Source organism: Serratia sp. YWN4 (assembly GCF_055790845.1).
In genome coordinates this window covers 3,680,789-3,911,474 of the sequence record NZ_CM147696.1, presented here as the reverse complement: position 1 = coordinate 3,911,474, position 230,686 = coordinate 3,680,789, and the positions used below count along the sequence as shown (strand labels likewise).

The window sequence follows — 230,686 nt, the reverse complement described above, 5'->3', positions numbered from 1 at the left end:
ATGTATTTAAAGAGATTTTGATAGATTTTATTCGTATTGATGCATCTCATACATTGATCCCGACAGAAGAGACGATTGAAAAAATGAATATCTGGCTGGATGAGCACGAGGATGGTAGGGCTTACCAATGGGTCAGTGCAGAAATAAATCCTCTCGCAGTTTTCGATATCTATTTTTCAAGAACTCCTGAGAAATGTATTAATCCTCGCAGACCAGCACATCCACTCAATCCATTTTTATCAGAGATAAATGATGTTGCTCAAGAGTCTGATTTAACTTGTATTGAGCTCATTAAGTGGCGTTTTTATGACATTTTGAAGAAAAATGGAGTTAACCTCGATGGAAACTCTAGGGCTGATTTAGAATGGCATTGGGGGGCAGATACTAATTATATTAGTACAGGAAAAACATTCATTTCTGTTATTCGAAAAAGTGAAGAGAGCCCTGAACATGAACTTATTGACGCACTTACCGTAGCCTTAACCAAGCATAATGCATCACCAATGCATCTCTTAATGGCAAAAATGCGCCATGAGTTAGATGAAAATGGAATCGAGCAAGCCTCTAGGATTATTAGTAATAGATATGCTCAAGCAGGTTGGCTTTACAGTCTTCTTCAGAATGCTGACGACGATTCCGCTCATGATAAGGCAATCAACTTGCATTGGGAGCAGTTGGCTACAGCTTCTCGTTTAGTACTCCGTGATTTCTCCAAAAAAATAATAGCAGTTGCTGAGAAAGACTGTCCAAAAGATGGAAAAGCATTTGTTCAGAAATTCTTCAGCGAGTGTATGAGCAATAAAGACTTAGCATTAGGTCATCTTAATGCTTTTTCTTGTTCTATGTCAGTGAGCAGTGATCATCTTATTACTGGTACTGTTTTAGATATTGAAGGTGAGATATGGGTGTGTATTACTCCTGCGTGTGATTTAGTTCCAGGACAAAAGATTGCTCAATGGCAGTCACGTATTGGTAAATCACATATGGTCTTTAAAGCTGTAAGATTCGATATTGTGAAGCTGGACACTGCTAATAGTAATGCAAATCGTAATGAGTATATATATCTCAATATAGATGGTACACCAAAGTCATATTGGCTAAAGGGGGATAATCCGTCGTGGGATACATTTTATGCAGGAGACTTAGGACGTTATGGGAATAATTATAAGGTATCACTAACAGGTGTACGTGAAGATGTCACCGCTGATGGTAAACCATTAGTAATGCGGTCATTAAACGCTTACGCTGTAGCAGAGCTACGTTATGAATATGCTCTGAACCTTTTGCATAAATTTGGTGCTTCGCAGACCCGCGTAGGGCTTGATTTCCAGGACCAAAGTAGTATATGGATTTAAGTAATGAAAGTGCATTGATACAATGAGAGAATTATCCAGCATTTTGTTGGTTAATCAATATTACATTCTGTTTAGGCTCTTAAATTAATTTAGAGCCTAAGCATCTATATAGGGTTAGTATTCACAGTACATGGCGTATAACTCAAATATAATGCTCAATTAATGATGTTGCTTATTTTATCATTTAGTCTATTGGAATAATACTACAACAGTGTAAGAGAGTTGTGCATAAGTATCCGATAGTCTCATCTTGAGTAAGTATCCTCAGGCAACTTAAATAAATATCCGTGACTGATGTCTTACGCTGGCTATGCCACAGGTTTCTCTTTATCGTGCTATTATTTATTTGCATAAGTGAATAAATGGGATGGCGGCGCTGATAGTGTATAAATTGGGACTTAATCCTTTTACTGGCGAACTCTATACTTTCACTAACCGCCAGCGTAATAAAATATCTGATGTGGGAGGGTAATAACTTTGTTCGCTATTACAAAATACTGACCGAGGAAAATCAAGTGGTTCACCTCGACTTACCTGTTACTTCCCTTACTGGAAGCCAATTACATCATGCTCGCAAATTTCCCCCGTGTTTTTTCAATATGGCAAGTTTTTTTATAGTAATTGTACTTTGCAGGGAATTCCACTTGGCGCTGATTTTACATCATCCAACATAGGAATAATGATCGCCCGACATTCCCCCGGTAAACTCGATTGAACGTAGAAGGTATTGTCTACTGGTGATATTTCCTGCACATTCTCTTTAGAGTGAAGCAACTGGCACAAAGTGGCAATAATAATGACGATAATGGTCAGTGTAGCGATGATTTTCGTTTTCATGGAATGGTTCCTTTTGGGTTAAAACATGAATTACACACCCAAAAGGAAACCCTGGTGTTGGTGCTAAAAATTACAAGCCAAATACGTTAATGTAGAACTGCCCGTTATTATCGTCTGTTTTCTGGATGTTATACGTTATCGGCAAATCCTTGGAGTTTGGAAGGTTTAATGTGTCATCCAGTATGGTCATTTGTAGAGTAGCCGCACAGTGATAAACGTCTAATGACGGGTCATGTTTAACAGTTCTGATATTGATCACCTTCAACATAAGACTGTCTGCATGCTTAGGCACCATGCCTGCCATCTGTGAGTTCCTGAGTTGTTCGAACTGTTTCTTTATCTCCTTTTGGGCAATGTCAACGACCAGGGTTTTAGCATCGTCACTGTTACATTTTGGCGTGCTGGAGTCACACGCTGATAACAGTGTAGCGATAATACCGATAGCGATAATTTTACTGTTCATTGTGATATCCTTATAAGGCATCGATATATCTCTCAAAGACAATCCCAACAAAAGCCAAGACATCCACGAGTACCGAGAGACTCACAATAACCAGCGCTGTAATCCCCCAGAATTTATTAGTGCTATTAAGCGTATTCTTGATAGCAATCAACGCAGTAATCCCTACATAAAGCGATGCGGCATTTAGGAAGAGGATGTGAAAGCGACGCTCAGTAAAGAATAACAGAATATTGATAACCAGCATGATAAGAAACCAATAACCCCAGAAGGTTTTCTTGAGGCCCAAGTCGCCCTTTAATAATTGCTGTTTACCTTCTTCCTGCAAGTTTTGATTCTTGTTATGAGCTGATTTTATTTTATTAAAAAATGACACGGCATATCCTTATTCAATAAATGAGTGGTTGAGTTTAATGCTTTCAAGAATTCTTCTTGCCCGGTTATACCCAATTCTGAAATGATGCTGCACGGCCTTGATATCGTTATTTAATTCGCCACTGGCAATCAGGTTTAGTACCGGGAAGTAAAGTGGGTCTACGAGCGTTTCTTTCTTTAATTCAAATGACATGGTTCCTCTTAAAAATTAATAGGGGGCTGTGTAGTGATGAATTACACACTGGCATTAAAAAATGCGCTTATTGATAGACGCCGGAAAGTGAATTCCCGGCATTCATGCCACAATAACTATTGCATTCCTCGTTGGCATTGACCTTCACACGATTCTGCCCCCATGTAAGGGTAATCAGGCAGTGGTTTTCATTTCGCCATTCAAGGGTCGTGTGTTGCGGCGTATCGGCAATGGCGGTCGCAATTCCTTCCACCTCACAAACATGCAAACCCACGTTGGTATTTATCAAGAATTTTGCCTGCTGGCCATTACCCGGTACAGCCGATAACCGGATTTCACCATTGGCTTTCTGGTAGATAAACGTATTCCCATCCCTTTCAGCCGCGACGGCTGCATGGCAAAACAACGCCACCAGTAATGTGATAGCACACTTTCTCATTGCCTATTCCTTGTCAGTTGATACGGATATTTTTAACGAATTTCCCCAGTGAGGGCCAATCACGGAAAACCTCTATCTGGACGCTGAGGGATACCACATAAGCAAAGTACCCCAACAGATAGTAATGCACCAAAGGAACGAGTTCCCTTTCACTGCGTTCATTCAACCTCCCTGTTTTGACAAACTCCGGTCGATACAGGGATTGGAAAAGTATTCAAAACTTTCCACAACCGAGGTAACGGTGGTCGCCATCACTGCTATTCCTTGCTTCGGGTATGAATTGACGGTGCCTTGTTAAGGTAGCGGCTCGGCCATAACTGCTCGGGCGTCATGCCCAACACCGCCGCTATCAGGCGTTCTGCTTTGGGGTAGTGCTGGCTAAAGGCATTATTGAGGGTACGTGGGGCTAATCCCTGGTCACGGGATAACTGCGCCAGACTCACCCCCCGTTTGTGCAAGGCCGCCACAATGTCAGCACGATGCCAATCCTCGGTACTTCCCTTGGTACGTTTTTTTTGCGATGCTACGTGGTTATTCACAGTGCTCACTCCTTTGTATCAGTACAGTGATATTAAATGCGAACAAAGTGAACAAATCAAGTTCTCTTTTTGGGTTGCTTTGCCCTTTCATTTTAACGCATTGATATCTGGAATAAAGTTTATGAACGACAGTTTGACGCAAAAAAATCCCCTGGATGATAAGCAATGGTTCTCAGCACAAGAGTTTGTCGGTAAGCCGGGGATGCCGGGCACCGCAAAAGGCTGCCGTTTACGCTTGGAAAAGCTGGCGGCATTGCACCCTGATATCAAGAGAAAGAGAACAGGGCACAAGGGCTTTGAGTACCATATCCGCGCGGCGGGAATGTCATTGCAGAGTGAGCGTGTAGAGCAGCAACAGAAAACTCAGCCTGTTTCTCCCTATGGGTCGGATGAGCAACTTAATCTTTGGGTGCAACTGTTCAAGACCATGAAGCCGCATTCACGTGACAGGCTGTTAAAGCAGGCGCTGGAGCAGGTAGCGGATGATTTGGCATTAACCACTCAGGTTTCACCTGACATAGTGGCATTGGCTCGCCGATTAATGGTGCTGTCGGAAGAACAACGTCAGCAGCTTCTGGATTCCCTGTCAGAGTAATCCCTCGGTCTGAAAAGCACGTTCAGGCCAGCGTCCAAGAATTCTGTAGTGTTAGCCGATTCAGCGTGTGTTGATAACATACTTGGAAAGGACTTGGCGGGTAATAAAGCTCACTGTTGGAGAACTGATACCGGTAGATTTATTGACTTCATACTGAACACCCCTCCGAAATAACGTGGCCTATGCAATAAGGCATAGGTCATGCTTTCATCTTTTCCTCCCCATTATGGCTATCAAAGAGCCATGAACATCTATGTTATCGCGCTAATAACCCATTATTGATAATAAGAATCATTTGCATTTTATGTGCATTTTGATATAATGGTTACACTGGCATAACGTATATTTGCAGTCACTCCATTATGCCAATGAGTTAATCATCATGCTGCTCATCCCTATTTCTCTTGTCACAAGAGAAGGACGCATAACTTGCGCCTGCATTTAGGGAAACGGATGAGCAGTAATAATAAAATATCATGAGGGTGAATTATTGGGACTACGTAGAAAGCATCGTGCATTTCAGCAAGGTGACCTGGATTGTCTGTGTGGTGCATACAGTATTGTGAATGCCATGACCTATCTTTTTGATGGGCGAATAAAACGCAAGCCACTATTACGGACACTGTTAACGCAATATTCCACACAGTGGCCCCTGAATGAATGGTTGACGCAGGGAATTGATGAAATAAGAATGGCGCACATTATCGAAACGGTATTAATGACGGGCTATTACAGAAAGACATTTCCTGTCAATGTCACCCAGCCATTTCATCAACGAAGAATAAAGGTGGCCAGAATGGTACAGGAGATGCACACCTTTCTGGGGGATAATAAAGATTTTATACCCGATTAACTTGAAGACGCTTGCTTTAGCACCTGAAAATTGTCATTCAGCCGGGACGATAATGAACCCGCCATCTCAGGGAGCGTTGTCGTAAAAAAGTTAAATATAGCCGTTCGGAAATCAGGCTTACTGGCAAAGTAACGGTTGTTCCTTGCACATTCGTGCATCAGCTTCCATAACCGTTCTATGGGATTCAAGTTGGGGCTGTAAGGTGGCAGGGAATGCAATTTTATATTGCAGACAAATGCCCAATCTTTGACCAGGTTTGTTTTGTTATACCCCGCGCCATCCAGAATAATATGAATTGGCTGCTTATAGTCGGGATAACATGTTCTTATCTCATTGAAAAATTGACAGATAGTGTATTCATTAATCGTTTCGTAATCATGAATGACTGGATGGGCAGCATCATTCAGATCCAGCGCGCCCAGAATGTTCATCCGAGTACGGCTTCCTGTTGTTTCAACAGTCTTTTTTTCCCCTTTTTTTATCCAGCCGAAGCTCAGTTTTGTCGCCTGAGTCGGATGCACTGCATCCAGAAAAAGGATCGGTTCACCTCTCGTGGCAACTTTTAATTCTTCATAATATTCAATGAACTGTTGCTGTTTCTCTTCACTGAATTTATGGGGTACGCCTGAGGGTTTCTTATAGCTGAAGCCATGCCGGTGCAGCCATTTGTTCATTCCTGGGACGCTGTATATGACACCCCATTTTTGTGCCACGTAGGCCACAATCTGGACAGTATGATGGAATAAATGTTGAGTTAAGTGGCTGATAAGCTGTTCGGTTTTTTCTGTGCTGAGCATGCCATCAGAGCCACCATTTTCGGGTTTCAACTTCCCTTTATTCAGATATTCGCTGATATGGTGGTCAACAGTGGTCTGATGCAGGCGCAGAGCCTGAGCAATCATGACCGAACTCCAACCTTCGGAGGCGAGAAGTACGGCTTTAATACGATCGCAAACGTGTTTGTCCCGGCTGGAATCATGCCGGCGTTCGAGTTCGATTTTTTGCTCAGCGGTGATAAATATCTTCATGGGATGAAAGCATGATCCTCTTCATCAACAAAATCAAGCATCTTCAATGATCACGGGTATAGTCGCGTTATTTTATTCAGTAATCAATATCACTGGTCAGTTATCAAATCGATGGATGAACATTATATGTATTATCTGGACAGTTCAGGTGTGCAGCGAGAAAAGATAGCATCCTATGCCCTTTATCCTGATGAGAACCGCTACCAGTTTTATCGTGATGCCCTCTACTTTATTGAACGTGAATTTTAAGTGAGCCAATCATGAATACCTTATTATTACACGCCAAAACCCATCATCAGCCAATAAAACTCGGCTCACCCGATGAAATACTTCAACAGGCTGAGCGCATTATTGAGCAACGCTTTAGCCAGCGACAGATATTCTCATCCTCCCACGATACCCGCCAATATGTCATCTTCAAGTTGGCGCTGTTGGAGCATGAAGTTTTCAGCATATTGCTGCTGGATAATCAACACCGACTGTTAGGTTACGAGCAACTCTTCCGGGGCTCGCTGCGAGAAGTCAGTGTCTATCCCCGCGAAGTGGTGAAACTGAGTCTCCGCTACAACGCTGCCGCCCTCATCTTGGTACATAACCACCCCAGCGGGGACACCGAACCCAGCACGGCAGACTGCCATATCACGCAACGCCTCAAAGCCGCCTTAGACCTTATCGATGTCCGCGTACTTGACCACATGATTGTGGCAGGTAACCAGACCACCTCTTTGGCCGAACGCGGGTTGCTCTGAGTAATTAGTTACTTGGTTTAATACACATTATTCATACCCACAGCGATTTCTTTAACTGAGAAAGGAGTACTTATGCACATACATCATCGTATCGACCAAGCAGGTTTTATTCTTCCGGTCAGTCGGTCATTCACTCAACTGCTGTTCAATGTATTATCCACCGCCCCAGACATGCCATCATCAACGCGGGCTGTGACGCTCAACTTCCGTGACCCGCACTACAGCAGCGAACGCGGGGGCTACCACCCGGTAGAAATACGATTGATACGAAATAACGAAGGTTGGCGCTTCGACTATGTGACAGATTTTGGCTTTGTCGGCACTGTTTACCCGGAGTTGGAGAAGATACTGGATTTTAGCTGGACGCAGCGTTACGTGTTCGAGAGCCGACTGGGTGACCTGACCAATGCGGAGGGAAGAGAGTTGTACGCACTGTGGCAGCAAAACTTTGTCAGCTACTGGCATGAGGAAGTCTACACCACCACCGTGTCGTGGGAAATCTGACCCTACTACGGTAGCGAGAGGGTATAACCCATGGCGGAGCAGAGGAGGCTGCCGGGGTTATCCCATCACACCACTAACACTGTCCAACATTGAGAATGCCATGCCCAACGCGCCAACGCTTATTCCACTTCCCCGATCAGCAGTGAAAACCTGTGCTTATGATGCTTACACTCACAGTCTATCGGCTGCCGGGCGCAAAGGGATCATCAGTCTGCTGAAGCGCAGTGCTGCGATATTAGGTAAGTATGATGAAGCCAGCACTTATCCTTGGGAAACGCTTTGTTATGCCGATGTGATGCGCGTGCGTGCCACGTTGTTAGATGAAGGCTATGCGGTTTCTTCGGTCAACATGGCCTTGTCGGCATTGCGCTCGATAGCGCAAACGGCTTTCAACTTGCACCAAATGGAGGCGGAGACGTTGGCTCGCATCAAAGCGGTCAAGCGTGTACAAGGAGATTCGGTGCGGAAAGGGCGTGCATTAAGTCGAACAGAGATCCGTTCACTCCTTAAAGTGGCTAAAAGTCACTGCTCGCCAGTTCGTCGATGCCGGGACGCCGCTATTTTGCTGACGCTGTGCGGGACGGGATTACGTGCGGGTGAACTGGTGGCCCTGAAAATGGATGACTATATAAAGGAAGAGGGAAAAGTGATTGTCCGGCAAGGGAAGGGGCGCAAATACCGAGAAATTCATGTGGCTCCTGCTGTGGCCAAAGCGCTGTCAGCATGGCTAGCTGCTAAAGGCGAGGGAAATGCGCTGTTCACCAAAGTGAATCGCTCCGGTCAATCGGCAGCCGGTGCATTAACCACCGCAGGACTGACGGCGATCCTGGAACAGCTAAGAATTGGTGCCAATGTAGTCGAGTTTACGCCTCACGATTTACGCAGGACATTCATCACTCAGTTGCTGGAGCAGGGCATCGATATCAACACGGTACGTCAACTGGCGGGCCATAGTGATATCACCACGACAGCCCGTTATGATCACCGGGGAGACAAGGCCAAGGTCATGGCTTCTAGGACGTGAGACTGTAATTTAATTTGTGTAATTGCCTGTTTTTGATATGTTCTTCCTGACAATGGAGACAGGCAAATTATGGACGAAAAGAAACTTAAGGCACTCGCTGCTGAGCTGGCCAAAGGCATTAAAACCGAAGCCGATCTCAATGCGTTTTCTCGTATGTTGACCAAGCTCACCGTCGAAACCGCCTTGAATGCCGAGCTGACTGACCACCTCGGCCATGAAAAAAACACCCCTAAAAAAGGCTCGAATGCCCGTAACGGTTACTCGTCTAAAACGCTGCTCACTGATGATGGTGAGTTCGAGCTGAATACACCCCGTGACCGTGAAGGCTCCTTTGAGCCCCAACTGATAAAGAAAAACCAGACGCGTATCACGCAGATGGACAGCCAGATTTTATCCTTATATGCCAAAGGGATGACGACGAGGGAAATCGTCTCCACGTTCAAGGAGATGTACGATGCCGACGTGTCACCCACGCTGATATCCAAAGTCACCGATGCCGTTAAAGAGCAGGTTACCGAGTGGCAAAACCGGCCACTGGACTCACTGTATCCCATTGTTTACCTTGACTGTATCGTGGTGAAGGTGCGTCAAAATGGCAGCGTCATCAACAAGGCCGTGTTCCTTGCCCTGGGCATCAACACCGAGGGTCAGAAAGAACTTCTGGGTATGTGGCTGGCAGAAAATGAAGGGGCGAAGTTTTGGCTCAACGTATTGACTGAGCTGAAAAATCGGGGTCTTCAGGATATCCTGATTGCCTGCGTCGATGGCCTGAAAGGCTTCCCCGATGCGATAAACAGCGTCTATCCGCAAACCCACATCCAACTGTGCATTATCCACATGGTACGCAACAGCCTGAAGTACGTGTCGTGGAAAGACTACAAAGCGGTCACCAGCGGGTTGAAAACAGTGTACCAGGCCCCGACAGAGGAGGCGGCCCTGATGGCGCTGGACAAGTTCGCAGGCGTCTGGGATGAGAAATACCCGCAAATCAGCAAAAGCTGGCGTACTCACTGGGAAAATCTCAACACGTTCTTCGGCTATCCAGCGGATATCCGCAAGGCGATCTACACGACCAACGCAATCGAGTCGCTGAACAGCGTGATCCGGCAGGCGATTAAAAAGCGTAAAGTGTTCCCGACAGATGACTCGGTGAGAAAAGTGATTTATCTGGCGATCCAGGCGGCGTCGAAAAAATGGAGTATGCCGATCAAGAACTGGCGGTTGGCGATGAGTCGTTTTATTATCGAATTCGGTGACCGCTTAGACGGTCACCTTTAATAGGTGGGCAGTTACACAGAATTATGGACAGGCTCATTCTTTTTTCAGCATTAATGTTATTCGCGAATGAAATTCAAGGATTGGAAAATGCATGCCGCAGCTTCCGAGATGATAGATTGATCCAGCAGAGTATGTGCGCTCCACCAATGTTTCCTGCCATTATTCATATCTACATATTAAGCAAGAGTATGGCCTTACATCCGGTAAATCATGGTTCCGTCCATAGCGCAGAAATCATTTATCTATATTGAGATCAGTATATTCGTCTAAAGAGCTGGTAGATATACCTATATCATCAGTAGAGTATATAAACCACTGTATATGCCTATATTATTATATATGGCTCTTGCCATACTAAAGGCCATACGCGTGTACGTTCATAATTTCACATCTCATGGTTTAACGTGAGAAAAAATTAATAATAGCCATGATCTTATGGAGGTACTACTAGTTAACCATAACCATAACCATAACCATAACCATAACCATAACCATAACCATAACCATAACCATAACCATAACCATAACCATAACCATAACCATAACCATAACCATATGGGGGGGGTATAGGGGGGTGTTATAATGGCTATATTATCATGCTCGTTTATATAGTCTTGGTTGTCTAGAGGTTGTTCTACAAGGTTGTTATTTTTTACTGTTCAATCTTGCGATTAAAAAAATTTGTGTAATTCATGTTGTAAAACATACACGTGTATATATTGCGTTATGTATTTTTACTTTCAGGAGACGTTGGCATTACGTGAGTAATGTCACGTCGATTATACACTTTTTTAATTCAAGGTGAATTTATGAAGGGTTATTTAATTTCCCGTGGTATACTTGTGACATCAGAAACGTATGATGCTTTTATTGCCGACGTTTATAAAATAAAATTTACGGGTAAAGATAAGCGGCAAGCTCCCCGCTTCTATGCGGATATCCAAGGGTTCTTGCAGCATCTTATCTGTAACGTCTTATTGTACTCGGTTCAAACCCCAGAGGATGATCCGTATACAGTTTACGCTCCTTTCTCCAGTAAGTTAGGTAAAAAGAAATTACCGTTTGTATTTAAGCAGTCAAAGCACCTTGTATGTAAAAGAGCGTTAGAGCTTCTGGAAAAGGAAGGGATTATTAAGATAAAGCGGCATCATGTCGGCATGAAGAAGTGTCGTGAGTTTGCGTTGAGTAAAGAGTATATTAAGCGCTGGTTCGGTGATTTTAATCACCGCGAGTATATGGCGAACGAAGACCGTTATATTTATCTGTCCACGGCTTTAAAAGTTAGTGATAAAAAGACACTTAGTTTCGATGATATGATAGGCCGGGCTTTGAATCAAATGAAGAAGCCTAAGCATAAAACCCGTCATGCTTCACGTGAAACCGTCAAGTATATGAAAGAAGTCTATTCAAACATGGGCGGGTTACGTATTAACCTTGATAAGTGGCGTGACTTTGAACCGAAAGATGAAATAGAGGCTGCCCATAAAGCACATTTTATTAGTCACCTTGTATCCCGTGGTTGCCGGATGATCAGTAGTGTACCTCTGATTGTTGAGTATTATCCAGAATATAAGCTTTCCTCTAAAGGAACCCGCTCATTTGAGCAACACCGTGGTTTTCAGGGCATGAAATCAAGCCTCAAATGGGAAATATTTGAAGGATATAATTATGACATAGAGAGTAGCCAGTTCAATATTCTCAAAGGGGAGCTTGAGAAATACGGTATCAAGTGTAGTCGTCTAAATGAGCTGTCCAAGGAAAAGATAATGGAGCGGTTTGATATATCCAGCCAATCCGCAAAAACATTACTCTATTCCTGCTTGTTCTCTCTCTGTCAGGTCAGATTATCACCCAAGAGTAGTTCCTTCGCTATACTGTGCGATGAGTATGGATATGATGTGGCGGCAAAGAAATTAAGATTATGGGGCGAGTATATCTCACCGATTAAACGTAAGCTAGAGAAGCTCATCGCTATTTATATTAGTCAAGGCGTGAATTGTCCAGGTCGTGGACTGGCTATCCGCAATGCGGTAAGGCAGACCTATTTATTGAGAGTGAAGAAGAATGAACCGGTAAAGGCTAGTGAGTGGGGTAAGATATTGGCTCATATGCTTCAGGGCATAGAAAGCCATGCTATCTATGATACCATTCTTGCTAATCCTGGGGTATGTGGATCGATTGAGCATGATGGACTGGTCAGTAGTGAGCCTATTGAATGGCATCACCCTTACCTGAAGTTGGCGCTCAAGCATAAGAGTGAGTGATCTGGCTGCGATGATTCTTTAGCTTGATGTGGGGAGGGCGTAGTTCTGAATGCCTTCCCTGCTGGAGCAGATTTGTACATGGATACTATCTGATGTTCAAGTCTACCCACTGAAACATGAAGTGGAAGCTAGGCTGTGTCCCTCAATTAAAAATGGTATACTGATCACCTAATTTTCAAACAGTTATCGCTATGGCTCGCTACGATCTTCCTGATGCTGCATGGGCACTCATCCTGCCATTATTACCTCCAGAACGCTCTCAGCGCCCTGGGCATCCCTATAGTGAACACCGTAAAGTCATCAATGGCATGTTTTGGGTGCTGTGCTCTGGGGCTCCCTGGCGTGATTTACCCGAACGCTATGGGTCATGGAAAACCGTCTACAACCGTTTCAACCGGTGGGCAAAAAAAGGCATCATTAACTCTATATTCAATAAGTTACTGTCCATTCTTGATGAGCATAAGCTGCTCGACTGGTCGGCTATCTCTCTGGATGGTAGCAATATTCGTGCAATGCGTTGTGCTGCCGGTGCCCAAAAAAACATCCCGATATCGCCAGTGATCATGGCCTGGGTCGCTCACGAGGCGGTTATGGCACCAAAATCCATCTGGCAACAGACGGAAACGGGCTCCCTTTAAATATCGTGCTGAGTGCGGGTCAAGCTCATGAAAGTCAGTTTGCGCTACGGTTATTAGATGGCATCGGCGTTCTAAGAAAAAATGGTTTTATGAAGCGTCGAGGCAAGGCCGTTCTCGCTGATAAAGCCTATTCAAACAAGGCATTACGTAGTGACTTAAAGCGGAGTGGTATCAAGGTCGTTATTCCGCATAAGTCGAATGAGAAGGCCAGTACAGATGGACGAACCCGATTTGATAAAGAGATTTATCGTAGGCGCAATGTTGTAGAAAGAAGCTTTGGTTTGCTGAAAGAAAACCGCCGCATAGCGACACGTTATGAAAAGACGGCGAGGAACTACCTGTCGATGGTTCAACTGGGCTGTATTCGGCTGTTTTTACGACGAATATGTAATTGAGGGACACAGCCTAGGCTGTGTCCCTTAACTTAACCTTTCCACATGTTTAGGGAAGCGGTGAAAATCTCTATTAAAGTGCAAAAATTGGTTCAATTTCGAGTATTTTTTACACAGTTATCAGAGTTTCAAGTGACTCTTTCGCCGCTATAACGATACTAAATTGTACAAAGAACAAATTACGGGATACACCCTAGTACGCAGACTGTCTCGATGGTGGAACGCGATTGCTGTCGGCCACACTGTTACTTTTTGACTCAACCGACCTGCCTATTATACAGAATGTCTCAACTTCACGCACATTCTTTTAAAAAATACGCACGCCTTGTAAAATACATAATATTATAATAAATACACCAAAACCTGAGGTTGCTGTAGTATCTTTTATTTTTAAATTTAATGCCCCTGACAATAAGGCAGCGCCCATTCCACCTAAAAGAGAAATTACAACACTCAATATATTAAATTTAACCTTGGATTCATCATCGATATCTAAAAATATTAAAAGCAGTACCATACCAACAATACTTAGAATCGCGAATATCATGGAGCAAATACGCTCATGTGTTTTAGTCATTTTAAACTTTCTTTTTATATCAAAACCTTTCACAGGTAATCTGTTGGCTATACAATTTTTTTTCAGTTTGGCAATATCATCTTTATTCTTGAGTTGCACTAACAGTTGCTGCATGCCTGAGAAAGCATGTTGGCTAGGGCCATAATTCTCGCCATAGTACGCACGCATTATCAAATAGTGGTTCGGTATTGTTGTTTCAAAGGCATCATGAAAAAGTCCTGATAAATCAATTAATTGAGATTCTTTTTCGTTGCCATCACTTTCTTCTGCTGCATTCAAATCTGCATGACATCTGTCCATGAAATTAAATAAATTCGTTCCAGCTTCATTTAGTTTTTCAATTTTCTCCTTATCAGGACTGGAAGATTTTATTTCTATCATAATTGAATCATATTCATTATAGAGTGAATCAATTGTTTCGTTTTGATTCTGAACTAAATCTTCCAGTTTCATGAGTGATTATTCCTTGCTATTGCTTTTTTGATCTTGAATCATTTTTAAAATAGTCAATTGCAACACGTTTGTTCTTACTTGGTCTCGACTTTCAAATGCTGCACTTAATATTTTCCCGTCGTAATATCTTTCAATTATACCTTTAGCTTCGCTGTCTGTAGGCTTTCGATTTAATTGATGTAGGTCAGTTGCTATCTTTAATGCTTGCTCTTCAGTTAGCTCTTCCGTAATCATTAAGTTGTGGTCAGTTGTCAGTGCTAACTTTAAATCCTCAACGATTTTAGACATACAATTTCCTTAATTAAATAATATCTAGTTTGTTGCTCAAGTACAAATCCCTTGAGCGACACTACATGGTATCAATTCTGACTACTGGTGGCCTCTATGATGCACAAAAGCCTCCCGCTTTTAATGTTTTTCTTTTATATCACAAGATTGAAATTGTTGTCGCTTACTCAGGTAGTAATTTTTCGATTATACATACGTCCGCTTCGAACACTGAGCTGACTGTCTGCGTAGTAACTTAGGGGGTCAAGATAACACTGGCCAGAACTGGGCGCTGTAGTTATTCAACCCTCGAGTATAGGGTGCTGGTATCGCCTGAAATGTTTGTGGGATCTTGGCTCCATCATGGCCTGCCTTAAAATATTTTTTGACCGCATAGAGCCCTAAACCCTTCAGATAATCCCATTCCCGATATGGTTTTTCTTGGCGTTCCTGCTCTTGTTTTGCAGCGCTCGGTTTCCGATTTGGTAGTGGTACCGTGTAGTCGGGTCGCAAGTCAACGTTGTGAGAAAAGGTTATGCTACCGTATGCCCATTCATCCTCGATCGATTTGCGCCATTGGTAACTGATTTGAACAGTAATACGGTCACTAAAACTGTGGGGCTGCATGATTCGGTCATCTACGTAGAAAAACTGTTCTTCCTTCTCTTCCGTTTCCGCCCGGTATTTCATCTGCTGAATTGCATGAACTAAATCACTCCCTGCGCGGCGGGAGCTGTATTCCGTCTCAGCCCGCTTTTTTGCCGCTTTCGCCTTGTGGTGATCCGCGAGAGCCTTTTCATATCCTCGGAATTTTGAGGCAACGTACGGCCCGCAAGCCTCAAGTCGAAGCCCCCTCAAAGCACCAACTTGCTCATCATAAAAACACTGTTCGACGAGCTTATCCAATACGTCGATATCAATAGCTTTCAAAGCATCTCGCTCGCCGCGAGGGATGTTAATCTCACTCATACCTTTTCTTACCCTTGGTTAGTGCTCGCTCAGCGCTACCTATTAGAGATCGCAAGCTGGTTGAGTTTGCCGCCTTATGCTTTACACCAGTTGGATCGGTGCTGATCAACAAGTATCGGTCACAGGCAACCATCTCTTCGGTAGTTTTACTCCGGTAAAATTTGAGAGCAAAAAACTCAACATAGAGGCCAATGATTGTCTCTGTTTTTAACAATGAATCAACCGATAGTCGTGTTATCCGAAAAGCTGCGTGTTTATGCAGGTAAAAAATGCTGCATCCTTTTATGGCAGGGGCTCACACACAAACTACCCTAAAAAAAGTAGTCTGTGTTAACTCGCAATATTTTCGTGCCAGAAAACAACGTCTCACCCCGTTGTCCCTTGGGCGGCAGGGGGCGGTTAATCACAGCCTTTTTCATCATGTTCACTGCTTAACATAGTTTTACTACGCTTCTTTCTTGGTACTTAAGACTTCAGTGAGTTTCGGTGCATTGTCTACCAGAGTTTATTGTCTTTATAAAATCGGCATCCTACAATCAAACGCTTGAATGCAAGGCTACACTCTGGTGCATGATGGAATAACAGGTGGCAGGTCTATGGACAGCACAGTGGCAAGGTTTGGTTCTTCTCTATCCCTCTATACCCTGAATATCAATGACAGCCCGGTCAAACCGGATATCCTGCGCTTTCGTGGGCGTGAAGCCCTAAGTGCGCCATTTAGCTGGAATATTGAATTCACCACCCCACAGGTGAATGTCTCCCCTGACCAAGTATTGATGAAGTACGCCAGCCTAATGATGCATGGCGGCAAGGTGGTACACGGTATTATCACCGGGTTCGAGTGGCTTTCCACTTCTGCTGACCAGTCACACTACCGTGTTGTACTTGAATCCCGCCTTGCCTTGCTATCCCGCACCCGCCGTTGCGCGATTTACCAGAACCAATCGGTGCCGGAAGTGGTGGAGCAGGTATTACGTGCTCATGCTCTTGAAGGCCAAGACTTTGAGTTTGGGCTGGAATGTGCCTATCCACCGCGTGAACTCATCACCCAATGGCGTGAAACTGATTTGCAGTTTATCCAACGCATCCTCGCGGAAGTCGGTATCTGGTTTCGCTCTGAGATGCAGGCAGCGACCGAGCAGGAAAAACTGCTGTTTGCCGACAGTCCGTTGAATTACCAGTTTGATGTCCGCTTGCCTTATCGTGAACCCGCTGGCTTGTACGATGGCGCGGAAGAATCGGTGTGGAGCGTGCGCACTTGGCACCGTGTGGTCACGGGTGGAGTCAGTGCCAGAGATTATAACTACCGCACCGCCAGCACCCCGCTGGATACCCATGTCAACGTGCGCAGTGACGCGGTGACCACCGGAGAGCATTACCGCTACGCCGCACCGTATCGGGACGCGGGTGATAACACGGCTCTGGAGCCAGAAACCGAAAGCGGGGCGTTTTATGCCCGTATTCACCATGAGCGGGAACTCAATCAATCCGCACGTATTCATCTGTTCAGTAATGCGTCCCACCTCACGCCCGGTCAGGTATTGGAGCCGCAGGGAGAGGTGATCCGCGCATTGCAAGAAGGGATGGTTATCACCCTCGCCACCTTCCGAGCCTCGCGTGATTCCCGGCTGCATATGTCGCTGTGGGGTATGCCCTACACTGAACGCTACGGTTTTCGACCAGCGGAAGTACCGCGCCCACAAATCCACGGCACCTTGCCAGCCCGCATCGAGAGCCGCGAGAAACGCGATACCTACGCCTGGCTGGATGAGCAGGGCCGCTATCGGGTAAAACTGGATTTTGACCGTGATGACAGCGAACAGGGTTATGCCTACCTGTGGTTACGGCAGGCGAAGCCCTATGCTGGCGAGGTTTACGGCTGGCACACCCCGTTGATTGATGGCGTGGAAGTGGCTATTGCCTATCATAACGGCGATATCGATTTGCCGTACATCGCCCATACACTGCACGATTCGGCGCACCCGGATCACGTCACTCGCGACAATCACACCCGCAACGTCCTGCGCACCCCTGCCAACAGCAAGCTGCGGCTGGAGGATAAGCGCAATGAGGAGCATATCAAGCTCGCCACGGAATTTGGCAAGAGCCAGTTAAACACCGGCCATCTGGTGGATGCACAGGATAAACCGCGTGGGAAAGGCTTTGAGCTACGTACTGATGAATACGGGGTGATCCGTGTCGCGGAAGGGATGTTTATCAGTGCAGACGGGCAAGCCAAGGCGCAGGGTGACGTGCTAGATATGGCCACCGCGCTGAAGGAAATCGACATCTGCTTACGCCAGATACAGCAGCTCAACGCCGCCGCCGAACAGGCTGAGGCGCTGAAAGCGGATATCGACAGCCAGATAGCCATGTTTGAGCAGCGTTTGAAACCGTTAAATGACACCCTGCATTTCTCTGCCCCAGAGGGGATAGCCGTGACCAGCGGTGAACACATGCAACTGGCAGCCAGCAAAAACGTGGTCATCAACGCCGGAGGCGATATCAGCGTTGGCGTAATGGGTAATATGACCGCCCTTGCCGGTGACAAGCTGGGGCTGTTTGCCAGAAGTGGGCAACTGAGCCTGAAAACCGGTGAAGGGTCGATAGAGATGCAGGCGCAGAACGGTAATCTGCGACTGTTTGCGGAGAAGAAACTCACCCTGAGCTCCGCCGACGATATCTCGTTTGCTGGGAAGAAGCGCATCACGCTGATTGGCGGCGGTAGCTATGTGAAAATCGAGATGGGGAAAATTGAATACGGCACTACCGCTCAGTATGTGCGCAAAGTGAAACGCACGGCGAAGGCAGGCGCGGCGAGTTTGCCACTGCAAATGCCGCGTATGGGCACTGTGTCGATGTACTCCGCGATTTACCAGTTGCAGGATAAACAGGGTAACATTCTGGTTAATACCCCTTACCGCCTTATCACTCCCTCTGGGCAGACCATAACCGGTTATAGCGATAGTGAAGGTCGCTCCGTCCCAGTCTATACCCGCCAGCAGGAAGAGGTAGAACTGCATATTCTGCAACGGACACAGCAACCAGAAGAAACGCTGTGGTTTGCGGGTGAAACCGACACTCAACTATTGGCTACCGAACTCAGGGAGACTGCATCATAATGGAACTGCCCGATTTACCTGATACAGCCACTGGTCTGGACGCACCTGCTGATAGTGCCGGTAAAAACAGTCAGGCATGGGACTGTACTACGACCGGCGTGGAAATGGTGGAAAAGCAGTCACGCCTGCCGACCACCGAAAATCGCCAGTATCTGCATATCAAAGTGGAATATGCCATGCGCTTTCCACGCTTGTCGGCAGAGATCCGCCGGAAAGGCCGCACGTATCAAATGAGCCTGAAGCAACTGATGATGAGTGGCTTGATACGTGTCGATGAAATAGCGCACAGCTACCGCTGGTATTATAAGGCTGAGGTGTCGTTCGATATGCGCACCACACCACCACGCCCGTTTCTGAGCATCACGGAAAAAGGGGCAGACAGAAGGCATACGCTCAATCCTTTCCCAGAAACCGGTAAAGGGATCTACCGCCGCCCAGATGTGATTATTGTGAAAGACAAGCAGGATCGCTGGCCTGGTCTGGCAGGGCCAGACAATGAGGGCCATATGCACAGCGATAATCTGGCCCGTTTAGTGGAAGTGAAGTTTCCGGGGGATGACTTTAAGGGGGGACAATATAGAGATTACATGCAAATTGTGGGAAACAACCGCAGCAAAATGACTATTTTGGAAATCTACGATTGCCGTCCAGAAGAACAGCAATGGGTCGATCAGGTGGTGAATGTCACGATGAAAGCCTGGAAAACCAGTGGCGCGAAGTACTGGCCGCTGTTCCTCTATCCACCGATTTTTATGCCCCACCCCCCGACCACTCCGGTTGCACCGAAGATTGAACCTTGGACTTACGCCAGAAAAGCGGCCGCCGATCTTAGCGAAGGCGTGTTACAGGGTGCTGCCGACGGCTGGAATGCGTTATCAACAGAGATGCAACAGACGCTTCGCTCCGTGGCGGGCTGGCTAAACGACAGTGGGGAATGGGTGTACCGGCAGGGTAGCCAGACATGGGTATGGGCCAGCAAAACCGGCAAACACATTCAATCCTGGAGCAATGCACAAATCCAGGCGGCTTGGCTGGCGATACAACACGCCACCGATATGACGTTGGAGATGCTGAAACAAGTAGACTGGGTTCAAGTGTTGACCAATGTGGCGAAAACTGTAGGCGTCATTCTGGTAGCAGTAGGGATTGGTGCTCTGGTGGTGACGTTGGGGATCCCGGAAGCGATTATAGGAGCATTTTTATTGATTGTACGTCTAGCGATCAGTGCATGGGAAACCCTCGCGGCAATTCTCGGTGCAGGAGCTGGTACGGCGGCACTGGCAACCCATTAAACAGGAGTAGGTATGGAATTGCAGGATTTTGAGTTGAACTACATTGAAAAATGGTTACCAGAAGCCTCGCTAAAGTATAAGGATGGCCAACCTGCCATCAATCTCGGACTTATTATCACCGTATTTTTTAAAAATGGTCATACACAAGAAGTCCGCCAAAAAATGGTGGAGTGTGTGGATCGTTTTTATGCGAAATTTAAGTCTCAATTGAAAAAACACGTCACTAACAGTTGGGTAGGGATCACTGAAAATAATTATAAAAAGTATCGACAAGAAATTATTGATTCCAGTCCCGAAGAAATTATTGACTGGTATTTAACCAGTGCAACAGAAAAATTTATTGCACCAGATTATGAAATATCTTTATTGGGGCAACGTATTTTTCATAATGAGAATGATAGATCTGCAATTAAGCTAACTTTCCCATTTTCTTTGCTGAAAGAGCCTGATGGTAAGCAATATTACCAGAATTGGTTACTGTGGTTATGTGATACTTTTTCGGTAGAAAGTGGTTATGCAGGTATATCTTTCTCACTACCACAAGAATTTTACCGGCTGTTCCCTCATGAATACTCATTGGCACAACGCTTTTCTGGTGTCATGGTGGATTCATTAGGTTTTCTTGATGGTGTTAACTCCACCGAAGGCATTAAAGGGGCTTGCTGGTACACTATTTTAGGTACGCCGTGGCTGGAAAAGTTAGGGGGAGAAGAGAAATTAAAGCGTCGTTTAGTCAGTACGCCTGAAATCAGCCTATTGCCTTACAATAACGGCGTTATCTTGAAAGCTGGGGAACTTCCTCCTGCATTGGGTGAAATGAAAACCGAAGGGTTGCCGCCTTTGCTGGTGAAGGTGAATCAACTTATTCGCCCTGTTCGTCAAGATGGTCATAATGGCCTGCATTTCTATTCCGAATATGAAGGGCTTCAGTTTGATGAAGAATCTTCAATGAGGTGGTACGCTCGTTTTGACGAAGCCAGTGACCTGCTGGATAAAGAGGAAATAGGTAAATCATACGAACCAGTACGTATCAAATGCTGGACAGATGAAATCGCCCCTCATGCAGGCCAATGGGCGGCGATTGTTAATGGCACCACCCAGTATATTCAGACTCGCGTAGGACAAAAAATGCCGGACTTTGAAGATATCTACGGTAAAAAACACCGTGCCTGCTGGTCATTACTGAAACGGGATGATAAAGGCAGTGTGTATATCATCCCAGAGTAATGCTGTTTTTTTACACACGATTGAGTAAGACTCTGTGTTATTAATGCTGATAGCGGCGCTATATGATTGAGTTTAGCCGCTATCAGCAGAGGAAAAAGTGACTCAGGTACGCCAGTGCATGAGCTAGGCTGTGTCCCTCAATTAAAAATGGTATACTGATCACCTAATTTTCAAACAGTTATCGCTATGGCTCGCTACGATCTTCCTGATGCTGCATGGGCACTCATCCTGCCATTATTACCTCCAGAACGCTCTCAGCGCCCTGGGCATCCCTATAGTGAACACCGTAAAGTCATCAATGGCATGTTTTGGGTGCTGTGCTCTGGGGCTCCCTGGCGTGATTTACCCGAACGCTATGGGTCATGGAAAACCGTCTACAACCGTTTCAACCGGTGGGCAAAAAAAGGCATCATTAACTCTATATTCAATAAGTTACTGTCCATTCTTGATGAGCATAAGCTGCTCGACTGGTCGGCTATCTCTCTGGATGGTAGCAATATTCGTGCAATGCGTTGTGCTGCCGGTGCCCAAAAAAACATCCCGATATCGCCAGTGATCATGGCCTGGGTCGCTCACGAGGCGGTTATGGCACCAAAATCCATCTGGCAACAGACGGAAACGGGCTCCCTTTAAATATCGTGCTGAGTGCGGGTCAAGCTCATGAAAGTCAGTTTGCGCTACGGTTATTAGATGGCATCGGCGTTCTAAGAAAAAATGGTTTTATGAAGCGTCGAGGCAAGGCCGTTCTCGCTGATAAAGCCTATTCAAACAAGGCATTACGTAGTGACTTAAAGCGGAGTGGTATCAAGGTCGTTATTCCGCATAAGTCGAATGAGAAGGCCAGTACAGATGGACGAACCCGATTTGATAAAGAGATTTATCGTAGGCGCAATGTTGTAGAAAGAAGCTTTGGTTTGCTGAAAGAAAACCGCCGCATAGCGACACGTTATGAAAAGACGGCGAGGAACTACCTGTCGATGGTTCAACTGGGCTGTATTCGGCTGTTTTTACGACGAATATGTAATTGAGGGACACAGCCTAGACACTTACGCTTTCAATGTGTCGAGATAATCCGCCCATTTTTGCAAAAGGTCGTATGTACCTTCGATACCTTTACGTGAATGGCCTAAAACAGCTTCTGCAACTTCACTGAGGCATCCAAGACGAGCCAAGCCAGTACGCACGGTTCGTCGCAGGTCGTGTGGTGTCGAGTGAGATGTTGCAAGAGAAAAAATGCTCTCATATCAAGTGATAGCGTTAATACATTATTCCTCTTGGTTATGATTTTTCCTCATAATATTCATCTGAAACCACTTAAACCAAACAGGCCAAGCGTTATTAACGTTTTCCTGAAAAGCCTTCGGTTGGTATGTAGCAAGGATTTTGGACGTTACCGTTTTAACACTGTGCCCCAACAGTAGATCAACAACCATTGGATCAATACCTGCCTCACCACTCATCAATGACGCGGCACTACGGCGTATATCATGGGTCGTAAAGTCATTACCAACAGTCGGGCGTAAACGTTCTGCCGAATGTGCCATTGTTGTTTCACCAATATAGCCCCAGACAAGGCTATCGTTGGTTTTCCTAGTCCAAGACCATTCCTTTAACAACTCAATGAGTACCTCTGGGAGAGGGTAGATGCGTTCTTGTCGGGTTTTTGTCCTTGTGGCAGGTAGAGTCCAGATTTGAGCGTCCAGATCCAGCTCGGACCATGTCATCTTCGTAACTTCACTCTTCCTGGCCCCCGTGACCATCAGAAAACGCATTGCCGCATGTGATGGAGTATCTCCAAGACTGTGCCAAAGAGTGTGGTACTGCTTTGTACTCAGGCAATTTTCTCGTATTTTACCGATCACGGCAGCAACAGTTTTGCGATCATGCACTTCAGATAATTTTTGAGGAACATATACTGGCTGACCAGATTGTCCCTCTATACCATGTGCCTGAAACGCATATAAAACCATAGCCCGAACGATTTGGCATACTCGATGCGCTGCATTGGTTGCACCTAAGGAGATGAGTAACATATACACATGCTGGTAGGTCAGTTTTTCTGGCTGTAGGTCATAGAGTGATTTGCAGTGCTTGTTCCAGATGGATTTTCTGTTCGCTTTTGATGCTTCAGGGCATTTTATTTGTAGCCATTCAGTGAAAAGTGCGTCCATGTTTGCCGGTGTACCTGCATCAGTTTTACCCGGAGCAATGCCTCTTTTCACTTTTGCAACTTGCTGGCAGTGCCATTGCTTGGCATCCTCCAGAGAATGCGCAGGGAAAGTGCCTAAAGTGATATCAAACCCAGCAGCGATGTACCTCCAGCTTTTGGTGATTACACCTGAGGGATTGCGACGAGATACAAGATACAAACCTGTAAGACCGTTGTTGAATACGTTCTCTTTTTTCATGCTCTTATCATCTGGTACTGAGAATCGTTGGACATCGGTTTTGGTTTTTAGCATTGGCATAATCCAGTTTTTCTGTGTACCCAAAATGTACCAAAGGAACGCTGAGATTGTAAGAGTTTTCATGAAACTAATTGAGACGATGATTTGTTGAAAGTTGTTTTAAATCATGAGTTTTAAGCCTTGGTGATATTTGGTGAGACTATGCCAAATGACTTGATCTGGATAATACCAGCGTAGGGAAGTCTCGGTATCTCAACCGGTACCCGCCTTCTTGAACGCCGGTTGGGAGCAATATGTTGACTCGACCTGATGTGTTACCCGGCATCCGTGCCGCGGCCTGTTTTCACCAATTTAAACGCCATCTCCCGTTGATTCATTGTCTGACTAACGAAGTGGTACAGGAATTGACCGCCAATGTTCTACTGGCCCTGGGGGCTTCTCCGGCGATGGTGGTCGAGCCTGCCGAGGCCGCACAGTTCAGCCGTGTGGCGGATGCGTTGCTGATCAATATCGGTACGCTGCACAGCGCGCGGGCCGAGTCGATGCTGGCCGCTATCGAGGCTGCCAATCACGCAGGCAAGCCTTGGGCGTTGGATCCGGTTGCGGTGGGCGGTTTGACTTATCGCACTGATTTTGCTCAGCGTTTACTGATGCTACAGCCTGCGGCGATCCGCGGTAACGCGTCGGAGATTATGGCGCTGAGCGGTCTACGGGCTAGCGGCCGTGGCGTCGACAGCAATGACGACTCACTGGCCGCGTTACCGGCAGCGCGTGAACTGGCCCAGAGTAGCGGTGCGATTGTGGCGGTGAGCGGGGTGGTGGATTACATCACCGACGGTGAGCGTGACTGGGCCGTGACCGGTGGCGATATCCTGATGACGCGGGTGGTGGGCACCGGCTGCGCGCTGTCTGCGGTAGTGGCTGCCTTTTGCAGCCTGCCGGGCGATCGGTTGGATAACGTAGCCACCGCTTGCCGGGTGATGTCGCTATGCGGTGAACGTGCGGTGGCACGCTGTAGCGGCCCCGGCAGCTTTACCCCGGCGTTTCTCGATGCGCTTTACCAACTGACCCCAGAGGATCTGCAATGAAACGTATTAATGCTTTGACCATTGCGGGTACCGATCCGAGCGGTGGTGCGGGGATTCAGGCCGACCTGAAAACGTTCTCGGCGCTGGGGGCTTATGGCACCAGCGTGATCACCGCCTTGGTGGCGCAAAACACCCGAGGGGTGCAGTCGGTATATCACATCGATCCGGCCTTTGTGGCTGCCCAGCTTGATTCTGTGCTCAGCGACGTGCGTATCGACAGCGCCAAGATCGGCATGCTGGCGAATGCGGAGATCGTCACGGCGGTGGCGGAACGCCTGCGTCACTATCAGCTGCCGCACGTAGTGCTTGATACGGTGATGCTGGCTAAAAGCGGCGATCCGCTGCTGGCACCAGAAGCTGTCGAATCTATCCGCCGTGAATTATTGCCGTTGGTTTCCATCATTACGCCCAACTTGCCGGAAGCGGCGGCGTTGCTGGCTTGCGTACCGGCTGAAAACGAACGGCAAATGCGCGAGCAGGGGCAGGCATTGCTGGCGATGGGTTGCCAGGCGGTGCTGATGAAAGGGGGGCACTTGAACGAAGGTGAGAGTCCGGATTGGTTGTTTACCGCCAGTCTGGAGCAGCGTTTCACTGCGCCGCGCGTGGCGACCCGGCATACCCATGGCACCGGTTGCACACTTTCGGCCGCGCTGGCGGCATTGCGTCCGCGCCATGAAAATTGGGTTGAAACGGTGGCGGCAGCCAAAGCCTATCTGCAACAGGCCTTGCAGCAGGCCGATAGCCTTGAAGTGGGGCAAGGCATCGGGCCAGTACACCATTTCCATGCCTGGTGGTGAAACAGGCCGGGCGCAGGAAACGCCCGGCACCAAGTTCAACCAACCCCAGCCTGATGCAGATCGTGCAGGTTGATCGCCCCGACCAGCACGCCATCGATATTAACGACCGGGGCCGCGCTGATGTGTTGTTCGTGCAGGGCTTCCAGTGCTTCACCGGCTCGCCATTGTTCCGGCAAACGATAACCGGGGCGGGTGATTGCCGGGCTTAAGGCATCGTTGAGGCTATTGCCTTTCACCAGCCAGCGGCGCAGGTCGCCGTCGGTAAACACGCCCACCACTTTCTGCTGGGCATCACACACCGCGACCAGGCCAAGGCCGGTGCGGCTCAGTTCCAGCATCGCCTCCATCACGTTGACGCTTTCTTTGACTACCGGTAGGCGATCGCCGGTGCGCATCAGATGGTGGACGCGGTTTAACAGGCGCGCACCCAAACTGCCGCCGGGGTGAGAACGGGCAAAATCTTCCGCGTTGAAACCGCGCTGGCGCATCAGCGCCATGGCCAACGCATCGCCCATCATCAGGGTGTTAACTGCGCTGGAAGTGGGAGCCAATCCCATCGGGCAGGCCTCACGCTCTACGCTGATATCCAAGGTGCAGGCCGCGCCCAGCGCCAGCGGGGATTCTTTGCCGCCGGTGATGGCGATCACCGGGATCTGGCTTTCGGCCAGCAACGGCAGGATCAGATCCAGCTCTTTGGCGCGGCCGGAATAAGAGATAAAGATCACCACATCGTCGGCACCGATCATGCCGAGATCGCCATGCAGCGCTTCGGCAGGGTGGACGAAGAACGACGGCGTGCCGGTGCTGGCCAGCGATGCGGCAATCTTTTTGCCGATATGGCCGGATTTACCGATGCCGGAAATCACCGCTTTACCTTGGCAGTTCAATAGTAGTTCGCAGGCACGGACAAAATTATCGTCCAGCCGGGTCAGCAGGCGTTGTGCTTCCGCCAGTTCAATCTCTAGCGTTTCGCGGGCAAAGTTGAGCAGGGCAGTGGCGTTACTCATCGGAGTCTCCTACCAGAATGATATTGATGCCTTTCGCCTGCAACGCGGCGAGGTAACTCGGGTTGATGCCTTTATCGGTGATCAGCGTATCCACTACGCCCAGTTCGCACACTACGTTCGGGCTTTTACGGCCGAATTTGGAGGAATCGACCAGCAGCACAATGCGGCTGGCGGCTTCGCACATGGCTTTGCTGACGTTGTGTACCTCATTGAAGGTGGTGACTCCCGCGTTGAGATCGACCCCGTCGGCACCGATAAACAGTTTATCAAAGCTGAACTGGTGGAAGGCCGATTCGGCCAGGCTGCCGTGAAACGAAGCCGATTTTTTGCGGTAGGTGCCACCGGGCATCAGGATGGTTTGGTCGTTGTCCAGCTCCACCAGCGCATTGACGATATGCAGGCTGTTGGTCATCACGGTGATGTTATTGAACTGCGCCAGATGCGGCACCATCTGCAATACGGTGCTGCCCGCGTCGAAGATCAGCGAATCGCCGTCGTCGATCAGTTTGATGGCGGCGTAGGCGATCTGGCGTTTCTTTTCGGTATTGATGTGGGTTTTGCGATCGATGGGCTGATCGCCATCGTCACGGCTGAGCACCACACCGCCGTAGGTGCGGATCACCTCACCCTCTTCTTCCAGCAGGGTGAGATCTTTACGGATGGTGGTGCCGGTGGTGGAAAAATGTGTTGCCAGTGCATCCACTGCCGTTTTGCCATGTTGCTGCAAGTATTCAAGAATAGCGGCTTGCCGCTGCTTTGGTTTCATAGCGATTCCTGTTCACAAGAGTTGACCATTCCTCTCGGTGAATAATTCACTATGAAAGGTAATGTCTTTTAGTGTGAAAATATCATGATTTCGGTGTAATCGCTAACAATAGTGCAGTTTTGCATGATTGATCCTCGGGGAAGATCACATCCGGGCATAAATCTTGCTGACGCATGCCATGCAACTCAGTGAGTTGTTTAGGCTGTGCGAAAATAGTCAGGCCGCGCATCAGCATACTGCCACACACCCGTTGCTGTTGATCAAACGCCAGCGCCAATATCACGCGGGGTTTGAAGCGCCCGCCGGAGCGGCCAACGCCCACGGCACCCAACTGGCACAAGCGATCAAAGGCGCGGTTGAAACGTTGGATCTGCCACCAGCCGAGGGCGATTTGCATCAGCCAGGCGATAATGGCGAAGGTAATAAGTGCGCTGGTCATAAGATTGTGCTCCTGTGTAAAAATGAAGGGGAAATCAGGTGATCTTCCCCTCACCCTAGCCCTCTCCCACAGGGAGAGGGGACTGGATGTGCCACTGTTTTACTCCGGCGTTAACCGTGGCATTTATCGACTTGTTTTCCCTTGGGCTAAGGGGCGGTATGCGCCACCGCTTTACTCCAGCCTTAACCGTGGCATTTATCGGCTCCCTCTCCCTTGGGGAGAGGGTTGGGGTGAGGGGGTACAATCTCGCCCTTAGCCGATATATATCAGAACATCACTTGCCCGCCGGTAATGTTGATCGACTGACCGGTGCAGTACGACGCCTTATCGCTGGCGTAAAACAGCAGGGTATTCAGCACGTCTTGATAATCACAGCCGCGTTTGAGCGGCACCTTGTCGGTGTAATACTTCTCAACGTCTTCGGGTTTGATCCCCAGTTTCTGCGCGTATTGCGGCAACAACGACTGGAACATTGGCGATTTCAGCAGGTTACCGAGCATTAATGAATGCACGGTAATGCCATATTCCGCCAGATCGAGCGCCAGCGATTGGGTCAGCCCAACGCCGCCGAACTTGGCCGCGCTGTAGCCAGAGTTGTGCTTGCTGCCGACCTTGCCGGATTTGGAGTTGATCTGAATGATGCGCCCGGCAACGCCGTCGCGGATCATCAGGCGCGAAAACTCGCGGGCACAGAGAAAATACCCCACCAGATTCACCTGCAATGAGCGGTCAAAATCCCCCAGTTGGAAATCGGTGATCGGCGCCGCTTTGGCAATCCCGGCGCTGTACACCAGCAGATTCGCCTGGCCGAAAGCCCGATCAACCGCACCCGCCAGGGCGATAACGCTGGCTTCATCGGTGGCATCGGCCTGGAACCCAACGGCGCGATCGGCACCGTATTGCTGATTGATTTGCTGTGCCACCAGATGGGCGTTGTCAGCGCTCAGATCCGCCACCGCCACGCGGTAACCGGCTTCTGCCAGCCCATGGCACAGGAAGGCTCCTAACGTTTGGCCACCGCCAATCACTACAGCGACTTCAGACATGTTGTGCTCCTTAAACAATAAATTTCAGCGTGCTGCCTAGTGGGATATCCGCAGGCGTCGGGCCGGTAACGTGGATCGAACCGGGGAATTCCGCCTGTGCCTCGCCGTCGAAACGTACGGTAACGTGGCCCAGTTCGCGCAGGTTCTGCGTGGCAACTTCACCAACGGCGGTGATCGGGTAGCGGCTTTCGCCCAGTTCCATCACCCCGCCGACCTGTAAATCACCGGCGGTGCTGCCGTGCTGGTGGATGAAACAGTACTCTTCGATATCAGCCGGAGCGCCTTCACGGAAGGTGATCAGCATGTCATCCAGCAGCGCATCACGGGCACAGCCGCCGATATGGGTAATGGTGGTCTGGAAAATGGTGTTCATCGTTTCCCCTGTTCAACTTATTGATAAATAAAGGCCGATGCGGCCCAGGCGATCAGTACCGTAGGTGCACCGGTAAGAAAACGCCCGACCAGTACCGAAGGCACACCGACGCGCACCGTATCCTGCTTGGCCTCTGCCAAGGACAGGCCGACCGGGATAAAGTCACAGGCTGCCTGTGCGTTAATGGCAAACAGCGCCGGTAAGGCCAACTGCGGTGGGATATGGCCAAGGCCAATCTGCACGCCGACCAACACGCCGATCACCTGAGCAATCACCGCGCCTGGGCCGAGGAACGGCGAAAGCAGCGGGAAGGAGCAGATCAGCGCCAGCGTCACCAGGCCGATCGGGCTGTTGGCCAGCGGCGTCAGGCCATGAGCGATAAAATCCCCGAGCCCGGAGGCCAGAATGATGCCGATCAATGCCGAGACAAAGGCCATAAACGGCAGGATGGTTTTCAGGATGGTGTCGATGGTGTCACGCCCGGCCTGGAAGAACACTGCTACCACCGATCCCATGCCCATCCCGACTTTGGCCAGCAAGCCATCGCTTTGCTCGGTGATCTTCTTGCTGGTGTCGTAGTCGCGTACTTTTGGTGCTACGGGCTGTTTCGGCGTAGCCGCAGCGCCATCAGCCACCTCAACCCGGCTGATATTGTTTTCCCGCACGCCGGAAACGTAGATATCTTCCAGAATAAACTGCGCCAGCGGGCCGGATTGACCGGTGGCATGAATGTTGATGGTCGGGATGCGGCGTTTCGGGTAAATACCGCAGCGCAAGGTGCCGCCGCAGTCGATAATCATCACGCCGATTTCTTCTGCCGGTGGTTCACCCTCTTTAAAGCCGTCAACCGCTGGCCAGCCGGTCAGTTCACTGATTTTGTCGACGATCGCCGGGCGGGTACCGGCGGTGATATAGACAACCTTCTTGCCCGGTTCGATAGCCAGTTGCAGTGGGCCACCCCAGCCGCTGGCACCTTTCTCAATACGGATATAAGCGCTCATGCTGTACTCCACAAATTAAAGTTGAACCTGACGATCCAGTTTGATGCCCATCTTGCGTTCGAACAGGCTGGTGGTGAGATCGGTGATCCAACCACGGAAGAAGTTGGTGAACAGCCCAACCAGGAAATAGCTCACGGCCAGCGGGGCCAGCGGCAGGCCCAGCGTGGTCAGCCCGCTGGCGATACCGAGGTAAACGAACAGTTCGCCGGGGTTGATATGCGGGAACAGGCCGTTCATCGAGTGGCAACTGTAAGAGGCGGCGGCGTAGTAGCTCGGTTTGTATTTCTCTGGCATAAAGCGCCCAAGGCTTAGGGTCATGGGGTTACAAAAGACAAAGGTGCCGATCAGCGGCAGCAGCAGATAGCGTGAAACCGGGTTACCTGCACAACGCTGCGCCAATCGTTCGATGCGTTCCTGGCCAACAAATTTGATCAGCGCGTTCATGATGACTAACAGGCAGATCAATAAAGGTAAGATGCCGGTCACCATGCTGACAAACACCTCACCGCCTTTCTGAAACAGGCCGATAAACCATTCGGCTCCGTGGGTTATTAGATCAATCATTATTTTCTCCTGTGATGGATGAAATGGCTTGGAGCGAACCTCGGCTCTGCGCCATGGGCCTACAGTAATCATTTAATGAACTCATTTGTTTTAAATGGATCACAATTTGAAAGATAAATATTTTATTTTGAAAGTTTAAAGTGAAAGAAAAGGAAGTTTAAACCCAGCGGGGTGGGGGTTTTATAGCAATAGAAATAGCCCGACATTGCCGGGCTTGGGGGATGGAGATTAAAAACAGAGGGTTAACGAGGATTTAGGGTTCGAAAATGAGCGGGTGGGCAGGTTAACCTAACAGTTCGCAATTGGGTGGCAAGCGGCACTCAATCGCGTTTGGCAGTAATTCAATACGGAAATGCTTACCTTTTAGCGGCTCACCATCGAGATTGAAGATGATTTCGTGTGGTGCGCTAATTTCCAGCCAGGGCAATGAGGCATCGACCACGCTGTTGTTTTCTTCACCGCTGAACAGGCTGCTGATCAAGGCTGGCAGCAATTCTTCAGCGGTCAGCAGGCGTAGTTGCAGCAGGCCGTCGTTGATCAGTGCGCCGGGGCACAGTTTCTGCCCGCCACCGGCCTGTTTGCCGTTGCCGATACCAATCACCAGCGCTTCACCGGACCAGTGGAAATCTGGCCCATGGATCTCACAGCTGTCGGCTTGCAGCGTATCCATGCGCAATAGGCCATGGATGAAATAGGAAACGCCACCCAATGCCGCTTTCAGTTTTTCTGGGGTTTCGGTGGTGATACGCGTACCAAAACCGCCGGTGGCCATATTGATGAAATAGCGATCCTCGTTGACTTTCGCCAGATCGATCGGCACTGCTCGGCCCTTGATCGCCAGTGGCAACGCCTGCTCGGGTGCCAGAGGGATGTTACACGCGGTGGCGAAGTCATTGGCGGTGCCCAGCGGCACAATGCCCAAGATCGGCCGTGTGGTGGGCGGGAGTTGGGCCAGCGCGGTGACCACCTCGTTAATGGTGCCGTCGCCCCCACCGGCGATTACCGTTTCGGCCCCCAGTTGACAGGCTTCTGCGACGAAACGGGCGACGTCACCCTGTTCCCAGGTTACGCGAACATGCAAAGTCAGGCCTTCATCCCGCAGCGTTTTCACCGAGAAACGTATTTCCTCGTTGCTGGCGCTTTTGCCGTTAATGATAAGCAGCGCTGACGCGTGTTGGCTCATGTTTATCCCCTGGGTGAAAATGAATGTATCTAGACGATAAACCACAACAGGGGGATGGGCCACCGGAATATTCGGGTAATAGTATATCGCGGTTGACTATAACGGCATTTTCTTCTGAAACTGGGATATTTCTATCTCGGTATAAATGTTCACATTAAAAAAATGCTTAATCGTTATATTAAAATTTATATATAAGGAGGAGCTCGCTATTCTAGTTAAATTAAAATTAAGAAATGTCTTATAAAAATGACTATTTCTTATGTTTTAACATCGTAGCGTGGCTTGGTGAGCCGTTACCCATAATTTCAGTTTTTGGCTGGTGCGCACCCAGCGGTGGCTCTGGTTGTAACGAGTTAATGCAATGAAAATCAGGGGGAATAAGCAAAGAAAAAGCCAACCCAAGGGAGATTGGGTTGGCTAAGGAGGTGGTTCCTAGTATTGCTATGCAAATATTTTCGTTATTAGTTTTAAGCAGCGTGATAATAACCAAGCTGCACGGTAATTGATGTGATCTGATTCTAATATTTGCTAAAAAATCGCCACCGGCTGAGGTGGCGATAAACGGCTTATTGCGGTTCGCTATTTTCTTCTGGCAGATTGCGAATCAACAAGGCGTAATTCAGGTCAACATCTTCTGGGATCGGCAAATAAACGATATGGCCATTACCTGGCGCAACGTCAATGGCTTCACCTTTCTTATTCTGCATGCTTTCCAAGGTAAACAAGACGTTACCGCCGGGCGTCATCATTTCCACGCTGTCGCCGCACAGGAATTTATTTTTCACATCCACTTCAGCCCAACCGTTGCGACGCACGCCGGTGAATTCACCGACAAATTGCTGACGTTCGGAGATCGACGAGCCGTAATCATAATTCTGGTGGGCATCGTGGGTGTGACGACGCAGGAAACCTTCGGTATAACCACGGTGTGCCAGCCCTTCCAGCGTGGTGAGCAGGCTGGGATCAAACGGCTTACCGGCAACGGCATCGTCAATGGCGCGGCGATACACCTGCGCAGTTCGCGCGCAGTAGTAGAAGGATTTGGTGCGGCCTTCGATTTTCAGCGAATGCACGCCAAGCTGCGTCAGGCGCTCCACGTGCTGGATGGCACGCAGGTCTTTCGAGTTCATGATGTAGGTGCCGTGTTCATCTTCGAAGGCACTCATGTACTCGCCGGGTTTTTGTGCTTCGGAAAGCATAAACACTTTATCCGTTGGCGCGCCGACGCCAAGCGTTGGTTCAACGTTCTGCACCGGGATCGGCTCATGCATATGCACGATGCTGCCGGTATCGTCTTCTTTGCCTTCTTCCGCTTTGTACTGCCAGCGGCAGGCATTGGTGCAGGTGCCCTGGTTCGGATCGCGCTTGTTGATATAGCCAGAAAGCAGGCAACGGCCGGAATAGGCCATGCACAGCGCACCGTGGACGAAAATCTCCAGCTCCATTTCCGGCACTTGGCTGCGGATTTCTGCGATCTCATCCAACGACAGCTCACGCGACAGAATCACGCGCGTCAGCCCCATCTGCTGCCAGAATTTTACCGTGGCCCAGTTGACTGCATTAGCCTGCACCGAAAGATGAATATCTATCTGTGGGAAGGCTTCGCGCACCATCATGATCAGGCCAGGGTCGGACATGATCAACGCATCCGGGCCCATGTCGATCACCGGTTTCAGATCGCGCAGGAAGGTTTTCAACTTGGCATTGTGCGGTGCGATGTTAACCACCACGTAGAATTTTTTACCCAGCTCATGGGCTTCGTTAATCCCCAGCGCCAGATTCTCGTGGTTGAATTCGTTGTTACGCACCCGCAGGCTGTAACGAGGCTGGCCGGCGTATACCGCATCGGCACCATAAGCAAAGGCGAAACGCATGTTTTTCAGCGTTCCCGCCGGGGAAAGGAGTTCTGGTGTAAACATCGTGATTCTCGGTCTGATTTCAGGTCAGCACCGCGCCACTTAATGGCGCAGCAAAAGTGGGGGATTGTAACGGCAGCCCGGCAAGAAATCAGCAATTAACCGGAATTATTTAGGGGAGAACACTGTTTTTCAGGGAGGCTTTTATCACCCCAAGCGCTGAGTTGGCCCAGCGCTTGGGGTGTTTTCGCTATTTTGCAGGTGACGACCGTGCCTAACATGAACATGGCTCAGGCGTTTAAATCACGTACATGAGGGGTTGGGCCATGCCTGATCACTGACTGAACGCCGTTTTTCGCCGCGCTTTCTGAACTGTACATCTGGCTGGTGCCGATCACCTGCTGGTTTTTGGCTTTCAGCACAAAGTAGGGCTTTTCATTACTGCCGATCTTCAGTTCAAACTGGGCCTCATCGGGCGCATTGGCTTGCACCGACGCAATGCCGTTTTCCGCGGAAGCCTTGCTGGCGTACATCTCGCTGGAAAGAATAATCTCTTCGTTATTGGCTTTCAGAGTGAAGTGGTACTGCCCATTACTCGATTTTTTTAGCTCATAGTGGCCTGTTGCCATAGTCCTTCTCCGTTGGGTTCCAATGACAGAGGTAATTGTAGCCAATAGCTTGAAAAGTGAGGTTTGAGCAGCAAAATAATCGTGGGATATGTGATCTCTTACGCTCGCCCTGAAGGGATTTAAGCCAACCCGTTCACCAACCGGCATGGTTCGGCTTCCCAGCGATAGCCGACCCCGTAAACCGAACGGATAAAGGCTTTATCGCCGTCAATCAGTTCCAGCTTGCGGCGCAGGTTTTTGATGTGGCTGTCGATGGTGCGATCGGTCACCACGCGGTAATCGTCATACAGGTTGTTCAACAGCTGCTCGCGCGAGAAGACGTTGCCCGGCTGGCAGGCCAGGGTTTTCAACAGGCGGAATTCTGCCGGTGTCAGATCCAGAGGATGGCCGCTATAGCTGGCCTGGAAGCGCGGTTCATCAATATGCAGCAGCGCTTCTTCGTCACCCTGTTCCATGGGCCGGTAGCAGCGGCGCAGAATGGCTTTGACTCTGGCAACCACTTCACGCGGGCTGTAAGGTTTGCAGATATAGTCATCAGCTCCAATCTCCAACCCCAGTAGGCGGTCGATCTCCTCAATTTTGGCGGTTACCATCATGATCGGCACGTCGGTAAAGCGGCGCAGATCGCGGCAGATGGTTAACCCATCGCAACCCGGCAGCATCAGATCCAGCAGGATCAGCGCCGGTTGCTGTTCATGCACCGCCGGAACCACCTCGCGGCCATTGCTTAGCCAGCGTGTGGCGTAGCCCGCTGCCTGCAAATAATCCACCAGCAATTGGCCCAGCTTGGGCTCATCTTCCACAATCATAATCTGCAATGGCGGGTTCGGATTTTCCATTATGGAGCCTTGTTGTTCACCTGAGTGGGGAAATCTACTGTAATGCGCACGCCGCCGAAAGGCGAATGCTGAGCGTGGATCGTCCCATTATGCGCTTCTACAATGTTCTGACTGATGGCCAGCCCTAACCCGGCTCCGCCGCTGGCACGGTTGCGTGAGCCTTCGGTACGATAAAAGCGTTCGAAGATGCGTGCCAACTGCTCGTCACTGACGCCGGGTGTGCTGTCCTGCCAGTAAATCCGCACTATACCCGGCAGCGATTCGATACCGACTTCCAGCCTGCCGCCGGGATCGGTGTAGCGCAGGCTGTTCTCCAGCAGATTGTTGAACAACTGGTTGAGGCGATCCGGATCGCCGAACAGCTTTGCCTGTTCTGGCAACTGGGTGACGATCTCCAGCCCTTTGGCATGAAAACGCTCACGGAAGGCGGCGACGGCGATTTGCACCAGATGGACACAATCTACCGATGATTTACGGTAGGCCAGGGCACCGAGATCGGACAGCGAAAGCTGATGCAGATCGTCCACCAGCTTGGTGAGGGTAGACACTTCTGCCAGCAGAGAATTGATCGAAGCCGGTGTCTGTTGGCGAACGCCATCCTGCAAGGCTTCCAGCTCACCGCGCAGCACCGCCAGCGGGGTGCGCAGTTCATGCGAGATATCGGCCATAAACGCTCGCCGCATCTGTTCGTTCTTTTCCAGCGAAATGGCGAGGTGATTGAAATCCTGCGCCAACCGGCCCAGCTCGTCCTGGCTGCTTGGCGTAACGCGGGCGCTGAAATCCCCTGCGGCCAAACGATGCGTACCCGCCACCAGCCGTTTGACCGGTGCCAGCAGGCCGCGCGACAGCAGCCAGGTGACCGCCGCTGCCAGCAGCGTTGATAGCGCGACGATCAGCCAACTGGTGCGTTTTTGTTGCCGATCAAAGTTGATATCGGCATTGCGCGTCAGCTTCTCCGGCGGGGCCGCCATCACCCAACCGACAATCTGGTTGTTGTAACGGATCGGGTGGCGGGTGCTCTCTTTTGGTATCGGGCCTGGGCGGCCTACCAGCCGCTGATACTGGCTATCGACGATCCAGAACTGCGAACGCCAGCCTTTGGGCGGCAGATTATGGCTGCTGTCGCTGTTTTGCTCAAACGAACGCACGATCTGATACACCACCTGATCGTTATTGCGCAGGAACGCCCAGTTGCCGTGGCGGCGGTATTGATCTTCCAGCGCGTCGCCGAGCATAGTGATGCGCTGCTCGTTACTCTGCTTGATATAGTCGATAAACCCCCGTTCAAAGCTGATGCGTACTCCCCAGTGCATGGTGATCAGCACCAGCATGCAGGTGGCGAAGATCGCCATGAACAGTTTGCCGGTGATGCCTATTCTCATCATTGCAACCTCGTTGAGCCTTTTGTCAGCGTGCGGCTGGGGGCGATGTTGGCCGGTACGCGGGCGAAAACCAGCGCAGGCAGGGCGATGATCAGCGCCATACAAAGGTAACTGTAGATAAAGGCGCTATGGATGGCAGCGCTGTCGGCCACCACCTGATGATGGGCGAAGCTGCCGATCAGGATCCCGGCCACGCTGACCCCTAAACTCATGGAAAGCTGCATCACCATCGACAGCAGGCTGTTGCCGCTGCTGGCCAGGCGATCGGGCAGGTCTTTCAGTGTCAGGGTATTCATGGAGGAGAAACGCAGCGAGTTAACCATGCCCTGGAAGAACAGCACCACCGGCAGCAGATACACCCAGCCGAGCATCGCTACCAGCGGCAGGGTTAAACTGACCACTGCCAACAACAGCGTGCTGGCGACCAGCACATGGCGATAACCAAAACGGTTGACGACCTGTACCACAATGCGCTTCATGCCCATGCTGCCAATGATCATCGGGATCATCATCAACCCGGCATGGAAGGGAGAGAACCCCATGCCGATCTGTAGGAACAGCGGCGTCATAAACGGCAACATGCCGCTGCCGATGCGCCCCAGCAGGCTACCCGTCAGGCCGATCCTGTAGGTTTCGGTTTTAAACAGCCGCAGCGAGAACAGCGCCCGGCTGTTGCCCTTGGCATGCCACCAGTAACCGGCCAGCGCCGCACAGCCCAGAACCACCAGCCCGACTAAAATAGCAGGAGAAAGCCCCATGCCTTTGTGGCCGTCGAGCGCCAGCGTCAGCGTTGCCATGCCGATCGCCAGCATGATAAAGCCGCTGATATCAAAGCGGCGGGTCTGCATACGGTAATTGGGCATAAACAGCAGGGTGGCGATAGCGCCAACAATCCCCACCGGAATATTGATCAGGAAGATCCAGTGCCAGTTGGCATATTGCACCAGAAAACCGCCCAGCGCAGGCCCCATCAACGGGCCGATCTGGCCGGGCAGAGTGACAAAGGTCATCGCCGCCATATATTGTTCACGCGGGACGATCTTCATCACCGTCAGCCTGCCGACCGGCACCATCATCGCACCGCCAATGCCCTGTACCACACGAAATGCCACCAGTTCACGCAGGGTTTCTGCCTGAGCGCACAACACCGAACCGAGTGTGAACAAAACAATGGCGCTGAGGAACACCCGCTGGGTGCCGATCTTATCGGCCAGCCAGCCGCTGGCGGGCAGCATCACCGCCACCGTCAGCACATAAGAGACAATCACCGACTGCATGCGCAGCGGGTTTTCCCCCAGGCTGGCGGCGATCGACGGCAGCGCAGTATTGACGATGGTGGTATCCAGCGCCTGCATAAAGAAGCCAAAGGCCACAATCCATAGCTGCCATTGTACTGGGGCGGTCTGTCTGATAATCATTCACCTACCTTTCATATTAAAAGCTATCGTGATAGCTAATCATCACCTAGGTGCTAAAGGGGTAGCCCCCCTCTCCCTGTGGGAGAGGGCGGGGTGAGGGGCTTGCAGTTCGCTAATCTTCCCCTCACCTTAACTGACAAACATTATCGTGATAGCCATTTATTGCGGCAGCGGTGCCAATTTTTTACCGCGGCGGAACTTCATCTGTAGCCGATCGAAATACAGATAAATCACCGGGGTGGTATACAGCGTCAGCAACTGGCTCATCACCAATCCCCCGGCGATAGTGATGCCGAGCGGTTGGCGCAGCTCCGCCCCGTCACCGCTGGTCAGCACCAGCGGCAGCGCGCCGAACAGCGCTGCCAGCGTGGTCATCATGATCGGCCGGAAACGCAGTAGGCTGGCCTGGAAAATCGCCTCGTGGGCGCTAAGGCCGCTATTACGCTGCGCGTCGAGGGCAAAATCGACCATCATGATGGCGTTCTTCTTCACAATGCCGATCAGCAGCATGATCCCGATTAAGGCGATCAGGCTAAACGGCGCGCCGAACAGTTGCAGCGCCAGCAAGGCACCCACCCCGGCAGAAGGCAGAGTGGAGAGAATGGTCAGCGGATGGATATAGCTCTCATACAACATCCCCAGCACGATATACACCGTGGCGATGGCGGCGGCGATCAGCAGCAACTGCGATTGCAGCGTTTCTTGGAACACCTGCGCAGTACCGGCAAACGCGCCTCGCACCGTGGAAGGCACGCCGATCTGCGTCATAGCGCGCTCAATGGCGGCGGTGGCATCGGACAGGCTGCCCCCTTCCGGCAGGTTAAACGAAATGGTTGAGGCCGCTGAAAGCCCCTGATGGTTGACCGCAAGCGGAGCATTAGCCGGTTGCCAGCGGGCAAAATAGGACAGCGGGATCGTTTGGCCATCTTTATTAATCACGAACATCTTCTCTAGCGAACTCACGTCCTGGGTATAAGGCGGAGCCACCTCCATCACCACTTTGTACTGGTTCAGCGGTTGATAGATGGTGGAGATCTGGCGCTGACCGAAAGCGTTATTCAGCAGATTGTTGGCATCGGTAATCGAAATGCCCAGCCGCGCCATGGTTTCGCGATCGTAAGACAGATCCATTTCCGAGCCTCGGTCCTGCTGATCGGAGTTAACGTCGGCCAGTTCCGGCAGCGCGGAGAGCGCCAGGCGGACCTTCGGTTCCCATTCACGCAGTTCGCGGAGATCGTCCGCCAGCAGCGTGTACTGATAACTGGCGTTGGATTGCCGCCCACCGGCGCGGATATCCTGCACCGCCATCAGGAACAGGCTGGCTCCGGGCTCTTTCGCCAGCTTGGCGCGTAGCCGGGCGATCACCTTTTGCGCATCGTCGCTGCGTTCTGACAGCGGCTTGAGCGAGATAAACATCGAACCGCTGTTGGTGCGTGAACCGCCGGTAAAGCCGGTGACGTTATCCACGTCTTTGTCTTCCCGTACGATCTTCATAAAATCCTCCAGCTTGCCGCGCATCGCCTGGAACGAAATGCTCTGATCCGCCTGGATAAAGCCCATCAGGCGGCCCGTGTCCTGCTCGGGGAAGAAGGTTTTCGGAATGCTGATATACAGCCAGATGTTGAGGGCGATGGTCGCCAAAAACAGCGCCAGTACCCAGCGCGAATGGCCGAGCACCCAGTTAAGCGAACGGCCGTAACCCCGTTGCAGCGCCAGCAACACTTTGCCAAAACCGCGTACGCGCCGCTGTTTGCGATCGGGCTGATAGCGCAGCAGATAGGCGCACATCATTGGCGTTAACGTTAGCGAGATCAGCAACGAAAGCCCGATGGAGACTGACAGCGTGACGGCAAATTCGTGGAATAACCGGCCCGGCAGACCGCCCATAAACAGCAACGGAATAAACACTGCCACCAGCGACACACTCATGGAAAGCACGGTGAACCCCACTTCGCGCACCCCTTGCAGCGCGGCGTTGATCGGTTTCATCCCGGCTTCGACGTGGCGAGAGATATTCTCCAGCACCACAATGGCATCATCCACCACAAAGCCGGTGGCGATGGTCAGCGCCATCAGCGACAGGTTGTTTAAACTGAAACCGCACAGGTACATGGCGGCAAAGGAACCGATCAGCGAAACCGGCACCGCTACCGCCGGGATCAGCGTCGCGCGGCCAGAGCGCAGGAAGATAAATACCACCAGGATCACCAGACCGATGGCAATCATCAATGATCGTTCCACTTCTGCCAGCGAAGCGCGAATGGTGGGGGAGCGATCCTGAGCGATATCCAATTGGATGGCGGCTGGAATATTTTCCCGCAGGGCGGGCAGTTCGGCGCGGATGCGATCGACGGTTTCGATGATATTGGCGCCCGGTGAGCGGCTGACGGTCAGGATAATCGCCGGTTTGGCGTTGGTCATCCCGGCGTTACGCACATCCTGCACCGAATCAACGACGTTGGCCACATCGCTCAGGCGTACCGCTGCGCCATTGTGGTAGTGAATCACCAGCGGCTGATAGGCGGCAGCGGTTTTCAGTTCGTCATTGGCCTGGATCTGCCAGCGCTGCTGCTGGTTTTCTACCGCGCCCTGTGGCCGACGGACGTTGGCATTGGCGATGGTCTGGCGTACCGCATCCAGCGAAACGCCCTGGTTGAACAGTGCGCCGGGGTTGAGTTCCACGCGCACCGCAGGCAAGGAGCTACCGCCGACCGACACATCGCCCACCCCTTCAGTCTGAGCAATTTTCTGCGCCAGTTGGGTAGAGGCGAAATCATACAGTTGCCCCTGATTGTAGGTATCCGAGGTTAGCGTCAGGATCATGATCGGCGCGTCGGACGGGTTGATTTTGCGATAGGTCGGGCGGCTTGGCATGCCGGTCGGCAACAGGCCTTGCGCCGCATTGATCGCCGCCTGCACGTCACGCGCGGCGCCATTGATATCGCGATCGAGATCGAACATCAAAATGATCCGCGTACTGCCCAGCGAACTGGTCGAAGTCATTTCACTGACCCCGGCAATACGGCCCAGCGCCCGTTCCAGCGGAGTGGCCACTGAAGACGCCATGGTTTCCGGATCGGCCCCTGGCAGTGAAGCGCTGATGGAGATCACCGGGAAATCAATCTGCGGCAGCGGTGACACCGGCAGCAGCCGGAAACCCATCACCCCGGCGAGGGCGATCGCCAGCGTCAGCAGGGTGGTGGCAACCGGTCGATTGATGAACAGGGCAAAGAATTTCACGGCAGCTCCTGCGCATCCGGCTGGCGATGAGTATTGCGCGCCAGCTTGTCAAACAGCAGATAAATCACCGGCGTGGTGAACAGCGTCAGGATCTGGCTCATCACCAGCCCGCCCACCATACAGACACCCAGCGGGCGGCGCAGCTCGGCGCCCACGCCGGTGCTGAGCATCAGCGGCAGTGCGCCGAGCAACGCGGCCAGCGTGGTCATCAGGATCGGGCGGAAACGCAGCAGGCAGGCCTGATAAATGGCATCGTACGGCGTCATTCCCTGTTCGCGTTCGGCGGCCAGCGCAAAGTCGATCATCATGATGGCATTCTTTTTCACGATACCAATCAACAGGATGATGCCGATGATGGCAATCACGTCCAGTTCATGGCCGGACATCATCAATGCCAGCAGCGCACCCACCCCGGCGGTGGGCAGCGTAGAAAGAATGGTCACCGGATGAATAAAGCTCTCATACAGCACGCCGAGCACGATATACATCGCCACCACCGCCGCCAAAATCAGCCACAGGGTGCTGCCGAGCGCCGCCTGAAACGCCAGCGTCGCCCCCTGGAACTGGGTGGTGATGTCGTTTGGCATGTTGAGGGTTTTTTCTGCCTGGGTAATGGCATCCACCGCTTCACCGAGCGAGAAGCCCGCGGCCACGTTGAACGACACGGTGGCGGAGGGGAACTGGGCCAGATGGTTGATCGTCAGCGGGCCAAAACGTTCCTCAATCTTGGCGATGGTGCTCAGCGGCACGGTGGTGCCGTTGCTGCTGGTCAGGCGGATATCGTTTAACGCCGCCAGCCCTGGTGTGCTGCTGACATCATGCTCCAGCACCACCCGGTACTGGTTGGCCTGGGTGTAAATGGTGGAGATCAGCCGCTGGCCAAAGGCGTTGTAGAGGGCGTTGTCGATAGCGCTCATGGTGATCCCCAGGCGCGAGGCGGAATCATGATCGACATTCACAAACGCCACTAATCCCCGATCCTGCCAGTTGCTGGTGACGTCGGTGAGCTGGGGTGCCTGCTGTAACGCCTGCATCAGCTGCGGCACCCACTGGCTGAGCTGGTCAAGCGACATTGCCTGTAGCGTGAACTGGTATTGCGTGCGGCTCACCTGAGTATCGATGGTCAGATCCTGCACCGGTTGCAGATACAGTTTCACGCCGGGGAACTGCGCCGTTTGCTGTTGCAGGCGGCTAATGATCGCCGGAATGCGATCGCTGCGTTCACTCAGCGGTTTCAGGTTGATCTGCAAGCGCCCGCTGTTGAGCGTGGCATTGCTGCCATCGACGCCAACGAACGAGGTCAGGCTTTCCACCGCCGGGTCTTTCAGGATCTCGGCGGCAACCTGCTGCTGGCGTTCGGCCATATTGCTGAACGACACGCTTTGCGGCGCTTCCAGCGTACCCTGAATAATGCCGTTGTCCTGCACCGGGAAGAAGCCTTTCGGGATCAGTAGATACAGCAGCACGGTGAGGATCAGCGTGCTGAACGCCACGCCCAGCGTCAGCCAAGGGTGATTCAGCACCACTTTCAGCCACACGCCGTATTGGGCGATCACCCGCTCAAAAAAGCGTTCGGAAGCGCGGGAGAAGCGGTTCTGCTTGCGCAGCGACTCATGGCTGAGCATGCGGGCGCACATCATCGGCGTGAGCGTTAAAGACACCAGCGCGGAAATCAGGATCGCCACCGCCAGCGTCACCGCAAACTCGCGGAACAGGCGGCCGACGATATCCCCCATAAACAGCAGCGGGATCAGCACCGCCACCAGCGAAAAGGTCAGCGAGATAATGGTGAAACCGATCTCGCCAGCGCCTTTCAGTGCCGCATCAAGCGGCTTTTCGCCTTTCTCGATATAGCGCGAGATGTTCTCGATCACCACGATCGCATCGTCCACCACAAAGCCGGTGGCGATGGTCAGCGCCATCAGCGTCAGGTTGTTGATCGAAAACCCAAGAAAATACATAGCGGCAAAGGTGCCCACCAGGGAAAGCGGCACCGCCACGCTGGGGATAATAGTGGCAGGCACATTACGCAGGAACACGTAGATCACCATCACCACCAGCACGATCGCCAACAACAGTTCGAACTGCACGTCGCTGACCGAGGCACGAATAGTGCTGGTGCGGTCGGTCAACACTTTCACCTCCACCGACTTAGGCAGGCTTTTGATCAACTCAGGCAGCATGTTGCGGATGCTGTCGGCAGTGGTGATCACGTTGACCCCCGGCTGGCGCTGAATGTTCAGCACAATGGCCTGCTCTTGGTTAGCCCAGGCCGCCAGGCGGTTGTTTTCTGCCCCCTGTTCGATGGTGGCGATATCTTGCAGGCGAATGGCCGCGCCGTTCTGATAGGCCACAATCAGCTGACGATAATCCTCTGCGGATTTCATCTGATCGTTGGCGGAGAGCGTGACTGAGCGGGTTGGGCCGTCCAGGCTGCCCTTGGCGGAGTTGACGTTGGCATTGCTGATGGCGGTGCGGATGGTTTCGCTGTCCAGCTTGTAGGCGGCAACCGCGGCGGCATTGAGCTTAACCCGCACCGCCGGGCGCTGGCCGCCGGAAAGGGTCACCAGGCCGACGCCGGAAACCTGTGAAATCTTCTGCGCCACGCGGGTTTCCACCATGTCTTCCACCTGCGTCATTGGCATGGCGTTAGAGGTGACCGCCAGCGTCAGGATCGGCGGATCGGCAGGGTTAACCTTGCTGTAAATCGGTGGGTAGGGCAGATCGTTGGGCAGCAGGTTGGTGGCGGCGTTGATCGCGGCCTGCACTTCCTGCTCTGCGACGTCGAGCGGCAGCTCAAGCTGGAACTGGAGGGTGATCACCGAGGCTCCGCCGGAACTCTGCGAAGCCATCTGTTTCAGGCCGGACATCTGGCCAAACTGCCGCTCCAGCGGAGCGGTGATCGCCGAGGTAACCACGTCCGGGCTAGCACCGGGGTAGAGGGTTACTACCTGAATGGTGGGGTAATCCACTTCTGGTAAAGCAGAAACCGGCAGCGCGCGGTAACCGATAATCCCGGCCAGCAGGATCGCCAGCATAAACAGAGTGGTGGCCACCGGGCGCAGAATAAACAGCCGGGATGGCCCGCCGCCGGCCTTTGGGGGCATGGCCTGCATCAGGATTTCTCCTGCGCTTTACGCGGGTGTTTGGGTTTGGCCGTTGCCGATGCCTCTTGCGGAGCAAGTGGTGCCAGCACTTCCACCTGCATGCCTTCGGTCAGGCGATCGATACCGTCGGTCACTACGCGATCGCCAACCTTCACGCCGCTGGTGATCACCACCTGTTGGCTATCCTGCACGCCAGCGGTAACCCGGTGTTTACTGACTTTATTATCTTCACTCAAGATCCAGACGAAGTGGCCTTCATTGCCCATTTGCAGCGCGGCGGTTGGGATCACGATCGCATTGTGCAGGGTGGCGACCTTCAGCCGCGCGTTAACGAACTGATTGGGGAACAGCGTGTCGTCCTGATTATCAAAGCGGGCTTTCAGCTTGATGGTGCCGGTAGCCGTATCAATCTGGTTATCCAGGCTCAGCAGTGTGCCGTGGGCCAACTGCTGCTGGTTGGTGCGATCCCAGGCTTCGACGCTGACTGGCCCGGCCTTTTGTGCTTGCACCAGATCGGCGATATTGCTTTCCGGCAGCGTGAAGATCACGTTAATCGGATGAGTTTGGGTGATCACCACGATCCCGGTGGTGCTGCCGCTGGAGATGTAATTGCCCACGTCCACCAGCTTGAGGCCAACGCGGCCATCAATCGGGGCGGTGATCCTGCTGTAGGTAATTTGCAGTTTAGCGCTGTCGACCGCGCCCTGATCGGCTTTGACCGCCCCTTCGCTCTGACGCACCAGTGACAGTTGCGTGTCCAATTCCTGGCGCGAGATCAGGTTGGTTTTGACCAGTTGCTGATAGCGCGCCAGATCCTGCCTGGCATTGGCCAGCGTGGCCTGATCTTTCGCCAGTTGCCCCAGCGCCTGTGTCAGTTGCACTTCATACGGGCGTGGATCGATTTCTACCAGCAAATCACCGGCTTTCACCTGTTGGCCTTCGCTAAAGTGGATCGCCATCAGTTGGCCGTCGACCCGGCTGGTCACGGTCACGGTATTAGCTGCGGTTGCGGTACCCAGCCCGCTCAAGAAACGCGGCACGCTTTGCTGGGTGGCGGTAGCGGCCTGAACCGGAGGCATGGGTGCATTGCGTCTGCCGCCCGCTCTACCACCCGCACCTGCCGGGCGAGCCCCCGGTGTTGCATCAGTGGTTTGTGGCGCGTTGAAATGACGCCAGGCCAGAATGGCAACAATAACCACGATAACCACTGCCAGCAGGCGTAGTATCAATGAACGGCGTTTCGGTTTTGCATTCATGGTGATAAAGACTCTCTCCAGAGACAAACAGGCGGGCAATCATTGCCAAAAGTGACACTCCCAACAGGATACTAGTTTAGCGAGTCGTGCCAGCACAAAAATGAAGGAAATATGGAGGAAACGTCAGGTTTTTCGGAAGAAAGCATATAACTAACCGCAGTGATTCTTAACGCGATAATTTTTTACAGGAGTTGAAGATGGGCAAAAGAGAACTGGGCCGTTCCGGCATTCAGGTGCCAGCGCTGACTTTTGGCGGCAACGTGTTTGGCTGGACCGCTGACGAAGCCACTTCGTTCAGCCTGCTGGATGCGCTGATGGACCACCAACTGAATTTCATTGATACCGCGGATATGTATTCCACCTGGGTACCGGGTAATCACGGCGGTGAATCGGAAACGGTGATCGGCAACTGGCTGAAGAAAAGCGGTAAACGCGAGCAGGTGATTATCGCCACCAAGGTCGGCAAGCCGATGGGTGAGGGCAAGCAGGGGCTATCACCACGCTATATCCAACAGGCGGTAGAGGATTCTTTGCGCCGTTTGCAGACCGACTATATCGATCTGTATCAGTCCCATGATGACGATCGCGATACGCCATTGGCAGAAACCCTGGCGGCGTTCGATGCGCTGATCAAAGCCGGTAAAGTGCGGGCGATTGGTGCCTCTAACTATCAGGCGGATCGGTTGGAAGAGGCGCTGAACGTCAGCGAGCAGAACGGCTTGGCACGTTATGAAACGTTGCAGCCGGAATACAATCTGTATGCCCGCGCAGGCTATGAAACCGCCCTGGAAGGGGTGGCACAACGACACGGCCTGGGGGTGATTAACTTCTTCTCGTTGGCCAGTGGTTTTCTCACCGGTAAATACCGCAGCGAACAGGATATGGGTAAGAGCCCGCGCGGCGACACCATCGTTGCCCGCTATCTGAACCCGCGTGGTTTGCGCATTCTGGCGGCGTTGGATCGGGTAGCGGCTAAGCATCAGACTACGCCAACGCAGGTGTCATTGGCTTGGCTGATCGCTCGGCCAAGCATTACTGCACCGATTGTGAGTGCCACTTCGTTAACGCAGTTGGATGAGTTGGTGGGGGCGATTCGGCTGAGGCTGGATGTTGAGGATATTAAGGTGCTCAACGAGGCGAGTGCTGAGTGATTTACTATTGTGTAGATAAGAGTATTAATTTCGGCCGCTAAACGTTTTGCGTGCATTCGGCAACGCGGTGAACGCGCCCGAGCAGGGGGCTCAAGAGCCAGCCCCCTGCACCCCGGCCCTTGCCATATCAGGTGGTCGCTGCGCGACTTCCCTCACTCCGCCACGGCGCATAACGGCCGGCTACGACAGGCGTCCCTGCCTGTCTCGCCTGAAACCGCCGTCCATGGCGGTTTCGCCTATGCACCGAGTCTGCGTTCGGCACCTTCAATGGCTTCAACACCTGTGCTTACCTTATCAGCAAGGGGGGTTGGCACTCTGTTATCAATGCCATTTGTAAAGGTTGCCCGGTGATAACAGATTCGGGTGTTGACGTTGAGCGCATCATGGCCTGCTGAGTAAGACACCGTTGCCAGGGGCAACCGGCCATGGATGGCCGGTTGAGGCGATATGAACAGGGACGTGAATTGAGCCGACCCGCCCGGCAACGGTGACGCAGCGAAGGCACCCGCGCAGCGGGCAGGCCATGTTAAGCGTTGGCGTGGGTGCAGGGCCCCGCCTTGGGCCCTGCAATTGCCGTGCGATATTGTTTCATGGAATCACGCCATTTTTACGGCAATTCCCATTACACCTGGCTGATATAGACGAAAGCGTTCTGTTTAGCAGAAGACGATGATCGTTGTGTTCCAATCCCCGTTTGCACCTGTGCGCCAATCAACGAAACAGCGTTTGTGCCCAGCGCGCCAGCCCGGCGGTGACTGAGCCGAAATCGTTACCGCCGACGATCGGGATCCCCGGCAATTGCTGTTGCAAAGCGCTACGCAACAGTGGCGAACGCGCGCTGCCGCCGGTCAGATAAATCACCTGCGGCGTACTCTGGCTGGTAGCCAGTGCGGCGCTGACCTGCTCCTGAATACGCAGCAGCGGTTGTGCAATCGCCTCGGCCAGTTGATCCTGGCTGATGGTTTCTGCCAGTTCCGTCTGCACAAAAGCCAGCGAGGTAAGGAAGCTTGGCTGGTTAGACAGGGCGATTTTACTCTCTTCAGCCGCTCGTACCAGCCGGTAGCTCAGCCGCTGCTGGTAGACCTTCAGCAGACGTTGTACTTTTTCCGGCTCGGCCGCATCGCGGATCAAATCGCGCAGCAGGCGGCCGTTGGCGGCGCTGTAAAAGTCGTTTTGTGCCGGAACGTCGTTGGTAGCGACCGCATTCCAATAGGGTAACGCAGGCAGCGCGATGCCTTTCTCGGTTTCGCCGCCCATGCCGAACAGCGGCATCAGCTGTTTGAAAGCCAGCATGATATCCAGATCGTTACCACCCACGCGGCAGCCGCTGTGCCCCAGCAGGCTTTGCTGGCGATCGGCCCGATCGCGCCATTGTGGGCCCATCAGCAGCAGTGAACAGTCGGTGGTGCCGCCGCCGATATCCACCACCAGCACGATTTTCTCCTCGCTCAGCGTGGCCTCAAAATCCAGCCCGGCTGCCACTGGTTCAAACTGGAATTCGATGTCTTTGAAACCGGCGCGAACGGCGGCGCGTTGTAATATCCCCTGCGCCTGCCGGTTGGCTTCTTCGCCGCCGATGCCCTGGAAGTTGATCGGGCGGCCAATCACTGCCTGATCGATGCTGCTTTGCAGCACCCCTTCCGCCTGGCGTTTGATATGGAACATCATGGCGCACACCAGATCTTCAAACAGCGCAATCTGCTGGGGTTTGAGGCCGTTGGCTCCGAGGAAGGATTTTGGCGAGCGCACGAAGTAAACGTCTTCCGGGTCTTCAATATAGTGCGCCAATGCTTGTAGGCCGAACAGCACGCTGTGGCTGTTAACCGGAATATCTTCTTCACGGTTGAAGGCAATGGCGCGGCGCAGCAATTGCTGATTCTCTTCGCTACCGGTAGGCACCTGCCAGTGGCGGTGCAGGCACTCACTTACCGCTTCACGCGTCGGCGCACACAGCATCGAAGGCAGATAGGGTTCGTGGTTTTCCAACGTCAGTAATTCGGGGCCATTATCCCGCATCACGGCGACGGAACAGTTAGCTGTTCCATAATCGAAGCCAATAAACATTTATCTCAATTTCCCCATGCCAATGAAGGGGGGCGACTTTACCTGAGACGGCCGGGCCGGGCAACCGGTGTAAGCCAATGCTGAAAAATTTAGCGCTGCTTGCGTTGGCATGCTTAACTGAGGCGTTTCAGGTTAATGTCCGATTCCCGCACGTCAGCCACTGGCCCGAGCCCCATAATGAACAAAAAACAGACCCTGAGCGTGACCATGATGGAGCAACAACAAGCGTTGTATAGCGCGCTGAGTGCGCGCGATCGTAAATTCGACGGGCGCTTTTTTGTCGGCGTTTCTTCTACCGGCATTTATTGCCGACCCGTGTGCAGCGCGCGCACGCCAAAAATCGAAAATTGTACCTTCTACCCGAGTGCTGCCGCCGCCGAACTGGCCGGGTTTCGCCCCTGCCTGAAGTGTCGGCCGGAACTGGCCCCCGGGCTGGCGTTGATCGATTTGGGTAACCGTTATGCGCAGGTGGCCGTCCAGTTGATTGAGCAGGGTTATCTGTCGGAACACAGCTGTGAACAACTGGCCGCGCGTCTGGGGATTTCCGATCGCCATCTGCGGCGTATTTTTGCCGAACAGTTCGGCGCATCCCCCATCGACTATGCCCAGTCGCACCGTTTGTTGCAGGCCAAGCGCTTGCTGGCGGATACCGATCTGCCGTTGAGCGAGGTGGCGTTTGCTGCCGGATTTGGCAGCCTGCGGCGTTTTAACGAACTGTTTAAAGCGCGCTATCGCCTGATCCCTTCCGCGCTACGCAGTAGTGCTGGCCGCCATGAGCGCGCAGCCACCAGCGGGCTGGTTTTTCATCTGGGGTATCGGCCGCCTTACGATTGGCCACGTATGCTGGCTTTCCTGCAAGCGCGTGCGGTGAAGGGGGTGGAGCTGGTTGAAGGAACACAATATTGGCGTTCAATTGCCGTCCAGCAGGGTGGCATTGATTATTGCGGTTGGGTGAGCGTGCAGCCGGACGAAGCCCGTAATCGGGTACGGGTGGAGGTGGCTCCAGCGCTCAGCCGGGTAACCACCGAGGTGCTGCGGCGTGTGCGCCAACTGTTCGACTTGGATGCGGCACCCGATCGCATCGCCGATGCGTTGGGGGATTTGGTGGCCGATGCGCCGGGCCTGCGGTTGCCGGGATGTGTTAACAGCTTCGAGCAGGCCACGCGGGCGGTGTTGGGGCAACTGGTCAGCGTGAAGATGGCTGCGGTTTTTGCCGGGCGCATGGCGCAGCGTTGGGGGATGGCGCTGGAACAGCCTAACGGCAGCATCACGCATGTGTTCCCCGCTGCGGCAAGGATTGCGCAGTTGCAACCGGAGGAGCTAAGGCCGTTGGGGATCCAGCTTAAACGCGCTGCGGCGCTGATCGAAATGGCTAAAGCGGTGACGGAAGGGCGGTTGCAGTTGGATAACGTGCTGGATATTGAACAGGGCATTAAAGCGTTGACCGCTCTGCCGGGGATCGGTAGCTGGACTGCCAACTATATCGCCATGCGTGCCTGGTCATGGCCGGACGTTTTTCTGGCGGGTGATTACCTGATCAAACAGCGTTTTCCCGGCATGACTCCGCGCCAGATCGAGCTGTACGCCGAACGCTGGCGGCCATGGCGCTCCTATGCCACGCTGCATTTGTGGCATAACGGGGATTGGGCCCCCTCAATGGACGCCATCATCAAGTAACTCAGCCAGCGGTTGTTCCAGCGCGATCAGATCACCATCGACCAGATCGATGCCAAGGGCTGTCAGCGTACTCAGCGTGGCCAATTGTTCCACCGGGCCTGCCAGCGTCTTGGCATGTATCCGGTGAGCGGCGCTGTTGAGTATTGACACCATCAGTTCATCCATCTGATTGCTGTGTACGTTGGTGACAAAGCGTTCATCGATGCGAATGTAATCGATCTTTTGGCCGTTCAACCGATCGAAGGCATTCAGGTTGCGCCCAAAGCCGTTGACCAGCAGTTTGCAACCTAGCCGCTGTAATTGACGGATAAATTCACCGCCATTTTCTGTGTGATCCAGAATAATGGCTTCGTCGATCATCAGAAGGAGGGTCTGGTGCGGCAGAAGAGAGGCTGCCAGTTTCTCCCGCAGGTAATGTTGGAATTCAGGGTCCAACAGGTTGTCGGTGGCCAACGGCAGGGCGATGGAGAGCCCCAGGCGCTGAATGGCTGGGGCGTGTTGCTCCAGTATTTGATCCACCATCCAGCGATCGACCTCTGGCAGCAGCCCATACAACTGTGCGGCCGCGAAGAAGTCGTCAAACGTCAGCATGTGCTCATCGGGGGAAGTCACCCGCAACGTGAGCTGATGGAAGCAGTTTGCCTGCGGCGTGTTGGGGGGGGACACGGCTTTGACGTACAGTTGCAATTGCTGTTCATGAATAATGCTCATCACCTGCTGACGCGTCAGCAGTTCATGTTGGCGCTCCATCAGTTGCTTCTGCCGGGCTTCATAAATGTAAACCTGCCCACGGCCGCGGTGTTTGGCGGTGTAACAGGCGATATCCGCCTGTGCCAGCAATTCGGCGCTTTTGCCGCTGGTGGCACTGATCTGGGTAATACCGGCGCTGGCACCCACATGGTAGGTTTTGCCTTCCCAGTAAAATGGGTGTTCACCGATCTGTGAAACCATCTGTTGCATCAGCGTTTTTGCCTGTTCCAGAGAGCAGTTGAACAGGATCAGGCCAAATTCGTCCCCGCCCAGGCGGGCCAGACAGTCACTGTTACGCAACTGACGCTGCATGAGCTGAGCAATTTCCTTCAGCAAAGCATCACCGGCTGCGTGCCCGGCGCTGTCGTTAACCACTTTGAACCGATCGAGATCGAGGAAGACCAATGCATGCTGTTGATCGTTATCGGCCACGCTGGCCGTGGCGTTTTTCAGCCGTTTTTCGAAGCTGGGCCGGTTTTGCAGGTTGGTCAACGCATCGTGTGAGGCGCTATAACTCAGCTTTTTCATCAATTCCCGTGAGGCGCTGACGTCCTGTAGCACCATCACCACGCCCATCACATCCCCTTCGAGGGTTTTCAGCGGTGAAACGGAGGTTTGTACATCGAAGCGGCGGCCATCACGGCTGTGCAGCACCAGCGCATAATCCGGCGGTAGGGTTTTCCCTTCCAGCAGGCAGTATTGCACCGGGTTTTCAACTTCCGGGCCGTCTTTGCCGTTCGTCATGCGCACGACACCGTTGATCGGCATACCCAGCGCCAGTTCCAATGGCCAGCCGGACATCTGCTCGGCGATCGGGTTCATAAAGGTGATGCGCATTTCACTGTCGGTAGAAATCACCCCTTCACCGATGGAATCAAGGGTAATGTGCAAGCGTTCTTTTTCTTCATGCAGTGCCTCGGTCAGCGCGGTGATTTCCGTCATGTCAATATTGGTGCCGATCATGCGCAGCGGCTTGCCCTGTTCATCAAGAACGGTATTACCCTGGCCCCGGATATGCCGGATCCCTTGGCGGGTCTGGATGCGAAACTCCATCACGTAGGGTTGGTGCTGGCGGGTGATGACCGTCATTTGCTGGGCAATGCGTGCGCGATCTTCTGGAAAAATCAATGAACTCCACAGTTCCAGAGTCGGCAGTTGGTCGGGATCGAGGTCGTAAAGTTCAAACATCCGCTTGTCCCAGGTCAGTTTTTCACAACCCACCACCCACTCCCAGATACCGATCCCCCCGGCCTGATTGGCAAGCTGGATGCGCTCCATCAGGTGGCGATTTTCGGCCTCCGTACGTTTTAGCTCGTTGATATCTTCCACTTGAGAAATAAAATACAGCGGCTGGCCGGAGGGATCGCGCACCAGCGATACGGCTATCAGTGTCCAGATGCTTTCACCATCGCTGCGGATGTAGCGTTTTTCCATGATATAGCTGCTGATGTGGCCATTAAGCAGCGCCTGCCACTGTGTCAGATCGGCGTGCAAATCGTCCGGATGGGTGATTTCCTGAAAGGTTAAACGGCACAACGCTTCCGGTGGGTAATGCAGCAGTTTGCACAGCGCCTGATTGACCTGTAACCATTTCCCTTCAGGGGAAACCAGAGCCATGCCAATGGCGGAATATTCCAGCGCATTACGAAAGCGTGCTTCGCTCTCGGCGATGTGATCTTTTTCCACCCGGAATGCGTGCATCACCATCGACATGGAATGGGCCGGGAACAGGATCAGGATCAGCGGCAGGTAGATCTCCACATCACCGAGAAACTGCCCGCGATCCTGAGAATGCAACAACCCAAATGAGATGAGCACGGTAATCATCAGCGTGGTGGCAAAGCAGATGATGAAGGTTTCAAACCTGGGTAGGCTAATGGCGGCCCACAAGAGCGGCAGAATGACGAAAGTAAACGGGTAGGGTAGGTTGAGCAGCGCCAGATAGCTGAAAGACAGGGTGGCCATCAGCATCACCAGCAGTTTGACCCTATTCAGGGTTTTCAGCATGGAACGGCGATACACCAGCCCGATTGGCGTGAGGGCAAGTACCCCAATCGCTTCAGAAATAAACCAGGCGCTGAACGACTGCCAGAATGTCTGCCCTGGCTGCGGAACCCAGGACACGGCCAGCAGGGCGCTGAACATCGGGGTGAAAATAACCGCACAGACGACAAACCTCAGCCAGCTAGCCAGGCCGTTGAGCGGATCGGTCGGTTGCAGCACCCGGTGCAATAACAGGGTACAGACTGCGGCTTCCAGCAGGTTAATCAGCGTCAGTTTGACCGGAAACCAACTGAAACCGAACAGGATAAAGCTGGCCGCACAGATACTGGCACCGCTGAGCAGCAGCGGCAGCGGCCACTGCTGCGGCTGATACCGGTACAGCAAGATGATAATGGCGGCGGTCGGGAACCACAGTGGGGTAAAATGGCTGGATTCGGTCGACAGCGTCAGGCAGAGGTAAGCCAGCAGGAATATGACCATTGCCATCAACAGCGAGTGAGTCAGTAAAGAACCTTTCGGGGGCGTGGGGTGATGCGCTGCGCTGATGTCCATGAGTAACCTTACTGTGCTGTCGGCCACGGGCAAATATAACTACCGTTGGAAAGCGGAATTTTACTAACAAGAGGTTAGTACAGTGTGTGACGAATGCCTATTGAATGAATGATATTAAGTAACGTATTGGCGAGTTTGTTGACAGCCAGCACTTGTGCTGGCTGTCGGCTATTAAAGCAGGAAAATAGTGGCCAGACCAAGGAAAATAAAGAACCCCCCGGTATCGGTCAGCGCGGTAATCAACACGCTGGAACCCACCGCCGGATCGCGCCCCAGCTTGAGCATGGTCATCGGTATCACTACCCCCATCAGCGCTGCGACCAGCAGGTTCAGCATCATGGCCAGCGTCATCACGGCGCCCATTGCCAGATCGTCATACAGCAGGTAGGTGACTAACCCCATGATGCCGCCCCAGACGAAGCCGTTGATCACCGCAACGCCCAACTCTCTGAGCAGCAGCCGTGAGATATTGCCGACTTCAATCTGATGCAGCGCCAGCGCCCGCACGATCATGGTAATCGTCTGGTTACCGGTATTGCCACCGATACCGGCGACGATCGGCATCAGGGCAGCCAGCGCCACCAGTTGCGAAATGGTGTGCTCGAACAGGCCAATGACGCGCGAAGCGATAAAGGCGGTGCACAGGTTGATCGCCAACCAGGCCCAGCGGGTTTTCACCGCTTTGCCGACCGGGGCGAACACGTCTTCATCCGGGCTTAACCCCCCCATCCGACGCAGAGTGTTATCACTTTCCTCGTTGACCGCGTCAACGACTTCTTCGATGGTCAGGCGCGCCATCAGTTTGCCTTTGGCATCCACCACCGGGGCGCTGATCAGGTCATAACGTTCGAAAGCGCTGGCCGCGGCTTCGGCCTTATCTTCCGGCTGGAAGGTGGTGGGATCGCTGTCCATCAGCTGAGAAACCAGCGTTTGCGGATCGTTGAGCAACACCGCCGTCAGCGGTAATTCGCCTAACAGCGTATTTTTGCGATCGGTGACGAACAGTTTGTCGGTAGCGTCTGGGATGGTTTTACGCTGGCGCAGAAAACGGTGGACGGTGCCAAGTGAAACGTCCGGGCGGACCGTAATCAGTTCGAAATCCATCATCCAGCCAACGGTATCCTTGCCGTAGTGCACCATTTCCCGCACTTGTGTGCGTTCATTCGGCTCAAGCGAGGTGAGCAGGCGGCCCATCAGGTTACGTGGCAGGTACTGCGCCAGATAGGCCTGTTCATCGACATCCAGCGTTTTGAGCGCTTTGAGCAGGTCTTTATCGCTCATCTCTTCGATCAGGCTGTCCCAAACCGGCTCTGCCACTTCGACCAGCGTCTGGCCACGTTTGGTGGTATCCACCAATCGCCACAGCGCCAGACGTTGGTCTTGTGGCAATGCCTCCAGCAGGTCAGCCAGATCGGCGGCGTGCATGCCTTTCAACAGTTGGGTAATTTCGGCCGTGTGATTCAACAGCTCGTTTTGGCTGAGTTCTTTTTCATCCCCTGAACGGCCGAGAATGCTGTCAATCAACCCTTTGTTATTTAACAGCAGATTCAGGATACGCTGACGGTATTCAGCGACCTTTTTTACGTTATGCGTTGCGGTGGACATGGTATTCCTTAACGCTGACTGGGTACATGCGGTTCCTTTACGGCTATCTTTACAAGATAGAGCATAGCGTCGGTGGGCGTCATTTTTGTGAAATCAGCCTGGAAGTGAAGAATAAGTAAGAGGTCTGAATGTATGGCAGACGGCTTAATTATTCGTTTCCACGGTGATGAAAAGGGGAGATATTGTCGCAGTGCTGAATGAGAACTCACTGATTATACAAGCTGATTTTAGGGTTCTGCGGCAGTGGCGTCATGCTTTTTTCCTGATGATGGGGAATGGCGACGATGGCAGCATACAACAGACGGCTAACTAAAATGATAAAGCTTATTAGTAAGACGATCTTGGTCATGAGTCCGGTCGGTTTTCTTCTCATATTATCACCCGAATGTGTCAGTACCTGTTGTGGTTAGTTTTTAAATGTATTTAGTTATTGATATTCAATTGGTTAATGCTGTGATTCTATGCGGTGATGACAAAAGATGTCTATTTATTTCCATTTCATTGAATCGCGCATTTAGGCTCTGTTGAGATATTGTTTGATTTTTTGTTGAGTATTAATAGGTTATTATCAGCAGGATAAAATGCTTGACGAACTTTTATTAACCTTTTCTCTTATTAATTGATTATGGTCAAATCTTGAGCTATCGCAGTGAATAGAATACCCGGCCATTCTTGATGTTGAGTCATCGAGACTCAGCCCGGCTTTATGAATGGTTCCGGAGTTGGATCGGATCTAACTCTTCTCTGCGATTTAAATTATGCTTAAGCGGTGAAATGAATCACGCATTAGCGGATACAGTGTCTTGATGGGTATTTTGAAGTTCTGGATTAATTTACGCGATCATTGGTGGGGGCAGCCTATTGTGCTGAGCCTGCTGGTGTTGCCTGTTGCCGGCTGGTTATCGCCGCGCCTTATACTGCCTGAAGGTAAGGTCTATCTGATCTATTTACCTTTGGCGGCCTGCTTTTCTTTGCTGATGGTCTATGACTGGCGCGCCCTGCCAGGCATTGGTCTGGCGATTATTATTCGCTATTCCGATCGTGCTGGGGCTGATCTCACGGTGATCATGGCCCTGTTCTATCTGGCATGCCTGAGCATTTGCTGGTGGGGCTATCGTTGCCTGTCTCAGCGCCGCTGGTGCGCGGGTTTCTCTGAGCTGAAACTCGGCAAGCATCGGCTTATCTGGCTGGTGATGATGCCCTCGGTGCTATTTATCTTCGGCCTGAAGTTAATTATCGGTCTTGATCTGTTGCCTGATGAGCTCGGTATGATGCCGGGAAACGGTATCAATCTGCATACGTTGGTTAATTTTCAGGCGGTACTGATCGGTTGCCTCTCGTCCATGCAGCTGTTCTATTTTGTTTTGCGGATCATTAAAAACCCCCGCTTTGCCAAGGTGCTGTGGGGGCGTATCTGCCGGCAGATCGCGCCGGGGGTTAAAAAGAGTGAGCTGCAACTGTGGTTTGTGGTGTTGAGCATACTGGTCTTTATTCTGGCTTATCACACGGCGGACACCAATGTTCTGCAAGTGCCGGATTACAGTCTGACATTGCTGTTACCCGTGATGTTGTACAGCGCCATGCGTTTTGGCTACCAGTTCAATGGCATTATCTGGGCTGCGACCCTGATGGTGCTGTTCTTTAATTATCCAGGCTACGTGCAGTGGAGCAATCTGTTACATAACCTGACGATGATCTCTTCGATGCTGCTGGCGTTTACGCTCAGTATTCTGCTGACTTCGGCGATACATACCCGCCAGCGGATGGATCATGCCAAAGCGCAGAGCGCTTCGCTGAAGGATCCGGTGATCGGTTTGCCCAACCTGCGGGCGCTGAAGCGCGATTTGGCGAAAACACCGCGTTCTACCCTCTGTTTTTTGCGCATCTCCGAGTTGGACTTGCTCAGCCGTAACTACGGTATGCAACTGCGCATCCGCTTCAAGCAGAAGTTGGCTGGCACGTTGCGCACGGTATTGGAAGAAGGGGAGGATGTCTATCATCTGCCGGGATACGATCTGGTGCTGCGGCTGAACGGTTCTAACGCCGAAGCCAAGGTGGCCATGATCCAGAGTACGCTGGAGAAATTCCGCCTGGTGTGGAATGGCCTGCCGATTCATCCACCGCTGGGTATCAGCTATTGCGGCGTGTACTCGGAAGTGGCGCATTTGCATTTGCTGCTGGGGGAGTTGAGCTTGCTGGCGGAAATGTCGCTGACTAGCGGCCGGGCGGAGAACGTGCAGAACGATCACCATGTCGCGCAGGAGGAGATCAAACGCAAGGTCGCCTTGCTGCATTGGGTACAGCGTTCACTGGATAACGACAGCTTTGTGCTGATGGCACAGCCGATTGTTGGCGTGCGTGGCGATACTTATCACGAGATTTTGCTGCGGATGTTGGATGACGACGACAGCATTGTGCCCCCGAGTGAGTTTATGCCGGTGATCCATGAGTTTGGCCTGGCCTATCAGTTGGACCTGTGGGTGCTGCGCCATACGTTGCAGTTTATGGATCAGAACCGGGAAGCTATGCCCAGCGCGCGTTTTGCCGTGAATCTTTCCCCCTCTTCGCTGTGCCGCCCGAGCCTGTGTCAGGACGTGCGCGATGCGCTGCAACAGTACCAGATTGAGCCTTATCAACTGGTGCTGGAAGTGACGGAGTCTCATCTGGTGCAGGATGTGAAATATGCCAAAAGCTCGTTAAAAGAGCTGCGTCAATTGGGATGCCGCATTGCGTTGGATGATTTCGGTACTGGCTACGCCACCTACGATCGCCTGAAAGAGCTGCATGTGGATACGCTGAAGATCGATGGCAGTTTTGTGCGCGGTATGCTGACCAATAAGGTGGATTACCAGATTATTTCGTCAATCTGTAAAGTTGCGCTGATGCAGCGGTTATCGATTGTGGCGGAATATGTAGAAACAGCGGAACAGCGCGATGTGCTGAAAAGCCTGGGTGTGGATTATATGCAGGGTTATTTCATCGGTAAGCCACAGTTGCTGGAGTCGTTGGTGCTGCCGGGTGAGGAAGAGCAAGATATTCACTAATCTTACAATTAACAGCCTGATTTTCAGGTGGCTAGCAATAGTGCAAGCTTAACCGTTACCGGTAATCATATAAGTTAGCCAAAATGGGTGGCAGATCGTTCGAGGCGGGTACTGACCTCCAAAATCTGCCATCCAAGATGAAATAGGCGTGTCTTGCCAAGGTCTATTGGCGTATCCGACAAAAATCAATGTGCGTCTATAACGTACTGACCTTTGATGCAATCTTACCTGAATTTATTGTGTTTATAAAACCGGCACCCTACAATCAACTGCCTGGAATATAAGGTTATACTCTGGCGCATAATGGAATAACAGGTGGCAGCTCTATGGACAGCACTGCGGCAATGTTCGGTTCTTCTCTATCCCGCTATACCCTAAATATCAACGACAGCCCGGTCAAACCGGATATCCTGTGTTTTCGCGGGCGTGAAGCCCTAAGCGCACCCTTTAGCTGGAATATTGAATTCACCACCCCGCAGGCCGATATTTCGCCTGACCAGGTGCTGATGAAGTACGCCAGCCTGCGGATGCGCAGCGGCAAGGTAGTGCACGGCATCATCACCGGGTTTGAGTAGCTTTCCACCTCTGCCGACCAGTCGCACTATCGTGTTGTACTAGAATCCCGTTTGGCGCTGCTTTCCCGCACTCGCCGTTGTGCGATTTACTAGAACCAGTCGGTGCCGGAGGTGGTGGAGCAGGTATTACGCGCGCACGGCCTTGAAGGCCCGGACTTTGAGTTTCGGCTGGAATGTGCCTATCCGCCGCGTGAACTGATTACCCAATGGCGTGAAACGGATTTGCAGTTTATCCAGCGCATTCTTGCGGAAGTGGGTATCTGGTTCCGCTCCGAGATGCAGGCGGCGACCGAGCAGGAAAAGCTGTTGTTTGCCGACCACCCGCTCCAGTATCAGTTTGATGTACAACTGCCCTACCGTGAACCCGCTGGCCTGTTCGATGGTGCGGAAGAGTCGGTGTGGGGCGTGCGCACCTGGCACCGTGCGGTTACGGGCGGGGTCAATACGCGTGATTACAACTACCGCACCGCCAGCACCCCGCTGGATGCGCAAGTACGTGTACGCAGTGAAGCGGCGACTACCGGCGAGCATTACCGTTATGCGGCCCCGTACCGTGAAGCGGGTGATGACGGCGCTCTGGAGCCAGAAGCAGAAAGCGGGGCGTTCTATGCCCGGCTCTACCATGAACGTGAGCTGAATAACGCCAGCCGCCTGCATCTGTTCAGCAACGCTTCCCACCTCACGCCAGGGCAAGTGTTGGAGCCGCAGGGAAAGGTGATCCGCGCATTGCAAGAGGGGATGGTTATCACCCTTGCCACCTTCCGCGCTTCGCGTGATTCCCGCCTGCATGTGTCGCTGTGGGGCATGCCCTATACCGAACGTTTCGGCTATCGCCCCCCGGAATGCCCGCGCCCGCAAATCCACGGCACCCTGCCTGCCCGCATCGAAAGCCGCGAGCAGCGCGATACCTACGCCTGGCTGGATGAACAGGGCCGTTATCGGGTGAAGCTGGATTTTGATCGTGACGACCGCGAACAGGGCTATGCCTACCTGTGGTTGCGGCAGGCGAAGCCTTATGCCGGTGAGGTTTACGGCTGGCATACCCCATTGATCGCTGGCGTGGAAGTGGCCATCGCTTACCACAATGGCGATATCGATTTGCCGTACATCGCCCATGCGCTGCACGATTCTGCACACCCAGACCACGTCACCCGCGACAACCACACCCGCAACGTCTTGCGTACTCCTGCCAACGGCAAACTGCGGATGGAGGATAAGCGCAATGAAGAGCATATCAAGCTCGCCACGGAATTTGGCAAGAGCCAGCTAAACACCGGTCATCTGGTGGATGCGCAGGATAAACCGCGCGGGAAAGGCTTTGAACTGCGCACCGATGAATACGGCGTAATACGTGTCGCGGAAGGGATGTTTATCAGCGCCGACGGGCAGGCCAAGGCGCAGGGTGAGGTGCTGGACATGGCGACTGCGCTGAAGGAAATTGACATCTGCTTACGCCAGATACAGCAACTCAACGCTGCCGCCGAACAGGCCGAAGCGCTGAAAGCGGATATCGACAGCCAGATAGCCATGTTTGAGCAGCGGCTGAAGCCGCTGAATGACACCCTGCATTTCTCGGCACCGCAGGGGATAGCGGTGACCAGCGGTGAGCACTTACAGCTTGCCGCCAGTAAAAACGTGGCTATCAATGCTGGGGGGGATATCAGCGTTGGCGTGATGGGCAATATGACCGCCCTTGCCGGTGACCAGTTGGGGCTGTTTGCCAGAAGTGGGCAATTGAGCCTGAAAGCCGGTGAAGGGCCGATAGAGATGCAGGCGCAGAACGGCAATCTGCGGCTGTTTGCGGAGAAGAAACTTACCCTAAGCTCAGCGGATGATATCTCGTTTGCCGGTAAGAAGCGCATCACGCTGATTGGCGGCGGCAGCTATGTGAAAATCGAGATGGGTAAGATTGAATACGGCACCACGGCGCAGTATGTGCGTAAGGTGAAACGCACGGCGAAGATGGGGGCGGCGGATATGCCGATCAACGTGCCGCTGCTTCCCGGTCAGTATCCTCCGCTTCAGAAGAAGGTCTGCATTGAGTGTTTACTTAACGCTATAAAAGCGAACGATGCCGTGGTGCAGGGAGCATAACAGATGGATATAACGGCATTACTTCAGGCCATACCTCAAACAGACGATTGCCATCTCTATTTATTGATTGAAGGTGGAGCACAAGCATCTGAAGGGTTTCAGGCGTTTTATACTGCGCATTCATCGGCCATGTCATCACTATTTCTCCACCCCCAACTCACCGATGCCAGAACTTACGGGCCTTGGTTGTTTGCGCTGGAGAATAAAGATCAGATCGGCGAATATCTGAAAAACACCCCCGGCATCGTCGGCGTTATTGTTTCCCCTCGTTTACTGGGTTCCCTGGCGATACAGCTTTCAAACGCCTGTACGATTATTTGCCCCGATAAGAGTACGGCGCTAATCCGTTTTTATAGTCGTCATGTGCTGAATACACTGGTGCAATGTCATGAACAGGAATGGCATTACTTCCTGTTTAAAGACATTGCTCAGTGGTGGACGCCCATAGAGGGAAACTGGCAGCCGGTCACCTTGATGCCATCGACCGTAGAAAATGCTAGAGAGCGTACCGTTAGGCTTAATGAGGAAATCTGGCAACAGATTGCGGACAAACCGGAGGTCAGTACGGTATTGGCACAGTGGCAGAAGATGCCTACGAGCCAGCATTTTCCGTCCTGTGCTCAGCGCGATATGGTGATTAAGGCGCTGAATAAAGCTCAAGCAGCCGGTTTAGACGCGGGGCCAGACCGCAAACTTTATGCACTTTATTACCTTAATGGTGGCAAGAGGGTACTTGAGTCAGAAGAGATGCAGGAGCCACTGCAAAAAGTCAGCCAAGGAAAAACCACATTGGCAAAGGTCCTGACTGATTACTCAGCCTAATAACGGCAGGATATAGAGAAATACATGGGATTGTTTACCCAACTGGAAAAGATTGATGGCGTAGTAACCCGTGGTTATGCCCGTTGGGGCAAACGGATTTGGGGTGGGGTGCTATTGTCCGTTGTTGTGTGGTGTGGCTGGCTTATCTGGGCATCGATCTGGGGGCCACCAACCGGCCCTGTCACGCTGATTATTCACAGTGAGATTGACCGCCCAATTTTGGGGTTTAGCGTCAATGGTGTGGCAGGGGCTAATGCGTTTGCTCATGGAGGAGGCGGTGCAACCTGTTGCGGCAGTATTAGCGGTGATAAAGCGGAAGTTATTTGGACTCTCGATATTACCCATGAGCAGTATCTTAAAGGTATGCGCCTTGAAACTCGCAAGGTTGTTATGCCACTGCCAGAAAGGAAGTGGGGAGAAAATGACTTGCACGTACATTTTCTGCATGGAGATAAAGTCCTGCTGGGGTGGAGTGATAATGCATGGTCACCTTATGAAAAACATCCTGACACCCAAGGTAAAGCAGGTGAGCTGGGGCATAAATAATGGATGTTGAAAGCCACAGGAAAGCGAGAAAAACATGGGATTGTTTACCCAGCTGGAAAAGATTGATGGTGCGGTGACCCGTGGTTATGCCCGTTGGGGCAAACGGATTTGGGGCGGGTTGCTATTGTCTGTCGTCGTCTGGTGTGGCTGGCTTATCTGGGCGTCGATCTGGGGGCCACCAACCGGCCCTGTCACGCTGATTATTCACAGTGAGATTGACCGCCCAATTTTGGGGTTTAGCGTCAATGGTGTGGCAGGTGCTAACTCTTTTGCACATGACAAAACGAATCCATATGCTTCTGGACCGGGGAAGTCAACCTGTTGCGGCAGTATTAGCGGTAATACTGCACAAGTTATTTGGACTCTCGATATTACTCATGAGCAGTATCTTAAAGGTATGCGCCTTGAAACTCGCAAGGTTGTTATGCCAATGCCTGAAAGGAAATGGGGCGAAAACTACCTGCATACCTATTTTCTACTAGGGGATAAAGTTCGCTTATGGTGGGGAACTGGGGTTATTAGCCCCAAAGCTGAAGATATGCTGGATATAACCAGGCCTGTTAATTCAAAAGAGCAATAGCCGTGGATATTGAAAGCCTTACTTTCGCCACAAGCTGTGCACAACAGGCAGAATACGGGGCTGGGAATGGCACGTTGGTTTGTATTGCTAGCTTGTTGGCAGTAGATAAATAGCCGCAGAGAAGCGAAAAAGATATGGGATTGTTTACCCAACTGGAAAAGATTGATGGCGCAGTGACCTGTGGTTATGCCCGCTGGGGCAAACGGATTCGGGGCGGGTTGCTATTGTCTGTCGTTGTCTGGTGTGGCTGGCTTATCTGGGCGTCGATCTGGGGGCCACCAACCGGCCCTGTTACGCTGATTATTCACAGTGAGATTGACCGCCCGATTTTGGGGTTTAGCGTCAATGGTGTGGCAGGGGCTAATGCGTTTGCATATAAAGAAAATCCTTACTCGACAAGTGGGGGGAAAGCAACCTGTTGCGGCAGTATTAGCGGAGATACGGCAGAAGTTATTTGGACGTTAAGTACCACACGTGCTCAGTATAATGCTGGGCTTCGTACAGAAACTCGCAAGGCTGTTATGCCACTGCCAGAAAGGAAGTGGGGAGAAAATGACTTGCACGTACATTTTCTGCCTGGAGATAAAGTCCTGCTGGGGTGGAGTGATAATGCATGGTCACCTTATGAAAAACATCCTGACACCGAAGGTAAAATAGGTGAACTGGGGCATAAATAATGGATGCTGAAAGCCACAGGAAAGCGAGAAAAACATGGGATTGTTTACCCAGCTGGAAAAGATTGATGGTGCGATGACCCGTGGTTATGCCCGTTGGGGCAAACGGATTTGGGGCGGGTTGCTATTGTCTGTTGTTGTGTGGTGTGGCTGGCTTATCTGGGCGTCGATCTGGGGGCCACCAACCGGCCCTGTCACGCTGATTATTCACAGTGAGATTGATCGCCCAATTTTGGGGTTTAGCGTCAATGGCGTGGCGGGTTCTAATGCGTTTGCTCATGGAGGAGGCGGTGCAACCTGTTGCGGCAGTATTAGCGGTGATACGGCGGAGGTTATTTGGACGTTAAGTACTACTCGTGCTCAGTATGATGCTGGACTGCGTACAGAAACTCGCAAGGTTGTTATGCCACTGTCAGAAAGGAAGTGGGGAGAAAATGACTTGCACGTACATTTTCTGCCTGGAGATAAAGTCCTGCTGGGGTGGAGTGATAATGCATGGTCACCTTATGAAAAACATCCTGACACCCAAGGTAAAACAGGTGAGCTGGGGCATAAATAATGGATGCTGAAAGCCACAGGAAAGCGAGAAAAACATGGGATTGTTTACCCAGCTGGAAAAGATTGATGGTGCGGTGACCCGTGGTTATGCCCGTTGGGGCAAACGGATTTGGGGTGGGGTGCTATTGTCCGTTGTTGTGTGGTGTGGCTGGCTTATCTGGGCATCGATCTGGGGGCCACCAACCGGCCCTGTCACGTTGATTATTCACAGTGAGATTGACCGCCCAATTTTGGGGTTTAGCGTAAATGGTGTGGCAGGGGCTAATGCGTTTGCTCATGGAGGAGGTGGGGCAACCTGTTGCGGCAGTATCAGCGGTGATATGGCGGAGGTTATTTGGACTCTCGATATTACCCATGAGCAGTATCTTAAAGGTATGCGCCTTGAAACTCGCAAGGTTGTTATGCCATTGCCAGAAAGGAAATGGGAAGAAAACTATCTGCATGTTTATTTTCTACCGGGGGATAAAGTTTGTTTATGGTGGGGGGCTGGTTTTATTCATCCAAAGGCAGAGAATATTCCTGATTTGACCTATTCCCCTAACTTAAAGGAGCAATAACCGTGGATATTGAAAGCCTTGTTTCCGCTGCGAACCGTGCGCAACAGGTAGAGGATGCGGGGCTGGGAAATTGTTCCCGGACTTGGTTCGTTGGTTTGTTTGATGGTGCTCGCCGCAATAATCCAAGAAAGTCCGATTGACGTTTATAAATGAAGTGTTAATGGGGTGCTGGTTTGTATTGTTAACTTGTTGGCAGTAGATAAATAACTACAGGAAAGCGAGAAAGATATGGGATTGTTTACCCAACTGGAAAAGATTGATGGCGCAGTGACCCGTGGTTATGCCCGTTGGGGCAAACGGATTTGGGGCGGGTTGCTATTGTCTGCCGTTGTATGGTGTGGCTGGCTTATCTGGGCGTCGATCTGGGGGCCACCAACCGGCCCTGTCACGCTGATTATCCATAGTGAGATTGACCGCCCGATTTTGGGGTTTAGCGTAAATGGCGTTGCAGGGGCTAATGCGTTTGCATATAAAGAAAATCCTTACTCGACAGGGGGGGGGAAAGCGACCTGCTGCGGCAGTATCAGCGGCGATACTGCGGAAGTTATTTGGACTCTCGATATTACCCATGAGCAGTATCTTAAAGGTATGCGCCTTGAAACTCGCAAAGTTATTATGCCGTTGCCAGAGCGAAAGTGGGGGGGAAATGATTTGCACGTACATTTTCTGCCTGGAGATAAAGTCCTACTGGGGTGGAGTGATAATGCATGGTCACCCTATGAAAAGCATCCTGACACCCAAGGTAAAACTGTCAAGCCGGAGCACAAATAATGGATATTGAAAGCCTTATTTCCGCCACAAATCGTGCACAACAGGCGGAGGATGCGGGGTTGGGGAACTGTTCGCGAACATGGCATGTTGGCTTCTTTTTTGATGGAGTACACCGCAATATTGAGCAGGATGCATCAGAGCAGCGTCTTAGTAATATTGCCCGTTTGTTTAGGGCGTTTCCTGTGCCGCAGCAAAATACGTCTTGTGAAAATTACGATGCATTCTATATTTCCGGACTCGGTACGCCATTTAATGAAGAGATGACTGAGAAAATTCATACCATTATGGATGGCGCACAGAGCACCGCACTGGATGATTTAAAAAACCAACCGGGTGAAATGGCTAAAGACGCAGGCATAGAGTTATTCAAGGGGGCTGATTGGTTTGAGGTATTGAAAGAGCAGGGGAGAAAACTCATCAGTCCCGCTGAGTGGAAAAAGCTCCTGGCCGATAGTGCTAAAAATGCGGCGAGGCGAGTCAGTATAGAGGCTACTCCTTGGCTGCGTGATAACCCTACTATTGCAGATATATTAGTAACGGGCGTAGATACTCGGATAGCCTCAGCAAAATTGCGATTTGAACGTTTCTTTGAACGAGCGAAATCCAATAGTCAGGTCCCAATCAAACTGATCTCCATTTCCCTATTCGGTTTTGATCTTGGTGCGACCTTGGCACGTAAATTTATCGACACCTTGCTTGAAGATATATGCGAAAAGCAAGGTGACAAATATACCTATCAGGGTATTGCGGTTGAGGTCATCTTTACCGGTTTGTTTGACTGTAGCCGCTACACTCCTGCCAGCAGTAACAATGGATTGGATTATTTTGTTTCCACATTCGGAGGGCCAGTAAGAGGGGTCAGTGACTTATTGGGTGAAAAAGCGATTGACCAGCGTTCGGCACTGCCAGATGCAGTCAAGAATGCGTTGCATCTGGTGGCCGCTCATGAAACGCGGGTCTGGCGTTGTCTCTATCGGTTGGGGGGGAATAAGGAAAAACACCAAGAGGAACTATTGCCTGGTTGTGCTGAGGATGTGGGCGGGGGGCTGAAGCCGGATGAACAGAAGCCGAGTGCAGAACTGTGTCGGGTAGCGCTACACCGAATGTACCGTGTGGCAACCATGGCAGGTGTTCCTTTTCCTGACTTTCAGACATTACGGCAGCGCTCTGAAACGGTCGCAAGCTATTTCCTGATGCAGGATGCTGTCGAGCGTAAGTCGGTTGGACAGTGGGTAAAAATCTATCAGCAGGCTATTCCCCAAAAAACACTCAGCGTTGGCGCGCAAAATGCGCATCTGGATAGCTATATTGACTGGCTGGGCAGGCAATTTTATCAATATCGTAGCCAATGCCAAAAATATGAAGAACAGCGCGGGCAGATTATGTCTTCCGCTGCAGCCTCAGCAGGATTGTTGGGCATTACACCACAGGCGCGACAGAGTGCCGATCGGTTACAGAGTGAACGTGATATTTTGCAAAAAAACTGGGGTTGGCTGGATGATATCCGCAGTGCTGCACTGGATATGCAAAACGACTTGGAAAGACATCCGAATGATAAACGTCTCTATATTGCACCCGAGGTGTATAAGCCCGCGCTAAGAAGGGCGAAGAAATTCCTTGATTACGCACATGCAGCCTATCAGGAGCAACCACAACCTTTGCCTGATGACAGTGCGCCACCAGAAATATATGCCTGGTTTGTTCACGATGTGCAAAAGGTGGATAAAGGGGCCAGAATTTCGCAGGATTTTTTCGTTGTACGTTCAATGGAGTAGCTAGTTTAGTCTTCCGCGTGTGGTAATGTTCAGCGATGCGGTGACCACCGCTGAACATTACCATTATACGGCCCCGCTTCGTGAAGCTAGCAATCACCAGCGCTGGAAACGGCACGCCATTATGAGCGGGAGTTCAAGAAGAGGGTGATACTTTGCCCTCATGCCGAACGCTGTTCGTCCTGCTCGCTTTCTTCTTCGATCATCAACTGCCAACCTACCACATCATTCCAATAAGCTTGTTCACGCTCAAAATCCAATTGCACCAGGTTGTTCTGCGCCAGATAACCGGCTGGGAAGCGCAGCGTCCAATGGTTATCGTCGGTCACCAGGCGCAATGTTTCTGGCGTAGTGGTGGATTGACGCTGATTGTTGAGCAGGGTGCTCAAACGCAGTAGCTGGATCAGCGGCAGATAGTATTTTTTCTTGAACAGATTCAGCCGTGGCAACTCTTCAAGTTTGATCGCTTTGCGGTGGCAGCGCACCAAGGCTGCCAGTAACCACTGTTGTTCCTGGTTGAAGCCGGGCAGGTTGGTATTTTGCAGGATGTAGGCCGAATGGCGATGCATACCGCTGTGGTTGATGCTCAGCCCAACCTCATGCAGCATGGCGGCCCATCTCAGCAGGGCTTCCAACTGCGGCTGCACCAGCTTGGTGTTTTGCGCCATCCATTGGGCGTACAGCAGTTCCGTGGTGTCCAGCACGCGTTTAGCCTGCTCACGATCGATATTGTAGTGATCCGCCAGGCTGGTGGCCGTGCGGCTGCGAATATCCTGATGGCGGAAGCGACCTTCCATCTCATACAGCACGCCTTCACGCAGCGCACCGTCGGAAAGGCGCAGATCGCGGATCGCCAGCGCATCGAACACGCCGCACAGAATAGCCAGCCCCGGCACGAATACCGATTGGCGATCTTCCGCCAGCCCCGGCAGGCTCAGTGCGCTGAAGTTTTTAAACTGTAAAACCTGCTCTGCCAGCATCTCCAGGCGATCCAGCGTGATCAGGCCGTCTTTTTCGCCCATCGCCACCAGCACTTCATGGGCCGCTTTGATAGTACCAGAGGCGCCCAGCGCGTATTGCCAGCCTTGAATACGGTATTGCCAGGCTAAGGTTTCCAGCTTTTGCGCTGCGGCCAGCCGTGCCCGTTTGAAGTTGGTTTTACTGATTTCCCCGTTAGGGAAAAACTGCTGCGCGAAGCTGACACAGCCCATGCGACGGCTTTCTGCCAGCAGCGGTTCGAAATCTTCGCCAATCACCAGTTCGGTGGAACCGCCGCCGATGTCGATCACCAGTTTACGGCCTTTCTCCGGCTGGGTGTGTTCCACGCCCATAAAGATTAAACGCGCTTCTTCCTGACCGGCGATAATCTCGATCGGATAAGGGATCACCTTGGCCGCTCGTTTCAAGAACACTTCCGCATTCACCGCCTGACGCAAAGTATGCGTGCCGACGATGGTGACGTTATCGGCCGGGAACCCTTGCAGCCGTTCGGCAAACAGCGCCAGGCAGGCCAGGCCGCGCTCGATGGCCTCTTCGCTGAGCACATTGTTACTGTCCAATCCATCGGCGAGGTGTACCCGCTGTTTTAAACGGCCCAATACCTGTAAAGCGCCATTCACGACGCGAGCGATCACCATGTGGAAGCTGTTCGATCCAAGGTCGATAGCAGCGATTTCCTGCGGTTTGTTGGCTGTAGTGCTTTTTAGCGGCATAGTTGCTGGCCTACTTTCCTGGTTGTTCCAGAGCTTTTAAATACTCATAAATAGCCACCTGCGCGCGCACCTTGCGGCGGTTGCCGCGTGGCACATACTGGTTGCTAAGTTCTTTATCGATATAACGGGCCTTGACCGTATCGCTGAACAGGATCTCCAGAATATCCAGAACGCGCTGTTTCAGCGTGGGGTCTAACAGCGATACCGCCACTTCGATGCGGTAATCTATATTTCGGGTCATCCAATCGGCGGATGAGAGATACACCCGTTTGTCACCTTTGTTGTCGAAAACGTAGACCCGGTCGTGTTCCAGGTAGCGGTCTACGATGCTGATCACCTGAATATTGTCACTGACTCCCGGCAGGTTGGGGATCAATGAGCACATTCCGCGTACCAGCAGGCGGATTTTCACTCCGGCTGCGGCTGCGGTATATAACCGATCCACCAGCCCCTTATCCACCAAATTATTCACTTTCAACATAATACCGGCGTTTTCTCCGGCCTGGGCGTTGACGATTTCGCGATCGATCAGTTCATACAGCATCCGGCGGGAGTTCTGCGGTGACACCATCAGATTGTCGAAGGTGACCGGCCGGTATGGGTTTTCAATGAAGTTGAAGACCCGACGAACTTCGTTGGTGATGCGTGAATCGGCGGTCAGCAGCGAGTAGTCGGTGTAAATACGGGCGGTTTTCTCGTTAAAGTTACCGGTGCCTATATGAGCATAGCGCACAATATCCTCGCCTTCACGGCGTGAGATCAGGAACAGTTTGGCGTGGATTTTAAGCCCTGGCGCAGAGAAGATGACGTGCACCCCGGCTTCCGTCAGCCGCTTGGCCCAGTGGATGTTGGCCTCTTCGTCAAAGCGCGCCTGCAACTCGACCACCACCGTGACTTTCTTGCCGTTGTGCGCCGCATGGATCATCGATTCAATGATGCGCGAGTCTTTCGCCACTCGGTAAATGTTGATTTTGATCGCCAGCACGCTAGGGTCGAACGACGCCTGGCGCAGCAGTTCCAGCACGTGCTCGAAGGTGTGGTACGGGTAGTACAGCAGCACGTCTTGTTCGCGGATGGCGTCGAAGCCGTTGCGGAATTTATCAAACCAGATATGGCGCAGGCGCGGCAGCGGGCGGTTGACCAGATTGGCTTTGCCGACGTTGGGGAAGCTGATGAAGTCTTTGAAATTGTGGTAGCGGCCACCGGCGATCACTGAATCGTAGTTGGAAATGCCCAGCTTGTTGCGCAGTAATTCCACCATCTCGTTCGGCATGTCGCGCTGGTAAACGAAGCGCACCGGCTCGGCGGTCAGGCGCTGTTTCAGGCTCGACGACATCAGTTCCAGCAGGCTGGATTCCATCTCGGTGACCAGATCGTATTCCGCGTCGCGCGTCATTTTCATCGAATAGGCGTTGAGGGTGTCGTAATCGAAGAAGCCTTTGAAAATTTCGTCCAGGCAATAACGCAGAATATTGTCCAGCAGGATCATTGGTTTGCGGCGGCGCGGCGCTTCCGGCGGCAGATTGACGAAGCGTGGCACCTTGTCGGACGGGATCTCCAGCAGCGCATAATCAATGCGTGTGCCGCGAATAATCTCCACCGCCAGATAGGTGTAATCATCTTTCAGGAACTGCACCAGATTGGTGTCATGATTGATCAGGATCGGCGTGATGTGCGGCCGAAGGTGCTGTTTAAAATATTGCTTCAGCCAGATTTGTTGGTTTTCGGACACCTGGCGTTCGTTGATCAGGAAGATTTGATTGCGCGCCATTTCCAGCAGCAGATCGTTGTACAGACCGTCGAATTCCTGATCGGTTTTTAACACCTTGGCCTGGATTTTTTTCAGCAAATGGCGCGGCATACCGCCCGAACCCTGTTCTTCGCTGATTAAGATGCGCCGTTTCAGCTCGGCAAAGCGGACTTTATAGAACTCATCAAGGTTATTGGAGTAAATGCCCAGAAACCGCATGCGCTCAATCAGGGGATTGCTCTTATCTGCGGCTTCCTGCAATACGCGTTCATTAAAGGATAACCAGCTTAATTCTTTGTCGATGTAGAGCTTTTCCTGACCCATTGCCACTCCAGTTCAATTTTAGAAAAGGACTCGGGACACCGCCCAGTGTCTTATTCATTATTGCGAGAGATCAGCCGGAATGTCCAACATATCTACGGGCTTGTGGCCCTCCGCTTGTACTGCATACCCGGCTACGCCAAGGAATAACGCCCGGAATTTTTGTCATGCAAACGTCACAAAACTGACATAAGATGCCCGGTTATCTTAGGGTGCAAGCCAGCAAACGGAGCCGACGGCGAGAGACATGGCACAGATAAGGGTACATCAACATCCCCGCGATGGTTTGCGGGCGTTCGTCGATCGTGGCGTGCAGGGCGCTGTCACCGCTACCGGATTGCTGGTGCTGATGACGCTGATGCTGATTTTTGTCTATCTGCTGCTCTCGGTATTGCCGCTGTTCAAACCGGTTTCCGTCGGGGTTGCACGTCCGTTGCCGATCGTTAACGCATCCCCTGCCTGGGTGATTGGCATGGATGTGCAGCAGCGCATCGGTTACCGCATTGACCAACAGGGCGAAGGCCGTTTTTATCGCCTGGTGGCGCAAGGTGATGCCAGCGCTGGGCAAGCGTTAGCGCAACAAACCCTGCTGAGTAAACCGGTATTACTGGCGCGGGCGGTAGGTGAGCGCGATCTGTTTGCCTTGGCACAGGCTGATGGCCGCGTGACGGTAACCCAGGCCGATTTTGCCCCCATCGATGGTAGCGAACCGCAATGGCGCTTTCCGTTAGGCCAGCAACCCGTGGCTTTTGATCCCCAAGGGCAACCGTTGGCGCTGCTGGCGCTGGCCGAAGCGCGTGGAGGGGTCACCCTGTTGGCGGCAGTCACCGACGATCATCGCTTACTGTTTGGCCGTTTCAGCCCTTCAGCGCCTGCACAGCAGACGCAACTGCAACTGAATGCTGCCGCGCAGCAGCTGTTGTTGACGCCGGATGGCCGCCAGCTCTATTTACTGACCGGCAATCAGCTGGCCCGCTATCAGATTGAGGGAGCGCAGCTATCGTTGCGCGAGACGCGAATTCTTGGCGAACACCCGCCTTATCACCTGACGCTGTTACCCGGTGGCAGCGCTCTGTTGATCCGCGCGGGGGATGGCAGTTTGCATGAGTGGTTCGAGGTAGAAAAGAATCAGCAACGCCAACTAACGCCGATACAGCAATTTGAACACCGGGCGTTGCCTAATGAACTGCTGGTTACTGAGCCCTATCGCCGGGTGTTTGCCTCATGGCAGCCGGGTGGGGCATTTGCGCTGTTTTCCAGCATTCAGCCGCAGCCGTTGTTGAATACTAAATTGCCCGGCGATGTGCAGCAGATGGCATTCGCGCCGCGTGGCGATGGCCTGCTGCTTGAAACACCCCAGGGTTGGCAACATTACGCCGTGGATAACCCTTATCCCGACGTCACCTGGCGCTCGCTGTGGCAGCGGGTGTGGTATGAAAATTACCCTGAGCCTGCTTACGTTTGGCAATCCACCTCGGGGGAGGACAGCTATCAGGCCAAATTCAGCCTGATGCCGGTGATCTTCGGCACCTTCAAGGCGGCAGGCTATTCCATGCTGTTTGCCGTGCCGCTGGCCTTGGCCGGGGCGATTTATACCGCTTGTTTTATGTCGGCCGGGCTGCGGCGCGTGGTGAAACCGGCGGTGGAAGTGATGGGCGCGTTGCCGACGGTGGTGATTGGGCTGGTCGCTGGTATCTGGCTGGCACCGCTGCTGGAAAATTATCTGCTGGCGATACTGGCTTTGCCGTTTTTGCTGGCGGTGGTGGTGCTGATCTGCGGCTGGCTTGTCAACCAGTTTGCCCCGCGCCGTTTGGCGCCGGGGATGGACTTACTGCTGTTGCTGCCGCTGGTGCTGTTGACCGTTTGGCTGGCATTTGCCGTTGGGCCATGGCTGGAGTGGCAACTGTTCGGTGAACCGCTGCATTACCGGCTGGGTGAGGGTTACGATCAGCGCAATGCGCTGGTGGTCGGCGTCGCGATGGGGTTTGCGCTGGTGCCGATTATTTTCTCGCTGGCGGAAGATGCCCTGTTCAGCGTGCCTACCGCGCTCAGCCGGGGTTCGCTGGCATTGGGAGCTACCCAGTGGCAAACCGTGGTTGGCGTAGTGTTACCTTCTGCCAGCGCCGGGATATTTTCAGCCCTGATGATTGGCTTTGGCCGTGCGGTAGGGGAAACCATGATCGTACTGATGGCCACCGGCAATACGCCGATTATCGACGGTAGCCTGTTCCAGGGCTTGCGTGCGCTGGCCGCCAATATTGCCATTGAAATGCCAGAGGCGGTGGTTGGCAGCAGCCATTATCGCGTGCTGTTCCTGACCGCACTGGTGCTGTTCATCTTTACCTTTATGTTTAACACCTTGGCCGAAGCCGTGCGCTTACGCCTGCGTGAGCGTTATACGCTGAATCAGGAGACGCCATGAGAAAGTGGATTAGCAGCGGCTCCCCTTGGATTTGGCTGACGGCCGCATCGGTGGCAGTCAGCCTGTTGGCGCTGATCGGCATTTTGCTGCTGTTGGCCGGGCAGGGGATGCGCTATTTCTGGCCCAGCCCGGTTTACCAGTTCGAATTGAACCAAACTGCCGCAGGATCGGTGACGGTGCTCGGTGAGCTTTATCAGCAACAGACGCTTTCACGCCGCCAATTGCAGGACTCCGGCGTTGCACTGCCTGCGGGAGAGGCGCAAAGCTTTACCCGCTATCTGATCAAGGTGGGCAACCGTGGAATCGAAGGGCAGGATTTCCGTACCTTACTGGCCAGCGATGTGCGCCAACAAACCGCGCCGCCTGATGTGCTGGTGCTGGAGCGCAATACTAATGGCACTGCCTACGGCTATCTGGCCGGAATGCTGGAGGACGGCCAACCGCTAACCGGGCGCGATCTCGGCCAGGCGTTGCAACAGCGCCTGCCGCAGATTGCTGCGCTTTCCCGTCAGGCGCACGAGATTCAGTTCCGCGACATGGCGCGTATCAACCAACAATTTGAAAGCCTGCGCCTGCGCGAGAAAGGCCTGCTGCATGATCATCAGCTAGATGAGCGTTTGCAGGCCTCGATCCGCGCCGAAAGGCTGGAATTGCAGCGCCAGTATCGGCAACTGGCCGACAAATTGCAGGGGCTGAACCGCGATCTGGAGCGTTCTGCCTTATTGTTACGCGACATGCATGGGCAAATTCATACTATTCCGCTGAGCCAGGTGCGTGATGCCTGGTATCCGAACGCCATGGGCAGCGGGCAGAAACTGGCACACTGGGCCGATCAGGTACAAAAGTTCCTGACCGACAGCCCGCGCGAGGCCAACACCGAAGGGGGCGTGTTCCCGGCGATTTTCGGCACCGTGCTGATGGTGATCCTGATGTCGATCGTGGTGATGCCGTTTGGCGTCATTGCCGCGCTCTATCTGCATGAGTATGCCGGTAATAACCTTCTGACGCGGCTGATCCGCATTTCCGTGGTCAACCTGGCCGGTGTTCCTTCGATCGTTTACGGCGTATTTGGTCTTGGCTTTTTCGTGTATATGATCGGCGGCACCCTCGACCAGCTGTTTTATCCGGCATCGCTGCCGAACCCGACGTTTGGCACGCCCGGCGTGCTGTGGGCGGCGCTGACGCTGGCCTTGCTGACGTTACCGGTGGTGATCGTGGCCACCGAAGAAGGGCTGTCACGTATTCCCGCCGCGCTGCGTCAGGGATCGCTGGCACTGGGTGCGACCCGTGCGGAAACGCTGTGGCACATTGTGTTGCCGATGGCGGCACCGGCGATGATGACCGGCTTGATCCTGGCCGTGGCGCGTGCCGCAGGGGAAACGGCGCCGCTGATGCTGGTGGGCGTGGTGAAGTCGGTGCCGGTGCTGCCGGTGGACGATATTTTCCCCTATCTGCACTTGGAGCGGAAATTCATGCACCTCAGCTTCCAGATCTACGACATGGCTTTTCAGAGCCCCAGCGTAGAGGCGGCGAGGCCGTTGGTGTTCGCGACGGCGCTGCTGCTGGTGCTGATTGTGGTGGGGCTTAATCTGGCGGCGATGGGGATTCGCCATTCGCTGCGGGAGCGGTATAAAGCATGGTCACAATAATTCGCTGGCGTAAGGTGGATACTTTGGGGAGCGCACAATGGGTTTGATGATGCCGGGCAGTTTACCGCGGCTGGATGTTCAACATCTTGCGGATGAGGATACCGCACTGGCGGTGAGCGGCCTGAATCTGTTTTACGGTGCCAAGCAGGTGCTGCACGATGTTTCCCTGCGTATTCCGAAGCATCGCGTCACGGCGCTGATCGGGCCTTCCGGCTGCGGGAAATCAACGCTGTTGCGCTGTTTTAACCGCATGAACGATCTGGTGGACGATTGCCGGATCGAAGGTGAGTTGCGGCTTAACGGCGAAATTATTTCTGGCCCCCAAGTTGAGGTGGCCGCGCTGCGGCGGCGCGTTGGGATGGTGTTTCAGCGACCAAATCCGTTCCCGAAATCCATCTACGAGAACGTGGTTTACGGCCTGCGGCTGCAAGGGATCCGCGAGCGGCGGATTCTGGATGAAGCGGTAGAACGCTCCCTGCGGGCGGCGGCATTGTGGCATGAGGTGAAAGATCGCCTGCGTGAGAACGCGTTCCGCCTGTCCAGCGGCCAGCAGCAGCGCCTGGTGATTGCTCGTGCGATCGCGATTGAACCGGAAGTGCTGCTGTTGGATGAACCGACCTCGGCGCTGGATCCGATCTCCACGCTCACCATCGAAGAGCTGATTTCTGCCCTGAAACAGCGCTACAGCGTGGTGCTGGTGACGCACAATATGCAGCAGGCTGCGCGGGTTTCGGACTATACGGCGTTTATCCACCAGGGGCGACTGGTGGAATATAACCATACCGATGGTATTTTCACCTCACCGCGCCAGCGCCGTACTGAGGATTACATCACTGGCCGGTATGGTTGATGGCGGTTTTATTTGGCTTGCTTGTTTGATGGTTCTGGCTGGTTTTCGGGTTCAGCGGAGCTAAGCGCGGTTTTCAACGGCGTGACTTTGGTTTGAACCGCAGGCTGCGCTTTCTGCATCAGCTGTGACTGGCCGATAAACACGCCGCCTTTCTCGATCGAGATTTCGTCGGCAAAAATATCCCCACGCATGCTGCCTTTAGGCTGAATCGACAGCGAGTCGGCGTAGCAACGGCCTTCAACCGAACCGTTGATCATGATCTGCTGCGCGCGGATCTCGCCTTTAACATTGCCGCTGTTCTCAATACGCACCATGTGCATACAGATGATGTTCCCTTCCACCTTGCCTTCGATAATGATATTGCCGTCACCTTCGATAACGCCAGTGAACTGAGCACCATTAGAGACAAAGGTGTCTTTCTTGGCCCGGATCGGTTTGATGGCATCAGCAACGTCATTTTGCGCCGTGGATTCAGATTGCATCATCGCCTGTGATGCCGCAGGTTGGTCAATCACCTCTGGTGCAGTTGACTCACTGGTGGATTTTTTCTGTTTATTGAATGACAGCATTTTATTCATCCTTGGGATTTTGTAGATAAACGCAAGAGTTACTAACAGCAGAACGACCAGAGCCGTGAGCAGCGTTCGGTTTAAGTAAGTGCCACTGGTGCCGATCTCCGTCAGCCAAAGCATGATGAGCAATGCCCATAATACCCATACACACCATAATAAGTTGTATTTACGCATGTTTTTCAGGCCGGTTGAATTCCATTTGCAGCGCAGGACGGGGAATTGTGTTGCCTGTCCGCTGCCACTGTTTCTGTAGGGGGCTATCCGTAGTGGCTGGAATGATACCTAACAATGGGCATTAAATCATCATTCGGTTTGTTTATCAGAATTAGTAAGAACACGCATTTTCAATTAAGAGTTAAATAATAATATGATTTTTATGACTATTCCCCTGATTGGCATAAATCGCTAAACAATTCGGCAACATTGAGCTGGCGGAAAGCGTAAGATTCGAGCAGGAAACTCGTTGCTAAACTCAGGAGGTTTTATGTCATTGTCAATTTATGCCCATTCCCCTGCACAGTTCGTTCGTGGTTTGCAGAATCTGTCGTCTTTATTAAAGAAGGGCGAACAGTTTCTGCATGAAAAACAGTTGGCTGAAAGCACGCTGTTAGACGCGCGGCTGGCAGCGGATATGTTCCCTCTGCTGCGACAGGTGCAGATCACCAGCGATACCGCGAAAGGTGCCGTTGCCAGACTGAGCGGGCAGGAAGTGCCAGCGATGCCGGACAACGAGGCGAGTTTTGCCGAGTTGCACCAGCGTATCGAGAAAACCATTGCCTATCTGCAACGTTTCCAGCCGGAAGATTTTGCCGACGCTGACGGGCGCACCATCACGTTGCAGAGCAAATCGCGGGAGTTCAGCTTCACCGCGGAAGGATATCTGCTGACTTTTGCTATCCCCAATTTCTATTTCCATCTGACCACGGCTTACGCCATCCTGCGTCATCAGGGCGTTGAACTGGGCAAAATGGACTACTTGGGTAGCGTCTAATGTTATAGCCAACCGGGGAGCTGTTCGCTCCCCGGTGTGTGCTGATTTTAGCGGGCTGGCGGCGTTTTAAACTTCGCCAGATACTGCGGTTGGAAGATACACATGCGCAGCACGGTGCGGTACTCGCCGTTAACGAAAAATTCATCAATCAACTCGCCTTCCACTTCGAACCCCAATTTGCTGTAAATGTGAATCGCTTTCGGGTTCTCTTTGTCGACGATCAGATACAGCTTGTAGAGATTCAGCACGGAAAAACCATAATCCATTGCCAGTTTGGCGGCGGTGCTGGCGTAGCCTTTGCCCTGATGGGCCGGATCGATGATGATTTGGAATTCGGCACGGCGGTGGATGTGATCGATCTCCACCAGTTCAACCAGGCCGACTTTGGCCCCTTCGTGTTCGATGATGAAGCGCCGCTCGCTCTGATCGTGAATATGCTTGTCGTACAGATCGGCTAGCTCGACAAAGGCTTCATATGGTTCTTCAAACCAGTAGCGCATCACGCTGGCGTTGTTATCCATCTGGTGAACGAATGCCAAATCGTCCCGTTCCAGTGGGCGTAGTTTGACGCTGGTGGTGCTCGGCATATCTTATCCTCAACATGATAAATATGCGCAAAGTATAACGCCGGGTGTTGGATTAGGACGAAAAAAAACGGTGCCACTCAGGGCACCGTTTAGGCTGCATTCAGATTACAGGCGCTAGTCCGCCGCATATCCTTGCGCTGGCAAGCGCTCACCGTCCAGCCAGGCCGCGTTATCATGCATTGCTAGCCGCCCGGCAACAAACCAGTTCACCACCAGAGGATAAATGTGGTGTTCCTGAGTTTGCACACGTTCGATCACTTCATCTTCCTCGTCACCGGGGAAAATGGGCACTTTGGCTTGCAGGATCACCGGGCCACCGTCGAGCTGTTCAGTGACGAAATGCACCGAAGTGCCGTGCTCGCTGTCGCCATTGTCGATCGCTTGCCGGTGGGTGTGCAGGCCGGGATATTTCGGTAGCAGTGAAGGATGGATATTCAGCATGCGCCCGGCATAGTGTTGGACGAATGCGTTGCTGAGGATGCGCATATAACCGGCCAGCACCACCAGATCGGGCTGATACTGGTCAATGGCCGCAGCCAGTGCAGCGTCAAACGCTTCACGGTCGGCAAAGGCTTTGGCATCGAGCGCGTGAGCGGCGACTCCGGCTTCTGCTGCGCGTTGCAGGCCATAGGCCTGGGCCTTGTTGCTGAATACCGCCACGATATTGGCGGCAATCCGGCCCTGCTGGCAGGCATCAATCAACGCCTGGAGATTCCCCCCCTGGCCGGAGACTAACACCACAATCTTTTTCATCACTGAATAATCACTTGTTGTTCGTCAGAAGAAGCGGTCAGTTTACCGATCTTCCAGGCTTTTTCACCGGCGGCGGTCAACAACGCGATGGCTTCTTCAACCGCGCTTTCCGGCAGCGCAATCACCATACCTACGCCACAGTTAAAGGTGCGGTACATCTCATGGCGGCTGACGTTACCTGCCTGTTGCAGCCAACTGAAGATCGCTGGCCACTGCCAGCTTGATTCATCAATCACCGCCTGCATGCCTTCTGGCAGCACGCGCGGGATGTTTTCCCAGAAGCCGCCGCCGGTTAGGTGAGCAATGGCATGAACGTCAACCTTGGCAATCAGTTCCAGCACCGATTTGACGTAAATTTTAGTCGGTGCCAGCAGATGATCCGCCAGTGATTGGCCTTCCAGCGTGGTTTGAGTAGGATCGGTGTTGCTGACTTCGAGGATCTTGCGCACCAGCGAATAGCCGTTAGAGTGCGGGCCGGAAGCGCCCAGGGCGATCAGTGCATCGCCAGACTGCACTTTGCTGCCATCGATGATCTCGGATTTTTCGACCACGCCGACGCAGAAACCGGCGACGTCGTAGTCTTCACCGTGGTACATGCCCGGCATTTCGGCGGTTTCGCCCCCCACCAGCGCACAGCCAGACTGTTTGCAGCCTTCGGCGATGCCGGTGATCACGCTGGCTGCGGTGTCGACGTCCAGTTTGCCGGTGGCGTAATAATCTAGAAAGAACAGCGGTTCAGCACCCTGAACGACCAGATCGTTCACACACATCGCAACCAGATCGATACCGATGGTGTCGTGGCGTTTCAGGTCCATCGCCAGACGCAGCTTGGTGCCCACGCCGTCGGTACCCGAAACCAGTATCGGTTCGCGGTATTTCTGCGGCAACGCACACAGGGCGCCAAACCCGCCCAGACCACCCATCACTTCCGGGCGGCGGGTCTGTTTAACTACACCTTTGATGCGGTCTACCAATGCGTTGCCAGCATCGATATCGACACCTGCGTCTTTATAGCTGAGAGAGGTTTTGTCGGTCACTGCGCGATCCCCACGACGATTTGCGGTTTGAAAACGGTGCTTCCGGTGTTGGTTCCGGAATAAGGCGCGGCAATTCTAACAGCGCAAGCAAACGTTTGCGAGAGCCTTATCGGCCCGCTCCTACTTTTTGCCGCATCTTTCTAGTGCCTTAGCCACTGAGGTTAGCCAGTGGTTGAGGATTCAGACACTTACCCTCAACCGTCGCCCGAGATTGATTGGGTATATAATAATTATCAATCTTTTGTTGATCTCGAACCGGCTATTGGTAGTGGCGCACGCGGGAAAAGGCGGTATAATCCCGCGATTTTTTTGGCCGTCAACCGCCTTAATAGGAGAATAATGATGAAGATCGTTGAGGTGAAACACCCGCTGGTTAAGCACAAACTTGGCCTGATGCGCGAGCATGACATCAGCACCAAACGTTTTCGTGAGCTGGCTTCTGAAGTGGGGAGTTTGTTGACCTATGAAGCGACCGCCGATCTGGTGACTGAAAAAGTGACCATCGAAGGCTGGTGCGGGCCGGTTGAAGTAGAGCAGATTAAAGGGAAAAAAATTACCGTGGTGCCGATCCTGCGTGCCGGTTTGGGCATGATGGAAGGGGTGCTGGAGCACGTACCGAGCGCGCGTATCAGCGTGGTTGGCGTTTATCGTGATGAAGAAACCCTGGAGCCGGTGCCTTACTTCCAGAAACTGGTTTCCAACATCTCAGAGCGTATGGCGCTGGTGGTTGACCCGATGCTGGCGACCGGTGGGTCGATGATTGCGACTATCGATCTGCTGAAGAAGGCGGGTTGTACCAGCATCAAGGTGCTGGTGCTGGTTGCCGCGCCAGAAGGGCTCAAAGCGCTGGAGAAAGCGCACCCGGATGTTGAGCTGTACACCGCGTCCATCGATCAGTGCCTCAATGAGAAGGGCTACATTGTGCCTGGCCTGGGTGATGCGGGCGATAAGATATTTGGTACTAAATAATTCAAATAAGCCGACCAGAGAGTCGGCTTTTTAATGCTCGTCGTCTTTCAAGCTACAGCGTTGTTGGCTGCGGGCGCTAACCCCAGTCACTTATTAAACATAAGCTCCTGGGGATTATCGCCCTTGCCGCCTAGCTGTAACTTGAAATCCATAGAGCATTCATAATCAAGCCAACACAACTGATAATAGTTCAGAGGAAAAAATACATGACCCGTCGCGCCATCGGCGTTAATGAACGCCCGCCGTTACTCCAGACCATCCCACTCAGCTTCCAGCATCTGTTCGCCATGTTTGGCGCGACCGTTTTGGTGCCGATTTTATTCAAGATCAACCCGGCGACGGTACTGCTGTTCAACGGCATTGGTACGCTGCTGTATCTGTTTATCTGTAAAGGCAAGATCCCGGCGTATCTCGGCTCCAGCTTTGCGTTTATTTCACCGGTGCTGCTGCTGTTACCACTGGGTTATGAAGTGGCGCTCGGCGGTTTTATCATGTGCGGCGTGCTGTTTTGCCTGGTGGCATTGATTGTGAAGAAAGCCGGAACCGGCTGGCTGGATGTGATCTTCCCGCCCGCGGCGATGGGGGCGATCGTGGCCGTCATTGGTTTGGAACTGGCGGGCGTGGCGGCCAATATGGCGGGGTTGCTGCCTGCCGAAGGGACTTCTGCCGATAGCACCACCATTACGATTTCCCTGGTAACGCTGGGTGTGACCGTGCTCGGTTCGGTGCTGTTCCGGGGTTTCCTGGCCATCATTCCGATCCTGATTGGGGTATTGGTGGGCTATGCGCTGTCGTTCGTTATGGGGGTGGTGGATCTGTCTCCGATCATCAATGCACCGTGGTTTGCGCTGCCAACCTTCTATACGCCGCGTTTTGAATGGTTCGCCATCTTCACCATTTTGCCTGCGGCATTGGTGGTGATTGCCGAGCACGTCGGCCACCTGGTGGTGACGGCAAATATCGTCAAAAAAGACCTGCTGCGCGATCCAGGCTTGCATCGTTCGATGTTTGCCAACGGTATCTCGACGGTGATCTCCGGCTTCTTCGGCTCAACGCCGAATACCACCTATGGTGAGAATATTGGCGTAATGGCGATCACCAAGGTGTATAGCACCTGGGTGATTGGCGGTGCGGCGATTCTGGCGATCCTGCTTTCCTGCGTGGGTAAGTTGGCGGCGGCGATCCAGGCGGTGCCAGTGCCGGTGATGGGCGGCGTTTCTCTGCTGCTGTACGGCGTGATTGGCGCTTCGGGCATTCGTGTATTGATCGAATCCAAGGTGGATTACAACAAGGCACAGAACCTGATCCTGACTTCGGTGATCCTGATTATCGGGGTGAGCGGTGCCAAACTGCATATCGGCGCAGCAGAGCTGAAAGGCATGGCGCTGGCGACCATCGTGGGTATTGGCCTGAGCCTGCTGTTCAAGGTGATCAGCCTGTATCGCCGGGAAGAAGAGGTGATCGACGTGCCGGAAGAGCGGCGCGATCACCAATAACGCTTAACCTGGCGTTGTGAGCAGAACAGGGCGGAATTATCCGCCCTGTTGGCGTTTATGGGCTAACCGGTTTCCCGGCCGGATCGTTGGCTCCCTCCGTTTCCTGCGGTTGCTCGTCCATGCTGTTAGCCGCCGAGCTATCTTGCATCTGCTTGGCACTGGCTTTGTCTGGGGTAGAGCTGGCGTTGGAAGCGTTATCGCAACCGGCTAACAGCAAGCCAATCACCGAAGCCAGTAATATTTTATTCAATGAATTCATTGTCTATTATCCTTGCCAGAATTTGGGGGGCACCGTCTAAAGTGAGCGAAGCCAAGTGCTTTGGGTATAGCAGTGATGCAGCACGATCGCCATCTCTGCTCACTATTGCGGCATAAAAACCTGCCGGTTCAACAGTTCGCGCTTTCTGTGATAGACTGGCTCTGTTTTCCTGCCAGTTTTGGTTGAGGTGCTTCTCTGAATACGCCGGCACAGCTTTCACTGCCACTTTATCTTCCCGATGATGAAACTTTTGCCAGTTTTTATCCGGGTGAGAACCCATCCCTATTAGCCGCGATCCAGTCTGCAATCCGTCAGGAACATGGTAGTTACATCTATTTCTGGTCACGCGAGGGCGGTGGGCGCAGTCATTTACTGCATGCGGCCTGTGCTGAACTTTCGCAGCTGGGCGAAGCCGTCGGCTATGTGCCTTTGGACAAACGGGCTTATTTCGTGCCGGAAGTGCTGGATGGCATGGAGCAACTGGCCTTGGTGTGCATCGATAATATTGAATGCATTGCCGGTGATGAAGAGTGGGAAATGGCGATGTTCAATCTCTATAACCGCATTCAGGAAACCGGGCGTACGCGTTTGTTTATTACCGGCGATCGTCCGCCGCGCCAGTTGAATCTGCATTTGCCGGATCTGGCTTCCCGCCTGGATTGGGGGCAGATCTACAAGCTGCAACCGCTTTCTGATACAGAGAAACTGCTGGCACTGCAATTGCGCGCCAAACTGCGTGGTTTTGAACTGCCGGAAGACGTGGGCCGGTTCCTGCTCAAGCGCCTGGATCGTGAAATGCGCACGCTGTTTATGACGCTGGATCAGCTCGATCGCGCGTCGATCACCGCGCAACGCAAGCTGACCATTCCGTTTGTGAAGGATATTCTGGGGTTATAAGGAGAGCCCGCAGGATCAGAGGATCTCCAGCACCTGCTCCGGTGGCCTGCCAATGCGCGCTTGGCTGCCTTTCACCACGATCGGCCGTTCGATCAGTTTCGGATTAGCCACCATCGCTTGCAACAGTTGCTCTTCGCTCAGGCTTTCATCCGCCAGCTTCAATTCTTTGTACAGATCCTCTTTTTGCCGCATCAGTTCACGTGCGGAACTGAAACTCAGCTCTTTCAGCAGCTTTTTCAGTTCATCTATCGACGGCGGCGTTTCCAGATACAGCACTACCTTGGGGGTAATGCCCTGCTGTTCCAGCAAGGCCAGCGTTTCACGGCTCTTTGAGCAGCGCGGATTGTGGTAGAGAGTGACGTTTTTCATTGCAATCATTCCTTGGTCAAATTAGCTGCGCTGGAACTTGCTGAAGCTCTTCTGCAACTGGCGTAACTGGTCGATACGCGCATCATAACGTGCCTGTTTCAGGCTGCCGAGTTTCTGCAAAGAGCTGGCATTGCTGAGCAAACCGATCGCCTGATCCAGGCGGCCAGCGAGCGCCAGGCTCTCTGCGCGGGCTGAAAGCTCTTCATCGCGTAACCCTTGGGCGGCGCTGGCCTGCGCCAGCAAGTCCCATCCGTTCGGATCATCCGGGTGGGCAAAGGTAAAGCGGTTAAGAATTCTTGAGGCCTGCGCCGGTTGGTTCCCCTCAACGTAGGCGTTTGCCAGGTTGAGCAGCAACACAGGGTTTTTGCTTTGCTCAGCATTAACGGCCTGTAGGCGAGCGATGGCCTGTGGGGCTTTCTGCTGGCCAAGATCGATATCGGTCATCAGGTCCAGCAGCCAGGCGTTTTTCGCATCCTGCGTCAGCAACGGCTGAATGGTATTGCGGGCTTCATCGTACTTTTTCGCTTCGTAGAACAGGATCGCCCGGCCATATTTTGCCGCCAGTTGTTCCCGCACGTTGCCTTTGCTGTAGTGATTCAGCACCTCTTCGGTCAGGCCATAGCCTTCTGAGCTGTACATGCCGAGGGTACGCACTCTGGCCAGCAGGTATTCCTGGCTGGATTGGACGAGCAGGCGCGGCATCTGGTTGGCGCGGTTGCGTGCGTCGGAAAGGCGGCTGTCTGGCAGTGGGTGCGTCAGCAGCATTTCTGGTGGTTTAGACGCGTAACGCGATTGATCCGACAGTTTTTGCAGAAAATCCGGCATGGCTTCCGGATCGAACCCGGAACGCTGCAACACCTGAATGCCGATGCGATCGGCTTCCTGTTCATTAGCCTGGGTAAAACTGATCACCCCTTGCTGAGCACCGGCCAGCGTGCCGCTCAAGGCCGCCATCCCCATGGTCGGGTTCGCCATGGCCAACAGGATGGAACCGAGCGCACCGACCCAGGTGAGCGGGGCATTGCGCTGCTGATCTTCCATGGCACGAGCCAGATGGCGCTGGGTGACGTGAGAGATTTCGTGCGCCAATACCGAAGCCAACTGGCTTTCGTTGTCGGTTTCGCGGAACAGCGCCGAATGCAGCACTACGTTACCGCCAAAGAAAGCGAAAGCGTTTATTTCGTCGTTACGCACCAGAAAGAAGTGAAACGGCGTTTTTACCGAATAGGCATTCGCCACCAGCCTATTACCCAACTGGTTGATATACTGGGTTAATAAGGGGTCGTTAATCAAAGGGGCACTGGCGCGCAGCTGCCGCACGTAAAAATCACCCATCACCAATTCCTGGCCGATACTCAAGGTGCCGCCCGCGGTGGTTCCCATGTCTGGCAGTTGGTCCTGTGTGTCCGCATTTACCGGCGTCAGCGCAGAGGCGCAAAGTGTGCCGAGCAACAGTACTGCTAACGCTGTTTTAGTCAACCGGGTGGTCATAGTCAGGAGTTTCCCTTAAATCAAAGTCATCACTAAGACGTCAGTATCACGTAAGAGTTCTTCTTGCATGCCAGACTCTCCAGTACAATCAGCGCGAAGGTGCATTGGCTCACAGAAATGCACTTTTTGCGCAGCGTGCGTCTGAATGGGCTAACACCCTTTCATCATAGCCAGCCACCGCGCGCAATGAAACGTTTGCCCGGCGATAATCGGGCTAAAATTGTGTTAAAACAAATAACAATGTTATGCCTGCTGGGCCACACAGGGAAAGGCGGAAGCATACTCTCATTGACGGAATAAGGAGTAATCTCTGATGTTGGAGATGTTGTTACAGTGGTATCGCCGCCGTTTTACCGATCCGCAGGCCATCGCGCTGCTGGTGATCCTGGTTGCCGGGTTCTGCATTCTCTATTTTCTGCACGGTATTTTAGCCCCGTTATTGGTGGCAATTGTCCTGGCTTATTTACTGGAGTGGCCGACCGCACGCCTGCAACGCCTGGGCTGGTCACGCACCTGGGCGGCAAGCATGGTGCTGGTTGTGTTTGGTGGCATTACGTTACTGCTGGTATTTGTCGTTGCCCCAACGGCCTGGAAGCAGGGCATCAATCTGATGACCGATTTACCGGGCATGCTCAACCAGTTCTATAACTATGCGACCACCTTGCCCAAGCGTTATCCGGCGTTGGTGGATGCTGGCATTATCGACATGATGGCAGAAAACCTGCGTAGCAGGCTGTCTGGCATGGGGGAATCGGTGGTCAAGTTTTCACTGGCGTCGTTGGTTGGGTTGCTGACGCTGGCGATCTACCTGATTCTGGTACCGCTGATGGTGTTTTTCCTGCTCAAAGATAAAGAGCAGATGCTCAACGCGGTGCGCCGCGTGTTACCGCGCGATCGCGGGCTGGCAGGGCAGGTGTGGATCGAGATGAACCAGCAGATCACCAATTATATCCGCGGCAAAGTGCTGGAGATGGTGATCGTTGGTATGGCGACCTATCTGGTGTTCTTTATTCTGGATATGCGTTACTCGTTGCTGCTGGCGGTGCTGGTCGGTTTTTCCGTTTTGATCCCCTACATTGGCGCGGTGCTGGTGACGATCCCGGTAGTAGTGGTAGCGATGTTCCAGTGGGGCATCGGGGCCGATTTCTGGACGCTGATTATCGCTTATCTGGTGGTTCAGGGGCTGGATGGCAACCTGCTGGTGCCGATTCTGTTCTCTGAGGCGGTCAACCTGCACCCGCTGGTGATCATCCTTTCGGTGGTGATCTTTGGCGGCCTGTGGGGCTTCTGGGGCGTATTCTTTGCCATTCCGCTGGCGACGCTGGTGAAAGCGGTGATTCATGCCTGGCCGGATGACATATTGCTGGATGCGGGGGAAGAAGCGAAATAAGGCGGAAAAACAAAGCGCAGCGGGGTGCTGCGCTTTGGATTAATCGATTATTACTGTTTCAGGTAATTGATAACGATGTCGTGATGATTGGTGGTCTTGAAATCATCAAACACTTTCTCAACCTTGCCGTTGGCATCGATCAGGAAGCTGATGCGGTGGATGCCATCATAGGTTTTCCCCATGAAGGTTTTTTCACCCCAGACGCCAAACTGCTGTGCGACCTGATGATCCTCATCAGATAACAACGTGAAGTTGAGCAACTCTTTTTCGGCAAAACGTGACAGTTTTTCCGGTTTATCGGTGCTGATGCCAAGCACTTCGACACCAGCCTGTTTCAATTCGTCCATGTTATCCCGCAGGCCACAGGCTTGCACGGTGCAACCCGGCGTCATGGCTTTAGGATAAAAATAGACCAGAACTCGCTGTCCCTGGAAGTCGGCCAAATGAATTTCCTCGCCATCCTGGTCGAGTAAACTAAATTTTGGCGCTGTATCACCGGCTTTCAATGGGCTCATCACTACTCTCCATCTTTCTCATCATGCTGTGGATAGTTCACAACGCTAATACTGCCTTGCGCATTCAATTCTGTACATAGGCGATGAAAGGCTTGTTCGATATTTGATGCATCCTGATTGCCGGAGCTGTGCGCCGTGATCTGGATGTATAGCTGTGGCGGCAGATCGCCTTCCGCTGGCTGAGTGCGTGACACCAGCTCGGCGATGTTCATCTGGCTGGAGTCAAACAGACCGGTAAAGCGCTCAATGATGTGCGGGGAGTCTTTCACTTCCACCTGAACCCACACCGCCGCGGGCATTGGCGGCCTTTCGTGCGAGTTTGTGCGTTTCATCACGATCAGTAAATCCAGCTCCGCGCCTTTTTGCGGCAAAGTGGATTCGATCAGGGTAATCGCGTTCCAACTGCCAGAAAGCAACATGATGAAGGTAAACTCTTCACCCAGGATGGCCAGACGGCTATCTTCGATATTGCACCCGCAACTGCTGACGTGGCGGGTGATGGTGTTGACGATTCCGGGGCGATCGGCGCCCAGTGCGGTAATCACGAGATAGTGTTCATCTGGCTTAGGCAAAATGGAGCTTCCTGTCATGCTCAATGGGATTACCATGGTAAACATAAAAAAAACCGCCTGCCAAGCGCTTACAACACGTTGTTTGCTTGCTTTTGGATAGGTGTCAAAAGTACCATGAGTCACTTGTTTGTGGAGGGGACGGCCAATGTTTACGGGAAGTATTGTTGCACTGGTTACGCCGATGGACACCAAAGGTGCTGTCGATCGTGCGAGCCTAAAAAAACTGATTGATTATCATGTAGCCAGTGGGACTGCGGCTATTGTTTCCGTAGGGACTACCGGAGAGTCCGCCACGCTTGCCCATGACGAGCATGTCGACGTGGTGTTGCAGACGCTGGAGCTGGCCGCAGGCCGCATTCCGGTGATCGCCGGAACCGGGGCGAACTCGACCAGCGAGGCGATCTCGCTCACGCGGCATTTCGGCAATACCGGCGTAGTGGGCTGCCTGACGGTAACGCCTTACTACAACCGGCCAACGCAGGAAGGGCTGTATCAGCACTTTAAAGCCATTGCTGAAAGCACCGATCTGCCACAGATCCTGTATAACGTGCCTTCGCGTACCGGTTGTGACATGCTGCCGCCGACGATCGCGCGTTTAGCCAAAATCAAGAATATTGTTGCTGTTAAAGAGGCAACAGGGAACTTAAGTCGCGTAAGTCAGATCCAAGTGCTGGTTGAAGATGAAAGCTTCACTCTGCTGAGCGGCGACGACGCCAGCGGCCTGGATTTCATGCAACTGGGCGGTCAAGGGGTGATTTCCGTCACGGCCAACGTAGCGGCGCGTGAAATGGTAGAACTTTGCCGTCTTGCGGCCCAAGGCAATTTTGCCGAAGCTCGCCGCTTGAATCAGCGCTTGATGCCGTTGCATCAGGATTTATTTGTAGAACCCAATCCAATCCCGGTGAAATGGGCCTGTAAGGCATTGGGATTGATGGCAACCGATACGATGCGTCTGCCTATGACGCCGTTAACCGACGCTGCCCGTCCTGTGGTGGAGCGTGCGTTGAAAAGCGCCGGTTTGCTATAACCCCAAGTCGCTGAAGTTGCAGCAATGTGGCACGTACAGACATCCCCGGCGCTGGCTAAACCCAGCGGTCGGGGTGTTGTGTGTAACCCATATGGCTGCCGCTGTAGGTACGATGGGGATATCATTCTTAGGGAGATTTGATGGCTTATTCATTGCAAAAGTCGACGGTAGCAACAGTCGTGGGGTTAGCGCTTGTCATGACGCTGGCGGCCTGTTCCTCCGATCAACGTTACAAACGCCAGGTCAGCGGCGATGAGTCCTATCTCGACGCTGCACCGCTCAAACCGTTGAGCGCACCGGCCGGTATGAGCCTGCCAGTGCGATCTGGCGATCTTGAAGTGTCGGCCAGTGCGCAAAAAGGCCCGGTCGGCAAGCAACTGGATATCCGGCCACCGTCGCAACCACTGGCCTTGTTGAGCGGTTCCCGCAGCCAGAACAGCGGGAATAGCGGCACGCTGCTGCTGGAAAACAGCCCGCAGAACCAGAACCTGTGGCCACGCATTGTCAGTTCGCTGCAAGCGAAAAACATGGTCATCGCTTCCCAGCAGGAAGCCAGTCAGACGCTGACCACGGATTGGGTGAAGTGGAACCGTCTGGATGAAGATACCCAGTACGAAGGCCGCTACCAGGTCAGCCTGCAGAAGCAGGGTTATCAGCAGGCGTTGGTGGTGAAAACGCTGGGGTTGCGCCAACAGGGTAAAACCGAAGAGGTGACCGATCCTTCCGAGATTCAGCGTTATAACAGCATGATGATGAACACCATCGTCGAAAGTCTGGATAAGCAGGACAGTTTGACCAGTAGCCGCGCAGCAAGCGGTATTGGTGCGTTGGATGTGCAGAGTGGTGCGGATGACGTTGGCTTGCCGGTGCTGATCGTGCGTGCGCCGTACGCCGCTGTATGGGATCGCTTGCCAGCGGCCTTGGAAAAACTGGGGATGAAAGTGAGCGATCGCAGCCGTCCGCAGGGCACCGTGGCCGTAACCTATAAATCCTTGAGCAGTAGCGACTGGGATGCCTTGGGTGTGAAAGATCCAGAGTTGAACAGCGGTGATTACAAATTGCAGGTCGGGGATTTGAATAACCGTACCAGCTTGCAATTCATCGATTCGAAAGGGAAACCGTTGCCTCAGGGGCAGAATGATGCTCTGGTGGCGGCATTCCAGGCGGCTTTCAGCAAAACCAGCGTTAAATAATCAATCATCAAGGGGCTACGGCCCCTTTTTGTTTTGCCGAAACGGTATCGTTTGCGTCACGGGTTTGGCACAATAGTCGCCAGCACGCCCAAGAATTTATTAGGTCAATTCTGTACCCGGTAGGTTGTCAACCGCAGCGCAATAACGCCGCCGTTTGGCAACCGAAAGGTATAACCTCACTGGAGTAAGTAAGATGCAAAAGCTAGCTGAGTTGTATCGCGGAAAGGCGAAAACCGTCTACACCACCGAAAATCCGGATCTGCTGGTGCTGGAATTCCGTAACGATACGTCAGCACTGGATGGTCAGCGCATTGAGCAGTTCGAGCGCAAAGGGATGGTGAACAACAAGTTCAACCATTTCATTATGAGCAAGCTGGAAGAAGCCGGTATTCCGACGCAGATGGAACGCCTGCTGTCAGACACTGAAGTGCTGGTGCAAAAGCTGGACATGGTGCCGGTTGAGTGTGTGATCCGTAACCGCGCAGCCGGGTCTTTGGTTAAACGCTTAGGGATTGAAGAAGGCCTGCCGCTTAATCCGCCGCTGTTCGATCTGTTCCTGAAGAACGACGCTATGCACGATCCGATGGTCAACGAATCCTACTGCGAAACCTTTGGCTGGGTGAGCAAAGAGCATTTGGCACGCATGCGTGAATTGAGCTACAAAGCCAATGACGTGCTGAGCAAACTGTTCGATGACGCCGGTTTGATCCTGGTGGATTTCAAACTGGAGTTCGGCCTGTTCAAGGGGGAAGTGGTGCTGGGTGATGAGTTCTCGCCAGACGGTAGCCGCCTGTGGGACAAAAATACCCTGGATAAAATGGACAAAGACCGTTTCCGCCAGAGCCTGGGTGGCCTGATCGAAGCCTATGAAGAAGTCGCCCGCCGTATCGGTGTGAAGCTCGATTAACCTCATTCCTACCATATTATTGAATACGGGGCATTTCTGCGGAATGCCCCGTTCTGTTTTTATTTCCAGAAAATTACTGCATTCCCTGCGCCGCTTACCCTTTATAATCATCTTCGTACCCACACTATTTATTCTGGAGTTTATCTATGCGCTGGCAAGGGCGTCGGGAAAGTGACAATGTTGAAGATCGTCGTGGGCAATCTTCCGGCATGGGTGGCGGTGGTTTTCGCCCGCCGATTGGCGGCAAGGGCGGTCTCATTATCCTGGTGGTGGTAGTGGTTGCCGGTTACTACGGGGTTGACCTAACGCCGTTGCTGAACGGCGGCGAGATGGCACCGCAAGCGCAACAGCAAAGCGCCAGAATCAGCCCGAAAGATGATGAACTGGCTAAATTCACCTCGGTGGTACTGGCTTCGACCGAAGACACCTGGCAGGAAATCTTCCAGCAGACCGGCAAACGTTACCAGGATCCGAAACTGGTGATGTATCGCGGTGCCACGCGTACCGGCTGCGGAACCGGCCAGTCGGTGATGGGGCCGTTCTATTGCCCGGCAGACGGCACGGTGTATATCGATTTATCCTTTTATCAGGATATGAAGACCAAACTGGAGGCCGGTGGTGACTTTGCGCAAGCCTACGTGGTGGCGCATGAGGTTGGGCACCACGTGCAGAACCTGTTGGGGATTGAGCGGAAAGTGCGCCAGATGCAGCAGGGGGCCAGCGAGGTGGACGTCAACCGCCTTTCGGTGAAAATGGAATTGCAGGCGGACTGTTTCGCCGGGGTTTGGGGGCATTATGCGCAACGGCAGAATATGCTGGAAGCCGGTGATTTGCAGCAGGCGCTGAACGCAGCGCAGGCGATTGGCGACGATCGCTTACAGCAACAGAGCCAGGGGCGGGTGGTGCCAGATAGCTTCACTCATGGCACTTCGCAGCAGCGCTACACCTGGTTCAAGCAAGGGTTCGACAGTGGCGATCCCAATAAATGTAATACTTTCGCCGCCCGTTGATTCACTCCCCTTCAGGTATGGTTTCTGATGTTACAGGCAATGCAACAACGTATGCAGCGGCAGGGTATCCGCCGTTTGCTGGTTCTCAGCGGCGAAGCGCCATGGTGCCGTATTCAGGCCCAACAACTGGCTGCGCAACTGCCGGGGGATTGGCCATGGGTGGGGAGCGAGGCTCCTTCCGAGGCCCAATCTCTGAGCAGTGGTACGGTCAGAACGCTGTTGGGCCAGGAGCGGTTGCACGCCGTTTTTGATGCCACGCAAGGGCTGGACGTAGAAGCTCTAGCCCAGCTCTGCGGCACGCTGCGTGCCGGTAGCTGGTTGCTGTTGTTGGCTCCCGCTTGGCCGCTGTGGGGGCAACAGCCGGATGGCGATAGCCTACGCTGGAGCGACTGCTCTCAGCCGATCGCGACACCTAATTTTATCGCTCATTTACAGCAACAGCTTGCGGCAGACCGTGAAGTGACCCTTTGGCGGCAAGGCGATCCGCTGTGTTTGGCGCGGTTGCCGCAGCGCGCAGATTGGCAACCGCCGCTGGGTTTGCCCAGCACCGAGCAGCAGGCCATTTTGGCCCGCTTGTTGGAAGCGGAAAGCGGCGTCTGGGTGCTGACCGCAGCGCGTGGCCGGGGGAAATCCACTTTGGCGGGGATGCTGGTAGCAACCAGCCCGCTGACCTGCTGGATCACCGGGCCAAGCCGTGCGGCAACCGAGGTGGCTAGCGAATGGGCGGGTGGCAAGGCACAGTTCTGGGCACCTGACGCGTTGCTGCAATATTGTGCTGAACACAGCGTCAGTGATGTTGGCTGGTTACTGGTGGATGAAGCCGCGGCGATCCCCGGCCCTTTGTTGCAACAACTGATTAGCTATTTCCCGCGGGTATTGCTGACCACCACGGTGCAGGGTTACGAAGGCACAGGGCGCGGTTTTTTGCTCAAATTCTGTGCCGCATTGCCACAGTGGCAGCCGCTGAGTTTGCAACAACCGATCCGTTGGGCGGCGGGTGATGCCTTAGAGCGCATCATCGATAACGCATTATTGTTTAACGAAGAGCCAGTGTGGTCAGCGGTCAATCAACCGTTGAACTTCAACCCGCTTGAACAAGCTGCGTTATGTGCCGATCCACTTCGATTGAGGCGTTTCTATGCGTTGCTCAGCAGTGCTCATTACCGCACTTCTCCACTGGATTTACGCCGCTTGATGGATGCTCCAGGCATGCATTTCAGTGCGGCATCGCTGGCAGACGAGATCGTGGGGGCGCTCTGGCTGGTGGATGAAGGGGGCTTGAGCGCTGAACTGGCGCATGAAGTCTGGGCGGGCCGCAGAAGGCCACGTGGCAACCTGGTGGCCCAATCTCTGGCGGCACACGGTGGCCAGTGGTGGGCTCCAACGCTGCGTTCGCGCCGTATTACCCGTATTGCGGTGTTGCCAGAGCTGCGCCAGCAGGGGATCGCCAAGCGGTTAATTGAACAGCAAAAGCAGCGTTCGCAGGAGTTGGATTTCCTTTCCGTCAGCTTTGGTTATACCGAACCGCTGTGGCGTTTCTGGCAATCCTGTGGTTTTACCTTAGTACGTATTGGCAGCAAGCCGGAAGCCAGCAGCGGTTGTTATACCGCCATGGCGCTGTTGCCGCTCAGTGAGCAGGGGCGGGTACTGTGCCATGCGGCGCACAAACATTTGGCGCGCGACTGGCGCTGGTTACAGCAGCGTATCGATCTGCAACCAACTATCGCCGGTGATGAGGGCGATCAGTTGTTGAACGAAGAGGACTGGCGCGAACTGGCTGGCTTTGCCTTTGCCCATCGGCCATTGGAGGCCAGCCTGGGGGCGTTGCAACGCTTGTTGTTGAACACTACATCGCCAATCGCCGCTCTGCGCAGCCATTTGCAACAGCAGCAGAGCGTGGTGCAGTGCGTGGCTGAATATGGTTTGAGCGGCCAGAAAGCGCTGTTGCGCCACTGGCGGCAGGAGGTCGCGCAGGCGCTCGAACAGTGGGATAGCCCGCGTTGCTGCCATTGGCAGCAGTGGTCCCAGTCATTGCAATAAATGGAAAGAGTTGTTCAATAAAACCCGATTTTCCTGATTTCTCAGCGGTGTATAGTCATTGGCAGTTCGGCTTGCTGTTTAACCTGAGGAGTTCCCCATGAAACACGAACACTTTGTTGTGCAAAGCCCTGTGGCACCGGCTGAGCAGTTGATCCTGCTGTTTCATGGCGTGGGCGACAACCCGGTCGCGATGGGGGAGATCGGCAGTTACTTCGCCAAAGACTTCCCGCAGGCGCTGGTGGTGAGCATCGGGGGGCCGTTCGCATTCGGCCAAGGCAATGGCCGCCAGTGGTTTTCAGTGCAGGCGGTGACGGAGGCAAACCGTGTGGAACGTATTGCTGAAGTGATGCCGAAGTTTGTCGAAACCGTGCGTTACTGGCAGCAGCAAAGCGGGGTGGGCTATGCGGGAACCGCGTTGGTCGGTTTCTCGCAAGGTTCGATCATGGCATTGGAAGCGTTGAAAGCAGAACCTAAGCTGACCGGGCGCGTAGTGGCGTTCAGCGGCCGTTTTGCCCAATTGCCGGAAACGAACTTTGGCGAAAGCGTGGTGCACTTGATCCACGGCGAGACAGATGCCGTCATTGCGGTAGAACATGCGCACGCGGCGGCGGCACAGTTGCAGGCCGTTGGCTGTGATTTTACGCTGGACGTGGAAGAGGGCGTCGGGCATGCCATCAATCAGGGCATGATGAACCTGGCGCTGGAACGTTTGCATTACTATGTGCCGCAGCGCTATTGGGAAGAGGCGATGTTTGGCAAACGCGGGGATTTGATCGCGTTTAAATAAGGTTCAGGGCGCCAAGCGCTGCGCCCTGATGTTATTTCTTCTTCGGCCAATCCTCTTCATCGTCCCACTCGGCGTTGTTATCGCGATGCGGTGGCAACTCGGGTTTGTTGGCCAGGAATTTTTTATGGTCCAGACGGCGTAACTCTTTGATCCCGTTAAGCACCATGCCTACCAGTATCACCAGAATTACCCACCAGTAGTCCGCTAACCAATGCATGCTTACGTCCTTTCAACCTGTATAAAACGCGAGAATATGGCTGGCAAATGGCGAGCAAGCCATTGCGCACCGGCAACGTCTTTATCCTGCCAGGATGCTAGCAGCAGCGCAGGGGTCAATAACTGTTCGGCCTCCTGTGCCAAAGGGCGGTAGCTAAGATGCCAGGGTTCTACCGCAACGCCACCCTGGTCTGCGGTAAATGGGCGGTAAAAACCGAAATCGGCCATATGCTCAGTTATCCACTGATTCAGCGGATAAAAATAGCCCCCTTCCTGATATTCCCAGGGTTCCAACTGTAATTTAGCCCCGGCTGGCAGCAGTGATGGATCGTAAATATCCAGATCGCTGCCCCAGTGATGACGGCTGGCACCGGGTAATGCGGACCAGCGCAGGATAGCTTCGCAGCGTTCGGCAGCAGACAGCGGCGTGATGTCGATCGGCTGGCTGTCCTTGTCCAATACTGGCCGCTCGCCGCAGAACTTACCGTTCCAGATCGCCAATTGCCGATCGAAATCACGGAAGGTACTGGCCGGTTGCAGATCAAACCCCGCCGCTCTGGCGGCCTGCTGCATAGCGAGGAAAGCCTCCACCGCTGCGGGTTGCAAGCGGTGGTTGCCGCTCAGCACGGCCAAGTGTGCAGTCGAGCGCCCGGTCAGCATCTTTGGCGTGATCATGCGACCAATTGCTCCATAATACGTTGATACATGCGGCTCAGTAACTGCAAATCGGCGGCATGGACGCATTCGTTGACTTTGTGGATGGTGGCATTCACCGGGCCCAGTTCAACCACCTGAGCGCCCATTTGGGCGATAAAGCGGCCATCAGAGGTGCCACCGGTGGTCAGCAACTGCGGTGTCATCTCCGAGTAGTGCTGCACGGCATTGACCACCGCATCCACCAGCGCCCCGCGTGCGGTCAGGAATGGCTGGCCAGACAGCCACCAGTCTAGGGTGTAATTCAACTGATGGCGATCCAGCAGTTCCTGCACGCGCTGTTTAATGATGGCGTCGGTCAGTTCGGTACTGAAACGGAAGTTGAACTGCACGAACATGTCACCGGGGATCACGTTGTTGCTACCGGTGCCTGCCTGCACGTTGGCGATCTGCATACTGGTCGGTGGGAAAAATTCGTTGCCCTGATCCCATTCGATCGCCACCAGTTCGTTTAACGCTGGCATCGCGCGGTGAACCGGGTTGTCTGCCAAATGCGGATAAGCGACGTGCCCCTGAATACCGTGGATATGCAGATTGGCGGTGATCGACCCACGACGGCCGTTTTTCACCACGTCACCCACGCGCTCGGTACTGGAAGGCTCACCTACCAGACAATAATCGAGGCGCTCGTTGCGTGCCTTCAGGGCTTCCACCACTTTCACTGTGCCATGTGTGGCACTGGCTTCTTCGTCGGAGGTGATCAGGAACGCCAAGCGGCCTTTATGATCCGGGTGTGCAGCCACAAAACGCTCAGCAGCCACCACCATTGCGGCTAAAGAGCCTTTCATATCCGCTGCACCGCGCCCATAGAGCATGCCGTCGCGGATCGTCGGTTCAAAGGGCGGGTTTTCCCACTGTTTTTCATCACCAGTAGGAACAACGTCGGTGTGGCCAGCAAAGGCTAGCGTTTCACCCTGGCCGCGCCAGGCCCAGAAATTCTGCGTATCGCCAAAGTTCATTGGCTCAACGGTAAAGCCGATCGCCTTCAGACGGGCAATCATGATCTCCTGGCAGCCTTCGTCGTGCGGGCTGAGGGAAGGGCGCTTGATTAACTGTTGCGCCAGTTCAATAACAGGGCAGATCATGATTTAACCTCGGTGATAAATTGCTGATAGCTATCGATGCTGAAACCCAGCAGAGCATGGCCGTTGCCGTCATCTAACAGCGGGCGCTTGATAATGGCTGGCTGCTCCAGCATCAGGGCGATGGCCGCATCGGCATTATCGCAGGCATTGCGTTGTGCCTCGTCCAGCTTGCGCCAGGTGGTGCCGCGAGTATTCAGCAGCGGCTGCCAGCCAAGGCGTTCGACAAAGCCGCGCAACTGCTGTTCGCTCAGCCCGTCTGCACGGTAGTCGTGGAATTGATAAGCCACACCCTGCTCTTCCAGCCAGCGGCGTGCTTTCTTGATGGTGTCACAATTTTTTATGCCGTAGAGCTTAAGCAAACTTTTTGAGTCCTTATCTATCATGCGGAAATGCCTACCTATATCTTCGAATCAGCACGGAACAGCAGGCCAGCGGTGACGGCTTAGACCGCCAGGAGGCTATGCTGCTGGATTATGTGAAAGATAATGCGGTAAAAATGGGCTTAGATCCAGACAACTATGAGTTCATTGTTGACCGTGGGAAGTCTGCATTTAAAGGCCAGCATATGGAAAACACGTCTGGTTTAGGAAGATTTTTTACTCGTTTGGTAGAGGGGCAGATAAAGCCTCATTCAGTGTTCATTGTTGAATCGTTAGACCGGTTTTCCCGTCAGAATCCCTTCTTATGCATGAAGTATTTGTTTGTGCTTGATGAATATAAAGTTGAATTGCATGATGTAGATAGAAACTTGATCATTTCCAGAAAAATCTCTAACAGTTTGACATTTGCAACAATGGTCGCACAGCGAGCATATGATGAAAGTTGTTTGAAATTCGACAGAATTAAGAAGGGCTGGAACCATCGCAGAACTAAAGAAAAAGATGATGGTGATTATATGATTAAAAATACGCCAGTGTGGATTGGTGTATCAAATAATAAATATGTGCTGAATGAAAACCACAAGATAGTAAGGGAGATATTGGCTTATCTATATTTTCATAGAGTTGTATTGAATGAAAATATTTTCGCCATATCTCCTTCTAAATATTTCGATACTTTATTTTTTCATGTAAATTATTAATCTTTTCAGATCGATTATTGGGAATGCTGTTTTGACCTGCTGATAGATAAAAATCATATATACGGAAATACTGCCATACTTCATTAGAATAATTGCTACAAGCATAACGAATTTTATCTCTAATCTCCATGTGTATTTCAAATGCCGTAGCGAGTGGTATTTGTAATTTGTTATTATTAATTACTTTTTCAAGCGTTTCAATACTTGTGCAACAGCGCCAGTCTAATTTTATCATCTTAGTGCCTTCGGGATAGATAATGTATGATATCGCAGTACGCTATAATAGGGTAGATGTACTGTGTAGTGCTTGCGTCTTGATGAGTTACTTGACGCCTCATCACTGCATAATAGTTTTAATCTTGCTGTCAGGAAGATAGTTGTAGTATAACCAAGTAAATCTACGATACGGCTAAGGGTATGTATGGATACGGTAGAGGAACTAAACGGAACGTACTTTTATAAGGGTTTAGGCAACATTTCAGCAGGTGAGCTATTTTTCTGGGTTCTCCTTGATAAAACAGATGAACAGCTTGGCGGTATAAAAGATATAGTAGTAATGAGTTGTATCATTTTAGGATTGCCAATTTTAAGTACCAGAACAAAACCGGGAACCGCTACGCCTGGAACATCTATAGCTTCTAAATATTCACGTCAATATCTTGATGTGAAACTACCTGTACGACTTCCAACATTAACAAACAAGAGCATTAAACTCTTAAAGCCAATGATGGTTAACAATCTTGGAGCTTTCGTTGGCCGTACAATCCCCGTAATAGGTTGGGTACTTCTTGCAAACGATCTCGCTCAAATCGTTTATAAAACATTATCTACCTATAACACGGTAGCAAGAAAAGAAGATCGAGTATGGTAACTGATGAAGAGGTTTTAGAGTTTTTCCGAGATGAGCTATCACTTATGGTTACATGGAAATTCAAACCAATACCTATCGAGCTTGATACACCATTACAAGGCTATGCTGAATGGGATGAGTTGCCATACGCTATTGATGATTACAGTAAGAAGTTTGGTATCGATACATCTGTAATTGATTATAATGCTTACTATCCGTGGCAGACGGAATCATTTTTCCGTAAATGGCTTACCAAAGAACCACTACAACAAACAGTTAAACCGCTTACTGTAAGAATGTTCGCGGAGTCGGCTAAGGCTGGCCGTTGGTTGTATGATTAACTGAAAAGGAGTTTGATAAATGGCTGTACCTGTTCACATGTGGTTAAAAGACGATGGCGGTGCTGCTATCAAAGGTTCATCTGATGTTAGAGATCGTGAGGGAAGCATTGAATTGCGTGGACTTACTCACAATTTAAATATCCCTACTGATTCAAATACAGGAAAACTAACGGGAACGAGGCTACACGCTCCTTTCTTGATTGAAAAAGAAGTTGATGCATCATCACCGTATCTTTATAAAGCGGTAGCCACCGGTCAAACGTTAAAGAGTGCGGAGATTAAATGGTATTGCATCAACGATGCAGGGCAAGAAATAGAATACTTCAATACGTTACTTGAAAATGTGAAAATTGTTTCTATTACACCAACGATGCATGACACTCGTGATTGTCCAGGTACAGGTCACATGGAAAGTGTACAGTTGCGATATGAAAAAATCACATGGAAATATGTAGACGGTAATATTCAGTATACTGATGCATGGAACGAAAGAGTTACGGCTTGATGGATGAATTAGGGGCATGCATCGCCCCTGTTTTGAAACTACTATCACTCCTTTACCTTGTAATGAAAACATTATCAGTAGATACAAGTGGTGCTAAGATAATTTGCCTTTAGGTTGTTAAAATTTAAAGAGAGATACTGTATTTAGTACTTTAATTTTTTTGGTGATTTATAGTGTATACCCGTGATCATTGAAGATGCTTGATTTTGTTGATGAAGAGGATCATGCTTTCATCCCATGAAGATATTTATCACCGCTGAGCAAAAAATCGAACTCGAACGCTGGCATGATTCCAGCCGGGACAAACACGTTTGCGATCGTATTAAAGCCGTACTTCTCGCCTCCGAAGGTTGGAGTTCGGTCATGATTGCTCAGGCTCTGCGCCTGCATCAGACCACTGTTGACCACCATATCAGCGAATATCTGAATAAAGGGAAGTTGAAACCCGAAAATGGTGGCTCTGATGGCATGCTCAGCACAGAAAAAACCGAACAGCTTATCAGCCACTTAACTCAACATTTATTCCATCATACTGTCCAGATTGTGGCCTACGTGGCACAAAAATGGGGTGTCATATACAGCGTCCCAGGAATGAACAAATGGCTGCACCGGCATGGCTTCAGCTATAAGAAACCCTCAGGCGTACCCCATAAATTCAGTGAAGAGAAACAGCAACAGTTCATTGAATATTATGAAGAATTAAAAGTTGCCACGAGAGGTGAACCGATCCTTTTTCTGGATGCAGTGCATCCGACTCAGGCGACAAAACTGAGCTTCGGCTGGATAAAAAAAGGGGAAAAAAAGACTGTTGAAACAACAGGAAGCCGTACTCGGATGAACATTCTGGGCGCGCTGGATCTGAATGATGCTGCCCATCCAGTCATTCATGATTACGAAACGATTAATGAATACACTATCTGTCAATTTTTCAATGAGATAAGAACATGTTATCCCGACTATAAGCAGCCAATTCATATTATTCTGGATGGCGCGGGGTATAACAAAACAAACCTGGTCAAAGATTGGGCATTTGTCTGCAATATAAAATTGCATTCCCTGCCACCTTACAGCCCCAACTTGAATCCCATAGAACGGTTATGGAAGCTGATGCACGAATGTGCAAGGAACAACCGTTACTTTGCCAGTAAGCCTGATTTCCGAACGGCTATATTTAACTTTTTTACGACAACGCTCCCTGAGATGGCGGGTTCATTATCGTCCCGGCTGAATGACAATTTTCAGGTGCTAAAGCAAGCGTCTTCAAGTTAATCGGGTATAGATCATTTATTTGACTGACTAAAAGGTTTCATGTTAATTGTATGAATTATCTATATAAGTAATTTATGAGAAGCCTTTTCCTAAAACAAGTAGTGATAAATTATCATCAGTTTAAATTAAGAATGAATTTAATTGCACTGTGATATATCAACCATATGCTATTGATAATATGTCAAAAATTATAATAAGAAACGTTTATTAATTATATGCTTTATTATACTTTTCAATCGCTATTCCTATATTTTAAAAATATATTTTTATCTTATCCATTATAAATGATAGGGCTCAGCATGCCGAAAAACAGCCAGGAGTTCCACAGCTAAGGGGTTACAAAGGTGGGGAAAGGTGAAAGTTTTCACCTTTTATAAACGAAACAGCTTAGGCATTATCTTGTTGCCCTGACCAATGCTTCATCTCTTCGCTGATAAAGTAATTCACCAGTTCCGTGTAGAGGTTTTCAATCACGTCTGGGCTCAGGCCGTTTTCACTGGCCCATTGCCTTCTGGTTTGGATCATGGCGTCGAAGCGTGCTTTTGCCCGCACGGCGTCGGGGCTGGTTTTGAATTTTGCCGCGGCTTTGACATATTCAAAACGCTGGGCAAGCAGTTTAATGATCTGCTGATCCATAGCGTCGATCTCAACTCGTACCTCATCAATACTGGCACAGTCCTGCGGCGGTAATTTATTGATTGCTATCATCTGTTGTCCTTTTGGTAACATCTATTTCAGCGAACATAACCGCCATTCTGCAAACGTTCAAGCGCTGTTCCTGCCGCGTAGACCATTCCGGTTGTCAGATCGTGGAAGCCGTATTTGTTATAAAATGCCAGCTTGTCCGGCACCGAGTAGATAAACACCTTGCCGAGCGGAGCCAAATCCTGCATCACGCGGGCCATTAACTGATGGCCATAGCCGTGCCCCTGAAAACGCGGGTGGATAGCCACATCCGCCAGATAAGCGACCGAAGTCATGTCGCTGATGGCATGAGCGGTCGCCATCAGTTCACCATGAATAAACCCGAAATAACAGAACTGACAGTTTTGATAGACCTGCTGCATCACCTGCGGATCGCGTTTGCCCAAGCCAGCGGCTTCCAGCAGTTCAGCCAACCGTTGCCAGTCAATGCTGCAACGATTGAGGCCGACAATCATCTCCACGGTTGTCTCCTAACTGATGCGATCCAGATCCGCCGCATATTGGCGGATCGCGCGTTGGTAGTGGCTGATAGCGCTGTGGGAGGAAGTTTCCGCCAACAGCAGTAACAAATCGGCGACGGCCTGCTTGGTTTCCCCCAGGTTATAGAGCGTCATGGCGCGGAACAGGGTGATCTCCTTGGCCTGAGGAAATTCGCTTAAGCCACTGTCGAAAGTAGCCAGTGATTTCTGATAATCCCCCAGTGCGCGGTAGGTGCTGCCTAAGCCGAGCCAGGCTTCCTGGCGCTGTTGTGCCGGTAGCTCGTATTGCAACGCGGCGAGATAGCAGGGAATCGCCTGCTGTTCAAAGCCCTGCACATCGTAAAGACAGGCTAACTGATAATGCAGCGTGGCATCCTGTGGTGCCTGTTGCAGCATTTGCTGCACCCGTTCGCAGGCCTCCTGATAGCGGCCCTGCTCTTTCAGTTGTTCGATGGTGAACGCTGGGGACATGACATTGCCTTTAATGTGAGGTTTTTTTAGCCTTTGGCACGCTACTACGGAAGAATTGATCGCACAAGGGAATATAAAATTTACCCAGCTTGATGATTAATTTGAAAATGTGCGTTGTCCCCATTTTTGATGCATGGCACCGTTCCCAAAAGGCTTCACGTGGTTAAAAAATGGGCGTAGAATTTGAGGCGATATTTAATGGAGGCAGTAAAGTAATTATGGTTGATCGTGAGTTAGGAAACTGGAAAGACTTCATTGACGAGATGTTAGGTAACTGACACCGGCTTGAAGCTTACAACAAGGCAGTTGATTGGTTTTTTACTTAAAACACCTTGGGTACAAGATATAAGTTGTAATAAAGCAGCATCGGTTCTCTGATGCTGCTTTTTTTACGCACATTATTCGCTGCGTTTCTCGGCCTGTGGTTGCACGGCGGGCTTGCCAGGGAAGCGGCGGCGCACCAGAACAAAGAATAACGGCACAAAGAAAATAGCCAGGATGGTGGCGGAAATCATGCCGCCCATCACACCGGTACCGACAGCGTGTTGGCTGCCTGAACCGGCACCGGAACTGATGGTCATGGGCAACACGCCGAAGATAAAGGCCAGCGAGGTCATCAAAATCGGGCGTAAACGCATGCGCGAGGCTTCCAGCGTGGCGGCCATCAGATCTTGCCCTTTGTGATTGAGTTCATTGGCGAATTCGACGATCAGGATAGCGTTTTTGGCAGACAGCCCGATAATCGTCAATAGCCCAACCTGGAAGTAAACGTCGTTCTCCAGCCCGCGCAGCCAGGTCGCCGCTACGGCACCGATCACCCCAAGCGGCACGACCAGCATGACTGAAAACGGAATCGACCAGCTTTCATACAGGGCTGCCAGACACAGGAACACCACCAGCAGCGAGATGGCATACAGCGCCGGAGCCTGGGAGCCCGACAGCCGTTCCTGATAAGACATGGCGGTCCATTCGAGACCAAAACCGACCGGTAACTGGCTGACGAGTTTTTCCATCTCGATCATCGCGGTGCCGGTACTGACACCGGCAGCGGCTTCACCGACAATTTCAACCGTTGAACTGCCGTTATAGCGTTCCAGGCGCGGCGAACCGAAATTCCAATGTGAAGTGGCAAAGGCAGAAAACGGCACCATGCCACCGCTGCTGTTGCGCACGTACCATTTATTGATGTCTTCCGGCAGCATGCGGAAAGGCGCAGCGGCCTGCACATACACTTTCTTCACCCGCCCACGATCGACAAAGTCGTTCACATAGGTTGAACCCCAGGCGGTGGAGAGCGTGCTGTTGATATCGTTAATGGCAACGCCCAGCGCCTGTGCCTTGCGTTGATCGATATCGATTTGCAACTGCGGGCTATCGTCCAGGCCGTTATGGCGCACGCGGGATAACTGCGGGTTTTGCCCGGCCAGTTGCAACAACCGATCGCGCGCTGCCATCAGCTTCTCGTGGCCTTGCCCGGCATGATCTTCCAACTGCATATCAAAGCCCGCAGCGTTACCCAGCCCGGTAATCGCTGGCGGGCTGCTGGCGATGACTCTGGCTTCATTAATCTTACTGAAGGCTTTGGTTGCGCGATCGATGATAGCGAATGAGCTATTGGCCCCCGCAGTGCGTGATTCCCACGCCTTCAGGCGGATAAACATCCGCGCCACGTTTTGCCCATTTCCCCCTGGCCCGGAACCAATGGTAGAGAACACCGACAGCACGTTATCTTTTTCTTTGTTCAGGAAATAGTGCTCCACCTTTTCCACCACTTTGGTGGTTTGTTGCAGGGTTGAACCCGTTGGTAATTGCACCTGCACGGTGAATACGCCGCGATCTTCCTGTGGCAGAAACGAGGTGGGCAGCTTCAGGAACAACAGCGCCATCCCGCCGAGCAACAGCAGGTAAATCACCATATAGCGGATGCTGTGGTGCAGCACGCGCGCCACGCCGCGTTCATAGCGTTCGGCGTTACGGTTGAACATGCGGTTGAACCAGCCGAAGAAACCTCGTTTACCATGATGATGGCCTTTGACCACCGGTTTCAGCAGGGTAGCGCACAGCGCCGGAGTCAGGATCATCGCCACCAGCACGGACAGCACCATGGCGGAAACGATAGTGATCGAGAACTGGCGATAAATCGCGCCGGTCGTGCCGCCGAAGAAAGCCATGGGAATAAACACCGCTGAAAGCACCATGGCAATCCCCACCAAGGCACCCTGGATCTGCCCCATGGATTTACGCGTTGCGTCGCGCGGAGATAATCCCTCTTCACTCATTACGCGCTCAACGTTTTCCACTACCACGATGGCATCGTCCACCAGCAGGCCGATCGCCAATACCATGGCGAACATCGTCAGGGTATTAATGCTGTAACCGAAAGCGGCAAGAATGGTGAAGGTGCCCAGCAGCACCACCGGCACGGCGATGGTCGGGATCAGCGTAGCGCGGAAGTTCTGCAGGAACAGATACATCACCAGGAACACCAGCGCGATGGCTTCCAGCAGCGTTTTCACTACGTCTCTAATCGAGGCTTTGACGAACGGGGTGGTTTCATAGGCCACCTTCGCCTCCAGCCCCGGCGGGAAAAATTTTGCCAGCTCAGCGATTTTATCTTTCACCCGTTGATCGGTTTGCAGTTCGTTAGCGCCGGAAGCCAATTTGATATTCATCCCGGCGGCCTGCAGGCCGTTGTAGCGGCTGAGGAAGTTGTAGTTTTCGCCACCGAGTTCAACGGTGGCCACATCACCGAGCGTGACCAGTGAACCATCCTGATTGACGCGCAGGGTGATTGCACGAAACTGTTCCGGCGTCTGCAACTGGGATTGTGCGTTGATAGTGGCGTTAAGCGCCTGTTTATCCACCGACGGTGAACCACCCAACTGGCCTACCGCTACCTGGGCGTTCTGTGAACCGATCGCGCTCACCACATCCTGCGTGGTCAACTGATAGCTGGTGAGTTTGTTAGGATCCAGCCAGATGCGCATTGCGTACTGCGAGCCGTAAACGTCCATACTACCCACACCGTCGATCCGGCTGAGTGGGTCTTGCAGGTTAGAGACGATGTAATCGGCAATATCCTGCTTATCCATGCTGCCGTCGGTAGAGACGAAAGCCACCATCATCAGCGTGGTATCGCCGGATTTGGAGACCGACACCCCTTGCTGTTGCACCGCTTGCGGTAAGCGCTTTAGCGCCCCTTGGAGCTGGTTCTGCACCTGCTGCATCGCTTGATTAGGATCGGTGCCAGCGTTGAACGTCAGCGTCACGCTGGCCTGACCGGTGTTGGTACTTTGCGACGACATATACATCATGTTGTCGAGGCCGGTCATGTTCTGTTCGATAATCTGGGTAACGGTGTTTTCCAGCGTTTGCGCTGAAGCCCCAGGATAAGTGGCACTGATACGCACATTAGGCGGAGCGAGATTCGGGTATTGTTCGACAGGCAACGAAAAAATCGCCAAGGTGCCTGTCAGGCAAAGAATAATTGCCAGAACCCAGGCAAAAATAGGGCGGTCAATGAAAAAATTGGCCATGCAGCATGAACCTCGTTATGGCTTGTTATATTTTTGACAGCATCAGTTATGCTTATACCGCCTGGCAGGAGCCAGACGCCATTGCACTTTACTCGTGATAGGCAGGGAAAGCGTGGAGAAAAAATGGAGATAATGTAAATAACAGTGGTAGTCATCTACATTTATTGCAGAGTGAATGAAATTATCGCAGCAGGAGTTTGGCATGGAAATTAACCCGGTATTTGCCCGTCGTCTTTATCTTTGTTGGCTAATCAACCACAGCGAACGGCCTAATGTTCCGCGCCTGATGGAGTTGACCGGCTGGCCGCGCCGTACATTACAGGATGTGTTAAAAGCCTTACCCGGCTTGGGTGTGGAATTGCAGTTTGTTCAGCAGGGAGTGCGTAATAACGACGGTTTCTATCAGCTTGAAAACTGGGGGCCGTTGAATAAAAGCTGGATTAACCAGCATCATCTGGCGCTGCTGGCTGCGATCGAATAAATGTTCCCCGGCACGCCGGGGACGCATTATTGGCTCTTGTATTCCAGATACAAGACGGTGGCCGCCACGCGCGAACGCACGTTGAGCTTACGTAGCATGTTGCGAATATGCACCTTCACCGTTTCTTCAGAAATGTGCAATTGCGCCGCCACCTGCTTGTTTGACATCCCGCGCGCCACTTCCTGTAACACATCCAATTCACGTTCGGTCAGATCGGCAAACGGATCGTGCTGTTCGCTGCGCGATGCCAGATAGTCGACCACCGCTTCGCTTATCACATTCTTGCCTTCGGCGGCTTCACGGATATGCTCCAGCAACTGCTCGGGCTCGCTGTCTTTCAGCAGATAACCATCGGCACCGGCATCGATTAACGCATACACATCGCTGCGCGCATCGGAGACCGTCAGCACGATGATGCGGGCATCCACATCATCGTCACGCAAGGCTTTCAGCGTATCCAGCCCGGAGAGGCCTTTCATGTTGAGATCAAGCAGAATGACGTCTGGCGTCAATTGCCCGGCTAACGTGATGGCTTCGTTACCATTGCTGGCTTCCGCCACGACGGTAAACGTGGGGTCCAGCCCAAGCAACTGTTTGATGCCCCGGCGCATCAGTGGGTGATCGTCAACGATCATGACCTTGTAATTTTTCATCACCATGAAACATGCTCCCTGTAGCGAGTAAAACCACACAAGTGCCGGAGAGGGCACTTGGCTGTTAATCACAGAGCGGCGTTGGGTGCCGCAGATATTTTTAAAGGGTTACTACTGCTCAGCAGCAACGGATAAACCATCCCTTAAGGCGGAAAAATCAGGCAGATCTCTGTGCCTTTTTCTTTACCGCGCCGGATGTGTAACTTCCCCCCCAGGCGCGTCGCCCGTTCGCTCATAATGGTCAAACCGTAATGGCCTTCCGGTTCGTCCAGGCTGTCGATGCCGGAACCATCATCGCAGATAGTGATCTGATTATCGCCCTCTGGCGAGAGTTCGCAGCGAATCACAATTTCCTGCGCATCGGCGTGCTTGATGGCATTCAGTACCGCTTCACGCACGATCTGTAGTGCGTGAACCTGTTGCTGCGCATTCAGCGCCTGCGAGGCTAGTCGGCAGTGTAACTGAATCCGTGCGCTGGTCAGAAGCTTTAATGGCTCCAGCACCTGCTTCAGCGCCGCATTAAGATCGGCATCCTGAATGCTCAGGCGGAAGGTAGTCAGCAATTCACGCAGTTGGCGATAGGCGTCGGCCAGCGCCCGGTCAAAATCATCGATAATCTCGTGAGCGGCAGGCGGGCTGTCCACCAGCGTGCGTTTCAGCAAGGTGAGCTGGATACGCAGAAACGTCAGTGCCTGCGCCAGCGAGTCATGCAGTTCGCGGGCAATGGTGGCGCGTTCTTCCATCAGCAGAAATTGCATATGCTGCTTCTGCGCGCGATTGAAGTAAACGCTGCGGCTGAGCATATTGGCCACGCTCTGCATCAGATGCGGGTGGGGCGGCTGTTGCTGTTGCTGCCAACTCAGGCTGCCCAGCGGTTTGTTGTCCTGCGTAATGGCGATCGCCTGCCACTCCTGTTCCGCCAGCGGTTCACCACTGCCGATCTGCCATTGGCTGAGGTTGTCTTCCACATTCAGCCGGATGCATTGCAGTTGTTCACTCAGGCGCACAATACGCAACACCTTCTCGAACGCCCGCTGGTCAAGCTGCCCGGCGCTCAGCGCTTGTGAACAGCTGTAAAGCACTTCCAGCGTGCGGTTGGCCTGCTGTAGGCGCTCGGTTTTTTCCTGCACCTTATATTCCAGCGACTTATACAGCTTGGCCAGTTCGCCGGACATAGCGGTGAACGCCTGCGATAACACCCCCAATTCATTCGGTAACGATATGTCGAGTGGCGGATGGTTAAAATCGCGCTGCTGCATACGCTGGCTGGCATCCACCAAACGTTTCAACGGCGTCACCACTTGGCGGCGCATAAAGCGGATGCAGAACAGCACCAGAGCCACGATCGCGATATACCCCATGACGCTGATCGCCGCCACAATGCTCAGTTTGATTTCGGAATAGCGTTGCAGCGCCAGCACAAAATGGTCGATCTGATTAACATAGCTGGCCACGTTGGCCTGATAGTTTTCTGCATGTCCGGCCTGGATCTGCTTTTCCAGCGCCAGCCAGGATTGGCGCAGCGTCAGGTATTTTTCCCGCACGTCTCTCGGCACGTAAAAGCGATCGAGCTTGAGCAGGGCCGGTGCCAGCAGCGATTGTTGATATTGCAACAGGTGCTCGTTCAACTCACCGGCACCGTTGGCCAGTTCATATGCCAAGCGATAGCTCTGCATGCGCAGCGAACCGGCAATATTTACGGCTTCCGCATCGCGCAGGCTATCGGCTACGGTGGTCAGCGCCAGCCCGGTAGACAGCACCGAAAGTATCACGATGCTGATTAGCGCCTTGGCCAGGCTTCCTGTCACTGAGCGTTTTACGAGCAATTAGGCATCCTTATCTATGAGCGGGCCCAAGCCATCGAATTTCATTCACAAGCGAAATGATAACCTCTATGGCGTAAAATCACCGCGATTTTCGTCAAACGGCTTGGCGTGGCTTGATGGAGGTATCGCTATATAATTTAATAAATAACGCTCGCGTAAAAATCCGCACCAGAAACCCCCTATACATTGCCAGAGATTGATCTGGCGCAATCAACCTAGTGATTTACCCATAAAGAGTGATTATTTCCCCTTGGTGTTCAGCCTATTTTGTCCCTGCCCCTACAGGGGTTTTGAGACAAAAAATACAAAATTATAGAGTCATTTTTATACGCAGTGCGTATTTCTAACACTAAGGATAAACCGCATGGCCGAATTGTCGCGACGCAAACTGCTCAGCGGACAATGGCGTCATCATTCTGATGCGATCCGTCCCCCATGGTCGCGCGAAGCTCCTCTCTTTCTTACTGGTTGCACCCGATGCCAGGCGTGTATCGATGCCTGTGAAACCGGTGTGTTGATCGCTGGCAGCGGTGGTTTTCCTGAAGTTGATTTCCAACGTGCGGAGTGCACCTTTTGCCGCCAGTGCGCAGAGGCTTGCGAAGCACCGCTGTTTTATCCGCCGCAATACCCGCCTTGGCAGCAAGTGGCAACCTTTACCGCCTGCTGCCTGGCGTTGCAGGGCATTGAGTGCCGCAGTTGCCAGGATAACTGTGAAACGCAGGCAATCCGTTTCCGACCACAGTTGGGCGGGATCGCTAAACCGGCGCTCGAAGCGGCGGCCTGCAACGGCTGTGGTGCTTGTGTTGCCGGTTGCCCGGCGGCGGCGATCGCGATAACTCGGAGTGAAAATAATGAATAACGAATGGCATGTGAGCGGGTTGATGGTTCAGGCCCGGCCGGAAAAGTTTCCAGGGTTGATCCCAGCGCTGCTGGCGATCCCGGAGACGGAGATTCCGGTACAGAATCAACAGCAGGGTAAGTTGGTGGTGGTGATGCAGGCCGCACGCTCTCAGGCGTTGCTGGAAAAAATTGAGTCGGTGCGTGATTTGGATGGCGTACTGGCGGTGTCGCTGGTTTATCACCAGCAGGATGAGCAAGGTGAGGTAACGCCATGAAACTCAGTCGTCGAGACTTCATGAAAGCTAACGCCGCAGCGGCCGCCGCTGCGGCTGCCGGGCTGACGATCCCAACGGTCGCCCAGGCCGTGGTCGGCGGTGCTGATGAAATCAAATGGGACAAAGCGCCTTGCCGTTTCTGCGGCACCGGCTGCGGCGTGCTGGTGGGTACACAGAATGGCCGCATTGTCGCCTCGCAGGGCGATCCGGATGCGCCGGTCAACCGTGGCCTGAACTGTATCAAAGGCTACTTCCTGCCGAAAATCATGTACGGCAAAGACCGTTTGACACAGCCGCTGCTGCGGATGAAAAACGGCCAGTACGATAAAGAGGGTGAGTTCACGCCCATCGGTTGGGAGCAGGCTTTCGATATCATGGCCGAGAAGTTCAAAGCGGCGCTGAAAGAGAAAGGCCCGAATGCGATAGGTATGTTCGGTTCCGGCCAGTGGACGGTATGGGAAGGCTATGCCGCCGCCAAGCTGTTCAAGGCCGGTTTGCGTTCCAACAACCTCGATCCGAATGCTCGCCACTGCATGGCTTCGGCGGTAGTGGGTTTCATGCGCACCTTCGGCATGGACGAACCGATGGGCTGCTACGACGATATCGAGCAGGCCGACGCGTTCGTGCTTTGGGGTTCCAATATGGCGGAAATGCACCCGATCCTCTGGTCGCGCATCACCAACCGCCGTTTGGGTAACGATAAGGTCAACGTTTCCGTCCTGTCTACGTTCGAGCATCGCAGCTTTGAGCTGGCGGATAACGCTATGGTGTTCACCCCGCAGACCGATCTGGCGATCATGAATTACATCGCTAACTACATTATTCAGAACAACGCGGTCGATCAGGAATTCCTCAAGCAGCACGTCAATATCCGCAAGGGCGCGACCGATATCGGTTACGGCCTGCGTCCGACGCACCCGTTGGAAAAAGCCGCTAAGAATCCAGGCAGCGATGCCTCGGAGCCGATGAGCTTTGACGATTACAAAGCCTTCGTCGCGGAATATACGCTGGATAAAACCGCCGAGATGAGCGGCGTGCCGAAAGATCAGTTGGAAGCGCTGGCGAAGCTGTATGCCGATCCCAATGTGAAAGTGGTGTCTTACTGGACCATGGGTTTTAACCAGCATACGCGCGGCGTGTGGGCCAACAACCTGTGCTACAACCTGCACCTGCTGACCGGCAAGATCTCCAAGCCGGGCTGCGGGCCGTTCTCACTCACCGGCCAGCCTTCCGCCTGCGGTACTGCGCGTGAAGTGGGCACCTTTGCCCACCGTTTGCCTGCCGATATGGTGGTCACCAACGAAAAACACCGTCAGATCGCCGAAAAGATCTGGCAACTACCGGCGGGCACCATTCCAGAACAAATCGGGCTGCACGCGGTAGCGCAGGATCGGGCGCTGAAAGACGGCAAGCTGAATGCTTACTGGACCCTGTGTACCAACAACATGCAGGCCGGGCCGAATATTAACGAAGAGCGTATGCCGGGCTGGCGCGATCCGCGCAACTTTATCGTGGTTTCCGATCCGTACCCGACGGTGAGCGCGCTGGCGGCGGATCTGATCCTGCCAACCGCCATGTGGGTCGAGAAAGAGGGGGCTTACGGCAACGCTGAACGCCGCACCCAGTTCTGGCGTCAGCAGGTGAAAGCGCCGGGCGAGGCCAAATCCGATCTGTGGCAGTTGGTGGAGTTTGCCAAGCGCTTCAAGGTGGAAGAAGTGTGGTCAGCGGAACTGCTGAATCAGAAACCGGAATACCGTGGCAAGACCCTGTATGACGTGCTGTTCGCCAACGGTGAAGTCAATAAATACAAGCTGGAAGAGATCCCGGCGGCTCAGTTGAACGACGAAGCGCGTGACTTTGGTTATTACATCCAGAAAGGGCTGTTTGAAGAGTATGCCGGTTTCGGGCGCGGTCATGGTCACGATCTGGCGGCGTTCGACATGTACCACCAGGCGCGCGGCCTGCGCTGGCCGGTGGTCGATGGCAAAGAAACCCTGTGGCGTTACCGCGAAGGCACCGATCCTTATGTGAAAGCGGGTGAAAGCGTGCGTTTCTATGGCAAACCAGACGGCAAAGCGGTGATCTTCGCGCTGCCGTTTGAACCGGCAGCAGAAAGCCCGGATCAGGAATACGACCTGTGGCTGTCTACCGGCCGCGTGCTGGAGCATTGGCATACCGGTTCAATGACGCGCCGCGTGCCGGAACTGCATCGCGCCTTCCCAGAAGCGGTGACGTTTATCCACCCGCTGGATGCCAAAGATCGCAACCTGCGCCGGGGTGACAAAGTGAAAGTGGTGTCCCGCCGTGGTGAGGTGATCAGTATCGTCGAAACCCGTGGCCGCAACCGCCCACCGAAAGGTCTGGTGTATATGCCGTTCTTTGATGCGGCGCAGTTGGTCAATAACCTGACGCTGGATGCTACCGATCCGCTGTCAAAAGAGACCGATTACAAGAAGTGTGCGGTAAAACTGGAGAAGGTATAAGGCCAAAGCCATGAGCCAGCAACGAGATAAAACCCCGGCGCGGCGGCGCTTCCTGCGTGATGCCGCCCGCAGCGCCGCCGGATTGGCGGGGATCGCCGTACTGCTTGGGTTGCAGCAGCAACAGTCGCAGGCGCGTGACGGTTTGGCCTTGCGGCCACCGGGCGCGCTGGCGAATGGGGCGTTTGACAGCGCCTGCATCCGCTGTGGCCAGTGCGTGCAGGCGTGCCCGTATCAAACGCTGAAACTGGCCACGCTGCTTTCACCGCTGGCTGCGGGAACGCCTTACTTTGTGGCAAGGGATATCCCTTGCGAGATGTGCGAAGACCTGCCGTGCGTGGTGGCCTGCCCAAGCGGTGCGCTGGATCCTTTGCTGACCGATATCGATCAGGCGCGGATGGGGTTGGCAGTGCTGCTGGATCATGAAAATTGCCTGAACTGGCAGGGTTTGCGCTGTGACGTCTGTTACCGCGTCTGCCCGCAGATCGACAAGGCGATTACGCTGGAGCTACAGCACAACCAACGTACCGGCAAGCACGCGATGTTCCTGCCTACGGTACACAGCGATGCTTGCACCGGCTGCGGCAAGTGCGAACAGGCCTGCGTGCTGGAACAGGCGGCGATCAAGGTGTTGCCAATGGAACTGGCACGCGGTCAGTTGGGCGAGCATTACCGCTGGGGCTGGCAGGAAAAACAGCGTGCAGGGCATTCGTTGGTGCCGGAAGGGATCACATTACCGGCACGCGGCGCAAAGGGAGGTGAATGATGGCCAATCCTGTTGCACAAGCCGGGCGTGATGCCCGCCTGCGCCATGGCTGGTGGCGCAGCAACCGCTTCCTGATCCTGCGGCGCAGCAGCCAACTGCTGATCTTGCTGATGTTTTTATCCGGGCCGCTGTGGGGCGTCTGGATCCTGCGCGGCAACTACAGCGCCAGTTTACTGTTGGAGACGATCCCGCTCACCGATCCGTTGATGATGCTGGAAAGCCTGTTGGCCGGGCATTGGCCCGCCTGGCTGGTGTGGGTGGGCACGGCAGTGGTGCTGATCTACGGCCTGATCGGCAATCGGGTGTTCTGCGGCTGGGTTTGTCCGTTGAACCCGGTCACCGATCTGGCGGCCTGGCTGCGGCGCAAGCTGGGCCTGCGGCAGTCGGCCAGCCTACCGCGCGGCCTGCGCTACGGCATTTTGATCGCCGTGCTGGTGGGTAGCGCCGTCAGCGGCACGCTGCTGTGGGAATGGCTCAACCCGGTTGCCCTGATGGGCCGTGGTTTGATCCATGGCACTGGCGAGGGAGCGTTGAGCTGGCTGAAAGGCTTGGTCGCCGCTTTTGGTGCCGGGATCTGGCTGATTGTGGCCTTGTTCCTGTTCGACCTGCTGGTGGTTGAGCACGGCTGGTGTGGCCATCTTTGCCCGATGGGCGCTTTGTACGGCGTGATTGGCAGCCAAGGCGTGGTGCAGATCAGCGCTGAGCAGCGCGAAAACTGCACCCGCTGTATGGATTGTTTCCACGTTTGCCCGGAACCGCAAATTCTGCGCGAACCCTTATTGCTGCAAAAAGGCACGCCACAGGTGGCCAGTGATGCCTGTATTGCCTGCGGACGCTGTATCGACGTCTGTGCAGAAAATGTATTCGAAATTAAGACCAAATTTCATTATTCGGGAGCCAAAAAATGAAAAGCAATGTCCTGAACAAGCCGCTTTCCCTGTGTGGTGCGCTGCTGTCGCTGGTGGTTGCCAGCTTCGTGTTTGCCGCCAGCGATGTGGATCTTCAGCAGTCGCCAGAGGTTTCCGCCACTGTCGAAGGGCAGATTAAAATGCCGAAACAGCAGGAAAAGATGGCGCTGAACTATGTCAACCAGCCGCCGATGATCCCGCACAGCATTGATGGTTATCAGGTCACCAAGAACACCAACCGCTGCTTGCAGTGCCACGGTGTGGATAGTTATCGCACGACCGGCGCACCGCGTGTCAGCCCGACGCACTTTATGGACAGTGACGGCAAAGTGCTCGGTGAAGTTGCACCACGCCGCTATTTCTGTTTGCAATGTCACGTACCACAAACCGATGCTGCACCGATCATCGGTAACGATTTCAAGCCTATGACGGGCTTTGGGCAATAAGCGGGGGAGTTATGGCCGAACGTAATAATGCAACATCTGAGAAAAAGGCCGGGCTGATTCGCCGTTTATGGCGCTGGTGGCGCAGGCCGAGCCGTTTGGCGTTGGGCACGCTGCTGCTGTTGGGTTTTGTCGCCGGGATCATTTTCTGGGGCGGTTTCAACACCGGGATGGAAGCGGCTAACACCGAGCAGTTCTGCATCAGTTGCCATGAAATGCGCGAAAACGTCTACGAGGAATATATGGATAGCGTGCACTACAGCAACCGCAGCGGCGTTCGCGCCACCTGCCCGGATTGCCACGTACCGCACGAGTGGGCACCGAAAATGCTGCGCAAGCTGAAGGCCAGCAAGGAACTGTATGGCAAGGTGTTTGGCGTGATCGACACGCCGCAGAAGTTTGAAGCACACCGCTTAGCGATGGCCAGTAACGAATGGGCGCGTATGAAGGCCAATGACTCACAGGAATGTCGTAACTGCCATAACTTTGAGTATATGGATTTCAGCGCCCAGAAAACCGTGGCGGCCAAAATGCATGATAAAGCGATTACCGAAGGCAAAACCTGTATTGATTGCCATAAAGGGATCGCGCATAAACTGCCGGATATGCGCGAAGTGCCGAGCGGTTTCTAAACCATGAGTGTTAAAAACCCCGCAGTGCTGCAAAGCCTGCGGGGTTTTTTGTTGCAAATCCACCGTAGCTGCGTTTTGCTATTGGCACAGGATTGGGTTGCTCAGCTAACGGAAACCAGGTTTATGCCATCGAAGATTGAAAATATCAGGAAAGAGCTGTTGTCGAACAACTGGTATGTGTTGAATAAATATACCTTTGATTTAAAAAGAAAAAATGGCGAATCCGTCGAACAGGTACGTGAAGTGTACGATCGCGGTAACGGTGCCACTATTCTGCTGTATAACCGTGCCAAAGGCACCGTGGTGCTGACCAATCAATTCCGTATGCCGACCTACGTCAACGGCAATGCCAGCGGTATGCTGCTGGAAGCCTGCGCCGGGCTGCTGGACGCGGATTCGCCCGAGCAGTGCGCCCGCCGCGAAGCGATCGAAGAAACCGGTTTTCAGGTGGATAAAGTACAGAAAATCTTCGAAGCCTATATGTCGCCAGGGGGCGTGACGGAGATCGTCTATTTCTTTATTGCCGAATATCAGGATAACGAGCGCCAAACCGTAGGTGGTGGCATCGAAGATGAAGATATCGAAGTGGTGGAGCTGCCGTTCTGCGAAGCGGTGGCGATGATCGCCGATGGCCGCATCAAGGACGGCAAAACCATTATGCTGTTGCAGTATCTGCAAATTCATCGGGTGATGGCGTGACTTTTTGCCGCTGCCATCAAGATACGGTTACGGAAAAAATAAATGAAATCAGACGATAATCGCACTGTGTCCGCCGACTCTTCTCTCATTGATATGGCTGAGTTGAGGATGCTAACGGGTCGGGAAACTTTTACCAAAGGCACACAACTGATGGAGAAAGGTTGCGTCAGCAATCTGCGCATGCGTGGTTCACTGGTCACTGCCGATGTGTTAGGTAGTTACACTTATCAGGTGATGATTGCTCTTAAACCTGAACTGCAATGTAGCTGTACCTGCCCGGCAGCCGATTATATGGAGGTTTGCAAACATGCCGTCGCCGTCGTATTGCAGTTGAATCAGCCCGATAATGTGCCGAAGGAAGATAATGATGAGCAACTGTTGCGCCGTTATTTCGAACAAAAACAGGCTGACGATCTCATCACATTATTACTGCAATCGCTACGTGGTAATGAAAGCTTAGCGAAGGCATGGCTGCTTGAGGCCACGCTGGCGTTTGAACCGGCCTCGCTGGCACAGCTGAAAAAAATGGTGACCAAGGCCATGCCCGCACGTGCGCTTTGGAACTGGCATGAGGTGTTTGGCTATTTCTCCGCCGCAGAAGCGCAGTTGGGGAGTATCTGGACGGCGATGGAAAAGTTACCCGTCGCAGAACAGTGGTTACTGACCGAGCATGTGTTGAAACGCCTGAATAACGTGTTAGGGCGCATTGACGATTCTGGCGGTTATCGCTTTGCTATTGAAGGCCAACTTTTTGAAAAAATGCCTGCAATTTTTGAAAAACTCGACTGGTCAGCAGCAAAGAAAGCGCAATGGCTGTTTGAACATCTGAATCAGACTGAATATGACGTATTCCCAGCAATTGGTGAGCATTTTTCTATTACGGGTGAAGTGCAAAACGGCCTGTTGAAGTTATGTAATGATGCCGTCGAAACGATGGCCGCCGAGCTTAAAATGGCAGATCAACCGTTTGAGCTGGCATGGCAAATGAGAAGCTATGCCACCCCCTTATTAGAGGCCGCCCAACAAAACGGTAACTGGCGTGAAGAGGTGCGTTTGCTGTCGATGCTGGCTCACCGTTGCCATGACTACCTGGATCTCAGCAAGTTTTGCCTAGGGCACCAGGAAGAACTGGATGCGGAAGATTGGTTGCTGAAAGCGAAAAAAGTGGCGACACCCTATGAGCAAACCGCCTGTACCCACCAAGAGGTGCGAGTAAAAATGGCCCTCGGGGAACATCAGCAAGCATGGCGGGTTGCCTGGTGCGGTTTTGAACAACACCCTAGTTATCATGAATATCAATATCTGCTCACTGTTCATGAGGAACTCGGGCGGCCAGAACCCGAACTGCTAACCAAAGTGGAACAGGTGCTGCTCAACGCGCCGCGTCAGCAGAGGGAACTGGTCGATTTTTATCTGGCAAACCATGAGATTGAAAAAGCGAAAGCCTGTATCAGGAGCGGGGGAGGATCGCGAGAACAAATACTGCAACTGGCCGATTTATCTATTGCCAAGCAACCGGCGGAGGCGCTGGCACTCTATCTGCTGGTAGTAAAAAAGCTTATCGAACAGGGCAATGCATCGTCGTATGAACAGGCAGCACAGTTATTATTGCATCTACAGGCGAAACTCAAGGCAAGCCAGCATCCTTTAAACGATTTCAACCACTCCGTGGCGCAATTGGCCACGGAGTTTCGGCGTAAGCGCAATATGCTGGCCTTGTTGAATACGCATTTTGCCGATTGCCTGTAGCGCCGCCGGGCTGGAATTACAGCTCGGCGGCCAGCCTATCTTCCAGCTTCTGCTGGTCAACGGCGAATAGTCGGATGCCTTCAGCCAGTTTCTCTACCGCCATAGCATCCTGATTATGCAGCCAGCGGAACTCGGCTTCGGCCAGCGGAGCGGGTGGGTGGAAGGCTTCGACCGATGGTGCCAGTTGGCGTTCAATTGGTTGCTCGCTCTGTTTCAACTGTTCCAGCAGATTGGGCGCAATGGTTAAACGATCACAGCCCGCCAGCGCCAGAACCTGTTCAACCTTACGGAAGCTGGCCCCCATGATCACCGTCTGGTAGCGATGCTGCTTGTAGTATTCATAAATCGCGCGGACCGACTTCACGCCGGGATCCTGTTTGGCATCGTAGTCCGCCATTGGCTGTTTGGCCTGATACCAGTCATAGATACGGCCAACGAACGGTGAGATCAGGAATACGCTAGCCTCGGCGCAGGCGCGGGCCTGAGCAAAGGAGAACAGCAGCGTCAGGTTGGTGTTGATCCCTTCTCTTTCCAGCTCTTCAGCCGCTTTGATACCTTCCCAGGTGGCGGCCAGCTTGATCAGAATGCGCGATTTCGCGATCCCTTGCGCCTGATACAGCCCAATCAGCTTGCGTGCTTTGGCCACGCACATACCGCGATCGAACGACAGGCGGGCATCCACCTCGGTAGAAATCCGGCCCGGCACGCTTTTCAGGATCTCTACGCCAATATTGACCGCCAGCTTATCGCTGGCATTAATCAACTGGGTTTCCTTGCTGCCATGCTGGCGAGCGTAGTTGAGCGCCTCGACGATCAGTGGCCGATATTGCGGCAGCGCAGCGGCTTTGAGGATCAGCGAAGGGTTAGTGGTGGCATCCTGAGGTTCGAACTGGCGGATCGATTCGATATCGCCACTGTCGGCGACCACGACGGTTAACTGTTTGAGTGCGTCTAACTGGTTCATCGATAAGCTCCTTGCTCAATAGTGAGTAAATGAGAATGTTTTTCATCTAGGCCAACACAGTGCCTGATAACGCCGACGAATAACATGCGCTTTTACTGATTGCTATGATGGACAATAACAATCAGCGTTGGCCGATAACCTGTTCGTAATAGCCGATTTTTGCCACTTTGGGTGCCGATCCTCCCCCTTCAAACTCCGAGGCCAGCCAGGCTTCGACGATCGATTTCGCCAATTCCGGGCCGATAACGCGTGCGCCCAGAGTGATGATCTGCGCATCGTTGCTCTTGCGCGCCCGCTGGGCGGAATAGGTGTCATGACACTGCGCTGCGCGGATCCCCGGCACTTTGTTAGCCACGATGCTCATACCAATGCCGGTGCCACACAGCAGGATCCCTCGTTGGTGCTTGCCATCCTTGATCGCCTGCGCCACTTCAAAGGCAATATCCGGGTAGCTGCTTGATAACCCATTATTTTCTGGTGCGTAGTCGGTAACGGGGATATTGCGTTGTTGCAGGCAGGCAACGATCACATTCTTCAGTTCAATGGCGGCGTCATCGGCGCCGATAGCAATAGGCAACATAAAGATCTCCAGGTTGATAGCGATAAGGTTGACGATCTCGGTGGCACGTCATGGGGTTACCATAACCATAGATAATCAAATGTTCAACAAATGTTCTTTTGTTTTTATGTGAATCATGCGAAATGGACATGTATAGTGACTTAAATACCAATAAATAGGTATTAATTGAAGTTTTAGTCATTTATTGAGGTCTTTTTGAGCGGTATCACAGTTTGAAAAGTTGGTGGTGGGCAATTCGATACAGAGTGAGTAGTGTTCATATGTTCTTTAAATGTATTAATGATCATTATGGCGAACCCTACCAGAGGAGAGAACTATGTGTCAGAACTGCGTAACACCGGCAAAAATGGCCGAAGGCATTCCTGAAACCATGAAAGCGGTGGTGGCTTATGCCCCGCACGATTACCGCCTGGAGGAAGTGGCAGTACCGAAAATTGGCCCGAAAGAGATCCTGATCAAGGTTGAAGCCTGTGGGATCTGCGCCGGTGACGTTAAAGCGTTTGAAGGGGCCGCCAGTTTCTGGGGCGATGACAAGCAACCGGCTTATATCAAAGCGCCGATGATCCCCGGCCACGAATTTATCGGTCATGTGGTGGGTTATGGCGAAGGGGTTGAAGGATTCAATCTGGGCGATCGGGTGATCTCTGAACAGATCGTCCCATGCTGGGAATGCCGTTTCTGTAACCGAGGCCAGTATTGGATGTGTGAAAAACACGATCTGTACGGCTTCCAGAAAAACGTCAATGGCGGTATGGCGGAATACATGAAGTTCACCAAAGAAGCCATCAACTATCACGTACCTGCGGATATGCCGATCGAAGATGCCATCCTGATCGAACCTTATGCCTGCTCGTTCCATGCGGTGCAGCGCGCCAATATCAAACTGGGCGATGTGGTGGTGCTGGCCGGTGCCGGGACGCTCGGGTTGGGCATGATCGGGGCGATAAAAAAATCCGGCCCGGCCAAGCTGGTGGTGCTCGATCTGTCTGACGAGCGTTTGGCGTTGGCGAAAAAGTTTGGTGCCGATGTGGTGCTGAATCCGCTGCGTGACGACGTGATGGCCATCGTCAAAGGCATGACCGAAGGCTATGGCTGCGATATCTACATTGAAGCCACCGGCGCGCAGAAGTCCGTCGAACAAGGGCTGATGCTGATCCGCAAACTGGGCACCTTTGTTGAGTTCTCGGTATTCAAAGATCCGGTAACCGTCGACTGGAGCATTATCAGCGATCGCAAAGAGCTGGATGTGCTGGGTTCACACCTCGGCCCCTATTGCTATCCGCTGGTGATCGAAGGCATCCGCAATGGCGATCTGCCCACCGAAGGCGTAGTCACGCAAACGCTGCCGCTCGAGCAGTTTGCCGAAGGTTTCGCAATGATGAAACGCGGCGTCGGCTCGATCAAAGTGGTGCTCAACCCGAATCTGTAATGCCTGCATCGTTCTGGTGCGGGTGAGCCTGCACCTTGATATCAAATGTGCTGAGGTGTGCTATGTGGAATGGACTGATTCATCGCATTGGTCTTTCGCCAAAATTAATGCTCGGTTATGCCGGCGTGCTGGTCTTTATGATGGGGGAAGGGCTGGAACAAGGCTGGCTCTCGCCTTATCTGATCGGCAAAGGATTAACCATTCAGGAATCGGCGCTGGTGTTCAGCGTCTACGGTTTTGCTGCGGCGATTGCCGCCTGGTTTTCTGGCGTGCTGGCAGAGATTTTCACCGCCCGCCGGGTGATGATGGCCGGGCTGCTGCTGTTCCTGCTGGGTTCGGTGTGCTTTCTGGTGTGGGGGTTACCGAGCAATAACCTGGCGATCATGGTGCCGACCTATGCCCTGCGCGGGCTGGGTTATCCGCTGTTTGCCTATGGTTTTCTGGTGTGGGTGGCCTATGAGGCACCGCCGGAAAGGTTGGGATCGGCAGTGGGGATCTTCTGGTTTGTCTACAGCGGCGGTCTGAGCGTGTTGGGGGTGCTCTATTCCAGCATCATGCTGCCGCACCTGGGCGAGATCCATACCCTGTGGAGCGCGTTAATTTTTGTGGTACTGGGTGCAATGATCGCGCTGATGCTCAACCGCACGCCCGGCCATGCCGAAGCGGGCAACCGAGAAAAAGCCTCCCTCAGCTATGTGCTGAAAGGCATCACCATCGCGTTTGAAAACCCGAAAATCGGCCTGGGTGGCATTGTGCGTACCATCAACACCTCGGCGGCGTATGGCTTTGTGGTGTTTATGCCGATGTACATGATGGATATCGGCTTTAGCCGCACCGACTGGTTGCAGATGTACGCGGCGCTGTGGACGGTCAATATCATCTTCAACCTGATCTTCGGCGTAATCAGCGACGGCCTGGGCTGGCGCAACGTCGTCATGTGGTTTGGCTGCGTTGGCTGTGCGATCACCACGCTGCTGTTCTATTACGTTCCCTATTTCCTGGGGCCAAGTTATCTGCTGACCGTCTGTGCTGCGGGCATGTTCGGTGCCTGTTTGGCGGCATTCGTGCCACTTTCGGCGATTATGCCCACGCTGGCGCCAGAGAATAAAGGTGCTGCCATGTCGATCCTCAACCTTGGCGCCGGGCTGAGTACCTTTGTTGGCCCGGCGGTAGTGGGTTTGTTTATCGGCAGCCTGGGCAGTGGTGGAGTGATCTGGATTTTCACCGGCCTGTATCTGTTCGCCGGTGCGCTGATGAAGTTTGTCACCTTACCGAAAAAGCGTGCTGCGGCGGCTGAAGAGGGTAACCCCCGCTTGGCAAACATATCCTGAGCTACAGGATAAGGAGCAAATGATGTCGACTGAAAGCAATGAATTTTCCCTGCAAGGAAAAGTGGCGTTGATCACCGGGGGCGCGGCAGGCATCGGCTTTGCCATCGCCGAACGTTATCTGCAAAGCGGTGCCAGGGTGGTATTACTGGATCGCACGCCGCAGGTGGTGGCGATCGCCCAACTGCTGGATGCTGAATCAGCGCTGGGGATAGTGACGGACGTGACCGACAAAGCTGCGCTAACGCAGGCCGTCGCCCAGGCGAAGGCCCATTTTGGCCGCCTGGATGTGTTGGTCAACAGTGCCGGAATTGTGGCGCTGCATCCAGCAGAGGAACTGCCGGAAGAGGCCTGGGATCGCACCATGGCGGTCAACCTAAAAGGCGTGTTTCTCGCCAGCCAGGTGGCGGGCCACTATTTTCTCCGTCAGGGGAGCGGCAGCATTATCAACCTGGCTTCACAAGCCGGTGTGGTGGCGTTACCCAATCACCTGGCTTACTGCGCCAGCAAGGCCGGAGTGATCGGCTTAACCCAGGTATTGGCACTGGAATGGGGGCCGCACAACGTGCGGGTCAACGCCATCTCTCCCACCGTGGTATTAACCGAACTGGGGCGTAAAGCCTGGTCGGACGATGTGGCCGAGCAGATGAAACAGAAAATCCCGCTGCGGCGCTTTGCCGAACCACAGGACATCGCCGCCAGCGCGCTGTTTTTGGCCAGCGATGCGGCCAGCATGATCACCGGTGCCAACCTGCTGGTTGACGGCGGTTACACCATTCAATAATCCGCAAGAGAGGCAACGATGAACAGAATCATTAACGATCCCGATCGCGTGGTGGAAGACGCCATCCAAGGCTACTTGCTAGCTCATCCGAACTATTTTGCTGCAACTGGCAATGCGCGGGTGCTGAAATACCCGGCGGTACCGATTAAAGGCAAAGTGGGGATCGTCACCGGCGGCGGTTCAGGCCATGAACCGGCGTTTCTGGGCTATATCGGCAAAAACATGCTGGATGCGGTGGCGATTGGGGAAATCTTCTCTTCCCCGACCGCCGGAGCATTTCTGGATGCGTTCAAGGCGGCCGACAGCGGTGCGGGTGTTGCCTGCCTGTATGGTAATTACGCTGGCGATAATATGAATGTCAAAATGGCGATGAAAAAGGCAGCAGCGGCCGGTATGGCGGTGAAAACCGTGGTAGCGAACGACGATGTGGCCTCGGCACCCGCCAGCGAAATTGAAAAGCGCCGTGGCGTGGCCGGTGAGATCCTGATGTGGAAGGTCGGCGCGGCCGCTGCGGCGCAAGGCTACGATCTGGACGGTGTGATCGGCGCGGCGCAAAAGGCCATTGATAATTGCCGCTCGATCGGCGTTGGCCTCAGTTCCTGCACCATCCCGGCGGTGGGTAAACCGAATTTCCATATCGAAGACGGCAAGATGGAGATCGGCATTGGTCACCACGGCGAGCCGGGGATCGAGGTTTCGCCGATCCAGTCAGCGCTAGCGATGGCCGGGACGATGCTCGACTTTGTGCTTAACGATATGCCGCTGGCAAAAGGGCAGGAGGCGGTGGTGTTGGTTTCCGGGCTGGGGGCAACGCCGGTGATGGAGCTGTACATCTATTATGCCGAGATCGAAAAGCGCCTCACTGCGCAAGGCGCGAAGGTGCATCGCTGCTATGTGGGTAACTATTTTACCTCGCTGGAAATGATGGGGGTGACGCTGACGCTGATGAAGCTCGACGATGAATTGAAAACCTTAATCGACATGCCTGCCCATTCATTAGGCTTAACCCAGGTGGAGTGAACCATGGAAGAACATATTTCGACGCAGCATGGCAATGAGATTGTGGCCGCTTTGGTGCGGGTGATCGTCAGCAATCGCGAGTATCTCAGTGAAATTGATGGCGCAATTGGCGATGGCGATCACGGCATTAATATGGCGAAAGGCTTTGCCATGTGCGGTGAAACCATCAAGGGCCAGCCACTGACGCTGGCGCAGGCGTTTGATGCGGTTTCTGACGCGCTGATGGAAGGGATTGGCGGTTCAATGGGGCCGCTGTATGGCAGCCTGTTTATGGGCATGGCCGACAGCGTGCGTGATCAACCGGTGCTGGATAAGCGGGTATTTCTGGCCATGCTGCAAAATGGCCTGAGTGAATTACAGGACATCAGCAGCGCAGGCGTCGGCGACAAATGCCTGATGGACACCTTGCTCCCGGCAATCGCCCGCTTTGAACAGGCCGTGCAACGGGGGGAGAGTTTCAGCGATGCACTGGCACACATGAAGCAGGCGGCGATTGCCGGGCGTGATTCCACGCGCGATCTGGTGGCGAAGATTGGCCGCGCCAGCCGGTTGGGCGAGCGTTCGCGCGGCGCACTGGATGCCGGTGCGGTTTCCTGCTGCCTGCTGTTGTGTCAATTGGCCGATCAGGTCACGCAAGGCCTAAATACCGTGAGTGCGTGAATGGCTGTCCCCTTGGCTTGCTGCACCTGGAAATCCATTGGGTATATACTGCTGTTTGACCAAGGGGATAACCGCTCACACTTGTTGTGAGGAAACGTATAACGGATGGAAAAACACACAGTGACCCAGGATAACGAACTGCTGACTGAAATTGCCGTTGCCTATTATCAGGACGAAATTACTCAGGAAGAGATTGCAAAAAAATTCGGTATCTCACGCATCAAGGTTGGGCGCTTGCTCAAGCGTGCCAAAGAAGAGGGCATTGTTGAGATCACCGTGCGCTACCATCCCGTCTTCAGCACCCGCCTGGAACAGCAGATGCTGGAGCGTTTCCCCATCAGCCGTGCGCTGATTGCGCTCGATCATCAGGATGAAGAAGAGCAGCGGCGTCAGGTGGCGGCCTTGGTTTCTGGCTATTTAGCGATGTCGCTGAAAGACGATATGGTGTTGACGGTCGGGCAGGGGCGCAATGTGGCGGCGATTGCCGATCACATCGGCAGCGTGGCGCAAAAAAACTGCAAGTTTATCTGTGGCATTGGCGGCACGCATCGCCCCGGTGATGCGATTAACGCCGACCATATCAGCCGCCGCTTGGCGAAGAAGTTTGGCGGCAGCAGCGAAACGCTGTACGCCCCGGCCTATGTTGAGAACCGGGCGCTAAAAGAAGCCTTTATGCAGAACGGCACCATCAAGGAAACCCTCGATCGGGCACGCAAGGCGGACGTTGCGCTGGTGGGGATTGGCGATATGAACGAGAACAGCTATATGGTGAAGCTGGGTTGGTTTACGCCGCATGAGATTATTGACGCCAGCCTGAATCAAGGAGTGATCGGCGATATCGCCGGTTACGACTTTTTTAATGCGCAGGGGCAGCATGTGGATACGGTAATGAACGATCGCGTTATCGGCCTGAGTATCGATGAACTGCGCCGTATCCCTTGCGTGATTGCCATTGCGTCGGAAAACACCAAGGCGCTGGCGATATTGGGCGCGTTGCGTACCGGGGCGATCGATATTATCGCCACCAGCGCCCTCAATATCCGCACCATTCTTAATATGTCGCAGTAACCAGACGATAACAGAGTTCAGCCTTTCCAGGCTGAACCCTGTGTTACTGCAACTCCTCGAGTTAATTGCTCAGATTCACATCAATCGCCTGATAAAAGGCGTTCGCCGTGTCTGCTACATCCCACACAGCGAGGATCACATGCGAACCGCTACGATCGGCGGGTATATTGCACTGGTGGGTCACCTTGGCCGCCGGGATCGCACCACCGTCATTAAACTGGCAGAACGGCGTCAGCTCAAAGGAAGCGCGGGTTAATGGCTGAGTGGCATCCCAACCCTGTTTGGTAATGAAATAACGCCAACTGGTGGTGCTGTGGCGGGCGGTCAGATTCCAGGTAAAAGCGTTGGCACCGGTTTTCAGGTTGAGCTTATTCCAGCGCGCTGGTGATTGCTGATCCAGCTCGAAGAAGGTGGATTTATCGGCACTGGCAATATGGCCATCCGCTGGGCCGCTTTGTGGGAAACCTTTCAGGCCTTCCACGCTTTGTGGTTCATATTGCACGCTACCGCACTGGGTGTTGAGCTGTAGTTTGCATTGATAAGCACGGCTGGCTGGGGATTCGACGTAGCCATGGGCATGGGCCTGCTGGGAAATACCGAGAATGGCGGCGCTTAACAAGCCTAATAACATCAGCGTTTTGTTCATAATAACTCCTGTTCGTAAATAATAACTTATGGATTGGGTTTATTTTCACCAGTCGCAACTCTGCTGCGAATTAAATTAAACAGACTGACTGGCTTGTTATGTTTTTATCATTCTCGCTTTCAGGCAGGATGGAATGTTCTATCGGCTACCAACTGAAATTATTATGATGAACACTTTTCGTTGATAGATTGAGTTGGCGTTTAATTTATGTTTTTGGGGGGCCATGATGAGTTTTATTTAAAGATGTCATGAAATGTCTTTCAGGTAGCGTTTAGATTATTGGAGTATATTGCTTTGGCTTGGCTGTTTTTGTATGAATTGGTTGACTTTTGCGCACCAATACGCTGGGGTGTTTAGTGTCGATTTTTCTTATTTATGCTCAAGAGGAATATGTATGACTAGATTGTCCCTGGATGCGATTAAAATAATCAGCACCATTAAGAGTACCGGTTCTTTTTCTATGGCGGCAGAGGTGTTGCATAAAACACCTTCTGCAATTTCTTATCGCGTTTCTAGTATTGAAAGCAAGCTGTGCGTGAAGCTTTTCCACCGTAATGGGCCAATGATAACCCTGACGGATGAAGGAGAGTTTCTGTTACAGGAAGGGGGGTGGATACTAAATGCAGTGCGGGATCTGGAGCGTCGGGTAAGGAATATCCCCAAGATGGATAACCACATCCGTATTGCGCTAGATAAGTTTTTCCCAATAGAAACAATGATTCAGGATATCCGTGACTATATCAGTCACAGTCCAGATGCCAATATCTCAGTACAACGGGAGGCACTGAACGGCACCTGGGATGCGTTGAAAAATAATCGGGCAGATTTGATTGTGGCTATTGGGCAGATCCCGGAGAGTGTGCAGGCGAAAACCTTGATGCTCGGTAAACTGGAGTTTGTGCTCTGCGTGTCCCCTTCGCATCCGTTTGCCGCACAGAGAAAAGCCATCAGCAAGAATCAACGGCTGAATGACATTGTGGTGGTGATTGCCGACAGTAGCCACGAATTGCCTAAACGTAGTACCGGCATCTTGCCACGACAACGCCAACTGGTGGTGTGTGATGTTGAAAGTAAGCTGACGCTGCTAAAACGCGGAATTGGCCATGGGTTCCTGCCACCGGCACTGGTTGAGAAAGAGTTAAGCTGCGGGGAACTGGTGGCGGTGCCGGTGGATACGCAAAAGGGGGATGAGATGATCTGGCTGGCGTGGCATCCGGCCAGCAAAGGGAACGGGTTTAGCTGGTGGCACGAGCGCCTGACGCGCAAAACTGATGTTTTCAGCCTGATGGGGCGTGAGGTTGTTCGTGAAGGGGGATACCCTTGGTGTAACCCGTAACCAATAAGCCGAGCGAAGGGATGCGAAAATTAATCGATTTATATAATAAAAAGCCCTGTCGCTGATGGCCACGGGTTTTTTTATTGCGAGGTCATTCATCTCGATAGGCTGGAGTAGGGAAGCATTATTTTATAGTTTTGCCCGGTGAAATATCGAGCATTCAAAAGAATACGACAAAGCGATTGCCCGCAATATAATTATTGAACTGAAATGCTGAAGTGAAGTAAATAAGGTGAATGATTTTGACGATATCTTAAAGTTTAATTCGCTTGCTTTGCTGTAGGCTATTTAATTAGATTCTCATTATCGCTTAATGATATCAGTGTTGTAGTGTTTTTAATAAAAAATGGAGGGAAGCTATGTCCAGCTTAGAGCCAGACGCTGTTGGCTTAATCATTCAGCGGTTTTTTGAATTTATTCAACCGATCGTGAATGCCATTTTGGCTGGTTCAATGGCGCTATTAAAAGGCGCTTACCAAAATATGAGGCTGCGAAGGCGCTTATTAAATGCAGGTATCTGTGCGTTATTGGCATTGACGATGCGCGATCTGTTGTCATTGATGGGGTTCGAATTGAAATGGGCCAATATTGCCAGCGTATTAATTGGTTTTCTTGGAGCAGATTACCTCGGTGATTTAATTAAAAAATTCATTGGAAAAAAAACGGGGTTTAAACATGATAAATGAAATTTCTGAGGTGCAATTTACTACTCATAGTGAGAAAAAATTAACCGGCGTACATCCTGATTTGGTACGGGTGATGCGCTTGGCACTGTGTTACTCACTGGTGCCATTTTCTATTACTGAAGGCTTGCGTACCCTGGCCCGTCAGCGCGATCTGCTGCGTGAGGGCAAAAGCCAGACGCTGAAAAGTCGCCACCTGACCGGGCATGCGGTGGACGTGGTGGCCATGCCCGCGGGGGTGGTGTCCTGGGAATGGGATTACTATGCCCAAATTGCGGTGGCGGTGCGCCGGGCTGCGCAGGAGTGTGGCATTAACGTTGAATGGGGCGGTGAGTGGAGAACGTTGAAAGACGGGCCGCATTTCCAACTGTCATTTAAAGATTACCCGGCATGAATGGTTGAGTCGGGGGGCGAATTGATACTGCTGCTGTAGAGATGTGCTGCTTTTTCATCCAATGAAATGCCTTTTTAGTTTTTATTTGCGAGTTTCAATCAAGGTTATGGCACGGTTCAAAGTTTGTGACGATTCTCTCACTATACTGGTTCAGCGTTAACGTCTTACCTCAACATAAAAAGCAGCAAGTAAAGGAACCCATAATGGACGAACAGCTCAAACAGAGTGCTCTTGATTTCCATCAGTTTCCTGTTCCAGGGAAGATTCAGGTATCACCGACCAAACCGCTGGCAACGCAGCGCGATCTGGCCTTGGCCTATTCGCCGGGCGTGGCTGCACCTTGTTTGGAAATTGCGGCCGATCCGCTCGCCGCCTATAAATATACCGCGCGCGGTAACCTGGTGGCGGTGATCTCCAACGGCACTGCGGTGCTGGGCTTAGGGAATATCGGCGCACTGGCCGGTAAACCGGTGATGGAAGGCAAAGGTGTTCTGTTTAAGAAGTTTTCCGGTATTGACGTGTTCGATATCGAAGTTGATGAACTTGATCCTGACAAACTGATCGACATCATTGCCTCGCTGGAGCCGACCTTCGGCGGGATTAACCTGGAAGATATCAAAGCGCCGGAATGTTTCTACATTGAGAAAAAACTGCGCGAACGCATGAAAATTCCGGTATTCCACGACGATCAGCACGGCACCGCGATTATTACCACTGCCGCCGCGCTGAACGGCCTGCGGGTGGTGAAAAAGAATATCTCTGACGTGCGGCTGGTAGTCTCCGGTGCGGGCGCGGCGTCGATTGCCTGCCTAAACCTGCTGGTGGCGCTGGGGCTGCGCAAGCAGAATATTACCGTTTGTGACTCCAAAGGGGTGATCTACAAAGGTCGTGACGCTCATATGGAGGAAACCAAAGCGGCCTACGCGATCGAAGACAACGGCCAGCGCACGCTGGGGGATGCCATCCCCAATGCCGATATGTTCCTCGGCTGCTCCGGCCCTGGAGTATTGACGCCGGAGATGGTGAAAACCATGGCCAGAGATCCGCTGATCATGGCGCTGGCTAACCCGGAACCGGAGATCCTGCCGCCGCTGGCTAAAGCGGTGCGTCCAGATGCGATTATCTGTACCGGCCGTTCTGACTACCCGAACCAGGTTAACAACGTGCTGTGCTTCCCGTTCATCTTCCGCGGTGCGCTGGATGTGGGCGCGACCACTATCAACGAAGAGATGAAGCTGGCCTGTGTGCATGCGATCGCCGATCTGGCGCTGGCAGAGCAGAGCGATGTGGTGGCTTCGGCCTATGGCGGGCAAGATCTCTCCTTCGGCCCGGAATACATCATTCCCAAACCTTTCGATCCGCGCCTGATTGTGAAGATTGCCCCGGCGGTGGCCAAAGCAGCGATGGATTCCGGCGTGGCGACGCGTCCGATTGAAGATTTTGATGCCTACGTCGAGAAATTGAGCGAGTTCGTCTACAAAACCAACCTGTTTATGAAGCCAATCTTCTCCCAGGCGAAGAAAGAGATGAAACGTGTGGTGCTGGCGGAAGGGGAAGAGGAGCGCGTACTGCATGCCACGCAGGAGCTGGTATCGCAGGGGTTGGCGTATCCGATTCTGGTTGGTCGCCCGAGCGTGATTGAAAAGCGCCTGAAGAAACTGGGCCTGCAAATGACGCCGGGCAAGGATTTCGAAGTGGTGAACAACGAATCCGATCCGCGCTTCAAGGAGTACTGGGGTGAGTACTACCAGATCATGAAGCGCCGTGGCGTTTCGCAGGAGCAGGCACGCCGTGCGGTGATCGGCAATCCGACGCTGATCGCTGCCATCATGCTGCACCGGGGTGAAGCCGATGCGATGATTTGTGGCACCATCGGCAGCTACCATGAGCATTATCAGGTGGTGGAAAAGGTGTTCGGTTTCCGCAAAGGGGTACACGTGGCTGGGGCCATGAACGCTTTGCTGCTGCCGAGCGGCAACACCTTTATTGCCGATACCTACGTTAACGACGATCCGACGCCGGAACAGTTGGCAGAAATCGCCGTGATGGCTGCGCAAACCGTGCGCCGCTTCGGCATTGAACCCAAGGTGGCGCTGCTGTCCCATTCCAGCTTTGGTTCTTCCAATAGCCCAACGGCGCAGAAGATGCGCAAAACGTTGGAATTGGTGAATCAGATGGCACCGGAATTGGAGATTGACGGTGAAATGCACGGTGATGCGGCGCTGGTGGAAAGCATTCGTCACGATCTGATGCCGGATAGCCCGTTGAAAGGATCTGCCAACGTGCTGATTATGCCGAATATGGAAGCGGCGCGTATCAGCTATAACCTGCTGCGGGTTTCCTCTTCTGAAGGGGTCACCGTAGGGCCGGTACTGATGGGGGTGGCCAAACCGGTGCATATTCTGACGCCGATCGCTTCTGTGCGCCGCATCGTCAACATGGTGGCGCTGGCGGTGGTAGAAGCGCAGACTGAGCCGTTATAAGGCTGAGATAAACGCCCCCTGTTGCCGTGGCAGCAGGGGGCGTTTTGTGTTTTTATTGCGCCCGTTTCGCCTGCTGTAGCCACTTATCCAGTTCGTTGGCGAACTGCTGGCGATCGCGCTGGTTTAAGGTATTTGGCCCACCGGTCTGGATGCCGCTGGAACGCAGAGTATCCATAAAGTCACGCATATTCAGGCGTTCGCGGATGGTATCTGGCGTGTAGCGTTCACCGCGTGGATTCAGCGCGATCGCCCCTTTTTCTATCACCTCGGCCGCCAGTGGTATATCGGCGGTGATCACCAGATCGTTTGGCTCGCAACGGCGCACAATTTCGTTATCCGCCACGTCAAAACCCGCAGCAACCTGCAAGGTGCGGATGAATTTAGACGGCGGTGTGCGCAACGGCTGGTTGGCCACCAGCGTGACCGGCATGGCGGCACGATCTGCGGCGCGGAACAGCACTTCTTTAATCACGTTCGGACAGGCATCTGCATCGACCCAAATCTGCATTATTTTTGCTCCTGCAACCAGTCGCGCACCGGCAGGAAATCGCGATACAGTGCGGCTTCCGCGCTGCCTGCTTCCGGTTGGTAGTTGTATTCCCAGCGCACCAGCGGCGGCATGGACATCAAAATCGATTCGGTGCGGCCGCCGGTTTGCAGCCCGAACAGCGTACCGCGATCCCACACCAGATTGAATTCCACATAGCGGCCACGGCGGTAAAGCTGGAACTGGCGCTGGCTTTCGCCCCAGGGCAATACTTTGCGCTTTGCCACAATCGGCAGATAGGCGTCCAAGAATCCTTCACCCACCGCGCGGGTAAAGGCGAAACAGCGGTCAAAGTCTGGGGTGTTCAGATCGTCAAAGAACAGGCCACCAATGCCGCGCGCTTCGTTGCGGTGTTTGATAAAGAAATAGTCGTCGCACCACTTTTTGTATTTCGGGTAAACATCGTTACCGAATGGCGCACAAAGCTGCTGCGCCGTGCGGTGCCAGTGGATGGCATCTTCTGCAAAACCATAGAACGGCGTCAGATCGAAACCGCCGCCGAACCACCAGACCGGCTCTTCACCCGGTTTTTCGGCAATAAAGAACCGCACGTTGGCGTGGCTGGTGGGGATGTAAGGGCTGAGCGGATGGATCACCAGCGAAACCCCCATCGCCTGGAAGCTGCGCCCGGCCAGTTCAGGGCGATGGGCGGTAGCAGAGGCGGGCAGCGCGGCACCAGAAACGTGGGAGAAGTTTACCCCGGCCTGCTCAAATACCGCTCCGTTGGTCAGCACCCGGCTGCGGCCACCGCCGCCTTCTTGGCGCTCCCAACGGTCTTCATGAAAGCCTGCGCTGCCGTCGGCCTGAGCCAATTGTTCACAAAGGTGATCTTGCAGCGCCAGCAGAAAGGATTTTACTGCGGCAATGGTGGGTAAACTCATACAGGTTATTCGCAACGGATGGCGGAACAGGGCGCTAAGTATATACGCATCCTCTTATGACTTGAAGTTGTAGGGGGGCGGCTGCAATGCTAACGACTTTGAGTATAATCAGAGTAACTCTTTTTATAACGGCGCTTATCTAATGGAAATTCGCGTATTTCGGCAAGACGACTTTGAAGAGGTCATCACCCTGTGGGAGCGTTGTGATCTGCTGCGGCCATGGAACGATCCTGAAATGGATATCGAACGCAAACTGAATCACGATCCAGACCTGTTCCTGGTGGCAGAAGTGGGCGGCGAAGTGGTGGGTTCGGTGATGGGGGGCTACGATGGCCACCGTGGCTCGGCGTATTATCTGGGGGTTCACCCGGATTACCGTGGCCGCGGTATTGCCAATGCGCTGATTAACCGGTTGGAGAAAAAGCTGATTGCGCGCGGTTGCCCGAAAATTCAACTGATGGTGCGTGAAGATAATGACGCTGTGATCGAGATGTATGAAAAGCTGGGCTATGAGATCCAGGGTATTACCAGCCTGGGCAAACGGCTGATTGAAGATCAGGAATATTAGACATCAGGGCGGTGAATCACACCGCCCCAAGTTATCGGTTATGGCAGCTTTTTGATGTTCTTCACATCGACTTCTACGCTGCTCCACTCTTTATCCACTTTCCCTTCCAACTGTACTTTGTCTTTCGGGGTGATGGTTTGGCCGCCCCAGCGTTTTTTATCGATCTCGACCGTCAGGGTGCCGGTGGCATCGCGGAAGGTATAGGTATCATCACCCACGCGCTGTTCAATGCTGCCTTGCAACATCACCCAGGTATCGTCGCTCATCGATTTTACCTTATCCACGGTGGTCAGCGTGGCACTAGGGCCGGAGAAACCGCCTTGCTGGCTGTTTTGCGTCTGGGCCTGTGGGGCGTTTGGGTCGAGGAAGCCACCCTGCTGTGCCAAAACCGGTGCGCTGCACAGGGCGATTAAGAGTGCCAAAGTGATTTTTTTCATCGGTGTTTTCCTTATCTTTCATGAGAATCAATAGCCTTACTCATCAGGCTGCTTGTTTGATAGTGAGGATTAAACCATAAGGATCTTAAGAGCTTCTTAAGCCGGAGATTGAAAATGGTCAGCGCTGTCGCCATTTGTATGAATAATTATGGCATCAGCAAGGAATGGCGTTTGAAGGATTCATCACACCGGTTTTCGCCGGACGATTACGATCAGCATGGCGTATTGCGCCTCCCCCTATGGTTTTGGGGCGTATTGATATTGCAGGCCCGCACCTGGATATTGTTTGTGATGGCGGGGGCTTCGCGCGATCAGGGAACAGGGCTGCTGCAACTGTTTTATCCCGATACCCAGCGTTTTTGGTACGGTATTTTGCTGGGCCTGCCAGCGGCTCTGGCTTTCCTGATTGTTGGCCGCCGCCAGCACTGGCCGCGCTTGTGGCGTTGCTGGCGCTGGGTACTGGCGTTTTCTCTGGTGGCCGCTTTGCTCGGGTCGCTCTACAGCCTGTGGCTACAGGGCGGTAATGAACCACCGCTGGATTTGGTGTTGGTGCTGCTGGATGCGTTAGCGTTGGGTTATCTGCTGCTGAATCAACGCCTGAAAGCCTGTTTTATGCCAGCGGAAGAACTGGACTAATTGCTGTTTTTGCGGCACTTTTCCCAATTTACGCACTCCAAGCTCGCAACCAATGGCGTCGTCCAGGCAGTTATGAGAGGCTGAAGTGGCCGATGTGTTTGATGTTAAGGAGCTATAAGATGAATATTCGCCCACTGCTGTTAGGGCTACCGCTGCTACTGACCGGCTGTTCGACCTTGAACGATTTCTCCTGGTCCAGCCTGTCGCCGTTCAACTGGTTCGGTGGCAGCGTGGAAGTCAGCGGCAAAGGCGTTGGCGGTATTAATGCCGGTACCTCAATGACAGAAAGCGCGCTTGGCGAAGGTCTGAACAACAACTACCGCATGCGCGGCGGCATGGCGACCAGCAACGGCCGGATCATTGCCTATTATCAGGCGTTGGATGGCGACAATGTGAAACTGGTGATTACCGGTGAGCAAAAAGGCTATGCGCAGCGCGTCGACGTGATGGATCCTAACGTTGCCACCGAATGGGGCAGCAAGCTGGGCACGCCATTCAGCGATCTGTTCAGCAAGGCCTATGGCTCCTGTAAACCGGGTGAAGGTGAGGATGCCGGTAACGTGGAATGTGTGGCTGAGCAGAGCCGCTACGTCACCTATATCTTCAGTGGTAAGTGGGCTGGCCCACAGGACATCATTCCACCTGATGACACGTTGCAGAACTGGACAGTGAGTAAAATCATCTGGCACGCCAAAGCACAGTAATTCTCCAGCGGGTGCTCTCTCGGCGGCATCCGCGTTTTTTCGCGTCAAATCCCGCTTTATTCTTTGCGCTCAGCTAAGGTAATTTTATTCGCATACGCTAAGATAATGCGCGTTTGTAACAGGCAACCTACGCGTTGAACGCGAACCTGTTACCCGATTCAGGTATTGAGGATAACTACATGACACAGGTTCAGAGCGGGATCCTGCTGGAACATTGCCGTTTTGGCATTTTTATCGAAGCCATGGTTCAGGGCGAATTCGCCGATTTGCGTCAGGGGTGCAAGCAATTCTGCCAGTCGCTTAGCGAGTTGCAGCAGCAGTTCCCAGATGCCCATCTGGGTGCGGTGATTGCTTTTGGCGCTGACGTTTGGCACGACCTTTCCAACGGCCAGGGTGCTAAAGAACTGAAGTCTTTTACGCCACTGGGCAAGGGTCTGGCACCGGCTACCCAGCGCGATTTGCTGATCCATATTCAATCTCTGCGCCATGACGTTAATTTCTCTTTGGCGCAGGCGGCGCTGGCAGCCTTTGGCAATACCATTCGCGTTGAAGAAGAAACTCACGGTTTCCGCTGGGTGGAAGATCGCGATCTGAGCGGCTTTATCGACGGCACTGAAAACCCACAGGGTGAACAGCGCCCGGTGGTGGCGGTGATCGGTGAAGATGAAGAAGACGCAGGCGGCAGCTATGTGCTGGTGCAGCGCTATGAGCATAACCTGCGCCAATGGCAGCGTTTCACCACCGAGCAGCAGGAGCAGATCATTGGCCGTACCAAGCATGACAGCGAGGAACTGCCGCCGGAGCAGCGGCCAGAGACGTCGCACGTTAGCCGTGTCGATCTGAAAGAAGAGGGCAAAGGGCTGAAAATCCTGCGCCAGAGCCTGCCTTACGGCACCGCCAGCGGCAAGCATGGCCTGTACTTTATTGCCTACTGCGCACGCCTGCACAATATTGAACAGCAACTGCTGAGCATGTTTGGTGAGCTGGATGGCAAACACGATGCCTTGCTGCGTTTCAGCCGTGCGGTGACCGGCAGTTATTACTTTGCACCGTCGTTGACGCGCCTGCTGTCGCTCTGATGCCTTGCCTGGGTCAGCCACGCTGGCCCTGCTTTTCTTTCCCCCACGGCAAAACCGCTCCCTTCCTGCCTTAGAGCATTTGATGCTTGAAAATCACTAAACGGTATATAAAAGCGTTACAGCTCTGCATCGAGTTATAAATACACTGGTCAGCATCAGGGCGAAAGCCCAGCGGTTTGACTGAGTGATAAGGTGCAGAATGAAATATAAAAATAGTGTGCTGAAAGGAGGTCTGGCGGCGTTGTTATTGGCCAGCGGTAACCTTTCTGCAACTGAATTGCTCAACAGCTCTTACGACGTTTCCCGTGAATTGTTTGCCGCGCTGAATCCTGGCTTTGAACAGCAATGGAATCAACAGCATCCGAACGACAAACTGACGATCAAACAATCCCACGCCGGTTCTTCCAAACAGGCGCTGGCGATCCTTCAGGGGCTTAAGGCCGACGTGGTGACCTATAACCAGGTTACCGATGTGCAGATCCTGCACGATCGCGGCAAGCTGATCCCGGCCGACTGGCAGCAGCGCTTGCCGAATAACAGCTCACCGTTCTATTCCACCATGGCGTTCCTGGTACACAAGGGTAACCCGAAAGGTATTCACACCTGGAACGATCTGGTGCGTGATGATGTGCAACTGGTCTTCCCTAATCCGAAAACCTCTGGCAATGGCCGTTATACCTATTTGGCCGCCTGGGGCGCAGCCAGCCAGGCGGAGGGTAACGATCAGGCTAAAACCCGCGCCTTTATGACCCGTTTGCTGAAAAACGTGGTGGTGTTTGATACCGGCGGCCGTGGCGCGACCACTACGTTCGTTGAGCGCGGTTTGGGTGATGTGCTGATCAGCTTCGAGTCGGAAGTGAACAATATCCGCAAGCAGTACGGTGAAGACAAATATGAGGTGATCGTCCCGCCAGTGGACATTCTGGCGGAATTCCCGGTGGCCTGGGTGGATAAAAACGTTGAGAAAAACGGCACCGAGCAGGCGGCGAAAGATTACCTGAACTATCTCTATAGCCCGGCGGCTCAGCAGGTGATCACCAGTTTCTATTACCGCGTCTATGACCAGAAAGCGATGGATGCAGCAAAAGGCCAGTTCCCGCAGACCAAACTGTTCCGCGTGGAAGAGCAGTTCGGCAGTTGGCCGCAGGTGATGAGCACACACTTCGCGACCGGTGGCGAGCTGGATCAACTGCTAGCGGCAGGGCATAAGTAATGTTGGCGTTGTCCAGCAAACGGGTTCTGCCCGGTTTCACCCTCAGTTTGGGCAGCAGCCTGCTCTATACCTGCCTGATTTTGCTGTTACCACTCAGCGCGCTGGTGATGCAACTGGCGCAGATGAGCCTGGCGCAATACTGGGAAGTAATCACCAATCCGCAGGTGGTAGCCGCCTATAAAGTGACGCTGCTGGCGGCGGGCGTGGCCAGTATTTTCAATGCATTGTTCGGCATGCTGATGGCCTGGATCCTTACCCGTTATCAATTTCCTGGCCGTTCTTTGCTGGATGGTCTGATGGATCTGCCTTTCGCGCTGCCTACGGCGGTGGCTGGCCTGACGCTGGCTGGGCTGTTCTCCACTACCGGCTGGTACGGGCAGTGGCTGGCGCAGTTTGACATCAAGGTGTCCTTCACCTGGCTTGGCATCGCGGTAGCGATGGCGTTCACCAGCATTCCGTTCGTGGTGCGCACCGTGCAACCGGTGCTGGAAGAGTTGGGGCCGGAATACGAAGAGGCGGCCGAAACGCTGGGAGCAGGCCGCTGGCAGAGTTTCCGCCGCGTAGTGCTGCCGGAAGTAGCCCCGGCGCTGCTGGCCGGCACGGCGCTGTCGTTTACCCGCAGCCTGGGCGAGTTTGGCGCGGTGATCTTTATCGCCGGTAACATCGCCTGGAAGACCGAAGTGACCTCATTGATGATTTTTGTCCGCTTGCAGGAGTTTGATTACCCAGCGGCCAGCGCTATCGCCTCGGTGATCCTGGCGGCGTCTTTGCTGCTGCTGTTTGCGATTAACACTTTGCAGAGCCGCTTTGGCCGCCGTATTGGAGGGCACTGATGGCTGATATTACCGCCTTTCATGGCGTAGAGCGCCCGCGAGTCAATTGGGGAAAATGGACGCTGATCGCCATCGGTGTGCTGTTCTCCGTCCTGCTGCTGGTAGTGCCGATGGTGGTGATTTTCATCGAGGCATTTTCCTCTGGCGCAGGGGCGGTGTGGCAGAACCTGTCCAATCCAGACATGCTGCATGCGATCTGGCTGACGGTGCTGGTGGCGCTGATTACCGTGCCGGTCAATCTGGTGTTCGGCACCCTACTGGCCTGGCTGGTAACGCGTTTTACCTTCCCTGGCCGCCAATTGCTGCTGACGCTGTTCGATATGCCATTTGCCGTGTCGCCTGTGGTGGCGGGGCTGCTGTATCTGCTGTTTTACGGCACCAATGGGCCGATCGGCGGTTGGTTGGATGCGCATAACATCCAACTGATGTTCGCCTGGCCGGGCATGGTGCTGGTAACAGTGTTTGTCACCTGCCCGTTTGTGGTGCGTGAACTGGTGCCGCTGATGTTGAGCCAGGGCAGCCAGGAAGATGAAGCCGCTGTGCTGCTGGGGGCTTCTGGCTGGCAGATGTTCCGCCGCGTCACGCTGCCGAACATCCGCTGGGCGCTGCTGTACGGCGTGGTGCTGACCAATGCGCGCGCCATTGGTGAGTTTGGTGCGGTGTCGGTGGTTTCCGGTTCGATTCGCGGTGAAACCTACACTTTGCCGCTGCAAGTTGAATTACTGCATCAGGATTACAACACCGCCGGGGCCTTTACCGCCGCCGCACTGTTGACCCTGATGGCCATAGTGACCTTATTTCTGAAAAGCGGTTTGCAATGGCGCTTAGCGCGCCAGAACGCACGTCTTGAGCGGGAGGAAAATCATGAGCATTGAGATCAACGGTATCAACAAATTTTTCGGTCGTACCAAGGTATTGAACGATATCTCGCTCGATATTCCTTCTGGTGAAATGGTGGCGCTGCTGGGGCCATCGGGCTCTGGTAAAACCACCCTGCTGCGGATTATCGCTGGGCTGGAAAGCCAGAGCGGCGGCAAGCTGGGTTTTCACGGTACCGACGTCAGCCGCGTACATGCGCGCGATCGTCGCGTCGGTTTCGTGTTCCAGCATTACGCGCTGTTCCGCCATATGACGGTATTCGACAATATCGCTTTTGGCCTGAGCGTGCTGCCGCGCCGTGAGCGCCCGAACGCCGCAGCGATCAAACAGAAAGTGGAACAACTGCTGGAGATGGTGCAATTGGGCCATCTGGCTAACCGCTATCCTTCGCAACTTTCTGGTGGCCAGAAACAGCGCGTGGCGTTGGCGCGGGCGCTGGCGGTGGAACCGCAAATCCTGCTGCTGGATGAACCCTTTGGCGCGCTGGATGCCCAGGTGCGTAAAGAACTGCGCCGCTGGCTGCGTCAACTGCATGAAGAGTTAAAGTTCACCAGCGTGTTCGTTACTCACGATCAGGAAGAGGCAATGGAAGTGGCCGATCGTATCGTGGTGATGAGCCAGGGCAATATCGAACAGGTGGGTTCACCGATCGAGATCATGCGTGAACCAGCAACCCGTTTCGTGCTGGAGTTTATGGGCGAAGTTAACCGCCTGAACGGCGAAATCCGCGGTTCGCAGCTGTTTGTGGGCGCCCACCAGTGGCCGCTGTCATTCCAGCCGATGCACCAGGGCCGTGTCGATCTGTTCCTGCGCCCGTGGGAGATGGAGATTAGCACCGAAAGCAGTGCCCGTTGCCCGTTACCGGTGCAGGTGCTGGAAGTCAGCCCGCGCGGCCACTTCTGGCAACTGACCGTGCAGCCGATCGGCTGGCATCAGGAACCAATCAGCGTGGTATTGTCGGAAGACAATACGGCACCTACTCGCGGCGGCCGTTACTATGTTGGCAGCCTGAACGCGCGCCTGTATGCGGGTGAACAATTGTTACAACCAGTTGCGTTAGCGAAAAGCGCCTGATAGTTTTTAACCCCCTATTATTCGTATTTAAGGCAACCTTGGGGTTGCCTTTTGACATTACAAACAGGCAACGATTGTGACCACGCTGGAACAATGCATCGGGAATACACCGTTAGTAAAACTGCAACGATTGGCTGAAGGGCTGAGCGCAGAAGTCTGGGTCAAGCTGGAAGGTAATAATCCGGCAGGTTCGGTTAAAGATCGCGCCGCGCTGGCAATGATCCAACAGGCGGAACTGCGCGGTGAGATCACGCCGGGTGATACGCTGATCGAGGCAACCAGCGGCAACACCGGCATTGCGCTAGCGATGATTGCCGCGATGAAAGGTTATACCCTAAAGTTGCTGATGCCGGAAAACATGAGCATGGAACGCCAGGCGGCGATGCGTGCTTACGGTGCCGAGCTGATCCTGGTCAGCCGTGAACAGGGGATGGAAGGGGCACGCGATCTGGCGCTGGAGATGCAGCAGCAAGGGCAGGGCAAGGTGCTGGATCAGTTTAATAATCTGGATAATCCCTACGCCCATTTCACCACCACCGGCCCGGAAATCTGGCAGCAAACGGCGGGCCGTATTACCCATTTTGTTTCCAGCATGGGCACCACCGGCACCATTACCGGCGTTGGTGGTTACCTGAAAAGCCAAAATCCGCAGGTCAACATCATCGGCCTGCAACCGGCCGAAGGCAGCAGCATTCCGGGCATTCGCCGTTGGCCAGCGGCCTACCTGCCGGGTATTTTCCGCCCAGAGTTAGTGGATCAGGTGTTGGATATGAGCCAAAGCACCGCTGAACAGACCATGCGCCAACTGGCGCAGCGCGAGGGGATCTTCTGCGGCGTCAGTTCCGGCGGCGCCGTGGCTGGCGCGTTGCGTATCGCAGCGGCCAACCCCGGCAGCGTGATTGTGGCGATTATTTGCGATCGCGGCGATCGTTACCTTTCCACCGGCGTGTTTGACTAATGCCTCTTCCCTACTGTCGGTATATTGATATCGCTGTGTGATATGTAAGGATTAAGTAAAACCGGCTGCGCCATGAATCAATCAGCGGGAGAATGACTTAAATCAGTGAAGGAGTTAGGCATGAAAATTTTGTTGGTTGACGACGATCTTGAATTGGGCACCATGCTGAGCGAATATCTGACCGCTGAAGGATTCAACGCGACTCTGGTGCTGACCGGCAGGGCCGGAGTCGCAGGGGCGTTTTCCGGTGATTATACCGCGATGATCCTCGACATTATGCTGCCGGATATGAGCGGTATCGATGTGCTGCGTGAAGTGCGCAGAAAGAGCCGCCTGCCGATCATCATGCTGACCGCCAAGGGTGATAATATTGATCGGGTGATTGGTTTGGAGATGGGGGCTGACGATTATGTGCCCAAACCGTGCTATCCGCGTGAACTGGTGGCACGCCTGCGCGCGGTGCTGCGCCGTTTTGAAGAGCAACCGGAAGCGGTGGATAAGGATTTAGCGTTGGTATTTGGCGAACTGACGCTGAACCCTTCCACCCGCAGCACGGAATGGCAGGGAAAGGTGTTTGACCTTACGGCATCGGAGTTCAATTTGTTGGAGCTGCTGCTGCGCGCGCCAGAGCGGGTGGTTTCTAAAGACGAGCTTTCGCAGAAAGGGCTGGGGCGCCAACGCGAAGCCTACGATCGCAGCGTTGATGTTCATATCAGCAACATCCGCCAAAAGCTGGGTGCGTTGACCGGTAACCTGTTGAGCATCGAAACGGTGCGCAGTATCGGTTACCGCATCAGGTGAAGCCTATGCGTGGAAGACTGTTCTGGAAAATCCTGCTCGGCTTTTGGCTGACGTTTATCATCATGACCCAGGCGTTGTGGGTCACCTTCACTTTTTATGGCAATCGCCATGAGCCACCGGAAACCAGCATGGCCCGGCGTATTGTCAGCCTGCAAATGACCTCTGCGGCCAGCGTGCTGCAAAGCGGTGGTATGCCAGCGCTGAATGCCATGGTGGCTGCTTGGCCGCCGGACGATCGTCGTTTCTTCAGCGTGGCTCTGATGGCACAGCCACCGACAGAGGATGCGGCGGAAAGTGCAGAGGCGGGGCGGCTACTGCCAAAGGTAGTTGCATGGGTGATGGGGGCCGATAACCAAGGCTATGTGTTGAGTTATGACCTTGAAGGGCTGCGGGCAGAGTATCGCCCTGCCAAGCGTTGGCGTTTTCTCAATATCCCCGCTCCATTTCTGTGGGTGGGTGCTTTGGGTGGGTTGCTGTTCAGCGCAGTGCTGGCCTGGAGCCTGACGCGCCCGATGCGCCAACTGCGCGCCGGTTTTGAGCGGGTGGCACAGGGTGATTTGGCGGTGCGGTTATTCCCGGCAATGCGGCGGCGGCATGATGAGCTTTCCGAGGTGGCGTGCGATTTCGATACCATGGTGGAACGGTTGGAACTGCTGGTCAGCGCCCGTGAACAACTGCTGCATGACGTTTCCCATGAGCTACGCTCACCATTGGCGCGTTTACAACTGGCGATCGGCTTGGGGCGGCAAAACCCTGATAACGTGGAAAATTCACTGCAACGCATTGAGCATGAAGCGGGCCGTCTGGACAAAATGATCGGTGAACTGCTGACCTTATCGCGTGCCGAGAGTAATAGCCTGCCAGATGAGGAGTATTTTGATCTCTATGGGTTGGTAGAGGCGGTAGTGAACGATGCGCGCTACGAGGCGCAAATCCCCGGCGTGGAGATCGTGCTGCAGGCCAGTTCAAACGTGGAGTATACGGTGAAAGGCAATGCGGAATTGATGCGCCGTGCGGTAGAAAATATCGTTCGCAACGCGCTGCGGTTTTCTGGCCAAGGGCAGCGGGTCACGGTGGAACTGACTCATACTGGTCAACTGTTCCAGATTGAGGTCAGCGATCAGGGGCCAGGGGTAGAAGAGTCGAAGCTTTCCAGCATTTTTGATCCCTTTGTGCGGGTGAAATCGGCGCTGTCTGGCAAGGGGTATGGGCTGGGGTTGGCGATCGCTCGCAAAGTGGTGCTGGCGCATGGCGGGCAGGTAGAAGCACATAACGGTGAACAGGGCGGGTTGGTGATTAGGCTGCGGGTACCGCGCTGGGGTGCATAGGCTCAGGCGCTGTGTGATAGCACCTGAGCCTTGTGGTTGTATTTAGTTAAAAGTGACCAGCATTTGTGTTGAAGCGTCAACGAGGCCAAGCGGTAAACTGCTTCCACCAGAGCATAAGCGCCAGGTCAGCTGATTATTGGTTATTTTAGTGGCCTCGCTACTTCTGATATTGCCCACTTTGAGCTGGGTAGTAGCATCAAACGGAATGCCAGTGGTTGCGTTACAAGCACCACTGCCCGTCACGCCGTTATCGATTTCCCCGGTAATATAGCCACCACCCTGGGTCAGTGCCAAGCGAGTAGGTGTTGCATCATAATGGCCGCTGATGGCGCGAAACTGGACGTTGATATTGGCATCAATCCGGTCTGAGTCTTGCGAGCAGGCAACGGTGAGCGGATAGGATAAACGCGCCAGTTCGCTTCCAGCTTGAGTATTACGTTGCACGCTACCAAAGTTAACAGTGGTGGTGGTGGCGATGGTGCACTCTAAGGTGGATATGCGCAGTGTGATATTACTTGGGAAAATGTTTGCAGAAAAATCCCCACCTGCCTCGCCAGCCTGAAAGCTCCCGGCATACATAGGCGGGAGCTTAATCTCTAGGGTGCTTTGCCTACCACTGGCGACCATCATCCAGGTTCCAGATATGTTAATGTTTCGCAGCTTGCTCGTGTCATAAAAATTTTCTATATAGTCATGGCGTGGAGGCAGGCACCACTCTTTTGTTGAACTAGCATAAGGAAATGGACTACTCACCTCATACCCGGTGTTTGTTCTCCCTTTCGTTTCGGGGAACCCTAATGTACCGGTTAGAGTTTCCGGTGCAGTCATACCAAGCAGGTAGTAAGTTGCGGACCCGATAGCTCTGGGCATTATCCCTACGGTATACCCATGGATTGGATCATTAACGATTGGGTATGCCAAATAACCCCCAATAGGCTCCATCTTGCCACTACGGGTCATACATGTTGTTGGTATGTCGGATATTGACAGCATTCCATTAGGAGGATTCAGGCGACTACTGCGGAAAAACTTACCGCTCACACTTACATTAAACGGCTCCCCTTCCCATACTATCCCGCTATTTTTACCGATGGTGATAACCGTGGTTGCAGAGAATGATGGTGTAGACATAAACAATAAAGTCAACGTTGCCAGTAAATGCAGAGCGCCACGCTTATGCTTACTTTGGCGAAATGACGTGAGTATACATATTCTTTCCATGGTCTTTATCTTCCTGTTCTCGCGTTCTGTGGTGCTGCTCGCAGCCTTGTGTTTATTTCCCCTGGCAGAGCAGTGTCAGCATATGTACCGGGTTGTTGGCTGATGGAGCCGCTGCATTCTTCAGGTTGAAAGCGGTCAGGCACTGTTGGTTTGCCTCTTTGCCCCAGCTCACTTTCAGCTTCCCTTGCTCCGGCAACCCACTCAGATATACTTGCCCGGCTTCTCCTACAATCCCAGTATTGGGCTCATTGGCTGCTTTGTTCTCTATGGTGACCAGCGCCCCGAACGGCACCGGAGTTTTGTCCCCTTGCAACAGTGTCAGCAGCACCTGATAGCCTATGCGTGTGGCAAAGTTGGCCATCACCACGGCCCCTTTGGTTGGGTAAACGTTCAGGCTGGACTGCGTTACGTCCACATCATCTGGCAAAGTGGCCGGGTTCAGGCCAACGTTGTTGAGTTGATAACTCGACAGGTAGGGCACCACCGCATAGCCGCGGCTGTCTGTCTGTATGTTGCCGTGCATGACGCTGGTGCCTTTGGAACCAGGGGCACTCACGATAGCTATCGAGTTGCCCAGCATCTGGCTGAACGTCACTCCTTGCGGGTGCACGACGATGCCACCGCTACCGTTCATGTTCAGTGAACGGTTTTGGCGGTTGTAGCTATAGCCCATGCTGGCCATTCCTTTGCTGCCATAATAGCCAGCGTTCAACGTGCTGCTACTGTGATCCTGACCATTGGACCAACCTTGCATCAGGCTATAAGAAAGGCGGCTATCCAATGCACTACCGTTAACCCCGATTTGTTGTTGCACTTGTCCGTGATTATCGTGGGTCATCTGGTAACTGGCATATGCGTTATTCAGGAGCGATGACGGACTAAACAGACTCAGTGGCACCTGTACGTTCAGCGATAGCTGCCGGTTCTCTGGCCAACCGCTATCCCCTTTTGTTCGATCAACACTGTAGGCCAAGCCATAGCTCACGCCGCGATAACTGCCGTTGTAACCGGCGGATACCGTGTTGACGACCTTGTTATTGCCCCAGAAGTCGTTACGCGAGGCGGACAGATACAGTGAGCCCCATGAATTCAACTGTTGACTGAGCCGTATCTGGAAATTAGAACGCTGGCGTTCCAAGGCCCAAGGCACTTGCCCTTCGTTGAGTTGGAAGCCGAGGTTGTTAAAGTCGGCAAAACTGTAATAGTGGCGAGTAGAATAACGGTAGGCCGTCAGATCCACCGCCGTGCCAGTAGTTAACATACTTTTGGAATAGCGCAGCCGGTAAGAATAACCTCGCTGATAAGAGTCTTGCCCATGCAATTTGGCGTTGGAGGCCGTGATATCCGCAGACAGGGCGCCGAAACTACCCAGAGAGAAACCGCTGCCAGCAACGGCAGAGGTATACTCTTTGGCTAAAAGCGTGCCGCCATACAGGGTGATATCATGAGGCAGGCCGTAAATAGCCGTACCCAGGATAAAGTCTGCCTTTTGCGAATCGACTGTGATACCACCGTGGTAGCGCCCGGCAGTGACTTCATATTTCAGGCTGCCTTGCCGCCGCATCACTGGTAAGGATGAGAAGGCCAATGCCTGGGTACGTACAGTGCCATCCGATTCGTTAATGGTCAGAACCAGGTCACCGGCTTGCCCCGTCTGGAACAGGTCATTGATGCGGAATGGCCCTGGCGCAACATAAGTCTGATAGACGATATTACCGTTCTGACTCACCGTTACACGGGCGTTGGTCTGGGCAATGCCGCTGATGATCGGCGCAAAGCCACGCAGGCTGTTGGGCAACATATCGTCACTGGAATTGAGCTTGACCCCGCGAAACGGGATACTGTCAAACACATCGTTTTCAGTGCTGTTTTCCCCAGCCAAAACTTCGGCGTGCCAGGGTTTGATATCGCGCTGCAAGAAGGTATTGCTAAACTGTGTACTTTGGGTAGTTTGCGTAGCCATATTGCTTGGGTTGAGGGTGTTACGCATATAAAACATGTTGCTGCGCAGACGCCATGCCTGCAAGTTGGCCCCGCCTTGCACGTTGGCAAACAGATTCGTTTGGGTGCTCTTTTCGATACCCGTTTGCCCATCCTGCCAGTTGCGCCCCCCGCTCAGGTTATAGTTGAACATCAGTGCCGGTACGCCATCATCCCACAAGGCCGGGTCAATCTGGCCCTGAGCATTAGGCTGCATCGCCACCTGCGGAACACTGAGGTCTAAGCGAAGTTGAGCAAAGTCAAACTGGGTTTTCGACTCTGGGATGAGAGTGGCAAGATCTTTGACGGGCTTGCTCGGCGGTAACCCTGCAAAGGTGGGCAAAACCTGGGTGTTGACACCCAGCTTGTGCAGGAAATCAGGCGTGAGCTGGGGCTGAATACTCCCATGAGTATCTGCGGTAAAGTCTATTGTGTGCTGCCCTTGGTCTATCTGGTTGATAAACAGGGAGACAGTATAGGTGCCTGGCGGTGTTTTTCCTGATGTTTCAAAGGAAGTCAGGTCGACTGTGGCCGCGCTGGTGCCCCCCAGAGAAAGCAGCCCTGGATCAAAATAGTCTCGGGCTACGGCAGGGGTACCACTTACCAATAAAGTCGCTCCAGCCAGCACTGGCAATAATGTGAAGTCAGTATGTCGTGTTGTCATTGATTATCGCGTCCATAACGAAAGCCAAGGTGTCACTTTTCCATGTACCACTTCAGAAAAGCCTACAGGGGGCGCTGCTCGGCTGGAGTACTCCAACCGTCTTCATCAATCAGTTTCCATGTCACGTTGCCCAAAGCACTATCAGGTAGGGGATAACGTTGTTGACCTTTAGGGGGAACCATCAGGCGCAGCTGTGCTTTGTCTAAGGCCACCGTACCTACCTTTAAGTGTGAAAATGTCAGCCAATAGGGGGTCGGGTTCTCTACAAGCAACTGGTTCCCTTCACGGCGGAATTGCAACTTGGGGGACATGTCCTCAACGGCTCGTTTAACCAACCCTTCCGGGCGGTAAAATACTTTCATATTGCTGATGACCGTCAGCACCATCTGTTCATTTGGTTTTTGCTTATCAGGTGCTCTCTGGGCGGGAATTGCCTTCATTGAGATAAAAAATACGGACTCACGGTCAGTCGGTAACGGCTCACTGTTACGCCGGATACGCAATGTCAGTTCACTGTTGGCTTCCAGGCGAGCTAGCGGTGGCGTGACAATAAACGGCATGGTCGGATGCCCTTCACTTGTCATAGCCACATTGCCGGTTAGAGGATCAACAGGTTGTATCCAGGACTGCATCAGATAGGGCAACGAAGCCGTATTGTTGGCCGTCAAAGTGACACCTTTTCGGTCACTCTCCATATAAACCACGCGCAGCACATAGAAAGAAATCCCCTGTGGGTTGGCAGGTGCTGTTTGCGCGTGAGTGGCGCTAGCGCAAACCGCCAACAGGCAAAGCAGCCAACTGACAGAACGCCAGCAAAATAAAGAGTTCATCACGGTGTTCCCTGTGTAGATGAGACAGTCTGTCTGCACGGGATGGATAATCCCCCGTAGTCGGTGATAGTCTGCCATTCAACCTGTGTTACTCGCCCCTGAGCCGGGTAATTCTGCGTACTCAAGGGGGCCAGCATTGATGGTTGTACATCCAGATTGACTGGAATATTGTTAAATTTCAGGTGCCCAAACGTCTGAAAATAAGGGGTAGGGTTCTCAACACGAACTTCATTAACGCCATGGCTTAACCGCAGGTTACAGAGGGTACTGTCAGGTGCCATTTTGAGGTCTGCCGGGCGATAAAACAGTTTGATAACAAAGCGAACCCCCATAGACAATCGTGCCAAGGGAATGTTTTGACTGGGTTGAGCGGGTATGGCTAATACCGCAAGATAGAACAGAGACTCCCGGTCTGCGGGCAGGGGAGTGCCCTGCGGTATAATACGCAGCAACTGGCGATTATCAGGCTTAAGTGGAAAAACCGGTGGCGTCACGATGAATGGCGCTGCGGTAATATCCCCAGGTGTTCGTTGTACCCGGCTTTGAATCAGGTAACTCTGCTTACCGGTATTTTTCACTGCCAGGGTTTGTGCTTTATCCGTGGATAAAAATATCACTCGTGTCTGGTTCAGACTAATACCACCCGCAGCAGGCTGTGCTGCCAGTGTGGGTGCTGAGAGCAGCAAACACAAACTGGTTGCGGATATGACAGGATAGGCAGGTATAGAGAACATGTCGGCCTCAACGGTAAGCCAAATCAAACAGGATACGCGCCGTCAAGGTGCCCGGAGTGGGAGGGGCGCTGATACATTCCGCGCCACCGCAGCTGATCCCGGCATAAAAAACGATGTTTTGATCGAGCGGGTTTACGCCTACCGCCGCCAATGGAATATTGTCACCATTTTTGACTTCCGTGCTGCTATAGCTGGGGGGAACATTTGCTTTCACCAACATGACTCCTACATTGGAAGCTGTTGAGTCACTGCTACGGAATAACCATCGGCTATCACGTGTGATTCCATCACCGCTGACGTTAACTACCGGCGTGAGGCTAGCATCGGTTCCGCTGCAATCCTGAACGATCAGGGTAACGGGTTGTGCTGCCTGTAAAGTTGAAGGCGCCAACTGCGTTAGATGCGTTGAGTCCAGCTCCAGCGTGCTTTTATCCAGGCTAAAAGTACAGGTTCCTGGATTGAGTACAGCAGAGAAATTGATCGTCACTGAGTGCGGATCTGTTGGAGCTGCTTGAGCCGGTACACTCATCAGGCCAGACAATGCCAACATCACCAGCAGAGAGGCTCGCTTATGGCAGGTTATGATTGAACTCATTGATCCCTCCCTCGTCATTAATGGTTTTCCAGTGCACTAAGCCCTGTGTCTTTGTTGTTGAGTAGATATGTTCGCTGAACGGCGCAAGCATCAAAGCTGCCGGTGTATCCAGTTTGAGTGCCTGACCTCCAACACTTAAGCTGGAAAAGCTGACAAAGTACGGTGATTTATTGCTGACTCTGAGTCCGTCTTTTACCCGGGAAAATTGCAGATTCTGCTGTGCTTCCCTTGATGAAAAAGGCAGGTCGGCTGGGCGATAGAACAGTTTTATGATATTACCGACCCCAAATTGAGCAGAGCCATATACTCCAGGGCGTTGATTGGCAGAAACGGAGTCCGTACTGGCTGGAATAGCGCTGGCATGAAAATAGAATACTGATTCACGGTTTGTCGGCAGTATGGCTTGTTGCATGACAATACGTATCTGGTTGATGCTGCTGGCTTCCAGGCGAAACAGAGAGGGGCGAGCCAGAAACGGAGCGGATTCACTTCCATCCTGAGAACGGCTTATCCTGGCCTGCACTAGGTATGGCTGCGCTGTCATGGTATTGCGCACTGTTACGCTGATACTGTCTGCGCCCTGAGGGTAAATCAGGCGGGTGGCATTAATACCAAAACCACCAACCTGAGCTATAGCGGGCTGTATCAGCAAAGCAAGCAATAGTGAAAACAGTGAGAAAACACGGGACATATAACAGCTCCTGAGTACTAGGAAAGGAGGGGCGATAGCCCCTCCCAGGATAAAAATCAGTTGTAGGCAAAGCTGAACAGAACAGGCGCGTTGACAGCACCGATGTTTGCACCACCAGCCGCAGCAGTTGATGCCAGACCCGCTTGCAGACTCAACGTTTTACCGTTGAAGTCAGCTGATGCGGCAGGTGTACCCGCAGTGGCCACCAACAGTTTGTCGCCATTGCTGATATAGGTACCCGCTGGAGCAGAAACCAGACGCAGCATTACACCAGTGTTAGTGCCTGTGCTGTTGAAGATATTCGGGTTACCACCCAGAGTCTGGCCAGTAACAACCAGGTTAGCGGTATCGCCTGGGCTCAATGGAGTCTGGCAGTTGTTGACACCCACGGTGAATGACTTCTGGCTGGCAACAATCGGCTCTGCAACACTGGTAAACTGGCTTGGCGTGTAGTTGCCCAAATCCAGGTTATTGGTAGACAGGCTAACGTCACAGGTAGCAGCAACCACGGTACCAGTAACAGTGAGTTGAGCGTTGGAAGCAGCCTGAACATTACCAGCGGTAGCTAAAAGCAACAGAGCAACTGGAGTCATGGTTGATAGGATCTTACGCATCATATTTCCTTATATATAGATAATAATATTCCGGATACCCGGAGAGGTTACGTGGCACATACACCACAGACAGCATTAAAAACCATTGCATGAACTAATATATTAAATATTGCGTTCGTGATTAGTTGAACGAATAAATCGCATTCACTGTTATTTTTAATTATTCACCAGGGTTGATGAGAGGTTTTTTATATGTATAAACGCTCTTCTTACCAGTGATAAATGTGCGAACGATCACCGTTCTATCAAGGTGATGTCATTCTGGAATAAGATAATTGATTGAGTAACATTGGTAAATCGTTACTCCATCTAGTGGGGAGGAGCTTGAGTGGATTTTTTTGTCCTTGTTATTCTTGTTCATTATTTCCTCCTGAAATAAATAAAATTACTTTTCATTAGTGCTTTTAGGTGATATTTGCCGCCGTTAGAATATGTGGAAAATATTACTTAATAACACCTGTCCAATAGGATATTTAACGTTGGGCACTATAGGACATGTCTTGGTTTATTGGAAGATGATATTTTGTTTCATGCTATGCATAAATGTCATTTCTTCTGGAATGGTTAAAATTTAGAAATGGGTTATCTGAATGGGATTATATAAAAACATTATTTTTGCACAAATATTAGCCAGTGAGGGGGTGATAGATTAATGTTCATACTGTATAGAATCCGCAGATATTTGCACTTTCAGATTTTTTAAGGCGTGAGATCAGCCCATTTGGAGGGATTGTCGTTATGAGAATCATTGCATTTCGTAACTTTTTGCGGTGAAAACCGTTGTCTGGCGGTTATCTGATGCTGCTCAGTGGTTTATCTGATGGTATGTCGGGGTGGCGATGGTGATGGGATAACAGGAATGATGACATTAAGTCATGCTACGTCATTGTACCGCAATTGGTGAGGTTGTTAGGATGATGAGAGTAGGCAGGCCATGAGTGATAGAAGTGAAGGTGGAAATATACGGCAGCGCAGAAAAGAAGAATGCCAGTCAGGGTTAACCGACTGGCATTAGCGTGTTGATATCACCAACAGTGATTACTTCTTGATGCGGATGATCGGGGTTTCACCCACGATAACGCTGCCGGACAGTTTGATCAGCTCTTTGATCTCGTCCATGTTGGAGATCACAACCGGAGTCAGAGTGGACTTGGCTTTTTCTTCCAGCAGTGGCAGGTTGAACTCGATAATGACATCGCCTTTCTTAACGCGCTGGCCTTCTTCAGCGATGCGCTTGAAGCCTTCGCCTTTCAGCTCAACGGTATCGATACCGAAGTGTACGAACAGCTCAATACCGCTGTCGGATTCGATAGAGAACGCATGGTTGGTTTCGAAAATCTTGCCGATAGTACCATCAACCGGGGCAACCATTTTGTTGCCAGCAGGCTTGATAGCAATACCGTCACCAACGATTTTCTCGGCGAATACGACGTCAGGTACATCTTCGATGTTGACGATTTCGCCAGAAATTGGAGCGACAATCTCGATAGTGCCCGTGTCTTTCTTGTCATCAGAAACCAGAGATTTCAGTTTATCGAACAAACCCATGATCTTCTCCTAAGCATTAAATTGGGCGGCGTTCCAGTGTCGTGGAAGTTTAGCAGAGCGTCTTTTCTTCGATGAATTTATTCACACAATTCATCAAATCTTGTGCCGTTGGCTGAGCCAAGGCTTGCGCTGCCAACGCCTTCACATCTTCGAAGTTCGTGTTACGAATGATTTTCTTGATGCGCGGGATTGAAATCGCACTCATGCTGAACTCATCCAGCCCCATGCCCAATAACAACAGTGTAGCACGTTCATCGCCAGCCAGTTCACCGCACATACCGGTCCACTTGCCTTCCGCATGAGATGCATCAATGACCTGTTTGATCAGGCCAAGCACTGATGGGGACATCGGGTTATAGAGATGAGAAATCAGCTCGTTGCCGCGATCTACTGCCAGAGTATACTGGGTAAGATCGTTTGTCCCAATACTAAAGAAGTCGACTTCTTTCGCCAGGTGATGAGCAATCACTGCCGCAGCCGGTGTTTCCACCATCACGCCCACTTCGATCGACTCATCAAAGGCTTTGTTTTCTGCACGCAACTGCGCTTTCAGCGTTTCCAGCTCGCCTTTCAGATCGCGCACTTCTTCCACTGAAATGATCATCGGGAACATGATACGCAGTTTACCGAAGGCGGAAGCACGCAAGATAGCGCGCAACTGGGCGTGCAGGATCTCCCGGCGGTCCATCGCGATACGAATGGCGCGCCAGCCGAGGAACGGGTTCTCTTCTTTCGGCAGGTTCATGTACGGCAGGTCTTTATCACCGCCGATGTCCATGGTACGGACGATCACTGCCTGTGAGCCCATGGCTTCCGCAACGGCTTTATAAGCCATAAACTGCTCGTCTTCAGTCGGCAGTGAGTCGCGGTCCATGAACAGGAATTCGGTACGATACAGGCCGACACCTTCGGCGCCATTGCGCTCTGCACCTGCGACGTCGCGCACGGTGCCGATGTTGGCACAAACTTCAACCTGATGCCCGTCCAGCGTGATGGCTGGCAGATCTTTCAGCTTGACCAGTTCGTTTTTCTCGCTGGTGTACAGATTCTCAGCAGCTTTCAACTGCTCGATAACCTCAGTGGTCGGGTTAACGTAAATCAGGTTGTTAACGGCGTCCAGAATCAGGTAATCGTCATTTTTCACCTGCTTGGTCACGTCGCTGGTGCCTACGATTGCTGGCAACTCCAGGGAACGGGCCATGATGGAGGTGTGGGAAGTACGGCCACCCAGATCGGTGATGAAACCCAGCACTTTGTCCAGGTTCAACTGCGCAGTTTCTGATGGGGTCAGATCGGTGGCCACCAGGATCACTTCATCCTGAATAGAGCTCAGATCGACAATCGCCATGCCCAGAATATTGCGCAGCAGACGTTTACCGATGTCACGCACGTCAGCCGCGCGCTCTTTCAGGTATTCATCATCCAGCTCTTCCAGCGCTTTTGCCTGGCCCTCAATCACGGTATAAGCGGCAGCATCAGCGGACGCCAGATCGTCTTTGATGAGGGCTATGATTTCCTGCTCAAGCTCTTCGTCTTCCAGCAGCATGATGTGGCCTTCGAAGATGGCTTCCTTCTCTTCGCCGAAGGTTTCGCCAGCTTTGGTCTTGATCGCTTCCAACTGCTCGGATGCCTTAGCTCGGCCTGCCAGAAAACGCGAGACTTCCTGCTCTACTAGGTCTGCAGAGATTTTCTTCCGGTTGATGACAATTTCATCTTCTTTCAGTAGGAGAGCCTTACCAAAAGCGATACCCGGTGATACTAAAATGCCTGAAATCATAACCCTACCTTACTCTTGACTGGTGTTAACTAAAAAGACGGGCCGATTACTCAAGCTCTGCCATCAGTTTAACCAAGTGCTCAACGGCTTTCTGCTCGTCTTCACCAACAGCTTCGATGACTACTACGGTACCTTGGGTCAGGCCCAGAGTTTGCAGTTTAAACAGGCTTTTGGCACTTGCGCTTTTGCCGTTGGAGGTGACGGTAATGTCAGAGACGAAGCCTTTGGCTTCTTTAACGAACTGAGCGGCAGGGCGAGTGTGCAGACCATTCGGAGCGGTAATAGTAACTTCTTGCTGGAACATTGATGTTTCCCCAACTTATTGGATTAATGTTGTGGAGCTAAAGTTTAGCCTAGCGGCGTGATTTTAGCCTGTCTGGTTAGTGCCTGACTATGGTACAGGGGCGAGCGTTGATGCAACACAAAACGACGCTTTAGTCATGCCAGATCAAAAAAACCTGGCTTCTGATGCCATTTCAATCAACTTCCTATTATGCCGTGTTTTGCGCGTTAGCGACAAACAAGTAAATCGATTCAGCTCAAACAACAGACGGAAGGTGATTAATTTCGCGTACCGAAATAATTGTCCGGTTAAATACTAAAGCCAGAGGCTAAAATCAATCTTTGATGGGTGTAAACTTTGATCCAGTCCACAAAAAAGCACCCCGAGAGGTGCTTTTTTAGCTTTTTGTGCACTGTTTGCGCTATTGATGCAGTTCTTGTTCTGTGAACAAATCTGCAAACAATGCGGTGCTCAAATAGCGTTCACCTGAGGAAGGCAGAATAACCACAATTGTTTTGTCGGTAAAGGCTACATTTTCCGAAAGTTTGACCGCGGCTGCAACAGCAGCACCGGACGAAATCCCTGCCAGAATACCTTCTTCTTCCATCAAACGGCGGGCCATGCTGATGGCTTCGTCGTTGGTGATCTGCTCAACGCGATCAACTAACTCAAGATCCAGGTTGCCGGGGATAAAACCTGCGCCGATACCCTGAATTTTGTGCGGGCCTGGTTTGATCTCCAAACCGGCCAAGGCTTGGCTGATCACCGGTGAATCTGTCGGTTCAACCGCCACGGTGGTGATGGCTTTACCTTTGGTTTTCTTGATAAAACGGCTAACGCCGGTCAGCGTACCGCCAGTACCCACGCCCGTGATGAACACATCAACTTCACCGTCGGTATCTGCCCAAATTTCCGGGCCGGTGGTTTTTTCATGAATTTCCGGGTTAGCCGGGTTGCTGAACTGCTGTAGCAGAACATAGCGGTTCGGATCGGTCGCCACAATCTCTTCAGCTTTGGCGATCGCCCCTTTCATGCCTTTTGCGCCTTCGGTCAGCACCAGATTGGCCCCCAGCGCTTTCAGCAGTTTGCGGCGTTCAATGCTCATGGTTTCCGGCATGGTCAGCGTCAGCTTGTAGCCACGCGCTGCCGCCACAAAGGCCAGAGCAATACCGGTGTTGCCGCTGGTGGGTTCTACCAGTTCTTTTCCGGCGCTGAGAATGCCACGTTTTTCGGCGTCCCAAATCATATTGGCACCGATGCGGCATTTGACGCTGAAGCTCGGGTTGCGAGATTCAACCTTGGCGAGAATGCGTCCATTGCCGATACGGTTCAGACGAACCAGCGGCGTATGGCCGATTGTTAATGAGTTGTCTTCATATATCTTGCTCATAGCCCGTCCTTTAACTCTATGAAAATGTAGGGAACATCGAAAGCATACGCTAACGGCCCCGGCAGGGAAGTAAGGAATTGGTATATCTATATGTTATTCGAGAATAAGTTTTATGCCCGTTATACCTCAAACCACAGGTGCGTTGGCTTTGTTACTCGGCCATCCATGTTTAGGGGTGCTGCTTGTCGCTTTCCTGCAACTCGAATTATTTAGGGCAGACGCACAACAAAAAGGGCGCTGGATGCGCCCTTGGTTGAAACATGTTGCTCAGGAGCGAACAAATTGCGGGCGATAACGGTCCACCCACATGGCGGTGGCACCGCACACGGCGACTGGCAGGATCACCAGATTCAGGATAGGGATCATGGTGAACAGGCTGACCAGAGCACCGAATTGCAGATTGTCGGTTTTGTGCTGGCGCAGCGCGCGGCGCATGTCGGCGAAGCTGACTTTATGATTATCAAATGGATAATCGCAGTACTGAATCGCCAGCATCCAGGCACTGAACAGGAACCACAGCACCGGTGCCAGCGTCTGGCCGATACCGGGCACGAAGTAGAGCACCAGCAGCACTAGCGCACGCGGCAGGTAGTACATCAGCTTGCGCCATTCGCGGCCCATAATGCGCGGAAGATCTTTCATGATGCCAAAGATGCCGGTATCCGGCAGCGATTTACCGGTCAGGCTGCCTTCAAGCTGTTCGGCCAGCAAGCCGCAAAACGGTGCTGCGATCAGGTTGGTGAGGGTACTGAACAGATAACTGAACACCAGCAGCACCGAAATCACCGCCAGCGGCCAGAGCAGATAACTTAACCATTGCAGCCAGTCAGGCACATGGCTCATCATGCTTGGGATCCAGTCGCCCAGTTGGCTGAACAGCCACCAGAAGGCGGATCCCATCAGCAACACGTTAACCAGCAACGGTAATACGACATAGCGTTTAATCCCTGGGCGCGAAATCAGGCGCCACCCTTCGGCGAAGTAATACATGCCGCTGGTGGGCTTGGAAGCAGGTTGTGTATAAGACATATCTTAAGTTTATCTCTTTGTCTGAACAGGCATCTCTATCATATCGATATGATTTTCCACTGGCTAGGGTGCTGTTGGCTGAAAAAACAGCAAAAAAGTGCAGTATAATCATCTTTATTGGCATAAAGTTCAGCACGGACTTGCACTTGTGCGTGCAGGCAAATAGAGTTAAAGAGTGAATGTTTGCCGCGGTGGCAATGTATTGGAACAACAGAGATAGCAATGATGCAGGATTTGCGTCTGATATTAATCGTTGTTGGCGCGATCGCCATAATAGCGTTGTTATTGCATGGTCTTTGGACCAGCCGCAAGGAACGCTCGTCGATTTTCCGCGATCGCCCAGCCAAGCGTTCGAAAACCGAACGTGAACCTACTCCATTCGACGAACCTGCTGAAGGCGTGGGCGAGGTACGTATTCGTGCCACTCATCCTCAGGACGAGCCGTCATTGGGCCATTTTGATGCTGCACGCGAAGAGCCTGTGGTTACGCCGAAGCCTGCTCCGGCTGTTCAGCCGGTAGCTCATCAACCCGCACCGCTTTCTGAGCGGCCGGATTATGATGACATCCTGCTGGATAACTACGCGCAGGACGATGAAGACGACGAACCGCAACAGCAACCTGCGCCGCGCGTTGACGACTTGCCTCCGGTACATGCGCCACAATCTGCGATCCATCATGCCGAACCTGCGCATCAGCCAAAGCCGGAAGTGAAACCGGTAGAGCAGGAACCGATCAATCCGGCAAAACTGAAAGAAACGGTCCTGGTGCTGCACGTCGCGGCGCATCAAGGTGGCGTGATTGGCGGCGAAATTTTGCTGCAAAGCGTGCTGCAGGCGGGTTTCCAGTTTGGCGAAATGGGTATTTTCCATCGCCATATCAGCCCGGCAGGCAGTGGCCCGGTGCTGTTCAGCCTGGCCAATATGGTTAAACCAGGCTCGTTTGATCCTGAAATGATGTCTGATTTCTCTACGCCGGGCGTATCAATGTTTATGATGGTGCCGTCTTACGGTGACGCCAATCAGAACTTCAAGCTGATGCTGCAATCGGCCCAGCGTATTGCCGACGACGTGGGCGGCGTGGTGCTGGACGACGAGCGTCGTATGATGACGCCGCAGAAGCTGGAAGCCTACAAAGCGCGCATCCGCGAAGTGTTGGAAAATAAACACGCCTGACGGGAAGCAAACCGCACTGAACAGTCTGTCATCTCTAGCCCCCGCTACTTGGGGGCTTTTTATCTTCTGATGGTGAGCCATGGAATCGATCAACCAAACAATCAATCAACTGCGAACCTCACTGCGCCATCACGAATATCAGTATCACGTGCTTGATGCGCCGGAGATCCCGGATGCGGAATATGACCGCCTGATGCAGGAACTGCGCGCTTTGGAAGACGCGCATCCCGAGCTGATTACCGCGGATTCACCAACCCAGCGTGTCGGCGCTGCGCCTTTGGCGGCGTTTGATCAGGTGCGCCATGAAGTGCCGATGCTCTCGTTGGACAACGTGTTTGATGACGAGGGCTATCTGGCGTTTTACAAGCGCGTGCAGGATCGCCTGAAAACCAGCGAGCCGCTGACGTTCTGCTGCGAACTCAAGCTGGATGGCCTGGCGGTCAGCCTATTGTACGAAAACGGCGAACTGGTGCGTGCTGCTACCCGTGGTGATGGCACCACCGGGGAGAATATCACCTCTAATGTGCGCACCATCCGCGCCATCCCGCTACGCCTGACCGGGGAAAACATCCCCTCCCGCTTAGAAGTGCGCGGCGAAGTGTTTATGCCGCAGGCCGGTTTTGAACAGATGAACGAAGAAGCCCGGCGCAAAGACGGCAAGATATTCGCCAACCCGCGTAATGCGGCGGCGGGGTCAATCCGCCAGCTCGATCCGCGCATCACGGCTAAGCGCCCTTTGACCTTCTTCTGTTACGGCGTCGGCCTATTGGAAGGGGGCGAACTGCCGCGTAGCCACTGGCAACGTCTGATGCAGTTTAAAGCCTGGGGTTTGCCGGTGAGCGATCGTGTTAAATGCTGCACCGGCAGCGATGAGGTGCTGGCATTTTATCGTCAGGTTGAGCAAGAGCGAGCGCAACTCGGTTTTGATATCGACGGCGTGGTGGTGAAGATCGACGATATCGATCTGCAAGAAGCGCTCGGCTTCGTGGCGCGTGCGCCGCGCTGGGCAACCGCCTTCAAGTTCCCGGCACAGGAACAGATCACCATCGTGCGTGAAGTCGAGTTCCAGGTAGGGCGTACCGGGGCGATTACCCCGGTGGCGCGTTTGGAGCCGGTGCAGGTGGCCGGGGTGATCGTCAGCAACGCGACGCTGCATAATGCTGACGAGATCGAACGCCTGGGCCTGCGCATTGGCGATACGGTGATTGTGCGGCGTGCCGGAGATGTGATCCCGAAAGTGGTGGGCGTGATGGAGGATCGTCGTCCGCAGGATGCGCGTGAAGTGGTGTTCCCACAGCACTGCCCGGTCTGTGGCTCTGACGTGGAGCGGGTGGAGGGCGAAGCCATCGCGCGTTGCACCGGTGGCCTAATCTGCGGGGCTCAGCGTAAAGAAGCGCTGAAGCACTTTGTCTCGCGCCGCGCGCTGGACGTCGACGGCATGGGGGAGAAAATCATTGAGCAACTGGTGGATAAAGAGTACGTGCAAAATCCGGCCGATCTGTTCCGTCTTTCAGCCGGTATCTTGACCGGGCTGGATCGCATGGGGCCGAAGTCGGCGCAGAATCTGGTCGACGCGCTGGAAACCGCCAAGCAAACCACCTTTGCCCGTTTCCTGTATGCGCTCGGTATCCGTGAAGTGGGGGAATCCACTGCGGCTAATCTGGCGGCTCATTTTGGCTCGCTGGATAAACTGCGAGCGGCCGATCTGGATGCGCTGAAAGAAGTGCCGGATGTCGGCGAAGTGGTGGCGAAGCACGTAGTGAATTTCTTTGCTGAAGCCCATAACCAACAGGTGATCGAAGAGTTGGTCAGCCCGGAAGTGGGCATCAACTGGCCCGCGCCAATCGTGGTGGTGGCGGAAGAAGTCGACAGCCCGTTTGCCGGTAAAACCGTGGTGCTGACCGGTTCTCTCAGCCAGCTTTCGCGCGATGAAGCCAAAGATCGTCTGACCGCCTTAGGGGCCAAGGTGAGCGGCAGCGTTTCCAAGAAAACCGATCTGGTGATCGCCGGTGAAGCTGCGGGTTCCAAGCTGGTTAAAGCGCAGGAACTGGGTATTGAGGTGATCGACGAAGCGGAAATGATCCGCCTGCTAGGTACCTGATGGAAAAAGAGAACCTGATTGAAATCGCCAACACCGTCATGCCCTTTGGTAAATATCAGGGCCGGGTGTTGATCGATCTTCCAGAAGAATACCTGCTGTGGTTTGCCCGCAAGGGCGAGTTCCCAAACGGCAAACTGGGTATGCTGATGGAAATGACGTTGGCGATTAAAATTGAAGGGCTTGACCACCTGGTCAAGCCGCTAAAGAAAGGCTGAATGGGTGGGCGTAAGCCCACCTGATTATCCCTTGGACGTTTCCGTACTCAATACCGCCTGCTGTTTTTTCTGATAGCGTTTTGCCAGCACCGCGCAGGCCATCAACTGTATCTGATGGAAGATCATCAGTGGCAACACCATGATCCCCACGGTTGCCGCCGGGAACAGAATGTTGGCCATCGGGATGCCGTTGGCCAGGCTTTTCTTCGATCCGCAGAACACAATGGTGATCTCATCGGTTTTGCTGAAACCCAGCCAGCGCGCCATGTAGGTATTCATTACCAATACCAATGTCAGCAACACGATGCTCACCACCACGATAAACACCAGTGAACCCGCCCCTACCTGATGCCAGATTCCGTGCGTCACCGCTTCACCGAAAGCGGTATAAACCACCAGCAGAATCGATGTCTGATCGGTTTTGCCAATCAGTTTGCGGTTACGTTCGACCCACTTGCCGATCAACGGGCGCGAAAGGTGCCCGGCAATAAACGGCACCAACAGTTGCAGTACAATGGTGCCTACCTGCTGCAAGCCGCCGGTATCGCCATGCACGTTCATCAATAACCCCACCAGCAGCGGCGAAACAAAAATCCCCAACAGGCTGGAGGCAGAAGCGCTGCATACCGCTGCTGCCACGTTTCCCCCGGCCAGCGAGGTAAAAGCAATGGCCGATTGCACCGTAGCGGGCAGAATGCACAGGTAAATAAAGGCGGTATATAGCTCAGGGCTGACGTTAACCGGCGACCACCATTTAAACAGCACCCCCAGCACCGGGAAGATGATGAACGTGCTGCACATTACCCACAGATGCAAACGCCAGTTATTACTGCCAGCCAGGATGGCTTCGCGGGAAAGTTTGGCACCGTGCATAAAGAACAATAGAGCGATAGCGGCCACGGTCAGCCCGTGGAGCCAACTGACGAACTCACCGCGTGCGGGCAAAAATGAGGCTAACAGCACAGTGGCAAGCAGCGTCAGGGTAAAACGGTCGGGAAGAAATTTCATGGTGGCTGGCTCAGAAGAGAAATCGATGCGGCTATTTTCACTCGGCCAGATATAATAATAAAATTGATTTATTTAATTCATTTATGAATAAAAAACATGAATTACTCTCTCAAGCAGCTCCGGGTTTTTGTCACCATCGCGCGCCATGGCAGCTTCAGCCGTGCGGGGGAAGTATTGGGCCTGACGCAATCGGCCGTCAGCCACAGTGTTAAAGAATTGGAAGCCGAAGTAGGCGTGCGCCTGCTGGATCGCACCACCCGCGAAGTGGTGCTGACCGATGCCGGTTTGCGCTTGGCCAATCGCGTTGAGCGCCTGCTAGACGAATTACAAACTGCACTGCTGGATGCCCGCAGCTTTGGCGTGCAGCGCAGCGGCACGGTGCGCGTGGCGTCCAGCCAGACCATTTCAGCCCATCTGATGCCGCAGTGTATTGCCGCTGGTGAGCAGCAGTATCCCGAGATCCGCATTGTGCTGCGCGATCAGTCACAGCAGCAGGTGCTGAAAAGTATCCGCAACGCCGAAGTGGATTTCGGCATTGTGGTCGATCCGATTCAGGCGGTGGATCTGGACTGCGAAGCGATTCTGTATGAACCCTTTTTACTGCTGTGCCGCAACGATCACCCGTTTGCCACTCAGCCCGAAGTGCAGTGGGCGGCGCTTAACGGTTGCCGGTTGGTGTTACAGGATTACGCTTCCGGCAGTCGGCCGTTGATCGACAGCGCCCTGCGTCAACAAGGTGTAGAGGCGCAGGTGGTGCAGGAGATTGGCCATCCGGCCACGCTGTTCCCGATGGTAACGGCGGGTATCGGCATCAGTATTTTTCCGGCCCTGGCGCTACCACTGCCGGAAGGGGGGCAACTCAAGGTGCGGCGGCTGATGCCAGAGATTAACCGGGCGCTGATGCTGGTACGGCGTAAAAACCGCTCGCTGACGCCAGCGGCAGAGGTGATCTGGCAGGTGGTACGCCAGCAGGCGGAGCGGTTACAGCAGCAGCGCCAGCAACAGGCCGAGTATTGAGTCAGGTTAATTTCAGTCTTGGCCAGCGTTGCAGCCACTGTTTTTGCTTCACACGCTGTTCGAAAGCGGCAAAATTGTTACTTTTGGCATTGAACGTGAGGGTGCCGTTGAACAAGGCCAGCAGGCCGAAGGGGGCAATCAGGGTGATGCTGTCATCCGCATTAAGCCGGGCACCGACGGCGGTTTCGATCTCTGGCCAATAACTGATGGCATCTGCGCTGTTCAGATAAGGCGCACGGTTGTTGCGTAAATGCATGCGCGCCTGATTTTTTACCGACCACGGCAGCACCAGCCAGCCCAGCAGCCGTGACTCCAGCATACTGTCGTGCTGTGCATCATTGTGGTGTGGATCAAAATGGATCACGTCGATATCGTTCAACGGGGTTGCTACTGGGTGTTCATGCCGTTTATCCCACACCAGATTACGCACAAAACCCGCCCCTAAACACCAATCATGCAGGCCGAGCCGCCGGGCGGTGTACAGTGCCTGCATACGGTGCACATCTCGTTGTAACCAATCAATAATTTGTTGCTGCGGATCCATTATTTCTCCTTTGCTGCGGCTACTGTAACCCTAAGTCGGCTGCGCTGCCTTATTTTAGATAACCCGGCGTTGAATGGGCTGATGAGGCGCTCTCCCCTTGAACGGGGAAGGCGGCCATAACTTCTGCTTTACATCCCTAACTGTTTGATTTATTGGTAGCAGTCCGGTTAATTTTTAATACCTCATGGGATGGGACAATGCAGAAAAAGATCGTAAAAATGACGCTGGGCCTGTTGGCACTGGCGGTAATGAGTAGTGTGCAGGCCAACACGCTGGTTTTCTGTTCAGAGAGTTCACCAGAAGGCTTCAACCCACAGCTGTTTACCTCTGGCCCTACGGTAGATGCCAGTTCTGCCGCCATTTACAACCGGCTGGTGGACTTCAACGTGGGTACTGTCGATCTGCAACCGAGCCTGGCGGAGCGTTGGGAAGTGAGCGAAGACGGCAAGAATTACACTTTCTATCTGCGCAAAGGGGTGAAATTCCAGAGCAATAAATTCTTCACACCGACCCGCGATTTTAACGCCGACGACGTGATCTTCTCCTTTATGCGCCAGAAAGACGCGAATAACCCTTATCACAAGGTGTCTAACGGCGCTTATACCAACTTTGAGTCGATGGAGTTCGGTTCGCTGATCGATAACATCGTCAAAGTGGACGATCACACCGTGCGTTTTGAGCTTTCGCGCGCCGAAGCGCCGTTTGTGGCCGATCTGGGGATGTATTTTGCCACCATCCTGTCGGCAGAATATGCCGATGTGATGCTGAAGGCCGGTACGCCGCAGCGGGTGGATAACGATCCGATCGGCACCGGGCCGTTCCAGCTTCTGCAATATCAGAAAGACGCCAAAATCCTCTATAAAGCCTTTGATCAATATTGGGAAGGCAAGCCAAAGATCGATCGGCTGGTGTACTCCATCACGCCAGATGCGGCGGTGCGTTACGCTAAACTGCAAAAGAACGAGTGCCAGGTGATGCCGTTCCCGAATCCGGCCGATCTGGCGCGTATGCGCGAAGATAAAAACATTCAGGTGATGGAGAAATCGGGTTTGAACATCGGTTTCCTGGCGTTTAACACCCAGAAGAAACCGCTGGATAATGTGAAAGTACGTCAGGCATTGGCAATGGCGGTGAACCGACCGGCGATCATCGAGGCGGTGTTCCACGGCGCGGGCCAGCAGGCGAAGAACCTGTTGCCACCAACCCAATGGGGCAACAATGCCAGCATTGAAGATTATGCCTATGCGCCAGAAAAAGCGAAGCAACTGCTGCAAGAGGCGGGATTGGGGCAGGGTTTTGCCATCGATTTATGGGCGATGCCGGTGCAACGGCCTTATAACCCGAACGCCAAACGGATGGCCGAGATGATCCAGGCGGACTGGGCCAAGATCGGCGTTACAGCCAAAATTGTTACTTTCGAGTGGGGTGAGTATCTGCAACGGGTGAAAAGCGGCGAGCACCAGACGGCGTTGATGGGCTGGACTACCGCGAACGGCGATCCGGATAACTTCTTCGGCCCGCTGTTTACCTGTACCTCTGCCAACGGGGGCTCGAACTCGGCCAAGTGGTGCTACAAGCCGTTTGATGAACTGATCGCCAAAGCGCGTGAAGAAAATGATCATCCAAAACGTGTGGCGATGTACGAACAGGCGCAGGTGATGATGCACGAACAGATGCCTGCGTTGATGATCGCCCATTCCACCATTTTTGAGCCGGTGCGCAAAGAAGTGAAAGGCTACGAGATCGATCCGTTCGGCAAACATATCTTCAAGCAGGTTGCGCTGGAGAAGTAAAAACCCGTTTATCAGCAACCTCAGGGGCCCAATCAGGGCCCCTGATTGCTTCCAAATCAATCGATATTACGTAACTGCCATTTTCCGGCAAGGATAGGATCGAGCAAAAAGAAAGGCATCAGTTCGCGCCACTCGTGGTTTTTCACCACCGTTGCGTATTGGCATAATCTATTACCCTGTTCATCCAGCACTTCCCACGGTTGCCATTCACCCTCCTGCTTCTGGCTGGCGACGCCTGCCAACTGATAACTGGCGTTACTGCCCACATGGAATTTGTCTGTCTGCCAGCGGATCGGCGCGTGGGCAGGAAAAGGACGGGCCTGGTGGAAACCGAAGAGATCGTCATGGCTAAGCAGGCTCTGCCTGACGGTGGGCCAAAGATGCTGGCGCAGGAAATATTGATCGACAAAGCGGCGATGGTTGTCCTGCTGGCTCAGATATTCACGGGTCTGGTTGATGATCGAGGGCAGGTTAGGGTTGTGACAGCCTCCCCACATCCCTGCCAACAGCAGTTCGGTATGAGTAAAGTAATCCCGCATGTGGTGATACCAACAATCGCTTTGCAACCAGGCTTCTACCGCGGCTTGTTCCCGCTCTGAGAGTAGCGAATCCGCATCGCGAATGAGGTAGCGTTTAACGGCTGGGTCATCCAATACCAAAAAGCGCCACATCAGCGGTGGGATATTCTGATGCAATTCACCTTCCACTTTGATCACCTTGGCCCCAGCAGCGCGCAAGCGTTGCTGCACATCCTGCGGCACGCTATCGTCCAGATAGAAACGGCAATGCCAGTCGGGGAACAAGGCTTTACTCACCTTGGCGTTCATCACGGCACTTTCGCAGTAACGTACCAGTGAACCAAACAGGGTGAACGCGATGGCATTTTCTTCTGGGTTATGCGGGTTAAATGCCGGGGGCTGCGGTGCTGGCAGGGGGTAAACTGGGTTGCCACCGAATTTCTGGTCACCCTGTTCCAACGACATCAAACCGAAGCGCCGCACCTCATCCGGGCGGTTCAACCAACCGCAAACCTCGGCCAAACCGTCGATCATGGTGGCTGGGAGTTGTTCCAGCGGCTGGCTTTGCAACAGTTTTTTATAGGTCTTATAGGCTTTTTCATATTCCCCTGTGCGCATTAAGCACAGAGCGTAGCTGGCTAGCACGTCGGCGTTGCGTGGTACCAAGCGCAGTGTAGCTTCTGCGATCGCTTTGCCTGCGGCATAATCATTGATAGCGATAGCATCACGGTACTGTTGCGCAAGAGCGTTGAGACGTTGTTCCTGTAAAGCATGGGGCGGAGAGGTTGGGTTGTTTTTCTGAATAGGACGCATAAATAAGCTTGCCTCAAACTGATACATGATCTGAATGTGGGGACCTGCGCTGGGCGATCCTTGCCCCCATCGGGCCGTTTATCAACAAAGCAAACGGCACTGTTTCCATACTATTGAAAAAGAGCGAGTCAATTAAGAATATCTAAGAATATCAATGCCGGAAAACCACCAGGCTCTTTATCTATTATTCAGGTAATAATTATAGCTCTGTAATCAGTGCGGGAGAACAACGATATCATGAGTTAACGGGTACTGTCATATTCATAGCGTTTACGGGTAATCCAATGTGGGGTACTATAAGTGTGCTATGGCATCAATGCCAGCCAGCATAAATTTACAGTGTGATGTATTTTATTTACTCTGCTATACAGAAGGTGCGATTTGTTGCCTGTTCGTTTATTTGGCTAAGTGTATGGTTTATAGCGTGAGTGATGTTAGTGGTTTTTTAGATAACGAAAACGTCACCCTCAACGCATGGCCAATCATTATGTTTTAGGAATTTTCCTGCAACCCTGCATGTTATCTTACTGTTTTTCCGTATGCCTGGATTTTCCTTGGTTATCTGTTAGGAATTTTCTCATAAACAAACCAATGAGTTACGGATTTTTAAACGAATAGTTACCAGATTCTATTTTTTTCTCACTAATTTTCATGTATTATTTTCATAAGATAATCCTTATAGAGATTATTTTTAAGAATCATCTTACATGGTGATTGCGTGAAATCTTATTTCTATTCTATTGATTAGAGGTAAAATAATTCTCGATATGGGTAATGGTAATTAGTGATAGCTCAGACCTGATTTAATTTAATGCAAGCTCTATTTAATTAGCATTGATGAGAAAGAAGGCGATAAATGGATTTTTAGTCACTGCTTACCACACCTTCATAAACGGTGTTTATGCACCAGCGCACAGGCAGTATGGTATCGATTTTTAACTCCTTGAAATGGGGAGTGTGTGCATGAGTACCGAGGAGCTGGTTCTCGTCAGCATCCAAGTGAGTGAAGGTTGTTAGATCCCCTATAGTTTCAAGTATAAAGGGTATATGGACGTAGTATTAACAGGATTGTATGATGAAAGTTTTATACTTGGGTGAAAAAAACATTGGAAGTTTAGGGATTATCCGCATTATTGAGACCAGTTATCCAGAGTCATCAATTATTCTAAAAGGTGTGGATGAGTGCAGCAATAAGGCATTATCAGATCCTTATGATATCTGTATTATTGATGGCAAAAAACTCGATACACAGCCGGTTGAGAATTTTAAGAAACTACTGTTGATGTCTGACATCCCTGTTCTTATTCTGGCAAAAAAAGAGCAACCATTGCATAAATTCTTCAATCACTTGAACAATGTGCGCGGCGTCATTGAGTATGAAAGTGGTGTCGAGTTTTTCCTTAATGCGATAAATATGGTTCTGGCCGGTGGATATTGTTATTCATGGGATATTTATAACCTGAAGAATGACAATTCAGAATTGTTTAATGAAGCCTATTTTGAGTCTGTTGGTTTGACACGGCGTGAGATGGAGATCCTGAAGATGTACCTGGATGGTGCAACGAATAAGGAAATCTCAATCAAACTGTCACGGAGTCAAAAAACCATCAGCGCACACAAATCTAATATACTGCGTAAAATTGGTACCAAGCGGTTACCCATTAGTCCAACGCATTAAGTCACTATTTTGGGTTGTTCCAATACCCTCTTAGTGTGTTGGAACTCCATAAGTTTGAGGGGCAGCGCCCCTTGGCTTGCCGAAACGGTTCATCAGGTCTATTGCTTTCAATAGGCAGCCTGAAAGAGGAGGAATGGGGCTTGAGCTTATCTCATCACATTCATTGTGCTTTTTGCTGTTCACGAAACAGGAAAACGTTGGCAATGTTCTATGATCTTCCTCCCCGTTTAGAGATGCAGCCTGTGGTGTGCAAGTTCAAGGTCGCTACTGGCAGATTTTCGAACTGAGCGACTCAACTCCCAGCATAGGGCGTTGAACTTGTCCGCGATAACAATTTCTACTTCTTGAGTGACTCATGGTTAATGAAATTTATGGGTGCCAATATGCACTCATACTATTTCTTTTTTTCTATCCATTAAAAATAAACCCTTATCTTATGTGTTATTTTTTATTAAATGTTGAATTAGAATAATCCTAAAAAATCACTAATTTTACATTAGTAGTAATGGATTATTTATTTAATCCAAGGATTATTTTTTCCTATAATTGTGTGAATTTTTGTGTTTTTTTTAATTGAAAATACATTAAAAACAATGGCTTATTTTTGTTTTTGATTGGGTGGGTCTTATTTTTACTTAGCGTGATGTTTTTGTGTGGTTATACCCCGATTTGGAGGCGTCATTTGAGGGAATAATTGGTGATAAGATGTTCGGTGATTAACTCGTATAACAGTACGAGGATAGGTTGCTATCAGGGAATGTAATTAAATTTTAATCGGAACTACGTCTGGAGTTATGACATACATGGATAAAACAATAGTTCTGGCTGTTAACAGCGGAGAAGGAAAAACCCGGCTGTTGACTGCGAACGCAAACAAGGCTGTTAAAGTTAAACTGATTCACGGTAATAAATACCTGTTGAAAAACTTGGGTAACGACTTTGCACCGGAGAATATTACCCTGGTACGTGTAGGCAAAGCGCTACATGTCATCCAGGAAGGGGACACTAAAGCCAGCATCATTATTGAGGATTACTTTAATGGTGATGCCAACAACCCGGTACTGCTGGGGATGGCCGAAGATGGGCAACTGTATGCCTATGTACCGTTATCTGGTGAAGGCTACGAACATGGTTATCTGACCGGTGAAGGTGAGTTGTCACCAGCCGCTTTAGGCGGCCCCGCTTTAGGTAGCGGCAATGGGATATTTACCTCCTCAGATGACGATCATAACGCCTTGTTTGGCCTGCTCGGTTGGGTCGCTGCGGCGACGGCGATCGGTGCTGGTGCCGCTATTGCCTATCATAACCGTAACAACGGTGACAACAACCCGGCTGACACCACCCCACCGGCCAAACCCGCTATCGGCGAGGCGCTGGACCAGAAGGGCGCTATCACCGGCGTGATTCAGAACGGCAGCGTCACCGATGAAACCCGTCCTGTCCTGAGTGGTCAGGGCACCCCTGGCGACACCATCACCCTGTATGACAACGGCCAGGCCATCGGCAGCACCGTCATTGATGGCAATGGTAACTGGACATTGACCCCTGACACCGACCTGGGCGAAGGCTCGCACCAGTTGGTGATCACCGAGACCGATCCGGCGGGCAATGTCAGTTCTCCGTCCGACTCTCTGAATTTCAACGTCGATACCACCCCTCCGGATGCACCGGGCCTCCAGCATGTCATGGATAAAGTCGGCGACACCGTGGGTGAAATTACAGCCGGCGGCATGACCGACGATCCGCGTCCTGAACTGAGCGGCAGCGGCGAAGCCGGCAGCACCGTCACCATTTATGACAATGGCACCGTGATTGGTGAAACCGAAGTCAACGAAGATGGCCGCTGGTCCTTCAAACCCGACACCGACCTGACCGACGGCAGCCACACCCTCACCGTTTCCCAGACCGATCCGGCGGGCAACCAGAGCGAGCCGTCGGGCGGTTTGACCTTCACGGTCGATACCCAGGCTCCTTCCCAGCCGTCTATCGGCAGCATTCTTGACAATACCGGCAGCGTCACCGGCCCGTTGACCAACGGCAGCGTGACGGATGAAACCCAGCCACAGCTGAACGGGGTGGGTGAACCGGGTAGCGTCATCATTATCACGGATAACGGCAAGCCGCTGGGCTCTACCGTGGTCGACGATCAGGGCAACTGGAGCTATGTCGTTGATGAACCCCTCACTGAGGGCAGCCATCAGCTCGTCGTCACTGAGGTGGATCAGGCTGGCAATAGCAGCGTACCGTCCAACCCGATTGAGATCGTGGTCGATACCACCGCTCCGGGCAAACCGGATGTGGCGCAGGCGCAGGATAATACCGGGCCGATCACCGGGCCTATCGTCAACGGTGGCTCCACCGATGACACCCAGCCCAAACTGAGTGGCGTGGGTGAGCCGGGCAACACGGTCAACATTTATGACGGCGGCGAAAAAATCGGCTCCGTGGTGGTGGGTGACAACGGCAAGTGGAGCTTTACACCAGAGACCCCGTTGGCTGAAGCCGATCACAGCATCACCGTGACCGAAACCGATCCGGCCGGTAATGAAAGTGCCCCGTCCGAGTCCTTGAACTTTACCGTCGATACCACACCGCCGCTGGTGGGCCCGGATCATCTGGCCATTACCGCGGTGGAAGACCGCGTGGGCGATCGCCAGGGTGCCGTGGATAACGGCGCGGTGACCGACGACAGCCAGCCGCTGATCAGCGGTATCGGCACCGCCGGTGACACCGTGTTTGTTTACACCACCGACAGCGCCGGTCAGCATCTGATTGGCAGCGCCGTGGTGCAGCAGGACGGCAAATGGAGCATGACGCCTGAGCTGCCGCTGCTGGAAGGCGACAACCACCTGGCGATCGTGGCTCAGGATCCGGCGGGCAACCGTACCGATCTCTCCTCACCGAGCTATGACATCAGCCTGTTTATTCCTGTCTCCTCCGAACCGGCGATCACCAGCGTGGTGGATAACACCGAGCCGCATGTTGGGCCTTTGCAGAAGGGCGATGTCACCAACGACAGCACCCCGACCCTGAGCGGCACCGCCGAAGCGGGCAGCACAGTGATCATTTCTGACAACGGTCAAGTGCTCGGTTCAGTCACCGCTGATGCCAACGGCAAGTGGAGCTTCACGCCGGAAACGGCGCTGAAAGACGGCAGCCACAGCCTGAACATCACCGCCATCGACGCGGCGGGCAACGTCAGCGCGCCAAGCGGCAGCTTCGGCATTGTCATTGATACCGTGGCCCCGGCGGCACCGGGTGAAGTGATCATCACCGACAACGTGGGTGAGAAGACCGGTGAAGTGAAGCCGGGCGAGACCACCGATGACCGCTCACCGACCCTGAGCGGGAAAGGTGAGCCGGGCGACACCATCACGGTGATCGACAACGGCAACGTGATCGGCAGCAGCGTGATCGACGAGAACGGCAACTGGACGTTCACCCCGAGTGAGCCACTGGACAACGGCGAGCATAATCTGAGCACCACCGTGACCGATCCGGCCGGCAACGTGAGCGAGCCCAGCCCGGGCGTGAACATCGTGGTGGACGACACCCCGGTGCTGGTTCAACTGGGCTCCGTCAACGACAACGTGGGGCCGAATACCGGCAACCTGCAACCGGGCGATGTGACGGACGATGCACGTCCGGAACTGAACGGCAGCGGCAAGCCGGGCAGCGTGGTGACGGTGAAAGACGGTGACACCGTGCTGGGCAGCACCACCGTGAAGCCGGACGGCAGTTGGACCTTTACGCCAGAGACCGACCTGGGTGAAGGCAACCACAGCCTGACCGTGACCGCAGAAGATGCGGCGGGCAACCGCGTGACCTCCCCGGCGTTTGAGCTGAAGGTGGACACCGAAGCGCCAGCACAGCCGGTGATCGGCGGGGCGATAGACGACGTGGGCGACGTGCGCGGGCCATTGAGCAGCGGCAGCGTGACCGACGACGCCAACCCGACCTTCAACGGCACAGCGGAGCCGGGCAGCGTCATCAAGGTGTACGACAACGACAAACTGCTGGGCTCGGTCACGACCGACAACAACGGAGCCTGGACGTTTACCCCGACCACCCCTCTGGTGGAAGGTGAACACAGCATCACCACCACGGCGACGGACACCGCAGGTAACACCAGCGCACCATCCGCGCCGTTCGATCTGACCACCGACTACACCGCGTCACCGACCGGGCCAGAGTTCCTGGCGATCACCGGCGTGGAAGACCGCGTGGGCAGCGAGCAGGGCACCATTGTGTCTGGCGGCATTACCGACGACAGCCAGCCGTTGATCAGCGGTATCGGCACCGCCGGTGACACCATTATCGTGTACGCGGCCGATGCCGCAGGCAATCACCCGATTGGCAGCACCACCGTGCAGGCCAATGGCACCTGGTCACTGACGCCAGCCACGCCGCTGCTGGAAGGCAACAACCAGTTGACCATCGTGGCGGTCGATGCGGCAGGCAACAAGACCACGCCAAGTACCCCGTCGTATGACCTCAATATTGACATCACCGTGCCGACGCAGCCGGCGATCACCAGCGTGGTGGATAACACCGAGCCGCATGTTGGGCCTTTGCAGAAGGGCGATGTCACCAACGACAGCACCCCGACCCTGAGCGGCACCGCCGAAGCGGGCAGCACAGTGATCATTTCTGACAACGGTCAAGTGATCGGTTCAGTCACCGCTGATGCCAACGGCAAGTGGAGCTTCACGCCGGAAACGGCGCTGAAAGACGGCAGCCACAGCCTGAACATCACTGCCACCGATGCGGCGGGTAACGTCAGCGCGCCAAGCGGCAGCTTCGGGATTGTCATTGATACCGTGGCCCCGGCGGCACCGGGTGAAGTGATCATCACCGACAACGTGGGTGAGAAGACCGGTGAAGTGAAGCCGGGCGAGACTACCGACGATCGTTCCCCGACCCTGAGCGGGAAAGGTGAGCCGGGCGACACCATCACGGTGATCGACAACGGCAACGTGATCGGCAGCAGCGTGATCGACGAGAACGGCAACTGGACGTTCACCCCGAGTGAGCCACTGGACAACGGCGAGCATAATCTGAGCACCACCGTGACCGATCCGGCCGGCAACGTGAGCGAGCCCAGCCCGGGCGTGAACATCGTGGTGGACGATACCCCGGTGCTGGTACAACTGGGTTCCGTCAACGACAACGTGGGGCCGAATACCGGCAACCTGCAACCGGGCGATGTGACGGACGATGCACGTCCGGAACTGAACGGCAGCGGCAAGCCGGGCAGCACAGTGACCGTGAAAGACGGTGATACCGTGCTGGGCAGCACCACCGTGAACCCGGACGGCAGTTGGACCTTTACGCCAGAGACCGACCTGGGCGACGGCAACCACAGCCTGACCGTGACCGCGGAAGATGCGGCGGGCAACAGTGTGACCTCCCCGGCGTTTGAGCTGAAGGTGGACACCGAAGCGCCAGCACAGCCGGTGATCGGCGGGGCGATAGACGACGTGGGCGACGTGCGCGGGCCATTGAGCAGCGGCAGCGTGACCGACGACGCCAACCCGACCTTCAACGGCACAGCCGAACCGGGCAGCGTCATCAAGGTGTACGACAACGACAAACTGTTGGGCTCGGTCACGACCGACAACAACGGAGCTTGGACGTTTACCCCGACCACCCCTCTGGTGGAAGGCGAGCACAGCATCACCACCACGGCAACGGACAAAGCGGGCAACACCAGTGCGCCATCCGAGTCGTTCGACCTGACCACCGACTACACCGCGTCACCGACCGGGCCAGAGTTCCTGGCGATCACCGGCGTGGAAGACCGCGTGGGCAGCGAGCAGGGCACCATTGTGTCTGGCGGCATTACCGACGACAGCCAGCCGTTGATCAGCGGTATCGGCACCGCCGGTGACACCATTATCGTGTACGCGGCCGATGCCGCAGGCAATCACCCGATTGGCAGCACCACCGTGCAGGCCAATGGCACCTGGTCACTGACGCCAACCACGCCACTGCTGGAAGGCAACAACCAGCTGACCATCGTGGCGGTCGATGCGGCAGGCAACAAGACCACGCCAAGTACCCCGTCGTATGACCTCAAGATCGACATCACCGTGCCGACGCAACCGGCGATCACCAGCGTGGTGGACAACGCCGAGCCGCATGTTGGGCCTTTGCAGAAGGGCGATGTCACCAACGACACGACCCCGACCCTGAGCGGCACTGCCGAAGCGGGCAGCACAGTGATCATTTCTGACAACGGTCAAGTGATCGGTTCAGTCACCGCTGATGCCAACGGCAAGTGGAGCTTCACGCCGGAAACGGCGCTGAAAGACGGCAGCCACAGCCTGAACATCACTGCCACCGATGCGGCGGGTAACGTCAGCGCGCCAAGCGGCAGCTTCGGGATTGTCATTGATACCGTGGCCCCGGCGGCACCGGGTGAAGTGATCATCACCGACAACGTGGGTGAGAAGACCGGTGAAGTGAAGCCGGGCGAGACTACCGACGATCGTTCCCCGACCCTGAGCGGGAAAGGTGAGCCGGGCGACACCATCACGGTGATCGACAACGGCAACGTGATCGGCAGCAGCGTGATCGACGAGAACGGCAACTGGACGTTCACCCCGAGTGAGCCACTGGACAACGGCGAGCATAATCTGAGCACCACCGTGACCGATCCGGCCGGCAACGTGAGCGAGCCCAGCCCGGGCGTGAACATCGTGGTGGACGATACCCCGGTGCTGGTACAACTGGGTTCCGTCAACGACAACGTGGGGCCGAATACCGGCAACCTGCAACCGGGCGATGTGACGGACGATGCACGTCCGGAACTGAACGGCAGCGGCAAGCCGGGCAGCGTGGTGACCGTGAAAGACGGTGATACCGTGCTGGGCAGCACCACCGTGAACCCGGACGGCAGCTGGCGCTTTACGCCAGAGACCGACCTGGGCGACGGCAACCACAGCCTGACCGTGACCGCAGAAGATGCGGCGGGCAACAGCGTGACCTCTCCGGCGTTTGAGCTGAAGGTGGACACCGAAGCGCCAGCACAGCCGGTGATCGGCGGGGCGATAGACGACGTGGGCGACGTGCGCGGGCCATTGAGCAGCGGCAGCGTGACCGACGACGCCAACCCGACTTTCAACGGCACAGCCGAACCGGGCAGCGTCATCAAGGTGTACGACAACGACAAACTGTTGGGCTCGGTCACGACCGACAACAACGGAGCCTGGACGTTTACCCCGACCACCCCTCTGGTGGAAGGTGAGCACAGCATCACCACCACGGCGACGGACACCGCAGGCAACACCAGCGCACCATCCGCGCCGTTCGATCTGACCACCGACTACTCTGCACCGGATGTGAGCCAGGTGGCGATCACCGGGGTGGACGATGCCGTAGGTGCAATAAAAGGCAATGTGGCGGTGGGCGGTATCACCGATGACAACCGTCCGACCATCAAGGGCACCGGGGCGGAAGCCGGTAACACCATTACGGTGTACAACGGCACCACTCTGATTGGCACCGCGACGGTCCAGGCAGATGGCTCCTGGTCATTGAAACCGACCCTGCCACTGGCAGACGGTCTGTATGCCCTGACCGCGAAGGAAACCGACCTGGTGGGCAATACCACCGTGGCTTCACCAGAGTATGGCTTTACGGTGAGCACCCAGGCTCCGGCAGCCCCGGTGATCGGCTCGGTGGAAGACGATGTGGCCCCGCATACCGGTGCGTTGCAGAAGGGTGATATCACCAACGACAACACCCCGACCCTGAAAGGCTCGGCGTTGCCGGGTGGCACCGTGACCGTGTACGACAACGGTACGGCGATCGGCAGCACCACCGCCGATAACAACGGTGCGTGGAGCTTTACGCCATCGACCCCACTGGGTGAGGGCAACCACAACCTGACGGCCTCGGTTACCGACAGCATCGGCCAGGTCAGCCCGAGCACTGGCGGCTTCGGTATCGTGGTTGACACTCTGCCACCGGCACCGGCCACCGATCTGGTGGTGACCGATGACTTTGGTAATGTGAAGGGCCCACTGATGACGGGCAGCATCACCGACGACAACACGCCAACCTTCAGCGGCAAGGCCGAAGCAGGCAGCGTGGTCAAGGTACTGGATAACGGCAACGTGATCGGCAGCACCACCACGGATGCGAACGGCAACTGGAGCCTGACGCCAAGCACCCCGCTGACCAACGGTGCACACGACTTCACCACCACGGTCACCGACAGCGCGGGCAACACCAGTGCCGAAGGGGAACACCTGGCAGTGACGGTAGATGTGGTGCCGGGTCAGGTACAACTGAGCGGTCTGGTCGACGACGTGGGCAGCGTGCAGGGCACCATCGTGCAGAACGGCGTGACGGACGACACCCGTCCGACGCTGAACGGCACGGCGAAGGCCGGCAGCGTGGTGACGGTGAGCGACGGCAGCAATGTGCTGGGCAGCGTGACGGCGGACGGCAGCGGCAACTGGAGCTTCACGCCAGCGGTCGACCTGGGTCAGGGTGCACACAGCCTGAACGCCAGTGCCAAAGATCCGGCGGGCAGCATCAGCACCAGCGGCAACTGGGCGTTTACGGTTGACTCGGTCGCCCCTGTTGCACCGACCATTGACTCAGCGGCCGACGATGTGGGCAGCGTGCAGCCACAAAACATGACCAGCGGCAGTGCAACGGACGATCCGACGCCAACGCTGTCGGGCCGTGCGGAAGCCAACAGCATTGTGAAGGTCTATGACCAGAACGGATTGCTGGGCTCGGCGCAGACCGACGCTACCGGCCAGTGGAGCTTTACACCGACCAGCAAGCTGGCGGAAGGCGAGCACCGCTTTACGGTCACGGCGACGGACGCGGCGGGTAACATCAGTACGCCATCCAACACCTTTACCCTGACGCTGGACTTCAGCGCACCGGACGCCAGCAAAGTGGCGATCACCGGTGTGGACGATGCCGTAGGCGCAATAAAAGGCAATGTGGCGGTGGGCGGTATCACCGATGATAACCGTCCGACCATCAAGGGCTCCGGGGCGGAAGCCGGTAACACCATTACGGTGTACAACGGCACCACTCTGATTGGCACCGCGACGGTCCAGGCAGATGGCTCCTGGTCATTGAAACCGACCCTGCCACTGGCAGACGGTCTGTATGCCCTGACCGCGAAAGAAACCGACCTGGTGGGCAACACCACCGTGGCTTCACCAGAGTATGGCTTTACGGTGAGCACCCAGGCTCCAGCAGCCCCGGTGATCGGCTCGGTGGAAGACGATGTGGCCCCGCATACCGGTGCGTTGCAGAAGGGTGATATCACCAACGACAACACCCCGACCCTGAAAGGCTCGGCATTGCCGGGTGGCACCGTGACCGTGTACGACAACGGCACGGCTATTGGCAGCACCACCGCCGATAACAACGGTGCGTGGAGCTTTACGCCATCGACCCCACTGGGTGAGGGCAACCACAACCTGACGGCCTCGGTGATGGATAGCATCGGCCAGGTCAGCCCGACCACCGGCGACTTCGGTATCGTGGTTGACACCCTGCCTCCAGCGCCAGTAACCGATCTGGTGGTGACCGATGACTTTGGCAATGTGAAGGGGCCACTGACGGCGGGCAGTATCACCGACGACAACACGCCAACCTTCAGCGGCAAGGCGGAAGCGGGCAGCGTGGTCACCGTGCTGGACAACGGCAAGGCGATCGGCAGCACCACCACGGATGTGAACGGCAACTGGAGCCTGACGCCAAGCACCCCGCTGACCAACGGTGCACACGACTTCACCACCACGGTCACTGACAAGGCAGGCAACACCAGTGCCGAAGGGGAACACCTGGCGGTGACGGTAGATGCCGTACCGGGTCAGGTACAACTGAGCGGTCTGGTCGACGACGTGGGCAGCGTGCAGGGCAACATCGTGCAGAACGGCGTGACGGACGACACCCGTCCGACGCTGAACGGCACGGCGAAGGCCGGCAGCGTGGTCACGGTGAGCGACGGCAGTACGGTGCTGGGCAGCGTGACGGCGGACGGCAGCGGCAACTGGAGCTTCACGCCAACCACCGATCTGGGTCAGGGTGCACACAGCCTGAACGCCAGCGCCAAAGATCCGGCGGGCAGCATCAGCACCAGCGGCAACTGGGCGTTTACGGTCGATTCGGTGGCACCGAACGCACCGTTTATTGACGCGGCAGCGGATGATGTGGGCAGCGTGCAGCCACAAAACATGACCAGCGGCAGTGCGACGGACGATCCGACGCCAACGCTGTCGGGCCGTGCGGAAGCCAACAGCATCGTGAAGGTCTATGACCAGAACGGATTGCTGGGCTCGGCGCAGACCGACGCTACCGGCCAGTGGAGCTTTACCCCGACCAGCAAGCTGGCGGAAGGCGAGCACCGCTTTACGGTCACGGCGACGGACAAGGCGGGTAACATCAGCGATCCGTCCAACACCTTTACCCTGACGCTGGACTTCACACCACCGGATGCCAGCAAAGTGGTTATCACCGGGGTGGACGATCAGGTGGGTGAGAACAAGGGCAACGTGGTTGCCGGTGGGACCACCGATGACAACCGTCCGACCATCAAGGGCACCGGGGCAGAAGCCGGTAACACCATTACGGTGTACAACGGCACTACCGTGATCGGTACTGCGACGGTCCAGGCAGATGGCTCCTGGTCACTGAAACCGACCCTGCCACTGGCAGACGGTCTGGCGACGCTGACCGCGAAAGAAACCGACCTGGTGGGCAACACCACCGTGGCCTCGCCGGAGTACGCGATCACTGTGATCACCGTACCCCCACAGGCACCGACCATCACCAGCGTGGAAGACGATGTGGCTCCACACACCGGTGCGTTGCAGAAGGGCGATATCACCAACGATAACACCCCGACCCTGAAGGGCTCGGCATTGCCGGGTGGCACCGTGACCGTGTACGACAACGGTACGGTGATCGGCAGCGTCAAGGCGGACAGCAACGGCGCGTGGAGCTTTACGCCATCTACCCCACTGGGTGAAGGCAACCACAACCTGACGGCGTCGGTTACCGACAGCATCGGCCAGGTCAGCCCGAGCACTGGCGGCTTCGGTATCGTGGTTGACACCTTGCCTCCAGCGCCAGTGACCGATCTGGTGGTGACCGATGACTTTGGTAATGTGAAGGGCCCACTGATGACGGGCAGCATCACCGACGACAACACGCCAACCTTCAGCGGCAAGGCCGAAGCGGGCAGCGTGGTCACCGTGCTGGATAACGGCAACGTGATCGGCAGTACCACCACGGATGTGAACGGCAACTGGAGCCTGACGCCAAGCACCCCGCTGACCAACGGTGCACACGACTTCACCACCACGGTCACCGACAGCGCGGGCAACACCAGTGCCGAAGGGGAACACCTGGCGGTGACGGTAGATGTGGTGCCGGGTCAGGTACAACTGAGCGGTCTGGTCGATGACGTGGGCAGCGTGCAGGGCAACATCGTGCAGAACGGCGTGACGGACGACACCCGTCCGACGCTGAACGGCACGGCGAAGGCCGGCAGCGTGGTCACGGTCAGCGACGGCAGTACGGTGCTGGGCAGCGTGACGGCGGACGGCAGCGGCAACTGGAGCTTCACGCCAGCGGTCGACCTGGGTCAGGGTGCACACAGCCTGAATGCCAGTGCCAAAGATCCGGCGGGCAGCATCAGCACCAGCAGCAACTGGGCGTTTACGGTTGACTCGGTAGCCCCTGTTGCACCGACCATTGACTCGGCAGCGGATGATGTGGGCAGCGTGCAGCCACAAAACATGACCAGCGGCAGTGCAACGGACGATCCGACGCCAACGCTGTCGGGCCGTGCGGAAGCCAACAGCATCGTGAAGATCGCCGATCAGAACGGGTTGCTGGGCTCGGTACAGACCGATGCTACCGGCCAGTGGAGCTTTACCCCGACCAGCAAGCTGGCGGAAGGCGAGCACCGCTTTACGGTCACGGCGACGGACGCGGCGGGTAACATCAGTGCGCCATCCAACACCTTTAGTCTGACGTTGGACTTCACACCACCGGATGTCAGTAAAATTGCCATCACAGGTGTGACGGATAACGTGGGTAGTGTGACCGGGCCGGTTAACCAGGGCGGTATTCTGGACGATCGTAAGCCAGTGATTAAAGGAACCGGGGCAGAAGCTGGGGATACCATTACGGTTTCCACTACTGATGCTGATGGCAACACCAAGGTGCTTGGCACCACAACCGTGGCCAGCGATGGTTCATGGGAATTGACGCCAACCGGGTCACTGTACGATGGCTTGAACAAGCTGACCGTAGCAGAAACCGACAAGGTGGGTAATACCGCCAAGCCGGGCAGTAGCTATGACGTCACCCTGTCGTTGACGCCAGGTGCACCGACTATCGGCAGCATTGTCGATGATAGCGGGGCGACTCATGTCATCCTGACAGACGGTGCCTTGACTAAGGACAATACGCCAACGTTGAGCGGTACTTCAGCGGTTGCGGAAGGCGACACTATTACCATTTACAATGGTAATACCGTGGTAGGTACGACTACGGCCGGCCCTGGTGGTAACTGGAGCTTTACGCCAACCACCAAACTGCCGGATGGTGCTTACAACTTTAGCGTGACGGGAACCAACAGTGCTGGGCAAGAGAGTGCGCACAGCGGCTCTCAGGCGATCACCATTGACGCAACGCCACCGAATCCGGTGTCGAGCCTGACTGTCAGCGATGACGTAGGGTCTGTACAGGGAACATTGGTTAACGGTGCCGTGAGTGATGACAATACGCCAACCTTCAAAGGTAATGCGGAAACCGGCAGCACGGTCACTATCTATGCCAATGGCGATGTGATTGGCAGCGTGACGGTCACCAGCCCAGACGGCAGTTGGGTCTATACGCCGACGGCAGCATTGCCGGATGGTAATTACCAGTTCGCCACTGAAGTGACGGATAAAGCGGGCAACAGCAGCGGCAAAGTTGATGGCATTGCTATCACTGTCGATACGGTGCCAGGCGATCTGAAACTGCAACAGGTGATCGATAACGTTGAGCCTGACAGCGGTACACGTCTGTTGAACAATGGTGATGTGACTAACGACAGCACACCAACGTTCGTGGGCACTGCGACTGCGGGCAGCACTGTCACCATCAAAGATGGTGCCAGTACGGTTCTGGGCAGCGTGAAGGTTGACACCTCAGGTAACTGGAGCTTCGAACCGGGAACCGTATTGAGCGAAGGTGTTCATAACTTTGTGGTCAGTGGTACTGATGCTTCAGGTAATGCGTTAACGCCGATTAACTTCAGCTTGACCATTGATACTGTGGCACCTGTGGCACCGAATATTACCGATGTTGTGGACAACACCCTGCCTGTGCTCGGTACCGTGATCAGCGGTCATGCGACTAACGACACGACGCCTGAAATCAAAGGCACGGCGGAAAAAGACAGCACCGTTCAGATTTATAATCAGATCGATGCGTCAAACCGTGTTCTGTTGGGGACGGCGCTGGCTGACACCAATGGCCAGTGGGTGTTGATACTGACCGATGACAAGGCGTTAACCGACGGCAGCTACACGCTGGTTGCGGTTGCTACCGACAAGGCGGGTAACGTCGGTGCAGCCAGTGCACCATGGACCATCATTGTTGACACGGCGATTTCGGATGCAGCTATCGCGATTACGTCGATCAGTGATGACCTGGGGGTCAGTAACTCTGACTTTAACACCAGCGATACCACGCTGTTGATTAACGGCACGCTGAACAAAGCGCTGCTGGCCGATGAGTGGGTCGAAGTCAGTGTGGATGGTGGCAAGACCTGGACCAAGGCGGCCAGCACCACGGCCAGCAACTGGACGGTGGATCTGCAAAGCCAACCGCTGAGTTCGGGTAACTACACCATCGATGCGCGGGTGGTTGATCAGGCAGGCAATATCGGCAGCACCGATGCGCATGCACTGACCATCGCTACCGGTGGGCCGAACCTGAATGGCTTGACCACCACTACGGGGATCACTACCGATACCAGCAATGGTCTGGTGAGCGGCGATCTGTTCAGCCACAGTGCGACGGCAACCAACAACGATATGGTCACCCGTGACCGTACCGTAACGTTGAACGGCAACCTGAGTGCGGCATTGCAGGCCAACCAGTATCTGCAGATCTCGCTGGACAACGGTATCACCTGGAAAACGCTGCTGTCACAGAGCGGAAGCCAGTGGAATTACACGCTGGATGCGGTCACGCAGAGCACCACGGTGGGTTACCAACTGCGGGTGATTGATTCTGCCGGTAACGTTGGCACCAACACCCAATTTGCCAACAGTTATCAGGTGGTGATCGATCTGGAAGCGCCGGACAGTATTCTCGGCGCACCAAACGTGCCGCAGATTGTGGATAACACCACCACGTTCGTCTTCAACAGCAGCACTTATGGCAAGGTTGAGGCCGGGGCGATTGTTTCGCTGGTCAGCGATGTGAACCGTAACGGTACCTACCAGGAAGGTCTGGATCAGGTTATCGGGTTTGCCAAAGTTGCCGCGGACGGTACCTGGACATTGAGTACCACACTGCCCTCTGGCGCGCATAACATCGCGTTTATGGTGTGGGATGAGGCGGGTAACCGTTCAGCCATGAGTTCCTCCACCAGCATTGGGGTTACCGATGGCGGCGGCAGTACGCTGATTCAACAGTCGTGGGGCGGCACGACCGATGCAGAAGGCTATGGCCTGAACGCGGCGGCAGTGACCATCAGCCAGGACGGGTTGTGGTCGTTCTTCCAAAGCGTGCGTGGCACTTCAGGGACCACGACGGCTAACGCCGGGCGTGTCTATAACGCCACCTCGCAGGAGGATTACACCTCAACGTATCTGGCACAGCCATCCACCACCAACGGGGCTGGCTATAACGTTAACGAGGCGGGCTATGGCCGCTTTATCAACTCGGCCACCTTTGCGGATATCAACCGCGATGGTCTGACCGATGTGATGTCGCAGGTCAGCTCTTATGGTAACGGGGGGCGTACTGCTTACTGGATGCAGAATGCCAATGGCAGCTACACGGCGCAGGCGCTGGATCAGGGTACCCTGAACCACCTGGGGGGCGCGATTGCCTATGACCGTGAGGGTGATGGCTATCTGGACTTCGTGTTGGCCGACTCAGAGTCGGACTCCATTTCGTTTATCAAGAACGTCAATGGGACGCTGACCTATGAGAATGGTACGTACACGAGTGGTGGCACTGCACCTAATGGGCACCCTGGTGGGGTCATTCCTGCCGCGTTGAGCGTGTTGCACGAAGTGGGGGCGGTCGATATCGACAACAACGGCACGGTGGATATCACTGCGCACATCGACTACAACGGCGCGGGTGTCTACGCTGGCAACGGTTCACGTGGGCTGGGGATCCTCTACAACCAGACCAACGGCACCACCTCGACCACCTTTGGTCAGGTGGGCTATTACGCCAACGTGTTCCGCAGTGACGGTGCAGATGACTACGGCAACCTGTCGATCTCGATGACCTATGCCGACTACAACGGGGATGGCTGGCTGGATCTGTTCCTGAGCCGCGGGGCGAAAAATGCGGCGGACGGTAACGAAAGCCGTATCTACCTGAACGACAAGACCGGCAAGCTGATGGCCACCGATGCGCAGGCGCTGTGGTTCGGTGACAGCCTGGATGGCGGAACGTCGCTGGCGGTGGACTGGAACCACGATGGCAAGATGGACATCATCGAAGTGCCACGCTCCGGTGTGACCGGCAGCCCGACGCTGTACCTGAACCAGGGTAACAATGTCTGGGGAACCAATGCGGTCAAGCTGACCAGCGGAACCTACAACAACCTGACGGGGGCGGTAGCGCTGGACTACGACTGGGACGGCTCGATGGACCTGGTGCTGTACCGCTCCGGCGCTGACGCCGCGGTGGTGTCTGGCGATGCGTCTGCACCAACGTTGCTGGTGAAAAACACCAACATCGCGGCAGACGGGACCAGCCTGCAGATCCGTATTGTTGACGGCAACGGCATCAATACCTTCTACAGCAACACCGTCAAGCTGTATGACTCGCAGGGTAACCTGGTGGCGACGCAGCTGATTAACCCGCAGGCGTCCGGCTCCAGCAACAGCATGGGCCTGGTGAGCTTCTTCGGGTTGAACCCGGACGAAGTGTACTCGGTACAGCTGCTGCGCATCACCAACGGTACGGCTAACCACGTCGGAGCCTTTGCCGGTGAGCAGGGTGGCAATATCAACACCACGGTGAATGAAAACTGGGGTGGGTTGACGACCGGCAAGGCGCATGATGCTTATGTGCTGACGGCGGAAAACACCAACGATGCCAACAATACCATCGGCACCGGCGGGATCATCGGCACCGGGTATAACGACACCTTCTTCGGTTCAGCGGGTGACGATACCTACACCGGGGGTGGCGGCTGGAACCAGGTGGTGAGTGGTCAGGCGGTCTGGAGTGCCTCTGCGGGCATGGACATCGTCGATTACAGCCGTTCATCAGGTGCCATTACGGCCAACCTGTGGACGGGGACCGCGACGGGCCAGGGTAACGACAAGCTGGTCAGTATCGAAGGCTTGATCGGCAGCAATCAGGGCGACACCTTCACCGACAACTCGGCAAACAACCTGTTTGAAGGCCGGGGTGGCGATGATACGTTCTACCTGACTAACGGGGGCAACGACACGCTGATGTATAACGTGTTGGCGGGTATGGCGAATGACGGGACGGGCGGTAACGGTCACGACACGGTCCATGGCTTCCACGTTGGCAACGTCGTCACTGACAAAGACGCCGACCTGATCGACCTGAGCGATCTGCTGGACTACAACGGCCCGATCTCCTTCTTCCAGGATGATGGCAAGATGGAGCTGGACTACTCTTCCCAAGGTATTCTCAAGTACCTGAAGGTGGAGACTTCCGGCAGCGATACGGTGATCAGCATCGACCGTGATGGCCAGGGCGGGCAGCATGCCTTTACCAGCGTAGTGACGTTGGCGAATGTGCATACCGATCTGGAAACGTTATTGCAGAATAACCAAATCATTGTTTAACCGGTAACGGAACCCGCAGTGTAAAAACTGCGGGTTCTATTTTGTTGTTATTTAATTATCTGGTAAACATTTTTGGATATATCACCCTGTGGGTGTGATAACGGATCCGAGAAAATTGTCGCCGTTTATGGATAAATATATCAGGTGAGCCTGGAGCATATAATGAAAGCTGTTCGTAATGGATTTAAATACGTCAATATTGCAGTATTAACTTTAGCTGCGGGATTGTGTTCTTTTACCGCATCTGCTGAGTCGGTATACAACAATCAATCTTCTGCTGATACCACAAGCGCTTATCGTCCTGTGGCGAAAGTCGTACCTGAGTTGGCTCAGGTCGTCTTCTATTATCCACAGGGTAATCTTCCAGCAACCGTCAATGTGGATCGCGAACTGCAATCCGCATTGTTGCCTGGCGAGTTTACGGTATTTTGTGTGGCACCGGGCGGGCATGCGATTGAGTCCTACTTCCAGGATCAGCCGCTGTATCAAGGGAAAAAGAATCCAGCCCATCAGCTGAGTGTCAAGGGTTCAGAGACCTATTTCCTGCAAGTGAATCCGGGGGCAAATGGCAGTACGGCGGCCTTGGTTGAAAGGGCGACAGCAGAAGCTGAGCTGAAGTCTATGCACAAGCAAACGCGTATTATCAACCGTGCTTCACAAGTCAAACCTTGTGAGTATGTCAACGGTGGCGGCGCAGTGCTGATTCAGGAAAGCGTACAGTTCCGTTTTGGCAAGAGCAGTTACGGTTCTATTTTGCCGTCCTCAGTGGCTAAATTGGATAACGTGATTGCGTTTCTCAAGCAGGGAAATAACGTCGCCGACATTCAGTTGGTAGGTTACACCGATGCTATTGGTAACCCAGAGTCAAATCAGCGCTTGTCACAGGCCAGGGCTAATACCATCCGCGAGGCATTGATCAGCGCTGGCGTCAGCGAGAGCCTGATCACTAACGTCAGTGGCATGGGCGTGGCTCAAAGTGCCGAAGGCTGTGTGGCCAGTGCCAATCATCAGGGGGCGGGCTGTAATGTCAACAGCCGCCGTGTGGATATTATTGTCAGATAATAATAGTCCAATTCTGATTTAGCATTGTTAAACAAAGGGCTACATAGAAATAGGGTGGCCCTTCTATTTTTTGACATTATTAACGGCAGAGATACAGAGAGGTTTAATTTCTAGCGTTACCCGCGGAATTCCTTGCCATTTTATTTTTTGGCTGTTAAAAATATATATTCAAATATCCCCATTCAATAGTTCAATCAATTTGACTTTTTGTTTCCGTTGGTTACACAAAAAGGCTTTTCTAGGCATTTTCTTATTTTTTTCGACTGTATTTTAAGTAGGCACTTACGTTCTTTCTTGCGGTGGTTAATATATTGTCTGTGTTAAGATATATCTAATGTTTAGCTTGGATGCTAAATCACAGTCTTTAAGTAAAACCAGGGAAAGATTATGAGTGAACAATTGTCGGTGTCTTCGGAGTTACCGGAGATTCCTGAGCCTCCGGCGATTCAGTCGCGAGAATTTGACAATATAGAAGACCATGGCAGAGATTCTTTGCTGTGGGCCGTTGAATGGTTGTGTAAGCACTATAACAAGCTGGCCAGTAAAGAAGTGCTGTACGCCGGGTTACCGCGTGGCGACAAGTTAGAGCCTGAATTGGCGCTGCGCATGCTGGATCAGATTGGTATCGCTGCCGGTTGGATCAAGCGCGATCTGGCCAAAATCTCCTCTTATTTATTCCCGTTAGTGGTCGCTCGCAGTGATGGTACCTACTGTGTTGTCGCCGCGCGCACCGGTAAACGCGGAAACTATGAGTATCAGGTGGTGGTACCTGAAAGTGGTGGCACCCTCAGCATTGCGGAAGCGGAGTTGTCAACCAATGGCTATGCCATGGTGGCAAGCCCTAAACCCAAGCTGGATGTTCGTCTGGACGATGACATTCTGCCGGAAGCCAATCGCGAAGGGCACTGGCTGTTTTCTACGCTGTGGCGTTATCGGCACTATTTTTACAGTGCGGCCACGGCGGCACTGCTGGCCAACATCCTGACGCTGGCCAGCACCTTCTTCACCATGAACGTCTACGATCGCGTCATCCCCACCCAGGCTTACGTCACCTTATGGTCATTGGCGATTGGGGTGCTGATTGCCATTGTGTTCGAATTCACCTCCAGGCAGGTTCGTACCTATTTAATTGATGTAGCAGGGAAAAAAGCCGATCTGATTGTCGGGGCGAAACTCTTCCGCCAGGTGATGGCGATGCGTATGGAGAGCAAACCACAATCAACGGGAACCTTCGCCAACCAGTTGCGTGACTTCGAGGCCGTGCGTGATTTTGCCACCTCGGCCACGCTGTCGACCCTGTCGGATCTGCCGTTTTGCATCCTGTTCATGTTCGTCATCTACCTGATTGGTGGACAACTGGCGATAGTGCCGCTGGCGGCGGTACCGATCATCTTGCTGGTCAGCGTGATCATCCAATGGCCGCTCAGCCGTTACATGGGTGAAAACATCCGTGAGATCTCGCAGAAACAGGGGATGCTGATCGAGTCCATCGAAGGCATGGAAGCGCTGAAGGCGGCTCAGGGGGAAGGCGTGATGCAAAAACGCTGGGACGATATCAGCGCGTTGGCCGCCGCGTCTTCCATGAAAACCCGTTACCTTTCCGCGCTGACCTCGAACTTTGTCACCTTTATGCAGCAGGTGTGCACCGTGGTGATCGTGGTGTTTGGTGTCTATTTGATCCATGCGGGTGAACTCACCATGGGATCGATGATCGGGGTGGTTATCCTGTCCGGCCGTTCACTGGCGCCGCTGGCGGCGGTGGTTGGGCTGGCATTACGCTATCAGCATGCCAAAACGGCGTTGAAGTCACTCAATCAGTTGATGGAGTTACCGACGGAACGCGATCCGGCGATTAACTACCTGCCGACACCGAAATTTGACGGCAACCTGAGCCTGAAAAAGGTGGCTTTTGCTTACGCGGTGCCCGGTATGATGGTGCCGCCGTCGATCCTGGATAATATCAATATCACCATCAAGGCGGGTGAGCGGGTGGCGATTATTGGCAGCATCGGCAGTGGCAAGTCGACGCTGTTGCGGGTGATGGCGCGGATTTATCAGCAGCGCAGCGGCCAGATCTCGATTGATGGCGTTGATGCGACTCAGGTCGATCCGGCGGATTGGCGTGCGGCGGTCGGGTATGTCGGCCAGGATTGTCGGCTGTTCAGTGGCACCTTGCGCTTTAACGTGACGATCGGCAAGCCGAGCGCCAGTACAGAAGAGTTCCTGCGCGTTGCCCAGATGACCGGGTTGGATCGTATCGCGGCCAGGCATCCGCTGGGCTATGACATGCCGGTCGGGGAGATGGGTAACGCGTTGTCCGGTGGGCAGAAACAGCTGGTTGCTCTGGCACGTTGTCTGCTGCTGCGGCCGAAAGTGCTGTTGATGGATGAACCGACCAGCTCCATGGACGCAATGACGGAAACCCTGTTTATTCGCCAACTACAGAAAGCGATAGAAGGACAAACGCTGGTGATTGTGACGCACCGTATGTCAGTGCTGAATATTTTTGACCGTTTGATCGTTCTGGATGATGGGCACGTCATGGCCGACGGCCCGAAAGATCAGGTCATTGCCATGCTGAGTGCCAACAGTCAGAAGAATGGCGCGAAAGTGACCCAGCTGAATCAGCCACATTAATCTCAATCAGGCGGCGACAATAGCAATACCCACTCTGTTTCAAGATGCAGATAGCTCCGGCTTTTGCCTCTTGGAAAGTGCTGGCTATCTGCCAACAAGGAATAACGAATGAGCACGGATGACATTACATTAGCCACCTCTGATGATGCTGAGATAAGCCATAAAAAAGGTGTGAGAATAAAAGAGACTGAGGCAAAGACAATTACAGTGAATGCGGTAGACAGAATTGAATCCCAGAAAAAAAATAAGCATAAAAAAGATAATCAGCCCAGCGGAAAAATAGAATCTGAAGACCTGCGGTTTATGAATGATTTGCAGGCGGCGTTAATTTCACAAAAGACGCCGTTCAGCATGATCATGCTCTATACCATCGCACTGGTGGTGGCGGTGGCATTGATCTGGGCGCATTTTGCCCGAGTAGAGGAAATCACCCGTGGCGACGGGAAAGTGATTCCTGCCAGCCGTGAACAGGTGATACAGAGCCTGGAAGGCGGGATCCTGGAAGAGCTGAACGTGCGAGAAGGGGATATTGTCGAGAAAGGGCAGGTGTTGCTGAAGATGGATCCGACGCGTGCGGGCTCCAGCTACGGCGAATCCTTGTCGAAAGTGTTGGGGCTCAAGGCGACGATAGCGCGCCTGCGTGCACAGTCTTATGGCACCGCGCTGGTATTTCCGCCCGAGGTGCTGGCGGTTCCCAGCATCGTGAATGATGAAACCCAGGCCTACAACGCCCAACTGAGAACCCTGAATGAGAGCGTGGATGCGCTGAAGAAAAGCCTGTCGCTGGCGGAAAACGAGGTGCAGCTTTCTGCGCCCCTGGCCAAAAAAGGGCTGGTGTCGGAGGTGGAAATCCTGCGTCTGCGCAGGCAGGCGAATGAGTTCCAACTGCAGATTGCCGAACGCACCAACCGTTTTCGCTCTGATGCCAACAGCGAACTGAACAAGCAGGAGTCAGAGCTGGCTCAGGCTGAAGAAATCCTGCGTGGCCGCGAAGACGTGATGCAGCGCACCACCATTGTTGCCCCGGTGCGCGGAACGGTCAATAACATCCGCACCACCACCCGGGGCGGGGTGATCCAGCAAGGGGCCGAGATCATGACGATCATCCCTCTGGAGGATAACTTGCTGGTTGAGGCGCAGATTAAACCGGCGGACGTGGCGTTCATTCACCCAGGTTTACCTGCCACGGTCAAGATCACCGCTTATGACTATGCCATTTATGGCGGGCTGAGTGGCGTGGTGGAGCATATCAGCTCCGATACCTTGGTTGATGAGGAAAAAGCCCGTTCCGGTCGTGGGGATTCAACCTATTACCGTGTGTATGTGCGTACTAACCAGGCAGCCTTGCATGTGAAAGACAAAACGTTTCCGATCATTCCCGGCATGGTCGCTAATGTTGAAATTCGTACCGGAGAGAAAACGATCCTATCCTATATTTTAAAGCCCGTATTAAAAGCCCGTGAAGCATTCAGGGAGAGATGATCTGATGGTACGTAAGCACAATGAGTTCCGCCGGTTAAATGTGGCGATGGCAATAGCGATATGCCTGCCGTTTTCTACCTTGACAGTCGCACAGCAATCCTCCTTGCCGGGAGGGAGTGCGCAGGATATCAACGCATTACCACCGATGCTGACGCAGGAGGAATATATGACATTATTCCATTCTGATCCGTCATCGGCTGGAAATGCAGCATCAAAAGAAGCCCCTGATTTTCTTCAGGAGTTGGTGGCAGTGGGTGAGCCGAAGGCACCGGTTCCGCGTCAGGCTCCGGTTTCTGCCGCACCGGAAGTGAAAACAGAAGCGCCACCCGTGTTTAGCAACAACGTGGCGGTGAATAACGCTCAACCTTCGGTGGCAGCCAGGCAGAATGATATGGTTCAGCCGGGCCAAGGCGTCAGCGTGTCAGAGCCGGCAAGCCAGCCGGCGATGCCCGCCACGACCAAAGCACCACAATCTTCTGGGCTGATTACACGTATTGAGCCGCCAGTGCCGATTAAGACCACCGAAGCACCGGTAGTCAGCAACACTGAGCGCTTGAGCAGTGCCAAGAGCCTGCCGATGCAGGCAGAGAGCCGCACCTCTGCGGTTCCGGTGACCCAAGGCAATCAGTCCGCCTTGGTTAATCGCACTGAGCTACGTGCCAAGGCCAATATCGCCACGGAGACGCCGACGGGGAGCAGCCAGGCGGTGCTGAGAAACAATAGCGATAACTTCCCTGCGGTTCAGCAGCAGTACCAACCGGATCCGGCGTATGACAAGGTGCGTTGGAACGGTGAGAGCGAGGGGGAGAGCGGCAAACGCACTTTCGACAGTATGTCTGACGACGCTTACAGCGGGAAAAGCACTAATCCGTCACGGGCTTTTATGCGCAAAATGGTGTCGATGGCATTGGCGCACAGCCCGGAGATACGCTCTTCAGAAGCGGATGTTCTGGCGGCGGGTTATTACGTAGATCAGACCAAAGGCCAACGTTGGCCACAGGTTCAGGTTGGGCTCTCCACGCCGCTAGGCACCCAGGGGGGCAATGCCGATCTACAGCGTAACAACGCTAAAGCGAGTGATACCAGTGGTTCGGTTGCCATCACGACACCTATCTATGATTGGGGCAAGATCAGCAATCAGGTCGACAGCGCCGAAGCCAGCGTCACGGCGGCGGTGAATGCGCAGAGTTACACCAAAGAGCAACTGGCTTACAGTACCGTGTCAGAACTGATGAACCTGGGCCGCTATCAGGAAAGCCGTATGGTTGCGCTGGCCTATGTCGCGCGCATGAAGCAACTGACGGATATGCTGTCGCAGATTGCGGCAGCGGACGGCGGCCGAGCCAGTGAGTTTACCCAGGCCAAGGCCAAGCTGCTGTCTGCCCGCGCCAACCTGGATGATATTGAACACCAGGTGAGTACCAGCCGTATCAGATTGGTGCGCCTGTTGGGGGTCGAACCGAATTTACCAGAGAATATCTCCTGGCGAGACTCGGTGATGCCCGCGTCAGTGGCGATTGCCTCGTTGACCAAAAACCCGAACCTGCTGAAATTGCAGGCGCAGGTCAAGTCCGCAGAGTATGAAGCAGAGAGCATCAAGTCGGCGGGGTTACCGCAGTTGAACTGGGTGGTTTCCAAGAACACGGCCAAAGATATCAATGGCGATGAAACCGGTTGGTATACCGGGCTGAATGTCCAATGGAATGCGTTCAGCGGCGGTTCGCAAACGGCGGCGCAGATGGCGGCGCGTGCTAAAGCCAACGGTGCCCAGCAACAATATGAAGTGGCCTATCGCGATTTGGAATATCAGATCAATAATCTGGTGCAGACGCGTGATTCTTCGTTTATGCGCGCGGATGATTTTGATCGATTGTCAGCAGAAACCGATCGGGTCAGGCAAATGTTTTATGATCAGTGGTACAACCTGGGGACTCGCACGCTGCTGGATGTGCTGACGGCAGAGAACGATCATTTTAATAACCAATTATCGGCGATCAATAATCGCTATGACGGCTATATCTCTAATATTAACGTGATTGCCAGTGCGGCTATGCTGTTGAGCTGGGTCGATAAATAACGTGAGACCATAAGGTTAAGAGCCTATTGGGATAGGCTCTAAGCCTTAAGTGGGATAAAGGAGAATGGATTTCCCTACAAATTCAAGGTGACGAAGTTAGCGCTGTTTGCATGTCATTGAGGTACAGAAGTAGATATGTGATGAATTTATTTTATTCGTCCATAAATACCTTTGTACTGAAAATGATTTTTTGATGATCTCTGGTGAATTTACCCCTCAAAAATTAATCCAAGATATTATAAGAGAGGATTATATGTATTCCGTATTGGTTATCGATGAATCCCCCACAATATTGGTTGCCATCAAATCACTCTTGATGCAGTCCGACTCATTTAAGCGCGTCTTTGTTGCTGCCAGTAGCAAACAAAGCCTGGATATTGTGAGTGCGAATCACATTGATTTGATTATTATGGATGTAGAGCTGCAAGGCGATGACTGTTTTTTACTGTTGAAAAAAGTGAGAAGAGAGTTTCCGCAGATCAAATCCCTTTTTTTTTCTTCCAAAAATGAATCTATTTACTCGCTACGAGCGCTTGAGGCCAAGGCCAATGGATTTATCAGCAAAGGGAAGGATGTTGAAGAGATACTCTTTGCCGTACAACATGTCTTGAAAGGATACCTTTTTTTTTCCGCAGAGGTACTCAGTAACGTATCGGATATGGCCGCCTTGAGTAACAGCACCCAGCCTAAGCGCTCGTTGACCGCCCGAGAGATCAGTGTGCTGAGACATCTGGTAAAGGGGTTTAAAAATAAGGAGATAGCGGAGAGTCTTTTTATCAGCGAAAAAACAGTCAGCACTTATAAAACCCGAATTATGGCAAAGCTGGGGGTGAGGTCTGTCATCGAAATGGCAAACTATGTGGAAAGAAATGACCTGCTGTGAATAATGAATCAGGCTTTATGCTGAGCTAATATCCCGATTAAAATTATTGGCATCTCTATATTTTAATTTAGTTGTCTTTATTCTTGGAAATTGTGGGTTTTCCTACAAGCCTTTTCATGCTTTCTTATGTTATCTACGGTTGCCATTAACTAATATATGTAGGATAACCGATAAAATTATCAACGGAATTGATATGAAAACAATATCGAATGGAGCAGTTAACATCTTGATTGTAACTCGATGCGCATTCACCCGTCTTGCGCTGAATGCAATCTTGGCAGAGATGCAACTATCGTCTGGGAAAAAAATCAACGTAGCCTCTGGTGATTTTTTTGAGAAAAATAATCTTGCGATGGACTTTATTATCTGTGCTGACGATCTCTTCAATGAGATTAGCTTGCAAAGTATTTTGAAAATTAAAGCGGCATTACGCTGTGCCAGCTTTTCAAGCAAAATGATTTTTTTAGCCTCTAAACCGCATTTTGCTCTCGGCTACTTTATCTCAGGCTTGTGCAGAAAAGAGGGGCATTGTGCTTCGATCGACAAAACGGTAGCGAGCCTGGTATTGGATTTAAAACGGATCCTTAGTTTTAAGGATATTTTTGATGAACTACCGTCATGCACGTTGATTCTGACGCCGAGAGAAAGGGAGATTATTATCGGGTTGATTAAACAGCGGAAACCGGCTTATTTATCCAAAAAATACGCCGTTAATCAGAAAACAATCAGCGCCCACAAAGTGAATGCGCTGCGTAAGCTGAATGTCGATCACCTAAACAGTATCGTCAGTTTGAATGCGCTGACGTGAAAAATGCCGTGGCGGGCTGTTAGAGCTTGCCCCTTCCCCGTCAGGGAAGGAGCTGCGTTATTGTTGTTGGCCGATCAGAAACGGCTATTCACGCTCATAAAATAGGTACGGCCTGGCTCGTTATAGGTGGCTGCGCCTGCGCCATACATATAGGCTCCGGTGACGCTATTCCCGGTGGTCTGCGCATTACCGGCCCGGAATTGGCGTTTATCCAACAGGTTATCGATACCCGTAGTGACACTGATATTTTTGGTAAAGGCGTAGGTGCCGCTTAGGCCAAAGATGGCGTAAGGGCTGACTTCGTGCTTCTCGCTGCCGCTAACCGCTTCACCCTTATAGTTGTATTTCTTCGGCTTCTGACGGCCATACCAGGTCATGGTGGTCTGCATGGACAGATCCTGCGTGGCTTGCCAGCTCAGCGTCGAGTTGATGGTGAACTCAGGAATAATCGACAGGGTATCTCCGGTAGTTTTATTCTTGTTCTCAATCATATAGGTCGCGTTGTTATTCCAGGCCAGGGTATCGCTGACCGGTACATTCAGCGTACCTTCCAAGCCCTGGATCACCGCTTTTGGTACGTTCTCCCAGCGGTAAATATCGGTTTTACCGTTGATGGTGGTGCCGGATGGGGTATAACCTGCTTCGATCTTGTTGCGGTAGTCGTTACGGAAATAGGTCACACCGGCCAGCCAACCCTCATGGTGGAATTCCAGCCCGACCTCTTTGTTAACGCTGTTTTCCGCCTTCAGATCGTCATTACCGATCAGATAACAGGCTCCGGCGCTGGCCGCACAGCCCTGGCCACGGCTGTACAGAATGTAGTTGCCGTTGTTCTGGAACAGGTTAGGGGCTTTGTAGGCGCGGGCGATGCCCATTTTCAGGGTAAAGTTATCGCCCAGTTCCTGTGACAGGTTGAGCGATGGGCTCCAGTTATCACCGGCTTCGGAATGATGATCGAAGCGCAAACCCGGCGTCAGCATGGTGCTGTCGGTAACTTCGGCATTGTTTTCGGCAAACAGCGAGAAGATTTTGGCTGAAGAGTAAGGATCGCGGTTAGTGCTATCCACCCCAGGAATACTGCCGCCTTCTGTCAGCGATTGGCTGGTAGAGGAGGGATCTTTCATCCGCTGCTGGTTCCATTCGGTTCCCAGAGTAGCGGTTTGCGGTACCCCCATGTCGAACGGAATGCTGATTTCGCTGTGCGCCAGGAAATCGTCCAGACGGGTGGTGTTGAAGCTGTCGCTGGAGAAGATCCCTTCGGTGCCACCAGCCAACCCTTCGGCCAAGCGGGTATTGCGGGTGCGCTCAAATTGCAGGTAGTTGGTGGTGCTGACCCCGCTGTCCCACGCGCCGCGATAATTGAGTGCATAGGTGGTGCGGTAAATACGGTTGGTTTCTTTGCCGTAATTGCTCTGGACCAGCGCGTTGCTATTGGTGTTCTGGGTATCTCTGGCGTACAGGTTGCCCTGGCGGCCATAAGCGTATTGGAATTCCAGCGATTGCAGGTGCGCGAATTCCCAGTGCAGCAGGGCATCGATGTTTTTGTCGATCACCCCTTCACGGCCAGCGGGCAGGGTATCGGCATAGCTGCCGGTACGTTCGGACTGGTGCCCTTGGTTGAGATCCCAGGCATCGGCCTGGGTTTTGCTGTAACCACCAAACAGCCGGAAGCTCAGTTGATCGCTCAGCGGGCCAGAGAGGCTGAAGTTGGTACGCTTAGTGGCACCTTCTTGCTTGTGCTGCGGCAGGTTGAAATAACCGCTCAGCGTGCCGTGCAGATCCTTGCTGGCTTGTTTGGTGATGATATTGACCACGCCACCCGCCGCGCCGTTGCCATAGCGGGCGGCTGCCGGGCCGCGCAGCACCTCAATACGTTCGATCATCTCCGGTGGCACCCAGGCGGTATCGCCACGGGTGTCACGCTCGCCACGCCAGCCTTGGCGCACCGAGTTGCGGCTGCTGACCGGCATACCGTCGATCAGGATCAGCGTGTTTTCCGGCCCCATTCCACGGATATCGATCTGGCGGTTGTTGCCGCGCTGGCCGCTGGTGGAGTTACCGGTCAGGTTGACCCCCGGCATGGTGCGGATCAGTTCACTGATGTCACGGGCCGGAGGGCGTCTTTTAATCTCTTCGGCGGTGATGGTGGAGACGCCGGGAGCCTGAAGGTTTTGTTTGGCCGCGGTGACCACCATGGTGTCTTCCGCAGCGCTTTCTGCTTGGTTTTCTTCCGGCTGTGCATTCACCGCAGCGGCAAATGCAGACGTGCCTAAACCTAACCCGATGAGTGTGGCTAAAGAGTAACGTGATAACTTGCGATTCATGTTGAGGTTCCTACCTGGCTACCCTTTTTGCAGCGTGGCTGAAGGGTTGGTTGTAGTTTTATGGTGTTGGTAAAAGTCACAACGGAACCCAGCAGTGGGTTTCCGCTCAATGGTTTGGCATCCGTCCCTGTTGAAGAATGCCTGCTCGGCTTACGAACCTTTACACACTATTGCAAATGAAAATAATTATCAATAGTATTCACTTTACCGTTTGTTTTGGCATGGCAGGCTATGCCAGCTACACAGTGAGTGGGTGTTTTGAAAACTGAACAACAGCCAGAAAGCAGTAGGTTATTAGCGAGCAAGCATGCAGGGAGCCACGGTTGGTGGCTGGAGATTGCCCGGCGCGGAACACCGCTGGTAGAGCCGCAGGGCAATGGGCGCTGGAAAGTGACGTTTCTTTGGCGCGATCCTCAAGGCTGTGAGTTTACCTCGGCCTACCGGCGCGTCTGGCTGAATATCAATTGCCTCACCGATCATCATCAGCCAGCGCCACCACAGAGCCTGCAACGGCTCAGTGGATCAGACGTCTGGTACTGGCAACGGGAACTGAATGCCAACTGGCGCGGCAGCTATTGCTTTATTCCCTGTATGGACGATCGTCCGCTCCCGCTTCACAGCAGTGATGCCCATGCCAACATGCATAGCGTTCGCCACTGGTGGCAGCAGGTGTTTGCCAATGCCACACAGGATCTGCTTAACCCTTATCGCGCCTGGCCCGATGCCGATGGGCATTTTCTCTCTGGTCTGCATATGCCACAGGCACCGCTTCAGCCAGCCTGGCGCGATTCTGATCGCTACGCCGTTGCCAGCGGGCGCTGCACGCCAGCCCCCCCAGCCAAACTGCAACGGCATACCTGGCACAGCCAGCGGTTAGGAACGGAGCGCCACGTCTGGATCTATTCCACCGGTGAAAGCCAGCCTGCTAACCGGCCACTGGCCATTTTGCTGGACGGCCAATTCTGGGCGCAGCAGATGCCGGTTTGGGATCCGCTGATGCAATTGACCCACGCAGGCAAACTGCCGGAAGCGGTATACCTGCTGATTGATGTGATTGACCAAAAACACCGCGCACAGGAACTGACCTGCAACGATGAATTCTGGCTGGCGGTACAAGAAGAACTGCTGCCGCAGTTGGCCAGTTGGGCACCGCACAGCACGGAAGCCGCCAGCACGATAGTTGCCGGGCAAAGCTTTGGCGGCCTGTCGTCGCTCTATGCAGGGTTGCGTTGGCCCGAACGTTTTGGCGCGGTGATCAGCCAATCCGGCTCTTTCTGGTGGCCGCGCCGCGATATGTTGCAGTTGCCAACGCTGCCTGACGACGCCTGCTGGCTGATGCGCCAACTGGAAGCGCAATGGTTGGGCGCACACGGTAAATTGCAGGTGTTTATGGAGGCCGGAGTGCATGAAAAGCTGATCCATCAGGTGAGCGATCGCATGGCCGATCTGCTGCGCGCTGCTGGGCACCGGGTGCAATACCGGGTGGTCGAGGGCGGGCATGATGCGCTGTGCTGGCGTGGTGGCCTGCTGGATGGTTTACAGGCGCACTGGGCGACACCCGCCGCCTTGCAAACTGCCGCGTTTGCCAACCCCCTTCACGCCTAAGGAGATCGTTATGGAAATCCTGAACCCGTTCGATGATGACAATCAGCGTTGCCGTATTTTGTGCAACGACCAACAGCAATACAGCCTGTGGCCGGATTTCAGTGCAATCCCGGCGGGTTGGGCCAGCGTTTTTGGCCCGGATACCCGTGGGCAATGCGTTAACTGGTTGGAACAACATTGGCAGGATATGCGGCCCGCATCACAGCGTAAGGCGTGATGAACGATAACAGGAGTCAGAACTGTGTCAGAAACCTCTATTTTACCCAGCGAGCAGCAGGTGATTGTTGAACTGCCGTTGGTCGCCGCGCAGCCCGGGATCTGGGTTGCCGATCACATTTCACCGTATGGCAATGCCTATGCGGTGGCCCATTACATCGAGTTGAACGGCCAACTGGATCAAGGTTGCCTGCTACGGGCGATCGCACAGGGTTTGGCGGAAGCCGATACCTTGCGGCTGCGCTTTGCCGAACGCGATGGCGTGCCGATGCAGTGGTACGACAGCACGCTGCCGATCGCTCCTGCCGAATGGCTGGACTTGCGCGAAGCGGCGGATGCCGATGCGGCGGCCAAGGCGCTGATGCAGATCGATCTGGCTTCTGAACTGCGGCTGAGCAGCGGCAAACCGCTGTATCGTCATATTTTGCTGCAATTGTCCGACGATCGCTTCTTTTGGTATCAGCGTTATCACCATCTGGTGGTCGATGGCTTCAGTTTTACCGCCATTGCGCGCCGCATTGCCAATATTTATACCCGCCTGTGCCAGCAGCAACTGCCTGAACCGACCCCCTTCACCCCGTTCAGCGATGTGGTGGCGGAATATCAGCAGTATCAGCAATCGCCGGGCTATCAGCGTGATGCGGATTTCTGGCTGAACAAGGCCCGCCAACTGCCCGTACCCGCCACCCTTTGCCCGCAGCCGTTGGCCGGGCAAGCACCCTCTACCCGTATTCACCGGTTGGCACAAATTTGCGCCGCAGAGGATTTTGCGCCCTTGGTGGCCGCGGGCCAGCAGCAACAGCTTAGCGCTGCGGATATGGCGATGGCACTGGTCGCGCTGTGGGTGGCGCGCCTGAGCGGCCAACCCAGCTTCAGCGCCGGGTTTATCTTTATGCGCCGCATGGGTTCGGCTGCGCTGTGCGCCACCGGGCCGGTGATCAACGTGCTGCCGGTAGAAATGCATGTCGCTCCCGAGGCAACGTTGGCCGAACTGGCGGCACACATCAGCCGTGAACTTAAAGTTGCTCGTCGCCATCAGCGTTATGATGCCGAACAGGTGCCGCGGGATTTAGGGCGCGTGGGCGATGCGCAGCCGCTGTACGGCACGGTTTTCAACTTCAAGATGTTCGATTACCAGCTCAATTTTAACGGTATTGCGGGCATTACCCACGATCTGGCCTCCGGGCCGGTACGTGACCTGGAAATTGCGCTGTTTATTGATGAAGCGGGCACGCTGAAGATTGAACTGCTGGCCAACGCGGAGCGCTACCAGCCGGATGAGTTGAACCAACATTTGCAGCGCATCCCGCTGCTACTGCGCCAGTTTGCGGCACAGCCGGAGTTGCCGCTCGGTGCTGCCGACATGCTGAGCGAGCAAGATCATGCCTTGCTGGCGCGGGTGAACGACACCGCCTACCCGGTTGCGCCGGGAACCCTCAGTGGTTTGCTGGCAGAGCAGGCGGATAAAACACCGGGCGCTCCGGCGCTGGCCGATAGCCACTACCAGTTCAATTACCGGGAAACTCGCGCACAGGTGATTGCTCTGGCTCAACGCTTGGTGGCGCAAGGGGTGCAGCCGGGGGATATCGTGGCGGTGGCACTGCCGCGCTCGGTGTTTTTATCACTGGCGCTGATGGCGATTGTCGAAGCCAGTGCAGCCTATTTACCGCTGGACACCGGTTACCCGGATGAGCGCCTTAGCATGATGCTGGAAGATGCGGCACCGCGCCTGATTATTACCGATGCTTCCCAGCAGCCGCGCTTTGCCGGGCAAGGGGAAGTGCTGCTGTACGATGCGCCGTTGGCAGCCTCGGCGACCTCCGTCGAGATCCAAGGCCCAACGCCGCATCATCCGGCCTATATCATCTTTACCTCGGGCTCTACCGGGCGGCCGAAAGGCGTGCTGGTGGGGCATCAGGCGATCGTCAACCGGCTATTGTGGATGCAGCATCAGTATCCGCTGGCGGCGAACGATGTGGTGCTGCAAAAAACGCCGTGCAGCTTTGATGTTTCGGTGTGGGAATTCTTCTGGCCGCTGATGGTCGGTGCGCAGTTGGTGATGGCGCCACCAGAAGCGCATCGCGATCCGCAGCAGCTCTTGGCGCTGATCGCACACCACAGGGTGACGACGATGCACTTTGTGCCGTCGATGCTGGCGGCTTTTGTCGGCGCGTTAGACAGCGAAAGGGCGATCGCCGATTGCCAACCGTTGCGGCAGGTGTTCTGTAGCGGCGAGGCTTTGCCTGCCGAATTGTGCCGCCTGTGGCAAAGCCGTACGGCGGTGCCGCTGCACAATCTCTATGGCCCGACGGAGGCGGCGGTGGACGTCACCTGGCATCCGGCCTGGGGCGAATCGCTGGCGGCGGTGAGCGGTGCTAATGTGCCGATCGGCCTGCCGGTGTGGAATACCGGGTTGCGCATTCTGGATGCGCGCCTGCGGCCGGTGCCACCGGGCGTGGCGGGCGATCTTTATCTCACCGGCGTGCAATTAGCGCAGGGTTATCTGGCAAGGCCGGATCTGACCGCCAGCCGTTTTGTTGCCGATCCGCAGGGCAACGGTGGGCGCATGTATCGCACCGGGGATGTGGCCCGCTGGTTAGCTGACGGAACCGTGGAGTATCTGGGGCGCAGCGACGATCAACTGAAAATCCGTGGTCAGCGTATTGAACTGAGCGAAATCGATCACGCGTTATTATCACTGCCGGGGGTCAGCCAGGCGGTTACCCATGCGCTGGTGCTGGAAAGTAGCGTTGCCGATGCCATGGGGGGCGATGCCCGGCAGTTGGTGGGTTACTTGGTGGCGCAACCTGACGTGGTTCTGGATACCGCCAGCCTACGCGCCGCATTGGCCGAGCGTTTGCCACCCCATATGGTGCCGGTGGCCTTGGTGGAAATGGCTACGCTGCCGCTCAGTGCTAACGGTAAGCTCGATCGCAAAGCGTTGCCACAGCCGCAAACCGCTGCCAGAAAAGCCGGGCGCGCGGTTGAACCGGGGCTGGAAAGCGCGATCGCGGCAGTGTTTGCTCGCCTGTTGCAGCGTGAACAGGTGTTTGCCGACGATGATTTCTTCGCCCTGGGCGGCCATTCGCTGCTGGCGATGCGCTTGGCCGCCGAGTTGCGGCGTGACTTGGGTAAAGCGGTCTCGGTGGGGCAGGTGATGGTGGCGTCGAAAGTGGAGCAACTGGCCGAGTTGCTGGCAGAAGATCGCACGCAGGAAGAGGCCGATCGCTATGGTTTCGACAGCGTGTTGCCGCTACGCATTACCGATGGCCCAACGCTGTTCTGCTTGCACCCAGCCTCCGGGTTCTCCTGGCAGTTCAGCGTGTTGCCGCGCTATATCGATCAGCACTGGTCGCTGGTGGGGATCCAATCCCCGCACCCTGATGGCCCGTTGGCGCTGGGTGAGGATATGGATCAGGTGTGCGATGCGCATCTGGCCACGGTGTTGCAGGTGCAGCCGCACGGCCCGTACCACTTTATCGGCTATTCGCTGGGAGGCACCTTGGCGCAGGGCATCGCTGCCCGCTTGCAGGCACGCGGTGAACAGGTAGCGTTCCTGGGGTTGCTGGATACCTATCCGCCGGAAACCCAGAACTGGGACGTAATGCTGGACGATAACGTGCTGAAAGAAGTGCAGCGTGAACGGGAACAGTTTCTGGCGGTGTCGGAAGAGGCGTTGGGTGCCACACAAGGGACGATGTTTGATCATATCGAAGCCAACTATGCGGATTCTGTGCGGCTGTTGTCACATACCCGTACCGCCCGTTTCCACGGCCAGGCGACGTTGTTTGTGGCGAAACGCACCTTGCAGGCTGGCATGAACGTGCAGCAAACCTGGGCGGAATATGTTGAGGCGTTGCAGGTGCATGAACTGGATTGCGCGCATGTGGATATTGTCTCACCGGCGTCGTTCAAGGTGCTTGGCCCGTTGTTGAATCGGCTGTTGCGGGCGCTTTAGCTATTATTTCGATCATCTGATACTTATCGGCAGGCAGTGTGGCTTGAAAAAAGCTGGCGAACAGAAAGGGGGAAGTGTTCGCCAGCCAGCCGTTAGGCTAAATCTACATTCTTGCTGCCAAAGAACCAGGTAACGATGAAACCGGAGACATAAGAAATGACCACTCCTACGGCATAAACCGCCATACCCGCGTAAATCCCTTGGGCTGAGGTCATCAACGGCAATGAGACTAATCCTGAAGGCCCAAATACCGTATTAAGCCCGATCGGTAAACCTAGCCAAGCGACCAGCCCGATAAAGAACCCACCACAGGCACCGCCGATACAGGCAGTGATAAATGGTTTGACCCGTGGCAGAGTTACCGCATAAATCAAGGGTTCACCAACGCCTAGCAATCCTGGAATAATCGCTCCTTTGACCTGATTGCGAGTCAATGAATTCTTTTTAGCGCGGAAGTAGAGCGCCAATGCGGCTCCCACCTGCCCACCGCCCGCCATGGCAAGGATTGGAAACAGAGAGTTAAAGCCTTGGGTTTCGATCAGCGCGAAATAGACGGGAATAAATCCTTGGTGAATACCAAATACGACCGAAATCAGGAATAATCCAGCCAAGATCGCTGAACCGAACGGATTACCGTTCAAGTGCATAAACAGCCAAGACATCCCTTTAAACAGCTCACCGCCCAGTGGCATGATGATGGTGAAAGTTAGAGCACCGGTGATCAACAGGGTGAACGTCGAGGTTAAAATCATGTCCAGATTATCAGGAATGATTTTACGGATTTGCCGCTCGATCCACGCGCCAAGAATAGAGGCGATCAATACACCAATAATATTTCCGCGAGGATCGATAGGAAGACCAAAGAAATTATCGATGCCGGAAAAATAGCCTACCGTGGCCTGTGGGTTATAATTCAGCACGAATAATGCGGCAATAATAGCGCCATTGACGCCGGTCCCCCCAAAGGCTTTCTGTGCATTGTAACCAATTAAAATCGGCAGAAAGGTAAACATACCTTTGCCGAAAATTTTCATATAGCCGACAATATGCAGCAGGGTGACATTTTTTTCAGTGGCATTGACGAGAAAGCTTTGTTCCAACAGCGTCGCGAAGCCGAGTAACATCCCAGCCGCAATAAAGCCCGGGATTAACGGAGTGAAAATGGTGGCAAACTTTGCAAGAAACTGATGGATTACACTGGTTTGCTTGGCCTTCATCTTACTCTTGTTGTTATTGGCTATGTCGCCAAGATCGTTAGAGGTTGATGTAGCCGCAGGTGTGACATTATTCGCCGAACCCAACAGGGTATTCATCATTTCTGCTGCAGTTTGCGCTTTACCCGGGCCTAAAATAATCTGCAACTGGTCATCACTGTTGATAACCCCTAAAACACCCGGTATGGCTTTTAATTGTACCTGATCAATATGCTGATTATCATTCAACGTCAGGCGCAAGCGGGTCATACAATGCCCACAGACTTTGACGTTATCTTTATTTCCAACCAGACTTAAAATATCTGCGATGGTTTTTTCTGTAATTTTTGCCATGACTATTTCCCTTGCTCGCTCAGTACCTGGCGAATAAATCCATTGTTTTGTTTGAGAGCCGTATGAGCTTGATCTGCTGTCAGTTGTGCCAGGATCATGACAATTGCGGTTTTACAATGCCCGCCTGATTCTTGTAATGCCTGGGCGGCAGTATCGTGGTCACAGTGGCTGGCTTGCATGACAATATTAATCTGACGCTGTACCAGCTTTAGATTGGTGGCTTCGACGTCAACCATCAGGTTGCCATACACTTTCCCTGTACGGATCATGGATCCCGTGGTCAGCATATTCAGCACTAACTTTTGCGCGGTTCCTGCCTTCATACGTGATGACCCAGTGACCACCTCCGGCCCGACGATGGGGGTAATGGCGATATCTGCCACACGAGCCATTTCACTCTCTGCGTTGCAGGTCAAGGCAATGGTTTTGGCCTGTAATGACTTGGCGTATTCTAATGCCGCTATGGTATAAGGAGTGCGTCCGCTGGCCGCAATACCGACTAACACATCATTGGCGTTAAAACCGATATTTTTAAGATCCTCTTGCCCCAGGGTTGGACTGTCTTCTGCATTTTCCACCGCATGCAGAATTGCCTCATGACCGCCCGCAATCAGAGCGACAACCTGCTCCGGCGGAGTACCATACGTAGGGGGGCATTCGCTGGCATCCAGAATGCCAAGGCGCCCTGAGGTGCCTGCGCCACAATAAATCAGGCGGCCACCTTGTTGAAAGGCAGCAACAAGGCAATCAACAGACTGTGCGATCGCCGGTAAAACAGCCTCTACGGCAAGAGCCACTTTCTTATCTTCGTCATTGAGTACTTTCAGCATGTCTACGGTAGAGAGCTGGTCAATATTCTCACTGGCGTGATTGCGGCTTTCTGTAGTAAGTTCGGATAGATTAACTTTCATTACAACCTCAAGGGAAAAATCTATATCTTAAATAATTCAAGCTGCAGGAGAGCTAGTACACCTGCAACTTGATGTCTAACAGTAGTAAAGGAATTAAAGACCGATTGCCCAGCGTAAGAACTCCTTCTTTTGCTCATCATTCATCTGCAAATAAAGTTTTTGCAGGGTGCTGAGAGGTGGCGTCTTATCCTCTGCCTTGTCTTGTGTTTTCACTTCAGCGACAGGTTGTTGAATGGTTGCCGGTAATAATTTGGCGTAATTCGTTCCGAACCTATTATATGCCGGTGAAACAGGTTGAGTATGGAAAGGGATGGACTTCCCCTGCGAGTCCGTCAGGTAAAACGTTGGCGACTTAGCTATTGCCTGAGTTTCATTCGCATTGAGCGGTATTTCTGTTTTTAAATTAATATGACTATTAGGGGGTACGGTAAAGGTTAATATCTGAGCGTTCGAAATGACACGCCCTTGGCTTTCATTCATTGATCCAGGATCGTTAGGGGCATCAAAACGCACAATTAACGTCTGTTCACCGTCGGGTAATGTAACAGAATTACTGAAAGCATTTATTTGTGCTGATTGTGCAGCCAGAATATTAACGTTGTCACCAAAGTTAAGCGTGACAGCCGCATGGCTGTTCATCATAGCCCCTAACAGTAATAAAGATATAAACGTAATTCTCATCATGATCCCACCTTTCGATCTTTTATAATATAAGCAGCGAGTGCGGCCTGAGTTTATTGAGCACGCTGTTTTTAAGTCAGCAACGCTGATAAACGAGGAAAGTTAATGCACAGGCAACTTGAAATATGACGGTTATAACGTCAGAATTCGTAACGCAGACCTAGGTGATAGAAACTATCTTCGGCTGAACTGCCACCAAATGAAACCTTACGGCCTGTGTCCACGTTTGCTCCATTCTGTCCATTACGCAAAATATAGGCGCTGTAAATGGAGCTGCGTGGAGTGAGTTTATATTGCACTTCAAACGTGGTATCACGCAGAGTTAATTCGTCACCGCCAGTATTATTCAGATAGCGATAGCCAGTACGTAATACCCAATCATTAGTCACGTTATAAACGGCGGTGAATTCCCAGTCTTTATCCTTACTGTCTGCTCTGCCATTGCTGTAACTTACGGTATCTGAAGAGTACAGCAGGCCTAACATGACTGGGCCCAGATAATAGCGGCTACCAATACCACCGTAGGTGAAAGTATCAGCCCCATTGGTACGATTACCCAAATTTTGTGCTGCACGGGTTTTCTGGAAGGCGATAACTGGCACGAGTTTACCCGCAGTTCCCATATCGAACGTATAGCGTGTGGCGGCATTGTAGCCATAGTCCAGATCTGATGTACCGTTACCAATAATGTACGCGGTAGAAACGTCAAGGTTACCGATATTATTCTGATACTGAACGGTGCCGTCTTGGCGGAACACCTGCACTGCGGTTGGATCAATAAAGCGAGCTTGGCGGCCTGTAGCGACATCTGAACTGGCGAAAACGTCACCGATGTCGGTAAACATAATCAGGCCGGAAGAGACTCGACCACCGGTAATTTTGCCGTACTGCGCCAAATCAAAACCGGCCCAGACGTAACGAGCTGTCAGGCTATCGTTATTACCCTCGACATTATTGGCATATTCGGCGGCGTTCACCTGATATTGTGCCAAGCCAATAATTGCAACCTGATCATTGACAACCTGACGACCAATAAACCCCAAACGCCCGTCAAAGTCACCTTGTGTGCTACCGGTTTTCTTGTCTGAGACATTGAATCCAAAGCGACCATAAAGCTCAACGTTCGAGCCATTGTCTTCCTTATAGATCACTGCAGCGTGAGCAGTCCCACTAGCAATAATGGATGCCAGTACTGTTTTTAATATGATTTTTCTCATGTTCAACCCGTTGGTATTTTAAAAGTGATGTAATGCTGTTCTTTAGCGAGAGGAATAATGTATTCTGATATTAAAATTTAAAAGGAATTCTTTATTCTTTTGTGGATATTGAGATCTGCGTCAAGAAATTTTAAAAATAGGCTGGTGATGCGGGGCAAGCGGCAGCGACGCAGTCAGCAACGGTCTGGCTTACTATCGCGCTGATCGCAGAGTTGAGGGTAAGATTCGGTTCCTAATCAGGAAGTGTTTTATTTTCATAACGCTAGCCAAAAACACGAACGGCTTTGACACTGTGGAACCGGTGAGCTATTTCCCCAACGGCACCACCAACGGCGTATGCGACACCGGATCGTCGATGATCATACACTTCAGCCCATACACCTGTTCGATCAACTCGGGCGTTACGATATCTTTTGGCGCACCTTCGGCCACCACTTTGCCGTCGCGCATGGCGATCAAGTGGCTGGCATAGCGGCAGGCGTGGTTCAGATCGTGCAGTACTACCACCAGGGTATAGCCATTTACCCGATTCAACTGGCGCAGCAGTTCCAGCAGATCAATCTGGTGGGTAATATCCAGCCAGGTAGTGGGTTCATCCAGCAGCAGCAGCGGGGTTTGCTGTGCCAAGACCATGGCGATCCACACCCGCTGGCGCTGCCCGCCGGACAACGTATCAACCGGTTGATCGGCCAACTGCGCTACGCCGGTGGAACGCATGGCCTGTTCAACCGCCTGCTGATCCTCTTCGCGCCAGCGGCTGAACAGGCGCTGATGCGGGTAGCGGCCACGCGCCACCAGATCGAAAACCGTAATGTCACCGGGGGCGATCGAACTTTGCGGCAGCAACCCAAGCTGGCGGGCGACGTCTTTGGTGGCGTAATCGCGGATCTGCTGGCCGTTGAGCCACACCGAACCGGCCTGTGGCTGCATCAGGCGGCTGAGCGTTTTTAACAGCGTGGATTTACCACAGGCGTTCGGGCCGATAATCACCGTCAGTTCGCCGTGCGGAATGGATACTGACAGGTCGCGGGCGACGATTTTTTTGTCGTAACTCAGCGTCAGGTTTTCGGCGCGCAGCGGCGCAGCTAACAGGTTTTCAGCATTCATTTTTTTCGCGACTCGCGGATTAATAACCAGATCAGATAAATGCCCCCCAGGCTAACGGTCAAAACGCCGACCGGCAACTGGTAAGGCATAAACAGGCGTTGGGCGGCGACATCTGCGGCCAGCAACAGCAACGCGCCGGTTAAGGCCGTCAGCAGCAGCACGTTTTGGTTGGCGCACAGGCGGCGGGCGATCTGCGGTGCTACCAGGGCAATGAACGAGATCGGGCCAGCCACGGCGGTTGCCGCTGCGATGAGCAGCACCCCGGCCAAGAACAGCAGCAGGCGCGAACGCTCAACGGCCACCCCCAGCGCACAGGCAGTATCATCACCCATTTCCAGCAGCCGCATGCGCCGGGCCAGCGCGGCCAGCAACATGACTGCCAGCAGGATCACCAGCACGGCGGGCAGGCTTTTTGCCCAGGAGATGCCGTTGAGCGAGCCCGCGCTCCACAAACCGGCGGTCATCGCCGATTCCAGCGAAGCGCTGACGATCATCCAGGTATTTAGGGCAAACAGCAGGGCGCGCACCGCAATGCCGACAATAATCAGGCGGAAAGCCTCAACGCCGTTGTGCCAGGCTAACAGGTAAATCAGCCCGGCGGTAATCAAGCCACCGGCCAGTGCGCCAGAGGTAATGCCGAGAATGCCGCCGTTGAACAGCACAATAACGACCAAAACGCCGCTGTAAGCGCCGGTATTGAAACCGATTACGTCCGGGCTGCCGAGCGGGTTGCGCAGCAACGATTGGAAGATCGCACCGCTGATGCCGAGTGCGGCTCCCAGCAGCAGCGCCAGAGCGACACGCGGCAAGCGCCACTGGGTGACGATAATCGCCAGATTAGCCGGGCCTTCGCCGCGCAGGGCGTCGATCACCTGCACGGCGCTGAGCGAAAGCGTGCCGGAAGCGAGGGCATAAACCGCCAGCGCCAGGCAGGCGAACAGCAAGAGCAAAGCGGTAACCAGCGGGCGTGCCAGCCGCAGTGGTTTTTTGGCGAGGGTTTGGCGAGAAACCATTAGGCTCATCTTATGCTCCCCGGCGGAACATGCGGCGCTGGCGTACCAGCATAATCAGCACCGGCGCGCCGATCAGCGACAGCACGATAGATACCTGCAACTCGCCCGGCACCAGAAAGCGGCCAATCAGATCGGCTGTCAGCAGCAGAATCGGCGTTAACACCAGGGTCCAGGGCAGCATCCAACTGAGTTCAGATCCTGCAAATCGCCGGGCAATATGCGGCATCATCAACCCGACAAAGGCGATCGGGCCAACGGCAGCGGTCGCGCTGCCGCACAGCAAGGTAATTGCCAGCAAACCGAGCAACTGCGTGCGCATAATGCCGGTGCCCAGCGCGGCGGCCAGTTCGCTGCCCATGCTCAGGCTATTTAGCGCTTTGGTCAGACACAGGGTCATTAACGTACCCAACAGGATCGGCAGGGCGACGGTGCGCACCACCGCCATGCTTTGAATATCGAGAGAACCGGCCTGCCAGAAACGCTGTTGATCAAACACCTGCGGGTTGAGCAGGGCAATGCCGGAAGTCAACCCTTCCAGCACCGCCGCCAGCGCTACCCCGGCCAGCGTCAGGCGAACCGGGCTGAGGCGGCTGCCGCCCAGCGCGCCAACCAGCGCCACCAATAATGAGGCAAAAAAAGCGCCCGCAAAGGCGAACCACAGATAGTGGCTGACGTCGGTCGCGCCGAAGAAGGTGATCCCTAATACCACCGCGAAACCGGCACCGAAGTTAACCCCCAGAATACCGGGATCGGCCAGCGGGTTGCGGGTGAGGGTTTGCATCAGCGCACCGGCCAGCCCAAGGGCAACCCCGGCCAATACGCCGATCAGCGTTCGTGGCAGCCGGGCTTCGGTCACGATGATGCAGTCGGCACCGGTACATTGCCCGTTCAGCGCCTCAAGCACGGTAGTAAAAGGGATGGATTTAGCCCCCAGCGACAGGCTGAGCATCATCATTAAGATCAAAACGGCAACGGCACACAGCAGCCCGAGCAGGCGCGGCCAGAATGAGCGGGATAAGCCCAGGAATGGGGCAGATAAAGGAGGAGAGCAATTACGCGTAAGCCGGAACATGACAGCCTATTATCAATTGAATATAAATGATATTTATTATCATTATTGATTGTATCTATCTATGGTAGCATAGCAGCCTGAGCAGCACTAGCGCTGTTCCTGATGAGTTTCAAGCTGCATAACGGAGTTCGGTTGTGGTGATAACAAGATGAATAAACCCTCTATTTTGCTCGATTTTGGCCTGCTGAAAACCAATGCGGTCTTTCGTGCGGTATTTTGCGCCCGTTTTATTTCGATTCTGGCACTCGGCCTGATGGCGATTGCCATCCCGGTACAGATCCAGGCGTTGACCGGTTCAACCTTGTTGGTCGGGCTAGCGGTGACGCTGGCCGGTAGCGGAATGTTTGCCGGTTTGCTGATGGGCGGAGTGCTGGCCGATCGCTATGAGCGCCGCCGCCTGATCCTGTTTGCCCGTTCCACCTGCGGTGTCGGTTTTGTCGGGCTGTGCCTGAATGCGGCGTTGCCTGCGCCTTCTCTGACCGCGATCTATCTGTTGGCGGTGTGGGACGGTTTCTTTGGTGCTGTCGGCGTGACCGCCTTACTGGCCGCCACGCCGGCGCTGGTGGGGCGTGAGAATATCGTGCAGGCCGGGGCCATCAGTATGTTGACCGTGCGTTTTGGCTCGATCCTCTCACCGGCGATTGGCGGCGCGGTGATCGCCAGCGCCGGTGTGGCCTGGAACTACGGCCTGGCGGCGTTAGGCACCATGTTGACGCTGATCCCTTTATTGCGCTTACCGCAGTTGCAACCACCGCCGCAGCCGCGTGAGCATCCGTTGCGTGCCTTGATCGGCGGTTTCACCTTCCTGCTGCAAAATAAAGTGATTGGCATGGTGGCGCTGATCGGCGCGCTGATGACCATGGCCAGTGCGGTGCGGGTGCTGTATCCGGCGATCTCCGGCATGTGGAATGTGAGCATCGGGCATTTGGGCTTTATGTATGCCGCCGTACCGTTGGGGGCGACGATCGGCGCTTTCACCAGCGGGCGAGTGGCGCAGGTCGCTAGGCCGGGCTGGGTGATGCTGCTGACGGCGATTGCCGCCTTTGCTGCTATCGGGCTGTTTGGCCTGATGCCGTGGTATGGCATGGCGCTGCTGTGTCTGGTGGCTTTTGGTTACCTTAGCGCGCTGAACTCGCTGTTGCAGTATGGGCTGATTCAGAACCTGACGCCGGATGCGTTTCTTGGCCGCATCAACGGGCTGTGGACCGCACAGAACGTGGTCGGCGATGCGCTAGGTGCCTTGCTACTGGGAGCAATGGGGGCGTTTATGCTGCCAGCCATGACCTCAACCAGCTTTGGTTTTGGCGCCGTACTGCTGGCGGTGGTATTGGCGTTCGCCATGCGCGGTTTGCGCCAGGTAGGCAGTGGCGGGCAGAGCCATGTGCTACAACCCGCCGCTGAAGCTACTGAGAAATAAATAGCTGCTCAAGACGCGCCAGCAGGTTGCTGGCGCTGTAATAATCCAGGCGGAAAGTATCGTTGCCCAGCGCATAAACCCGTTGGTTTTCTACCGCGGGCAGATGCGCCAGAAAGCTGTTGCTCATCAGCCGCTGCACGTCGGTTTCGTCATTGGCAAACAGCAGCAGGGTTTGGCCATTCAGACCCTGCGCCAGATTTTCCCCACCTAATTGAATAATGTCTTTGCGCGCCCCTTGGCTGGTGCTGGCGTTGAGCTTTGGCGGCAGCGTTGCCAGAGTAAAGCCTAACTGCTGTAGCAGTTGCCCTTGTGAGGAGTCGGCGGTCCACAGGTTGGCATTTTTGCCATCGCTGCGTAAGACCAGCGCCGATGTGGGCTGCGCAGGCAACGTCATCCGCTGTTTCAGCGCTTTTTCTCGTGCCGCAAACTCACTGACGGCTTTCTCCGCCTGGGCTTCGTGCCCGGTTGCCTGGCCGAGAATGAGCGCCAGCTCCTGCCAACTCTTGTTGTCGTAATTCACCACCAGTACCGGTGCAATGGCCGATAACTGATCGTACAGGCGCAGCGCGGAATCGGCACCGGTGGCGGACATCACAATCAGGTCAGGGGCTTCACCGGCTACCGCTTCGGCATTGGGTTCACCGATGTATAAGCGCTTCACGCCGCGCTGGGCGGCGATCTCACCCCATTGATGGAAAAACCCCTGTTTATCTGACAGCTGGTTGTTTGGGCTGGTGGCTCCGCTGGCGATCACCGGGGCACCAATGGCTAACAGGGTGCCGGTGACGGTGACGCTGGTAGAGACAATCCGCACCGGGGGCTGCTTGAGGGTTATCACGCCGTGTGAAGTGGTAAGGCTGCGTGGCCACTCTGCTGTGGTTGATGCTTGGGCTATGCCCAGTGCCAGCATGGCAAACAGCGCCAGGCCGAATCGCAAGGTAGGTATCATTTTCGGGAGTCTCTGTTTAAATGTTAATAATTATCATTTTAATGAATGAAGTCACAAAATGTATACGTCGATTTTGATGCAAAGAAGTTTTTACATTTATTGACATGGCAAATTCGGGAAGGTATTTTACCGCAACGTAATACAAATGATAATCATTATTATATTGGTTGTTGTTTCCAAATAGAGGAAGTGCCGATGGTGTTAGCCGTTAAGGGTACCGAACAAGAGGGGCTGCAAAGCAGAGATCGTGCGCTACAGTCAGCCACGGTTTCCCCAACCTCAGGTTTCTTTTTTACTTCTCCTTATCGTAGCCTGAGCACGCAAGGGTGCTTTGCCAAAATTACGCAGCCTGCCGCCGATGGCGATAATCTGCAAGGCACCTTCCAGCGGGCAGTACAGCAGGCGTTTGCCCAAGCCCGACAGGCAGGGATACCAAACCCGGTGCTGTGCGGCGCTATTCCTTTCGATACCCGTCAACCGTCGGCGTTATTTATCCCCCAGCAGACCCAGTGGTTTGAACGTGAAGCCTTTATGGCAGGCGTGAAACCCACAACAGCCGCGTTGCCCGCCATTACCCGCCAGACCGAGTTACCGAAGCAGGCGCAGTTTATGCAAATGGTGGCCGATGCGGTGCAGGTGACCGGCGGTGAACAGCTGGAAAAAGTGGTGCTTTCTCGCCTGCTGGAGATTGAAACCAGCCAACGGATAGACTCGCAGGCACTGATGATGCGCATCATTGCCCAGAATCCACAGGGTTTCCATTTCCATGTCCCGCTGGAAGAGGGGGCGTTGGTGGGGGCCAGCCCGGAACTGCTGCTGCGCAAGTACGGTAATCAGTTCCATTCGAACCCGCTGGCAGGGTCGGCACGGCGTGAAAGCGATCCTCAACAGGATCGTCAAGCCAGTGAGCAACTGCTGGCGTCGAGCAAAGATCGCTATGAACACCAGATTGTCACCGCAGATATGCGTCAGGTCTTGCGTGGCCGCTGCCGCCATCTGCATATTCCCGCTTCCCCGGAACTGCTGAGCACCACGACGCTGTGGCACCTTTCGACGCCGATCGACGGCGAAGTGGCCGAACGGGCAGAGAACGCGCTGTCGCTGGCCTGCCTGTTGCACCCGACGCCAGCACTTTGCGGCACACCGACGCTGGAAGCGCGTGAACTGATCGCGCAGTTGGAGCCTTTTGAGCGTGGGCTATTTGGCGGCATTGTTGGTTGGTGTGACGCCGAAGGTAACGGTGAGTGGGTGGTTACTATCCGCTGCGGTACGGTCAACGCCAATCAGGTGCGCCTGTTTGCCGGCGCGGGCATTGTGCCGGACTCATCTCCACAGGCTGAATGGCATGAAACCGGCACCAAACTCAGCACCATGCTGCGTGCCTTTGGCCTTCAAGGATAAACATCTTATGAGTATTGCTTTTACCCCCTGGCCCGAGGATTTCGCGCGCCGTTACCGTGAACGTGGCTATTGGATCGATAAGCCGCTGACCGAGATCTTGGCCCGGCAGGCAGACAATGACGCCGTTGCCCTGATTGACGCGCAGCGTAGCCTGAGTTACCGCGAACTGGAGCAGCTTTCCGATCGCCTGGCCGCTGCCTTGCTGCGCCGGGGGCTGCAAGCGGGCGATACCGCGCTGGTACAGCTTGGCAACGTGGTGGAATTCTATGTGGTGTTCTTTGCCCTGCTGAAGATCGGTGTGGTGCCGGTGAATGCGTTGTTCAGCCACCAGCGCAGTGAACTGAATGCCTATGCCAGCCAGATCAAGCCCGCTTTGTTGATTGCCGATCGCCAACATAGCCTGTTCGCGCAGGACGATTTTCTGACGGCGTTCAGAGAACAATATCCCTCGCTGCGGGTAGTGGGGTTACGTAGTCAATCTGCTGGAGAACATGCTTTAGCCGCCTGGCTGGAGGAGGATTGCGGTGACTTTACACCGGCTCCGACGGCCGCCGATCGGGTGGCGTTTTTCCAGCTTTCCGGCGGCAGCACCGGCACGCCGAAGCTGATCCCGCGTACCCACAATGACTATTACTACAGCATCCGCCGTAGCGTAGAGATCTGCCGTTTCGATAGTGCCACTCGTTACCTGTGCGCACTGCCGGTCGCGCACAATTACCCAATGAGTTCACCGGGGGTGTTAGGCGTGTTCTATGCTGCCGGGCGGGTGGTGTTTGCCGCCGATCCAGCCGCAGCGCAGTGCTTCAGGCTGATCGAACAGCATCAGATTACCGTCACCGCGCTGGTGCCGCCCGCCGTCACTTTGTGGTTACAGGCGATTGAAGAGTGGGGTAGCAACCAGCAATTAGCTAGCCTGCAACTGTTGCAGGTGGGTGGTGCCAAGCTGGGGGAAACCCTGGCGGCGCGCATTCGCACTGAGATCGGCTGCCAACTGCAACAGGTATTTGGCATGGCCGAAGGCTTGGTGAATTACACCCTGCTTGATGATGACGACCAACACATTCTCGCCACCCAAGGCACACCAATGTGCCCAGACGATGAGCTGTGGGTGGCTGACGAACAAGGTAATCCGTTACAGGTGGGTGAAACCGGCCGCCTGATGACGCGTGGCCCCTATACCTTCCGTGGTTATTACCAGAGCCCAGAGCATAACGCCGAAGCCTTTGACGACAACGGTTTTTACTGTTCGGGCGACTTGATCAGCCTGACAGCGGACGGTTACGTGCAGGTTCAAGGGCGGCAGAAAGACCAGATTAACCGCGGTGGTGAAAAGATTGCCGCCGAAGAGATTGAAAACCTGCTGCTGCGCCATGCGGAAGTGATCAATGCCGCGCTGGTTTCGATGCCGGATACGCTGATGGGGGAGAAAAGCTGCGCCTTTATTGTGGCGCACAGCGCCGTGAAACCGGTGGTATTCCGCCGCCATCTGCGCGAATTGGGGGTTGCGGAGTTCAAATTACCCGATCGCTTTATTCAGGTGGAATCGCTGCCGTTAACCCCGGTCGGCAAGGTTGATAAAAAACATCTGCGTCAACATTTGACTCAGGCTCAGGGAGAATAAGCCATGGCTATTCCTAAACTTAACGATTATGTATTACCAACGCCGAGCGAATTGCCCGCTAATAAAGTGAGCTGGGCCTTTGAACCGCAGCGCGCCGCATTGTTGATCCACGATATGCAGCAGTATTTCCTCAATTTTTGGGGGGAAGACAGTCCGCTGATTAAACAGGTGGTAGAGAACATCGCCAAGCTGCGCCGCTACTGCAAAGAGCAGGGCATTCCGGTGTTTTATACCGCGCAGCCTAATCAGCAGAGTGATAAAGACCGGGCGTTGTTGAACGATATGTGGGGGCCGGGCTTGAACAAGCACCCGGAACAGCAGGCGGTTGTCAGCGCGCTGGCACCGGATGCTAACGATACCGTGCTGGTGAAATGGCGCTACAGCGCGTTTCATCGTTCACCGTTGCAGGAGATTTTGCAGGAAAGCGGGCGCGACCAACTGATTATCTGCGGTGTCTATGCGCATATCGGCTGTATGATTACCGCCATCGACGCTTTTATGCGTGACATCAAGCCGTTTATGGTGGCCGATGGTTTGGCGGATTTCTCGCAAGATGATCACCTGATGGCGCTGCGTTATACCGCCGGGCGCTGTGGCCGCGTGGTGATGACCGCCGATCTGCTGCCGGGCATGGCCAGCATCGACGCGCTGCGTCAGCAGATTATTCCGCTGCTCGATGAAGACAGTGAAGATATCGGTAACGATGAAAACCTGATTGATTACGGCCTGGATTCGGTGCGCATCATGGAGTTGGCGACCCGTTGGCGCAAGATCCGTGAAGATATCGATTTTATCGCGCTGGCAAAATCCCCCACTATCGACAGTTGGTGGGCGCTGCTTTCTGAGGGGAAATCCTGATGAATCATGGACATGATTTTACCGGCAAGCGGGTTTGGGTGACCGGTGCCGGGGCTGGGATCGGTTATCAAACCGCGCTGGCGTTTGTGCAGTGCGGTGCCGAGGTGATTGGCTTTGATTTGCGCTTTGATGAACAGGATTATCCGTTCCGTACCGAAGTGCTGGATATTGCTGACGGTGAGGCGGTCGATCGCGTTTGCCAGCGGTTGCTGGCGCAACAACCTGAGCTGGATGTGCTGGTGAATGGCGCCGGGATCTTGCGCATGGGGTTGGCCGACGAAACCAGCAGTGCGGATTGGCTGGCCTGCATGGCGGTGAATGCGGGTGGGGCGTTCAATATGTTCCGCCAGACGTTGCCGGTCTTCCGCCGCCAGCAGCGCGGAGCCATCGTCAGCGTGGCATCTAATGCGGCCCATGTGCCGCGCGTGGGTATGGCTGCCTACTGTGCCTCTAAAGCGGCCCTGCGCAGCCTGTGCCAGACGGTAGGGCTGGAGATGGCCCCTCATGGCGTGCGCTGTAATCTGGTTTCCCCAGGATCCACTAATACATCGATGCTGCGCGGCATGTGGCAGGACGAAAGCGGTGAGCGCAAGATGATCAATGGTTTCCCTGAACAGTTTAAATTGGGGATCCCGCTGGGTAAAATTGCTAAATCGCAGGAGATTGCCGATGCGATCCTGTTCTTGGCTTCGGAGCGTGCCAGCCATATTACGATGCAGGATATTGTGATTGACGGCGGGGCAACGCTGGCGGCTTGATGTCGGTGTAAAAGTACCGTCTTGAATATTGCGGTAAGCCAAGATGAGGAGGCTAGAAATTACGGTGTTACAGGTGATGAGATCATTATCATGATCTCATCAGCCATTGCATTTTTAGTCAATTTTTTAGGATTAACTTCTTGATGCATGACTATACCCTAAATAATTTGAGTTGCAGGACGCGATAGTCAACAACCCAGTGTCTTGAAGATTGATGGGTATATTCAAGCACTTTGTAATATCTCATGCGCGATGCGTGTAGTTGCTCAGACCTGAATCGTCAGAATAGCTATAGCCAGTTCATTGCCTTAATTATTAAAGCATTCCGTTCATTTTCTTCTTGCATACCCTGTGCTATTTTTAGCCATCTTTAATTTTCATTAATAAAAATTAGACCGGGTGAGGACGATCCTGTGATCGCTAACAGACCGCTTGATGCTCATGTTAGGTAGATATTTGTTATGAGCTATCTCTTTTAGGGAAAAAAGATGCGCATTCAGGACGATATTTTTGCTGGCAGTAAATTACCGATCCACCGCAGTTATCAGTGGCGACTGATTTGCCTGGAATCGCGACAGCCGGGTATCGGGATTTCGGTATTCAGATTTTCTGGCATTGTGGTCATCAGCACCATTTTGCGTTACGGGATTGAATTTACTAACGCTGTACGCATCAACGACTCCGTCCTATTTCCGATCTCTCCAGAGCAGATTGGAAATGCCTCACCGCTGGGTAATCAGCGGCGTACTGCACTTCATAATTTGCTGAGCCCAAAACCCGCTGAATCAGACGACAGCGCCTAACAGGACATCATCATGATTAAGACCACAACACAGGTGATCAACATTGTTCCGGGGGTGCATACCTGCGTTATCATGACCCCGCAGTGGTTTCCTGAAGATACGGAATATCCCCCTTGTGCAGCGGCTTATGGGGCGCTGATTAATGGCCAGAGAGCGTTTGGGGCCGTTGCCAGAGCAATAAAACAGGCCAAGCACAGTATCGAGATCATCACCTGGGGTTTTCAGGCTTCAATGTATTTTGAACGTGGCACTCCAGTTTCAGAGAAAAAAATGATTGGTGAGTTGCTGGAAGAGGCGGCCGGGAGAGGCGTTCAAGTCCGTGTGCTGGTGTGGTTTGCCAATACCGGGCAGATGGCGGCCGGGCCTAACTTTCCGGGGTGGAATTACACTTCTTATGCAAGTAACACACGCACAATAAAAACCACTGATGGGATATCAAGTCAAACTGAAGAACATATAACATCGACCGGCAAAAAATTGAGTTATCAAACTCCCGCACAGTTCGAGTTTGATAAAAATTGGCATTATCGAGCACAAACGGGAAAAATCCCCAATCTGGCTATTCGTCACAGAGAATTGAGCTGGGCAAAAGATAGCCAGACATTAACCACTCGCTTAGCCAATGTGCCTTACAAAATCAACACTGACCTATCGCTTTTGCCTATACGCCCGTTGGCGCTCCAGTTTGGGTCGACGCATCATCAAAAATCGGTGCTGATTGATTATATGTCCCCTGAAGATGCGGTCGGTTTTACCATGGGGCACAATATGCTGTCTGAATATTGGGATACCGATGCGCACAGCATAAAAAAGTTTGACCCTGGAGAGGGGCGTGACGCCGGTAAAGCCTGGCAGGATTTTTCCGGTTGTGTGTACGGCGAAGTGCTCAAGCATGTGAATGAGAACTTTGTCCAGTCATGGGAAAAAGATACTGGTGACAGCACGTTGAAAAATGAACGTGTCAGCGTCAAGAAAGAGGTGTTTACCCCAACACAGGGGATTATCGACAACATCAATCAACGCCTGGGGCTGGAAGATAAGGAAAAGCTGATACTCACCATGGGGCAAATCTGCCGTACCCAGCCGCAATACAAAGCCCACGACATCCTCAAAGCCTATATGGAAGGCGTCAAGCGTGCGCGCTCGTATATCTATATTGAAAATCAATATTTCCGCTTTGTTGAGCTGGCCGAGCAGATTAAAACCACCGTAAAAAAATTGCAGGAATGTGGCAGGCCCGGCTGTTTGCATCTTTTTGTGGTGACTAACAGCTCGTCAGACCCTGATATCGTCAGCGGTGGTCAGCGCACCTTTGATATGGTGAATGCCCTGGGGCGGCCTGATGTGCTGCCTGATTATGCGGCGACCCAGCAGAACATGAAATCTAATCCCGCCGTGTTCTCTTATGATGGTTATGGGGCGGCCAACCCGGTTCCCCAGCTTGAAGCCAAAGATATTCAAGCCGTCGATATCCCTGGATTGAAGGTGCATATTTGCACTCTGGTTTCGCCCGACTCAGAAGCGGGTAACTGGCAAAGAACCTATGTACACAGCAAAGTGATGCTGCTTGACGATACCTTTATGATCCAGGGTTCGGCGAATATCAACCTGCGCAGTATGATGTTTGACAGTGAAATCGCCATGGTGCTGCACGATACCGATGTGTATCCCATCGTTAAACCCATCAGAAAAGCGTTATGGAAGTTGCATACCGATGGGCGTGGTGCTGACGATGATGCGGCAGAAGCGTTTGAACAGTGGGATATAATCATCAGTGAAAATACCAAAATCCAGAATGCAAATAGCGATAAGCCGATTGGGCGATTAATCAAATTTATCGACCATGCCACCACGCTGAAGGATCAAGATTAGGCGGAAAAATGCGCGATTTTAGAGGGTGGGTATTACTGCTTGCACTGATACTCAACGGCTGTGACCCACGGAGTGATAACATGAGTCAACCGAATAATATTCAAGAAGAAAAACTGGCCTTCACCTGCACCCAGGAGGCCGACCACCTGCCGCAGCTCGATCCGCAGGCGGATATCTGGTTCAAACAGGCCAGGGTAATGCAAAAGGCCAGTGGCCCGAAAGATTTTGCCGCCATCGGCGCGTTGTACCGCAAGGCAGCAGAAAAAGACCACTACAAGGCCATGATCAATCTGCAAAATATGCTCAGAACCGGTTTGCTGGCACCGCAGCCGGGACAATCCGCCCCACAGGAAGTACTGGGCATTACTGCACGGCTGATCAAACTCAATATCCCCGCCGGTTATTACATTATGGGGACGCATTTACAAACTGGTTACGCGGTTAACCGGGATGAAAAAGCCGCGCTGGCCTATTTTAGAAAGGCTGCCGATTTAGGTAACCCGGAAGGGCAGAATGTGATTGGTGATTTATTTACGTCGAAATCACTTCCTCCCGATCAGAAACTCAACTCGGCGTATCGACCAGAGATCGGCAAGGCGATGCTGGCCTGTGCTGCTAATCAGGGTAATGCGGAGGCTGCAATGAACCTAGCTATGTTTTATAAGGTTGTGGAAAAAAATTACCCCATGACTGTAAAATATTTTCAAGTAGCGGTTAAACATGGTAATGGCTCTGCCTCTCGCAGACTGGGAGAGGGTTTTTCCAGCCATCCACCTAGTGATAGGTTGTATTATTTAGGATTACCCAACGATCCCGAACGTATACGCCGCTATGACTTGATCAAAAAAGAAATAGATCAGAACCCCTCAGCACGCTTTCCCGATATCGATAAAATCTTACCACTGCCGCCCGCCCCATTGCCTGAGTGGGATGGTACTTTTGAGTATAAAAAACAGCAGGATCAATAAGGGGCTACGTCATGGATGACATTCAGCGCTGGCCAACAACAGCAGCAAGAGCTTTTTTACTGACGCTGTTATTGGTCAGCCTGATCGGTTGTGACTCGCAAACCAAAGTGCTGAACGGTGCAGCGGATAACACCCAAGAAGAGAAACTGGCCTTCACCTGTACCCAAGAGGCCGACCACCTGCCGCCGCTCGATCCGCAGGCGGATGTCTGGTTTAAGCAGGCCAGGGCAATGCAAAAGGCCAGCGGCCCGAAAGATTTTGCCGCCATCGGCGCGTTGTACCGCAAGGCAGCGGAAAAAGACCACTACAAGGCGATGATCAACCTGCAAAATATGCTCAGAACCGGTTTGCTGGCACCACAGCCGGGACAATCCGCCCCACAGGAAGTACTGGGCATTACCAAGCGGCTGATCAAGCTCAATATTCCCGCCGGTTATTACGTTATGGGGACGCACCTACAGACCGGTTACGCCGTAAATAGGGATGAAAAAGCGGCGCTGGCCTATTTTAGAAAAGCCGCCGACCTGGGTAACCCGGAAGGGCAGAATGTGATTGGTGATTTATTCACATCAGAATTACTGCTTCCCGATCAGCGGGACAACCCTGTGTATCGACCAGAGATTGGCAAGGCAATGCTGGCCTGTGCCGCCAATCAAGGCAATGCGGAGGCAGCCAGGAATCTTGCGGGCTTTTATAAAATTGCAGAAAAAAACTACCCTCTGGCGGTAAAGTATTATCAAGTGGCAGCTAAAAATGGTAATAGCCTTGCGCCATCTATACTAAAAGACGGTTTTTCTGGCCCCGCTCCCACTGATAGGCTTGATTATTTAGGGTTACCCAATGATCCTGAACGGGTGCGTCGTTATAAATTAATTGATGACGAAATCACTCGTAACTCATCGGCCCGCTTCCCCGATATTGATAGAATCGTGCCCTTGCCGCCCGCCCCTCTACCGGAGTGGGATGGGACCTTTGAGTATAAAAAACAGCAGGATCAATAAGGGGCTACGTCATGGATGACATTCAGCGCTGGCCAACAACAACAGCAAGAGCTTTTTTACTGACGCTGTTATTGGTCAGCCTGATCGGTTGTGACTCGCAAACCAAAGCGCTGAACGGTGCAGCGGATAACACCCAAGAAGAGAAACTGGCCTTCACCTGTACCCAAGAGGCCGACCACCTGCCGCCGCTCGATCCGCAGGCGGATGTCTGGTTTAAACAGGCCAGGGCAATGCAAAAGGCCAGCGGCCCGAAAGATTTTGCCGCCATCGGCGCGCTGTATCGCAAAGCGGCGGAAAAAGACCACTACAAGGCCATGATCAATCTGCAAAATATGCTCAGAACCGGTTTGCTGGCACCGCAGTCGGGACAATCTGCCCCACAGGAAGTACTGGGCATTACCGAACGGCTGATGAAACTTAATATCCCCGCCGGTTATTACATTATGGGGACGCATTTACAAACTGGTTACGCGGTTAATCGGGATGAAAAAGCCGCGTTGGCCTATTTTAGAAAGGCCGCCGATTTAGGCAATCCGGAAGGGCAAAATGTGGTTGGTAATCTCTTCAGAGCGAGAATGCTGATCCCCGAGCAGCGCCCCAATCCTGCTTACCGGCCAGAGATCGGTAAGGCGATGCTGGCCTGCTCCGCCAATCAGGGAAATGCCGAAGCTGCAATGAATCTGGCTGGGTATTATGACGCTGCGGAAAAAAACTATCCCATGGTGGTGAAGTATTATCAATTGGCGGCTAAAAATGGTAATAGCCTTGCGCCATCTATACTGAAAGACGGTTTTTCCGGCCCATTGCCCAGTGATGAGTTAAAATATTTAGCATTACCCAACGATCCTGAGCGTGTTCGTCGTTATAAATTAATTGATGACGAAATCACTAGTAACCCCTCAGCTCGTTTCCCCGATATTGATAAAATCGTGCCGCTACCGCCCGCCCCGCTGCCAGAGTGGGATGGTACTTTTGAATATAAAAAACAGCAGGATCAATAAGGGATAACGTCATGGATGACCTTCAGCACTGGCCAGCCATAGCAGTGACCTGATGGGTTGTTCAAAAGTATCTCATCCAACACGACCTCGGGGGATTCTGTTATATCGGGTGTTTGGGAAGTTGATGGTGGAACATATACGAAAAAAGCGCCTAAGGGCGCTTTTTTCTATATTGGTGGGTCGTGCAGGATTCGAACCTGCGACCAATTGATTAAAAGTCAACTGCTCTACCAACTGAGCTAACGACCCGCAGAAGTGGTGGGTGATGACGGGCTCGAACCGCCGACCCCCTCCGTGTAAAGGAGATGCTCTACCAACTGAGCTAATCACCCACTTCAGGACTTCCAGGTTACTGCTAAACAAGAAAATGAGTGGTGGGTGATGACGGGCTCGAACCGCCGACCCCCTCCGTGTAAAGGAGATGCTCTACCAACTGAGCTAATCACCCTCATTTTTCTCATTTCAACAAGATGGTGGGCGATGACGGGCTCGAACCGCCGACCCCCTCCGTGTAAAGGAGATGCTCTACCAACTGAGCTAATCGCCCCGTCTTGTTGGAGTCGCATTATAGGGATAGTTGAAAGTGAGTCAACGGTTTTTAAAACGTTTTTATTCGTTCGCCGCAAAATTAGGCAGGATGGGATCTTTATCAGCAACAGCGCTGATTCTTTGCCCATTTCTCTGCGAAACAGCCCGCAAAGCTGGCGTAATGCTGCCTGGTAATGCTGTGTCAGCGTTGAGGAATTGGCATGGAGTGGTAGAATGTCGGCCACTTTTTAAATTCCGAGCAATGGTCGGCACCCTGCCGACACGCGTTGCGTAATAAGGCTGTGAACCCAATGAAAATCAAAACCCGTTTCGCCCCGAGCCCGACCGGTTATCTTCACGTCGGCGGTGCCCGTACTGCGCTCTATTCCTGGTTGTTCACCCGCCACGCTGGTGGTGAGTTTGTGCTGCGTATTGAAGATACCGATCTCGAACGCTCAACCCAGGACGCTATCGACGCAATTATGGATGGCATGAACTGGTTAAACCTGGATTGGGATGAAGGCCCGTACTTCCAGACCAAGCGTTTTGATCGCTACAACGCAGTGATCGACGAGATGCTGGAACAGGGTACGGCTTACACATGCTATTGCTCTAAAGAACGTCTGGAAGCGCTGCGCGAGAAGCAAATGGAAAACGGCGAAAAGCCGCGCTATGACGGCCATTGCCGCGATAGCCAGTGCAGCCATACCGCTGATGAGCCACACGTGGTGCGTTTCCGTAACCCGCAGGAAGGCTCGGTTATCTTTGACGATAAAATCCGTGGCCCGATCGAATTCAGCAACCAGGAACTGGACGATCTGATCATCCGCCGCACCGACGGTGCGCCAACCTATAACTTCTGCGTGGTGGTTGATGATTGGGATATGGAGATTACCCACGTGATCCGTGGTGAAGACCATATCAACAACACGCCACGCCAGATCAACATCCTGAAAGCGCTGGGAGCACCGGTGCCGGAATATGCTCACGTATCGATGATTTTGGGTGATGACGGCAAAAAACTGTCCAAACGCCACGGTGCGGTAGGTGTGATGCAGTACCGTGATGATGGCTACCTGCCGCAGGCGTTGCTGAATTACCTGGTGCGCTTGGGTTGGTCCCATGGCGATCAGGAAATCTTCTCGATTGACGAGATGAAAGCGCTGTTCACGCTGGAAGCGATCAATAAATCCGCCAGCGCCTTCAACACCGAAAAACTGCAGTGGCTGAACCATCACTATATTAACCATATGCCAGCGGAAGAAGTAGCGGTGCATCTGGCGTGGCATATCGAACAGCAGGGGATTGAAACCCGTAACGGCCCAGAGTTGAAAGATATCGTTAAACTGCTGGGCGAGCGTTGTAAAACCCTGAAGGAAATGGCGGAGTCCTGCCACTATTTCTACCAGGATTTCAGCGAGTTTGATGCCGATGCGGCAAAAAAACACCTGCGCCCGGTTGCGCGCCAACCGTTGGAAGCAGTGCGTGCCAAATTGGCTGCGATCGCTGACTGGACGCCGGAAAATGTGCACGATGCCATTCAGGGCACGGCAGACGAACTGGGTGTTGGCATGGGCAAAGTGGGTATGCCGCTGCGCGTTGCGGTTACTGGTGCTGGCCAATCGCCGGGGATGGACGTTACCGTACATGCTATCGGTCAGGCACGTTCTCTGAAGCGTATCGATCAGGCACTGGCGTATATCGCCGAACGTGAAGCCCAGGCCTGATTATTCCTGCTGTAACCCGAAGACGATATCAATCGATAAAGCCCTGCAAAGTGATTTGCAGGGCTTTTTTGTCCGACTTATTTTTGCCCGCAATGATGATTTTTTAGCATTAAACGCGCTGATTTGGCGGCTTTTTCAGCGCTTGATCGAGGAATTCAATTTAGCCGTTGACAGTGTTTCAGGGGTTTCATATTATGCGCCCCGTTCACAGGGTTTTATGATTGTGGATTGGGGCTATAGCTCAGCTGGGAGAGCGCTTGCATGGCATGCAAGAGGTCGACGGTTCGATCCCGTCTAGCTCCACCAACCTTTTCTTATCAAAAAGGTTGAGGTCAAACACCGTAACGCCGGTCAATGCGTACCACTTTTGTGGGGCTATAGCTCAGCTGGGAGAGCGCTTGCATGGCATGCAAGAGGTCGACGGTTCGATCCCGTCTAGCTCCACCACCATTTAAAAAGCCGACCTTTTTAGGTTGGCTTTTTGCTTTTTGGCGTTTACTGCTCTGATGAATCATTGTTATCGGTTTTTTTATAGACTATATTTAGTCTGATGTAAGATGATCATTGATTAAAGGAAATGCCATGAAAACTGAGACTATTAGTTATTTAAAGCAGAATGCGGCCAAACTCGATCTGTCTGAGCCTTTGATTGTGACGCAAAACGGCCTTCCTGCTTATATCATCGAATCCTATGAAGATCGCATTCGCAGAGATGAAAGTATCGCTCTGCTCAAGCTGATGACTCTTTCAGAAAAAGATATCGAGTTAGGACGGACCTTCTCGCGTGAGCAGATTTTGGATTCACTCTGATGGTTGCAAGTGCGGCGGTTTTTATTTATTCAGAGACGGCGAAAATGACGATGCAAACCATCGCGTATTTTCTGCGCTCGCATCAGATCGAACCCAAGCCTGTTATTGGAAAAGTACTGGGTGAGTTTGAAGAGAAAACCAGCGTTTTTCCCGAGGGGAGCCCGATTTGTGCCGAACTTCTGGCGCTTGGTTGTGCTAAATATCGGGAATGCAATACAACGGATGGGTATCGCGTGCTTTATAGCATTAACGATAAGGAAAGGGCGATTTACGTACATGCCGTGTTATCCCAACGGCAGAATATTGCCAGCTTGCTCTTTAATCGGATATTGGAATGGTAATAAAGATAAACGCCCGATGAGTTTCACCAGGCGTTTTATGATTGAGAACCCGTTTTTACAGGATCAGCCCAACACCAGCCCGGCGATGGAAGCAGACAGAATGCTCACCAGGGTAGAGCCGTAAACCAGCTTCAACCCGAAGCGTGACACCACGTTGCCCTGATGTTCGTTCAACCCCTTGATCGCCCCAGCGACGATACCGATGGAAGAGAAGTTGGCGAAAGACACCAGGAACACCGACAGAATGCCCAAGCTGCGCGGTGACAGTTCGCCAGACATTTTTTGCAGCTCCATCATGGCGACGAATTCGTTAGAAACCAGCTTGGTTGCCATAATACTGCCCACTTGCAACGCTTCGTGTTGTGGGATCCCCATAATCCAGGCGAATGGATAGAAGAAGTAACCGAGAATCTCCTGGAAGCTCAGGCCGAAGATGGCGCTGAACAGGCCGTTAAGTGCGGCGATCAAGGCGATAAAACCAATCAGCATAGCCGCAACAATAATGGCCACTTTAAAGCCTGCCAGAATGTATTCCCCCAGCATTTCAAAGAAGCTCTGGCCTTCGTGCAAGTTGCCCAGGTGCAGATCTTCTTCATGGCTGGTGTCATAAGGGTTGACCAGAGAAAGCACAATAAAGGTGCTGAACATGTTCAGTACCAACGCGGCGACGACATATTTCGCATCCAGCATGGTCATGTAAGCGCCCACGATCGACATGGAAACCGTCGACATCGCGGTGGCCGCCATCGTGTACATGCGTTTTTCCGACATCTTGCCCAGGATATCTTTATAGGCAATGAAGTTTTCAGACTGGCCGAGGATCAGCGAACTGACGGCGTTGAACGATTCCAGTTTGCCCATACCGTTCACTTTCGACAGGATAGTACCGATAATCCGAATGATAAACGGCAGCACTTTAATGTATTGCAGAATACCGATCAGCGCAGAGATAAACACGATTGGGCATAATACTTTCAGGAAGAAGAACGCTAAACCTTTGTCACCCATGCCGCCGAACACAAAATCAGTCCCTTGACCTGCAAACCCGAGCAGCTTGTCAAACAGCGCTGCAAATCCTTTTACAAAGCCCAAACCCGCTTCCGAATGCAGGAAAAAGTAGGCCAGCAATACTTCAATAACCAATAGTTGAATAACATAGCGAATGCGGATGCTTTTGCGATCGCGGCATACTAGCAGTGCCAGGATCGCAACCACCACCAACGCTAACGCAAAGTGCGCAATAGGGGACATGTTTGCTCCAAATTTGAGGCAGGCTGAATTTCGCTTGTCATTTTATGTAACGCTACATTTAAAAACGAGATGCCTATTGCAAAAGTGGAAAATCATCGTGGGGAAAACGCAGAGCTATTGGCGCAAAGTACCAGAGACTAGGATGTTAATAAACTTGCGCGCTTGTAGCATTTTTGTGCTAATTTGGCTACTAAGCATTTTCCGCTTTGAATGCCGTGATACAGAGTAAAAAAGACGGCAAGATTTGATGCGATCTGTTCGATAAAACCTTCGTCATCCGCTATCACTGAAATAAGTATTACCGCCACGAATGCACTTGATAATCATTATCATTTAAGTAAGATGAAGGTAAGCGTAAAATTAGTAAGGGTTTCACAATATGCTGAACAGTCGCGTGGTTGATAATGCTGCCAGTCGCCCATCCAGAAAGATCAAACTTTCCCTGATGGGCCCCGCTTTTATTGCGGCCATCGGCTATATCGATCCCGGCAACTTTGCTACCAATATCCAATCCGGTGCCTCGTTCGGCTACACGTTACTGTGGGTGGTGGTCTGGGCCAATATCATGGCGATGTTAATCCAACTGCTTTCTGCCAAGCTGGGCATCGCGACCGGTAAAAACCTCGCTGAACATATTCGCGATCGCTTCCCGCGCCCGATCGTCTGGGCGTATTGGGTGCAGGCAGAGATTATCGCGATGGCAACCGATCTGGCCGAGTTTATTGGTGCGGCGATCGGCTTCAAATTACTGCTGGGGGTTACGCTGCTGGAAGGTGCGATCCTCACCGGTATCGCCACTTTTCTCATCTTGATGCTGCAAAAACGCGGGCAAAAGCCACTGGAATTGGTGATTGGTGGCTTACTGCTGTTTGTGGCGGCAGCCTACATTGTCGAACTGGTGTTTTCGCAGCCGCAGCTGAGTGGGTTGTTGAGAGGGATGGCGATCCCGGATTTGCCAAACGGCGATGCGGTCTTTCTGGCTGCCGGTGTGCTGGGGGCAACCATCATGCCGCACGTAATTTATCTGCACTCCTCGTTGACTCAAACCGCAGGTGAGCATTCGCGAGCCGAACGTTATGCCTCGACCAAAATCGACGTGGCGATCGCCATGACCATTGCCGGGTTTGTCAATCTGGCGATGATGGCGACCGCCGCCGCGGCATTCCACTTCAATGGCCATAGCGGGATTGCCGATCTCGATCAGGCCTATCTGACGTTGCAACCTTTGCTGGGTAACGCAGCGGCGACCATCTTTGGCCTGAGCCTGGTGGCTGCCGGTTTGTCTTCAACGGTGGTGGGTACGTTGGCGGGCCAGGTGGTAATGCAGGGGTTTGTGCGTTTTTACATCCCGCTGTGGGTACGCCGGGTTGTCACCATGCTGCCGTCATTCATCGTGATTATGCTGGGGATGGATGCCACGCGCATTCTAGTGCTGAGCCAGGTGTTGCTGAGTTTTGGTATTGCTCTGGCGCTGGTTCCGCTGCTGGTGTTTACCGGTAACCGCGCTCTGATGGGTGATATGGTTAATAGCCGCACGATTCAGAATACGGGCAAATTGATTGTGCTGGTGGTGGTCAGCTTAAACGGCTATTTATTGATTAGCAGCGTCATTTAGATTGAGAAAGATAAAACCGGCATCAAGTGCAACGCCGGTTTTTGTAAGCGATTACATCAAAATGCTATCGATCTCGGCGATTTCTTCAGCGGTAAATTCGCGGTTGGCCAGCATACCCACCGCATCTTCAAGCTGGCTGGTTTTACTGGCACCAATTAATACGGAAGTGACACGATCGTTGCGCAGTACCCAGGCTAACGCCATTTGTGACAGCTTCTGCCCGCGCCGCTCAGCCAGCGTGTTCAAGCGGCGAACTTTCTGCAGTTTCTCTTCGGTAAGCTGTTCGGGTTTCAGGAACCGACTACTGCTGGCCGCACGCGAATCTTGCGGAATACCGTGCAGGTAACGATCGGTCAGCACGCCCCCAGCCAGCGGTGAAAAGGCGATAGAACCCACGCCATGCTCTTCCAGCGTATCCAGCAGTTCCGGCTCTACCCAACGTTCAAACATCGAGTATTTCGGTTGATGAATCACGCACGGTGTGCCGAGCTGTTGCAGAATGGTAAACGCCCGCCGTGCCAGATCGGCCGGATAGTTCGACAGCCCGACATACAGCGCTTTACCCTGACGCACCAGCAAATCCAGCGCGGCCATGGTTTCTTCCAGCGGCGTATCCGGGTCGGGGCGGTGGTGATAGAAGATATCCACGTAATCGAGACTCATCCGCTTTAGGCTTTGGTTCAGGCTGGCGACCAGATACTTTTTCGATCCCCAATCACCGTAGGGGCCTGGCCACATGGTGTAACCCGCCTTGGAAGAGATAATCAACTCATCGCGATAAGGCCTGAGGTCGTTATGCAGAATGCGGCCGAAATTCTCTTCGGCAGATCCCGGCGGCGGGCCATAGTTATTGGCCAGATCAAAATGGGTAATGCCGAGATCGAAAGCGCGGCACACCAGGCTGCGCGCATTGTCATACAGCGTGCTGTCACCAAAGTTGTGCCATAGGCCAAGTGAAACGGCGGGGATTTTCAGCCCGCTGCGGCCACAGCGGCGGTATTCCATATTCTGGTAGCGCGCAGAATCAGCTTGATAAACCATTACATTTCCTCATCGGCAAAAGTGAAAACGAGTTTCAATGTATGCGTTTTCATGCAAACAGTCAGCGCGCCCGATCACGCAAATTAATCCCTATGCCATTTAGGGGGCCGGTGCGCAGATGTAAAGCCAGGTTGCCAGTGGCCTTTTAGCACTAAAGTTCGAAATTTACGCAACATCTCCAATACTTAAAATTAACATTTCCACCTTCTCGCAGGTGATGATCATGAGCAAAAACTACACGGTGGCTGATTATCTTCTCGATCGTTTAGCACAGATTGGTATCCGGCATTTCTTCGGTGTGCCAGGGGATTACAACCTGCAATTTCTCGATCATGTCATCGATCACCCGCAGATCACTTGGGTGGGGTGCGCCAACGAATTGAATGCCGCCTATGCTGCCGATGGTTACGCCCGCTGCAAACCGGCGGCGGCGTTGCTGACCACTTTTGGCGTGGGCGAACTGAGTGCGATCAACGGTATCGCTGGCAGCTACGCCGAGTATTTGCCGGTGATCCATGTGGTGGGTTCTCCGGCTTTGCGTGCGCAACGCGCCGGGGAGCTGCTGCACCATTCGCTGGGGGATGGGGATTTTGGCCATTTTGCCCGTATGGCCAAAGAGGTGACCGTCGCTCAGGCTAACCTGACCGCCAGCAATGCCGAAGCGGAAATCGATCGGCTGTTGACCACCGCGCTGTTTGAGCGTCGCCCGGTGTACCTGCTGTTACCGAGTGATGTGGCCGAAGCGCCGCTGACTTCGCGCCCGGCACCGCTGATGCTGCGCCAGCCCAACCTTTCTGAGGCTTCGTTGCAGGCATTTATTGCCGCCGCGCAGGAGAAACTGCGGGCGGCACAGCGCGTTTCTCTGCTGGCGGATTTCCTTGCCGAACGCTTCGGGGCAGAAACGGTATTGGAACAGTGGATGAATGAGGTGAATATTCCCCATTCAACTCTGCTGCTAGGCAAGAGCGTGCTGGATGAAACCCATGCCTGCTTTACCGGCACCTATGCTGCGGCCGCCAGCGATCCGCAGGTAAAACAGTTAATTGAAGGGGCTGACGTGGTGATTAACGTCGGCGTACGCTTTACCGATACCATCACGGCGGGTTTCAGCCACAATTTGCCCAGTGAGAAATGTATCGATATCCAACCCTTTGAAGCGCGGGTGGGGCAGCAGGTGTTCAGCCAGATCCCGATGCGCGATGCCGTCAAAGCCCTGCATCAATTAACTTTATCGTTAGCCAAACAGTGGCAACTGCCCGCCATCAAACGCCCCTTATTGCCGGATCCGACCGGTAGTGGCCTGGATCAACATGGCTTCTGGCAGCAAATGCAGAGTTTCCTAC

At 53.3% G+C, this 230,686-nt stretch carries 194 protein-coding genes, 6 tRNA genes and 2 pseudogenes (2 of these 202 cut by a window edge); 112 read left to right on the top strand and 90 right to left on the bottom strand.

Annotated features, from left to right (window positions below; all coding sequences use genetic code 11):
- Nucleotides 1–1,355 carry the 3' portion of a response regulator receiver domain gene (locus ACX9GT_RS18315; protein ID WP_473188102.1) on the top strand. It extends 445 nt beyond the left edge of the window, so the window shows 1,355 of its 1,800 coding nt (coding positions 446–1,800); the start codon falls outside the window, past its left edge; it ends in the stop codon at nt 1,353–1,355.
- 612 nt (nt 1,356–1,967) lie between these two features.
- Here the strand turns inward: ACX9GT_RS18315 and ACX9GT_RS18310 are convergent.
- From ACX9GT_RS18310 to ACX9GT_RS18285, 6 genes are all read right to left on the bottom strand, one after another.
- Nucleotides 1,968–2,192 (bottom strand): hypothetical protein, encoded by a 225-nt coding sequence (locus ACX9GT_RS18310; RefSeq protein ID WP_473188101.1) that lies wholly within the window; start codon nt 2,190–2,192, stop codon nt 1,968–1,970.
- Nucleotides 2,193–2,262: 70 nt separating this feature from the next.
- Entirely contained in the window at nt 2,263–2,655 is a 393-nt protein-coding gene (locus ACX9GT_RS18305) for a hypothetical protein (RefSeq protein ID WP_473188100.1), read from the bottom strand.
- Nucleotides 2,656–2,665: 10 nt separating this feature from the next.
- The gene (locus tag ACX9GT_RS18300; protein ID WP_473188099.1) at nt 2,666–3,028 is read right to left on the bottom strand and encodes a hypothetical protein; all 363 of its coding nucleotides are present in this window, start codon (nt 3,026–3,028) and stop codon (nt 2,666–2,668) included.
- 9 nt (nt 3,029–3,037) lie between these two features.
- Nucleotides 3,038–3,220, bottom strand: coding sequence for a hypothetical protein (locus ACX9GT_RS18295; protein ID WP_473188098.1), 183 nt, complete (start codon nt 3,218–3,220; stop codon nt 3,038–3,040).
- Nucleotides 3,221–3,287: 67 nt separating this feature from the next.
- Nucleotides 3,288–3,659 (bottom strand): hypothetical protein, encoded by a 372-nt coding sequence (locus ACX9GT_RS18290; RefSeq protein WP_473188097.1) that lies wholly within the window; start codon nt 3,657–3,659, stop codon nt 3,288–3,290.
- Nucleotides 3,660–3,916: 257 nt separating this feature from the next.
- On the bottom strand, nt 3,917–4,198 hold the full coding sequence (locus ACX9GT_RS18285; protein WP_473188096.1) for a helix-turn-helix domain-containing protein: 282 nt from the start codon (nt 4,196–4,198) through the stop codon (nt 3,917–3,919).
- 121 nt (nt 4,199–4,319) lie between these two features.
- Here ACX9GT_RS18285 and ACX9GT_RS18280 point away from each other — a divergent pair, with 121 nt between their 5' ends.
- Both ACX9GT_RS18280 and ACX9GT_RS18275 read left to right on the top strand, forming a co-directional pair.
- Nucleotides 4,320–4,793 (top strand): hypothetical protein, encoded by a 474-nt coding sequence (locus ACX9GT_RS18280; RefSeq protein ID WP_473188095.1) that lies wholly within the window; start codon nt 4,320–4,322, stop codon nt 4,791–4,793.
- Between the two features lie 562 nt (nt 4,794–5,355).
- Nucleotides 5,356–5,646 carry a hypothetical protein gene (locus ACX9GT_RS18275; protein ID WP_473188094.1) on the top strand — a complete coding sequence of 97 codons (291 nt, stop codon included), beginning with the start codon at nt 5,356–5,358 and terminating at the stop codon, nt 5,644–5,646.
- Here the strand turns inward: ACX9GT_RS18275 and ACX9GT_RS18270 are convergent.
- On the bottom strand, nt 5,643–6,674 hold the full coding sequence (locus tag ACX9GT_RS18270; RefSeq protein ID WP_473187389.1) for an IS630 family transposase: 1,032 nt from the start codon (nt 6,672–6,674) through the stop codon (nt 5,643–5,645). The genes ACX9GT_RS18275 and ACX9GT_RS18270 overlap by 4 nt on opposite strands.
- Nucleotides 6,675–6,934: 260 nt before the next feature.
- Here ACX9GT_RS18270 and radC point away from each other — a divergent pair, with 260 nt between their 5' ends.
- The 6 genes from radC to ACX9GT_RS18240 all read left to right on the top strand — a co-directional run bounded on the left by radC (nt 6,935) and on the right by ACX9GT_RS18240 (nt 13,526).
- Nucleotides 6,935–7,423: a RadC family protein gene (gene radC / locus ACX9GT_RS18265; RefSeq protein WP_473188093.1), complete on the top strand. Its 489-nt coding sequence runs from the start codon at nt 6,935–6,937 to the stop codon at nt 7,421–7,423.
- Between the two features lie 72 nt (nt 7,424–7,495).
- Entirely contained in the window at nt 7,496–7,927 is a 432-nt protein-coding gene (locus ACX9GT_RS18260) for a DUF2787 family protein (RefSeq protein WP_473188092.1), read from the top strand.
- A gap of 100 nt (nt 7,928–8,027) precedes the next feature.
- A complete protein-coding gene (locus ACX9GT_RS18255; protein WP_473188091.1) occupies nt 8,028–8,951 on the top strand; it encodes a tyrosine-type recombinase/integrase in 924 nt (307 codons plus the stop codon).
- A gap of 69 nt (nt 8,952–9,020) precedes the next feature.
- Complete coding sequence (locus tag ACX9GT_RS18250; RefSeq protein ID WP_473187481.1) at nt 9,021–10,229, top strand: IS256 family transposase; 1,209 nt, start codon at nt 9,021–9,023, stop codon at nt 10,227–10,229.
- Between the two features lie 809 nt (nt 10,230–11,038).
- Nucleotides 11,039–12,493, top strand: a complete 1,455-nt coding sequence (locus tag ACX9GT_RS18245) for a hypothetical protein (RefSeq protein ID WP_473188090.1) — start codon at nt 11,039–11,041, stop codon at nt 12,491–12,493.
- Between the two features lie 191 nt (nt 12,494–12,684).
- A protein-coding gene (locus tag ACX9GT_RS18240) for an IS5 family transposase (protein WP_473188083.1) occupies nt 12,685–13,526 on the top strand; the annotation gives its coding sequence in 2 pieces (ribosomal slippage) (nt 12,685–13,027 and nt 13,027–13,526; 843 coding nt in all).
- Nucleotides 13,527–13,830: 304 nt separating this feature from the next.
- Here ACX9GT_RS18240 and ACX9GT_RS18235 read toward each other — a convergent pair.
- The 3 genes from ACX9GT_RS18235 to ACX9GT_RS18225 form a co-directional block, all read right to left on the bottom strand.
- Nucleotides 13,831–14,553, bottom strand: a complete 723-nt coding sequence (locus ACX9GT_RS18235; protein ID WP_473188089.1) for a hypothetical protein — start codon at nt 14,551–14,553, stop codon at nt 13,831–13,833.
- Between the two features lie 6 nt (nt 14,554–14,559).
- A complete protein-coding gene (locus tag ACX9GT_RS18230; RefSeq protein WP_473188088.1) occupies nt 14,560–14,841 on the bottom strand; it encodes a hypothetical protein in 282 nt (93 codons plus the stop codon).
- Nucleotides 14,842–15,084: 243 nt separating this feature from the next.
- Nucleotides 15,085–15,789, bottom strand: a complete 705-nt coding sequence (locus ACX9GT_RS18225; RefSeq protein WP_473188087.1) for a hypothetical protein — start codon at nt 15,787–15,789, stop codon at nt 15,085–15,087.
- A gap of 596 nt (nt 15,790–16,385) precedes the next feature.
- On the opposite strand from ACX9GT_RS18225, the gene ACX9GT_RS18220 reads away from it, so the two are divergent.
- The 4 genes from ACX9GT_RS18220 (at nt 16,386) to ACX9GT_RS18205 (ending at nt 22,458) form a co-directional block, all read left to right on the top strand.
- Nucleotides 16,386–18,911: a type VI secretion system Vgr family protein gene (locus tag ACX9GT_RS18220; RefSeq protein WP_473188086.1), complete on the top strand. Its 2,526-nt coding sequence runs from the start codon at nt 16,386–16,388 to the stop codon at nt 18,909–18,911.
- Nucleotides 18,911–20,203 carry a VRR-NUC domain-containing protein gene (locus ACX9GT_RS18215; protein ID WP_473188085.1) on the top strand — a complete coding sequence of 431 codons (1,293 nt, stop codon included), beginning with the start codon at nt 18,911–18,913 and terminating at the stop codon, nt 20,201–20,203. The genes ACX9GT_RS18220 and ACX9GT_RS18215 overlap by 1 nt, the downstream gene beginning before the upstream one ends.
- 12 nt (nt 20,204–20,215) lie before the next feature.
- Nucleotides 20,216–21,430, top strand: coding sequence for a DUF3396 domain-containing protein (locus ACX9GT_RS18210; RefSeq protein ID WP_473188084.1), 1,215 nt, complete (start codon nt 20,216–20,218; stop codon nt 21,428–21,430).
- 186 nt (nt 21,431–21,616) lie between these two features.
- Nucleotides 21,617–22,458, top strand: a protein-coding gene (locus tag ACX9GT_RS18205; protein ID WP_473188083.1) for an IS5 family transposase whose coding sequence is annotated in 2 segments (ribosomal slippage) — nt 21,617–21,959 and nt 21,959–22,458 — 843 coding nt in all. Because the reading frame shifts where the segments join, the coding sequence is not laid out codon by codon here.
- An 18-nt stretch (nt 22,459–22,476) separates the two neighbouring features.
- Here ACX9GT_RS18205 and ACX9GT_RS18200 read toward each other — a convergent pair.
- Together ACX9GT_RS18200 and ACX9GT_RS18195 are read right to left on the bottom strand one after the other, a co-directional pair.
- Nucleotides 22,477–22,644 (bottom strand): annotated as a pseudogene (locus tag ACX9GT_RS18200) (tyrosine-type recombinase/integrase); the annotation flags it as partial.
- 51 nt (nt 22,645–22,695) lie between these two features.
- Nucleotides 22,696–23,892, bottom strand: a complete 1,197-nt coding sequence (locus tag ACX9GT_RS18195; RefSeq protein ID WP_473188082.1) for a tyrosine-type recombinase/integrase — start codon at nt 23,890–23,892, stop codon at nt 22,696–22,698.
- 239 nt (nt 23,893–24,131) lie between these two features.
- On the opposite strand from ACX9GT_RS18195, the gene thiM reads away from it, so the two are divergent.
- Both thiM and thiD read left to right on the top strand, forming a co-directional pair.
- Complete coding sequence (thiM, locus tag ACX9GT_RS18190; RefSeq protein WP_473188081.1) at nt 24,132–24,926, top strand: hydroxyethylthiazole kinase; 795 nt, start codon at nt 24,132–24,134, stop codon at nt 24,924–24,926.
- Entirely contained in the window at nt 24,923–25,723 is an 801-nt protein-coding gene (gene thiD / locus ACX9GT_RS18185; protein ID WP_473188080.1) for a bifunctional hydroxymethylpyrimidine kinase/phosphomethylpyrimidine kinase, read from the top strand. The genes thiM and thiD overlap by 4 nt, the downstream gene beginning before the upstream one ends.
- Nucleotides 25,724–25,758: 35 nt before the next feature.
- Here thiD and gutQ read toward each other — a convergent pair whose 3' ends face one another.
- From gutQ to ACX9GT_RS18105, 16 genes are all read right to left on the bottom strand, one after another.
- Complete coding sequence (gutQ, locus tag ACX9GT_RS18180) at nt 25,759–26,730, bottom strand: arabinose-5-phosphate isomerase GutQ (protein WP_473188079.1); 972 nt, start codon at nt 26,728–26,730, stop codon at nt 25,759–25,761.
- Nucleotides 26,723–27,496, bottom strand: coding sequence for a glucitol operon DNA-binding transcriptional repressor SrlR (gene srlR, locus ACX9GT_RS18175; protein WP_473188078.1), 774 nt, complete (start codon nt 27,494–27,496; stop codon nt 26,723–26,725). The genes gutQ and srlR overlap by 8 nt, the downstream gene beginning before the upstream one ends.
- 82 nt (nt 27,497–27,578) lie before the next feature.
- Nucleotides 27,579–27,935 (bottom strand): transcriptional regulator GutM, encoded by a 357-nt coding sequence (gene gutM / locus ACX9GT_RS18170; RefSeq protein ID WP_473188077.1) that lies wholly within the window; start codon nt 27,933–27,935, stop codon nt 27,579–27,581.
- Between the two features lie 266 nt (nt 27,936–28,201).
- Nucleotides 28,202–28,981 (bottom strand): sorbitol-6-phosphate dehydrogenase, encoded by a 780-nt coding sequence (gene srlD, locus ACX9GT_RS18165; protein WP_473188076.1) that lies wholly within the window; start codon nt 28,979–28,981, stop codon nt 28,202–28,204.
- Between the two features lie 10 nt (nt 28,982–28,991).
- Nucleotides 28,992–29,354, bottom strand: coding sequence for a PTS glucitol/sorbitol transporter subunit IIA (gene srlB, locus ACX9GT_RS18160; RefSeq protein WP_473188075.1), 363 nt, complete (start codon nt 29,352–29,354; stop codon nt 28,992–28,994).
- Between the two features lie 17 nt (nt 29,355–29,371).
- Nucleotides 29,372–30,355, bottom strand: coding sequence for a PTS glucitol/sorbitol transporter subunit IIB (srlE, locus tag ACX9GT_RS18155; RefSeq protein ID WP_473188074.1), 984 nt, complete (start codon nt 30,353–30,355; stop codon nt 29,372–29,374).
- A gap of 15 nt (nt 30,356–30,370) precedes the next feature.
- The gene (gene srlA, locus ACX9GT_RS18150) at nt 30,371–30,919 is read right to left on the bottom strand and encodes a PTS glucitol/sorbitol transporter subunit IIC (protein WP_473188073.1); all 549 of its coding nucleotides are present in this window, start codon (nt 30,917–30,919) and stop codon (nt 30,371–30,373) included.
- Nucleotides 30,920–31,202: 283 nt separating this feature from the next.
- Nucleotides 31,203–32,102 carry a lipid kinase YegS gene (gene yegS, locus ACX9GT_RS18145; RefSeq protein ID WP_473188072.1) on the bottom strand — a complete coding sequence of 300 codons (900 nt, stop codon included), beginning with the start codon at nt 32,100–32,102 and terminating at the stop codon, nt 31,203–31,205.
- 566 nt (nt 32,103–32,668) lie between these two features.
- Nucleotides 32,669–34,021 (bottom strand): prephenate-dependent tRNA uridine(34) hydroxylase TrhP, encoded by a 1,353-nt coding sequence (gene trhP, locus ACX9GT_RS18140; protein ID WP_473188071.1) that lies wholly within the window; start codon nt 34,019–34,021, stop codon nt 32,669–32,671.
- Between the two features lie 227 nt (nt 34,022–34,248).
- A complete protein-coding gene (locus ACX9GT_RS18135; RefSeq protein WP_473188070.1) occupies nt 34,249–34,587 on the bottom strand; it encodes a YegP family protein in 339 nt (112 codons plus the stop codon).
- Nucleotides 34,588–34,706: 119 nt separating this feature from the next.
- The gene (baeR, locus tag ACX9GT_RS18130; protein ID WP_473188069.1) at nt 34,707–35,426 is read right to left on the bottom strand and encodes an envelope stress response regulator BaeR; all 720 of its coding nucleotides are present in this window, start codon (nt 35,424–35,426) and stop codon (nt 34,707–34,709) included.
- Nucleotides 35,426–36,808, bottom strand: coding sequence for an envelope stress sensor histidine kinase BaeS (gene baeS, locus ACX9GT_RS18125; RefSeq protein WP_473191634.1), 1,383 nt, complete (start codon nt 36,806–36,808; stop codon nt 35,426–35,428). Before baeS ends, baeR begins: the two co-directional genes overlap by 1 nt.
- Nucleotides 36,808–38,226 carry a multidrug transporter subunit MdtD gene (mdtD, locus tag ACX9GT_RS18120; protein ID WP_473188068.1) on the bottom strand — a complete coding sequence of 473 codons (1,419 nt, stop codon included), beginning with the start codon at nt 38,224–38,226 and terminating at the stop codon, nt 36,808–36,810. Before mdtD ends, baeS begins: the two co-directional genes overlap by 1 nt.
- A gap of 159 nt (nt 38,227–38,385) precedes the next feature.
- A complete protein-coding gene (gene mdtC / locus ACX9GT_RS18115) occupies nt 38,386–41,466 on the bottom strand; it encodes a multidrug efflux RND transporter permease subunit MdtC (protein ID WP_473188067.1) in 3,081 nt (1,026 codons plus the stop codon).
- Nucleotides 41,463–44,582, bottom strand: coding sequence for an MdtB/MuxB family multidrug efflux RND transporter permease subunit (locus tag ACX9GT_RS18110; protein ID WP_473188066.1), 3,120 nt, complete (start codon nt 44,580–44,582; stop codon nt 41,463–41,465). Before ACX9GT_RS18110 ends, mdtC begins: the two co-directional genes overlap by 4 nt.
- A complete protein-coding gene (locus ACX9GT_RS18105) occupies nt 44,582–45,829 on the bottom strand; it encodes an MdtA/MuxA family multidrug efflux RND transporter periplasmic adaptor subunit (RefSeq protein WP_473188065.1) in 1,248 nt (415 codons plus the stop codon). The genes ACX9GT_RS18110 and ACX9GT_RS18105 overlap by 1 nt, the downstream gene beginning before the upstream one ends.
- 197 nt (nt 45,830–46,026) lie before the next feature.
- On the opposite strand from ACX9GT_RS18105, the gene ACX9GT_RS18100 reads away from it, so the two are divergent.
- On the top strand, nt 46,027–46,980 hold the full coding sequence (locus tag ACX9GT_RS18100; protein WP_473188064.1) for an aldo/keto reductase: 954 nt from the start codon (nt 46,027–46,029) through the stop codon (nt 46,978–46,980).
- A gap of 711 nt (nt 46,981–47,691) precedes the next feature.
- Here ACX9GT_RS18100 and yegD read toward each other — a convergent pair.
- Nucleotides 47,692–49,044 (bottom strand): molecular chaperone, encoded by a 1,353-nt coding sequence (gene yegD, locus ACX9GT_RS18095; RefSeq protein ID WP_473188063.1) that lies wholly within the window; start codon nt 49,042–49,044, stop codon nt 47,692–47,694.
- Nucleotides 49,045–49,221: 177 nt separating this feature from the next.
- On the opposite strand from yegD, the gene alkA reads away from it, so the two are divergent.
- Nucleotides 49,222–50,721 (top strand): DNA-3-methyladenine glycosylase 2, encoded by a 1,500-nt coding sequence (gene alkA / locus ACX9GT_RS18090; protein ID WP_473188062.1) that lies wholly within the window; start codon nt 49,222–49,224, stop codon nt 50,719–50,721.
- On the opposite strand, the gene ACX9GT_RS18085 is transcribed toward alkA, so the two are convergent.
- The 3 genes from ACX9GT_RS18085 to ACX9GT_RS18075 all read right to left on the bottom strand — a co-directional run bounded on the left by ACX9GT_RS18085 (nt 50,698) and on the right by ACX9GT_RS18075 (nt 56,005).
- The gene (locus tag ACX9GT_RS18085; protein WP_473188061.1) at nt 50,698–54,027 is read right to left on the bottom strand and encodes a diguanylate cyclase; all 3,330 of its coding nucleotides are present in this window, start codon (nt 54,025–54,027) and stop codon (nt 50,698–50,700) included. The genes alkA and ACX9GT_RS18085 overlap by 24 nt on opposite strands.
- 171 nt (nt 54,028–54,198) lie before the next feature.
- Nucleotides 54,199–55,632, bottom strand: coding sequence for a magnesium transporter (mgtE, locus tag ACX9GT_RS18080; RefSeq protein WP_473188060.1), 1,434 nt, complete (start codon nt 55,630–55,632; stop codon nt 54,199–54,201).
- 205 nt (nt 55,633–55,837) lie between these two features.
- A complete protein-coding gene (locus ACX9GT_RS18075) occupies nt 55,838–56,005 on the bottom strand; it encodes a YfgG family protein (protein ID WP_473188059.1) in 168 nt (55 codons plus the stop codon).
- 433 nt (nt 56,006–56,438) lie between these two features.
- Between ACX9GT_RS18075 and ACX9GT_RS18070 the strand changes: the two genes are divergently transcribed.
- The 11 genes and pseudogenes from ACX9GT_RS18070 to ACX9GT_RS18020 all read left to right on the top strand — a co-directional run bounded on the left by ACX9GT_RS18070 (nt 56,439) and on the right by ACX9GT_RS18020 (nt 67,628).
- Complete coding sequence (locus ACX9GT_RS18070) at nt 56,439–58,676, top strand: sensor domain-containing phosphodiesterase (RefSeq protein ID WP_473188058.1); 2,238 nt, start codon at nt 56,439–56,441, stop codon at nt 58,674–58,676.
- A 326-nt stretch (nt 58,677–59,002) separates the two neighbouring features.
- Nucleotides 59,003–61,345: pseudogene (locus ACX9GT_RS18065) on the top strand (type VI secretion system Vgr family protein).
- 3 nt (nt 61,346–61,348) lie between these two features.
- Nucleotides 61,349–62,167, top strand: a complete 819-nt coding sequence (locus ACX9GT_RS18060) for a DUF4123 domain-containing protein (protein ID WP_473188057.1) — start codon at nt 61,349–61,351, stop codon at nt 62,165–62,167.
- 24 nt (nt 62,168–62,191) lie between these two features.
- The gene (locus ACX9GT_RS18055; RefSeq protein WP_473188056.1) at nt 62,192–62,713 is read left to right on the top strand and encodes a DUF3304 domain-containing protein; all 522 of its coding nucleotides are present in this window, start codon (nt 62,192–62,194) and stop codon (nt 62,711–62,713) included.
- Between the two features lie 34 nt (nt 62,714–62,747).
- Nucleotides 62,748–63,293: a DUF3304 domain-containing protein gene (locus ACX9GT_RS18050; protein ID WP_473188055.1), complete on the top strand. Its 546-nt coding sequence runs from the start codon at nt 62,748–62,750 to the stop codon at nt 63,291–63,293.
- A 134-nt stretch (nt 63,294–63,427) separates the two neighbouring features.
- Nucleotides 63,428–63,970, top strand: coding sequence for a DUF3304 domain-containing protein (locus ACX9GT_RS18045; RefSeq protein ID WP_473188054.1), 543 nt, complete (start codon nt 63,428–63,430; stop codon nt 63,968–63,970).
- Between the two features lie 34 nt (nt 63,971–64,004).
- A complete protein-coding gene (locus tag ACX9GT_RS18040; protein ID WP_473188053.1) occupies nt 64,005–64,526 on the top strand; it encodes a DUF3304 domain-containing protein in 522 nt (173 codons plus the stop codon).
- 34 nt (nt 64,527–64,560) lie between these two features.
- Nucleotides 64,561–65,082 carry a DUF3304 domain-containing protein gene (locus ACX9GT_RS18035; RefSeq protein WP_473188052.1) on the top strand — a complete coding sequence of 174 codons (522 nt, stop codon included), beginning with the start codon at nt 64,561–64,563 and terminating at the stop codon, nt 65,080–65,082.
- Nucleotides 65,083–65,084: 2 nt separating this feature from the next.
- Nucleotides 65,085–65,222, top strand: a complete 138-nt coding sequence (locus ACX9GT_RS18030; RefSeq protein WP_473188051.1) for a hypothetical protein — start codon at nt 65,085–65,087, stop codon at nt 65,220–65,222.
- An 88-nt stretch (nt 65,223–65,310) separates the two neighbouring features.
- Nucleotides 65,311–65,853 (top strand): DUF3304 domain-containing protein, encoded by a 543-nt coding sequence (locus tag ACX9GT_RS18025; protein ID WP_473188050.1) that lies wholly within the window; start codon nt 65,311–65,313, stop codon nt 65,851–65,853.
- Complete coding sequence (locus tag ACX9GT_RS18020; protein WP_473188049.1) at nt 65,853–67,628, top strand: DUF2235 domain-containing protein; 1,776 nt, start codon at nt 65,853–65,855, stop codon at nt 67,626–67,628. Before ACX9GT_RS18025 ends, ACX9GT_RS18020 begins: the two co-directional genes overlap by 1 nt.
- A 158-nt stretch (nt 67,629–67,786) precedes the next feature.
- Here the strand turns inward: ACX9GT_RS18020 and ppx are convergent, their stop codons facing one another.
- A complete protein-coding gene (ppx, locus tag ACX9GT_RS18015) occupies nt 67,787–69,337 on the bottom strand; it encodes an exopolyphosphatase (protein ID WP_473188048.1) in 1,551 nt (516 codons plus the stop codon).
- Between the two features lie 10 nt (nt 69,338–69,347).
- Nucleotides 69,348–71,411 carry a polyphosphate kinase 1 gene (ppk1, locus tag ACX9GT_RS18010; protein ID WP_473188047.1) on the bottom strand — a complete coding sequence of 688 codons (2,064 nt, stop codon included), beginning with the start codon at nt 71,409–71,411 and terminating at the stop codon, nt 69,348–69,350.
- 244 nt (nt 71,412–71,655) lie between these two features.
- Here ppk1 and ACX9GT_RS18005 point away from each other — a divergent pair, with 244 nt between their 5' ends.
- The 3 genes from ACX9GT_RS18005 to pstB are packed head-to-tail and all read left to right on the top strand — an operon-like array spanning nt 71,656 to nt 76,329.
- Nucleotides 71,656–73,830: an ABC transporter permease subunit gene (locus ACX9GT_RS18005; RefSeq protein WP_473188046.1), complete on the top strand. Its 2,175-nt coding sequence runs from the start codon at nt 71,656–71,658 to the stop codon at nt 73,828–73,830.
- Complete coding sequence (gene pstA, locus ACX9GT_RS18000; RefSeq protein ID WP_473188045.1) at nt 73,827–75,479, top strand: phosphate ABC transporter permease PstA; 1,653 nt, start codon at nt 73,827–73,829, stop codon at nt 75,477–75,479. The genes ACX9GT_RS18005 and pstA overlap by 4 nt, the downstream gene beginning before the upstream one ends.
- A gap of 37 nt (nt 75,480–75,516) precedes the next feature.
- Nucleotides 75,517–76,329, top strand: coding sequence for a phosphate ABC transporter ATP-binding protein PstB (gene pstB, locus ACX9GT_RS17995; RefSeq protein WP_473188044.1), 813 nt, complete (start codon nt 75,517–75,519; stop codon nt 76,327–76,329).
- Nucleotides 76,330–76,337: 8 nt separating this feature from the next.
- Here pstB and ACX9GT_RS17990 read toward each other — a convergent pair whose 3' ends face one another.
- A complete protein-coding gene (locus tag ACX9GT_RS17990; protein ID WP_473188043.1) occupies nt 76,338–76,898 on the bottom strand; it encodes a bactofilin family protein in 561 nt (186 codons plus the stop codon).
- A 487-nt stretch (nt 76,899–77,385) separates the two neighbouring features.
- On the opposite strand from ACX9GT_RS17990, the gene ACX9GT_RS17985 reads away from it, so the two are divergent.
- On the top strand, nt 77,386–77,892 hold the full coding sequence (locus tag ACX9GT_RS17985; protein WP_473188042.1) for a DUF1993 domain-containing protein: 507 nt from the start codon (nt 77,386–77,388) through the stop codon (nt 77,890–77,892).
- A gap of 47 nt (nt 77,893–77,939) precedes the next feature.
- Here ACX9GT_RS17985 and speG read toward each other — a convergent pair whose 3' ends face one another.
- The 3 genes from speG to purM all read right to left on the bottom strand — a co-directional run bounded on the left by speG (nt 77,940) and on the right by purM (nt 80,269).
- Complete coding sequence (gene speG, locus ACX9GT_RS17980; protein ID WP_473188041.1) at nt 77,940–78,479, bottom strand: spermidine N1-acetyltransferase; 540 nt, start codon at nt 78,477–78,479, stop codon at nt 77,940–77,942.
- 114 nt (nt 78,480–78,593) lie between these two features.
- Nucleotides 78,594–79,232: a phosphoribosylglycinamide formyltransferase gene (purN, locus tag ACX9GT_RS17975; protein WP_473191633.1), complete on the bottom strand. Its 639-nt coding sequence runs from the start codon at nt 79,230–79,232 to the stop codon at nt 78,594–78,596.
- The gene (gene purM / locus ACX9GT_RS17970; protein WP_473188040.1) at nt 79,232–80,269 is read right to left on the bottom strand and encodes a phosphoribosylformylglycinamidine cyclo-ligase; all 1,038 of its coding nucleotides are present in this window, start codon (nt 80,267–80,269) and stop codon (nt 79,232–79,234) included. The genes purN and purM overlap by 1 nt, the downstream gene beginning before the upstream one ends.
- Nucleotides 80,270–80,611: 342 nt before the next feature.
- On the opposite strand from purM, the gene upp reads away from it, so the two are divergent.
- Both upp and uraA read left to right on the top strand, forming a co-directional pair.
- Complete coding sequence (gene upp, locus ACX9GT_RS17965) at nt 80,612–81,238, top strand: uracil phosphoribosyltransferase (RefSeq protein WP_473191632.1); 627 nt, start codon at nt 80,612–80,614, stop codon at nt 81,236–81,238.
- 206 nt (nt 81,239–81,444) lie between these two features.
- Nucleotides 81,445–82,734: a uracil permease gene (gene uraA / locus ACX9GT_RS17960; RefSeq protein ID WP_473188039.1), complete on the top strand. Its 1,290-nt coding sequence runs from the start codon at nt 81,445–81,447 to the stop codon at nt 82,732–82,734.
- Nucleotides 82,735–82,789: 55 nt separating this feature from the next.
- Here uraA and ACX9GT_RS17955 read toward each other — a convergent pair whose 3' ends face one another.
- Together ACX9GT_RS17955 and ACX9GT_RS17950 are read right to left on the bottom strand one after the other, a co-directional pair.
- A complete protein-coding gene (locus ACX9GT_RS17955; RefSeq protein WP_473188038.1) occupies nt 82,790–82,993 on the bottom strand; it encodes a hypothetical protein in 204 nt (67 codons plus the stop codon).
- The gene (locus ACX9GT_RS17950) at nt 82,977–83,273 is read right to left on the bottom strand and encodes a hypothetical protein (protein ID WP_473188037.1); all 297 of its coding nucleotides are present in this window, start codon (nt 83,271–83,273) and stop codon (nt 82,977–82,979) included. Before ACX9GT_RS17950 ends, ACX9GT_RS17955 begins: the two co-directional genes overlap by 17 nt.
- Between ACX9GT_RS17950 and hda the strand changes: the two genes are divergently transcribed.
- A complete protein-coding gene (gene hda / locus ACX9GT_RS17945; RefSeq protein WP_473191631.1) occupies nt 83,189–83,890 on the top strand; it encodes a DnaA inactivator Hda in 702 nt (233 codons plus the stop codon). The two genes, ACX9GT_RS17950 and hda, sit on opposite strands and share 85 nt — an antisense overlap.
- A gap of 15 nt (nt 83,891–83,905) precedes the next feature.
- Here the strand turns inward: hda and arsC are convergent, their stop codons facing one another.
- Both arsC and bepA read right to left on the bottom strand, forming a co-directional pair.
- A complete protein-coding gene (gene arsC / locus ACX9GT_RS17940) occupies nt 83,906–84,259 on the bottom strand; it encodes an arsenate reductase (glutaredoxin) (protein WP_473188036.1) in 354 nt (117 codons plus the stop codon).
- Nucleotides 84,260–84,280: 21 nt separating this feature from the next.
- A complete protein-coding gene (gene bepA / locus ACX9GT_RS17935) occupies nt 84,281–85,750 on the bottom strand; it encodes a beta-barrel assembly-enhancing protease (protein ID WP_473188035.1) in 1,470 nt (489 codons plus the stop codon).
- 313 nt (nt 85,751–86,063) lie between these two features.
- Between bepA and ACX9GT_RS17930 the strand changes: the two genes are divergently transcribed.
- Nucleotides 86,064–87,140 carry an AI-2E family transporter gene (locus tag ACX9GT_RS17930; protein ID WP_473188034.1) on the top strand — a complete coding sequence of 359 codons (1,077 nt, stop codon included), beginning with the start codon at nt 86,064–86,066 and terminating at the stop codon, nt 87,138–87,140.
- A gap of 50 nt (nt 87,141–87,190) precedes the next feature.
- On the opposite strand, the gene bcp is transcribed toward ACX9GT_RS17930, so the two are convergent.
- Nucleotides 87,191–87,655 carry a thioredoxin-dependent thiol peroxidase gene (bcp, locus tag ACX9GT_RS17925; RefSeq protein ID WP_459401781.1) on the bottom strand — a complete coding sequence of 155 codons (465 nt, stop codon included), beginning with the start codon at nt 87,653–87,655 and terminating at the stop codon, nt 87,191–87,193.
- Between the two features lie 2 nt (nt 87,656–87,657).
- Nucleotides 87,658–88,245 carry a glycine cleavage system transcriptional repressor gene (locus tag ACX9GT_RS17920; protein ID WP_473191630.1) on the bottom strand — a complete coding sequence of 196 codons (588 nt, stop codon included), beginning with the start codon at nt 88,243–88,245 and terminating at the stop codon, nt 87,658–87,660.
- 127 nt (nt 88,246–88,372) lie between these two features.
- Between ACX9GT_RS17920 and dapA the strand changes: the two genes are divergently transcribed.
- The 6 genes from dapA (at nt 88,373) to ypfH (ending at nt 95,191) form a co-directional block, all read left to right on the top strand.
- Entirely contained in the window at nt 88,373–89,254 is an 882-nt protein-coding gene (gene dapA / locus ACX9GT_RS17915) for a 4-hydroxy-tetrahydrodipicolinate synthase (protein ID WP_473188033.1), read from the top strand.
- A gap of 140 nt (nt 89,255–89,394) precedes the next feature.
- A complete protein-coding gene (bamC, locus tag ACX9GT_RS17910; RefSeq protein ID WP_473188032.1) occupies nt 89,395–90,447 on the top strand; it encodes an outer membrane protein assembly factor BamC in 1,053 nt (350 codons plus the stop codon).
- Nucleotides 90,448–90,640: 193 nt separating this feature from the next.
- A complete protein-coding gene (gene purC, locus ACX9GT_RS17905) occupies nt 90,641–91,354 on the top strand; it encodes a phosphoribosylaminoimidazolesuccinocarboxamide synthase (protein WP_473188031.1) in 714 nt (237 codons plus the stop codon).
- Between the two features lie 146 nt (nt 91,355–91,500).
- Nucleotides 91,501–92,364, top strand: coding sequence for a KPN_02809 family neutral zinc metallopeptidase (gene ypfJ / locus ACX9GT_RS17900; protein ID WP_473188030.1), 864 nt, complete (start codon nt 91,501–91,503; stop codon nt 92,362–92,364).
- A gap of 27 nt (nt 92,365–92,391) precedes the next feature.
- The gene (locus ACX9GT_RS17895; protein ID WP_473188029.1) at nt 92,392–94,404 is read left to right on the top strand and encodes a tRNA(Met) cytidine acetyltransferase TmcA; all 2,013 of its coding nucleotides are present in this window, start codon (nt 92,392–92,394) and stop codon (nt 94,402–94,404) included.
- 97 nt (nt 94,405–94,501) lie between these two features.
- Complete coding sequence (ypfH, locus tag ACX9GT_RS17890; protein ID WP_473188028.1) at nt 94,502–95,191, top strand: esterase; 690 nt, start codon at nt 94,502–94,504, stop codon at nt 95,189–95,191.
- Nucleotides 95,192–95,222: 31 nt separating this feature from the next.
- Here ypfH and ACX9GT_RS17885 read toward each other — a convergent pair whose 3' ends face one another.
- From ACX9GT_RS17885 to ACX9GT_RS17870, 4 genes are read right to left on the bottom strand one after another with little or no spacing between them, the layout of a single operon-like run.
- Nucleotides 95,223–95,408 carry a YpfN family protein gene (locus tag ACX9GT_RS17885; protein WP_459401788.1) on the bottom strand — a complete coding sequence of 62 codons (186 nt, stop codon included), beginning with the start codon at nt 95,406–95,408 and terminating at the stop codon, nt 95,223–95,225.
- Between the two features lie 2 nt (nt 95,409–95,410).
- Entirely contained in the window at nt 95,411–96,082 is a 672-nt protein-coding gene (locus tag ACX9GT_RS17880; protein ID WP_473188027.1) for a M15 family metallopeptidase, read from the bottom strand.
- Nucleotides 96,079–97,206, bottom strand: a complete 1,128-nt coding sequence (dapE, locus tag ACX9GT_RS17875; protein ID WP_473188026.1) for a succinyl-diaminopimelate desuccinylase — start codon at nt 97,204–97,206, stop codon at nt 96,079–96,081. Before dapE ends, ACX9GT_RS17880 begins: the two co-directional genes overlap by 4 nt.
- Nucleotides 97,203–97,589 (bottom strand): ArsC family reductase, encoded by a 387-nt coding sequence (locus ACX9GT_RS17870; RefSeq protein WP_473188025.1) that lies wholly within the window; start codon nt 97,587–97,589, stop codon nt 97,203–97,205. The genes dapE and ACX9GT_RS17870 overlap by 4 nt, the downstream gene beginning before the upstream one ends.
- On the opposite strand from ACX9GT_RS17870, the gene ACX9GT_RS17865 reads away from it, so the two are divergent.
- From ACX9GT_RS17865 to ACX9GT_RS17845, 5 genes are all read left to right on the top strand, one after another.
- On the top strand, nt 97,571–98,287 hold the full coding sequence (locus ACX9GT_RS17865; protein WP_473188024.1) for a recombinase family protein: 717 nt from the start codon (nt 97,571–97,573) through the stop codon (nt 98,285–98,287). The genes ACX9GT_RS17870 and ACX9GT_RS17865 overlap by 19 nt on opposite strands.
- A gap of 421 nt (nt 98,288–98,708) precedes the next feature.
- Nucleotides 98,709–99,158, top strand: a complete 450-nt coding sequence (locus tag ACX9GT_RS17860; RefSeq protein WP_473188023.1) for an STM2901 family protein — start codon at nt 98,709–98,711, stop codon at nt 99,156–99,158.
- Nucleotides 99,152–99,478 carry a DUF1493 family protein gene (locus tag ACX9GT_RS17855; protein WP_473188022.1) on the top strand — a complete coding sequence of 109 codons (327 nt, stop codon included), beginning with the start codon at nt 99,152–99,154 and terminating at the stop codon, nt 99,476–99,478. Before ACX9GT_RS17860 ends, ACX9GT_RS17855 begins: the two co-directional genes overlap by 7 nt.
- A gap of 19 nt (nt 99,479–99,497) precedes the next feature.
- Complete coding sequence (locus ACX9GT_RS17850; protein WP_473188021.1) at nt 99,498–99,983, top strand: Hcp family type VI secretion system effector; 486 nt, start codon at nt 99,498–99,500, stop codon at nt 99,981–99,983.
- A gap of 237 nt (nt 99,984–100,220) precedes the next feature.
- Nucleotides 100,221–101,252, top strand: a complete 1,032-nt coding sequence (locus ACX9GT_RS17845; RefSeq protein WP_473188020.1) for an IS630 family transposase — start codon at nt 100,221–100,223, stop codon at nt 101,250–101,252.
- Nucleotides 101,253–101,639: 387 nt separating this feature from the next.
- On the opposite strand, the gene ACX9GT_RS17840 is transcribed toward ACX9GT_RS17845, so the two are convergent.
- From ACX9GT_RS17840 to ACX9GT_RS17830, 3 genes are read right to left on the bottom strand one after another with little or no spacing between them, the layout of a single operon-like run.
- Nucleotides 101,640–101,960, bottom strand: a complete 321-nt coding sequence (locus ACX9GT_RS17840; protein ID WP_473188019.1) for an isochorismate lyase — start codon at nt 101,958–101,960, stop codon at nt 101,640–101,642.
- A 26-nt stretch (nt 101,961–101,986) separates the two neighbouring features.
- Entirely contained in the window at nt 101,987–102,412 is a 426-nt protein-coding gene (locus ACX9GT_RS17835; RefSeq protein ID WP_473191629.1) for a GNAT family N-acetyltransferase, read from the bottom strand.
- A 15-nt stretch (nt 102,413–102,427) separates the two neighbouring features.
- Entirely contained in the window at nt 102,428–102,907 is a 480-nt protein-coding gene (locus ACX9GT_RS17830) for a tetratricopeptide repeat protein (RefSeq protein WP_473188018.1), read from the bottom strand.
- 170 nt (nt 102,908–103,077) lie between these two features.
- Here ACX9GT_RS17830 and ypfM point away from each other — a divergent pair, with 170 nt between their 5' ends.
- Nucleotides 103,078–103,185, top strand: coding sequence for a protein YpfM (gene ypfM, locus ACX9GT_RS17825; RefSeq protein ID WP_473188017.1), 108 nt, complete (start codon nt 103,078–103,080; stop codon nt 103,183–103,185).
- A 120-nt stretch (nt 103,186–103,305) separates the two neighbouring features.
- Here ypfM and acrD read toward each other — a convergent pair whose 3' ends face one another.
- Nucleotides 103,306–106,443, bottom strand: a complete 3,138-nt coding sequence (gene acrD / locus ACX9GT_RS17820; protein WP_473188016.1) for a multidrug efflux RND transporter permease AcrD — start codon at nt 106,441–106,443, stop codon at nt 103,306–103,308.
- Between the two features lie 202 nt (nt 106,444–106,645).
- On the opposite strand from acrD, the gene ACX9GT_RS17815 reads away from it, so the two are divergent.
- Nucleotides 106,646–106,924: a winged helix-turn-helix domain-containing protein gene (locus tag ACX9GT_RS17815; RefSeq protein WP_473188015.1), complete on the top strand. Its 279-nt coding sequence runs from the start codon at nt 106,646–106,648 to the stop codon at nt 106,922–106,924.
- 26 nt (nt 106,925–106,950) lie between these two features.
- On the opposite strand, the gene narP is transcribed toward ACX9GT_RS17815, so the two are convergent.
- Nucleotides 106,951–107,583, bottom strand: coding sequence for a nitrate/nitrite response regulator protein NarP (narP, locus tag ACX9GT_RS17810; RefSeq protein WP_459401797.1), 633 nt, complete (start codon nt 107,581–107,583; stop codon nt 106,951–106,953).
- Nucleotides 107,584–107,720: 137 nt separating this feature from the next.
- Nucleotides 107,721–109,403: a nitrate/nitrite two-component system sensor histidine kinase NarQ gene (gene narQ, locus ACX9GT_RS17805; RefSeq protein ID WP_473188014.1), complete on the bottom strand. Its 1,683-nt coding sequence runs from the start codon at nt 109,401–109,403 to the stop codon at nt 107,721–107,723.
- 364 nt (nt 109,404–109,767) lie between these two features.
- Here narQ and napF point away from each other — a divergent pair, with 364 nt between their 5' ends.
- The 9 genes from napF (at nt 109,768) to ACX9GT_RS17760 (ending at nt 118,195) form a co-directional block, all read left to right on the top strand.
- Nucleotides 109,768–110,262 carry a ferredoxin-type protein NapF gene (gene napF, locus ACX9GT_RS17800; RefSeq protein ID WP_473188013.1) on the top strand — a complete coding sequence of 165 codons (495 nt, stop codon included), beginning with the start codon at nt 109,768–109,770 and terminating at the stop codon, nt 110,260–110,262.
- A complete protein-coding gene (gene napD, locus ACX9GT_RS17795; protein ID WP_473191628.1) occupies nt 110,252–110,518 on the top strand; it encodes a chaperone NapD in 267 nt (88 codons plus the stop codon). Before napF ends, napD begins: the two co-directional genes overlap by 11 nt.
- The gene (gene napA / locus ACX9GT_RS17790; RefSeq protein ID WP_473188012.1) at nt 110,515–113,001 is read left to right on the top strand and encodes a nitrate reductase catalytic subunit NapA; all 2,487 of its coding nucleotides are present in this window, start codon (nt 110,515–110,517) and stop codon (nt 112,999–113,001) included. Before napD ends, napA begins: the two co-directional genes overlap by 4 nt.
- Nucleotides 113,002–113,011: 10 nt before the next feature.
- On the top strand, nt 113,012–113,764 hold the full coding sequence (napG, locus tag ACX9GT_RS17785) for a ferredoxin-type protein NapG (RefSeq protein ID WP_473188011.1): 753 nt from the start codon (nt 113,012–113,014) through the stop codon (nt 113,762–113,764).
- Nucleotides 113,764–114,672 (top strand): quinol dehydrogenase ferredoxin subunit NapH, encoded by a 909-nt coding sequence (gene napH / locus ACX9GT_RS17780; RefSeq protein WP_473191627.1) that lies wholly within the window; start codon nt 113,764–113,766, stop codon nt 114,670–114,672. Before napG ends, napH begins: the two co-directional genes overlap by 1 nt.
- Nucleotides 114,669–115,118 (top strand): nitrate reductase cytochrome c-type subunit, encoded by a 450-nt coding sequence (gene napB, locus ACX9GT_RS17775; protein ID WP_473188010.1) that lies wholly within the window; start codon nt 114,669–114,671, stop codon nt 115,116–115,118. The genes napH and napB overlap by 4 nt, the downstream gene beginning before the upstream one ends.
- A gap of 11 nt (nt 115,119–115,129) precedes the next feature.
- Complete coding sequence (gene napC / locus ACX9GT_RS17770; protein ID WP_473188009.1) at nt 115,130–115,747, top strand: cytochrome c-type protein NapC; 618 nt, start codon at nt 115,130–115,132, stop codon at nt 115,745–115,747.
- Between the two features lie 123 nt (nt 115,748–115,870).
- Nucleotides 115,871–116,446 (top strand): GDP-mannose pyrophosphatase NudK, encoded by a 576-nt coding sequence (gene nudK, locus ACX9GT_RS17765; RefSeq protein ID WP_473191626.1) that lies wholly within the window; start codon nt 115,871–115,873, stop codon nt 116,444–116,446.
- A gap of 150 nt (nt 116,447–116,596) precedes the next feature.
- On the top strand, nt 116,597–118,195 hold the full coding sequence (locus ACX9GT_RS17760; RefSeq protein WP_473188008.1) for an SWIM zinc finger family protein: 1,599 nt from the start codon (nt 116,597–116,599) through the stop codon (nt 118,193–118,195).
- 16 nt (nt 118,196–118,211) lie between these two features.
- Here ACX9GT_RS17760 and tal read toward each other — a convergent pair whose 3' ends face one another.
- Nucleotides 118,212–119,159, bottom strand: coding sequence for a transaldolase (gene tal, locus ACX9GT_RS17755; RefSeq protein WP_473188007.1), 948 nt, complete (start codon nt 119,157–119,159; stop codon nt 118,212–118,214).
- A 121-nt stretch (nt 119,160–119,280) separates the two neighbouring features.
- Nucleotides 119,281–119,739 (bottom strand): ribose 5-phosphate isomerase B, encoded by a 459-nt coding sequence (gene rpiB, locus ACX9GT_RS17750; protein WP_473188006.1) that lies wholly within the window; start codon nt 119,737–119,739, stop codon nt 119,281–119,283.
- Between the two features lie 316 nt (nt 119,740–120,055).
- Between rpiB and ACX9GT_RS17745 the strand changes: the two genes are divergently transcribed.
- The 6 genes from ACX9GT_RS17745 to ACX9GT_RS17720 all read left to right on the top strand — a co-directional run bounded on the left by ACX9GT_RS17745 (nt 120,056) and on the right by ACX9GT_RS17720 (nt 126,028).
- Nucleotides 120,056–121,168: an MDR/zinc-dependent alcohol dehydrogenase-like family protein gene (locus tag ACX9GT_RS17745; protein WP_473188005.1), complete on the top strand. Its 1,113-nt coding sequence runs from the start codon at nt 120,056–120,058 to the stop codon at nt 121,166–121,168.
- 62 nt (nt 121,169–121,230) lie between these two features.
- Entirely contained in the window at nt 121,231–122,499 is a 1,269-nt protein-coding gene (locus tag ACX9GT_RS17740) for an MFS transporter (RefSeq protein ID WP_473188004.1), read from the top strand.
- Nucleotides 122,500–122,518: 19 nt separating this feature from the next.
- Nucleotides 122,519–123,280, top strand: a complete 762-nt coding sequence (locus ACX9GT_RS17735; RefSeq protein ID WP_473188003.1) for an SDR family oxidoreductase — start codon at nt 122,519–122,521, stop codon at nt 123,278–123,280.
- Between the two features lie 18 nt (nt 123,281–123,298).
- Entirely contained in the window at nt 123,299–124,300 is a 1,002-nt protein-coding gene (locus ACX9GT_RS17730) for a dihydroxyacetone kinase subunit DhaK (RefSeq protein ID WP_473188002.1), read from the top strand.
- Nucleotides 124,301–124,303: 3 nt separating this feature from the next.
- Nucleotides 124,304–124,960 (top strand): dihydroxyacetone kinase subunit DhaL, encoded by a 657-nt coding sequence (gene dhaL, locus ACX9GT_RS17725; protein WP_473188001.1) that lies wholly within the window; start codon nt 124,304–124,306, stop codon nt 124,958–124,960.
- A gap of 105 nt (nt 124,961–125,065) precedes the next feature.
- Nucleotides 125,066–126,028 (top strand): sugar-binding transcriptional regulator, encoded by a 963-nt coding sequence (locus ACX9GT_RS17720; RefSeq protein ID WP_459401813.1) that lies wholly within the window; start codon nt 125,066–125,068, stop codon nt 126,026–126,028.
- Nucleotides 126,029–126,089: 61 nt separating this feature from the next.
- Here the strand turns inward: ACX9GT_RS17720 and cbp21 are convergent, their stop codons facing one another.
- Nucleotides 126,090–126,674 (bottom strand): chitin-binding protein/chitosanase CBP21, encoded by a 585-nt coding sequence (gene cbp21 / locus ACX9GT_RS17715; protein WP_473188000.1) that lies wholly within the window; start codon nt 126,672–126,674, stop codon nt 126,090–126,092.
- Nucleotides 126,675–127,068: 394 nt separating this feature from the next.
- Here cbp21 and ACX9GT_RS17710 point away from each other — a divergent pair, with 394 nt between their 5' ends.
- The 4 genes from ACX9GT_RS17710 (at nt 127,069) to maeB (ending at nt 131,570) form a co-directional block, all read left to right on the top strand.
- Entirely contained in the window at nt 127,069–128,010 is a 942-nt protein-coding gene (locus tag ACX9GT_RS17710; protein WP_473187999.1) for a LysR substrate-binding domain-containing protein, read from the top strand.
- A 359-nt stretch (nt 128,011–128,369) separates the two neighbouring features.
- Nucleotides 128,370–128,696, top strand: a complete 327-nt coding sequence (locus ACX9GT_RS17705; protein ID WP_473187998.1) for a phage holin, lambda family — start codon at nt 128,370–128,372, stop codon at nt 128,694–128,696.
- 10 nt (nt 128,697–128,706) lie between these two features.
- A complete protein-coding gene (gene chiX / locus ACX9GT_RS17700; protein WP_473191625.1) occupies nt 128,707–129,087 on the top strand; it encodes an L-Ala D-Glu endopeptidase ChiX in 381 nt (126 codons plus the stop codon).
- 203 nt (nt 129,088–129,290) lie between these two features.
- Nucleotides 129,291–131,570, top strand: a complete 2,280-nt coding sequence (maeB, locus tag ACX9GT_RS17695) for an NADP-dependent oxaloacetate-decarboxylating malate dehydrogenase (RefSeq protein ID WP_473187997.1) — start codon at nt 129,291–129,293, stop codon at nt 131,568–131,570.
- 52 nt (nt 131,571–131,622) lie between these two features.
- Here maeB and ACX9GT_RS17690 read toward each other — a convergent pair whose 3' ends face one another.
- On the bottom strand, nt 131,623–132,078 hold the full coding sequence (locus tag ACX9GT_RS17690) for a YaiI/YqxD family protein (RefSeq protein ID WP_459401820.1): 456 nt from the start codon (nt 132,076–132,078) through the stop codon (nt 131,623–131,625).
- Nucleotides 132,078–132,998 carry an oxygen-dependent coproporphyrinogen oxidase gene (gene hemF / locus ACX9GT_RS17685; RefSeq protein WP_473187996.1) on the bottom strand — a complete coding sequence of 307 codons (921 nt, stop codon included), beginning with the start codon at nt 132,996–132,998 and terminating at the stop codon, nt 132,078–132,080. Before hemF ends, ACX9GT_RS17690 begins: the two co-directional genes overlap by 1 nt.
- Nucleotides 132,999–133,140: 142 nt before the next feature.
- Between hemF and ACX9GT_RS17680 the strand changes: the two genes are divergently transcribed.
- Nucleotides 133,141–133,566, top strand: a complete 426-nt coding sequence (locus ACX9GT_RS17680) for a GNAT family acetyltransferase (RefSeq protein WP_459401817.1) — start codon at nt 133,141–133,143, stop codon at nt 133,564–133,566.
- Between the two features lie 38 nt (nt 133,567–133,604).
- On the opposite strand, the gene ACX9GT_RS17675 is transcribed toward ACX9GT_RS17680, so the two are convergent.
- Nucleotides 133,605–134,003, bottom strand: coding sequence for a YgiW/YdeI family stress tolerance OB fold protein (locus ACX9GT_RS17675; RefSeq protein WP_473187995.1), 399 nt, complete (start codon nt 134,001–134,003; stop codon nt 133,605–133,607).
- A 171-nt stretch (nt 134,004–134,174) separates the two neighbouring features.
- On the opposite strand from ACX9GT_RS17675, the gene ACX9GT_RS17670 reads away from it, so the two are divergent.
- The 10 genes from ACX9GT_RS17670 (at nt 134,175) to ACX9GT_RS17625 (ending at nt 143,508) form a co-directional block, all read left to right on the top strand.
- Nucleotides 134,175–134,639, top strand: coding sequence for a DUF2919 domain-containing protein (locus tag ACX9GT_RS17670; protein ID WP_473191624.1), 465 nt, complete (start codon nt 134,175–134,177; stop codon nt 134,637–134,639).
- A 119-nt stretch (nt 134,640–134,758) separates the two neighbouring features.
- Entirely contained in the window at nt 134,759–135,343 is a 585-nt protein-coding gene (locus tag ACX9GT_RS17665) for an RpoE-regulated lipoprotein (RefSeq protein ID WP_473187994.1), read from the top strand.
- 179 nt (nt 135,344–135,522) lie between these two features.
- On the top strand, nt 135,523–136,422 hold the full coding sequence (locus ACX9GT_RS17660) for a Dyp-type peroxidase (protein WP_473187993.1): 900 nt from the start codon (nt 135,523–135,525) through the stop codon (nt 136,420–136,422).
- 199 nt (nt 136,423–136,621) lie between these two features.
- On the top strand, nt 136,622–137,635 hold the full coding sequence (locus ACX9GT_RS17655; RefSeq protein WP_473187992.1) for a sulfate ABC transporter substrate-binding protein: 1,014 nt from the start codon (nt 136,622–136,624) through the stop codon (nt 137,633–137,635).
- Nucleotides 137,635–138,468 (top strand): sulfate/thiosulfate ABC transporter permease CysT, encoded by an 834-nt coding sequence (cysT, locus tag ACX9GT_RS17650; protein WP_473187991.1) that lies wholly within the window; start codon nt 137,635–137,637, stop codon nt 138,466–138,468. The genes ACX9GT_RS17655 and cysT overlap by 1 nt, the downstream gene beginning before the upstream one ends.
- Nucleotides 138,468–139,343 carry a sulfate/thiosulfate ABC transporter permease CysW gene (gene cysW, locus ACX9GT_RS17645; protein WP_473187990.1) on the top strand — a complete coding sequence of 292 codons (876 nt, stop codon included), beginning with the start codon at nt 138,468–138,470 and terminating at the stop codon, nt 139,341–139,343. The genes cysT and cysW overlap by 1 nt, the downstream gene beginning before the upstream one ends.
- Nucleotides 139,333–140,421, top strand: coding sequence for a sulfate/thiosulfate ABC transporter ATP-binding protein CysA (gene cysA, locus ACX9GT_RS17640; RefSeq protein ID WP_473187989.1), 1,089 nt, complete (start codon nt 139,333–139,335; stop codon nt 140,419–140,421). Before cysW ends, cysA begins: the two co-directional genes overlap by 11 nt.
- Nucleotides 140,422–140,497: 76 nt before the next feature.
- A complete protein-coding gene (cysM, locus tag ACX9GT_RS17635) occupies nt 140,498–141,379 on the top strand; it encodes a cysteine synthase CysM (RefSeq protein ID WP_473187988.1) in 882 nt (293 codons plus the stop codon).
- 120 nt (nt 141,380–141,499) lie between these two features.
- Nucleotides 141,500–142,180, top strand: a complete 681-nt coding sequence (locus tag ACX9GT_RS17630) for a response regulator transcription factor (RefSeq protein ID WP_473187987.1) — start codon at nt 141,500–141,502, stop codon at nt 142,178–142,180.
- Between the two features lie 5 nt (nt 142,181–142,185).
- Nucleotides 142,186–143,508, top strand: coding sequence for an ATP-binding protein (locus ACX9GT_RS17625; RefSeq protein ID WP_473187986.1), 1,323 nt, complete (start codon nt 142,186–142,188; stop codon nt 143,506–143,508).
- A gap of 42 nt (nt 143,509–143,550) precedes the next feature.
- Here the strand turns inward: ACX9GT_RS17625 and ACX9GT_RS17620 are convergent, their stop codons facing one another.
- The 12 genes from ACX9GT_RS17620 to cysZ all read right to left on the bottom strand — a co-directional run bounded on the left by ACX9GT_RS17620 (nt 143,551) and on the right by cysZ (nt 156,864).
- The gene (locus ACX9GT_RS17620) at nt 143,551–144,729 is read right to left on the bottom strand and encodes a hypothetical protein (protein ID WP_473187985.1); all 1,179 of its coding nucleotides are present in this window, start codon (nt 144,727–144,729) and stop codon (nt 143,551–143,553) included.
- A gap of 52 nt (nt 144,730–144,781) precedes the next feature.
- Nucleotides 144,782–147,373 carry a fimbria/pilus outer membrane usher protein gene (locus ACX9GT_RS17615; protein ID WP_473187984.1) on the bottom strand — a complete coding sequence of 864 codons (2,592 nt, stop codon included), beginning with the start codon at nt 147,371–147,373 and terminating at the stop codon, nt 144,782–144,784.
- 62 nt (nt 147,374–147,435) lie between these two features.
- Complete coding sequence (locus ACX9GT_RS17610) at nt 147,436–148,203, bottom strand: fimbrial biogenesis chaperone (protein WP_473187983.1); 768 nt, start codon at nt 148,201–148,203, stop codon at nt 147,436–147,438.
- Nucleotides 148,203–148,937, bottom strand: coding sequence for a fimbrial biogenesis chaperone (locus tag ACX9GT_RS17605; RefSeq protein ID WP_473187982.1), 735 nt, complete (start codon nt 148,935–148,937; stop codon nt 148,203–148,205). Before ACX9GT_RS17605 ends, ACX9GT_RS17610 begins: the two co-directional genes overlap by 1 nt.
- Nucleotides 148,938–148,944: 7 nt before the next feature.
- Nucleotides 148,945–149,532, bottom strand: coding sequence for a fimbrial protein (locus ACX9GT_RS17600; RefSeq protein WP_473187981.1), 588 nt, complete (start codon nt 149,530–149,532; stop codon nt 148,945–148,947).
- On the bottom strand, nt 149,507–150,223 hold the full coding sequence (locus ACX9GT_RS17595) for a fimbrial biogenesis chaperone (RefSeq protein ID WP_473187980.1): 717 nt from the start codon (nt 150,221–150,223) through the stop codon (nt 149,507–149,509). The genes ACX9GT_RS17600 and ACX9GT_RS17595 overlap by 26 nt, the downstream gene beginning before the upstream one ends.
- 56 nt (nt 150,224–150,279) lie before the next feature.
- On the bottom strand, nt 150,280–150,837 hold the full coding sequence (locus ACX9GT_RS17590) for a fimbrial protein (RefSeq protein WP_473187979.1): 558 nt from the start codon (nt 150,835–150,837) through the stop codon (nt 150,280–150,282).
- Nucleotides 150,838–151,875: 1,038 nt separating this feature from the next.
- A complete protein-coding gene (gene crr, locus ACX9GT_RS17585; protein WP_473187978.1) occupies nt 151,876–152,385 on the bottom strand; it encodes a PTS glucose transporter subunit IIA in 510 nt (169 codons plus the stop codon).
- A gap of 49 nt (nt 152,386–152,434) precedes the next feature.
- Nucleotides 152,435–154,162: a phosphoenolpyruvate-protein phosphotransferase PtsI gene (ptsI, locus tag ACX9GT_RS17580; RefSeq protein ID WP_473187977.1), complete on the bottom strand. Its 1,728-nt coding sequence runs from the start codon at nt 154,160–154,162 to the stop codon at nt 152,435–152,437.
- Between the two features lie 46 nt (nt 154,163–154,208).
- Entirely contained in the window at nt 154,209–154,466 is a 258-nt protein-coding gene (gene ptsH / locus ACX9GT_RS17575; RefSeq protein ID WP_459401843.1) for a phosphocarrier protein Hpr, read from the bottom strand.
- Between the two features lie 400 nt (nt 154,467–154,866).
- Nucleotides 154,867–155,835, bottom strand: coding sequence for a cysteine synthase A (gene cysK, locus ACX9GT_RS17570; protein WP_473187976.1), 969 nt, complete (start codon nt 155,833–155,835; stop codon nt 154,867–154,869).
- Between the two features lie 267 nt (nt 155,836–156,102).
- A complete protein-coding gene (cysZ, locus tag ACX9GT_RS17565; RefSeq protein WP_473187975.1) occupies nt 156,103–156,864 on the bottom strand; it encodes a sulfate transporter CysZ in 762 nt (253 codons plus the stop codon).
- 222 nt (nt 156,865–157,086) lie between these two features.
- Between cysZ and zipA the strand changes: the two genes are divergently transcribed.
- The 3 genes from zipA to ACX9GT_RS17550 all read left to right on the top strand — a co-directional run bounded on the left by zipA (nt 157,087) and on the right by ACX9GT_RS17550 (nt 160,353).
- Nucleotides 157,087–158,037: a cell division protein ZipA gene (gene zipA / locus ACX9GT_RS17560; protein WP_473187974.1), complete on the top strand. Its 951-nt coding sequence runs from the start codon at nt 157,087–157,089 to the stop codon at nt 158,035–158,037.
- A 79-nt stretch (nt 158,038–158,116) separates the two neighbouring features.
- A complete protein-coding gene (gene ligA / locus ACX9GT_RS17555) occupies nt 158,117–160,138 on the top strand; it encodes an NAD-dependent DNA ligase LigA (protein ID WP_473187973.1) in 2,022 nt (673 codons plus the stop codon).
- Nucleotides 160,138–160,353: a DUF3820 family protein gene (locus ACX9GT_RS17550; RefSeq protein ID WP_473187972.1), complete on the top strand. Its 216-nt coding sequence runs from the start codon at nt 160,138–160,140 to the stop codon at nt 160,351–160,353. The genes ligA and ACX9GT_RS17550 overlap by 1 nt, the downstream gene beginning before the upstream one ends.
- Nucleotides 160,354–160,377: 24 nt before the next feature.
- Here ACX9GT_RS17550 and ACX9GT_RS17545 read toward each other — a convergent pair whose 3' ends face one another.
- The gene (locus ACX9GT_RS17545) at nt 160,378–161,361 is read right to left on the bottom strand and encodes a bile acid:sodium symporter family protein (protein WP_473187971.1); all 984 of its coding nucleotides are present in this window, start codon (nt 161,359–161,361) and stop codon (nt 160,378–160,380) included.
- 96 nt (nt 161,362–161,457) lie between these two features.
- On the opposite strand from ACX9GT_RS17545, the gene ACX9GT_RS17540 reads away from it, so the two are divergent.
- The gene (locus ACX9GT_RS17540) at nt 161,458–162,378 is read left to right on the top strand and encodes a LysR family transcriptional regulator (RefSeq protein WP_473187970.1); all 921 of its coding nucleotides are present in this window, start codon (nt 161,458–161,460) and stop codon (nt 162,376–162,378) included.
- A gap of 1 nt (nt 162,379) precedes the next feature.
- Here ACX9GT_RS17540 and ACX9GT_RS17535 read toward each other — a convergent pair whose 3' ends face one another.
- Complete coding sequence (locus ACX9GT_RS17535) at nt 162,380–162,922, bottom strand: nucleotidyltransferase family protein (RefSeq protein ID WP_473187969.1); 543 nt, start codon at nt 162,920–162,922, stop codon at nt 162,380–162,382.
- 197 nt (nt 162,923–163,119) lie between these two features.
- Between ACX9GT_RS17535 and ACX9GT_RS17530 the strand changes: the two genes are divergently transcribed.
- Nucleotides 163,120–164,715 (top strand): ABC transporter substrate-binding protein, encoded by a 1,596-nt coding sequence (locus ACX9GT_RS17530; protein ID WP_473187968.1) that lies wholly within the window; start codon nt 163,120–163,122, stop codon nt 164,713–164,715.
- A 56-nt stretch (nt 164,716–164,771) separates the two neighbouring features.
- Here ACX9GT_RS17530 and ACX9GT_RS17525 read toward each other — a convergent pair whose 3' ends face one another.
- A complete protein-coding gene (locus ACX9GT_RS17525) occupies nt 164,772–166,046 on the bottom strand; it encodes a tetratricopeptide repeat protein (protein ID WP_473187967.1) in 1,275 nt (424 codons plus the stop codon).
- A gap of 1,072 nt (nt 166,047–167,118) precedes the next feature.
- On the opposite strand from ACX9GT_RS17525, the gene ACX9GT_RS17520 reads away from it, so the two are divergent.
- The 8 genes from ACX9GT_RS17520 (at nt 167,119) to ACX9GT_RS17485 (ending at nt 193,730) form a co-directional block, all read left to right on the top strand.
- The gene (locus ACX9GT_RS17520) at nt 167,119–167,724 is read left to right on the top strand and encodes a helix-turn-helix transcriptional regulator (RefSeq protein ID WP_473187966.1); all 606 of its coding nucleotides are present in this window, start codon (nt 167,119–167,121) and stop codon (nt 167,722–167,724) included.
- An 857-nt stretch (nt 167,725–168,581) separates the two neighbouring features.
- Nucleotides 168,582–184,781 carry an Ig-like domain-containing protein gene (locus ACX9GT_RS17515; RefSeq protein WP_473187965.1) on the top strand — a complete coding sequence of 5,400 codons (16,200 nt, stop codon included), beginning with the start codon at nt 168,582–168,584 and terminating at the stop codon, nt 184,779–184,781.
- 162 nt (nt 184,782–184,943) lie between these two features.
- A complete protein-coding gene (locus ACX9GT_RS17510; protein ID WP_473187964.1) occupies nt 184,944–185,843 on the top strand; it encodes an OmpA family protein in 900 nt (299 codons plus the stop codon).
- A gap of 387 nt (nt 185,844–186,230) precedes the next feature.
- A complete protein-coding gene (locus ACX9GT_RS17505) occupies nt 186,231–188,480 on the top strand; it encodes a type I secretion system permease/ATPase (RefSeq protein ID WP_473187963.1) in 2,250 nt (749 codons plus the stop codon).
- A gap of 303 nt (nt 188,481–188,783) precedes the next feature.
- Nucleotides 188,784–189,962, top strand: a complete 1,179-nt coding sequence (locus tag ACX9GT_RS17500; protein WP_473187962.1) for an HlyD family type I secretion periplasmic adaptor subunit — start codon at nt 188,784–188,786, stop codon at nt 189,960–189,962.
- Between the two features lie 4 nt (nt 189,963–189,966).
- Nucleotides 189,967–192,039 (top strand): TolC family protein, encoded by a 2,073-nt coding sequence (locus ACX9GT_RS17495; RefSeq protein ID WP_473187961.1) that lies wholly within the window; start codon nt 189,967–189,969, stop codon nt 192,037–192,039.
- A 193-nt stretch (nt 192,040–192,232) separates the two neighbouring features.
- The gene (locus tag ACX9GT_RS17490; RefSeq protein ID WP_473187960.1) at nt 192,233–192,922 is read left to right on the top strand and encodes a LuxR C-terminal-related transcriptional regulator; all 690 of its coding nucleotides are present in this window, start codon (nt 192,233–192,235) and stop codon (nt 192,920–192,922) included.
- A 193-nt stretch (nt 192,923–193,115) separates the two neighbouring features.
- Nucleotides 193,116–193,730, top strand: a complete 615-nt coding sequence (locus tag ACX9GT_RS17485) for a LuxR C-terminal-related transcriptional regulator (protein WP_473187959.1) — start codon at nt 193,116–193,118, stop codon at nt 193,728–193,730.
- A 74-nt stretch (nt 193,731–193,804) separates the two neighbouring features.
- On the opposite strand, the gene ACX9GT_RS17480 is transcribed toward ACX9GT_RS17485, so the two are convergent.
- A complete protein-coding gene (locus ACX9GT_RS17480) occupies nt 193,805–196,054 on the bottom strand; it encodes a TonB-dependent siderophore receptor (RefSeq protein ID WP_473187958.1) in 2,250 nt (749 codons plus the stop codon).
- A 258-nt stretch (nt 196,055–196,312) separates the two neighbouring features.
- Between ACX9GT_RS17480 and fes the strand changes: the two genes are divergently transcribed.
- Genes fes through ACX9GT_RS17465 form a run of 3 tightly spaced genes read left to right on the top strand, consistent with a single transcriptional unit; the run spans nt 196,313 to nt 201,833 of the window.
- A complete protein-coding gene (fes, locus tag ACX9GT_RS17475; RefSeq protein WP_473187957.1) occupies nt 196,313–197,659 on the top strand; it encodes an enterochelin esterase in 1,347 nt (448 codons plus the stop codon).
- A 10-nt stretch (nt 197,660–197,669) separates the two neighbouring features.
- Nucleotides 197,670–197,876: an MbtH family protein gene (locus ACX9GT_RS17470; protein WP_473187956.1), complete on the top strand. Its 207-nt coding sequence runs from the start codon at nt 197,670–197,672 to the stop codon at nt 197,874–197,876.
- Nucleotides 197,877–197,900: 24 nt separating this feature from the next.
- The gene (locus tag ACX9GT_RS17465; RefSeq protein WP_473187955.1) at nt 197,901–201,833 is read left to right on the top strand and encodes an amino acid adenylation domain-containing protein; all 3,933 of its coding nucleotides are present in this window, start codon (nt 197,901–197,903) and stop codon (nt 201,831–201,833) included.
- 92 nt (nt 201,834–201,925) lie between these two features.
- Here the strand turns inward: ACX9GT_RS17465 and murP are convergent, their stop codons facing one another.
- From murP to fepD, 7 genes are all read right to left on the bottom strand, one after another.
- Entirely contained in the window at nt 201,926–203,380 is a 1,455-nt protein-coding gene (gene murP, locus ACX9GT_RS17460) for a PTS N-acetylmuramic acid transporter subunit IIBC (protein WP_473187954.1), read from the bottom strand.
- Between the two features lie 2 nt (nt 203,381–203,382).
- Nucleotides 203,383–204,291: an N-acetylmuramic acid 6-phosphate etherase gene (gene murQ, locus ACX9GT_RS17455; RefSeq protein WP_473187953.1), complete on the bottom strand. Its 909-nt coding sequence runs from the start codon at nt 204,289–204,291 to the stop codon at nt 203,383–203,385.
- A 93-nt stretch (nt 204,292–204,384) separates the two neighbouring features.
- A complete protein-coding gene (locus ACX9GT_RS17450) occupies nt 204,385–204,975 on the bottom strand; it encodes a DUF2057 family protein (RefSeq protein WP_473187952.1) in 591 nt (196 codons plus the stop codon).
- A 137-nt stretch (nt 204,976–205,112) separates the two neighbouring features.
- The gene (locus tag ACX9GT_RS17445; protein WP_473187951.1) at nt 205,113–206,189 is read right to left on the bottom strand and encodes a porin; all 1,077 of its coding nucleotides are present in this window, start codon (nt 206,187–206,189) and stop codon (nt 205,113–205,115) included.
- Nucleotides 206,190–206,495: 306 nt separating this feature from the next.
- Nucleotides 206,496–207,296 carry an ATP-binding cassette domain-containing protein gene (locus tag ACX9GT_RS17440; RefSeq protein WP_473187950.1) on the bottom strand — a complete coding sequence of 267 codons (801 nt, stop codon included), beginning with the start codon at nt 207,294–207,296 and terminating at the stop codon, nt 206,496–206,498.
- A complete protein-coding gene (gene fepG / locus ACX9GT_RS17435) occupies nt 207,293–208,318 on the bottom strand; it encodes an iron-enterobactin ABC transporter permease (protein WP_473187949.1) in 1,026 nt (341 codons plus the stop codon). The genes ACX9GT_RS17440 and fepG overlap by 4 nt, the downstream gene beginning before the upstream one ends.
- Nucleotide 208,319: 1 nt before the next feature.
- Nucleotides 208,320–209,381 carry a Fe(3+)-siderophore ABC transporter permease gene (gene fepD / locus ACX9GT_RS17430; RefSeq protein ID WP_473187948.1) on the bottom strand — a complete coding sequence of 354 codons (1,062 nt, stop codon included), beginning with the start codon at nt 209,379–209,381 and terminating at the stop codon, nt 208,320–208,322.
- Between the two features lie 148 nt (nt 209,382–209,529).
- On the opposite strand from fepD, the gene entS reads away from it, so the two are divergent.
- Complete coding sequence (gene entS, locus ACX9GT_RS17425; protein ID WP_473187947.1) at nt 209,530–210,798, top strand: enterobactin transporter EntS; 1,269 nt, start codon at nt 209,530–209,532, stop codon at nt 210,796–210,798.
- Here entS and fepB read toward each other — a convergent pair.
- Entirely contained in the window at nt 210,785–211,747 is a 963-nt protein-coding gene (fepB, locus tag ACX9GT_RS17420) for a Fe2+-enterobactin ABC transporter substrate-binding protein (RefSeq protein ID WP_473187946.1), read from the bottom strand. The two genes, entS and fepB, sit on opposite strands and share 14 nt — an antisense overlap.
- 195 nt (nt 211,748–211,942) lie before the next feature.
- Here fepB and ACX9GT_RS17415 point away from each other — a divergent pair, with 195 nt between their 5' ends.
- From ACX9GT_RS17415 to ACX9GT_RS17375, 9 genes are all read left to right on the top strand, one after another.
- Nucleotides 211,943–213,148 (top strand): isochorismate synthase, encoded by a 1,206-nt coding sequence (locus ACX9GT_RS17415; RefSeq protein ID WP_473187945.1) that lies wholly within the window; start codon nt 211,943–211,945, stop codon nt 213,146–213,148.
- Nucleotides 213,149–213,155: 7 nt separating this feature from the next.
- Complete coding sequence (locus tag ACX9GT_RS17410) at nt 213,156–214,769, top strand: (2,3-dihydroxybenzoyl)adenylate synthase (RefSeq protein ID WP_473187944.1); 1,614 nt, start codon at nt 213,156–213,158, stop codon at nt 214,767–214,769.
- Nucleotides 214,770–214,772: 3 nt separating this feature from the next.
- Complete coding sequence (locus tag ACX9GT_RS17405) at nt 214,773–215,627, top strand: isochorismatase family protein (RefSeq protein ID WP_473187943.1); 855 nt, start codon at nt 214,773–214,775, stop codon at nt 215,625–215,627.
- Nucleotides 215,627–216,385 carry a 2,3-dihydro-2,3-dihydroxybenzoate dehydrogenase gene (gene dhbA, locus ACX9GT_RS17400; protein WP_473187942.1) on the top strand — a complete coding sequence of 253 codons (759 nt, stop codon included), beginning with the start codon at nt 215,627–215,629 and terminating at the stop codon, nt 216,383–216,385. Before ACX9GT_RS17405 ends, dhbA begins: the two co-directional genes overlap by 1 nt.
- A gap of 488 nt (nt 216,386–216,873) precedes the next feature.
- A complete protein-coding gene (locus ACX9GT_RS17395; RefSeq protein WP_473187941.1) occupies nt 216,874–217,188 on the top strand; it encodes a hypothetical protein in 315 nt (104 codons plus the stop codon).
- A 12-nt stretch (nt 217,189–217,200) separates the two neighbouring features.
- Nucleotides 217,201–219,060 carry a phospholipase D-like domain-containing protein gene (locus tag ACX9GT_RS17390; RefSeq protein WP_473187940.1) on the top strand — a complete coding sequence of 620 codons (1,860 nt, stop codon included), beginning with the start codon at nt 217,201–217,203 and terminating at the stop codon, nt 219,058–219,060.
- Nucleotides 219,061–219,140: 80 nt separating this feature from the next.
- Complete coding sequence (locus tag ACX9GT_RS17385; protein WP_473187939.1) at nt 219,141–220,028, top strand: tetratricopeptide repeat protein; 888 nt, start codon at nt 219,141–219,143, stop codon at nt 220,026–220,028.
- Between the two features lie 107 nt (nt 220,029–220,135).
- Nucleotides 220,136–221,029: an SEL1-like repeat protein gene (locus tag ACX9GT_RS17380; protein WP_473187938.1), complete on the top strand. Its 894-nt coding sequence runs from the start codon at nt 220,136–220,138 to the stop codon at nt 221,027–221,029.
- An 11-nt stretch (nt 221,030–221,040) separates the two neighbouring features.
- A complete protein-coding gene (locus tag ACX9GT_RS17375) occupies nt 221,041–222,030 on the top strand; it encodes an SEL1-like repeat protein (RefSeq protein WP_473187937.1) in 990 nt (329 codons plus the stop codon).
- Between the two features lie 173 nt (nt 222,031–222,203).
- On the opposite strand, the gene ACX9GT_RS17370 is transcribed toward ACX9GT_RS17375, so the two are convergent.
- The 4 genes from ACX9GT_RS17370 to ACX9GT_RS17355 all read right to left on the bottom strand — a co-directional run bounded on the left by ACX9GT_RS17370 (nt 222,204) and on the right by ACX9GT_RS17355 (nt 222,577).
- Nucleotides 222,204–222,279: transfer RNA gene (locus ACX9GT_RS17370), tRNA-Lys, on the bottom strand.
- A 7-nt stretch (nt 222,280–222,286) separates the two neighbouring features.
- A tRNA-Val gene (locus tag ACX9GT_RS17365) sits at nt 222,287–222,362 on the bottom strand.
- 40 nt (nt 222,363–222,402) lie between these two features.
- Nucleotides 222,403–222,478 (bottom strand) — tRNA-Val (locus tag ACX9GT_RS17360).
- 23 nt (nt 222,479–222,501) lie between these two features.
- A tRNA-Val gene (locus ACX9GT_RS17355) sits at nt 222,502–222,577 on the bottom strand.
- 292 nt (nt 222,578–222,869) lie between these two features.
- Between ACX9GT_RS17355 and gltX the strand changes: the two genes are divergently transcribed.
- The 5 genes from gltX (at nt 222,870) to ACX9GT_RS17330 (ending at nt 225,436) form a co-directional block, all read left to right on the top strand.
- Nucleotides 222,870–224,285: a glutamate--tRNA ligase gene (gene gltX, locus ACX9GT_RS17350; RefSeq protein WP_473187936.1), complete on the top strand. Its 1,416-nt coding sequence runs from the start codon at nt 222,870–222,872 to the stop codon at nt 224,283–224,285.
- Nucleotides 224,286–224,515: 230 nt separating this feature from the next.
- Nucleotides 224,516–224,591 (top strand) — tRNA-Ala (locus tag ACX9GT_RS17345).
- Nucleotides 224,592–224,656: 65 nt separating this feature from the next.
- A tRNA-Ala gene (locus tag ACX9GT_RS17340) sits at nt 224,657–224,732 on the top strand.
- A gap of 135 nt (nt 224,733–224,867) precedes the next feature.
- Nucleotides 224,868–225,095: a type II toxin-antitoxin system Phd/YefM family antitoxin gene (locus tag ACX9GT_RS17335; protein ID WP_473187935.1), complete on the top strand. Its 228-nt coding sequence runs from the start codon at nt 224,868–224,870 to the stop codon at nt 225,093–225,095.
- Nucleotides 225,095–225,436 (top strand): type II toxin-antitoxin system RelE/ParE family toxin, encoded by a 342-nt coding sequence (locus tag ACX9GT_RS17330; protein WP_473187934.1) that lies wholly within the window; start codon nt 225,095–225,097, stop codon nt 225,434–225,436. Before ACX9GT_RS17335 ends, ACX9GT_RS17330 begins: the two co-directional genes overlap by 1 nt.
- A 63-nt stretch (nt 225,437–225,499) precedes the next feature.
- On the opposite strand, the gene ACX9GT_RS17325 is transcribed toward ACX9GT_RS17330, so the two are convergent.
- A complete protein-coding gene (locus tag ACX9GT_RS17325; protein WP_473187933.1) occupies nt 225,500–226,687 on the bottom strand; it encodes a NupC/NupG family nucleoside CNT transporter in 1,188 nt (395 codons plus the stop codon).
- A gap of 379 nt (nt 226,688–227,066) precedes the next feature.
- On the opposite strand from ACX9GT_RS17325, the gene ACX9GT_RS17320 reads away from it, so the two are divergent.
- Nucleotides 227,067–228,302, top strand: coding sequence for an Nramp family divalent metal transporter (locus ACX9GT_RS17320; RefSeq protein ID WP_473187932.1), 1,236 nt, complete (start codon nt 227,067–227,069; stop codon nt 228,300–228,302).
- A gap of 51 nt (nt 228,303–228,353) precedes the next feature.
- On the opposite strand, the gene mgrA is transcribed toward ACX9GT_RS17320, so the two are convergent.
- Nucleotides 228,354–229,343 carry an L-glyceraldehyde 3-phosphate reductase gene (mgrA, locus tag ACX9GT_RS17315; RefSeq protein WP_473187931.1) on the bottom strand — a complete coding sequence of 330 codons (990 nt, stop codon included), beginning with the start codon at nt 229,341–229,343 and terminating at the stop codon, nt 228,354–228,356.
- 223 nt (nt 229,344–229,566) lie between these two features.
- Between mgrA and ACX9GT_RS17310 the strand changes: the two genes are divergently transcribed.
- Nucleotides 229,567–230,686 carry the 5' portion of an alpha-keto acid decarboxylase family protein gene (locus ACX9GT_RS17310; protein WP_473187930.1) on the top strand. 542 nt of this gene lie beyond the right edge of the window, so the window shows 1,120 of its 1,662 coding nt (coding positions 1–1,120); it begins with the start codon at nt 229,567–229,569; its stop codon lies beyond the right edge, outside the window.

Excerpts from the sequence above, each read along its gene's own strand:
- ACX9GT_RS18310 (WP_473188101.1), bottom strand. The coding sequence starts at position 2,192 with ATGAAAACGAAAATCATCGCTACACTGACCATTATCGTCATTATTATT.
- ACX9GT_RS18305 (WP_473188100.1), bottom strand. The coding sequence starts at position 2,655 with ATGAACAGTAAAATTATCGCTATCGGTATTATCGCTACACTGTTATCA.
- ACX9GT_RS18295 (WP_473188098.1), bottom strand. The coding sequence starts at position 3,220 with ATGTCATTTGAATTAAAGAAAGAAACGCTCGTAGACCCACTTTACTTC.
- ACX9GT_RS18290 (WP_473188097.1), bottom strand. The coding sequence starts at position 3,659 with ATGAGAAAGTGTGCTATCACATTACTGGTGGCGTTGTTTTGCCATGCA.
- ACX9GT_RS18280 (WP_473188095.1), top strand. The coding sequence starts at position 4,320 with ATGAACGACAGTTTGACGCAAAAAAATCCCCTGGATGATAAGCAATGG.
- ACX9GT_RS18270 (WP_473187389.1), bottom strand. The coding sequence starts at position 6,674 with ATGAAGATATTTATCACCGCTGAGCAAAAAATCGAACTCGAACGCCGG.
- radC (WP_473188093.1), top strand. The coding sequence starts at position 6,935 with ATGAATACCTTATTATTACACGCCAAAACCCATCATCAGCCAATAAAA.
- ACX9GT_RS18260 (WP_473188092.1), top strand. The coding sequence starts at position 7,496 with ATGCACATACATCATCGTATCGACCAAGCAGGTTTTATTCTTCCGGTC.
- ACX9GT_RS18255 (WP_473188091.1), top strand. The coding sequence starts at position 8,028 with ATGCCCAACGCGCCAACGCTTATTCCACTTCCCCGATCAGCAGTGAAA.
- ACX9GT_RS18250 (WP_473187481.1), top strand. The coding sequence starts at position 9,021 with ATGGACGAAAAGAAACTTAAGGCACTCGCTGCTGAGCTGGCCAAAGGC.
- ACX9GT_RS18245 (WP_473188090.1), top strand. The coding sequence starts at position 11,039 with ATGAAGGGTTATTTAATTTCCCGTGGTATACTTGTGACATCAGAAACG.
- ACX9GT_RS18235 (WP_473188089.1), bottom strand. The coding sequence starts at position 14,553 with ATGAAACTGGAAGATTTAGTTCAGAATCAAAACGAAACAATTGATTCA.
- ACX9GT_RS18230 (WP_473188088.1), bottom strand. The coding sequence starts at position 14,841 with ATGTCTAAAATCGTTGAGGATTTAAAGTTAGCACTGACAACTGACCAC.
- ACX9GT_RS18225 (WP_473188087.1), bottom strand. The coding sequence starts at position 15,789 with ATGAGTGAGATTAACATCCCTCGCGGCGAGCGAGATGCTTTGAAAGCT.
- ACX9GT_RS18220 (WP_473188086.1), top strand. The coding sequence starts at position 16,386 with ATGGACAGCACAGTGGCAAGGTTTGGTTCTTCTCTATCCCTCTATACC.
- ACX9GT_RS18215 (WP_473188085.1), top strand. The coding sequence starts at position 18,911 with ATGGAACTGCCCGATTTACCTGATACAGCCACTGGTCTGGACGCACCT.
- ACX9GT_RS18210 (WP_473188084.1), top strand. The coding sequence starts at position 20,216 with ATGGAATTGCAGGATTTTGAGTTGAACTACATTGAAAAATGGTTACCA.
- ACX9GT_RS18195 (WP_473188082.1), bottom strand. The coding sequence starts at position 23,892 with ATGCTAAAAACCAAAACCGATGTCCAACGATTCTCAGTACCAGATGAT.
- thiM (WP_473188081.1), top strand. The coding sequence starts at position 24,132 with ATGTTGACTCGACCTGATGTGTTACCCGGCATCCGTGCCGCGGCCTGT.
- thiD (WP_473188080.1), top strand. The coding sequence starts at position 24,923 with ATGAAACGTATTAATGCTTTGACCATTGCGGGTACCGATCCGAGCGGT.
- gutQ (WP_473188079.1), bottom strand. The coding sequence starts at position 26,730 with ATGAGTAACGCCACTGCCCTGCTCAACTTTGCCCGCGAAACGCTAGAG.
- srlR (WP_473188078.1), bottom strand. The coding sequence starts at position 27,496 with ATGAAACCAAAGCAGCGGCAAGCCGCTATTCTTGAATACTTGCAGCAA.
- gutM (WP_473188077.1), bottom strand. The coding sequence starts at position 27,935 with ATGACCAGCGCACTTATTACCTTCGCCATTATCGCCTGGCTGATGCAA.
- srlD (WP_473188076.1), bottom strand. The coding sequence starts at position 28,981 with ATGTCTGAAGTCGCTGTAGTGATTGGCGGTGGCCAAACGTTAGGAGCC.
- srlB (WP_473188075.1), bottom strand. The coding sequence starts at position 29,354 with ATGAACACCATTTTCCAGACCACCATTACCCATATCGGCGGCTGTGCC.
- srlE (WP_473188074.1), bottom strand. The coding sequence starts at position 30,355 with ATGAGCGCTTATATCCGTATTGAGAAAGGTGCCAGCGGCTGGGGTGGC.
- srlA (WP_473188073.1), bottom strand. The coding sequence starts at position 30,919 with ATGATTGATCTAATAACCCACGGAGCCGAATGGTTTATCGGCCTGTTT.
- yegS (WP_473188072.1), bottom strand. The coding sequence starts at position 32,102 with ATGAGCCAACACGCGTCAGCGCTGCTTATCATTAACGGCAAAAGCGCC.
- trhP (WP_473188071.1), bottom strand. The coding sequence starts at position 34,021 with ATGTTTACACCAGAACTCCTTTCCCCGGCGGGAACGCTGAAAAACATG.
- ACX9GT_RS18135 (WP_473188070.1), bottom strand. The coding sequence starts at position 34,587 with ATGGCAACAGGCCACTATGAGCTAAAAAAATCGAGTAATGGGCAGTAC.
- baeR (WP_473188069.1), bottom strand. The coding sequence starts at position 35,426 with ATGGAAAATCCGAACCCGCCATTGCAGATTATGATTGTGGAAGATGAG.
- baeS (WP_473191634.1), bottom strand. The coding sequence starts at position 36,808 with ATGAGAATAGGCATCACCGGCAAACTGTTCATGGCGATCTTCGCCACC.
- mdtD (WP_473188068.1), bottom strand. The coding sequence starts at position 38,226 with ATGATTATCAGACAGACCGCCCCAGTACAATGGCAGCTATGGATTGTG.
- ACX9GT_RS18110 (WP_473188066.1), bottom strand. The coding sequence starts at position 44,582 with ATGCAGGCCATGCCCCCAAAGGCCGGCGGCGGGCCATCCCGGCTGTTT.
- ACX9GT_RS18105 (WP_473188065.1), bottom strand. The coding sequence starts at position 45,829 with ATGAATGCAAAACCGAAACGCCGTTCATTGATACTACGCCTGCTGGCA.
- ACX9GT_RS18100 (WP_473188064.1), top strand. The coding sequence starts at position 46,027 with ATGGGCAAAAGAGAACTGGGCCGTTCCGGCATTCAGGTGCCAGCGCTG.
- yegD (WP_473188063.1), bottom strand. The coding sequence starts at position 49,044 with ATGTTTATTGGCTTCGATTATGGAACAGCTAACTGTTCCGTCGCCGTG.
- alkA (WP_473188062.1), top strand. The coding sequence starts at position 49,222 with ATGAACAAAAAACAGACCCTGAGCGTGACCATGATGGAGCAACAACAA.
- ACX9GT_RS18085 (WP_473188061.1), bottom strand. The coding sequence starts at position 54,027 with ATGGACATCAGCGCAGCGCATCACCCCACGCCCCCGAAAGGTTCTTTA.
- mgtE (WP_473188060.1), bottom strand. The coding sequence starts at position 55,632 with ATGTCCACCGCAACGCATAACGTAAAAAAGGTCGCTGAATACCGTCAG.
- ACX9GT_RS18075 (WP_473188059.1), bottom strand. The coding sequence starts at position 56,005 with ATGAGAAGAAAACCGACCGGACTCATGACCAAGATCGTCTTACTAATA.
- ACX9GT_RS18070 (WP_473188058.1), top strand. The coding sequence starts at position 56,439 with ATGGGTATTTTGAAGTTCTGGATTAATTTACGCGATCATTGGTGGGGG.
- ACX9GT_RS18060 (WP_473188057.1), top strand. The coding sequence starts at position 61,349 with ATGGATATAACGGCATTACTTCAGGCCATACCTCAAACAGACGATTGC.
- ACX9GT_RS18055 (WP_473188056.1), top strand. The coding sequence starts at position 62,192 with ATGGGATTGTTTACCCAACTGGAAAAGATTGATGGCGTAGTAACCCGT.
- ACX9GT_RS18050 (WP_473188055.1), top strand. The coding sequence starts at position 62,748 with ATGGGATTGTTTACCCAGCTGGAAAAGATTGATGGTGCGGTGACCCGT.
- ACX9GT_RS18045 (WP_473188054.1), top strand. The coding sequence starts at position 63,428 with ATGGGATTGTTTACCCAACTGGAAAAGATTGATGGCGCAGTGACCTGT.
- ACX9GT_RS18040 (WP_473188053.1), top strand. The coding sequence starts at position 64,005 with ATGGGATTGTTTACCCAGCTGGAAAAGATTGATGGTGCGATGACCCGT.
- ACX9GT_RS18035 (WP_473188052.1), top strand. The coding sequence starts at position 64,561 with ATGGGATTGTTTACCCAGCTGGAAAAGATTGATGGTGCGGTGACCCGT.
- ACX9GT_RS18025 (WP_473188050.1), top strand. The coding sequence starts at position 65,311 with ATGGGATTGTTTACCCAACTGGAAAAGATTGATGGCGCAGTGACCCGT.
- ACX9GT_RS18020 (WP_473188049.1), top strand. The coding sequence starts at position 65,853 with ATGGATATTGAAAGCCTTATTTCCGCCACAAATCGTGCACAACAGGCG.
- ppx (WP_473188048.1), bottom strand. The coding sequence starts at position 69,337 with ATGCCGCTAAAAAGCACTACAGCCAACAAACCGCAGGAAATCGCTGCT.
- ppk1 (WP_473188047.1), bottom strand. The coding sequence starts at position 71,411 with ATGGGTCAGGAAAAGCTCTACATCGACAAAGAATTAAGCTGGTTATCC.
- ACX9GT_RS18005 (WP_473188046.1), top strand. The coding sequence starts at position 71,656 with ATGGCACAGATAAGGGTACATCAACATCCCCGCGATGGTTTGCGGGCG.
- pstA (WP_473188045.1), top strand. The coding sequence starts at position 73,827 with ATGAGAAAGTGGATTAGCAGCGGCTCCCCTTGGATTTGGCTGACGGCC.
- pstB (WP_473188044.1), top strand. The coding sequence starts at position 75,517 with ATGGGTTTGATGATGCCGGGCAGTTTACCGCGGCTGGATGTTCAACAT.
- ACX9GT_RS17990 (WP_473188043.1), bottom strand. The coding sequence starts at position 76,898 with ATGCTGTCATTCAATAAACAGAAAAAATCCACCAGTGAGTCAACTGCA.
- ACX9GT_RS17985 (WP_473188042.1), top strand. The coding sequence starts at position 77,386 with ATGTCATTGTCAATTTATGCCCATTCCCCTGCACAGTTCGTTCGTGGT.
- speG (WP_473188041.1), bottom strand. The coding sequence starts at position 78,479 with ATGCCGAGCACCACCAGCGTCAAACTACGCCCACTGGAACGGGACGAT.
- purN (WP_473191633.1), bottom strand. The coding sequence starts at position 79,232 with ATGAAAAAGATTGTGGTGTTAGTCTCCGGCCAGGGGGGGAATCTCCAG.
- upp (WP_473191632.1), top strand. The coding sequence starts at position 80,612 with ATGAAGATCGTTGAGGTGAAACACCCGCTGGTTAAGCACAAACTTGGC.
- uraA (WP_473188039.1), top strand. The coding sequence starts at position 81,445 with ATGACCCGTCGCGCCATCGGCGTTAATGAACGCCCGCCGTTACTCCAG.
- ACX9GT_RS17955 (WP_473188038.1), bottom strand. The coding sequence starts at position 82,993 with ATGAATTCATTGAATAAAATATTACTGGCTTCGGTGATTGGCTTGCTG.
- ACX9GT_RS17950 (WP_473188037.1), bottom strand. The coding sequence starts at position 83,273 with ATGGGTTCTCACCCGGATAAAAACTGGCAAAAGTTTCATCATCGGGAA.
- arsC (WP_473188036.1), bottom strand. The coding sequence starts at position 84,259 with ATGAAAAACGTCACTCTCTACCACAATCCGCGCTGCTCAAAGAGCCGT.
- bepA (WP_473188035.1), bottom strand. The coding sequence starts at position 85,750 with ATGACCACCCGGTTGACTAAAACAGCGTTAGCAGTACTGTTGCTCGGC.
- ACX9GT_RS17930 (WP_473188034.1), top strand. The coding sequence starts at position 86,064 with ATGTTGGAGATGTTGTTACAGTGGTATCGCCGCCGTTTTACCGATCCG.
- bcp (WP_459401781.1), bottom strand. The coding sequence starts at position 87,655 with ATGAGCCCATTGAAAGCCGGTGATACAGCGCCAAAATTTAGTTTACTC.
- ACX9GT_RS17920 (WP_473191630.1), bottom strand. The coding sequence starts at position 88,245 with ATGACAGGAAGCTCCATTTTGCCTAAGCCAGATGAACACTATCTCGTG.
- dapA (WP_473188033.1), top strand. The coding sequence starts at position 88,373 with ATGTTTACGGGAAGTATTGTTGCACTGGTTACGCCGATGGACACCAAA.
- bamC (WP_473188032.1), top strand. The coding sequence starts at position 89,395 with ATGGCTTATTCATTGCAAAAGTCGACGGTAGCAACAGTCGTGGGGTTA.
- purC (WP_473188031.1), top strand. The coding sequence starts at position 90,641 with ATGCAAAAGCTAGCTGAGTTGTATCGCGGAAAGGCGAAAACCGTCTAC.
- ypfJ (WP_473188030.1), top strand. The coding sequence starts at position 91,501 with ATGCGCTGGCAAGGGCGTCGGGAAAGTGACAATGTTGAAGATCGTCGT.
- ACX9GT_RS17895 (WP_473188029.1), top strand. The coding sequence starts at position 92,392 with ATGTTACAGGCAATGCAACAACGTATGCAGCGGCAGGGTATCCGCCGT.
- ypfH (WP_473188028.1), top strand. The coding sequence starts at position 94,502 with ATGAAACACGAACACTTTGTTGTGCAAAGCCCTGTGGCACCGGCTGAG.
- ACX9GT_RS17885 (WP_459401788.1), bottom strand. The coding sequence starts at position 95,408 with ATGCATTGGTTAGCGGACTACTGGTGGGTAATTCTGGTGATACTGGTA.
- ACX9GT_RS17880 (WP_473188027.1), bottom strand. The coding sequence starts at position 96,082 with ATGATCACGCCAAAGATGCTGACCGGGCGCTCGACTGCACACTTGGCC.
- dapE (WP_473188026.1), bottom strand. The coding sequence starts at position 97,206 with ATGATCTGCCCTGTTATTGAACTGGCGCAACAGTTAATCAAGCGCCCT.
- ACX9GT_RS17870 (WP_473188025.1), bottom strand. The coding sequence starts at position 97,589 with ATGATAGATAAGGACTCAAAAAGTTTGCTTAAGCTCTACGGCATAAAA.
- ACX9GT_RS17860 (WP_473188023.1), top strand. The coding sequence starts at position 98,709 with ATGGATACGGTAGAGGAACTAAACGGAACGTACTTTTATAAGGGTTTA.
- ACX9GT_RS17855 (WP_473188022.1), top strand. The coding sequence starts at position 99,152 with ATGGTAACTGATGAAGAGGTTTTAGAGTTTTTCCGAGATGAGCTATCA.
- ACX9GT_RS17850 (WP_473188021.1), top strand. The coding sequence starts at position 99,498 with ATGGCTGTACCTGTTCACATGTGGTTAAAAGACGATGGCGGTGCTGCT.
- ACX9GT_RS17845 (WP_473188020.1), top strand. The coding sequence starts at position 100,221 with ATGAAGATATTTATCACCGCTGAGCAAAAAATCGAACTCGAACGCTGG.
- ACX9GT_RS17840 (WP_473188019.1), bottom strand. The coding sequence starts at position 101,960 with ATGATAGCAATCAATAAATTACCGCCGCAGGACTGTGCCAGTATTGAT.
- ACX9GT_RS17835 (WP_473191629.1), bottom strand. The coding sequence starts at position 102,412 with ATGATTGTCGGCCTCAATCGTTGCAGCATTGACTGGCAACGGTTGGCT.
- ACX9GT_RS17830 (WP_473188018.1), bottom strand. The coding sequence starts at position 102,907 with ATGTCCCCAGCGTTCACCATCGAACAACTGAAAGAGCAGGGCCGCTAT.
- ypfM (WP_473188017.1), top strand. The coding sequence starts at position 103,078 with ATGGGCGTAGAATTTGAGGCGATATTTAATGGAGGCAGTAAAGTAATT.
- acrD (WP_473188016.1), bottom strand. The coding sequence starts at position 106,443 with ATGGCCAATTTTTTCATTGACCGCCCTATTTTTGCCTGGGTTCTGGCA.
- ACX9GT_RS17815 (WP_473188015.1), top strand. The coding sequence starts at position 106,646 with ATGGAAATTAACCCGGTATTTGCCCGTCGTCTTTATCTTTGTTGGCTA.
- narP (WP_459401797.1), bottom strand. The coding sequence starts at position 107,583 with ATGGTGATGAAAAATTACAAGGTCATGATCGTTGACGATCACCCACTG.
- napF (WP_473188013.1), top strand. The coding sequence starts at position 109,768 with ATGGCCGAATTGTCGCGACGCAAACTGCTCAGCGGACAATGGCGTCAT.
- napA (WP_473188012.1), top strand. The coding sequence starts at position 110,515 with ATGAAACTCAGTCGTCGAGACTTCATGAAAGCTAACGCCGCAGCGGCC.
- napG (WP_473188011.1), top strand. The coding sequence starts at position 113,012 with ATGAGCCAGCAACGAGATAAAACCCCGGCGCGGCGGCGCTTCCTGCGT.
- napH (WP_473191627.1), top strand. The coding sequence starts at position 113,764 with ATGGCCAATCCTGTTGCACAAGCCGGGCGTGATGCCCGCCTGCGCCAT.
- napB (WP_473188010.1), top strand. The coding sequence starts at position 114,669 with ATGAAAAGCAATGTCCTGAACAAGCCGCTTTCCCTGTGTGGTGCGCTG.
- napC (WP_473188009.1), top strand. The coding sequence starts at position 115,130 with ATGGCCGAACGTAATAATGCAACATCTGAGAAAAAGGCCGGGCTGATT.
- nudK (WP_473191626.1), top strand. The coding sequence starts at position 115,871 with ATGCCATCGAAGATTGAAAATATCAGGAAAGAGCTGTTGTCGAACAAC.
- ACX9GT_RS17760 (WP_473188008.1), top strand. The coding sequence starts at position 116,597 with ATGGAGAAAGGTTGCGTCAGCAATCTGCGCATGCGTGGTTCACTGGTC.
- tal (WP_473188007.1), bottom strand. The coding sequence starts at position 119,159 with ATGAACCAGTTAGACGCACTCAAACAGTTAACCGTCGTGGTCGCCGAC.
- rpiB (WP_473188006.1), bottom strand. The coding sequence starts at position 119,739 with ATGTTGCCTATTGCTATCGGCGCCGATGACGCCGCCATTGAACTGAAG.
- ACX9GT_RS17745 (WP_473188005.1), top strand. The coding sequence starts at position 120,056 with ATGTGTCAGAACTGCGTAACACCGGCAAAAATGGCCGAAGGCATTCCT.
- ACX9GT_RS17740 (WP_473188004.1), top strand. The coding sequence starts at position 121,231 with ATGTGGAATGGACTGATTCATCGCATTGGTCTTTCGCCAAAATTAATG.
- ACX9GT_RS17735 (WP_473188003.1), top strand. The coding sequence starts at position 122,519 with ATGATGTCGACTGAAAGCAATGAATTTTCCCTGCAAGGAAAAGTGGCG.
- ACX9GT_RS17730 (WP_473188002.1), top strand. The coding sequence starts at position 123,299 with ATGAACAGAATCATTAACGATCCCGATCGCGTGGTGGAAGACGCCATC.
- dhaL (WP_473188001.1), top strand. The coding sequence starts at position 124,304 with ATGGAAGAACATATTTCGACGCAGCATGGCAATGAGATTGTGGCCGCT.
- ACX9GT_RS17720 (WP_459401813.1), top strand. The coding sequence starts at position 125,066 with ATGGAAAAACACACAGTGACCCAGGATAACGAACTGCTGACTGAAATT.
- cbp21 (WP_473188000.1), bottom strand. The coding sequence starts at position 126,674 with ATGAACAAAACGCTGATGTTATTAGGCTTGTTAAGCGCCGCCATTCTC.
- ACX9GT_RS17710 (WP_473187999.1), top strand. The coding sequence starts at position 127,069 with ATGACTAGATTGTCCCTGGATGCGATTAAAATAATCAGCACCATTAAG.
- ACX9GT_RS17705 (WP_473187998.1), top strand. The coding sequence starts at position 128,370 with ATGTCCAGCTTAGAGCCAGACGCTGTTGGCTTAATCATTCAGCGGTTT.
- maeB (WP_473187997.1), top strand. The coding sequence starts at position 129,291 with ATGGACGAACAGCTCAAACAGAGTGCTCTTGATTTCCATCAGTTTCCT.
- ACX9GT_RS17690 (WP_459401820.1), bottom strand. The coding sequence starts at position 132,078 with ATGCAGATTTGGGTCGATGCAGATGCCTGTCCGAACGTGATTAAAGAA.
- hemF (WP_473187996.1), bottom strand. The coding sequence starts at position 132,998 with ATGAGTTTACCCACCATTGCCGCAGTAAAATCCTTTCTGCTGGCGCTG.
- ACX9GT_RS17680 (WP_459401817.1), top strand. The coding sequence starts at position 133,141 with ATGGAAATTCGCGTATTTCGGCAAGACGACTTTGAAGAGGTCATCACC.
- ACX9GT_RS17675 (WP_473187995.1), bottom strand. The coding sequence starts at position 134,003 with ATGAAAAAAATCACTTTGGCACTCTTAATCGCCCTGTGCAGCGCACCG.
- ACX9GT_RS17665 (WP_473187994.1), top strand. The coding sequence starts at position 134,759 with ATGAATATTCGCCCACTGCTGTTAGGGCTACCGCTGCTACTGACCGGC.
- ACX9GT_RS17660 (WP_473187993.1), top strand. The coding sequence starts at position 135,523 with ATGACACAGGTTCAGAGCGGGATCCTGCTGGAACATTGCCGTTTTGGC.
- ACX9GT_RS17655 (WP_473187992.1), top strand. The coding sequence starts at position 136,622 with ATGAAATATAAAAATAGTGTGCTGAAAGGAGGTCTGGCGGCGTTGTTA.
- cysT (WP_473187991.1), top strand. The coding sequence starts at position 137,635 with ATGTTGGCGTTGTCCAGCAAACGGGTTCTGCCCGGTTTCACCCTCAGT.
- cysW (WP_473187990.1), top strand. The coding sequence starts at position 138,468 with ATGGCTGATATTACCGCCTTTCATGGCGTAGAGCGCCCGCGAGTCAAT.
- cysA (WP_473187989.1), top strand. The coding sequence starts at position 139,333 with ATGAGCATTGAGATCAACGGTATCAACAAATTTTTCGGTCGTACCAAG.
- ACX9GT_RS17630 (WP_473187987.1), top strand. The coding sequence starts at position 141,500 with ATGAAAATTTTGTTGGTTGACGACGATCTTGAATTGGGCACCATGCTG.
- ACX9GT_RS17625 (WP_473187986.1), top strand. The coding sequence starts at position 142,186 with ATGCGTGGAAGACTGTTCTGGAAAATCCTGCTCGGCTTTTGGCTGACG.
- ACX9GT_RS17620 (WP_473187985.1), bottom strand. The coding sequence starts at position 144,729 with ATGGAAAGAATATGTATACTCACGTCATTTCGCCAAAGTAAGCATAAG.
- ACX9GT_RS17615 (WP_473187984.1), bottom strand. The coding sequence starts at position 147,373 with ATGACAACACGACATACTGACTTCACATTATTGCCAGTGCTGGCTGGA.
- ACX9GT_RS17610 (WP_473187983.1), bottom strand. The coding sequence starts at position 148,203 with ATGAACTCTTTATTTTGCTGGCGTTCTGTCAGTTGGCTGCTTTGCCTG.
- ACX9GT_RS17605 (WP_473187982.1), bottom strand. The coding sequence starts at position 148,937 with ATGTTCTCTATACCTGCCTATCCTGTCATATCCGCAACCAGTTTGTGT.
- ACX9GT_RS17600 (WP_473187981.1), bottom strand. The coding sequence starts at position 149,532 with ATGAGTTCAATCATAACCTGCCATAAGCGAGCCTCTCTGCTGGTGATG.
- ACX9GT_RS17595 (WP_473187980.1), bottom strand. The coding sequence starts at position 150,223 with ATGTCCCGTGTTTTCTCACTGTTTTCACTATTGCTTGCTTTGCTGATA.
- ACX9GT_RS17590 (WP_473187979.1), bottom strand. The coding sequence starts at position 150,837 with ATGCGTAAGATCCTATCAACCATGACTCCAGTTGCTCTGTTGCTTTTA.
- crr (WP_473187978.1), bottom strand. The coding sequence starts at position 152,385 with ATGGGTTTGTTCGATAAACTGAAATCTCTGGTTTCTGATGACAAGAAA.
- ptsI (WP_473187977.1), bottom strand. The coding sequence starts at position 154,162 with ATGATTTCAGGCATTTTAGTATCACCGGGTATCGCTTTTGGTAAGGCT.
- ptsH (WP_459401843.1), bottom strand. The coding sequence starts at position 154,466 with ATGTTCCAGCAAGAAGTTACTATTACCGCTCCGAATGGTCTGCACACT.
- cysK (WP_473187976.1), bottom strand. The coding sequence starts at position 155,835 with ATGAGCAAGATATATGAAGACAACTCATTAACAATCGGCCATACGCCG.
- cysZ (WP_473187975.1), bottom strand. The coding sequence starts at position 156,864 with ATGTCTTATACACAACCTGCTTCCAAGCCCACCAGCGGCATGTATTAC.
- zipA (WP_473187974.1), top strand. The coding sequence starts at position 157,087 with ATGATGCAGGATTTGCGTCTGATATTAATCGTTGTTGGCGCGATCGCC.
- ligA (WP_473187973.1), top strand. The coding sequence starts at position 158,117 with ATGGAATCGATCAACCAAACAATCAATCAACTGCGAACCTCACTGCGC.
- ACX9GT_RS17550 (WP_473187972.1), top strand. The coding sequence starts at position 160,138 with ATGGAAAAAGAGAACCTGATTGAAATCGCCAACACCGTCATGCCCTTT.
- ACX9GT_RS17545 (WP_473187971.1), bottom strand. The coding sequence starts at position 161,361 with ATGAAATTTCTTCCCGACCGTTTTACCCTGACGCTGCTTGCCACTGTG.
- ACX9GT_RS17540 (WP_473187970.1), top strand. The coding sequence starts at position 161,458 with ATGAATTACTCTCTCAAGCAGCTCCGGGTTTTTGTCACCATCGCGCGC.
- ACX9GT_RS17535 (WP_473187969.1), bottom strand. The coding sequence starts at position 162,922 with ATGGATCCGCAGCAACAAATTATTGATTGGTTACAACGAGATGTGCAC.
- ACX9GT_RS17530 (WP_473187968.1), top strand. The coding sequence starts at position 163,120 with ATGCAGAAAAAGATCGTAAAAATGACGCTGGGCCTGTTGGCACTGGCG.
- ACX9GT_RS17525 (WP_473187967.1), bottom strand. The coding sequence starts at position 166,046 with ATGCGTCCTATTCAGAAAAACAACCCAACCTCTCCGCCCCATGCTTTA.
- ACX9GT_RS17520 (WP_473187966.1), top strand. The coding sequence starts at position 167,119 with ATGATGAAAGTTTTATACTTGGGTGAAAAAAACATTGGAAGTTTAGGG.
- ACX9GT_RS17510 (WP_473187964.1), top strand. The coding sequence starts at position 184,944 with ATGAAAGCTGTTCGTAATGGATTTAAATACGTCAATATTGCAGTATTA.
- ACX9GT_RS17505 (WP_473187963.1), top strand. The coding sequence starts at position 186,231 with ATGAGTGAACAATTGTCGGTGTCTTCGGAGTTACCGGAGATTCCTGAG.
- ACX9GT_RS17500 (WP_473187962.1), top strand. The coding sequence starts at position 188,784 with ATGAATGATTTGCAGGCGGCGTTAATTTCACAAAAGACGCCGTTCAGC.
- ACX9GT_RS17495 (WP_473187961.1), top strand. The coding sequence starts at position 189,967 with ATGGTACGTAAGCACAATGAGTTCCGCCGGTTAAATGTGGCGATGGCA.
- ACX9GT_RS17490 (WP_473187960.1), top strand. The coding sequence starts at position 192,233 with ATGATCTCTGGTGAATTTACCCCTCAAAAATTAATCCAAGATATTATA.
- ACX9GT_RS17485 (WP_473187959.1), top strand. The coding sequence starts at position 193,116 with ATGAAAACAATATCGAATGGAGCAGTTAACATCTTGATTGTAACTCGA.
- ACX9GT_RS17480 (WP_473187958.1), bottom strand. The coding sequence starts at position 196,054 with ATGAATCGCAAGTTATCACGTTACTCTTTAGCCACACTCATCGGGTTA.
- ACX9GT_RS17470 (WP_473187956.1), top strand. The coding sequence starts at position 197,670 with ATGGAAATCCTGAACCCGTTCGATGATGACAATCAGCGTTGCCGTATT.
- murP (WP_473187954.1), bottom strand. The coding sequence starts at position 203,380 with ATGGCAAAAATTACAGAAAAAACCATCGCAGATATTTTAAGTCTGGTT.
- murQ (WP_473187953.1), bottom strand. The coding sequence starts at position 204,291 with ATGAAAGTTAATCTATCCGAACTTACTACAGAAAGCCGCAATCACGCC.
- ACX9GT_RS17450 (WP_473187952.1), bottom strand. The coding sequence starts at position 204,975 with ATGATGAGAATTACGTTTATATCTTTATTACTGTTAGGGGCTATGATG.
- ACX9GT_RS17445 (WP_473187951.1), bottom strand. The coding sequence starts at position 206,189 with ATGAGAAAAATCATATTAAAAACAGTACTGGCATCCATTATTGCTAGT.
- ACX9GT_RS17440 (WP_473187950.1), bottom strand. The coding sequence starts at position 207,296 with ATGAATGCTGAAAACCTGTTAGCTGCGCCGCTGCGCGCCGAAAACCTG.
- fepG (WP_473187949.1), bottom strand. The coding sequence starts at position 208,318 with ATGAGCCTAATGGTTTCTCGCCAAACCCTCGCCAAAAAACCACTGCGG.
- fepD (WP_473187948.1), bottom strand. The coding sequence starts at position 209,381 with ATGTTCCGGCTTACGCGTAATTGCTCTCCTCCTTTATCTGCCCCATTC.
- entS (WP_473187947.1), top strand. The coding sequence starts at position 209,530 with ATGAATAAACCCTCTATTTTGCTCGATTTTGGCCTGCTGAAAACCAAT.
- fepB (WP_473187946.1), bottom strand. The coding sequence starts at position 211,747 with ATGATACCTACCTTGCGATTCGGCCTGGCGCTGTTTGCCATGCTGGCA.
- ACX9GT_RS17415 (WP_473187945.1), top strand. The coding sequence starts at position 211,943 with ATGGTGTTAGCCGTTAAGGGTACCGAACAAGAGGGGCTGCAAAGCAGA.
- ACX9GT_RS17410 (WP_473187944.1), top strand. The coding sequence starts at position 213,156 with ATGAGTATTGCTTTTACCCCCTGGCCCGAGGATTTCGCGCGCCGTTAC.
- ACX9GT_RS17405 (WP_473187943.1), top strand. The coding sequence starts at position 214,773 with ATGGCTATTCCTAAACTTAACGATTATGTATTACCAACGCCGAGCGAA.
- dhbA (WP_473187942.1), top strand. The coding sequence starts at position 215,627 with ATGAATCATGGACATGATTTTACCGGCAAGCGGGTTTGGGTGACCGGT.
- ACX9GT_RS17395 (WP_473187941.1), top strand. The coding sequence starts at position 216,874 with ATGCGCATTCAGGACGATATTTTTGCTGGCAGTAAATTACCGATCCAC.
- ACX9GT_RS17390 (WP_473187940.1), top strand. The coding sequence starts at position 217,201 with ATGATTAAGACCACAACACAGGTGATCAACATTGTTCCGGGGGTGCAT.
- ACX9GT_RS17385 (WP_473187939.1), top strand. The coding sequence starts at position 219,141 with ATGAGTCAACCGAATAATATTCAAGAAGAAAAACTGGCCTTCACCTGC.
- ACX9GT_RS17375 (WP_473187937.1), top strand. The coding sequence starts at position 221,041 with ATGGATGACATTCAGCGCTGGCCAACAACAACAGCAAGAGCTTTTTTA.
- gltX (WP_473187936.1), top strand. The coding sequence starts at position 222,870 with ATGAAAATCAAAACCCGTTTCGCCCCGAGCCCGACCGGTTATCTTCAC.
- ACX9GT_RS17335 (WP_473187935.1), top strand. The coding sequence starts at position 224,868 with ATGAAAACTGAGACTATTAGTTATTTAAAGCAGAATGCGGCCAAACTC.
- ACX9GT_RS17330 (WP_473187934.1), top strand. The coding sequence starts at position 225,095 with ATGGTTGCAAGTGCGGCGGTTTTTATTTATTCAGAGACGGCGAAAATG.
- ACX9GT_RS17325 (WP_473187933.1), bottom strand. The coding sequence starts at position 226,687 with ATGTCCCCTATTGCGCACTTTGCGTTAGCGTTGGTGGTGGTTGCGATC.
- ACX9GT_RS17320 (WP_473187932.1), top strand. The coding sequence starts at position 227,067 with ATGCTGAACAGTCGCGTGGTTGATAATGCTGCCAGTCGCCCATCCAGA.
- mgrA (WP_473187931.1), bottom strand. The coding sequence starts at position 229,343 with ATGGTTTATCAAGCTGATTCTGCGCGCTACCAGAATATGGAATACCGC.